Here is a 230,686-nt window from a genome sequence, read left to right on the forward strand (position 1 = left end):
TCTACGGACTCATAATTGTAGGACTGTTGACCCTTGCCATGCACTACTTTACTGAACTCAGCACAAAACAAAAAATCAGTGCTGCTATTATCATACTGATACTGATTTTGAGTGCCGTTGCATACAATAAATACCAGGATGCTCAAAGAGAGAAGATGCTTGAGATCGTCATAAAGTATGAACAGGGAAAAACAATTCGCTGCGGCAACAGAGATGTCAATGCATCGAACTACTCACTGAGTGTTGGTACCTACACTTTTATAGGAAAGAAAAACACTCCGCACTATGCAGAGATGATAGACGCCTTTACATGTCAGTAGATCCAAAACAGAACAAGATCACAAAGCTCATCACGCAGCTTGACCTCACGCAGCACATTAGTGAATTTGAATCATTCTTCTCACGCAGTCATTCTCTCTACATCGAAGGTGATCAGGAACTGCATTTTCGCTACATTAAAGCGCTCGATGCACTTGAGTTCAACGCACCACCGAAGGTTGCAGATTTTACAGAGATAAAACTGCATCTGAAAAAACATGGTGTTCTTAATTTTGAACAGATATTTGAACTTGTCAAAGTTGTGCGCTATTTTCGCTACTTTAAAAATCGTGAGCTTGAAGGGCTCATCGGCGAGTGGATGGAGAAAATTGTCACTCCTGAGAGCTTTACCGAGATAGAGAAATACTTTACCCATGACGGAAAATTTGAAGAGAATCTCGATGAGACGCTCTTTGGACTCTCACAAAGAATAAAAGAGTACAAAAATGAGATGAGCGGCGCACTCAAACGTATGATGAACAGCTCGAAACTTGCCGGCTATCTCATCGACACACAGGTGCACTACATCAACAATGAAGAGTGTCTGCTTGTTCGCGGCGGTTTTAACCATGTCCTCAAAGGTGCCGTTGTCGGACGCAGCAGCGGCGGCTTTTTCTATGTTGCACCTGATGCGATCTTAAAGACAAAAGAGAAGATCCGCTACATCGAGCAGGAGCGTGAAGCTATCTTTTACAGTTATGCAAAAGAGTTCTCTGCAAAACTAAGTGAGCTTCTGCCTTTTATAAACTTCATCGACAAAGAGTTTACAAAGTTCGACAACTATCAGGCACGTGTTTTGTTTGCAAAGAGCAAGAACATGCAGCTTGTCAAGAGTCAAAAAGACTCCAAGATTCTTCTAAAAGATTTTATCCACCCTGCTCTGCATAATGCCAAGCCTATCAGCGTTGATTTTTCAAAAAATATTTTGATGATAACAGGTGTCAATGCCGGTGGTAAGACGATGCTTCTCAAATCAATTCTAGCATCTGCTTTTATGGCAAAATACATCATCCCAATGAAGCTCAATGACAACAAATCGCATATAGGAAATTTCAAAGCTATCGAAGCCATCATCGATGATCCACAAAATGTAAAAAATGACATCTCGACTTTTGCAGGACGTATGCAGCAGTTCTCACGTATCTTTGAATACCGCTCTGCCCTTGTCGGTGTCGATGAGATAGAACTCGGAACAGACTCAGATGAAGCAGCGGCACTTTTTAAGGTAATACTTGACGACTTGATAAATCGCGGACAAAAAGTCGTCGTTACAACCCACCATAAACGTCTCGCCGCCCTTATGGCAGACCGTGACGATGTGGAGTTGATGGCTGCCGTGTATGATGAAGAGGCTCGCCGTCCAACCTATGAGTTCATGCAGGGAATCATTGGGAAAAGCTATGCCTTTGAAACGGCATCACGCTACGGCATTGCCAACAAACTCGTAAACGAAGCCAAAAAAGTCTACGGAGATAATTCTGAAAAACTCTCATTGCTTATTGAACGTGGAAGTCAGCTTGAACGTGAACTCAAACAGAAGCATAAAGCGGTTGATGAAAAACTCGAAGAGCTGCAAAAAAAAGAGCGTGCTTTAAAAGAGCAGAAAGATGAACTGCAAAAAGAGCTCCAACGTCAGAAAGCAGAACTTAAACGTGAGTACGACCTTGCCATAAATGAGGCGAAAAAAGCAGCACGTGAGGGTGACACAAAAGCCATTCACCGTGCCATGAACAAAGCCAATAAAAAACTGCCGCGTGAACAAAAAGAGCATATCAAACAAGACGTAGCCTTCAATGTCGGCGATGAAGTAAAATACCACTCACAAAGCGGTGTAATCGTCTCTATGAAAGGCAAAGACGAAGCTATCATCGAAGCAAACAGTATGAAGGTCCGTGTCAAAACAAAACATCTCAAACACACGAAGATCGTCAAGCCAAAACCACAAACGAATGTCAACCTCAATGTCACAAAAAAAGCAGGGCTGAAATGTGATCTGCATGGCATGCGAGCCGATGAAGCCACAGAAGTGCTTGATAAGTTCTTAAACGATGCCCTCATCAACGGCTGGGATGAAGTACTTGTTTATCACGGTATCGGTACAGGAAAACTCTCCTATGCCGTCAAAGAGTTTCTAAAAACACACCCGAGAGTAAAAGGTTTCGATGACGCGCCACAGCATATGGGTGGATTTGGTGCGAAAGTGGTCTATCTCTAATGGCGAAGCATATAGCTGTTATCGGCGGAGGTGCTTCGGGACTTATGAGTGCCATACTCTGTGCCCGTGCAGGTTTGGAAGTTTCACTTTTTGAGCAGAACAACAAACTTGCCAAAAAGATTCTGGTCTCGGGAAACGGCCGTTGTAATATTACCAACGCAAACCTCTCACACAATGACTATTTTTCCCAAAACCCTGCTTTTGTTGAGTACGCTCTGCGTGAGTTTGGATTTAAAGCATTTGAGAAATTTGCCGCTTCCATAGGGCTTTTGCTTGATGTTAAAGAAGACGGCAGAGCCTATCCACTCTCAAACGAGGCCAAAAGTGTCGCTAAGATATTTGAAGAGTATGCAAAGAGTCTTGGTGTCATCTTTCATACCAATGCCAAGATAAACTCCATTAAAGAGTTTATAACAAAATACGATGCCCTCATAGTCGCTACCGGCTCACGTGCGGCTTCACATCTTGGCGGTAACAGTGACGGAGAGGAGTTTGCACGTGAGTTTGGACACAACATCATCCCTGCTTATCCTTCCCTTGTCCAGCTAGAGATTGATTCCAAGTTTATTCATAAAATGGCAGGTGCCAAAGTTGATGGAGAAGTCACACTCTTTATCAACTATCAAAAAGAACTCAGTGCCAAAGGCGACATCCTCTTTACGAACTACGGTATCTCCGGTTTTGCCATTTTAGATATCTCGCAGGCAGCATCCAAAGCACTGTTGGAATTTTCTCATGTTGCTGTTTCACTTAATCTGCTTCCAAGCCTCACGCAGCAGCAGATCGCAAGTCATGTATCCACTCTTACAAAAGAACTGCCGCACTTTACACTTTTGGATATTTTAGTCGGTCTTCTGCCATTGAAAATCGCTGCAACTATTTTAGACTTTTTAAAATTTCCTCACGCAACTAAAGCCAAAGATATTAATACAAAAACAGCCAAAAAAATTGCCAACTGTGTGAATAACTGGCGATTTGAAATCGAAGAGACGCATGGTTTTCGTCACGCAGAGGTCAGCGGCGGTGGCATTGACACCAATGAAGTCAATCCAAAAACCATGGAATCACTCAAACAAAAGAATCTTTACTTTACAGGAGAAGTGCTCGATATCGTCGGCAGACGCGGCGGCTACAACTTCGCTTTTGCATGGGCATCTGCTTATTTGGCCGCGCAAGATATAATCAAAAAATAATCTGCTATAATAAATAAAACAAATAAAGGTTAACAATGTCAACACCTCTTATTATTCTCATAGTACTGGCAATCATTCTCGTTTTGATGTACAACTCTCTTGTTGCAAAGAAAAATCAGGTTGAAAATATCTTCGCATCTGTTGATACACAGCTTAAAAAACGCTACGACCTCATCCCGAATCTTGTCGCTTCGGTTTCAAAATATATGGATCATGAAAAGTCTCTTCTTGAAGAGGTGACAAAGCTCAGAAGTGAAGCCAACAGACCGAATATCTCCGATAAACAGAAGATGAACCTCGATGCAAAAATCACAAAAGCACTCGGTTCCATTATGATAGCCGTTGAGAACTATCCTGACTTAAAAGCCAATGAAAATGTAATGCACCTGCAGCGCTCTTTAAATGAAGTAGAAGAGCAGATAGCGGCAGCCAGACGTGCTTATAACCAGGCCGTTACAGATTACAACAATGCGTTAGAGATGATTCCGACAAATATCATGGCATCTATGATGGGTTACAAAGAAAAAGATGTCTTTGAGATCACAGAAGATGAGAGAAAAAATGTCAATGTAGGTGAGTTGTTTTCTAAATAATGAAAACTATCAGCGAACTTACAGACTTCTACTACAAAACCCTCTACCCTGTACTTCAGGAGCTGGAGGAAGACAGAAAAGCACTCAAACAAAGAGTCATCAGCTTTGCGAGTGTCTATATCATCGCTGTTGCCCTTATCGCACTCTCAATTTATAAATATGTTGATATTGATATGCTCTTTTTTATGGGTGTTTTTGCACTTGCAGGTTTTGGCTGGCTCTATCGTTTTTTAGTTAGTGACTATACCAGTGATTTCAAACAAAGGGTTATAGCACCGCTTATTCACGAAATAGATGAAAATCTTGACTATCTTCCTGAACTCCATGTTCCTGTTGCAAATTTCAACCGCTCAAAACTCTTTACCTCCCGACCTGACCGTGTGAGCGGAAATGACTATGTTCGTGGCAAAATAGATGGAATCGATATTGCATTTTCCGACTTTCACGCAGAGAAACGTCATAAAGATTCTAAAGGCAGAGAGTCATGGACGACAATCTTTCAAGGACTGTTTATTATCTCGGATTTTCATAAAACATTTCATGGAGAAACTGTCATACTACCCGACTACGCCCAGTCTACTTTTGGAGACCTCATCGGCTCATGGCTGCAGACAAATAACTTCTCACGTAAGCAGCTTGTCAAAATGGACTCGCCAGAATTTGAAAAAGCATTCGTCGTCTACGGGACAGATCAGGTAGAAGCGCGATACATCCTCACGCATACATTGATGCAAAAACTTTTAAACTACAAAAAACGTTCAAAACACCCGCTATATGTCTCTTTCATCCGCGGAAAAATCTATATGGCCATCGAATATAACGACGATATGTTCGAGCCGGCTGTTTTTCGTTCACTTTTAAACTATAAAATAGCAATGCAGTACTTAGCAACCCTGCACCTTGCCATCGGCATTGTAGAAGAGTTGAAACTCAATCAAAAACTGTGGAGTAAAAAATGAAAATAAAAGTAACACTCATAGCCCTCATGGCCGTTGCAAATCTCTTTGCACTGAATGTTGGAGAGAAACCAAAAGAGGTCGTCATAGAGAAAGAGAACGGCGGGCTTGTCAAAGACGGTTCCCCATGGAACTCCAATATGCTTAAAGAAAAAGTCTATGTAATGTTCTACGTCGATCCCGATGAAAAAGATCTCAATGAAGATTTTTCGCAAGCACTCAAAGCCAAAGAGTACAGGAAAAAAGGCGACTTCGGCAGTCTTGCCGTTATCAATCTAGCTGCGACATGGAAGCCAAACTTCATCATCGAGTCTATCTTAAAAGGCAAGCAAAAAGAGTTTCCAAAAACCATCTATGTCAAAGACAAAAACAAAGTTCTCGTCAATGAGTGGGATATTGCCGATGACAACTCCGACATCATCATCTTTGACAAAAGCGGCAAAGTGATTTTTTACAAAGCAGGAAAAATGAACGATGAAGATATGCAGCAGGCATTTCAACTTATAGAGGAAAACATATAAATGGACAACGAAACAAGCATACTCAGTCTAAGCATTAAAGATCTCTTTACGAAGAAGATGATCACCTACTCTATCATGCCTTTTATCATCTCGATGATAGTGCTCTACATTCTCTTTTTCATCGTTGCAGGACTTGGCATCGACCAAATGACAACGATGGACGTACAGACAACACAGACGACAATACAAAACGGTGTGCCGCATACTGAGAGTTTTCAGGCGACCTTAGCAGGCACGGCAATAATGAAGTTTCTCATGAGCTCCGCACTCACTTCCTGGATAGCAACCTTTTTTATCTACACGATCGGCGGTTTTTTAACACTCTACGCTTCTATATTTGTGGCTTTGATCGTCATTGGTTTTTTAACGCATAATATTCTGCGTGAGATACAGTTTCGACACTATCAGGATGTAGAGTTGATAGGCTATTCAAACGCCTTTGAGAGTATCTTTTTTACACTCAAATGGGTACTCATCATGATAGCGCTCTTTTTTCTCTTTATTCCACTTTATTTCATTCCCGTAGTAAATGTCATCGCTTTTAACTTTCCGCTGTATTACTTCTTTCATAAAATGATGACCTACGATGTCAGCTCGAACATCTGTACAAAAGAAGAAGATATGAAGATCCGTTTTTTTTACGGTTCAACACTCAGACTCAAAACACTGGGACTCTATCTGCTTTCACTCATCCCTTTTGTTATCTTCTTTGCATCTGTATTTTATGTCATCTATTTGGGACACAGTTATTTTATTGAAGTCAGAAAATTAAGAGCGGAGGATTAAGAGAACATCTCTTAGTCTTCTTCTTTGTCCGCCTCTTTCATAACAAGGGCGCGGTAATTCTCATCTTTTGCAACAAGTCCAGCTTCATAGAGAAACTGGCTTGGCAGGAAGTTCTGTTTTTTTATCTTGTCATACTTGGCATAGCTTAGGTAGAGAATATCTTTTGCACGTGTCACCGCAACATAAAAGAGGCGTCTCTCTTCATCAAGACTGCCTCCGCGCTGCATCAGCTTGCGGTTTGGAAATCTTCCGTCCATCAAGTCAACAACATAGACCTCTTTATATTCAAGCCCTTTACTTGCGTGAACACTTAAAAGGTTCACACCCTCGCCCTGCGTGAGGTCAGAAGAGCCGAGTATCATCGCATTTAAGAACCTGTCATGCTCGTTATATGGTTTTGCCAACTCCTGCAACAGCAGCATCTTTCTGTTGATGCGGATATTGGACTCCTCTTTTTGCTTCTCATCAATGCTCCCGTCTTTGAGTGTCGCACGTTTTGTCGAAAGATAATCACCAATATATTTAAAAAGCTGAGAATCAACGATTTTACGAACAATAGTTCTCGGCTGCTTAATGCCTTTTAAATCACGAAAGAGCAGATAGAAATTATGCAAAAATGTTGCGGATTCTTTTGTCAGTTTCGGATGTTTAAGCACAGGGTTTTTCATAAACTTCGCTTCAAATCCGAGTTTGGCATATTTACCCACGGCACCGAGTTCCAAAAAGTCATCGAAAAGCCCCAGTTGATGGTTGAGCTTTCGTTTTTCAAAAGGATTCTTCACACTTTCATCAGGTGCATAGAGTCCATAGAACATACTCCCCTGCCCAAGAGATTTCAAGGCAATATAGAGCTCTTTTGCCATAGCACTTCCAATGCCGCGGGCAAACTCAAAGAGGTGAATAAAGGCCATCATATCCGCTTCATTGACAAGCAGCGTGTAAAGGTCAAGTACTGCCTTCACCTCACGCGAATCAAAGAAGCTCGTTCCACCTTTTCGCTTGCAGGCTATACCAAGCTCACGCAGCCCTACTTCAATACCATCTGCTGAAGAGTTGTTACGGAAGATGACAGCGATCTCCTCACGCGGCGTAGCACTTTGCGAGATCTTGTCAGCCACTCCATGATACTGATCAAAAAGTTCATCAAATGCCAAAAGCTTCGGAAGATGTGCATCATAATCACGTGTAACCTCGAGTTTTTTAGGATAGATTCTCTCATTTATCTCTATTACTTTGTTTGCCAACGACAAAATAGGTCGAGAAGAACGGTAATTTTTTGTCAAGGTATGGACAACTGCAGCAGGATACTTCTTCGTAAAAGAGCCTATGATGGTAATATCTGCACCGTTAAAAGCATAAATAGACTGATCATAATCCCCCACGCAAAAGAGTGAAGGCGGATTCATCGCATCTATCAACGTGCCCTGCAATGCATTGGTATCTTGGTACTCATCTACAAGTACCTCTTTATAACCAAGATCACTCTCTTTTGCCATCTTTCGAAACTCTAAAAGCAGGTCATTGAAATTCAAAAAACCATACTCACGCTTGAGCGCTTCGAACTCATCGACGACATCAGCGTATATCATGGCAAAAAGTTCATGTTCGGGATAGTTTTCTATAAGCCACTGTTCAAAATTCTTTTCCAACTCGGTATTTTGATAGTAGGAGTAGAGATCATAGAGATAGTTACCGCCATAAGCCTGTACATCAGCATCTATATGCATAAAAGAACGTTTTTCAAATACAGAGCGAAAAAGAGTTTTCAACTCACGTTGCTGTTTAAGCACAACCCGTTTGTCCCGTTTTTTCAGCCAGCGATAGCTCACTGCATGAAAAGTTCCCGCATCTATCTTTTTTGCAACATCCCCGCCAAAATACTCCCCAATGCGTGCCACCATCTCAGCTGCTGCTTTATTTGTAAAAGTCAGCAGCAGTATCTCTTGAGGCTGTACACCGGAGTTCAGCAGGTGTGCGATTCTGCCGACTATCGTCGATGTCTTTCCGGTCCCTGCAGAAGCGATAATAAGATTTTGATTGGCTTTTGAAGTTGCAGCGGCATGCTGTTCTTCATTTAAACGGCTTAAAGGCATTCGGAATTATACCCACCGAGTATTAAAAATTGATAATTCACATAGCTTTAATGACAAAGAGGCTAAAATACACTCAAATCTTTCAAAGGATCAAAGTGGAAAAAGACAATGCAATTTTTAAAATCATCACTAATGAGACAAGAGAAAGTACCGAACCCATGGAAATAGTAACTCCTACTATTTATGCTTCCGTCTTTTCCAAGTTTGCCGACAAACATGACCTGTCTCTTGAAAATGAGGAAGAAATTTCACACAATATTCTTAAAGATGAGTGCTCTTTTTTAACTGAGCTGCAGACAAAAACATCAGAAAATGCAAATCGCTTAAGCAAAAATACAAAAAAAGCCATCAATGCGATCAAAGATAAAAATGACACACTGCTTAATGAGGTGCTACACGAAACAGAAGCACTGCGACTTGAAGTGGAAAAACTACGTGAATCCGTTTATAAAGATGAATTAACACATGTATATAATCGAAAATGGCTTCATGACAATTGTATGCAAACAGACAAGGAGTCTTTCAACCAAGAAGGTGTTTTAGCAATGATCGACTTAAATTATTTTAAACTCATCAATGACACATATGGTCATGTCATCGGAGATAAAGTGCTTATTTTTATAGCTAACAGACTAAAAAGCATCAACAAAAATGTCATTCGATACGGCGGCGATGAATTTATTATTCTTTTTCCGAAAAACAGTTCAATTGAACATACTAGAGAACTATTGGATAGAACAAGAGAGAGTGTCTTATCCAAAAAACTCAAAGCCCATGAAGAGATGTTTACACTTAGTTTTTCTTTTGGTGTTGCCAGCTTTAAAAGTGGTAATAAACTTGCAAAAGTCCTCGAAGATGCCGACAAAAGCATGTACAATGATAAAATCAATATAAAAAAGAGAATCACAGGCATCTAAGAGATGCCTTATAAGCAAATTCTCACCTCTTTTTGGATATAATCGCGAAATTTTAAGTAAGACTCAAAAACTTCATTTAAGGCGATTATATGTCAGAAAACAAATACAATCCACAAGAAACTGAAAACAGATACTATAAAATTTGGGAAGATAGAAAATACTTCGAAGTAGATGGCAACAAGGCTATCCAAGAAGAAGGCAAAAATTTTGCCATCATGATGCCGCCGCCAAACGTTACAGGACGTCTGCATATCGGTCACGCACTTACTTTTACACTCCAAGACATCATCACACGTTACAAACGAATGGATGGGTATAAAACACTCTGGCAGCCGGGAACTGACCACGCCGGAATCGCTACACAAAACGTCGTTGAGAAGCAGCTTTTAGCAGAAGGAACGACAAAAGAGGCTATCGGCCGTGAAGCATTTTTAGAACGTGCATGGAAATGGAAAGAAGAGTCTGCAGGCATCATGACAGAGCAGCTTCGTAAAATGGGCGTATCACCTGCATGGGAACGTGAACGTTTTACAATGGATGAAGGACTTCAAAAATCTGTCAAAGAGGCTTTTGTACACCTCTACAATGAAGGGCTTATCGTTCGCGGCAACTATATGGTAAACTGGTGTACACATGACGGCGCACTCTCTGACATCGAAGTGGAACACGAAGAAGAAGACGGCAAGTTCTACCATATGCTTTACCATTTTGCAGATGGCAGCGGCAGCATAGAAGTGGCAACGACAAGACCTGAAACATATTTTGGAGATACGGCAGTAATGGTTCACCCTGATGATGAACGCTACAAAGACATCATTGGAAAAGAGGTCCTGCTTCCACTCCTTGACAAAAAGATAAAGATCATTGCAGACGACTATGTCGATATGGAATTTGGAACAGGTGTTGTAAAAGTCACGCCTGCACATGACCAAAACGACTACGAAGTCGGCAAACGCCACGACCTTGAGTTTATCACCGTATTTGACGAAAAAGGAATACTCAACGACTATGCCGGCGAATTCAAAGGTATGGAGCGACTTGAAGCGAGAGAGCCTATTGTAAAGCGTCTTGAAGAAGAAGGCTATATCGTCAAGATAGAAGACCACAAACACCAGGTAGGACACTGTTACCGCTGTAAAAACGTCGTCGAGCCGTATATCTCAAAACAGTGGTTCGTTCGTAAAGAAGTGGCTGACAAGTCCATTGAAAAGACAAATGAAGGTGAAGCAAAATTCTTCCCGCCGCACTGGATCAACTCTTATAATTCATGGATGGGCGAACTGCGTGACTGGTGTGTCTCACGCCAGCTTTGGTGGGGACACCAGATACCTGTATTTTATTGTGATGACTGCGGTCATGAGTTCGCTTCTCAGGAAGACCATCCGGAGTCGTGTCCAAAATGTGCTTCAAAGAACCTCACGCAAGATCCTGATGTTCTTGATACATGGTTTAGTTCTGCGCTTTGGCCGTTTTCAACACTTGGCTGGGGTAATGGCGATACAGCGATGGACAAACTCTTCGAATCAAATGACATGAAAGAGTTCTATCCAAACACACTCCTCATTACAGGTTTTGACATCCTTTTCTTCTGGGTTGCGCGTATGATGATGATGGGTGAGCACTTCATCGGTGAACTTCCGTTTAACCATATCTATCTCCATGCTCTTGTGCGTGATGAACACGGTAACAAGATGAGTAAATCCCGCGGCAATGTCATCGACCCGCTTGACATGGTCAACAAATACTCAGCGGATATTTTACGTTTTACCCTTGCAATCTCTGCGGCACAGGGACGTGACATCAGAATGAGTACAGATAAGCTTGAGCAAAACCGTAACTTTACGAACAAACTTGTCAATGCTGCAAAATTTTTACAGATGAATGTGGAGACTTTCCCTGACATGAGCGGTTTTTGCATAGAGACTGACTTGGGACGTTACATGATGAGCCGACTGAACCTTGCGACACAAGAGGTACGCGACTATCTTGAAGAGTATAAGTTCAACGATGCGGCACTTACTATGTACCGCTTTTTATGGAATGAGTTCTGCGACTGGGGTATCGAACTCTCTAAAGCCGATAAAGGCGCTATAGTCGAACTTGGCGCTATCTTTAAAGAGGCAATGAAGCTGCTTCATCCGTTTATGCCGTTTATTACAGAGCATCTTTACCACCAACTCAGCGGCACTACGCTTGAAGATGGTGACTCCATTATGATAAAAAAATTCCCTCACAAGGTAAAAAGACGTAAAGAAGAAGCAAAATTTGAGATCATCATGGATGCCATCATTTCCATACGCCGCGCCAAAGTACTTGTCGACATGGCAAACCAAAAGATAGAAAAAGCCTATGTTAAGATCGATGGTCTCAGTGATAAAGACAAAGAGATGATGCTGCCATTTATTGCAAAACTTGCAAAAGTTGAAAATGTTGCATTTACAGAACAAAAGGTTGAAAATGCGGTAAGTGACATCGCTGATAAATGTGAAACATTCATTCCAACAGACTCAATTGATCTCACACCTATTATCAACAAGTTGACAAAACAGTCAGAGAAACTTGAAAAAGAGATAGGAAAACTTAACGGTATGCTGAGTAATGAACGTTTCGTTGCCAATGCTCCTGCAGATGTTTTGGAGAAAAATCGTGAAGCACTTGCAGAAGCAGAGGCAAAACAGACAAAAGTGCTTGAGCAGCTAAGCTCCCTAAAGGCATAGATTGTTCGACATAAGAAAATATACATCACCAAACATCAAAAATGACATCCTCTCAGGACTCGTTGTTGCCGTGGCACTTGTTCCTGAAGCCATAGCATTTAGTTTCATCGCCGGTGTCAGCCCTATCGTAGGGCTCTACACCGCTTTTATTCTTGGACTTATCACTGCCATCATCGGTGGAAAACCTGGGATGATTTCAGGCGCTACAGGAAGTGTCGCCGTTGTCATCGTCGGACTTGTATTGGAAGCAAATGCAAAACTTACAGCACTTGGCATGAGTGGGGATGAACTCTATATCCATATGCTCAACTATGTTCTTTTGGCAACTATCATGGCCGGTGTCATTCAGATCCTCGTGGGTGTTTTAAAATTTGGTAAGTTCATTCGTCTCGTACCGCAGCCTGCGCTGTATGGATTTGTAAACGGACTTGCCATTGTCATTGCCATGGCACAGTTCAAGTTCTTCAACGGGCAAGGCATGAGTATGTATATCATCGTTGCCATCACTATGCTCATTATGTACTTTCTGCCTAAATTTACAAAAGCGATTCCATCAGGACTTGTTGCCATCGTCGTTTTAACACTCATAGTATACTTTATGAAAATAGACACTTTGACCGTTGGCGCGTTAGCCGATCTCTCAGAATTCAAAGGAAAACTACCGCACCTCATCATCCCGGATACGCTTTTTTCTCTTGATGCGATCATCATGGTACTTCCATATGCCATTATCATGGCACTTGTCGGTCTTATAGAGTCGCTGCTTACCTTGGCAGTTCTCGATGAGATGAGCGGCACACGCGGCAGTGGTAATCAGGAGTGTATCGCTCTTGGATGCGGTAATGTTGCCAGTGGATTCTTCGGAGGAATGGCAGGCTGTGCGATGATCGGTCAGTCTATCATCAACTTCACATCAGGCGGTCTCGGTCGTCTTTCATCTTTTACCGCAGCCGTCGGGCTGATCATACTTGTTATTTCATTAACAGATGTACTCAACACCATTCCTGTCGGTGTACTTGTCGGTATCATGTTCATGGTGAGTATCGGTACATTTGAGTGGTCGAGTTTTTCACATCTCAAGCATATGCCAAAATCCGACGTCTTTGTAATGATTGTCGTAACTATCATTACGGTTGTTGAAGATTTGGCAGTTGCTGTCATCATCGGTGTTATCATCTCTGCACTCGTCTTTGCATGGAAACATGCCCGTATCTGGGCAAAAACATATGTAGAAGAGGATGGAACAAAGGTCTATGAACTCGAAGGGCCGCTTTTCTTCGGAAGTGCTACGACATTTTCAGACAATTTCGATGTCAAAAACGACCCTCCAAAAGTTGTCATCGATTTTAGAAATGCACGTGTTATGGACTTCTCCGGTGTTGAAGCTATTGATACAATAGTGAAAAAATATGAACAAGCCGGTAAAAATCTTCTCTTGCGACATCTCAGTGAAGACTGTAAAAGAATTATGAAAAAAGCAGGACCGCATTGTACCTATGAAGAAGACGATCCTACCTACAAGGTTGCTATTGACTATTAGATAGAATTTCTTTAGGCTCTCCTATAAAGTAACCTTGAGAGTAGTCTATTCCCAACTCTTCAATCTTTTGAAGGGTTGCTTCATTATGGACATACTCTGCAATGACCTTAATACCACTCTTTTTGCAAAACTCTACAATTGTTTCAACAATTAAGAGGCTCTTCTCATTTTCCAGAATATCCTTAATGAATATACCATCAATTTTCAGATAATCCGGGTGCAGTTCTAAAAGTCTGGAAAAATTAGAATTTTCCATACCAAAGTCATCCAAAGCTATTTTAAATCCTCTCTTACGTAATGATCTAATCTGCTCCAACATATTTGATTCTGTTAATGTAACAATATCTTCCAATAATTCCAGAACAACTCTCGATGGATCAATATTGTACTTTTGAACATGAAGCATCAAAAACTCTTCAAGATAGCCTAAATTTATATCATTGGATGTAATATTGATAGAAAATTCATAATCGGTTGAATGAAAGACCTTAAATGCATTTGCAACAATTCGACGAGTGACTAATGACAATGTCCCTGTTATACGACATGCTTCCATAAAACGTATGGGTGAAGCTAAATTATTCCCATCATTAATCCTTGCAAGACATTCATACTTTTCAATTTTCTTCGTTTTATTATTACGAATAGGCTGAAAAAAACCAAGTAGTTTTTCATCTTCTATAGCACTACGGATCTTGTTAACCCAATAAATATTTTCCTGCTGTTTTTTTGCATATCCTGATTTCGTTTCAAAGATTTTATAGGAACTTTTTTTATAGAGTCTTGCTTCATGCACTGCTGCAGCTGCGTGATTGAGTGTTATAATACCATTACCCATAGCAACACCGATTGTGACTGAAATCTTTATGATAATATTATCATGATCAAGTTCAATTTCTGTCTGATTAAAAAAAGAGATAACAGATTCTGAAAAATCTTTAAGCTCTCTAAAGTTAAAAAAATCATTTACTATAAAAACGAACTCGTCACCGTCAAAACGAAATAGTTGCGCATTTTGCGGCTTTAACAATGTTAAATATTTTGCAATTTCAGTCAATATTTCATCACCGACAACATAACCATAAGTACTGTTGATATTGTTAAAATTATCTATATTGACAACAAAGATATTAAGACGACTATTGAGTTTTATATATTCAAGTAAAGCAAAATGATTATCTAACCCAGTTAATTGGTCTTTATAAAAATCCCAATCTCTTTTCTCTAGCTGAAAACTCATAGATTCATTTTATCTTATTTTTATTTATTCACTCTTAAGTCTGATAAAAGATTCCGGTTGAATATTTCTGTATTTTGGGATTTCCTGACCGATATTTGCATTGATATAGGTCGGATCAGCCATTACATACCTTCGTGAGCCCACTTTCACACTGTCACCCCGCATAGGAATGTAGAGTGCCGTACTCATATGGTCGCTGTACTTCACACCGACAACACGCACACCAAAAAGCTTTTTAATCAAATAGGCAAACAATACAGCTCTATCCTCACAGTCAGAAGCTTTGTTGACCAAAGTCTCCTCGGCAAACATCACCTTTTCATGCCCAAACTGTTCTTCATCCCGCTCATACACAAACGCTTTTTGAACAAAACGAAGCACAATGTTCATCGCTTCACTTATCTTTTTGCCGTCTGTATATCTTTTGATATCTTTCGCAATATCCCTGTAGGTAGTTATCTCCATAGGCGCATTAAAATATACTTTATAATCAACCTGCGGGTAACTGTTCATAAAATCGATTATGTTCTTATTGTATGAAAAGGATGTCCTGTACTCTTTGCCGTACTCTTTAAACGCAAGCTCTCTTGTTTGACTTTGCTCACGCAGTAAAGGCAACTTTTCCATAGTAAAATCAAGTGCTTTGTCAGCATCGGGATAATCCTGCTCGTATGTATAGATATTGCCGATGTCCTTTTTATTGTACTGCAATATCATATAGTAGTATCTGCCGCTGAATTTATAACGCGGTGTTGCATATATAATCTCTTTTGAATAGTGCAGTAAAAAAATATCATTGTTATCTGTCAATGCTATTTTAACACTGTAGCCTAATTTGCTAAGGAGAAACCAGGCATAGATATTGGCTTCGTTTCTGTCATTGTAAAGAGTTTGAGCCAACTTTGAAACAAGCAGGTTGACACCCCAGTCATTTAAAGCAAGATTCTTTTTACAGCTTTTTATTTCACTCAGTGTTGTATCATAACGACTAGAAGCCAACATAGAAAAGAAGTTCGCTATTCCAGCTTGATTTTCAGGGTAAAATTTTGCATGATATATCTTTTTATCTATGCTGAAACCTACTGAAGTTCCAAAAAAATCAAAATTAACATCTTTCTTTTGGGTTTGCTTGATAGTCTCTTTTTTTGGGAGTTGTTTTGCTTTTGGTACTCTTATCTGCACAATAGGACCAACATTGGGTGCTTTCTTTTCCTGCAGCGGTGTTATGGATTTAGGTTTGGGCTCTTTATATAATGGAGCTGTTATATATGCCTTATACTCCTGCCACTCGGCTTTTAAATAGTCATTAAAAGCATTGTCCCTCTCATCTTTATACTTTGAAAAAGATGCTGACTGAACCCTCTTAAAATTCTCAAAACTACCTGCTGATAAAAGTGTAACACTCAGTAGCAGCAGTAAATTAAAACGGCCAAACTGACTGAATAAGTTTTGTACCCCATCCTTGTTTCGTTGCACGGTCCATATCTCCCTCTGTTTTATAGAGTATCTTCGCATCACTTACCTGTGTAGAGCTTATTTTATTGTACTGATCGATGTCATACGGACGAATAACACCTGTTATCTGTATGATCTGCTTTTGATCATCAACAAGTATCTCACGTTTTCCGGAAATAAAATAGTTCCCATTTTGAAGCACTTTTACTATTCTAGCAGAAATAGTCGTGGTAAAGCTAGCATCTTTCGTTGCACTGCCTTTACCTTTATACGCAGAATCCGATTTTCCGGTGAAACCTATGTCACTGTATCCGTTTACTTTACTTATACCGCTTTTTACCCTGTCATTCCCTGCTCCCGCAGTTGAGAAGATACCACCACCCAATGTTGAAGAATCACTCTCACTGAGCTGCTTCGTTCCGGTGTTGGAGCTTTTTGCAGTTTCAGCAATAACAACGGTAACAATATCATTGACATGCATCGCCTTGTGGTCTGAAAAGAGCGGATTATCCCCTTTTCCAAAAAGGCTACCTGTCGATGCAAAGTCCTGTTTTTCCTCTTTTGGCGGCATCTGCTCAACATAAGCAGGCGGTTCAAAATCTATCTCCGGATCGGTCAACTTTGCAGTACATCCGGAAAAAATATATGTAATTAGGATAAAAGACAAAGGTATTAGTAATTTATTTTGCATTAAAACTCTTTAGTAACTTAATTAATGTATAATTCTAGCAATTTCAGTTCCATATATAAGGATAATTACAAATGAGTTTACGAGATACAATAAACAACGATGTCAAAGAGGCAATGAAAGCAAAAGATACAAAAAAAAGAGATGCCCTGCGTCTTTTAACATCGGCATTTAAACAGATAGAGGTCGATGAGAGAAAAGATCTCAGCGACGAAGATGTCATCAAGATCATTCAGACACAGATTAAACGCAGAAACGATGCAGCCAGCCAGTACAAAGATGCAGGCCGTGATGATTTAATGCAGACAGAGCTTGATGAGATAGCGTACTATGAAGTTTATCTTCCAAAACAACTCACAGATGAAGAGTTGGAATCTGAGCTTAAAAGCATCATAGAAAAAGTAGGTGCAACTTCTCCTAAAGATATGGGAAAAGTAATGGGTGCAGCTTCTAAAGAGCTTGCCGGAAGAGCTGACGGTAAACGTATAAGCACTTACGTGAAAGCACTTCTAGCTTAAGCCTACCAATCATCCAAGACGAAGCCTTTTGGCTCGTCATCTTCTTGCTTTTTCACTTCTACATTTTCATTTATCTCCGGCTCTTGTATCTTTTTAACTTCAGGTTTACTCATCTGCTCTTCAAACTGCAGCTCCAAACCTTTACTTGTCATGATAAAACCGTTTACATGCAGTTTACCGTCATGTATCTCTTTATGGTGCTCTTTACAAAGCGGTACAAGATTGTGTTTATTGTCTTTGTGAAAATGCCCGATAAAACCGGCCTTATCCGCAAGTGATTGATGAGAGATATGATGCACATCTTCAGCTACAGCACCGCAAATGACACACTTCGTCAAATACAATTCCTTGTTATACTTCGATTTTTTCTTTTTCACGAGCAGTTCAAGCTCATCAAAATCGTTGGCAAGTCTTTTTCTAATCGTATTGGCTATTTCCAAGAACTCACTGTCCATATGGAGTGATTTTGCAAATTCAAGCCCATAAATACTGCTACCGCTTCCAGCCTGCAGCACACGATTGAAGACCAGTTTGTCCGACTCTTCGTCATACTCGACACTGAGATGCAAATCGACAACATTATTAAGCTGCGTGATCTCCGGCATGGTCGAGAGCTGATGCAGGTGTGTTGCAAAAAGAAAAAGACAGCGGACATCTGAGAGCTTTTTAATGGCACTTGCCACGATTGCTACACCTGAGAGTGTCTCCGTTCCGTGGCTTATCTCATCACCCAGAACCAAAGAGCGTACAGTGGAACGATTAAAGATGTTTTTGAGTTCAAGCATCTCAACGGCAAAAGTTGAGAGCCCCTTGGCAAGATTGTCTTTGGAGACGATTCGCGTAAAGAGCGAATCAAAGATGCTGAACTTCATAACAGCGGCACTGACAAAGAAACCTGACTGAGCCATTAAAACAGCGATGCCGATACTTTTCATCAGTGAAGATTTTCCACTTGAGTTGATGCCGTAAAGCAGCACACCGTTAATGTCATGTCCATCATGCACACTTACATCGAGCATTACAGTTGTCGGATGCGGCAAATCGAGATAGTCGCGATTTCCCATCACAATGTCATTTGGCACATAGATGCCGCCGCGCTCCTGCACCTCAATGAGCGGATGGCGCAGCTGCATGATCTGCATAAAGTTCTCATCCCCTTTAGCTTCTACGATCATAGGGCGGGAGTGTTTGTACTCCTGTGCGATCTTCGATGAACTCACGCCGACATCCAAATCGGCAACATAGGCAATGACTCTGCTAAAGAGCAAAGAATAACGGCGTTCAAAAAGATTTTGCAGCTGAATATAACGCTCTTTGACAAGAGTAACGATCTTACGGCGGTTTTTCATAATCCTATCTGAGAGATCATCGGTAAATGCAGAGGTGATTTTCACGGAATTCGTCAATTTTTTCACTGTAAACTTGCTGAACTCCTCATCTTTTTTAAAAGTATTTTCAATGAGAGCGTAGCGATTCTTACTCAAAGAGATATAATATCCCTCTTTTTCCAAAAGTCCCAAAGAGACGACTTTAGCCGCACTGTTGGCTCCGGCATTTTCAAGCAGCGTTTCTATCTTTTTCATAATATCTTCAAAGGCTATGAGCATCACGGCATTCTCTTTGACAAGGGTATCGATGGACTCATCCACACCGCTCATCAAAAAGTTCTCATCGACCGTGTTGTTTGTAAATCTGCGTGAGACATCAAGATCGATGCTCTTTTGAATCTCACGCAGAAACTCATCGACCTCACTCTCATGAAAAGGTGTCTTTTGGATCTTGTGTTTTTTAACGTAGCGCATCAACTCTTTAACACTCTGCATCGAATCATAAAGATGATTCATCTCAAAAGGATGCAGGCGGGCAAGGCTTAGTCTGCGTGAGAGACGTTCCAAGTCATAAATTCCGCGCATCATCTCATCAAGATATCTCACGTGAGAAGATACTTTTTCTATTAAGTTGTAACGGCGTTCAAGCTCCTCACGCTCCATAATAGGATTAAGCAGGCGCTCTTTTAAAAGGCGGCGTCCGATCGCTGTGGAGCTTTTGTCCAGCATCTTCAGCAGTGTAAATTCACGTCTGTCTTTTGAAATAATTCCCATCTGCTCTAATGCATTATTGCCAAGGTACATAAAACGACGGTTATCTATGATACGTGGCAGTGACATCTTTTGGACAATATGATAATCATGTTCTATGACAAAATTGATAAGAATCGCCAAAGATTCCGTTATCATAGGATTGCGTTCAAGATCGAGATGTTCTATGGGTGAAAGAAGTGACTGTATCTGATAGACCTCTTTAAAGAGCTCATTTTGAAACTCTATCTTTGGACGAGCGTTGTTGACAGAGTAGTGATAGTGTTCTGGTATCTCAAGATACTGCATCACATGTTTTTGGTTTTCAATGCCGTCTAAAAAGGTCATCACAACTTCACTCGTTCTATAAACATTCAAGAGATTGAACACTTCATCCAAAGCATATGAAGGGTCTTCACTCGTTCCATGTGTTTCATAGAGCCATGTCTTTCCTGTTGTGACATCGATGGCGGAGTAACCGACACTGTAGATATCTCTGTATTTATCCACTAAAATCGAGACGATGTAGTTGTCATCATTATCGACGATGTGGTCAAAATTTGTTCCAGGAGAGACTATTTGAGAGATATAGCGGCTGATTTTGGGAGGATTGCCCTTTTGTTTCACGACAATGACCGTATATTTTTGTTCAGATATCAAACGGCTGAGATAGCGTTCAAAACTGACAGCGGGTACACCGGCTAAAAGAGGGTTTTTATCGGAATTTTCAATGATGTTCTTGTTTTTCTTTGTCAGCTGAATATTTAAAAGTTCGGCAATCTCTTTTGCCTTACCAATCTGGGCTTCATCATTGTTTACTTCATAGACCTCAAAAAAAGTGCCAATTTCCATAAAGACAACCGTATCTTTGCCATATTTAGACTCAAAATACTCCTGCAAATCAAAGTAAATCTGTGTCAATAACTTGTCTTTATTATTTAATAATTTTTCTACTTCAGATGAACGCATATCTCTCTTTGCTTACTTTTGTAATTGTTATGTGATTATAACATAAGAAAGATTCTGATTTTAAAGGTTTTTATTGATATTACCGATGTATATTCGGTATAATCGTTCAATATCAATTATTATATTTTTTTATAAAAGGTTTATGGATGTTAAAAAATATTATTGCACTATCATTTCTTACTTGCGTAAGTTATTCTCAGACACTGCAAGAGAGCTTAGAAGAAGTTTTACAGACAAATCCCACTATTCAAGAACGACTGCAAAACTACAATGCGACAAAACAGGATATTACCAATGCAAAATCAGGTTACTATCCATCACTCGATCTCAAACTCGGAGCAGGACAAGAGAAGATCGAACGCCAATATACGACAACAGATTATTCTGCATACGAAACTTCTTTGAACTATACACAAAATATTTTTAACGGTTTTGGCACAACGGCTTTAGTTGAAGGACAAGAATACAGAGCAGTCGCTGCTGCATACAGCTATGTAGAAAAAGTAAATGCCACATCTTCTGAACTGGTAAATACCTATCTTGAAGCCATGAAGAACGAAGAACTTTTAAAAACAGCGCAGGAAAATGTAGCCATTGATCAAGAGATATTCAATAAAGTTAAAAAACTATATAAAGCCGGTCTGACAACACTCTCTGAAGTTAAAAAGATAGAATCATCACTTGCTCTGGCAAAATCAAATCTTGTCGTTCAAGAAAATACACTTCTAAATGCTTCTTATAACCTGGAAAAAGTTTTAGGGCATACGCTCGATGCTTCAGCGATGCAAAAACCAAACCTTGATAATGTCAACTTTCCCCAATCGCAGGAAGAAGCACTTGCCTTTGCCTTTAAGCATAATCCGTCACTCCTCGCCAATGAATACAATCTTAAGGTTGCAAAAGCAACGAACAAAGAGAATAAAGCGAAGTATTATCCTAAAATCGACCTTGATATCTCACAAGCATACAATCACAACGTGAGCGGCATCAAAGGAAAAGATGATGAATTCCGTGCCATGGCCTACCTCTCATACAACATCTTTAACGGTTTCAGTGATCAAAGCAGCATAGAAAAAAGTTACTCACAGATACAACAACAGTTTGAAAACAAACGCAGCGTCAAACGTGAAATCGTTCAGAGTCTCAAACTCTCCTGGGCAGCTCAAGAAAAACTACAAGAGCAGCTGATTCATCTTCAAGAGTATAAGAAATTTTCAAATAAGACACTTATTCTTTACTCAAAGGAGTATGATCTGGGACGTCGTTCTCTACTTGACTTGCTCTCGGCACAAAATGATTTCATCCGATCAAAAGCACAAATCATTACGACACAATACAGCATACTCAATGCTAAATATAAAATCCTCAATACTATGGGTGTACTCGTAACAAGCATTATGCAAGATAATAAAGTTGTCTATTCAAAAGTTGATCTCTCAGGAGAGAAATAATGCTGATTGCAAATACTGACAACTTTAGAATGGATGCACTTCTTGACTCCCTTGTTCTTTTTACAAAAAAGTATCATAAACCTTTTTCAGCAGAGGCATTGACAGCGGGTCTGCCTATAGAACCGGGAGCAGAAGCACCGGAGCTTTTTTCTATAAATAATGCAAAAGGCCTTTTCTCCCGTGCAGCAGCACGTGCCGGGCTAAAGTCTTCTCTCATTCAACGACCTTTGCAGCAGATATCTAATCTGCAGCTTCCGATGATAATTTTGCTCTCCAATCAGGGAGCCTGTATCTTGGAAAAATTCTCAGATGACAGAAAACAGGCAAAGATCATAATGCCTGCAGAAGAGCCAATAGAACAGTGGGTTGATACACAAGACCTTGCCGATGAGTACATGGGCTACGGTTTTATGATAAAAAAAGCTTTTACAGCTGAAGATGATGAAAAAAAGACACTCCAGACACACCAAAAACACTGGTTCTGGGACACACTTAAGCTCTCCATTGGAATCTATAAAGATGTACTCTACGCCTCATTACTTGTCAACATTTTTGTTCTTGCCGCTCCGCTTTTTACCATGAATGTATATGACAGGGTCGTACCAAACAATGCCATTGAAACACTCTGGGTATTTGCCATTGGTGTTGTCATCGTCTATGTCATTGATACTTTTGCAAAATTTTCACGTACCTATCTTTTGGAAGTTGCAGCCAAGAAAAGTGACATTATCATGTCCTCTATCATCTTTGAAAAAGTACTCTCTTTAAAAATGGCTCATATACCTGCTTCTGTGGGTTCTTTTGCAAACAGCATCAAAGATTTTGACAATATCCGAGGCTTTTTGACAAATGCAACAATGGCAGCAGTGATAGACCTTCCTTTTGCCGTTATTTTTTTAGCGGTCATTGCATACATCGGCGGAACGATTGTACTCATTCCTATGGTTACGATGGGACTTATTTTGATCTACGCTTTTTTAATAAAAAATCCTCTGCGTGAGAGTATAGAATCTACACATGAAGCAGCGGCTAAAAAAAGCTCCATTCTCATAGAATCACTCAACAACCTTGAAACACTGAAAACACTCGGCGCATTAAATCAAACACAATGGAAATGGGAAGAAGCGACAGGAGAGATCGCAGGAAAAAGTCTGCGTTCACGACTTTTATCAGCTTCTATTCCAACGATCACGCAGCTGCTTATTCAACTCAATACTGTCATGATCATTGTCTATGGTGTTTACAAAATTCAGGATTTTGAACTTTCTCTGGGTGGTCTTATCGCTGTAGTTATCCTTACAGGAAGAACACTCGCACCGATGGGTCAGGTTGCCGGACTTATAACAAACTTTCAAGATGCAAAAACATCCTATGATATGCTCAACGAGATCATCTCAAAACCAAGTGAAAGACCAGAAGGCAAACAGTTTCTTGAGAAGCCGGCTTTTAGCGGACATATTGAGTTTAGAGACGTCACTTTTACCTATCCTGGGTCAAGTGTACCTGCTCTTAAAAATGTCTCTTTTGTTATTCATCAACATGAACATGTCGCAATCATCGGTCGTATCGGTTCAGGTAAAAGTACTATAGAAAAACTCATCCTTGGACTTTATGAACCCGATTCAGGACAGATCCTCATAGACGGCATCGACATTGCCCAAATAGATCCTGCAGACCTGCGTAAAAACATCGGCTATGTCTCACAAGATGTCATCCTCTTTAGAGGAACCGTTAAAGACAACATCACATTTAAAGCCTCTCACGCAAGTGACGGTGCTATGCTGCAGGCTTCGAAAATAAGCGGTACAGATGAATTTGTCAAAAAACATCCAAAAGGGTATGAGATGCCTGTAGGTGAACGCGGACACGGACTCTCCGGAGGACAGCGTCAAAGCATAGGTGTTGCTCGAGCATTTTTACTTGATGCTCCAATCTTGCTTATGGATGAGCCGACAAATGCTATGGACCAGGTCACAGAAGCAAATCTGCTCAATAATCTTGAAAAAGCGCTAAAAAATAAAACTGCGATTATAGTTACCCAGAAAATGACCCTTTTAAAGATAGTTGACAGAGTTATCATAATGAACGAAGGACGTGTTGTCATTGATGACGTCAAAGAACAGGCCATTTTAAAACTCCAGGGCGGAGGCAAAAAAAATGAAGCGTAAAAACAATACAGAATACACACAAAAAGAGTATGAGTTTATGAACTCGCTGAGTGCAGCGGTACTTGAACAGTCTCCCTCACGCATGAGCAAAGTCATCAAACTCTGGCTTATCACTATTCTAGCTTTCATTATCTGGGCATCTTTTGCAGAGATCGATGAGATAACACGAGGACAGGGAAAAGTCATTCCTTATGGACAAAACCAGATCATCCAGAACCTTGAAGGTGGGATTGTCGAAGCAATTTTGGTTCATGAAGGTGAACGTGTCAAGAAAGGTGAAGTGTTACTCAAGATAAAAAATCTTAAAAACATCTCCAGCAGTCAAACCAATGAAATGAAATATAAAGAACTTCTTGCAAAAAAACTACGTCTCTCTGCCGAAGCCAATGGTCTTCCTTTTAAAAGTATTAAAACTGATGATAAAGAACTGCAAGAGCAAATAGCACTTGCTCGTGATCTCTACAACTCTGATATGTTGGAATTTAAAGCCCAAGACAATGGACTTATTCAACAAATAGAACAAAAAAAACAAGAGTTAACAGAGGCAAAAGCAAAAATAAAATCTTTGCAAAAATCACTTACCTATGTCACAGAAGAGATCTCTATGACAGAGCCGATGGTCAAAGAAGGTGTAAAATCAAGAGTGGATTTTTTAAAACTAAAACGAGAGGCCAATGGTATCGAAAATCAGATAGAAGGGGCAAAACTCTCTCTACCACGTCTTAGATCAGCTATAAAAGAGTACCGCAATAAACGTATAGAAGCCAAACAGACCTTCCTATCCAAAGCAAAAGAAGAACTCAACAAAACAACGGCAGAGATAGCCCGATTAAAAACACAACAAATTGCATTTAACGATCAAGTAGACAGAACGATGGTCAAGTCTCCGGTAGATGGTATTGTCCAAAAACTTTTTGTTCATACCATCGGTGGTGTCGTTAAGCCGGGGGCCGATCTTGTCGAAATCGTTCCTATCAATGAAAAGTTATACTTAGAGATAAAGATAAAACCAAAAGATATCGCATTCATTCACCCTGGGGCAGAAGCAATGGTGAAGATTTCGGCTTATGATTTTTCTATTCATGGCGGGCTCAAGGGAAAAGTTGTCAATATCTCACCTGACACCATCACTGATAAAGAAGGAAAAACTTTTTATCTTATCAACGTTGAAACAGAAAAAAACTATCTTGGAACAAAAGAGCATCCACTTAACATTATCCCGGGAATGACAGCAAGTGTTGACATCGTAACAGGTAAAAAGACAGTAATGCAATACATCTTAAAACCTATACTCAAATCAAAACAATATGTATTTAGTGAGAAATAAGATGAAAACAGTACTGTTAAGCGAAAATGAAAACCTAATCTCAGAATGGAAAAACAAACTACAGAACACAAAAGTTCTCACGGCATATGATGAGGAGTCTCTGCGTGAGGTCACAAGCGGAAATCTCGATGAGTTTATAATTATTGCAGACTATGACACTATTGCGTCAGGAATCAATAAAATGCTCACAGCGAACACTTTACCCAAACAACTCATCGTACTTGAAAAAATACCTGAAGTTCTAATCGGAAAAAATTTGATCTTACATGGGGTAAAAGCCTATGGAAATACCAGAATGTTAGAGAATCACTTCAGACAAATGCTCAAAACTGTAAGCAGTGGCAAGGTCTGGAGTTATCCAGAATTGACAGCCCAACTCTCCAAACTAAACACGCTCACGTCAGAAGCTCAGTCTATGCTTCATAATAAACTGACAGATAAAGAACAAGAGGTTACGCTACTTATACTTGAAGGACTGACAAACGAAGCGATTGCCAATAAGCTTGACATTACCATTCGTACCGTCAAAGCACATATCGGTTCCATCTTTCAAAAACTTCATGTCAATGACCGTCTTTCCTTAGTACTTTTGTTAAAGCAATAGAACTTTTTCGTTCTATTAGCTTTCATCTACCTGTATATGAGTATCAATTTCTATTGTTACCATTGAACCATCATCATTTTGATGTTCATAGACATCATATGTCTCACCTGTTGTTTCATCAGTAGTCTGAAAATCACCTAATTTCCATTCAGCGTCATCGCCTTTCGTATTTAAAGCAACAGAATCTTCCTCTGTTCCATCAATACGCAAAATATTATCACTATCAGTCATATCCAAAACATCTTCAACATGTAATGAAGTGATGTTTTGACTTCCTTCATCTAGATTAATTGTTTCTATATTGGAAATACTATCACTAAGTGCACTCAAATCTATACTCATATCTTTACTAGCAATCAAGGTATCCAAACCTTCTCCACCGTTTATCATTGCATCATGTATATCTAAGACTATAGTATCATCGCCTGCACCGGCATTTATTCTGTCTGAGCCTGCTCCACCGACAATAGTGTCATCACCACTTGTTCCTGTGATATTATCATTTCCGCTTCCGCCGTCATAGTTATGTACTGCTTCGTTTCCTATGATTGTATCGTTTGAAGCTGTTCCTTTGATTGCATCTACATTGCTGATATTTGTCTCGCTGAAGTCTGATGATGTATTGTGCCATCTATTTCCATCACCTACCTGGATAGTATTCGTTCCTGCGCCGCCATCTATGTTTTCAACTGCACCTGCTTCGAAGTTTTTAAGTCCGATTGTATCATCGGCGTCACCACCTAAAATTGTATCATTACCTTCACCGCCGATGATTGTATCTTGACCGTTATTAGTTCCATTTACTCTGAATGTATCATCGCCGGCTCCACCTTTGAGTGTATCCCAGCCTGCTCCACCGACAATAGTATCATCACCACTTGTTCCTGTGATATTATCATTTCCGCTTCCGCCGTCATAGTTATGTACTGCTTCGTTTCCTATGATTGTATCGTTTGAAGCTGTTCCTTTGATTGCATCTACATTGCTGATATTTGTCTCGCTGAAGTCTGATGATGTATTGTGCCATCTATTTCCATCACCTACCTGGATAGTATTCGTTCCTGCGCCGCCATCTATGTTTTCAACTGCACCTGCTTCGAAGTTTTTAAGTCCGATTGTATCATCGGCGTCACCACCTAAAATTGTATCATTACCTTCACCGCCGATGATTGTATCTTGACCGTTATTAGTTCCATTTACTCTGAATGTATCATCGCCGGCTCCACCTTTGAGTGTATCCCAGCCTGCTCCACCGACAATAGTATCATCACCACTTGTTCCTGTGATATTATCATTTCCGCTTCCGCCGTCATAGTTATGTACTGCTTCGTTTCCTATGATTGTATCGTTTGAAGCTGTTCCTTTGATTGCATCTACATTGCTGATATTTGTCTCGCTGAAGTCTGATGATGTATTGTGCCATCTATTTCCATCACCTACCTGGATAGTATTCGTTCCTGCGCCGCCATCTATGTTTTCAACTGCACCTGCTTCGAAGTTTTTAAGTCCGATTGTATCATCGGCGTCACCACCTAAAATTGTATCATTACCTTCACCGCCGATGATTGTATCTTGACCGTTATTAGTTCCATTTACTCTGAATGTATCATCGCCGGCTCCACCTTTGAGTGTATCCCAGCCTGCTCCACCGACAATAGTATCATCACCACTTGTTCCTGTGATATTATCATTTCCGCTTCCGCCGTCATAGTTATGTACTGCTTCGTTTCCTATGATTGTATCGTTTGAAGCTGTTCCTTTGATTGCATCTACATTGCTGATATTTGTCTCGCTGAAGTCTGATGATGTATTGTGCCATCTATTTCCATCACCTACCTGGATAGTATTCGTTCCTGCGCCGCCATCTATGTTTTCAACTGCACCTGCTTCGAAGTTTTTAAGTCCGATTGTATCATCGGCGTCACCACCTAAAATTGTATCATTACCTTCACCGCCGATGATTGTATCTTGACCGTTATTAGTTCCATTTACTCTGAATGTATCATCGCCGGCTCCACCTTTGAGTGTATCCCAGCCTGCTCCACCGACAATAGTATCATCACCACTTGTTCCTGTGATATTATCATTTCCGCTTCCGCCGTCATAGTTATGTACTGCTTCGTTTCCTATGATTGTATCGTTTGAAACATTACCAACAACATTTGTATATCCTGTTAAATCTTCACCGGACAAATCATTTGTTGTATTATGCCATCTATTTCCATCACCAACATTATAATTATTTTGAACAACTGCATCATCAGACCCTGTAACATTCACAGTAATATTTGCCGTATCTTCTCCGCCCTTTCCATCACTTACAGTATAGTTAAAAGTCACATCCTGATTTTCACCTTTATTCATCTGCTGGAGCGTTTCACTTGGAGTAAAGTTTATTTTTCCAGAGACAACAGCAGCGGTGCCAAGAAGCATATCACTTCCATCTGTAGACATTATATTTACAGTTTGTCCTGCACTTACATCCTGGCCTTGAATCTCTGTAATACTTAAAGCATCACCCTCTTCATCCGTGTCATTGGCAAGAGCATCAATAGTTACTGAGTGATCTTCATCGGTCACAATACCTTCACCTTCATGAAGCACTGCACTCGCACCAAGAACAGCATCATTACCGTTACCAGAACTATCTGCCAATGGATTTTGCCCTTGAAAATCCAAATGCAATGCCTCTTTCCCATCTATAGTGACGGCAATATTATCGACATCTCCATCCATTGAATATTTTCCGTTCCCATAAGGACGGTTACCAATCATCAAATCATTACCGTAATCTATGATAGAACCTGTATAATTTTGTACATATGTATCCGTTACACCGTCTTCACCTGTATTGGTTATTGTGACATGTTCTCCGTCATATTTGAACGTAATGTTATTAAGAGCATCCGCATTATATTCAACATCTGTTTTATGCCATACCCAACCTTCGTCAGTTGTTCTCATTGCAAACTGCAGATGTCCATCATTTGTAAAGGCCAATTCTACTGTACTTTCTTTATTGAAAATGATGTCATAATTTCCCTGCATGCCATCTGGCGTAACTGCTAAGGAGAGTTCAAAATTTTCTTTACCGTTTAAGTTCAGCGTTGGTGAATCAGCTATTGTAATGTTTGATGTATTTGTATCGCTTAGAGTAATGGAATTATTAGCAATCTCATCAACTGCAATTGGTGCATCATTAACATCTGTTGTCGCTACAGGCATAACATCAACACTTACACCCTCACCTTCAAATGTTCTATGGATTTCCACACCCGCACCAAGAACAGCATCATTACCGTTACCAGAACTATCTGCCAATGGATTTTGCCCTTGAAAATCCAAATGCAATGCCTCTTTCCCATCTATAGTGACGGCAATATTATCGACATCTCCATCCATTGAATATTTTCCGTTCCCATAAGGACGGTTACCAATCATCAAATCATTACCGTAATCTATGATAGAACCTGTATAATTTTGTACATATGTATCCGTTACACCGTCTTCACCTGTATTGGTTATTGTGACATGTTCTCCGTCATATTTGAACGTAATGTTATTAAGAGCATCCGCATTATATTCAACATCTGTTTTATGCCATACCCAACCTTCGTCAGTTGTTCTCATTGCAAACTGCAGATGTCCATCATTTGTAAAGGCCAATTCTACTGTACTTTCTTTATTGAAAATGATGTCATAATTTCCCTGCATGCCATCTGGCGTAACTGCTAAGGAGAGTTCAAAATTTTCTTTACCGTTTAAGTTCAGCGTTGGTGAATCAGCTATTGTAATGTTTGATGTATTTGTATCGCTTAGGGTTACTGAACTCGCAGTAGTATCTGTTACTTCATGCACTGTTACACTATAATCCGGCAAATCTTGACCCACATTAACAACGGCAGCACCTTTAGCCGTCAATGCGATATCACCATTATCATTAATCATATAATGCTCAGTATCACTTATCTCTAATAACGTAGTATCACCTTCAACATCATCAACTGCTGTTGTGGCTATTATAGTTCCCGCACTCACACTATCTTCTACTATGGATTCTACTGGTGAAACTGTAAGCGTTGGTACGTCATTGACACTTGCAACATTGACTGTAAAGTTTTGCGTAGTTGTCGCTCCAGAATTATCGGTAATAGATATGGAAATATTATCAGTACCATTAAAGTTATGATCTGGAGTATATAAAATGTCGCCATTGTCTTGCAGTGTCAATCTACCATGTTCTGCAGACATGGAACTTGTATCTATTGTTCCATCAATATCTGAAGCATTTGCGATTACCTGAGCTATATCTTCAGTTGCTGTAATATCTACTATATCTATTGTAGGAGCGTCATTTGAACCGATCACTCTTATTTCCACAGTTTTTGGTTCACTTACATGCTCTCCATCAGAAACTTCAACAGCAAAAGTAATATTTGCAATATCACCCTCGCCTAGCTTATCAAATTCGACATTATCAAAGTAAAAGTCACCAACCTGTGCATCAATTTGTGGATACAGATCTAAAAATTCCTGTGTAACCTGAACAACCGTCTCATCATAATGATTCGTTGTAGGATTACTAAAAACTGCATCTGTAGCGCTCGGAGCTTTAAAATAATTATTACCACCGTCAGTATGCGCCAATGCTACTGTAAAATGGGAACTGTCACTGTCATGAATGTTTAAGTGGTTGAGCATCTCTGCCTGTGTAATAATAGAATAAACATCACCTGCCCATGTTGCACCGAAACCACGGAAACCTTCTAAATTATCTTCATTTACTATTATATCACTGCTGTTAATGATTTCAGGAGTTGTATTTTCTATTGCAGAAGACTCTTCAGTTGCAGGAATAACTACTCTTTGTACCTGATCAGGCTGTTCATTTGCATTGGATACTGTATCTATATCTCTTAATTTTGTTGTAATATCTTGATCGAGAAAGTCTGTATTTATTTCTTGAAAGTCAGGAGTATAACTTGAATCAGAAGAGGCAGAACCGGAATCATCCCCTGCTGCTGTCTCCATATCATCAGGCTGCACAATATCATCAGTAGTATTATCTTCTCCAGATTCCATTTCTGCTAAGGCAGTTACAGCACTTATGTCAGTAACAGTTTCATCAGCTGAAAATGCTTCCTGTGTTAAAGAAGCATCAAAAAGCTGTTCCTCATCGGCTAGCATAATCATTTCACTGCCGTCTTGCATAGAAATAATGATATTATTCATAGGATTATTTGAAGCTTCACCTATAACAATATCACCCTCATAAATTTTATCACCCTCATGCAATTGTACTTGTGAACCATCAGGATGCTTCACATAAAAAACACCATTAACACTTGAAACCGATGCGATAATCTGAGCCATAACTTACTCCTAAAATTTTTATTATAGAGTAATATTACTAGATTTTTAAAAAAGAAAATATTGTACTCAAGTACAAGATAGAATGGAAGTGTATAAGTTTTTAGGGGAAATAAAAATCTTCAAGTGGTGGACGAGGAGAGATTCGAATCCTCCTAACACCCCTATTTTTTGAACAAAAAACGTCAAAATCCCTAATATAGGGGCTAGAATTCTTAAAAAAAACTGAACCTTAAACCGATTTCGTCAATTTTTGTAAAATATTTGGCACCAAAATGGCACCCGTGGCACCATATTTTCTTATAATTTTCGTTCAAATTCTGTAAGTTTTTCTTCTATTTTTTCATAGTCATACATATAAGCTCTTACTAACTTCCAAAATGCTTTAGAATGATTTTTGTACACAATATGTACCATTTCATGCAGTACAATATATTCAATCAATTCAGAAGGTAATTTAATAATCTCGGTATTAAAAGTTATTCTATTTCGTTCTGAGCAACTTCCCCACCTTTTTGCACTTTTTCTAAATCCTACATATTCTGGATATAGTTTCATTCGATTACTATGTGCTCTAAGAAGCTTTAAAACTTTTTTTTCTGCTTTTATTTTATAAAATCTATCAATAGCTTGATTCAATTCTATTTGATCGACTTCAGGCGGTGTATAAATTTTAAATTTTGAATGATTAAAAACAACTCTTATATCTTTACGAGATTCTTCTTTTAAAATCTCAACATAATAACTTTTTCCAAGATAAAAAAGTCGTGACCCTGTAACTATATCACCATAATCAACTGATCTTCCAACCTCTTTAATCTTTTTCATAATCCATTTTGCTTTGGATTTAACTAACACTTGTATTTTATTGTCAGGCATATCTTTAGGCACTTTTACAAGAACCTTTTGATCTCTTTCAACAGTAATATATGTATTCTTAATCCTTGCATTTCTTTGCACTATACAATGAATTGTCTGTGTACCGTATTGTATTTTCATTGATTCTCTAAAATATCTAAAATAGTTATTGGAAGAGTTTTTAATTGCTCTTTATCAATATTGGCACTTCTCAAAAGAGATTTAATATTCTTACGAATCTCTTTTTTAATATCGTCAAACTCTTTCCAGTCTTCTTTTGTAAGATATACACCAATTTTATCAAAGAGTGCTATGGTGAAATCTTTCGGATCTGCAACAACTTTTTCTAAGCTTTTATAGACTGGAAATTGTTCAGGCGAACGCAAACCTAAACGCTTCCATTCTTCTTTAGCATTCCTTATATCTTCCATTATTTTGTTAAATTCTAAAAGCAGCTGTGCTTGATCTATTCGCTCTTCTTCTCTATCTTTTATTAACCGTTCCAGTCTTTTAGCAATATCTTCATAAAACTCCGGATTCTCTTTTTTATTGGCTTGAATCGTTTTTTTAATACGATTTTTAATTACAAGCTCTTTCGTTTTACCGCTTTTTCCTGCAAGCTCTTCTTCAAACTTTTTAGAGTCAGTTATATCAATAGCTTCGTCAAGTAGATACTCTACGCCAGAAGCTCTTAAATGCTCGTCTATGATCATTTGTATCTTCTTACTCTCTTCTCTAGTAATATGCAGCTTATCAGGTGTATATGTATTCACAGCTTCAAGCTTAATATCATTAAAAAGTTTCAAATCATATTCATAAGCAACGGCAAATGGATCAGGCAGCACTATATCCATAGACTTGTTAAAAAATTTTACCAGGTCAATAAATTTATCTCTTAAATCTTCAGGCTCTAAATATAAAACACAAGCGTCCACATATTTATCTCTATCCTTCATGCGATCTATTTTTATACTTCTAAAGAAAGCTACCATTTTGGCATGTCTATTTTCTAAAATAGTTTTTTCCTGCTCAATATTCGTCATAACGTCATTGACTTCCAAATCACCACTAAATATTTTAATAGCCTCAGCCAAATGTTCAGTAATACCTGCATAATCTACGATTAGACCATATTCCTTGCCTGGTGCTGTTCTATTTACCCGTGAAATTGCTTGAAGAAGATTATGCTCTTTTAAAAGCTTGTCAATATACATACATTGCACTATTGGAGCGTCATAACCAGTAAGCAGCATATCACTTACAATTAAAATCGCTGTATTGTCATATTGTCGTTTGCCACCAAGTGACTTATCTGATTCGTTGCCAAATGGAAGCTTGAAGTTTTCAATAGTCTCTTTAATCTTATCTTCTGGAGTTGCTAGGTCTCTATATTCCTGTGGATCTTTCTTATGGTTAAAACTCATGATCACTTTAGACTCAAAGCTGTTTAAACCTTGTTCTTTGAGTTGTAAAAAAGCCTTTTGGTATGCAATGGCTTGTGCTCGATTATGACATACAAGCATTGCTTTAAAACCATTAGGGTATATCTTCTCTCTGTAATGAGTAATGATATTTTTTGATATCTCTTCAACTCTTCGTCTGGCAAGTAAAAATGTATCTAGTGAAGCAGCCTTACTTTTGAGTTTTGCTTGTTTCTCTTCACTCTCATGACCAAAAGAGGCTTTAAAGACTTCATTCATAAGATCTTTTTCTATGAAATACTCAGGCATACCAGTTTGATACCTAATTGCTAAAGTATTGCCGTCCTCTACAGACTGCTTTATAGTATATTTGTCAATATAATCACCACCATAAAACTCTCTCAGTGTTGATTTACTCTCTTTGTCTATCGGTGTACCAGTAAATGCAATAAACTTCGCATGAGGTAAGCTAGCTCTCATATATGCTGCTGTCATGCCGCCTTGCGTTCTATGGGCTTCGTCAACAAGAACAAAGATATTTTCTTTATCACTCAACACTTCTATATCTTTTGGATCTATTCGCTCTTCGGCTCTCTCTTGAAACTTATGAATTGTAGTCATAAGTGTTTTACCGTAACTATCTCGCAGCTCTTCTTTGAGGTGTGAGATACTTGCTGCTTGTTTGGTATTTGGAAATCCTGCACGTCTGAAAGTTGAGCTTATTTGATTGTCTAAATCAATTCTATCTGTTACTACCAATATTGTAGGATTATCAAATCCTGCTTCTTCACGACGGAGTTTAATAGCAAGATATACCATAGAGATAGATTTACCACTTCCCGTAGTATGCCAAACAACACCACCTTGATTTTCATTTTTTAACTTATCAAGAATTTTATTAACCGCTCGTAGCTGTTGATAACGAGGTAGTTTTTTAATGGTTCTTCCTTGATCTACTTCAAAGATTGTGAAGTTTCTTACAATATCGAGCAATACACTTTTTTGAAAGAGTGAGTATATAAGTATATCCTGAGCTGTTGGCACTCTGTCTACTAAAGCACTTATCTCTTTCGTAGAATCAGCCTTGAATTTTGAGTAGTGATCGAATGAAGCTCCTATGGTTCCATACAGGGCTTTACCTTTGTTTATACCTACACATATTTGATTGTAGTTGAAAAGTTTGGGTGAATTGTTTTGATAATATTGTAAATCATTTATAGCGTCAGTGATTGGCACCTTTGGAGATTTTGCTTCGATAACTGCTAAAGGTAAGCCGTTTATATAAACCACTATATCAGGAATAGAATTATTTCCGTGTCCGTGATACTTCATTTGATTTACAACGAGAAAGTCATTATTTTCAAGATTGTCATAGTCTATGATAAAAACAGGTTCGGGGTGAGCGTCAGGAGTTGGTTTTTCAGTAATAGAGTCTTTTTTTGTAATGAGTTCATACAAAGCCTGATTTGCTTCCATAAGTGTTGAAGCCTGAATATTTGTGATTCTACGAATAGTTTTTTCTAAAGAGTTTCCCTTGAGCCATGGGTTTATCTTTGTAAGTGAATTTCTTAGTCTATCTTCAAGTATAACTTCATTAATAGAACTTCTTGGATCTTCTTTTGAGCCGTCAAAATATTCGTAGCCTAATTTTTGAAACAGTTCAATTGCTGGTAGTTCACTTTGTAGATATTCTGGGGTGTTTTGGCTCATAATTCCTCTCTTATTGTAATTAACTTTTTTTATTTTGCTTAATTTTTTTCAGAACATATTCATATTCTTTTATAGTTACTTTTTCATAATGAAGCCATATAAATGATTGTCTAATGAGCTTTTTATCTGGATTGTTTTGTAGTAGTTTTTTTACTTCCTTGCTAAGTACAGGTTTTAGCTTTCCAAGATTTCTAATTACAGTAGGATTACCATGAATAACTTTCCCATTTCCCATTCTTACACCCTCACCTCACCAGTAAGCAATTTTTGCATTAAACCTTTTTTTAATTCTTCAAAAGATTCTTTTTTTACTTTTAGGTTTTCGAGTTTTTCGTCTGCTGTAGACAGTATTTCGGCTATTTGTTTTTGTTCTTCAAGAGGAGGAAGAGGTATCTTTGTATTTCTAAGTGTTTTTAATGATAAGTTTCTAATAGTAGTTCCCGTAAGTTCCAATAAGAAATAACGTAAAATTGTACTTGACTTTAAAGTATAAAACAAAAACTGTTTCAATATTCTATCATTGACATTCATATATGCAATACTTTTTCCAAGCATTACTTTTTCATTATTAAAATAAGCAAGACTTCCTATTGTTCCATTAATAGATAGTAATACGGTAGTCTCATTTAATACTTTTTTATTTTTTAAATATTCTTCTTTACTTATACATTTAGTATTATCTGTAATTTCAATAATTTTACTATTAAGATTATTTCCATTAATAAAATAATACTCTGAATTTTCAACATATTTTGGTGTCCCATGCAACCCGTCCCCAATTTTAGTTGTAAGTTCTTCTAAAATATCTATATCCCAACTTTTAGGAATCCTACCAATTTCACTATCTTTAAACTCAGTATGCCCAATACCTTCAGTTAAAAGCTTTTGCATTAAACCTTTTTTGAGAAGCTCAGTCTCTTCTATCTGATTATCAACAAAAGCGATTTTTTGATCTACTGTGCTAAGAATTTCAGCTATTTTCTTTTGTTCTTGGAGGGGTGGAAGAGGAATTTTAAATTTTCTTACCTTTTGAGCATTTAAATTTTTTTGTGTTGTTTGATCTACAAATTTATCAATCTTATTTTTTATATCTAATAAAAATTGATATAAATATTCCATATCAATTTTACTTGTATCTGGAATAATACTCATAATTGCTTGATTAGTTGCTACAGGAAGTTTGTTGATTGCTACAAATCCAAGGGAAGCATACATAGAATATAAAATTACTCCTTCCGGAACCAACCATGCACTTGAATCGTTTAAGGCTTCTTCAGAGATTTTTGTTTTGGTTTCTATTAAAAATTTATTACTAGAAGTAATGTCGTCAATCTTAACAAAAGGAATATTACCTTTGTAATATTCTTCGTTAGTAGATTTTGGTGTTCCCCCTGAACGCATTTTAGTGATCACTTCTTCTAAATTAACAATTTTCCAATCGTCAGGTAACTTACTCACGATACAAACCCCAATTCTTTTAAAAAGCCATTTAATTTACTGTCTATATCTTTTTCTTTTGTCTCTATCTCACTGATTCGACCAAGAACCTCTTTTATATCAACAATCTCTTCCTCTTCACTTGTATCTATATAACGGGCAATATTAAGATTGTAGTCATTTTCTTCTATCTCTTCAAGATCTACTACTCTCATATATTTTTCAACTTCTTCAAGAGCGTCATAAGAGCTTACTACTTTTTCGATATTCTCAGGAGTTAAAGAGTTTTGATTTTTACCTTCTTTATATTCATTTGAAGCGTCTATGAATATGACTTTCTTTTTTAAATGTTCAGGCTTTGATTTGTTTATGATTATTATACTTGCAGGTATACCGGTGTTATAAAAAAGTTTTTCAGGTAAACCGATAATAGCTTCAATGAGATCGTCATTTAATAACCCCTCACGTATTTTTCCTTCAGCTCCTCCACGGAAGAGTACACCATGAGGTAAAACTATTCCCATTTTTCCGTTTTGTTTTAAAACACTTACCATGTGCTGTAAAAATGCTAAGTCACCATAACTTCGTGGTGGTATGCCGTATTTAAAACGACCATACTCGTCACTTACCACTTGGTTATACTTAGGCGTAATGGTTTTACCTTTTGCGTCAGTTTTCAAATCACTCTCAGCAGCTTCCCACCAGTTTGACAACGAAAAAGGCGGATTTGCTATCACTCTGTCAAAAGTCTCTAGTTCACCATTCACAATGTGTTTCGGACTCCCAAGTGTATCACCTTTACGAATATCACTGTCCTTAAAGTTATGAACAATCATATTGATCTTACAAATCGCCCAAGTTCCAAGATTTTTCTCTTGACCTTTTAAAGTACAGTCAACAAACTCACCAACCATACCACCGTGAGCCGCAATGTATTTTGCAGATTCTATAAGCATACCACCAGACCCACATGTAGGATCGTAAATGCTGTTGCCAGCTTCAGGTTTAATGAGTTGCACTAAAAGCTGCACAACCTCTTTAGGTGTATAGAATTCACCACCTTTCTTACCGCCAGCGTCTGCAAATTCTCTAATGAGATATTCATAAGCATTTCCAAGTATATCAGGGTTTTCCAAGTCAGCATTAGCAAGAGAGTGTTTATTGAAATGATTTAAGAGTCGTGAGAGTAGGGTATCGGGAAGTTTTTCACTGTCTCCAAAGTGAACAGTAGTCATAACACCTTCAAGTGCAGAATTATGTTCTTCAATAGCACTAAAGGCTTGATCTATCGCTTGACCAATATTCTCAGTCTTTTTGGTGATATTGCCCCACCATGCAACTTCAGGAACATAAAATCTATGAAAATCTTCGTCCTCTATAGCCTCTTCAAGAGAGATACCTTCTTCGTCAGCTGCAATTTTTGCTTCTTCAAAGAACTGATCACTAGCGCGCTTTAAAAATAAAAGTCCAAAAATATAGTTTTTAAAATCGGAGCTATCAATATGCCCACGCATAATATTTGCTGAATCCCACAACCAAGATTCTAAAGTTTCTAAATTTAATTTGTGTGCCATATATATCCCATTATTCTAATCTAATAGATTATACAACTTTTATGATTAAAACTTCAAAAATACACAAAATCTACAAATAAGAGCAGAGACACTTTCCCGCAGTACAGTGCAAGTGTAACCCCTATAATAGGAATTTTAACAAGGTAATATTTTCAGGGTGCCATATTGGAGACAAATATAACTATGTAAAATGGGTAATTATACTTTACTTTTAGAAGGATTTAACTATAAGTTTTTCAAATATATATTTTTTGATCTTAAGAATTATTTTATGTATTATGGCACCAAAATTATGGCACCCTGAAAACTTAAACGTCAAAAAGTGCCTAAAATAGGCTAGTAAAATTAGTGTACTTAGGGACAAAAAGGGACAAATGCAAATTACTGAGAAGTACGTCAGGGCAATTGATAGAGAGATTTTAGATATTATTTACAGTAATATTTTAAAATTAAATGAAAAAAATTGAAGAAATGGTGGACGAGGAGAGATTCGAACTCTCGGTACAGTTACCCATACGCATCCTTAGCAGGGATGTGGTTTCAGCCACTCACCCACTCGTCCTTTTGAAGAGCGTAATAATAGTACGTTTTTCATAATATCTAGCTTAAATTTCTTGTTTTGCTTTTTAGAGTATAATATATGAATGAGAAGTAAAATAGTACTGATTGTCTTGATGCTATTCAAAACAGTTGTTATAAATGCAGATGAATATCCTGCTTTTTCCACAAATGAACTTAACACTATCTGTTGTAGTAATCCAATATCAAAAAATAGAATCTTAGATTATCAACAAACCATGCAAAAACTGGCTATTTTACCAAAAAGTAAACAGCTCACGCAGCTCAATCTTTATCTCAATTCACTGCTGCCGCAATATGATGCCGTTACAAAACATAAAGAGGATTACTGGGCAACACCCAAAGAGTTTTTAACGATTGGGTATGGAGACTGTGAAGATTATGTCATTATAAAATACTATTCGCTGCTTCACCTTGGTTATGATAAAAGGCATCTCTACCTTACCATTGTCAAAGAAAAATTTCATGGCGGCTATCATATGGTTTTAAGCTATTTTAAACAATTGGGCAGCTCGCCTCTCATACTTGATAACCTCAGCTTTAAAATTTTACCGCTGAAACAGAGAAGCGACCTACAAGCAGAACTATTTATAAACACTGCAGGTGTTTACAAAATGGAGCGAAATGGATCATTAATCAAAATAGCAGACAAATATAAAGAGTTTGAAGATTTACAAAAAAGAGTTCTAAAGAATCTTTAGAGCTGTTCTAAAATTTTTGCGACAACAGCAGATGGATTCTCTGACTGATAAATAGGACGGCCGACGACAATAAAGTTTACTTTCTGCTCTTTTGCAAACGCGACATCTGCTACACGTTTTTGATCCCCTGCATCTTCACCAAAAGGACGAATTCCTGGTGTAAGCGTCATAAAGTTTTCATCAGTGATTTTTTTAATAGAAAGCGATTCAAAAGCGGAACAGACAACACCATCAAGCCCACTCTCCTCGGCATCTATTGCAAACTGATCTGCTTTACTGCCAATGTCGGCATTATAGACCGCTTTAAATTCATCTTCACTAAAAGACGTCAATGCAGTTACAGCTAAAACAATTGGACGGTTTTCATATTTTTCAAGGCGCTGCATTACCGTATGCATAGCACGTCGTCCCGCACTTGCGTGAACATTGAACATATCTACACCAAGTCCCATAATTGACTCGGCGGCATCCGCCATCGTGTTTGGAATATCATAGAGTTTCAGATCTAAAAATATTTTAAAGTCAGGGTTTATCTGCTTAATAGCTTTTAAAAATGCTTCACCATCACGAATATAAGAACGAAGCCCTACTTTGAGCCAAATGTCATGATCTTTGATTTTTTCAATAAGTGCTAGATTTTCTTCTTGGGAAGGAAGGTCAAGGGCAACGCATAATTCCATAATAACTCTTTAGTGTTAATTTATGGAATTATAGCATTTTAGTTTTGATTTACTCTTTATTTGGACTTCACCATATTTTCTATTTTTTCAACAATAGATGGATCTTCGAGTGTTGAGATATCCTGTGTAATTGCCTCACCTTTTGCAATAGAACGGAGGATACGACGCATAATCTTTCCTGAACGCGTTTTTGGCAGACCAGGGGCAAAGACGATATCATCACATAAAGCGATATTCCCTATCTCTTTTTTAATGACATTATTAATGGCTTTTACCTCTTCAACCTCATCGGCTACACCATCATCAGATTTTAGAACTACATAAGCAAAAATTCCCTCACCTTTAAGTTCATGAGGTTTACCGACAACGGCAACTTCAGCGACATTAGGATGTTTTTTAATCGCCGCTTCAATTTCAGCAGTACCCATTCTGTGTCCGCTTACATTGATAACATCATCTGTACGGCCTGTAATTGTAATGTATCCGTCTTCGTCATAAACAGCACCGTCACCAGTAAAGTAAATAGGCTTTCCGTTTTTTTTCACATCACCAAAGTATGACTTAACAAAACGCTCTTCATCACCCCAGACACCACGGATCATTGACGGCCAAGGACGTGTCACACACATATATCCAGTCTCACCCGTTTCGACTCTCTCACCTGTTACAGGATCCAATATCTCACCCATGATTCCCGGTAAAGGAAGTGTTGCACATGCAGGTTTGATCGGAGTAGCCCCAGGAAGTGGAGAAACAATATGTCCACCGGTCTCTGTCTGCCAGTATGTATCGACGATAGCACATTTTGAGCTGCCAACCTCTTCATAGTACCATTTCCATGCCGGCGGATCGATCGGCTCACCAACAGTACCAAGAACTTTCAAGCTGCTAAGGTCATATTTTGCAGGCTCATCTTCACCCATTTTATGAAGTACACGGATAGCAGTAGGTGCTGTATAGAACTGGTTGATTTTATACTCTTCTACCATTTTCCAAGGACGACCGGCATCGGGATACGTAGGGACACCTTCAAATATCACAGTTGTCGCACCCATTGCAAGCGGACCGTAAACTATATACGTATGCCCTGTAATCCAGCCGACATCTGCCGTACACCAGTAAGTATCATTTTCTTTGACATCAAATACCCATTCCATAGTCATTTGTGCCCATAAGATATATCCTGCAGAATTGTGTTGCACACCTTTTGGTTTCCCTGTCGAACCTGAAGTATAAAGTAAGAAAAGTGGGTCTTCACTATCCATAACTTCCGGCTCACAATGAACCTCTTGAGATTTTATAAGCTCATTATATGAGTAGTCACGTCCTGCGACCCATGTAATATCTTCATCATTTCGCTCAACAACGAGTACTTTATTTACAGGACTGCCGCCTTCAAGTGCTTGATCTACGACTGGTTTCAACATATACGGCTTATCTTTTCTATACGCACCATCTGCCGTAATTACCACTTTTGCATCAGCATCTTCAATACGATCACGCAGCGCTTCAGCAGAGAATCCACCAAAGACGATAGAGTGAATAGCACCTATTCTCGCACACGCAAGCATCGCATACGCAGCTTCAGGAATCATAGGCATATAAATAACAACTCTGTCACCTTTTTTGACACCAAACTCTTTTTTCAGCAAGTTTGCAAACCTGTTCACATTATAGTAAAGTTCAAGATAGGTAATGATCTGCTTATCTCCACGATCTCCTTCAAAGATGATCGCTGCTTTGTTCTTGCGAGTTTTAAGATGACGGTCAATACATTGCTCGGCAACATTTAACTTTCCATCTTTGAACCATTTTACAAATGGAAAATTAGACTCATCCATAACTTCATTAAATGGCTCTATCCAATCCAGTTTCTCTTTAGCGTAACGCCCCCAGAAACCTTCATAGTCTTCCATTGCTTCTTCTTGAAGCGCCTGATACTCACACATATTTTTAATTCTGGCTGTTTTAGCAAACTCTTTATTTGGTTTAAATACTGATTTTGACATCTATCCGCCTTTATGTTTAATTAGTTATCGAAAATTATATCTTGGAAAAATTTATCTTTCCTTGAAGATAGATTTTGATTTATATTTAAAGTTAATTTTATTTGACTATAATTTCATAAATTTAACAATATAAGGTGAAAATAATGTTTGGAAGAAGCACACAACTCAAAGAGTATGATTTAACAGATGTTCAAAAAGATCAATACGCGAAGATCGTGACAAATAAAGGTGATATCTGGATTAAACTCTATCCGGATGAGGTACCAAATACAGTAGCAAACTTTGCACACTTGGCAAAAACAGGTTTTTATGACAACCTCAACTTTCACCGTGTCATCCCTGGTTTTATGGCGCAAGGCGGGTGTCCTCACGGAACAGGAACAGGTGGACCGGACTGGGCGATAGCATGTGAAACAGACAAAAATACCCATAAACATGTAAAAGGAACACTGTCAATGGCTCACGCAGGACCAAATACAGGTGGAAGCCAATTCTTCATCTGTTTCGTTCCATGTCCACACTTAGACGGTGTTCACACTGTTTTTGGCGGTATTGAAGAAGATGATGCACAAAGTTTTGCAGTTCTTGATTCCATTGAAGGTCAAGATGATATAAAAACTATCGAAATTCACGAAACTCGCGACTAAGGCTCTCTTATTTTAGTTCATATCTGCTGTAGTGTTGATTCACACTTTTTCTTGGAAAAACTTCAAAAAGATTTTCCCCAAGAGAAACTTACCGGTTTTTTTTACGATCCAAATATCCATCCCTATTCAGAGTACAAACTTCGTCTTTTGGATGTTGAACGAAGCTGTAAAAAACTCGGTATTGAGTTGATTGAAGGCGAGTATGATTACGAGTCCTGGCTCAAAGCTGTCCGCGGTTTGGAAAAAGAACCCGAAAAAGGAGCTCGCTGCGAGGTCTGTTTTGACAAGCGTTTTTTGACAAGCGCGCAAAAAGCACTTGAGCTTGGCGAAGACAAGATCACGACAACGCTCCTTGTCAGTCCATTAAAATCCCAAGAACAGCTCAAACACGTCGGCGATGATTTTCATGCAAAGCACGGTGTAGAGTTTATTGCCGTTGATTATCGCAGCGGCGGCGGCACACAGGATCAAAGCCGTGTTACAAAAGAAGAACAGCTCTATCGTCAGGACTACTGCGGCTGCATCTATGGACTTACCATGCAGCGTGAGCAACAGGAGAGACTGATGGATGAGATGTTCTCTCCAATCTCAGGACAAACACTGCCTGCTTCCATAGAAGAAAGGCTCCAACTTTACACCTCACGTAACGAACTCGAAGATGAAGGCAAAGCATATAGAATAGTTCGTCAGAAATTTCTCAACTACAGACAATTCAATGTCAAACTCATTTCAGGAAAGAAAGAGATTGTAGATGCTCATGCACTCAGCTACTCGACACTCCCTCGTAAACGTGCACAAGGCCGCATTGAGTTTGCCATTGAAGATGTTCATTACTTCAATCGTGAAGAGATCAAATTTATCACACTGCAATACTTCAACGATTTTTTCAATACACAGTATCAAAGCGTACGCGAATTGATTTTTAATCCACCTGATGTCAAAAAAGAGTTACAGCTGCGTGAGCATATTTGCGGTTTTTCTTATGATCTCAGCCCTATTATTGTTGTTCAACACATACCGGATACAAAGCTTACACTTCATATCGATGCAAAGCTCTATGAAGACACACGAGAAAAGCTAATCGTTTTATAATAATTTTTTTGGTAAAATATCCAAAATTATTATTATTAAGGTTTTCACTATGCTTATGGATGTTATGGACATACAAAAAATTCTTCCTCACCGCTACCCATTTTTACTCGTAGACCGTGTTACAGGGCTAGTTCCGGGTGAATCAATCTCTGCTTACAAGAATGTTTCTATCTCTGAACCTGTTTTTGAAGGACACTTTCCCGGTCACCCTATCTATCCGGGTGTTATGATACTCGAAGGTATGGCTCAAGCCGGCGGTATTTTAGCGTTTAAAAGCATGATAGATGTCAGCGAAGAAGAGATACAGAACAAAGTCGTCTACTTTATGAGTATCGACAAAGCAAAGTTCAGAAGCCCTGTTAAACCGGGTGACCAACTTGAGTACAGAGTCTCTGTCATTAAAAATAAGGGCGCCATCTGGCTGTTAAAAGGCGAAGCATATGTGAATGATAAACTCACAAGTGAAGCTGAACTAAAAGCTATGATCGTCGATAAATAGGGAAAATTTTGAGTAAAATATCTGAATTAGCCATTATTGAAGATGGTGCGATTATCGGAGAAGATGTCGAAATAGCACCTTTTTGTTTTATCTCTAAAGATGCAACAATCGGTGATGGTACTACGATCGCACAAAACAGTTGCATTTATGGAAAAACGACTATTGGAAAGAACAATAGAATCTTCTCTCATGCAGTTATTGGTTCCATTCCACAAGATCTTAAATTTAACGGTGAAGATGTGGAACTTATTATCGGTGATGACAACACTATCCGTGAATTTACACTTTTCAATCCGGGGACAAAAGGCGGCGGAGGCAAGACCATCATCGGCAACCACAATCTCTTTATGGGTTATGTTCACCTTGGACATGATGTCATCATTGGAAATCACTGTATCTTAGCAAATGCAGCGACACTTGCAGGTCATGTCGAACTTGGAGACCATGTTGTTATCGGTGGGATGACACCGGTACATCAGTTCGTACATATCGGAGATTATGCAATGATCGGTGGAGCGAGTGCACTTGCACAGGATGTCCCTCCTTTTTGTATGGCAGAAGGCAATCGTGCAAGTCTACGTGGACTCAACCTTACAGGACTTCGCCGTAAAATAGAGCGTGATGATATCAATGCACTAAAGTCTGCATACAGAGAACTTTTTGAGTCTGGAAAACCTTTAAAAGATGCAGCAGGCGAACTGCTGGAAACTACAACCAACCACTATGTCATCGACTTATGTAACTTTGTTATCAAGACAAAACGAGGCATACCATTTGAGAGGAAGAATATATAATGATACATAGACATTGCAGCTTTTGCGACGCAAGCGAAAGTGAAGAGAATCCGCTCATAGCAGGAAATGGTGTTTACATCTGTAAAAACTGTGTTATCTCTGCTTACAAGATCATGTTCGGTGATGAAAAAGAGCTGGCATCTACAGATAATAAAAAACTGACTGATCATGTTGAAAAACTGATGACACCAAAAGAGCTCGATAAATTCCTTGGTGATTACATCATAGGTCAAGAACGTGCCAGAAAACTTGTCTCTGTCGCTGTTTACAACCACTACAAAAGAATCTTCAAGCTCCATAATGCAGCTGATGACGATACAGAGATCGCAAAATCAAATGTACTGCTTATCGGACCGACAGGAAGTGGTAAGACACTCTTGGCTCAAACTATCGCTAGAGTTTTAAATGTTCCTATCGCTATTGCCGATGCAACAAGTTTAACAGAAGCAGGCTATGTCGGTGAAGATGTTGAAAATATTTTAACCAAGCTTATACAAGCTGCAGACGGAGATGTCGAGCGTGCACAAAAAGGTATTATTTTCCTAGATGAAATCGATAAAGTCTCACGTATGAGTGAAAACCGTTCTATCACACGTGATGTAAGCGGCGAAGGTGTACAGCAGGCACTGCTGAAAATTATTGAAGGCTCTTCTGTAAATATCCCGCCAAAAGGCGGCAGAAAGCATCCAAACCAGGAGTTCACTGCAATTGATACAACAAATATTCTCTTTATCTGTGGTGGTGCTTTTGATGGTCTTGAAGAGATACTCAAACGTAAACAAGGTGAAAATGTTCTTGGTTTTGGCCATGAAAAGAAGACAAAAGAAGAAGCAAAACCGACTTTTGACATGGTTGAGCCTGATGATTTAGTACATTATGGTCTTATTCCCGAGCTGGTCGGTCGTCTGCCTATTATTGCTTCACTCAATGAAATCACCGAAGATGATATGGTTCGCATTTTAACAGAACCTAAGAACTCGCTTGTCAAACAGTACAAAAAACTCTTTGCTATCGATGAAGTAGAGCTTAACTTTGAAGAAGATGCCCTTCGAGCCATTGCACAAAAAGCGATCAAACGCAAAACAGGAGCACGTGGTCTACGTGCGATCTTAGAAGAAGCTATGATAGACATCATGTATGAACTTCCAGAATATGCGGGTTATGAGCTTCTCATTACAAAAGAGGTCATCGAAGATGGCGAAAAACCTGTATATATAAAAAAATCAACACAAAAAACAGCATAAGGGTAAATGAATGATATTTAATAAATTAGTAGGACTTTTTTCAAACGACTTATCGATCGACCTTGGAACGGCAAATACGATTGTAATTGCAAAAGGTCGCGGTATTATAATTAACGAGCCTTCTGTCGTTGCAGTCAAAACAGAGAAGTATGGTCATTCAAGAGTTTTAGCAGTCGGACATGAAGCCAAAGAAATGGTTGGAAAAACGCCTGGAAACATTAAAGCTATCCGTCCTATGCGTGATGGTGTCATTGCCGATTTTGATATGACTGAAAAGATGATTCGTAAGTTCATCGAAAAAGCACACGGCAGAACTTCATTAATTTCTCCTCGTATCATTATCTGTGTACCGTACGGCCTCACGCAGGTAGAGAGAAAAGCTGTTCGTGAATCTGCATTAAGTGCCGGTGCGCGTGAAGTATTTTTGATAGAAGAGCCAATGGCAGCAGCAATCGGTGCCGGTGTAGATATTCGTGAGCCGCAAGGGAATCTTGTTGTTGATATTGGCGGGGGTACAACCGAGATAGGTGTTGTTTCACTCGGTGGACTTGTCCTTTCAAAATCTATCCGTACGGCAGGTGATAAGATTGACCAGGGAATCGTTAACTATGTTCGTAAAAAGTACAATCTTCTCATAGGAGAAAGAGTTGCCGAAGAGATCAAGATCAACATCGGAACAGCCGTAAGTCTTGATCAGGAACTCTCAATGGTCATCAACGGCCGTGACCAGGTTGAAGGACTTTTAAGTTCAGTAGAGCTGACAAGTGATGATGCAAAAGATGCTATGCGTGAGCCGCTTAAAGAGATTGCAGAAGCATTGCGTGATGTCTTGGAGCAGATGCCGCCGGATCTTGCCGGAGATATTGTAAATCATGGTATTATCCTGACAGGTGGTGGTGCACTTATCCGCCAACTTGATAAATATCTCTCAGATATCGTCAAAATTCCTGTTTTTGTAGCAGACGAACCGCTTCTAGCCGTTGCACGCGGAACTGGCCGTGCACTCGAAGAGATAGACCTACTACAAGAACTATTTGAGAATGAATAAGAAGTTATTTACTTACCTGCTTATTTTACTAGCACTCTTTATGGGTGCTCTGTATTACACAAAAACCATCCAATCTCCTCTGCTCTCTTCCTTAAACACTATTAAAATCATGTATCATAATATTATACAGTCTATTGACGATACAATTGACAGACACTTTTTTCAAGCTCAAGAGATCACCGATCTTAAAGAACAACTTCAAAAGTATGAGAAAAATCACCTTGTTATGCAGCAGCTCGCAAGTGAAATCGATGATATGTACAAAGAAAACAATGCCACGCTTGCAGAAAATCCAAAAACAGAACTTGTTCGTGCCATTTCTTATGAAAAATTTGGAAACCTAAACCGCCTCTGGCTTGATATTCCCGACTACAACAGCTCGAAAATTTACGGATTGGTATATAAAGAACTCGTTGCCGGTATTGTCGTTCCAAAAGACGGTAAACCGCTAGCACTTTTAAACAGTGATCTTAAGAGTACCTATGCTGTTTATATCGGGGATAAAAAGGCACCGGGAATAGCTCATGGCAATAATGCCGAGCATCTTGTTGTCAGTTTCATTCCGGCATGGTTTGATATAAAAGTTGGTGACGAAGTCATCACATCCGGACTTGATGATATTTTTTTCAAAGGTCTTAAAGTTGGTCGTGTTATCACTGTTTCAAAATCGCAAGGCTATCAGAATGCCGTTGTTGATCAATACTATAAATCAAACGAGCCCTCTTATTTCCATATCATCAGGAGTCTACGATGAGATATTTTTTAGTGATCTTGCTCTGTTCAACACTCTCACTTTTTGCAGGCGAAAGACAAAAAGTGACGCTCGGTTTTGGACCATATATCCAGTCTGAACCTTACAAAGGCACTAAGGATTTAATACTACCTTCTCCTGTCATCTTTTTTGACAACGGCATAGTCTATGCACGATGGAGCCGCTTTGGTATCTACTTTTTGGGAGAAAAAAAAGAAGATTATGCCTGGGGCTTTTCAGTAACCGCACAGCCAAGAACACTTGGATACAAAGCTTCCGATTCAAACTATCTTAAAGGCATGAATGAACGAAAATCGACATTTGAAGGCGGACTAGCTTTTTCTGCCAGTTATCAAAACTCAAAATATATTGAGATCATGCTCTTAGGAGATATGCTCAACAGATATAACGGATGGATTAGCAGAGCTGAAATTGGAGACAAGTACAACCTTGGAGATTTTACTTTTTATCCAAGTATGGTTCTGCTATATCAATCAAGGAAGTTCACTGATTATTATTATGGTGTCAAAAACTCCGAAGCCACAGCCGATAGACCTGTATATTCACCGCATGGCGGATTGGAATATGGTGCGCAAACCTACATCAAATACCCTTTCACAAAAGAGCTTTCAGCACTGGTCAACCTCCGTTATGACATCATTTCTAAAAACGCAAAAAACAGCCCCTTAACAGATGACAATTATATATACTCAGGTCTTTTTTCCTTGATATATACTTTTGAGTACTAGTCTCTCATCAAATATTAAGTGCCGTTTGGCTATAATCTCTAAATTTTTATAATGATTTTTAAGAGGTAAAAGATGCCAAAACGCACCGATATACATACTATTTTACTTATAGGTTCTGGCCCGATCGTCATCGGTCAAGCATGTGAGTTCGACTACTCTGGAACACAGGCGGTAAAGACTTTAAAAGAGTTAGGTTACCGTGTTATACTTATTAATTCAAACCCTGCAACCATTATGACAGATCCTGAATTTGCGGACAGAACATACATCGAACCTATTAAAGAAGAGATCATTGCACGTATCATACAAGATGAAAATGTTGATGCTGTTCTACCGACTATGGGAGGACAGACTGCACTCAATGTTGCCATGAGTATGTATGAAAAAGGTATGCTTGAGGGTATTGAGTTTCTAGGTGCGGACCCTGCAGCGATAAATAAAGGTGAAGACAGACAACTTTTCAATGAAGCCATGACAAAAATCGGTATGGACTTACCAAAAAGCAGAAATGCCTATAGTGTTGAAGAGGCTATCGAAGTTGTCAAAGAAATCGGTTTTCCTGTAATTTCAAGAGCATCTTTTACACTTGCCGGCGGTGGTTCAGGTGTCGCTTACAATATGGAAGAGTTTAAAAAACTTGCACAAGAAGGCATCTCTGCTTCTCCTGTTAATGAAATTGAAATCATGGAATCCATGCTCGGTTGGAAAGAGTATGAGATGGAAGTCATACGTGACAAAGCAGACAACTGTATCATCGTATGTTCCATTGAAAACTTTGATCCAATGGGCGTTCATACAGGTGATAGCATCACTGTTGCACCAGCACTTACGCTTACAGATAAAGAGTACCAGAGAATGCGTGATGCTTCTTTCGCCATTTTGCGTGAGATCGGTGTTGATACGGGCGGATCGAATGTTCAGTTCTCAATTGACCCAAAAACAGGACGTATGATAGTTATTGAAATGAATCCTCGTGTAAGCCGTTCATCTGCCCTCGCATCAAAAGCCACAGGCTATCCTATCGCAAAAGTTGCAACACTTTTGGCAGTCGGTTTCACACTCGATGAGATCACCAATGACATCACAGGAACACCGGCTGCATTTGAGCCTGTTATCGATTATATCGTTACAAAAGTTCCTCGTTTTACATTTGAAAAATTCCCTGAAGCAGAATCGACTCTCAGTACTTCTATGAAATCCGTCGGTGAAGCGATGGCAATAGGAAGAACATTTAAAGAGTCTGTTCAAAAAGCACTTTGTTCTTTAGAAACAGGACTATGCGGTTTTGATGATATCGATGCAGATGACGAGTTTGTTCGTCACGAAATCCGTCGTCCAAATGCTGATAGAATTCTTTATGTTGCCGAAGGTTTCAGACGCAGTATGAGTATAGAAGAGATGTTTGATACATGTCAGATAGACCCATGGTTCTTATATCAGATAAAAGAGCTTATAGAGACAGAATCAACAGTCACAGACAAGATTCTTTTTGATGCAGATCTTATGCGTCAGATTAAAGTTGATGGTTTCTCAGACAAACGCATTGCCCAACTCATTGCTAAAAACAGTAATGAAAGCGTGAGTGAAGACATTGTGTATGAAGCAAGAAAAAAACTTGGAATCAACTTAGAATACAATGAAGTCGACACCTGTGCCGCAGAGTTTGAAGCACTCACTCCATACCTTTATTCAACTACTAACATTACAAAGCTTCCTGAAATAAGCTCACGCAAATCAGACAAGAAAAAGGTACTGATCTTAGGCGGTGGACCAAACAGAATCGGTCAGGGAATCGAATTTGACTACTGTTGTGTTCACGCAGCATTTGCTCTTAAAGAGATGGATATTGAAACAATCATGTACAACTGTAACCCTGAAACAGTCTCAACAGATTATGACACTTCCGATGTTCTTTATTTTGAACCTATTGATTTTGAGCATGTGCGTGAGGTCATTGAGGCAGAAAATCCTGACGGTATCATTGTGCACTTTGGCGGACAAACACCACTCAAACTTGCAGACGGTCTTACAAAAATCGGTGCAAAGATCGCAGGAACACCATCAAGTGTCATTGACCTTGCAGAAGACAGAGAACAGTTCTCTGATTTTGTCAACCGTCATGGACTCAAACAACCGGCAAATGGGCTAGCTCGTACCAAAGAAGAGTCTTATGTCATTGCAAATAAGTTAGGCTATCCTGTCCTCGTTCGTCCATCTTTTGTTCTTGGTGGTCGCGGTATGCGCATCGTTTACTCTGAAGCTGAGCTCAAAGAGTATATGGATCTTGCCATTTCAGTCAGTAATGAAGCTCCTGTACTTATTGACAAGTTCTTAGATCAGGCAATTGAGCTTGATGTCGACTGTATCTCTGACGGTAAGGAAGTTTACATCGGATCAGTCATGCAGCATATCGAAGAAGCGGGTATCCACTCCGGAGATTCTGCTTGTTCACTGCCACCGGTAAACCTTACAAAAGAGATGATAGAAAAAGTTGAACAGCAGACAAAGACGATTGCTCTTGGTCTTGGTGTTCGCGGTCTTATGAATGTTCAGTATGCCATCTATCAAGATGAGATATATCTCATCGAAGTCAATCCTCGTGCAAGCCGTACAGTTCCATTTGTAAGCAAGGCTACAGGTATGCCTCTGGCAAAAGTAGCTACACGTGTTATGATGGGGGAAACACTCAGAAGTTCTTTGGATTATTATGACAAATATAATATCGTTGAAGAGCATAACGGCCTCTTACGCCCACGTTTAAAAGGTCATGTATCTGTCAAAGAGGCGGTCTTTCCTTTCCATAAACTCTATGGTGCAGACCTTGTACTTTCTCCCGAGATGAAATCTACCGGTGAAGTTATGGGTATAAGCAAAAACTTTGGTGTCTCTTTTGCAAAATCACAGCTTAGTGCCGGTAATAAAATTCCGACAGGCGGTACATGTTTCCTCTCTTTTGTTGACTCAGACAAAAAGCATGCAGCCGAAATTGCACAAGGCCTTGTGAAACATGGATTTAAACTTGTTGCGACAAAAGGAACACAAAAAGCCATTGAGGAGGCAGGGATTCCTTGTGAACTGGTTCTTAAAATCTCAGAGGGTCGTCCAAATATTGAAGACAGCATGAAAAACGATGAAATTCATATGGCCATCAATACTTCAGACAACAATACAAGTAAAAAAGATGCTGTTGTCATTCGTCAGGAAGTTCTTAAACGCAGTATTCCATACTTCACAACACTTTCTGCTACACGTGCACTCATTCTGGCTCTTGATGAGATGAAAGATGACAAATGGTCAAGCGCGACTGCATTACAAGATTTTTTAGTATAAACAACTCTATCATCCTCACGCAAACCGACACTACCGTCGGTTTCTTATCGCAAGATGCAAAGTTGCTGCGTGAAATAAAATCCCGTCAATCAAATAAACCTTTTATAAAAGTTTTTCAAACATTTGCCATAGCAAAAAAAGAGCATATCCGTATTCCAAACCGTTATAAAAAGAGCGTTCGACGTTCTCATACAACAACTTTTATTGTCAAAGATCAAGCTTTTCGTGTTGCTCCTGCACATCTAAATTCTAGTATATTACGTAAATTACCCTGGAGTTATTCTACATCAGCCAATGAAAGCGGTAAAAGATTCAATAGAGAATTTTGTGAGCAAAAAGCTGATATAATAATAGAAGATAAAGAGAGACTCTTTGAAGGAAAAGCTTCAAAACTCTACAAAATAAACAATAAAACCAAAAAGAGGCTGCGATGAGTAAAATAGTTCAAATGATACTAAGTGGTATATTCTTTACTTTCATACTTGACTTCTTTCTCTTCCTTGGGATAAAAGAGAATTATATCGATGCTCACGGCATCAAGCTCTATTATAATATCCTGTTTGCAGATAATCAAAATATCTTTGTATTCATAATATTTACACTGATTATCGGCTATGTCGTCATGTATCTTTCAAACAAAACAGCCATTATTATCGTTTCAACCCTCTTTTTGCTCTCAGCATCAACTCTCATTCCTCCTATCGGTTCATTTGCGGGAGAAATTCTTTTTATGAAAAAAGACATTACAATGCGAACCGATAAATTTTCTTACCATGGTGATATACTTTATAGTGGTAGAAAAAAGGTCACATTTTACGATCATGAACTAAAAAAAGTTATACTTCTAGATAAAAAAACAATTCAAGGTAGTTATTAAAATGAAACACATTTCTTCACTTGCTTCCGGCGTTGCTTTAGGAACTGCCGGTATGATCATGATGAGTACACTCACTGGCTGTGAACAACGACAACAAGAGACACAAAATAAATTTCTTGTAATTGAACAACTCCCTAACGGGAAATACAAAGTCGTTGAAGAGATGCCGACAGAAGGTCCTACACGAGCCATTATCCGTGAACATGATGAGTATGGAAACATCCGTGAACGCTTTATGAATGAAGATGAGATGAAAGCACTTGCTGCGCAGGAGTATGAAAAGGTACAAAACGGCACGAGTGAGACAGTTCAAGAAAATCCTTCAGGTGAGGGTATGGGACTTGCAGGAACAATACTCGCAGTTGCAGCCGGAAGTCTGCTTGGAAATATGATAGCCAACTCACTGATGAATAACAAAGCCTTCTCACGCAACACACGTAGTGCCTATACATCTTCAGCATATAAACAATCCAAACAACGCACCTCTACTAAAAAAAGCTTTTTTGGTAAAAGTTCTAAAAGCTCTACCTATAAAAGGAGTAGTTTCTTTGGAGGCTAAAGTATGATATCTACACTTAAAGTCAATCCAATAGACGAGGCCACGCTTGATGAGATAGGTTTTACATGGCACACAGATAGTGACGGCAGTAAATATGTCAGTGATGAACTCGTTCAAATTACACAGGAAGAGGCTGAAGCCTATTATGAAGTGGCCAATACTCTCTATGATATGTATGTAGAAGCTGCAGAATATGTCATCGACAACAACCTTTTCTTTGAACTCGGTATCCCTTTTAATCTTATTGATATCATAAAAAAATCATGGGAAAATGATGTCCATTGGCATATTTATGGTCGATTTGACCTTGCCGGAGGTATTGACGGAAAACCCATCAAACTTATCGAATTCAACGCTGACACACCAACAGCCCTTTTTGAAACTGCTCTACTGCAGTGGGCAATTTTAAAATCAAATGAGATGGATGAGGCCAAACAGTTTAACAATGTCTATGAAGCTGTCAGTGAAAATTTTAAACGACTCATTACCCTCTTTGATGATACAGAAAAATTCAATGAACTTTATGACGGTTGGAAAATACTTTTCTCTTCTGTTGAAGGCAATGATGAAGAGGAAGCTACCACAAAACTGCTGCAGCAGATAGCAACGGACGCAGGCTTTGTTGCCGGATTTGAATTCTTGCAAAACGTGCAGTTTGACGATGAGGGTATTTACGATAAAAACGGCAATCCTTATGAGTATTGGTTTAAACTCTACCCATGGGAAGATATTGCTACTGATGAACCAGAGCTTGCAACAACATTGACGCATATCATCCAAAATCAAAAAGTCATCATCCTCAATCCTGCCTACACCCTGCTCTTTCAATCAAAAGGGATGCTGGCAATCCTTCATCAGCTCTTTCCAGACTCACCTTACCTCTTACAAACATCCTTTACACCATTAGAAGGTATAAAACAGGTAGAAAAACCTGTTTTTGGCAGAGAAGGGGCTAATACAAAAATAATAGAAGCAGACGGCTCTGTATCAAATGAAACGGACGGACCATACGAAAACTATAAAAAAGTATATCAGGAGTTTGTAGAGTTTGCTGAAGATATCCATAATGCAAAATATCAAGCGGGAGTATTTTTCGCCTATGAAGCTTGTGGTCTAGGATTTAGAAAAGGCGGTTATATTTTGGACAATATGAGTAAGTTTGTAGGGCATATGATAGTATAGAATATAATTAAAAATAGCTAATCCACCAATCTTTTCGGCTGGCTTTTAAACCTGCAAACCAACGACTTGGATAATATAAAATAACAACAGCGCTTATCCATGCCAAATAGGTTGGCAAAAGTTCATAACCATAAGAGTATCCTGATGGTGTCTCTCCTAAAGGCGCTTGAAATAGCCAGCTTGCATCATTAAAAACATACAAAGCTAAAGCTATGCCACCTAAATGCAGTAGCGGTATATGTAGGATATAGAAGAAAAAAGGCACCTGACCAAAAACTTTTAATGGCTCAGACCATCTGCCTAAAGGTCTGTCCAAAAGACCCATGAGCATCATTGCCGAACCTAATAGAAAGAGAATGTAAATCAATGACGGCGGATACTTTGTAAAGTTTAAAAAACTCATTATAGAGTACTCTAGTGTAGGATGAGGAGACCAGAATGACGGATCACCATAAATATTTCCCCAGCGAAGCATAATGGAGATAACAAAAAAACTTAATCCAGTAAACAGAAATACCTTTTTTCTATCGGCTCTTGGCAACTTTGTTACCGGTCCAAACAGATAACCCAATGCCATTACGCCAATCCAAGGAGCTAGAGGATAGATAACTCTCAATTCAATATCACCGATATAAATATTACCAGGTACATGTAAGAGATGCCATATCCAAAAATAATCCTTAAACATATGAGGCTCGATACTGTCAAACATATTGTGTCCAAATATTAAAAATAGACTTATAAATGCTATGAGATATCTTGGAAGATAGATAATAACCGACATAGCAATCATAGCAATACCTATGGCAAAAAGAACTCCTACTTTTGGTTTATAGATAAAATCAGATGAAAAACACCAAAAGAATCCAACCAAGGTTAACTCCAAAAATATCAACCAAATCCCTCTAGTCAATGCTAATGTTGCCAACTGTGATTTAGTTCTGCGTCCTGATGCAAAAAAAAGTCCGATGCCTGCTAAAAATATAAAAGTAGGTGCAGCAAAGTGTGTAATCCATCTTGTCAGAAACACTTCCATATTTGTCATAGCAAGATCAGTAGGAGAAGATAAAACAAAATCCAGAGCAAAGAAATCCCTCGCATGATCTAGCGCCATGATAACCATAGCAAGACCACGAAGAATATCTAAAGCTTCAAATCTTTCTTTTTTTTGTGTTAATGCAGACAAATTAAACTCTCATTATAAGATAATTCAATTTTATAATGTTTTTGCACAAAGAATAATTAAATGAGGCTGTAAAGTAATAGTAGTTGAGTAAGAGCTTGCTTAGTAAAATAAAAATTGCATTGATTCATTGAATAAAAAAAGAGAAAGGGTAAATGTGTGGCTCCGGATACTGGATTCGAACCAGTGACCAAGTGATTAACAGTCACCTACTCTACCGCTGAGCTAATCCGGAATGTAAATACGATTAAATTGATCCGAACTAGGCAGCGACCTACATTCCCACACCTGAAAGATGCAGTATTATCAGCGATGAGAGGCTTAGCTTCTGGGTTCGGAATGGGACCAGGCGTTTCCCTCTCTCTATAGCCACCTAGACAAGATCAAGTATAAACTCATCGTGATTGATGAACTTATATTTGATCTTGAAAGATCATATAAGAGTTGAAGTAACTCATTAAAATATCAATTGGTAAAGTCAACATACTAAAGAACTTCTAAAAGATTCTTCTTATTCATGTATTAGCACAGAAAAAAATTTAGTTTTTTTCTTGCACTCGCCCGTTAGGCATCGTACACTAAATAAGGTAGTGAAGCAACAGCGTTCGTAAGAACATAAAAAAAGACAAACGACCTATTAGTACTGGTCAGCTAAACGCATTGCTGCGCGTACACATCCAGCCTATCAAGCTTGTAGTCTTCAAGCGGTCTTCAGGGATTGTTCATCTTGGAGTTGGCTTCCCGCTTAGATGCTTTCAGCGGTTATCTCATCCGAACGTAGCTACCCAGCTATGCCCTTGGCAGGACAACTGGTGCACCAGTGGTTCGTCCAACCCGGTCCTCTCGTACTAGGGTCAGCTCTCCTCAACAATCCTACGCCCACGGAAGATAGGGACCGAACTGTCTCACGACGTTCTGAACCCAGCTCGCGTACCGCTTTAAATGGCGAACAGCCATACCCTTGGGACCTGCTCCAGCCCCAGGATGCGATGAGCCGACATCGAGGTGCCAAACCTCCCCGTCGATGTGAGCTCTTGGGGGAGATCAGCCTGTTATCCCCGGCGTACCTTTTATCCTTTGAGCGATGGCCCTTCCACACAGAACCACCGGATCACTATGACCGTCTTTCGACTCTGCTCGACTTGTATGTCTCACAGTCAGGCTGGCTTATGCCATTATACTCTACGGTGGATTTCCAACCCACCTGAGCCAACCTTTGTAAGCCTCCGTTACTTTTTAGGAGGCGACCGCCCCAGTCAAACTACCCACCAGACATTGTCCTCGCACGAGATAATCGTACGGAGTTAGCTATCAGAATATTCAAGGGTGGTATCTCAAGGATGCCTCATCATAATCTGGCGACTATGAATCAAAGGCTCCCACCTATCCTGCACATGAATATCCCAATAGCAGTGTCAAGCTATAGTAAAGGTGCACGGGGTCTTTCCGTCTTTCCGCGGGTAGGAGGAATTTTCACCTCCACTACAATTTCACTGGATCCCTTGTTGAGACAGCTCCCATCTCGTTACGCCATTCATGCAGGTCGGTATTTAACCGACAAGGAATTTCGCTACCTTAGGACCGTTATAGTTACGGCCGCCGTTTACTCGGGCTTCAATTCATGCCTTCGCTAATGCTAAGCAATCCTTTTAACCTTCGAGCACCGGGCAGGCGTCACACCCTATACATCCACTTACGTGTTAGCAGAGTGCTGTGTTTTTGGTAAACAGTCGGGAGGGACTCTTTGCTGCGACCCAGAGATGCTTTGGAGAGTAAATCTCCTAACATCAAGGGCACACCTTATACCGAAGATACGGTGCTAGTTTGCAGAGTTCCTTAACAAGGGTTCATCCACGCGCCTTAGAATACTCATCTCACCCACCTGTGTCGGTTTACGGTACGGGCGACATACCATCTCGTTTAGAGGCTTTTCTCGGCACGACAGTATCGACGATTCAGTTCGCTCTCCGAAGAGATTGAACTGCCTGTCGGGTCTCGGTCGAATGTGAAGCGGATTTGCCTACTTCACAACCTACACCCTTCGAGCCACTATTCCATCAGTGACCTCGTCTAACTCTATGCGTCCCCCCATCACTCAAATGATGATATGTCGGTATCGGAATATTAACCGATTTGCCATCGTCTACCCCTTTCGGACTCGACTTAGGTCCCGACTAACCCTACGATGACGAGCATCGCGTAGGAAACCTTGGGTTTTCGGCGAAGAAGATTCTCACTTCTTTTCTCGCTACTCATGCCTGCATGCTCACTTCCATCCGCTCCAGTGCTCCTTACCGGTACACCTTCAACGCTGAATGGAACGCTCTCCTACCACTCATAGTAAACTATGAATCTAGAGCTTCGGTGCGTATCTTAGCCCCGTTATATTTTCGGCGCAGAATCGCTAGACCAGTGAGCTGTTACGCTTTCTTTAAAGGATGGCTGCTTCTAAGCCAACCTCCTGGTTGTCACAGCAACTCCACATCCTTTTCCACTTAGATACGACTTTGGGACCTTAGCTGCTAGTCTGGGTTGTTCCCCTCTCGACATAGGATTTTATCACCCTACGCCTGACTCCCGAGGTTACACGTATAGTATTCGGAGTTTGATAGGGTTTGGTACCGCGGTAAGCAGCCCTAGCCCTGTCAGTGCTCTACCCCTATACGCTAATGCTCGAGGCTATACCTAAATATATTTCGGAGAGAACCAGCTATCACTGAGTTTGATTGGCCTTTCACCCCTATCCACAAGTCATCCGAGGAATTTTCAACTTCCACCGGTTCGGTCCTCCACTGGCTCTTACACCAGCTTCAACCTGCTCATGGATAGATCACTCAGTTTCGGGTCTGCAGCATCTGACTATGTCGCCCTATTAAGACTCGCTTTCGCTACGGCTTCTCGTTCGATTAACCTTGCCAGATACCACAACTCGCAGGCTCATTATGCAAAAGGCAGTCCGTCACACTTATTTAATAGTGCTCCGAATGATTGTAAGCCATAGGTTTCAGGTTCTATTTCACTCCGCTCACCGCGGTCCTTTTCACCTTTCCCTCACGGTACTTGTTCGCTATCGGTCTAGTAGTAGTATTTAGGGTTGGAGGGTGGTCCCCCCATATTCAGTCAAGATAACACGTGTCCCGACCTACTCATTCCTTACCTTAGTTCCACACAAATGTTTTCGCTTACGGGAGTATCACCCTCTATGCTCTGACTTTCCAGACAGTTCTGCTAACAAATGTGCTAAATGTAAGTGCCCTATTCCAATTTCGCTCGCCGCTACTCTCGGAATCTCGTTTGATTTCTTTTCCTGCAGGTACTGAGATGTTTCACTTCCCTGCGTTCGCCCCCGAAGGTGACATGACTCGCGCCATGCCGGGTTGCCCCATTCAGAAATCCCCGGATCAAAGCTTCTTGGCAGCTCCCCGAGGCTTTTCGCAGCCTAGTACGTCTTTCATCGCCTCTACTAGCCAAGGCATCCACCTATGGCCCTTAATATCTTTTATTCTATATTGCGTTCACTACCTTATTTAATGTACTATCTCTAATACAACAAACAAGATTGAATGAATCCATTTTTTTGTAGTTATTTAGTTTATAATTAAATCTCTTTAATTATATGTTGTTGACTTTAACAATTGTAATTTAATGAACATAAAAAGTTTAATTTTTATATGGTGGAGAATAGCGGGATCGAACCGCTGACCTCCTGCGTGCAAGGCAGGCGCTCTCCCAGCTGAGCTAATTCCCCATAACTGTAAAACTTTTTGTAGTGATTATGTCAAATGAACACAGATCACTGAAAACTAAGCAAGCAAGCAGACTGAAGTAACTAATATCTCTGTGAGATTCTTTTGTGTTGAGCCGATCAAACGAATGATCGCTCTTTACTCTAGAAAGGAGGTGATCCAACCGCAGGTTCTCCTACGGTTACCTTGTTACGACTTCACCCCAGTCGCTAATTCCACCGTAAGCGGTAGCCCCCCGAAGGTTGGCTTCCCGATTTCGGGTGAAATCAACTCCCATGGTGTGACGGGCGGTGAGTACAAGACCCGGGAACGTATTCACCGTAGCATTGCTGATCTACGATTACTAGTGATTCCAGCTTCATGGAGTCGAGTTGCAGACTCCAATCCGAACTGAGAGACGCTTTAAGTGATTAGCTCCACCTCGCGGTATCGCAACACTCTGTACGCCCCATTGTAGCACGTGTGTAGCCCTAGCCATAAGGGCCATGATGACTTGACGTCGTCCTCACCTTCCTCCTCCTTGCGAAGGCAGTCTCCTTAGAGTGCTCAGCCGAACTGCTAGCAACTAAGGACGAGGGTTGCGCTCGTTGCGGGACTTAACCCAACATCTCACGACACGAGCTGACGACAGCCGTGCAGCACCTGTTTTCGAGTTCCCCGAAGGGCACCCCGCCATCTCTGGCAGGTTCTCTCAATGTCAAGGCTAGGTAAGGTTCTTCGCGTATCTTCGAATTAAACCACATGCTCCACCACTTGTGCGGGTCCCCCTCTATTCCTTTGAGTTTTAATCTTGCGACCGTACTCCCCAGGCGGAACACTTAATCTGTTAAGTGCATCACCGAGATGACTAGCATCCCGACGACTAGTGTTCATCGTTTAGGGCGTGGACTACCAGGGTATCTAATCCTGTTTGCTCCCCACGCTTTCACGCCTTAGCGTCAGTTATGTTCCAGCAGATCGCCTTCGCTTTCGGTATTCCTAGTGATATCTACGGATTTTACCCCTACACCACTAATTCCATCTGCCCCTCCCATACTCTAGGTTAGTAGTTTCAAATGCAGTTCTACAGTTAAGCTGTAGGATTTCACATCTGACTTACCAACCCGCCTACGCGTCCTTTACGCCCAGTGATTCCGAATAACGCTTGCACCCTCCGTATTACCGCGGCTGCTGGCACGGAGTTAGCCGGTGCTTATTCATATGCTACCGTCATTTTCTTGACATATAAAAGGAGTTTACACACCGAAATGCGTCATCCTCCACGCGGCGTTGCTGCATCAGGGTTTCCCCCATTGTGCAATATTCCTCACTGCTGCCTCCCGTAGGAGTCTGGTCCGTGTCTCAGTACCAGTGTGGCGGATCATCCTCTCAAACCCGCTACCCGTCATCGCCTTGGTGAGCTCTTACCTCACCAACTAGCTGATAGGATATAGGCCGATCCCTTGGCGGAATCCATTTCCCGATTCATCTTTTGATGAAAAGGAGTATCCAGTATTAATCACCGTTTCCAGTGGCTATCCCGGTCCAAGGGGCACATTACCTATATATTACTCACCCGTGCGCCACTCGTCAGCAGAGAAGCAAGCTTCTCTCTGTTACCGTTCGACTTGCATGTGTTAAGCACGCCGCCAGCGTTCATTCTGAGCCAGGATCAAACTCTCCATAATTGTTTATGAAAAGATAAATAAATTTAATTACTGATCTTTGCCCAAGATTTAAAAATCATTGGCTTTGTTAAGACATTAAGAGTGCTTAAGCTCTTAATGAATATAGTTATCTATTACTATAGGGAAACTAACTATATCAATAGCTAGAATTCAAATAGAATAGACGGTTGTTGTTTTATTAGTTATTTCTAAATAAGATTTAACTGATAGTTACATCAGTCTCTCTTACTTGCTTAGTTTTCAATGATCTCAAACGTCTTTAACCTTCCGGTCTTTAAACTTCAACTCGAAGTCTCTTCGTTTGTGGAGGGGAATTATAGGGGGATGTTGCTTAGAAATCGCTTAAGGTTTTAGGAAAGGAGGGAGAAGTTTCGAAAAATTTTACAGATTTTAGAAAATCACTTTTGCATAGCCGGTTTCCGGACTAATTTGTACTGTTGCTGTTTCCGTTCCATCTGTTAATGAAATATTGCAATCTGATGTTATAAGCCTTTGTGTTGCTGCACTATATGGACCTGTCATTGTTGATTGGTCACCTGTAAATGGTCTACCTAAATAATCAAATGAAATTCTCATTCCAATATTACAACCACCACTGAAAGAAATATTTGTAATACCGTATTTTTCACCTAGATTCAACTCTTTCATACCCTTAAAACCAGCATTATTATAATCTAATGCAACTGTATTATTATATCCACCTGTCATTATTAAATTTGGATTTTGAGGGTCTACTGCAACTTCAGACTCTTTAGGATCTCCACTATATGCTCCTGAATCTGCAAAAATTGTATATGCAGGTTTATTGTTGGCAAAGTTATTATTATTTCCAAAAACTATTTGCCATCTCCCCATATACCAATTAGCATCACTATCATTATATTTGTCATCAACAAGAGCAAGATGCTGTGTATATCGGATATGTGACAAGACTTGAACCGCCGCTTCTTGAACCGGATTAGTCTTTGTACGCGGTAGAATCAATGCCGCTAAAATACCGATGACAACAATGACAAAAACTAACTCTAATAGTGTAAATGCTTTTTTCATATAGTAAGTATAGCTAAATAATTTGAATCATTCAATATGAGCTACTTTTTGCAGCTACCTACTTTTATATTTGCTTTGTTTTTTGCAATAAATTTCGAACCAATACCTTTAACGGCTGTCAAATCTTCTGCTTTTTTAAAACAATGACCTTTTCTGTACGATACAATAGCTTCGGCTTTTTTAGCACCGATACCTTTTAAACTCATCAACTCACTTTGATTTGCACTGTTAATATCAACTGCTCCAAATACAAAACTACATACTAATACAACTATGGCTAAAATCTTCATCTTAACTCTCCTTTTTTTAATTGAAAGACAGTATACAATAAAATTTAATATTTTATGATTGTAATTTCTTTTTTAATATGATTTTACCACTTTCAACTCCAGGTTGGTCATATGTGTTTATATACATAAACTTTCCGCATAGAGATGTAAGAAGTTCATACTCATACATAAGTGATGCAATCGCACTCTCACAGACTCCATCTATGGTTATAACATCACAAGGAATATCATTTAGGTTTTGAATGGCTTCTATGGTTGCATCTGCCTGACTTTTTATGAGTGATGAAAACTCCAAGTCGTTGAGATAGTCTAACTCTTCTAAACCTTCTAAGGTAATAGCAGGGATTTTCAAGTCATTATCAAAGTTTTCTACTTTTATGACGGTTACTGTTTTATCACGTCTGCCTTCAATGATGAGTTGAAGAAATGAGTGTTGGTCTATTGGGCCTATGATGCCAATAGGTGTAAGACCTTGTCTTGTGTTATTTATATCTATTTTACCGAGACTTTCTCCCCAAAGTTGAATGTACCATTTGTTAAAACCCTCTAGACGGGAAGAGTATGAAAAAACGACATTGATGTTGAAACTATTTTTGTACTCTACTAAGAATCTGGCTTTTTTCAGAAGTCTCTCTTGTACATCATCTTTTTTAATAAAAAAAGCATCATGCAGTTTTTTCGCTCCTTTTAAAAGTTCATCAATATCTATACCGACTATGGCAAGCGGTAGCAGTCCAACTGCTGAAAAAACAGAAAATCGCCCACCTACATTTTTAGGTATCTCAAATACTTGCATGCCATTTATCTGCGCATATCTGTTGAGTTTGGAATCATTTTCTGTGACGATGACGGTATTTGTTTTATCGCATACTACAAGTGAATTTATATACTTAAAGATAGAAACAGTTTCAACAGTTGTGCCGGATTTGGAGATGACAATAAAAAGCGTATCTTGAAGATCAATGCTCTGAATCTTTGATTGAATGTCAATAGGGTCTGTCGTCTCAAGAAAAATGAGTTTTTTATCCAGCTTGCGTGAATGTTTTAGGTACTTGTAGATAGCATATGTTCCCAGTGTACTTCCACCTATACCGATAACAACGATGTTTGATTGTTTAACACTTTTTGCATACTCTTTCAACGGTGCAGTATCTTGAAATGGAAGATTATAGTACCCAATATCTTCTTTTTCCCGGACTATTTCACTAAAGATATCTTCATCAGATATAGTTGGATTAAAATTGTGGGTGTATTGCATTTATTTACCACTCTTGCCATAAAAATAGTTCGTAGCTTCTACAAAACCATCTACACTTCCACAGTCAAAACGTCTGCCTTTGAATTTATACGCAAGTACTTGCCCCTCTTTTGCAAGTTGTAACAAGGCATCAGTTATTTGAATCTCTCCGCCTTTGCCAGGCTTTGTCTCACGCAGCACATCAAAGATCTCCGGTGTTAAGATATAGCGGCCGATGATAGCAAGATTTGAAGGTGCATCTTTTGGTTCTGGTTTTTCCACCATATTATAAACTCTTACAAGATTATCATTGAAAGGTTCACCCGCTATAACACCATATTTATTAGTATCTTCTTTGGGTATCTCCTCTACTGCAACAATACAGCATTTATATTCTTTGTAAAGTTCTACCATTTGAGAAAGTACACCTCTCTCAGCATTATCACACAAATCATCAGCAAGTATAACGGCAAAAGGCTCTTCACCTATAAGCGTTTCCCCTGTTAGTATAGCATGCCCCAAACCCTTCATCTCTATTTGGCGTGTGTAAGAAAAAGTACAGCCGTTAATGACATTTCGAATCTGCGTGAGGTACTCTTCTTTTGCAGTACCTTTTATCTGATGTTCGAGTTCATAAGATATGTCAAAATGATCTTCAATAGCTCGTTTCCCTCTTCCTGTCACTATTGCCATGGTATGCAGTCCTGCTTCTATTGCTTCTTCTACACCGTATTGTAAAAGCGGTTTTGTAAGAACCGGCAGCATCTCTTTTGGTATGGCTTTTGTAGCCGGAAGAAAGCGTGTCCCGTATCCTGCTGCGGGGAAAAGACATTTTGTTATAGTTGTGCGCACTCTAAGATCCTTTAAATTTTCAACTTATAAACTTTTGCACTCGGAGAGAGTATCACCGGTTCAAAAAGACTTTTGTCATAATTTTCCAACACCATCAATTGAATATAAGTCGAATTGTATGTATTTTCATCTACAATCAAAAAAGTGTTGTAATTTGACATATAGATGACATTGATATCAGATGTAAAATTAACCAGCTGTACATCTTTATGCAGATGCATGCTTTTGTCATAGTATGTTCTTACAAAGCGTCGAATCGGCACTGTTTTATTGCCCAATGTAAGCATGAGGTTTCTTTTATCTAAGAAAATATTAGCTCCCAACTGAATTCTTTTTCCGTCATCCCTAAAGTTTCGGCTTACAAAGAAAAAAGGCTGTTTTTTCTGAGCACCATTCATAAGGTTAAGATTTGAAAAAAGTGTCACAGTCGGATAGATATTAACCATTCTAAAAGGCAGATAGAAATAGACATCTCTTGTTTTCTTTGGTAACTTTATGTCCGAATTCAAGCTCTTTAAGAACTCATTTGTATTCGTAAATCCATAATCTTTTGTCATCTGTTCAATATTTGAAAAGATTGTCAGATTCTTATCTTGTATCTCTTTTTTATGTTCTTTTTGAAATGTATATGTTTTTTCTGTGTACTCCACATCAAGGCGTGCCATTTTCGCTGCTTCGACTTGTGGCTGCGTGAGCATAAAACTGACTGGAAAATTCACACTACCGCTGTGTTTTCCACCATCTACTAACGTTTTTACATCTGCATAAAAGCGAATAGGATAACCGTAATCCCACCAAGAGACGACATAATCATTTCTATTTGCTTTTTTGCCGAGTTCATCCAAAACCTTTACTTCATCCGCTGTAAAAACGGTCGGCACCTTATAGGCCTCAATATGTTTATAGTTTGGATAGAGAATGCCCAATGTAAGAATAGTCATCAGCAAAAATCTGATACGATTAGCCTGAGCACCCTGCACACCAATCTGTTCTATAAACTTCTGCGCAATCTCAGTGATAATAAATGCAATACCAAAAGCCAAAACAGGCACAGCATAAATAGTAAAACGAAGCCCGCCGACATACGCTAAAAATCCCAGTCCTGCAAGCGGCAGTGAAAAGAGCATAATTGGCTTTTTATAGAGCAGATAGATATATCCAAATAAAGAGAGAACAAAAACAGTCTCACTTCCGCTTATACGGTTTGCAAAGGTCTCAAACGGAATTTTACCCGCTTCACGCACTGTCTGCATAACGGTAAAAAAGTGCAGTCCCAAACCTTTTGTCTCGCTGCTCACATTGTTTCTAAAAACATACCCTTTGAGTTGTAGCCAAATAGGCTCAAGTCCACCAGAGAATAAAAATCCTATTACGGCAGCACCTAGAATATAAAAAAGATATTTATCATATTTTTCCTGCTTAAAAGTATAAAAAACGGCAAGGACAATGCCCAAGCGAATAAAACCGTCAATATTCATCATTGCGAGCATCATAATGGCCAACAGTTTATAACTGTAACCGCTCTTTCTGTCAAATATCAAAGTATAGGCAAGAATCAAACCAAAAAATGAAAACTCTAACGAATAACTCTGCGGATACCACCAGCGATAGATAAGAATATCTATGGCGGTAATAAGTAAAAAGATATCTTTTTTTGTATCTATCGCCCAGATGATAGACCAGAGTAGAAACACAGGCAGAACGATATTAAGCATATCGGTATCATAATATCCTGCCATTGTACGGTTATAATAACTCCACGCAATTGAAGCAAAAAGTGCAGCGATGAAGCCCATTTCAAGATTTTTGAGATCTTTGGCAATCAAAATAATAGGCACAACAACCAGTGAACCAAGTACCACCGGCAGATAAAAGATAATTGTCTCAAAAGAAAAAGGCAGTATCTTGGCAAAAAAAGCAGTAAGCTGTGAAGCCGCAGAGGTTACTGGAGAGAGATCGTTAAACTGGTGAAACTTATCAAAGTATTCTTTTGCATCGGGATTTGTATCGGTACCCGAGAGCAAGTCTCTGGCTCCTTCAGCCCAGATATAGCCGTCATTGGTATTTATCATAAACTGACCGTTATAATGAAACGGTGCATAATCAGCGAACTGGTAAACCCAGATAAGACGCATAGCGACGGAAAAAGTAAAGGCAATAAGAATATAGATGAGTGTTTTTTTATTATCAGACGAGGCACTGTTTAGCAAGTTTTCAACCCTTCAGTTGTTCTAATTTGTTTTCATATAATTGAATCTCTTGTATTTTATCATATTTACGAGCACCTTTGTATAACAAAGTATATTTTTTTATGAGTTCTTCTTTTATCTGCTCTTTTCTTTCTCTATTTTCAAGCCCAGATAGCAATTTTTCAAGCGTTCCAACCCGCCATCTATCCATGCCCCAATGTTTAAAACTAAGCTGATCGGTGTGACCTGCATATTTATTTATTAACTTGTGAGGGATATAGCCTATTTTGTGTTTCGATGCTATACGCAGCCATAAGTCATAATCTTCACAAACCTCTAAATCTTCATCAAAAAAACCGATCTGTTCAAAAATTTTTTTATGTATCAGGACTGAAGATGGAGCGATATTGCAATAAGAAAGATTTTCCAAAAAAGCATCACATCCAATTTTACAATATTTTTTTGGTAGTTTTATCTCTTTACCATTTCGTATCCAAACCTCATCTGTGTAACTCATCAAAATATCCGGATTTTGTTTATGAAAGTTCGCTTGCTCACGCAACTTCTCTTTATGCCAGGTATCATCAGAATCTAAAAAGGCTATCCACTCATTTCCTGCCTCATTTATGCCGCGATTGCGAGCAGCAGATACCCCGGAATTTTCTTGATAGATATATTTTATAGTTGGAAAGTCATTTTGAATCTTTGAAGTCTCATCAGAAGAGCCGTCATCAATGACAATAACCTCTTTTGCTAAATAGCTCTGCGAAAATACAGACTCTAGAGCTCTACGTAAAAAGGCATAGCGGTTATACGTTGGAATCACAACCGTTATATCCAACTACCAGACCTTTATCTCATTATAGATACTGTCACGTTCAACCGGAATAAAGCCGCTGTTTTTGATGAGGGCGGTAAACTCTTCTACATCGACACCGTTGGCACTTTTTGCGCCCGCTGCAGAGTTTATGGACTCTTTTTCAATCGTACCGTCCAAATCATTCGCACCAAACTCCTGCGCGACAAGAGCGAGATTGACCGTTGAAGTCACCCAGTAGGCTTTAATATTTGGTACATTGTCAAGCACTAAGCGAGAAATTGCATAGGTTTTGAGTATCTCATTTGCCGTAATTGCTTTTTCAATTTTCAAATAATTATTTTCCGTTTGATACACAAGAGGAATAAAAGCATTAAATCCACCTGTAATATTCTGCAGCTCACGTATTCGCATCATATGGTCAATTCTATTCTCACGCGACTCAACATGTCCAAAAAGCATTGTAACATTGGACTTTTTCCCGCGTTCATGCCACTTTCTGTGAATCTCAAACCACTGATCTGACGTCACTTTTCCCTTGCAGATATAATCACGCACCTTCTCGTCAAATATCTCAGCACCGCCGCCCGGCATGGAGTCTACGCCGTTTTCTACCATAAGGTCAAGCACTTCATCATAGCTAAGCCCATGATGGCGTGAAAGAAAATCCACCTCGGCAGCCGTCAAAGCTTTTACATGCAGATCAGGGTATTTCTCTTTTATCTTTTTAAAAATCTCCAAATACCAATCGAGTGTAACATTAGGATTATGTGCAGAGACGATATGCACTTCTTTTGCGTTATGCCCGACAATTTCATCAACAATCCTCATAATCTCTTCATGACTCATCGTATACTGATTCGGATTTTTACGTGTTGCCGAGTAAGCACAGAATTTACAGACATCTGCACAGACATTTGTAGGATTTATATGGCGATTGATATTAAAGTAGGTCTTTTTACCGTGAAGTTCCTGACGTTTGGCATCCGCCATTGCACCAAGTTCAAAAAAATCTGCATCATATAGTTTCACTGCATCTTCAAAATTTATTCTTTTACTCATAATTATTTCTCTCTTGTTTATTGTACTCTTGGCTATTATAGATTTTTTAGAAAATGTTTTGGAGAGACTCAGACCAAAGGGAGGATTTGCTCTCTCTAAAATATTTTATAAAAAATCGGCCAGCTCCGGATTAAAGTCCTGGAGCTTTCCACATTGAAGTCGTGATATTATCATCAACTAGCTTTAATTGCACTTCATATGCTTTTTGCCACTTCTCTTTTAGCCCATCATAAACTTTTTTGTTCTTTGCATTTGGCAAGTAAGTTTTTTCCCAAACAACCAGCTTCTTAGCCGCATCTTCCAAACTTTCATAGATACCGGCTCCTACACCTGCCGCCATCGCTGCTCCGAGAGCCGTTGCCTCACGCACCTTTGGAATTTTAACACTGCATCCTGTCACATCAGCTAATATCTGCGACCACAATGCACCCTTACTTGCTCCGCCTGCAAAAACAAGCTCTTTTATCTTCACACCGCTAAACGCTTCTATCTTTTCAAGATTTATACTAGAGACAATGGCAGCATTTTCTTCCAGTGCTCGAAACATTGAGATAGTATTGTATTTTTCACTCTCAAGTCCAAGATTTAAAAAACTCGGAGCTGCGTGATACCATTTGCCATACTTCATAGAGTCAGAAAAAATCGGCAATATTTCATAAGAACCAGCCGGTACAGCTTTCGCTTTTTCTTCTAAAATTTCATAAACATCACATCCCTGCTCATGTGCTTCTTGCTTTTCAAGTGCACAAAAAGCATCACGAAACCAGCGCATCACAAGACCGCTGAAAAATGTAATGCCCTCAGCCTGAGAGAGCCCTTCAATGACATGTGGATTGACACGCACACTCATATCTTTGGGTGGTTTAACATCACTTTTGATGTTGACTACCTGCTGCCAAAACGAACCGCCAAGCACAGCGACATCACCCTCTTTCACTACACCAAGTCCGGTAGAACCAAGCTGTACATCACCGCCACCCATCACTACCTGCGTGAGGCTGCTTAGTCCTGTCGCTTGCGCTGCTTCTTGTGTGACATTGCCAATAACTGTTCCTGTCTCATAAACCGGTACAAAAATATCATCTTTAATGCCCACTTTTTGCGCCATAGAAATATCCCACTTGCGTGAGGCGAGTGAAAATATTCCGGTCGTTCCGGCATTGCTCGGATCAACGACAATGACACCAGAGAGTTTTGCCAAGATCCAATCACCAATCATAGAAATATGTGCTACTTTTTCATAGATTTCAGGTCGATTGTTTTTCAACCACAAAAGACGCGGCAATGCGCCTAACGCAAAGGTCTGTCCGCTTGTTTCATAAAACTGCTCTTCTATCTCAGGAAACTTCTCTTTAAGATATTTAACTTCTTCAGAAGCTCTAGCGTCAACATTTGCCACACCCCATAGCTCACGTCCATCTTTATCATAAAGAACAATTCCCTCACGCATGCTTGTTGCACTCAATGCCGCAATATCATCAGGGTCAATCTCTGCCTTTTTAACTGCGTAAGCAATCACTTCACAGGTAAGTTTCCAATTATTATGAAAATCAAAGCTCATAGAATCCGGTACACCCGCTTCTTCAAGATGCATCCACTCTTGTTGTGCAACAGCTATCTGATTGCCTTCGGTATCAAAAATCACAGCACGGACAGAGCCCGTTCCTGCATCTATTGCCAGTAAGTATTGTTGTTTCATCTCATATTTCACTTTTGATTTCCACATTTATAGCTTTGCAAGAGGTTTATTTTATAGGCTCAGACCGTAGGGAGGATTTGTCCTGTAAAATGAAGCTCTTGCGAAGCGGCTTTTTCTTGTAAATCTTTTTACTTTTTCAATTTCGCCTGTTCTAGTTCCCAGTACTCCATCGCAAAACTATCTTTCTCACTTATGCTTTTATAGCCGCCGAGTTTATCTGCCCGAAGTACTGCTAGCATTGTATGTTCAACTATGTCATAAATAATCTTTGCTTCCTCACGCGACTTTCCAAAACTGACGACGGCCAGATTTTTAATAATCATGTAATTCGGTGCGGGATTGAGCATTACCTCATCAGTGGCGTACTTGTTGAAATACTCTGTATATGCTTTAATATATCTCTCAATACCGCCAATAAGATCCGTATCTTCCATAATAAGCGGCACTCTCTTGGTACGAATGATATGCTCCGGTGTCAGTACTCCGCGTGAGGCAAATTCTCTCAGATTTGGCTGACTTGCATAAAAGGCAGCAAGCGGCGTCTGGTTAATGGCGATATGGACTTCATGACCTTTATATGCACCCATTGTATTGACAACACGGCCTATATCACAGTCACTGTGAACATACTTATGCACGATCTCTACAGTTGCATTTTCATCCAAAAACTGCTCTGCTTTTGTGACGGCATCTATCATTTTTGTATAAGATTTTTTTGCATCGTCATCAAAGGTAAATATTCCATGATTATGCAAGATTATACCCTCTATCTCATCCCAGTTCATATTTTTAGTCAGCTCATAGATTTTATGTGCCAATTCAAAGCCTGGCATAACATAATCAACGATCAAAAAGTTTGGAAAAAGCTTGACAATATGCTCATCACCGTTGATAGTGTTTGAGATGGTCACAATGGCATCGGCATGCGTATGATCTACGAATTTGTACGGAATCAGGGCATGGAGTATCGCTTCTACAGAAGGATTTGGCGCTGAGGAGTTCATCATCGCCTCTTTTTGACGTGCTACCATCTCAGAATCACTTAATGACTCTTCTTTTGCCATCTCTAAAAGTGCATCCAATCGTACCGGTGCAAATCCTTCTGCTTTGATGTCAGCCAGATTCCAGCCGCTCCCTTTCACATGCAGGACATCAATGCCGTCTATATCTCCTTTTACAGAGGTATTGCCCCCGCCGTGAAGGACAAGTTCATCATTGGAACCTAAAAGGTTGGAAGTATAGACACGCAGGTCCAGATTACTCTTGCACTTTGCCGCTTCACTGTCGCTGTATAAATTATCCATGCCTACCCCAATACTTCTAGTTCATCTGTATATTTTTTCTCACAGTATGGCTCATAGCTCGATTTATAAACTGCATAGTGAGCAGAAGCTTTATGTCCATCAAGAGTAGCCTCATTTTCCCACGTCTCTACTGCCATAAATTTTCTTCTATTGTTCTCATACTGAAATATCTCGTAAAAAATACATCCCTGTTCTGCTTTGCTCGGTTTTACCATAGCTGCAAGCAGCTCTTTCATCTTTGCTTCACATCCCTCTTTTGCAATAAATGTCACTCTTTTTGTGATTGTCATTAAATTTCCCCGTAAAAATGTTTTAAAGCCAGATTATATCAAAAACTTTATAGAATAATAAATGGACTTATTATTACGCATTGAAGATATTATAGAAAACAACGGCTCGGACTTTGAACTCTCAAAACTTTTTAAGCAATATATAAAAGAGTACAAAGAGTCGCTTCCTGAACTTTTTAAAAAAAATCAGGGAAAAGATTTTTTAGTCAAACACACAAAACAGCTTGACAGCATCATCACACTGATGTACAAAACAGTACTGCGAAGGCTTTTTGGAAACTTCCTGCCTATGCGCTCTCAGATTCCAATAGCTATTATTGCACTTGGCAGCTATGGTCGTGAGCAGCTCTGTGTTCACAGTGACATCGATCTTCTCATCGCTTATGAAAAGATCGAAGGATACAATGCCGAGCTTATCATAGAAAAGCTTTTCTATCTGGCACTCGATGCCGGTATGAAGCTCGGTCACAGAGTGCATGAAGTCACAGACCTTTACAAGGCAGCCAATGAAGACATCACCATTCGCACCTCTTTAATGGAAGCACGTCTTATCACCGGCTCACCTTTTATTTGGCATGCAACACAAAGAGAGCTGGCAAAGATTCGCTCACACAATCAAAAAGAGTTCATTTTGGCTAAGGTTGAAGAGGCACAACTGCGTCGAAAGAAATACCCGATGTCGATGCAGCCAAACATTAAAGAAGGTGTCGGAGGATTGCGTGATGCACAACTTATTTTTTGGATAGCCAATACCATTTATGGTGTCAGTTCTATTAAAGAGCTATCAGGAATCATCTTTTCCGATGAAGAGTACAAAGAGTTCCGTGTTGCTTTGGAACTGCTTTATCGCGTCCGAAGTGCTCTGCATCTCATCACAGGCAAACAAGAGGACAGACTGCTCCTTGAACATATTCCACAAACAAGTAAAATGCTGGGGTTTAGAAACCAGCAACGATTCGCATCCAAAGTCCTTCAAGCCGGATGGCGCATCAATAACTTCACGCAGATCTTTGTTAAGAAAATGGTGCGGCCGTTTATTGTTGAAAAGAGCTATATTAAAAAGTTCAGACATAACCGTATCCAAAAAGGTATCTATCTCTTAGAAGAGAGACTCTTTGCATCGTTCAATCTAAAACCGCTGCCAATTGCATCTCTATTGGATATTTTAATCAATTTGGAAGATAAAGATTATCGATTTGATGCAGGTTTTTTAAATCAATTTACCTATACAAAGATTCCCCATCCTCTTACGGCAAAAACATATCAAAGGCTTAAAAAGTTTTTAAACAAAAAGCACATAAGCTCCTTTTTGAAGCTTTTTTACAATGCAGGGATACTTCAAGAACTTTTTCCAAACTTCAGAAAGGTAATGCATTTGCCCCAATTTGACGGATACCACCACTATCCTGTTGACCTGCACTCTATTGAATGCGTTCATGCTTTGGAAAATATCGAAGAATCTTTTATTGCAGAACTTTTTGAAGAACTAAGCGATAATGAAAAACTGCTCTTGAAGATTGTTGTCTTTTTTCATGACAGCGGCAAAGGACGAAAACAAGATCACAGTGAGGTTGGCGCGAAACTTATTGCCCAATTTGCAAAACACATCGGCTTGTCTCAAGAGCTGACAGAACGTGCTGTTACACTTGTCAAACAACATGTACTGATGAGTAATGTCGCTTTTAAAGAGAATATTCACAATGAAAAGACGCTTTATAAATTTATGTCAAAAGTAGGTGATACTAAGAATCTAAAGCTCCTCTACATCCTCACGTATGCCGACATCAAAGGTGTAGGCGGTGATACTTATAACTCTTTTAACTCAAAACTCCTGTATGATCTTTACATGAGCGCTTTAGAGATCGCTGAAAATACCGAACGCATCACCGATGCGAAAAAACGTCTTATCATTGAGAGAAGAGTAAAAAACCTTCCTGAATTTAGAGAACTCTCAAAACTCATGCAGAAAAAGATTCTCACAGTCGAGTCCAACCTCTTCTTTTTCAAACACTCACCGCAGGATATTCTCAATATTGCCAAAAAAGCGAGAGAGACCGGTGAATATAGTTTCACAACCAAAAATACAAACTCCCTGACAATAGAGATATATAGACGAATTCCTCTGAACATCGGCTATCTTCTTGCTTCACTCTCTCATCTTGACGTTGCTTCTATGGAGATCTTTACTCTCTTTGACGGAGTAAAATACTTCAAAATAGATTTTATAAAAAATGTTCACGGAAATGAACTTGTTGAAGTACAAGATATCATTGACAATGCTTTTGACATGGACCGTGAAGTCCCACTCAAAAAAGTCAAAATAAAAAAAGAAGAGATAAACATAGACTGCGAGCATTCAAAGACACACGCCGAACTTACCATCCATACACAAAACCAGATGGGACTGCTTGCATACGTCATGTACAGATTTGAAGAGATGCAGATCAATATTGTCACGGCAAAAATTCATTCAAGCAAACATAAGGTGCGAGACAGCTTCTTAATGGAAAAACAAAACAAAATATGCGATAATATCCAAAAAATTTATGAAACTTTATCGAATGAAGAATAAAAGGCTTTTTATATGTGCGGAATAGTTGGTTACATCGGTCAAAAAAATACAAAAGAGATCTTACTTGAAGGTCTTAAAGAACTTGAATACCGTGGCTATGATTCTGCAGGTATCGCTGTTTTAAGTAACGGAGTATTCAACAGTTTTAAAGCGACGGGGAAACTTGTCAACCTTGAAGAAAAGACCAAAGATTTCACAACAGATAAATTTGCCGTAGGCATCGGGCATACACGCTGGGCCACTCACGGAAAGCCGACTGAACTCAATGCCCATCCTCACGTAGGACAAAATTCTTATGTCGTGCATAACGGTATCATCGAAAACTATGCAGAACTGAAAAAAGAGCTTGTAAATGACGGTGTCACTTTTTTAAGTCAGACAGATACAGAGGTCATCGTTCATCAGTTTGAAAAAAATCTCAAAAACTCCACAAATACACTTGAAGCCTTTAAAAAAACCATCTCAGAACTTGAAGGTGCCTATGCTATCTTGTTGGTTACAAAAGGTGAAAAAGACAAAATTTTTTTTGCAAAACAGGGTTCACCGATGCTTGTCGGCATCAATGATGAAAATGAAAAATATTTTGCATCTTCTGATACACCGCTCATCGGACATGCTACAGAGGTGAACTACTTTGAAGATGGTGACTATGGTTATGTCTCTTCTGAAGAGATCGTTATTTATGATAAAAACGGCAAGAAAAAAGAGCCTCGTTTTGTAAAGCTTGACACCAATAAACTTTCTGCGCAGAAAGACGGCTACCGCTTCTTTATGGAAAAAGAGATCTATGAGCAAAGCAGTGTTATTGCTGATACCCTGCTCGGACGTGTTACTGAGAAAGAGGTAATCTTCGAAGAGCTCGATTCTCAGCTTTTTGACGGCATCAATGAGATAAAACTCTGTGCTTGCGGAACATCCTACCATGCAGCACTGACAGCTTCGTATATGTTTGAACGTTATTCAAAAGTAAAAACATCTGTAGAGATTGCTTCGGAATTTCGTTACCGTGAGCCTATCATGACAGCAGACACGCTCTTTGTCGTTATCTCCCAAAGCGGTGAAACTGCCGATACACTTGAAACACTCAAAATGGCAAAGAATGCAGGTCTTAAAACACTTGTCATCTGTAACGTCGACAACTCTTCTATGGTGCGTCTGGCAGATGCGACTATATTAACGCGGGCAGGTGTTGAAAAAGGTGTGGCTTCAACAAAAGCTTTTGCAACACAGGTAACTGTTTTTTGGATGCTCTCACTCTACTTGGCTCAGTTAAAGCAGTCCCTCATGCAAGAATCTATTGAAAAACAGCTTGAACTTCTGCGAAGCATTCCGGCATGTGTAAAAGTTGAAGAGAGTATGCATGAACGCATCAAAAGACTCTCAAAACGCTACCTCCATGGACATGGATTTTTCTTTATTGGCCGTGATATCTTCTTTCCTCTGGCTCTTGAAGGTGCACTCAAACTTAAAGAGATTTCTTACCTTCACGCAGAGGGATATCCAAGCGGTGAAATGAAGCATGGTCCTATTGCTTTGGCTGATCCGGAACTTTTTACAATCGCCCTGCTTCCTGAGCATCTATTGTATGAAAAGTCAAGATCTAATGTCGAAGAACTCAGTGCACGTGATTCCACTATCTGTGCTATCAGTCCCATAGAGTTTGATAAAGCAGATGATTTTATAGAAACAAAGAACCAAAAAGATTATATGCTCGAATTTTTTGAGATGATGGTTGCTGTACAACTGCTTTCATTAGAGATCTCAGTACGGCTTGGCAATGATGTCGATATGCCGAGAAACCTAGCAAAATCGGTCACAGTAGAATAATAGAGGAATCAAACCCATATGAACAGTAAAATAAAACTTCTCCTTATCGTAGCGCTTATGCTCGTTGGCCTTGGTATTGCGACCATTGTCAACATATCTCTTAACTTTAGAGAATACAGCATTAAAAGTGCTACGGAAAAAGCAACTGCAACGGCAAGTATTGTAAAAGACGGCTTAACGGCACATATGGTTAATGGTATCATGGATAAACGTGATTACTTTTTAAACCAGATCTATACAAACCATTCTGATATAAAAGCACTTTGGATCATCCGCTCAGACAAGGTCAAAAAACAATTCGGTGAAGGTTTTAAAAATGAAACCATTCGTGATGTTCTAGACAAAGATGTTCTACGTACAGGAAAGACAGTACAAACCATTCAAGAGAATGCACAAGGTATCACACTCCGTATTTCTATACCATATAATGCAACATCAACGGGTACACCAAACTGCCTCAACTGCCATAATGTCAAAGATGGTGACACACTCGGTGCTGTCAGTATGGAATTTGATATAACACATATGAGAAATGACGGTATGCTGACAATCCTTAAAATTCTAGGTATCAATCTCATTTTTATTATTATTGCACTCTTTTTAATCAACTATTATGTATCACCGTATATGACACTTTTTACCAATATGCAAACAGGGATTAAAAAAGCATATCGGGGTGATTTTACGCATATCTTTGAAACCAAAGTTGAAGGTGATGCAAAAACGATTACACAACAACTCAATACGCTCTTTAGAAAAATGCAGGAGACTTTTGGTGACATAAAACATAATCTTGCTACGTTTATACCTCAAGGCTGTGTCTCTTCCAATGACCCTCTTTACGAAGCCAAAACTATCATCAATGAACTCTCAGATATCTATAAATTCAAAAAAACAATTGAGCTTGATGATTCTAAAGAGCTGGTTTATAAAAGGATTGTCGATACCTTAAAGTATAAATTTTCTTTTAAACACTTTGCATTGTATGAAGTAAATATACAAAAGAACAGTCGTGAACTTATTTACATTTCAGAAGGGAAAAGCATATGTGCATCTGAAGTTGATAGTGATGCTATGCTCTGTCGTTCATATAGAACAAAATCAGATATTATTTCGACGGAATTCATCAATCTCTGCCAAGAGTGTTCTTGTGAAAACCTCGAATATGTATGCATTCCTTTTGATATTAATGATGAATATGCTTTGATAATTTCCATAACAAGCAAGGAAGAAACAGATATTGCAAAAATAAACAAAGATATTCCAAGTATAAAAAATTATCTTGAGGCTGCAAAACCTGTCATAGAGAGTAGAATTCTCACTGACAAACTGCGTGAGACATCCCTTACAGATCCAATGACAGGACTCTACAACAGAAGATTTTTAGAACAGTATATTGACAAATTTGTCAAACAGGCCCAACGTACAGAGGAGACCTATGCAGTTTTAATGCTCGATATCGATTTTTTTAAAAAAGTAAATGACACCTATGGCCATGATATCGGCGATGCGGTCATCACACAACTTGGAAAAGTTATTCGTGAGAGTGTCCGAGAAGCTGATCTCGCTATTCGTTATGGTGGTGAAGAGTTCGTTATACTTTTACATAATGCAAGTAAAGAAGGAGCTCTCCGCGTTGCAAAAGTTATCAGCGAAGGCTTTGCCGCACTAAATTTCGATGTCGGCAATGACAAAAGCATCCAAAAAACACTCAGCATAGGGATCTCACTCTTTCCAGAAGACTGTGACAGCATCTGGCAGTGCATTAAACTAGCAGATACCGCACTCTATGTAGCCAAAACAACTGGACGAAACAAAATTATAGAGTATCAACCGGAAATGTCACAAAACGATAATTTAAGATAGAGGGAAAAAGTAGTTGTTATAACTCTTGCATTTGCAAAGTTACAAGAGTAGTGCAATGTCAAGGCGCTGACGATGAAGTGTACTTTAGTACATGAAGAGGAAGCAACGCAGAGAGTGCGCTGCTATTGTAATCTTTGCTTAGCTGCAGCCACATCCGCCGCCACTGCTTTGCGGTGCCGAAGAAGCCCCACCTGTTGAACATGCAGATACACCTGGAGGTGTTGTAGGCTGAACTGCTTCATTATCCACACCACCGTTCGCATTGATCTCTTCAATGGTCTTCCAAATGGACTCTGCCGCTTTCATATAGCGTTTTGCTGACTCTGAGGTCGGTGCTACGAAAGTGATAGGTTTTCCTTCATCTCCACCTGTCCTGATTGCAGGCTCGATTGGAATTTCAGCAATAACTTCAGTATCGAACTCTTTTGCCATAGGCTCAGAAGTTCCTTTTCCAAAGATATCATACTCAACACCCGTATCTGGTGCGATGAATCCACTCATATTCTCAATGATTCCGGCAATTGGAATATTAAGCTTTTTAAACATATCTAATGAACGGCGTGAATCATCAAGAGAAACACCCTGTGGTGTTGTAACTGTAAGACCTGCTGTTACCGGTACAGACTGAGCAAGTGTCAATTGTGCATCACCAGTTCCCGGTGGCATATCAATAACAAGTACATCCAACTCTGACCATAAAATATCACGCAAGAACTGCTCGATAGCTTTCATGATCATAGCACCACGCCAGATAAGAGATTGTCCCTCTTCCATCAGTGAACCCATTGACATAACTTCTATACCATAGGCTTTGATAGGAAGCACTTTATTGCCGTTTACTTCAGGTTTCACATCAGATATACCGAGCATACGAGGAACATTCGGACCATAGATATCTGCGTCTAAAAGTCCCACTTTTTTTCCTTGCTGTGCAAGTGCAATAGCGATATTCACTGATGTAGTCGATTTTCCGACACCACCTTTACCTGAACTCACCATCAAAAAGTTTTTAATCTGCGGTGCAATATTCTTACCGTGAGAAGAAGATTCTCTCGGCATTACCGGAGCTTTAATATTTACCATTACCTTACCTGCACCTGCAAGTTGTAACTCTTTTTCTGCCTCTTCAACGATCTGTGCTGCCACTTCGGGAGCTGATGAAGTGATATCAACCGTGAAGCTTACATCTTTACCGTTTATAACTATATCTTTAACAAAACCAAATGTTACGATATCCTTGGTGAAACCTGGATACATAACTTTTGAAAGTGCTGATTTTACAATTTCTTCAGTCATTCTAAGTTTTTCCTTTTTCTAAAATTTTTCATTTTCAAAGTGTATCATATCTAAATAAGACAAATATTGTCTTATTTTAAATCAATTTCTTCTAAAAACTTTTTAAGCTAAAAGAGCTGCCTCTTCTTCAGCTTCTTTTTCTTTTGCATCCGCTGCTATTTGAGCGATTGCTTCCGGATTGTCCATGATCTCCTGTGTAATTTTATAAGAACAGAATTTCGGTCCGCACATAGAACAGAACTCTGCCTCTTTAAATACATCCTGAGGAAGTGTTTCATCATGATATTCACGCGCCCTTTCACTGTCAAGTGCAAGTTCGAACTGTTTTTCCCAGTCAAAACTATAACGTGCATCACTCATTGCATCATCGACATCACGTGCACCTTTACGACCACGGGCAATATCTGCTGCGTGAGCAGCTATTTTATAGGCAATGATACCTTCACGTACGTCATCTGCATTTGGCAGTCCCAAGTGCTCTTTTGGTGTTACATAGCATAACATACTCGCACCGTGCCATCCACCCACAGCTGCACCGATAGCACTTGAGATATGGTCGTACCCTGCGGCAATATCGGTAACTAACGGTCCAAGAATATAAAAAGGAGCTTCATGGCAAAGTTCTCTTTGAATCTTCATATTACGCTCGATCTGATTTAAAGGAACGTGACCCGGTCCTTCGATCATAACCTGAACATTTTTCTCCCACGCTCTGAGTGTCAATTCGCCAAGAACTTTCAGTTCACCAAGCTGTGCATCATCAGATGCATCTGCAAGACAACCCGGACGAAGTGAATCTCCAAGTGAAAGAGAGACATCATACTTTGCACAGATATCCAAGATATCATCAAAAGCAGTATAGAAAGGATTTTCTCTATGGTAGTGCATCATCCACGCAGCCATTAAAGACCCACCGCGAGAAACGATACCCATCTTGCGTTTTGCAACTTTAGGCATAGTTTCAAGTAAGAAGCCTGCATGAATAGTAAAGTACGAAACACCCTGTTTTGCTTGACGTTCCAAAACTTCCAACATAACTTCAATCGTCAAATCTTCAATCTTGTTACCCACATCATGTAAAATCTGATAGATAGGAACTGTTCCGATAGGAATCTTAGAGTTGGCGATAACCGCCTTTCTAATTTCATCCAGATCCCCGCCTGTACTAAGATCCATCGCCGTATCTGCTTTATAATGTTGTGATACCTGTACTTTTTCTATCTCACCCTGTACATCTGAAGCGATTGCAGATGAGCCGATATTTGCATTTATCTTACATTTACTTGCGATTCCTATCGCCATTGGCTCCAACGAAGTGTGGTTTACATTCGCCGGTATAATCAATCTTCCTCTTGCTATTTCACTACGAACGAGCTCAGGAGACAAATCTTCTACTTTTGCGACATACTCCATCTCTTGCGTGATGATGCCTTGTTTCGCGTAATACATCTGTGTTCTGACAGAATCGTTTTCGCGCTCTTTTACCCATGAAGATCTCATAAGTCTCTCCTCTAATAATATTCTTATATGATGGAAATATAATCAAATAAAGTTAATCTAATATAAAGTCAAGCGAATATTGAAAGAACTCATATGCACTTTAAGATTTAAAAAGCTTTTGATGTGTATAATTTCGTAACACTTTTAGATTTTGGAGATTCTTTGTCTGATTTGACACTTATTTTACTTGCTGCCGGCAGTTCAAGCCGTTTTTCTCAGGATGTCAAAAAGCAATGGCTGCGTATCGGACATCAACCTTTGTGGCAATTTGTAGCACAAAGACTCGAAAAAACAAACCGTTTCTCTCAAATCATTATCGTTGCTGCAGCAGATGAGATAGAGTTCATGCAGCAGTATGCTTCATATGAATTTATTGCAGGCGGAAGCTCACGCCAAGAATCACTGCGAAATGCTCTCGAACATGTTTCAAACAGTTACGTACTTGTCAATGATATAGCACGTGCCTGTATCTCCGAAGATCTCTTAGGACGCATTATAGATGCCAAAGACTCTGCTGACTGCATTGTTCCATACCTCAATGTGACCGATACCATCGTTTATGAGAAAGAAACAATAGACAGAGAGAAAGTAAAAAAAATCCAGACACCGCAACTCTCAAAAACAGCAGTCCTCAAAGCCGCTCTTGAGACCAATCAGACATATACAGATGAAAGCAGTGCTATTGTTGCACACGGAGGCACAAGAAAGTTTGTTGCAGGCGAAGATGATGCCCATAAGATAACCTACGCCGAAGATCTCAACAAAGTACCATGCCTGCATACACCCTCAAGTGATATCCTAAGCGGAAACGGATTTGACGTTCACGCTTTTGATGACAAAGGTGAGATGTGGCTCGGCGGTGTAGAAATCAAATCTGATTTTGGCTTTAAAGCTCACAGTGACGGTGATGTAGCCATTCATGCTCTCATAGACGCTCTTTTAGGAGCAGCTGGAATGGGTGACATTGGCATGCTCTTTCCTGATAATAATGCACAATACAAAGGCGCCGATTCAAAAGAACTGCTCAAGAGAGTCGTTACCAAGCTTCACAACTTCGGCTTTGTCATCATCAATGCAGACATTACAATTGCAGCACAAACACCACGCTTAGCAGACTATAAACAGCCAATGAGAACAACACTTGCCGCAATTTTAAACATTGACCCCTCACGTATGAATGTAAAAGCGACGACAACGGAAAGACTCGGCTTTATTGGAAGAAGTGAAGGTGTCGGTGTTATTGCCAATGCAAATTTAAAATATTTTAACTGGAAAACGATAGGATAAAATGAAGATATTAATTATAGAGAACGAAGTATATTTAGCGCAAAGTATTGCAACGAAATTAGGTGAACTTGGTCATACATGTGAAATGTGCACCTCTACAAAAGATGCCATAAGAAGTACGAACTATGATGTGGTTCTCCTCTCGACAAATATCAATGGACAGGACTTTAACCCTGTCATAGAGACATTTAGGAACTCCATCGTTATCTTGATGGTCTCTTATATCTCCAATGACACTGTTTCCAAACCACTGAGTGCCGGAGCAAAGGATTATATATTAAAACCTTTCATGATAGAAGAGCTTGTAAGGAAAATAGACCACTATCAAGATTATGAAAGACTGAAAAAGAGAAACGATGCTTATGAAAAGTATCTCTCTCACAGCTTTACAAATGCAAAACACGGTCAAGACCTTGAAAACATAGAACTGCCTGTTTTTGTCTCATCGAACTTTCAAAAATATGCCGATGCTTTTGCATTTGAATATGCACAAAAACAAAATCTTCCTATCCACTTCATCTCTTTAAGCGATCCAAAGGCGATGAACGAGATAGAGTCCCTTGCCCAAAATGTCATTATATACATTATTGACTACCAAACACTCAAAAAATCTGATAAAAAGCTCTTTTGTGACCTTATAGCTGATAAAAAAGCCATCATTCTCAGCAGTGACAAACTTGAAGATATGGCGTATCCTGTCATTGAAATCAAAAGTGAGAACAATGTGTTTGATAAAGGAGAGATACTGCCTATTGAGGATTATGTTAAGTTTATAGTTCTCAATTATCAAGATAAATACCCAGATACGGAGCTCTCCAAAAAACTGGGTATCAGCCGTAAAAGTTTATGGGAAAAACGTAAGAAATATGATATCGTCAAGAAAAAATAAAACCCTTTTAATAGACAAAGAAGCCGCTTCAGCACTTGAACTTGTAGACGACGGATTACTAGCACCCGTCACAAAACTCATGAATGAAGCCGAATCCCAAGAGGTTCTCAAAACCGGCCTGATAAATGGCCAATCTTTTCCCTTCCCTTTCATATTAGCCCCTTCAGGCAAAAAAAATGAAGAAATTATCAGCTCATTGCAACATGGTGAAGAAGTAACTATTTTGTGTGACGGTGAAGAATTTGCGACACTCATTGTCGATGAAATCTTTCAAATCGATCCAAACGAACGTGTAAAACATATTTATGGAACAGATGACCTCTCCCACCCCGGAGTTATGGCCACTATAAAAAGAATCGGAAAATGGGCGCTCAGCGGTGAGTATACCATTATAAACAAACAAGAGAACACCAACAAAAAAATGATAGCCGAGGTCAAAGAACTCATCGGTGCACAACATGTTACTTCTTTGGTCATGGGGGCAAATCCACTGCATCGTGCACATGAAAGACTGATACGCCAGACACTTGAAAGTACGGACATGCTCATCATATTTTTGCTTAAACCCTACGACAGTGCAAATCTTGCTTATGAAATCCGTAAAGAGGCACTTGAGTTTTTCATAAACAACTTTTTACCAAAAAACAGAGTTGTTATCGTCGGACTTGAAAACTCATATATCTTTGCCGGTTACAACGAGATCATCATCGATGCCGTTGTCGCCAAAAACTATGGCTGTGACAGATTGACAATCGGGCGAAATCATGCAGGTCTTGGCATGTTTTATGACTGTAACTCCAACAAATCGATCATTGACAGAGTGACGGGCATTGACATTGAAATCACCGTTGCAAGTGAATATGTCTACTGTGATGAATGTAAAACACTTGTCAGTAAGAACACCTGCCCTCACGGACAGCATCATCAGATCTCCTACCATGCAGACTCAATTCTCGAGCTTCTTGAGGCAGGAATTTTACCTCCTGCCGTTTTGATCAGAAAAGAGATCAGTTCCTTTTTACTTTCAAAACTTTTTCCAAACAGGTTCAAAAATATAGAAAAACTCTACTACGACACCTTTCCCGTCAAAGGTCTCTTGGAAGAGCACAGCGAAAAAGATTTTTATCTTGAGTTGATGAAACTCTATCAAACGACATCACTTACATAACAAAGCGAGAATATATGAATTGGTTTTTTTTAACTGTCGGTTATAGCGGCCTCTCACCAAAAGCACCAGGAACTATGGGAACATTGGTTTCTTTACCGCTTGGAATGGCTTTGCTTATCTATTTTGACGTTACAACACTTTTTTTAGCGGCTTCACTTATTTCCATCGTTGCTATTAAAATCATTAATGAGTATGAAGAACAAAGCGGCAATCATGACGATCAGCGAATCGTCATCGATGAGCTTGCAGGAATGTGGTTTGCGCTCAGTGTTGCCCCTGCAACAACAGTAGCACTCAATCAGGTGCTTGATCTGCAAAACGGTTTTTTGATACAGTCCCTGCTCTCTTTTGTGCTCTTTCGGGCTTTTGACATTACAAAACCTTCTATTATCGGTCGTATTGACAGAGAGGCCAAAGGCGGAGTTGGTGTTATGGGAGATGACATCATCGCAGGTTTTGCAGCAGGTATTTTATCTGCTGCAATTTGGCAGGCATGGATCTACTGGCTGCAACCTTTAGTTTCATCATAAATCGAGAGAGAAGGAAATGCAAATTCAAGGTTGTTCTCTTCTAAAATCTCCATAATCTTCTCCATTACATCCTGTTTCGTCTGCAGCCACTCTTCCCATACTACGGACTTGGAAAAACAATAGATTAAGATGTTGATACTCGAATCAGCGAACTCATCAAGGAAAACAAGCAAGGTTCTTTTGACACCTTCTAGATCATCTTTAGAGACAAGTTTAGCGATTTTTCCACGCTGATAAGCCATATGTTCGTATTTTGTATCCTTAGTTGCAATGTCAGGATGGTTTTGCAGCATCTCTCTTATGGCAACAATCGCATTTTTTATATCTTCTCTTTTTGAATCATACTTCACACCGATACTCATCTTAATTCTACGTCCAAGTTTTCTTTTATTCCAGTTCTTGATGTCAGCAGAAGCAAATGTTCCGTTAGGAATAGCAATAAGTGCATTGTCAAATGTTCGCAATGTCGTCACACGCAGACCAATTTCTACTACAGTTCCTTCTTTGCCGTTAATCTCAACCCAATCACCTTGAGAAAAAGCATCACTGGCCAAAATAGCCAATGTTCCAAAAAAGTTAGAGATAGTATCTTTGGCTGCAAAAGCTACAGCAAAACCACCAATACCAAGACCAGAAAGGAGTGCTGTTAGATTAACACCGGCAAAGTAAAGCGTAAATAAAAATCCGAGAAGAAAGATAAAAAAGTTAACGATTTTTATCCCAACATTGATAAGCTCCGCTTTTACACTCGAAGCATCTTTTGCAAATTTTTCCAAATTGACAAGTGCAACAGTATTGATAACGACATAGATAAAGTAGGTAATAATCAGCGTATAAAGAATGTTGAAAAAACTTGATATCAGTGTGCTGCTGCTAAAGTCATTGAAGACATAGGCGATCATATTTAGATTGATGACAATAATTAAAATATCAATGGTACGTTGTGTTCGTTTTAAGATTTCCTCTGCATATTCATGAAGATAATAGCTGTGCATCAAATATCTTTCAAAAACATAGTAAAAAAGTTTTCGTATAAAGAAGATAATAATAATTAAACTAATGATAATAATCAGCTTAACTACACTCAGCCCTACTGTAGATAATAATGTATCAAGTGCATGGACTGCATTTATAGAACTGATAGTAATAACAACATTAACAAGATGAAACTTCGAAAATTTGTTCAAACCATACATCTTTTTATCATACTGATACAGATACGAAATCAAGTCATTATTTATCTCTTGCAGAGCATAATATTCCCGTACATTGTTTCTTAGCGCTTGTATCACCGGTGCTGTTCCTGCAATATTTAAAAACTCTTTATAGTCTCTTTTTGTAATAAGACTAAACTCTTTTTGATGCTCAGCCGTGTATTGATTCAATTTATTCTCAAATGTTTCAATATCTTTAGAATCAAGAGCTATCAGAACATCACGAAGCAGTTCATTCATGCTTTTTGCAATTAAATATGACTGAATTTGCACCTCATCCCGTTTGACGGCATAACTATTACCGGCTCTTTTGTTGATGGCAATGATCTTTTTGAGTGCATATATCTTTGCGCTGTAATCTTTATTATCATTGATATATTCATTCTTTTTTGCCATCACACGATAGAGTGCTTTTTCATAAGAAGCCTCTTGCTTGGCTACCAGATCAGAAATCTCTTCTTGCGTGAGGTTGGCATCTGTCATCTGCAACGTCAGCTTAATCTGTTCATCTATGAATGGTGAATATTTCACATCCGCATTTGCATGAAGACCAAAAAGAAAAAAGAAAAGAATAAAAAGATAACGCATTACTTAGATTCCTTCTGCTATCATAGCATCGGCTACTTTTTTAAATCCCGCGATATTCGCACCGTCAACATAATTTCCTTCAACACCATAATCTTTTGCTGTAAGAGCTACCCGTTTACATATCATCTGCATGGTCTCTTTGAGACGTTCATCTACTTTGGCAAAGCCCCATTTTGACATGGCGGCATTTTGACTCATCTCAAACTCGCTTACCACCACACCGCCGGCATTGGCGGCTTTTGCAGGAGCGAAACAAACCTTATGTGACTGCAGCAACGAAATTGCTTCAGGAGTTGAAGGCATATTTGCACCTTCTGTTACACTCACGCAGCCATTATTGATAAGATTTTGCGCATCTATCTCTGTCAGTTCATTCTGTGTTGCACACGGAAAAGCTGCATAACATGGAATATCCCACACCGCATGTCCCCCTTCGGGATACTCCTCAATAGGAATATATTTTGCCTCAGCATGGACTTCAGCATATTTTGTAAGTGATTGGCGTTTGTTCAGCTTGATATCTTTTAAAAGTTCCACATCGATTCCTCGAGAGTCATAGATGGTGCCCTTTGAATCTGAACATGCCACAGGAACAGCTCCTATTTGCGTAAGCTTTTCTATGGCATGGACAGCGACATTGCCCGCTCCGCTGACTGTACAGACTTTTCCCATTAATGGCTCTTTTCCTTCCATTTCAAGCATGCTCTCGGTAAAGTAGACGGCACCATACCCCGTAGCTTCAGGGCGCATTAAAGAACCGCCAAAGAAAAATGGTTTTCCTGTGAGTACTCCTTCGTAAGTTGATGTAATCTTCTTATACTCGCCAAAAAGATACCCTATCTCTCGGCTTCCAACACCAATATCTCCTGCAGGAACATCGATGCGTGCACCGATGTATTTATGCAGTTCCGTCATATAAGCAGAACAAAATTTCATCACTTCAAAATCACTTTTCCCTTTTGGATCAAAATCACTCCCTCCCTTTGCACCTCCTATATGCAGACCGGTCAAAGAATTTTTCAATATTTGCTCAAACCCTAAAAACTTCAAAACACCTTCATTGACCGTCGGATGAAAACGCAGACCGCCTTTGTAAGGACCAAGCGCATTGTTAAACTGAATTCTATATCCCGTATTAACCTGTATAATATTATTATCATCCAGCCATGTCACTTTAAACTTGATAACTCTGTCAGGAACAACCAGTCGTTCCATGATCCCATGTTTTCTGTATTTTTCATCTGACTGCAGCAGCGGTGCTATGGAATAAATCACTTCTTCCATTGCCTGATAAAAAACATTGTTTTCCGCACAGTTATGATTTTCAAATTTTCGTATTTCTTCTTCAGCTATCGTCATTTTCTACTCTCTAATATGAATTATAATTTTTTAATATTGTACCACAACTAGCTTCATTTCAGGGAAAATGCAAAAAAGTTACAAGAAACCTAAATGGATAGTTATATTGAAAAATTTTATATTCATGCATAAATTTTTATGTTAAGATATCACAATTTAATTATAAAAGGGATTTACTAATGTTTCAAAATCTTAGTATAAAAAAGAAGATGAACTATCTCGTAGCGATTGCTACCGTTTCCATAGTATTTGCTGCCATTTTTGTATTTGGTGCGATGAGCGACTTGGAAAAAGATTATAACCACCTTTATAAAAATTCGATGAAAGCTGGTCTTAACACCCTCATTATTGAAAAGAACATGAATCATGTCAGCAGAAATGACAGAGATATCATGCTCGGTGGTCCTAAAGAAAAAGATATTGCTCAGATTCAGGAGAATATTAAAACAATAAAACAAAGTTTCGATGTTCTGGCAGGACTTGACAACTCACCTGAAGTACACAATCTTGTCATCAAATCCAAAGAGTCTACACTCAAATTTATCAACACAGCATTTGACATGATGAAAAGTTTAACGCCGGAAATGATAAAAAACAGTAAAGAAGAGATATATCAACAATATCATGACAAACTCACGCCGCTTGCAGAAGAGTCGCGCAAATACTTTAAAAAATTAGTCAAACTCAAACAAACCGAACTTGCACAAAATTCAAAATCACTGCAGACAAAAATAACATTTTATAAATACCTTGTACTGATTGCAGGAATTTTTGTAGGCTTGGTAGTACTTGTTCTTTCTATCATCATTAGAAAATCAATTACTTCAAGCATTGAAAAGTTTACAGAACTTATCACATATGCTGCACGCGGTGATTTTTCAAAAACCTGTACAGATGAGTCAGAAGATACAGAACTTGGCATCATGGGGAAACATCTTGCTGATCTGCTTGGGCATGTTCAAAAACTCATTGATGAGATCAACACAACTATCACAAATGCATCCAAAGGTGATTTTTCAAAAGCCATATCAAGTGCAGGCATGGAAGGCGAGTTTGTTGTTGCCATTAATAATGTCTCAAAAAGTATCGACTTTATGAAAGAACAGCATCAAAAAGCACAGCGCGATGCATTCAATTCAAAACTAAGCGTTAAAAGTGTCAATGTATCAGAATCACTGACAGTTATTCAAAGCGATCTCAAAACGAATATCAATGCGATTAAAGACATCACACAAGCGACACGTTTTGCATCAAATCTTGCCAATGAGTCAAGAGAGAATATTGAAAGTATTGTCAATGAACTGCATAACATCAACGAACAGGCAACTATGAACAATGCGAACATTGAAGAGTTGGCTTCACAGACAAGTAATATTACCTCTGTTATCGAACTCATCACAGACATTGCAGACCAAACGAATCTACTTGCACTCAATGCCGCCATCGAGGCTGCTCGTGCCGGTGAACACGGTCGCGGCTTTGCCGTTGTTGCCGATGAAGTGAGAAAATTGGCTGAGAGAACACACAAAGCAACAAGCGAAATAGCAATCTCCATTAAATCACTGCAGCAGGGCATGAGTGAAATTCAGGAAAGTTCTGAAAATATGAAGACAACCGTTGATTCATCAACTCAGGGAATTGAAAAATTTGAAGATACATTGATTCAACTCAGTGACGGTTCCAACACGATTGTAGAACAGTCATACTTTATGGAAAATTCCATCTTTGTCGTTCTTGCAAAAATTGATCATATTCTTTACAAATCACGTGCATATAACTCATTGATGTCACTTAAAAAAGTTCTCAAAGCAGTTGATTCGCACTCATGTAATCTTGGAAAATGGTATGACAATGAAGGCAAAGAACGTTTTGCTCAGACTTCGGCTTATCCGAAAATGGCATCACCGCATAATATTGTCCACACAAATGCAAATAACAATCTTGCCTATATTGAAACAAAAGACCCTGAAACGACCGTTCTTATTCATTCAGATGAGATCATTGACAGTTTTGACAAAATGGAAGCTGCTTCCGAAGAGCTCTTTGCGCTCCTAGATCAGATGCTGCGTGAGACAGAGGTTGAAAACAAACAAACAACAGACGAACAACAGGTCTAAAAGGGAGTGTTAGAAATTTCGTATCAGTTTGATAAAATACTATCAAGGACTGACAATGAACGAAGAAGTAGATTTTGATTTTGATGAAATCTTAAAAGAATTTAGAAGTGGGAAAAAACTCACCGGCAAAGGTGGGCTTTTAGCTCCACTCATCAAGCAACTCACAGAAGCTGCACTTGAAGCGGAGGTAGAATCACATATTGCTAATGATGTACTTGGCGATAAGCCAAACAGACGAAACGGTTTTAACAAAAAGACCATCAAAGGTACCAGTGATGGAACATTTGAGCTTGAAATCCCAAGGGATAGAAACGGTACATTTGAACCCCAAATAGTTAAAAAACACCAAACTACAATTAGTGATGAAATTGAGGAAAAGATAATCTCAATGTATGGACTTGGTATGAGTTACAGAGATATATCTTCACATATTGAGGATATATATCAGGTAAGTATCTCTACAGCTACTATCAGTGCCGTTACAGATAAAATTATTGCAAAAGTGAAAGAGTGGCAGGCTCGCCCATTAGAGCCTTTATATCCCTTTGTATGGTTAGATGCTATTCACTATAAAATAAAAGACGGTGGTAAATATGTCTCAAAAGCAATTTATACCATCCTGGGAGTTCATCTTGATGGCAAAAAAGAGGTTTTAGGTCTTTATCTCTCGGAAAATGAAGGTGCAAATTTCTGGCTCTCTGTTCTGACAGACTTGCAAGCTCGTGGTGTTGAAGATATACTCATTGCCTCAGTTGATGGTCTAAAGGGCTTTCCAGAAGCCATAAATGCGATATTCCCACAGACAGAAGTGCAACTCTGTGTAATACACCAAATACGCAATTCCATTAGATATATTGCTTCTAAAGATCAAAAAGAGTTTGCAAAAGATTTAAAGCTTATCTATCAAGCACCTACGAAAGAAGTAGCGGAAGAAGAGCTTCTAAAACTTGAAGAAAAATGGGGTAAAAAAATATCCCCTTGTCATCAATTCTTGGCAGAATAAATGGGATAATCTCTCTGTCTTTTTCAAGTATCCTGCTGAGATTAGAAAAATCATTTACACTACAAATATTATTGAATCCGTACATCGCCAATTTAGAAAACTAACTAAAACCAAAGGTGCATTTCCTAATGAAAACTCACTGTTGAAATTACTTTATTTGGGTATAAAAAATGCATCAAAAAAATGGACTATGCCTATAAGAAATTGGAGTCTCACTATTTCACAGTTGGCTATATTTTTTGAAGGGAGGCTTGATAAATATTTGGAGGTATAAGTTGGAGGCTGTAGCACAACAGGTGCTACTAAAAGTTACTGACACGGAATTTTAAACGCTCTCGTCTAAAATTCTAAATTACTCCCAATCCTCATACTTGGATTTGGAGTGCTTATCTTTCTTATATCGTCTTGCATTTTTATTCTTTTCTAACTGATTTATACTGTAAAGCAGATCTTCTTTGATATTTTCAATATCTTCACTACTCTCTTTATAAACGATCATCTTTTTAACGAGTTTTTGCAGTTCCTGCAGATCACCCTTATACAAAGCTATCTCTTCTACACGTTGATATACTTTGAGTGCATTGTCAATCTTTTTGTCATAACGCTCTTTACTCAACTCATCACTGTTACTTAAATAAGAGATAATGCTTTTGGAAAAACGTTCCAATGCACGAACATAACGAAGCCTATTTGCGTTGTCAATTGCTTTTTTAGAAGCTGCCATTTTTATCCTGTTTAGATATTATCGCTACAATTATACACTTAAATATTGGAGAAAGAATTGAAAAAGATTATTTTAGCATTACTGCTCTTGAGTGTTTCACTGTTTGCAGAGTTGACAAACCAATACCTTACAAAAGATTTTTTAAATAAGAACATTCCTATCATAGATGTCCGCACTCCTAGAGAATGGCAGGAAACAGGGCTCCTAAAAGGAGCTGTTCCTATTATGTTCTTTGATCAAAGAGGTAATTACGATGCCAGAAAATTTCTTAAAGAATTAAATAAAAAAGTAGACACGACCAAACCTTTTGCTCTTATCTGTCACACAGGAAGCAGAACCTCAATGATAGCGCCATGGCTTTCCAAAGAGTTCGGTTATAAGGTCATTAATCTTCAAGGTGGTATGGAGTACGCAACACGCGGCCTGCATATAAAAACCGTTCCTTACAGACCTTAATGCCAAACTGGGTCAAATTTCTTTTTTATCTGACACTGCGTATTGTCATTACATTTGCAGTGCTTGGATTTTTTATCTTCTTACTCTGGTGGCTGCTCTACTCTATTTTTTATTAAAGCAGTGATTTAATGACATTGGAAACACCCTGATGCAGATTGTAGTTTGCAATAGGAAAATCTAAATCTTCACGCTCTAAATTTACTATATAACGTGAAAGGTATGTTCCCAGAAGTTCAAGATCTATTGGTTCATATTTTTCACACATTGCTTCATCTATTGAAGTTCTTAGTAACTTTCCTGCATCATTTGATTTTGCCAGTGTAAAAACTAAAGTTTTCAAACTTAAAAAATCATTCCACTCTAAAAAAAGTTCCGGAGTCAGTATATCTGTTTTTTTGCCTTCCGGTGTAAAGAGCAGATCCATATCACGCAATGGAATCAGTACTGATAAAACAGCACGTGAGAAGGGAACAACCTTATCGGCCCAAAAAGGCGACTCATTTCTCGTTTGCAATTCTTTATCTATCATATCTACAATTGTATCAATGTCGGCATGTTTAAATAGTTCATATGTTTCTTGTTTCATATTATAATTATATAATGTCATTTTTAAAAAGGAGATATATTTTGAAACTAAATAAGAGCTTTATAACAAACTTTATTGCCGCCATACTCGTCAGCCTTTCATTTATTTTACCGCAGTTGAAAGATACCCTGCTCTACACAGGACTCTTCGCTCTTTCGGGAGCACTGACCAATCAGCTCGCCATCCATATGCTCTTCGAAAAAATCCCTTTTTTATATGGTTCAGGCGTTATTCCTCAAAGATTTGAGGCCTTTAAAAAAGCCATAAAAGATTTGATGATGCAAGAGTTTTTCAACCGTGAGCAGTTAGAAAACTTTTTTCAAAACGAAGAGAAGAAAATGGATCTTGTTCCCATTATAGAAGAGACAGACTTCTCTCCCGCATATGATGCGTTGACAAAAACTGTCATGGAGTCATCTTTTGGCGGTATGCTCGGGATGTTTGGAGGAGAGGCTGCACTTGAAAGCCTGCGTGAGCCCTTCAGTACCAAACTGAAATCAGCCGTTATAACTATTGTGAATTCAGAAGCTTTTGATGCAACTCTGCAGCAGCATCTTCAAAGTTCTTCTTTGAGTGATGACCTTTTAAAGTCCATCGAAAAAGTAATAGAAACAAGACTCAATCAACTCACACCGCAAATGGTAAAAGAGATGGTAGAGCGTCTCATTAAAGAACATCTTGAATGGCTTGTTGTTTGGGGTGGTGTTTTTGGTGGACTTATAGGGCTGGGAAGCTCTTTTTTACTTTAGGACACCTCTAAAGAACTTCTATCTTGACATCATCACCGACAAGCAGAACTTCACCTTTGCGAATCTTCGCTCGTTTTCTTGTCTCGGTCTCACCGTTGCGTGAGACATACCCCTCTGCTACTATCATTTTCGCTTCCGCACCGCTGTCAACCAGATCTAAAACCTTTAAAAGTTTATAGAGCTCTATATATTCATCTTCTAATGTAAACTGTATCATAATGAAATCATAGCGCAATAGTGTTACAATTTAAAATCTTTTCGTATAGCGATGACAATAGGGCTGTTTTGCTTTTCTTTCATAATAGTTTTGATGATATTTCTCAGCTTTATAAAAAAGCTTCTTCTCACGCACAAATATCGCAATATCATATTCTTTGAATTCGAGGTAATACTCAACATCCCAAAAATATCCGCCTGCAAAATAGGCTTATTTCAAAGGAGCTTCTATTTGAAACTTCAAATAGATGGAATTGACACAGTATCGTGTATCTTTTTTTGTAAAACCCTCTCCTTCAAACACATGCCCCAGATGAGCCCCGCAATTTGCACAAATAATCTCTGTACGATATCCGTCAGTATCCCGCACTCTTTTTACTGCCCCGGCAATGGCATCATCAAAACTTGGCCAACCGCAATGGGCATCAAACTTATCCTTTGATTTGTATAGTGGTGCATTACAATGCTTACAGAGGTAAACACCTTCTTCATTGAACTCATAATATTTTCCACTGAAAGGTCTCTCTGTCGCTTTATAAAGAATGACACTTTTTTCCGCTTCTGTTAATTTGTTTAGTTTCAATACCGGCAGTTCGTTAGAAAGTAGTGATGTTATTATAGAGACAAATAGTAACAAAAATATAGTTCTTTTTTTCATATCTCTGGTCTTTTCTATTTTATATACGCTATCTTAACAGAGATATGTGCACTATTTGTGTAAAAGTTTCAGTTTCTCCTTGCGTGAGAGATGTTTTATCTCATACTCTTTTTTCGAAGCACTGCTTCTGTCTGCACACTCTTGCGAATAGACAAGTTTGACAGGTCTGCGGGCTTTTGTGTACTTTGCACCTTTGTCCGAACTGTTATGTTCTTGGAGTCTTCTTTGCAGATCTGTTGTAATACCGGTATAAAGTGTTGCATCACTGCATTCCAAGATATAGACAAAATATTTCATTCTTTTCCTCGCTTGATGTCGTATTTTACACTAATTATTTCTTTCTTTCGTATCATTTTGTAACAAAAATATAATTCTTTGAAGAATCTTCTTGGAAATAACAAAAAGTTATATTATAATAATAAATAAATTTATCACAAAATAGTCATATTTTTTTGATACAGGATTACCCTATGGAAAAGCATAAAGTTATTATTGTCGAAGATGACGAGATAACCTCGCTCAATTTAAATATGTCTCTGCAAAAACACGGTTACAGTGTTGTCGCAGTTTGTGATAATGCCCTGCAGGCAAAAAACAAAATAGCAGCATATACACCCGATGTGATCATTATTGATATCTCACTGCAAGAGAGCAATGACGGCATCGATCTTGCAAAAACGATCAAAGAAAAATACGACATCCCTTTTATCTTCCTTACTTCCTACAGTGATGATGACATCATTTCCCAGGCCAAAATGACAGAGCCGTATGGCTATATTGTAAAACCTTTTGATCCGGGTTCACTCCATGCGACAATTCAGATGGCTCTCTTTAAGTACCAAATGGAAAATGAGCGTAAAGAGGACATTAACTCTCTCAAAGTCGATAAACTCAATCTTGAAAAACTACTCTACTCAAAAAGAACTTCGGACAAACCGATCGTTCCTTTTGGAAAAGATTACCATTTAGATATAAGCATCTGTGAGACGTTCTATAAAGGCAAAAAGATAAAGCTTACTAAAAAAGAAAATGCTTTTTTACGTCTTTTGGTCGCCCAGCTTGGTCTTGTAGTTAGTTTTGAACAGGCTATGAACTATGTCTGGGATGAGAACGGAGCAACGGAAAACAGTGTCAGAACACTTGTTTGGCGTCTTAGAAACAAACTTGAGACAGATATCATCAAAAATGCTTCAGGAATTGGATATTATATAGAAGAATAAAATAGATTTTTAACCTATTTTGATAGAAGCTATTTTTTCTTCCATTGTTTGAAACACATGCTCATAATCATACTCGCGCTCTTCACTTTTGGCCATCTTTTCCATCTCAGCAGCATTTTTCAACAGCTCTTCTATGCGAAAATTTCCACTTGAACCTTTAATACTGTGTGCCTTAAGCGCTATCTTTCTATATTCTTTGGCATCTATTGCCTCTTTTAGCTCCGGTAGTGTCGTCTCCATCTTTTTTATAAACAGTGAAAGCAACAATACCAATTCATCCTGCGTGAGCATTAGCTCTTTTGTCAGTTTATCGGCATCAAGACCTGTAATTGCAGTTTTTTTACTTTTTTCTTTCTCTTGTGCCGGTTTTTTTTCGACAAAAACATTCTCCATCCTCAAATAAGAGGAAAAGACACGTTCTAGCTCCTTCAGTACAATAGGCTTCCCTAAAAAAGCATCAAAGCCGACAAGAAGTCCACGCTCCTTCGCTCCCTTCATCACATTAGCAGTCAATGCAGATATAGGCGTATGTGAGAGGCCTTCATTCTCTTCATATTCAATGATTTTTTTGACTGATTCTATACCATCCATTATTGGCATCTGCTCATCCATAAGCACAAGGTCATAGCTGTTCTTTTTATAAAACTCGAAAGCTTCGAGACCATTTTTGGCTATATCAAAAGTAAGCCCGTATTTTGCAAGTATGATTTTTATAAGTTCCTGATTTGCTTCATTATCTTCAGCGACCAGAACATGGCCTTTAAAATTTTTCGATATCTTTTTCTCATATTCCGCATACTCTTCAGGATTCATCAGTTCATTAAAGATCGTATGAATCTTGGAGCAGTATAGAGGGAAACAGAGAGAATTGATATGCAGATATTTTTCATAATCATCATACTCTTTGCTCATCAAGGCTACAAATCGTTTATTATGCGTGAGTATCTCTTTTTTAAATTCAATATCTACATCTTCATGAACAAAGATACAGATGTCAAAATCACTCTCTAAAGTATCTACTACAGAGATATCCATACCGAATATTTCAGCATATTTCAAAAAAGATTCATGCTTGAAATTGAGAACATTGTCTTTTGCATAGAGTGCCATTTTCAGTTTTTGGAAATAATCTATATTATTGATGACTTTGCACTCTTTATTTGCAATCTCAATAGGGATTTCCATCCAAAATGTACTTCCCTGACCAAGTACCGAAGCGACTTCCACTTTTCCGTTCATAAGTTCAGCCAGCTGATAAGATATAGAGAGTCCGAGTCCTGTACCTTCAATATTTTGATAATCACCCGACTCCGCTTGAACAAAAGCGTTAAAAACTTTTTTCAAATCCTGCACATCGATGCCTACGCCGTTATCGCTGACACTTATTTTCAAAATACTTTTTTCATAGGATGCTTCAATTTCAATGATACCGCCTTCAGGCGTGAACTTGATGGCATTGGATATAAAATTCGAGATTATCTGCTTGATACGCAGTGCATCTCCGTAAAGCTCACGCGGAATTTTCGGATTTATAAATGAAGTAATTGTTATATCTTTTGCATTCGCACTTGCAACGAATAGCTCCATAGTGTGACTAAGTTCATCGTGTATGGAAAAGACCTTTGGTTCTATGATAAACTCGCCGCTTCGAAGTTTTGAGAAGTCCAAAATATCATTGATGATACTCAAGAGATTCTCACCGCTGTTAAGGATAATCTCAAGATAGTTTCTGTGCTTCTTTGAAAGATCTTCATCTATCAAAAGATTTACAAAACCCAAAATTGCATTGAGCGGTGTGCGAATCTCATGAGACATATTGGAAAGAAAGTACTCTTTCGCCTGACCTGCACGAATAGCTTCCTGCCTTGCATCGATGAGTTTTTGAAAGATTGTATCTGTATAAAACTTGAGTATGCCACGAAAATTCTTATCAAAAAGATAGGATATCTCATCAAACAGCTCTTTGGAATTCATCCCATTATCATAGGAAACATCGACCATTGAACGACGAAAGTGGGTGCATATTTCAAAAAGTTCATCTGCACCTATCTCACGAAACTTCAAGTATGCCAAAAGCTCCTGCATAACGGGGCAGTTACCTATCTCAACATCGCCGGAGATGACACCCATGAAGTAATCAAAAACACCGCTTGCATACTTTTCTATAAAATATGCTTCATCAATTTCATGCAGTGCCAAAATTTCTTTGGGAGAAGTATAACTTACCCACTGTTTTAAAATTGTCTCTTTGGCTGCTATGAACTCTTTTCTATGTTTTGTAAGTGTAGGAATCGTCTTAAGCATCTTTTGCTCATTTATAGATAAAAAAGTAAGCAAGCGTCATAACAACACCCAACTTTAACAAAACAATTGCCGCTGTAGCCATGATGTTACCTATTTGGCAACTGCTGCAGGAACTTTGTTGTTTTGCTTCATACTGCGCATAAAAGAAGTAGACAATATCCAAGCCTATTACAGCAGCGGAACCATACAGCATGCCATTGTATATGCTATGAAGCACTATTTTGTCCTCTATGAATAATGAAGCGATGAAAACGAGTGCCATAAGTATGATAAGTATATTTATCCCAAAAACGATCTTGTCTCTTTTAAAAGTTGTAGGACAGTAATCTGCATTACCGACATCGGCTCCATATTCAAGTCTCTTTTCAAAGATCTCTTTTTCTTCTTTAGACATTTTTTGAATGAATGTCGCACCAAAAGTATAATCGATCTTTCTTTGTATAAGAATTGCCAACGAACCAGTTGCTTTGAGGGATTTGTTCTCACCCTCTCTGTTTTGATATACAACACTGATATTTTCGTGTCGTGTTATCTGTGCTGTATGGCCGGGATAATAAAGTGTTGATTCTTCTGTGGTTGTTCTACCGCTGTGTGAGATCAAACGAGGATTTATTATTTCTATGAATTCACCGTTTTCATCTTTAACAACAATGACATTGAAGTAGCTTCCTATCTGAAAAGCACTCAGACCTTCTAAATTGTTTTGAGTGATAGTATCTTTGAGATCATCTATCAATGAAAACAACTCTTCATTAAAGAATCTGACATCGACACCATATTCAACGCTTAATGGTGTCGGGTACTGAATAATCTCTTTTACCATGATAAGCCTTTTGAAAATTAGTTACTGCAGATTTTTACGAGGTGTAAAACTTTGGGATTACTTTCCCAAAGTCTTTAAAGTTTAGTGGCTTTTACCAACCACAATGATCATTTTAATGTTAATGATCAAGAATCTGATGAACTGCCAAATAATACATGTTCTCATTTTTCTTGCAAATGCACCCGGCACCATAGTCAGTGATGATTTAAAATCACGCTGAAAATTCAACTCTTCTTCTACTACTTTCTTTTCACTCATGTTCTCTCCTTTTATTTTATTCTGGAATTAATGTCCAGCCTGGATTTAGTTTTGCTTTATAGATAAACAAGTAGTGTAATATATGTTTAATCCAGTGTCCAGCAAGACCGATCTCACCAAACGTATAGTCTGTATCACGACCTGTTCCAGGATATTTTTCAAAGTCAGGAACAACAGGATAAACTGTCATAGCAGCCGCAGTTCCGTCAAATACACCTTTACCAGCTGATGCAACACATGCAGCACCCATTTCTGCCATAGAAGCTTCATGCAGGTGAGCATTCTCACCTTTGGTCATCAAGTCACATACAGAGTGAGCAACCGCTTTACCGATAATACCTGAAGGCATACCAGTTCTTGGAGGTGTCGGGTTAATAGGAGTTCCATTTGGAGAACTCATTGGTTTAGAGATAATATGCGGCGGTGCAAATGCAATACCTGCAGCGAACATATTTTTATATGTAGGATTTTGGTATGTTCTTGGCCAGTCAGATGCTTTCCAGTTTTCATACGCACCAGCACTGTAGTTTGCATCAACTTTCATAAATCCGTTTGGAGCGAATACAGTATCAGTGATATCTTCACCTGCTTTGTTATAAGCTTTAAGACCAACACCTGCAAACGGTGGAATAAGCATAGCGAAATCAAATTCTTCCTCACCTTTAGAACCATCTAAAAGTTCATACTCAACTTTCCCATCTTCAACTTTTGAAGTATGCGCACCGATGATCCAGTCAACACCACGCTCAACGAAAAGTGATTCTGCAAAAAGATTTGAAGATACAACATATCCACCGACCTTCATATGGAGTCCACCCATACCAAAGTCACCGAGGAATGCTTCATTTGAAATCCACTTCATATCTGCCATATCACGTACACCTGCTTTTCTAAGCTCATGTTCGATATTGAAAATGTACTCAAACGCAGCACCCTGACATGTACACATACCGTGACCTGTACCGATGAGGAATTTTTGACGTGTTCCGCCTTTCATCTTCTCAATAGCTTCTGCTAATTTTTCTGAAGCGTGAACAGCATGGTCTGCAGTACAAACAGAAACCGTATGTTCACCAAGTTGGCTGCCTTCACCTAGACCCGGAGTTGCACCGAAGTTAAGTTTTGGTCCTGTCGCATTTACCAGGTAATCATACTCAATTGTCTCAGATTGTCCAGCTTTATCTGCACTTGTGTACTCTATAGTTACAAAAGGCTTGTCAGAAGATTCTCCCCCTTCAGGATTGATAGAGACCGCTTTTGCCTGATGGTATGTAATACCTGCTTTTGCATATACAGGAGCGAGATCAAAAGTAACTTCTTCTTTACTCATTTGTCCAACGCCGACCCAGATGTTTGATGGAATCCAGTTCCATTTTGCATTTGGAGTGACAACTACTACTTCGTGTTGAGATCCTAACCATTTTGCAGCGAAAGTTGCTGTAGTGTGACCAGCAACCCCACCACCTAATACTACTAATCTTGCCATATATTCATCCTATTTTTCAAGTTCAAAATAATCTTATCAAAATATTATCACTTTTTCATCACAAAATTGGATAACTATATATTATGATTATAATAAATTTTAAAAATAAATCTTTAAAAGTACCTGTATAAGGGGATTAAAAAGATTAATTAAATTTTAAAACTACTGTTCTTTTAATATTTTATCAATTATCTCAAAAGAATTTTTTGAGAGCCCCTGTGTAGAAATTACACGCATGAGTTCTCGCTTCATTAGTTTTTGGTTTTCTTTGTTCATTTTATCATAAATTTTAAATGTAGAACAGAGCCCTGAAGCCATCTGCGGATTGATTTTGTCAATTTCCACGATCTTATCTGCTACAAATTTATACCCTTCTCCATCTTTTGCATGAAAGTGTTTATGATTTCTTGCAAATGTCCCGACCAATGAACGAACGAGATTCGGTACTTTGTCATCATAGACCTCATCATTTTGCAATGTTTTGACACGATGGAGAATATCATCACGCAGTGAAGAGGACAAGAGTCCAAAATATTTATTCATCACAAGCGTATTATCTTTGTATTTATTATAAAAATCTTTAAATGCTTCTTCGGCCAACGGTTCATCTGTATGTTCTAGCACATCAAGCGCCGTTACTCTATCTGTCATCGTTATGGAGTTATCATACTGCTCTTTGGCAATAAGCGCTATCTCTTTTGTCTCTGAAGCAGAAAGCAGCTTTAATACCCGGTTTTTAATCGCGCGTTGTGCAATACTCTTCGCATCAATGGCATCTGAATCAGGATTATGATTTTCTTTGTATATCTGGAGTAACTTCTCCTGAAACACATCAGCCAAATGTTTTGCCAAATCTTCATGCGCACTATAGATTATTTGACAGTCAATGACCTCCTGACGCTGCATCAACGTCGAAATGGATGGAAGTTCCAGAAGCAGTGCTTTATAGGAAAGGTCAATATCCAGATCAAGCAGATAGCCATATGCTTCGACAAACGCCTCATCTATCTTTGATCCCTGCATCATCGATTCAAGTGTCTCTATGGCAAAATTTTGCGTGGCTTCATACTGCGTGAAACTGTTTGTATCGTACTTCATCAAAAAGGCATAGTCACTCTCTTGCTGCTCAATGATAATCGGTGCGGAAAAATCTCTGTTTATAGAGAGTACCGGTTTAAACGCAAAACCATCAAAAGAAAAACTCTCTTTTTCTTTTGAGACAATAAGCATCTTCTCCAGTGCCAAAGCACCATCTTGATTGATGAGTGCCATTTTGAGGGGATAGTACATAGGTGCTTGTTTTGAGCCATCTACATCATCAAGAATTTTCTGCGTGAGCATCAAAGTATAAACACCATTTTCAAACTTCTCATCTACAATAAGCCTCGGTGTACCGCTTTGATGGTACCAGAGTTGAAACTGTTTGAGGTCTATCCCGCCAGCCTGCTCCATTGCCCAGACGAAATCCCCTGTCGTAACTGCTTCACCGTCAAAGGTGTTGAAGTAAAGATCCATCGCTGCTCGGTATTTCTCCTCACCAAGAAGTGTATGCATCATTCGAATTACTTCAGCACCCTTTTCATAGACCGTCGATGTATAAAAGTTATTCATCGAGATGTAAGATTTTGGCTGGATCGGATGGCGTGTCGGCGAAGCATCTTCAACGAACTGTCGCTCACGCAGACCTTTGACATCTTCGATGCGTTGCACCTCACGTGAGTTCATATCAGCCGAAAATGACTGGTCACGAAATACGGTAAGTCCCTCTTTGAGTGTCAACTGAAACCAATCACGGCAGGTGATTCGGTTTCCTGTCCAGTTATGAAAATATTCATGAGCGATAACCGACTCGATGCCCATAAAGTTAGCATCTGTCGCTGTATCGGTATTGGCCAAAACATAGGCAGAGTTAAAGATATTGAGTCCTTTGTTCTCCATCGCTCCCATATTGAAGCTGTCTACCGCGACGATATTATAGATATCCAAATCATATTCACGTCCGTAGGTCTCTTCATCCCAGCGCATTGCCTCTTTAAGTGAACGCATTGCGTGAGAACATTTTGACTCGTTACCTTTATCTACATAGATATTAAGCGCTACCTTGTTTCCAGACATCGTTGTAAATTCATCGCTGACACTTCCGAGATCTCCGGCAACCAGAGCAAAAAGATATGATGGTTTTGGATGCGGGTCATGCCAGGTAACACCATGTCGTCCGTCAAAATTCTCATGGCACTGATGCTTGTTTCCATTGCTAAGAAGAATGGGATATTTTTCTTTATCTGCGATGACCGTCGTCGTAAATACGCTCATAACATCCGGTCTGTCTAGGTAAGGTGTAATGCGTCGGAAGCCTTCCGGTTCACACTGTGTACAGAAGATATCACCCGACTTGTAAAGTCCTTCAAGCTCGGTATTTTTATGCGGATAGATTTTATTAACTATCTTCAATGTAAAACTCTCAGCTACATTTTTAACGCTAAGAGACTCTTCATCTATAGTGTAACTCTCTTGATCCAATGCAACATCATCAAGAAAAACCTCCAAAAGTTCCAACTCTTCTGCATGCAGGCGCAACTCTTGCACATTATCAAGTTTTAAAAACTTCATAACATTGGTGACTATCGTGTACTCTTCAAAAAGTTCAAATGTAAGATTTACTTCTCTTATGGCAAATGACGGTTTTTTATAATCTTTTAGATATATCGCTTGTGGTTCTTTACTCATTTTCTCTATCTTTCTTTATATTGATTGAGGGATTATACTTTATCTCTCCATCCAAATTCATTAAGTATCATCATAAACACTTCATCATAACCGGCTTCAAAGCGTAATGCTTCTTCTGTGTAAGGATGCACTATTTCCAAAGCATTGCAGTGAAGCAGCAGCCGATTCATACTGTAGCGTGAGCGTATGAATTTGTTGTGCTCTCCTCTGCCATACTTCGTATCTCCCAAAATATGATGTGAAATATGTTTCATATGCCGCCTGAGTTGATGTTTCCTGCCAGTTTGTGGTAAAAGCTTCACTAAAGAGTATCGGGTTTTTTCATATCTGCCAACAGCATAGTCAAGCTCGACAACTGCCAAGCGTTCATAATCTGTCACGGCTTCCTGCGCATCTTTGTCTTTACGCGCTTTTTTGTCAGAAATCTTATCGAGCTTCTCTTTAAGTGCGTGCACTATCTTGCCTTTTTCTTCTGTATAGCCGCGAACGACCGCGATATACTCTTTTTTGATGCTATGTTCTTTAAACTGCTCACTCAAAAGTCGCGCTGTTTCACTCTCTAAAGCAAAGAGCAAAACACCCGATGTCGGCTTATCAAGACGATGGACAGGATATACCCACTGACCGCCAAGCTGATCACGCAGCAGCTTCATCGCATAATAGATCTCATGTCTGTCTATCATCGACTTATGCACCAATAGCCCGCTTGGTTTGTTAATGGCGATCAGATAGTCATCACGATACAGTATTTCCAAAGTATAATCTCTAAACATTAAGGGCACCTCTAAAATAATAGTACAATACTATTATGAAAAAATCAAATATATTTCAAAATATACCGTCTGACCTCACGCAAGAGCTTTTTGAAACAGTCGTAGAGAGTAAGAATGTCAAGATAGAACGTATCATCTCCTACGGACAGAGTTCGCAGGAAGAAGAGTGGTATGACCAGGATGAAAATGAGTGGGTAGTGCTTTTAGAAGGTGAAGCGATGCTGGCATTTGATGATGGAGCAGAGACTCATCTGCAAGTCGGTGACTCCATAAATATCCCTGCGCATGTAAAACATAAAGTTCTCTGGACAAAAAAAGAGGCAAAAACAATCTGGCTTGCAGTTTTTTACAAATAAGGTATACTTCATTATTATTTTTATGTAGGAGTACCAATGCAAGAGTACACTTTTTCTATCTTTGGTGTTTTAAAAGAGGCACTGAATCGTTCAAACGGCGTCAAGGGAACATTTATGGGGGCAATGCTCCTTTATCTGCTTATTCAAATCGTCATCGCTTTTGTATTACTGCTGATCATGCCGCAGATTCAAGATTATCTTGACTTGATACTCACACTTTTAACACTGCCAATCTCTGTTGGTATCATCATTCTCGGTATTACACGTGCCAGAGGCGAAGAACTCTCCGTCAAACAGATCTTTGATTATTTTGGACAATATCCCTACTTGCTTCTAGGGTATTTTCTTATCGTACTCTTTACTGTTCTTGGGTTGATCGCTTTTATCATACCAGGCATCTATCTCTCTATCGCCTATATATACGCTCTGCCGCTCATTGCAGACAAAAATCTTTCAGTCTGGAATGCTATGGAGCTCTCACGCAAGACAATTACAAAGCAGTGGTTTCGCTTCTTCGGACTGGGGATTGTTTCATTCTTTTTTATTTTACTCTCAGCTATTCCGTTTGGCATCGGACTTATCTGGAGTATTCCAACTGTCTATATCGCCTATGGACTTTTATACCACCAACTTTTCGATGAAGAGGAGGAAGATATTATTTAATCTCTTTTCGTTGTCTTTCTCTTTTTCTTCGCACTCTTTAAAGATTTTGCAGTAACTGCTTTTGGCGCTTGTTTCTTGACAAACTTCTTTGCCTCTTTTTTATGTTCGGCTTTGAGTTTTACCTCATCAATATCTTTACGGCGTATGTTAGGATCTGGCTCAAACCCTTCCACGACATCTTTTGGTATCTTTTGTCCAATGAGCTTTTCTATCTCTTTAATGTCAAATTTTTCATAGATATCAATAAGACTGATAGCTTCACCTTCACGGCCTGCACGTCCTGTTCGCCCTACTCTGTGAACATAATCTTCCGGAATGCTCGGCAGTTCATAGTTAATGACATACGGCAGCTCTTCAATGTCAAGTCCGCGTGAGGCGATATCTGTTGCTACAAGGACTTTGAATTTTCCCTCTTTAAACTGCGTGAGCGTTTTGAGACGATTTGCTTTTGTTTTGTCACCATGGATCACACCACACTTGAGACCGTCTTTTTTCAGCTCCTCGGCAAGTTCATCCGCACTCGATTTTGTTCGTGTAAAAACCAAAACCTGTGGAAAGTTGCGTGAGCCGATGAGATAGGCAAGAAGTTCCGCTTTGCGTGCAGTATCAACCTGATAGGCTATCTGGTTGATCGTATCGACCGTTGTGTTCTTCTTTGCCGTCTCGATAAATGCCGGCTTTGTCAAAATAAGTTTGGAGAGTTTACGTACTTTGTCCGAAAATGTTGCAGAAAAGAGTAGCGTCTGATGTCTCTTTGGCAGCAGCGGATGAATCTTTCGAATATCTTTTGTAAATCCCATATCCAGCATTCTGTCTGCTTCATCAAGCACAAAGATCTCGACATCATTAAGATTCAAACCATTTTCAATATGTTCAAGCAATCGTCCCGGCGTGGCAATGACAATCTCTGTCCCGCTTTTAAGACGCTGGCGCTGTTTTTGAAGATCTTTGCCGCCGACCAAGATATCTGTCTTTATATCCATATATTTTGCATAGGCTGTGATATCTTCATAGATTTGTATAGACAACTCACGTGTAGGAGAGAGTATGACAGCACGAATACCTTTATCTTCTTGATGTTTACGAAGACGCTGCAATATCGGCAAAGCAAAAGCAGCTGTCTTTCCCGTTCCCGTCTGTGCTGTCGCGAAAATGTCTTTTTTTTGTAAAACCAAAGGGATGGCCCTTCGTTGTATTATTGTTGGTTCACTGTAACCCAGATCGTCTATGGCATTAAGTAACGGTTTAAATACACCCAGTTTTTCAAATGACATTGTTATCCTTATCTCTTTTATAAAAAGATTTTAGCATAAAGATGCTGTCTTAAAGATAACTGTAATAAATGTGATAATAAAATTTAATAGTAACGTGTGATATATTTGTGATATAATTCTCACAAAAAGATAATATTAGGCACCCAGAGAATGATAGCAACGTATAAAAATTATTTTAATGATCTCTCTCAGTTAAACAAGCTTGAATTTGATTCCAAGAAGCTGCGTGAGATCTCTATCATCATTGTTCCCATGCTTATAGGTCCCATCAGTTTTGTCTGGGCACTTATCTACCTTATTTATGGCCAATATACTGCGGCATCTGTTCCTATACTATATAGTTTTATTTCACTTTTCAATCTTTGGCATTACAAGAGAACGAATAATCTGCTTGCAGTGCAAAAAACACAGATGTTTCTTGTACTGATCCTGCCGTTTGTACTGATGTGGATACTCGGAGGTTTTGCAAACAGCAGCTACGTTATGGTCTGGGCATTTTTTGCTCCTATAGCAGCCATTATTCATGAAAAACGAGGGGAGGCAAAGTTTTGGCTGCTTTCATTTTTGGGACTAATGGCTTTTTCTGTTTTTATCGATCCCTGGCTCATTGCCCATAATGAGCATCTCATGCCAAAAAGTGCACAGGAGATCTTTTTCTTTTTAAACATATCGGCATCGCTTACAGGTATCTACTATCTGCTTAAATTTTTTGTCTATAATAAAAACAGAAATATAAATGCAAAACTAAAAGCCAAAAATGAACAACTTTTAGAGTACACAAAAGAGCTCCAAACTATGCTTTACACGGATTCCCTCACGCAGTTAAAAAACAGAGCCGCATTAGTAAAGAAGAAAAATGAAAAAGAAGGGGCATCACTCATTCTTATCAATATTGACAGATTTTCCCAAGTCAATGACCTTTTTGGCGAAAACTTCGGAAACAAAGTTCTCATTGCTTTTAGTGCTCTACTGCAAAAGATGCTGCAATCACATCAAAGTTGTGAGCTTTACAGACTCAGTGGTGATGAATTTGTCATTCTTTCTTATGAGCAGGACACGCAAAAACTGACAAAGAACATTAAACAACTCATAGGTTACATTAATGAACATCCACTTGAGATTGATGAGCAGGAAATTTCACTCAACATTACCGTAGGTATCTCTCGTGAAGATGCTTCACAACTGCTTCCAACGGCCAATATGGCGATCAAATCTGCGCGCCGCAGTAAAAGAAATCTTGCTTTTTACACGCAAAAACTTTCACTCAATGACGAATATGAAAACAATATCCACTGGATTAAAGAGATGCGGGATGCTATAAAAGAAGATAGAATACTTCCCTACTTTCAACCAATTATGGATAATGAAACCCATACTATCTATAAATATGAAACTCTTCTACGCCTCATTGACAGAAATGGTAATGCCATCGCACCCGATAATTTTCTGGAAATTGCGAAAAAATCAAAACTCTATAAACAACTGACACGTATCGTTATAGAAAAAAGCTTTGCAGCTTTTAAAGATACTGACTATGATTTTTCTATCAATCTGACCATTGATGATATTCTCGACAAAAAAATAACGGCTATGATATTTGAAACACTGGAACATTATGATATTTCCAAGCGGGTTATCTTTGAAATCGTCGAAAGTGAAAGTATAGAGAACTTCGACAAAGTCGAAGCCTTTATCAATAAAGTCAAATCGTACGGCTGCAGGATATCAATAGATGACTTTGGAACCGGCTACTCGAACTTTGAGCATCTCATGAAACTACAGGCTGATTACATTAAAATTGACGGCAGTATCATCAGTGAGATCGTTCACAACAAACGCTCCGAGCTTATCACCTCCGTTATCGTGGCATTTGCAAAAGAGATGCAGATTGAAACGATTGGCGAATATGTTGAGACAAAAGAGATACACGACAAACTCATCACTCTTGGCGTCAATAAATCCCAAGGCTACTATTTCGACAGACCTCAGCCAGATTTACCGTAAAAAAGATATACTTTCAAAATATATTATTTTTACATACTATCTAAGATTTGGCATGATACGAAAAACACTCAAAAAAACCTCTTCACATAAAAAGCTCCGGGACTTTATAAAAAAGTACAAAATTCCGCCTGAATATCTCTCGACAAGCAGAAAGATGATCTCACGCGGTGTCCTCATCGGGCTATTTATCGCTTTTATCCCTATGCCGATGCAGATGGCAGCCGTACTTCTTTTTGTTCCATTTGTCCGTTTCAATGTCCCTATTGCCCTTGCTATGTGCTGGCTGAGCAATCCTATTACCATGCCGCCAATGTATTACATGGAATATCTCACGGGCTCTTTTCTCTTAGGCATTCAGCCAGAACCGGTTCAAATGACGCTGGAGTGGTTTAAAGACAATATGGGCAATATCTTCATACCACTCTATTTCGGCACAGCAATGTACTCCATATTCGGTTCACTTGCCGCTTATTTTCTAGTCAACTACTTATGGAAACTCTCTGTTCACCGAGACAGAAAACTTAACAGAAAAGATAGATAATTATCCTAAAAAATTAAGTTCATCAACCTGCGTGAAGTAGCAGAGTATCCCTGCTATCCACAGAAAAAGTATGATGATGTGTTTGATAAGAAAAGAGCTTTTTGAGATTTTGTGATGAAAAATCGCCATGGCGAGCGTTGCACCTAAAAAACCGCCAATGATTGAAAAAGTATGCAGCTCACGCTCAGAGATCCTTCTGGCTTTTGTTTTTGAAGCAATGAATTTATCGTAGCCGTAAATCAAAAAAGCCAGAAGATTGATAAAAAGGAAATAAAAAAGGATGACCTTCTGCATCAAGCTCTTTTTCGTAGTGAATAGAGAACTAAAAAGAGTCCAAGAAGCAAGAACGGAATGCTTAACAGTTGTCCAGTATTAAGCTCGATTCCAAGCGAATAATCTGCCTGTCTTGTTTTAACAAACTCAACAAGAAAACGCACCGTAAAAACAAGTAGCAAAAAGAGACCGAATAAAAAGCCAGATTTGAGATTTTCATGATATTTTTTATAGATAAATGTAAGTATAAAAAAGATAATGAAATAGGAAAATGCTTCATAGAGCTGTGCAGGATGACGCGGTATATTGTCAACTCGGCTAAAAACAACAGCCCAAGGCACATCGGTAGGTTTTCCAAGGATCTCAGAGTTCATAAAATTGCCCATACGGACAAAAAAACCAAAAAGAGCCGTAGGAATAACGAGTCTGTCAATCAGCCACATAAAGTCAATCTTGTACTTTTTACAGCCAAGATAAAGGGCAATCAAAACACCCAAACCACCGCCGTGAGAAGCAAGACCGCCTTCCCAGACAGCAAATATTTTCATAGGGTGGGCAAGATAATAATCAGGATCGTAAAAAAGACAGTGTCCAAGTCTTGCACCGATGACAATCCCGATGATGGCATAGATAAAAAGCGGCTCTATTGTATTTTCATCTTTGCCTTCCAAACGATAGACACGCTTCATAAATTCCAACCCTGCCAAAATGGCAGTTGCAAATAAAACACCATACCAAAATACATGCACAGGACCAAGAGAAAGCGCTATCGGGTCAGCGTCCCAGACAAAATGCTGCATCTAATCTCTCAAAGAATCAGCGATAAGCTCAATTGGGTTTTTAAAAACCGTCTCTACTCCGGCATAGTTCATTGAAGCATTTATCTGCATACGGCAGGCCGAGCACTCCGCACTGACAATTTCAGCCTTTGTCTCTTTGATCATTGCCGCTTTTGGCACACCTACCGCTTTTGCAAAGTGATACTTCTCAGACTGCATTGTCACCCCGCCAAATCCACAACAGGCATTGGGGTCACTCATCTCTACTATTTTATAATTTTGGCGAATGAGATTTCTCGGCTCTTCATGTATTCCCTGCATTTTTTTGGCATGACACGGATCATGATAAGTGACGATTTTTGTGTTTTGTTTTTTCTTCGCTAAGATTGATTCAAGTTCTGTATGATGCTGCAGCCACTCTGTCGCCATAAAGACCTTTTTCATCACTTTGCGTGCACGCTCCTGCCACTCCGGCTGGTCATGAAAATAATGTTCATAGTCAATTTTGAGCATAGCCGAACATGTCGCTTCAGGCACTAAGATAGCTTCAACATCATCAGAAAATTTTTCAAAGTACTCGATGTTGAACTTGGCATTATGATCTACCGTATCAAAGTCACCCGTAAAATAAGCAGGTGCCGAGCAGCACTTCTGACTTTTTGCCAAAAAGGCATCGATCTCGAGGTGCTCAAGTATCTCTAAAAGAGAATCCCCGATATTACGAAAGTTATAATTTCCAAGACAACCGATAAAGATCGCAACTTTACGTTTACCGCCATTGTCGATATTTTCAGGATGTGCGTTTAAAAACGAGGTTTTTTTCAAACTTGGCAGCAGTCTGTCGGCTTTTAACATCGGCAGATTGAAACGTGAATGCATCGAATCGATATCCGCTTTTATCTTAAATCCGCAGGTCTGAAATACCCAGCCGAGTTTAAAGGCAATATCATTGAGCCAACGGTGACGCAACAGAAGAAAAAATGCTTTTTTATACCATGCAATTCCGAATTTTTGAGCGATATCCGCACGTGCCTGCTCGATTATCATGTCAGTAGGCAGTGATTTTGGACAGACTTCAACACAGGCAGTACACAAAAAACATGATTCAAAAATATCTTTCGCTGTTTTGTCGAGTTCAAGATTACCACGCTTGTAAGCACCTAAAAGATCGATAAATCCACGAGGTGAGGTCACCTCATCGGCGTTGACACGGTGAATGGTACATACAGGAATACACTTCCCGCATTTCACACAATCATCGGCTATTTTATCGAAACTAAAAATATCTTCTGGTTTTTTATCCATTACTATACCGTTTTTGAAAATGTTTTTGAACTGCCTGCATGTTGCTGCATATAAGCATCAAAAGGCATTGCAATATTACGAATGAGTAGTGTTCCAGTCTCGCTACACTCAATATGCTCATCAGATACTGAGATAAGATCTTCTGCAGCAAAAACTTCAAGCTCACGCAGTGCATCTTCGAAATATACCTTAAATTCTACATCGAACAAAGATTCAAATCTTTTAATGTCCAATTTAAAGTTGCTCATAAGCTCCATAATGACATATTGACGGATCATATCATCATCACTGAGCATCACACCGCGCTCAAAAGGTAATTTGCCGGCATCTATTGCCGCTTCATACGAAGGCATATCTTTAAAGTTCTGTGCATAATAATCAACACCCTCGCCTATAGAAGTAAGTCCTACACCGATGAGATCTGCACCGCCTTTTGTTGTATAACCCTGGAAGTTTCTGTGAAGCTCCCCTTTTTCAATCGCTTTGAAAAGTTCATCGTCAGGTTTTGCAAAGTGATCCATCCCAATCATCTTGTAACCATTTGACGTTAAGAAATCTATGGTGTACTGCATAATAGCAAGCTTCTCGTCCGGTCTTGGCAGTGTCGTTTCATCGATCTTACGCATTGTCTTTTTCAGCCATGGTACGTGAGCATAATTAAATACGGCAAATCTGTCAGGGTTAAGCGTTAAAGCTAGATCAAGCGTCTCTTTAAAGGTGTCAAGCGTTTGAAACGGCAGACCGTAGATCAAGTCCACATTGACAGAGTGCATGTTGTACTTGCGTGCAAGGTCCATTGCATCTTTTGTGACGTTGTAGGGCTGAATACGATGAACCGCCTGCTGCACTTTTTCATTAAAATCTTGAATACCGAAGCTCACGCGGTTAAACCCGTGACCTGCCATCACTTTCATCTGATCTTCATTGATATGACGTGGATCTATCTCACAGCTTATCTCTGCATCATCTGCAAAATTTGGAAAATATTTCTTTATCTCGGTAATGATCTCATCCAACTGCTCGGCAGAGAAGAACGTAGGTGTCCCCCCGCCAAAGTGCATCTGGATAACTTCACGATTCATGTCCAAATGTTTTGAAAGAATTGCAAGCTCACGTTTAAGATAATCCATATAGCGCAGCATCTTATCTTCTTTCGAGGTAAAGACGACATTACAACCGCAGAAATAACAAGCATTTTTACAAAAAGGAAGATGAAAATAAAGGCTTAAAGGACGAGAAGAGTCTTGAGATTCCAACTTTTTAATATAATCATCATATAAAAAATCATCTTTAAACTCCAAAGCTGTCGGATATGAAGTATATCTCGGTCCCGGTTTTGAGTATTTTGTAAATTTTGCGAAATCTAGTTCCATCGTTATTTTCCTGTCTTATTTTGTAATGCTTCTGTATAGTTGTTTAGATATTTGTAAATTTTAGGCTCAGACCGAAGGGAGGATTTGTCCTGAAATTTATAAATATCTAACCAACGGCACGATTTTAGTTATCGTGATTATGGCCAAAAAGTGTTGAAGAACTCATAAAAGCTACTCTTTAAGCTCTCCAGCTAACCTTTGAAATACCTCTGAACTCTCTAAAAGCTCACTATATGTTCCGCTTGCCACTATCTCGCCCTGCTGCAGTACCAGTATCTTGTCAGCATGCTCTATAGTAGAGAGTCTATGTGCAATCGTGATAGTTATTTTGTCTTTTGTATAGGCATCAAGCGCTTTTTGTATGCGTTTTTCACTCTCGTTATCAAGCGCAGAGGTTGCTTCATCAAAAAGCAGCAGTGATGCATGTTTATAAATTGCACGGGCGATGGATATACGCTGGCGCTGTCCGCCTGAAAGATTACTTCCTGCCTCACTCATCATCGTATGTATGCCATCTTCTAGCGCCATTGCAAACTCATAAGCATCGGCAAGCTTCAGCGCTTCTATAACTCTCGCTTCATCTATCTCCTCTTCGCCATAAGCGACATTCGCAGCCAAAGAGTCCTGAAAGATGTACACCCGCTGTGTAACAAGTGCTATATGATGTTTGAGTGATGCAAGATTATACTCTTTGATATCGACATCATTTATCTTCACAACGCCTTCATCGGGATCATAAAAACGAAGCAGCATCGAAATAAAAGTAGATTTTCCACCGCCGCTGTCCCCAACAAGCGCGATCTTTTGTCCATCGTTTATTTTTACATTTACATTACGCAGAGCATAACTGCCTTCATACATCAATGAAACATCTTTAAACTCAACAGTTTTAATATCTTCATCCAAAATTTTTGTACCATCAACAATAGTTGGTTTTGTATCAAGGACATCAAAAACACGCTCACTTGCCGCTAAGGCATCCTGAATCTTTGCATATGTCCCGCTGAGTTTACGAATCGGCTCGAAGACAAGCCCTACCGCTGTAATGAATGCCGTAAATTCTCCGACTGTCATTCGCCCTTCAAAGACCTCTTTGCCGCCGACATAGATAACCGCTGCAAGCCCGGTAACGCCGAGCATCTCCATTAAAGGCGGAACAAGCGCACCGACATAAACCGTTTTCATATTTATCTTAAAGAACTGCCAGTTATGCTCACGAAAACGCCCCAGCTCAAACTCCTGTGTATCATTTGCTTTGATGATCTCAGAGTTGTTAAAAACTTCTGTCAGACGGGTAACGATATCGGCATTTTTTTCCTGAGCTCGGTGAGAATATTTTTTAAGTCGCCTAGCAATGCTCATCAACGGAATAATAGCCAAAGGCACAACTACTAAAGTGTAAAATGAAAGCATTGGATTTAAGTATATGATATAGCCTACTAGTGCAATAACCGCCAAAACATCACGAAACAGATCCGGCAAGATATTTGCTACAAAGGTCTGAATGCGCCCAATGTCATTGGTAACACGTGAAATAAGCTCTCCACTTCGATTAATGTAAAGATACGCCATATCCTGCGAGATAATGTGTGAAAGCAAGATCTCACGAAAACGCGTCACAATACTCTGTCCGATATACTCCATAAAAACAGTCTGAATATATTTTCCGACTGCCTTGGTCGCATAGATCCCGATCAATCCGAACGGAATGAGATAAAGCATCTCCTTTTTCTTCGCAATGAACATATCATCCATCAGAGGCTTCATAATCTGCGCCGATGCCGCCGTGGATATGACAATCAATATACCGCCAAAGATGACAAGCATGTAGTAAAATTTATACTCTTTTATATAAGGCCAAAATCGTTTTATTATCTCTATCAAGTTCTCTCCAATAAATAAGTTCCTTATTTTATCCAATTCACTGTTAAATATTAATTTGCTATAATTACAGAAAAGTGCCTAATGAAATACCCATTCCATATTATTGCCAGAAAAAAAATTTCAGATTTTCTTAATGCTTTTCTTGCTAAATTTTCTAGAAATAAAAACTTGCCTACCTCTTTGAATAATAAAGAGATTGAGACCATTGTCATTATTCGACCTAATTATCGAATAGGCAATCTTATCTTTCTGACTCCATTTATCAATGAATTGCAAAAATATTTTCCGCATGCAAAAATTGATATTATTGTGGGTCTAAAATTAGCTGGTAATATTTTAGAACCTATGCCAAATGTGAATAGGATTATAGATATACCTCGAAAAATGCTCCTCCATCCACTAGCTTTACTTTCCTACATTAAACAAACACGAAAAACAACCTATGATCTAGCAATAAATATGTCTGGACCTTCAACAAGTGCTCAAATCGTCACATCATTACTTAAAGCAAACAATAAAGTGAGTTTTCAAGGAGCAAAAAAACTATGGACAAAACTCACTCATCTGCAAGTGAGAGGTCAAAAACATTATAATCATATGGGATTAGAGAGTCTTGAGTTTTTACGTTTCTTTCAAATCCCTTTTCCAAACGAGACACCTACACTTGATATTAAATTAACACAAGAGGAAAAGGAAATAGCAAAAAAGGATTTTACGACACTTTTCCATAATCATAATATTTCATCAAATAAAAAAGTAATTGCTATTTTCAGAAATGCAAGATTTGATAAGAAAATCAGCGATAATTGGTGGAATGAATGGTTTGAAGCACTGATCAACCTTGATAATGAAATAACTGTCATTGATATACTTTCTCCAGATATTCCCAAAAAGCTAAACAGTAATGTCCTGAAATACTCTAACAAAAACCTGCGTGTACTAGGTGCATTTTTTACACTTTGTGACCTTTTTATCAGTGCTGACACTGGCCCTATGCACTTAGCTGTTGCCTCACAAGCAAAGGTGCTTGCTCTTTTTAACAAAACAGATATTGCAACGTATGGTGCCCTTGGAACGAACAACACAACTATAGATATTGAAGATCTTTCAGCTCAAGATGTAGCAAAGATCACATTAAAGAAACTCTCTAATCAATGTGATCCTTTAAGAAAGATATAAAGTATAAAAAAGAACATTCCTGCTCCAATTATCTGTAACATTATCTGCTTATCATTCAAATTTCTAAGAATTGTTTGTCTATTTTTTTGAATAAGTGTGATACTTAACATTACAACCCATAATGGCATAAAAAAACGTAAATTAAACTGTGTTGTCAAGATTCCAAAAGCAACTGTTAATGTTGTAAAGACCATAATAAATCGCAACTCTTTATCTTCTTGCTTATAACGAAATATTTGATAGAAGATATTTAAAAAGACCAGAAGCCCAACAAAACCTAATTTCATGAAAGTTGAAAAATACTGATTATGTTCATGTGGTTGCTTACGGCCCTCCCATTCCTTTGGTGCAGTGTCACGTATTACATCCATAGAATCACCTGTTCCAACACCAAACACTAAATTATTTCCGATCGCTTTCATGCCATAGTAGTACATCCCTGCCCTGATTCCCATAGATGTATTGAAATTCGGATCTTTTGACAATAGTTGTTTAGCACTTAAAGTTGTCTGTTGTACTTTCTGTTGTAATATAGGGCTGGTTTCAAGAGCAATACCAACTACAAGTATTACAAAAGTCAATCCAATAATAGCCCATTTTCTTAAATAAAAAATAGCTAATATCAATAACAACAATATAAAGGTCACATAACCCGTTCGTCCACCTGTCACAAAGATATTTGCACTTGCTGTGAATATAAAGATACTCATAAATATTTTTACGATCAAAGGCTTATGACTCAAATATATCTGTTGGGCCAACAATATAACAACTAAAGAAAGAGCAACACCATAATGTATATGATTTAAAAATGGAGATGGATCCACTGGAGTTGGTGCTTCATATATGGTTACCCCCAATAAAGAGAATTTCCACGGAAGAATATGTAAAATCATTCCATAAGATATTATTTCACTTAAAAGCATTCCAGAAATAAAAGCCGCCAACACTCTTTTAATATATCTGCCATCTACAAAAGAATAAAACACTATTAAATAAAGTCCATACTTGATACTTTTAACCCAACGTAATCCTTCTTTAATATTTTCACTCCAAAGTAATCCCAATACATATATTACAAATAAATAGACAAAAGCTCTTACAACTTGATTTTTCCATGCTTCTTTTAAATAGTATTTTACATCTCCTCTGATAAAAAAGAGTATTAATATTGCAATAAATATTTTAGCTTTAATACTCTGAGCTATTGGCAAAAAAAATGCATATAATACAAGCAGATTATTCATCCAAAGCGTAAGTGTATCTTTATTTTGTATGATTGATTTTAACTTTTCCAAGAAAAGCATGTATTTTGTTGAAATTGCATACATCATCAATCCTTTATATATTTATTGAAAAACTTAATCCATCTTCGCAAAATTTTCTTACGCGCAAAATAAGGAATTTTGTTTGGAAATTTAAAAAAAGCAACGTCTCCAAGTCCATCAATCAAAACCAATTCTGCATTGTTTTCGTCAAGACGTCTTCGTAAAATATTTTTTGGCATCATCCCATAATTAAAGATAATAAGATTATCTAAAAAATATTGTTTATATTCTTCCAATTCATCTCTATAAGGTTTTATACCATCTCGCTTCATATAGTATTCAAAGCTTTTAGAAACAGTCCCATCGAAATCTTTTACAAGATCAACAATCATCCCTTTTCCTTTATCTGTTTCAATTTCTCCATAAAAGCGAGGAAGATGTTTGTACAAGTTTTTTTGATTTTTTCTTTTTTGAAGTTCTTTATAGTATGTAATTTCTATATCACTTTGCTTAGAACGTCCCTTCTCTCTGTCATAACTAATTTTGATAATTTTCTCTGGGTCTTGCGGGTGCAGATAACACACCCGTTCATTTCCTTTTCCCAAAATCTCATTAGGTAGTGTAATCATTACACTTCTCCTTTTATTATTTTTAACATTAAATCTACCGATTTTTCAACCTCTGTGTCTGTATTCACATAAGTATAAACTCTATAAGGCTTTTGAAGATAAATTTCAAAAAGATAATTTCGATATGCTTCGATGCCTTCTTTGTTTAGTTCATCTTTTCGCTTGAGAATTTTCTCCGTTGGTGCATCAAAATGAAAAATCATATAAGTACGTGGAATAAATTTTAAAAGAGATTGCCAATTTTTCCTTAGGTATGCTTTTCTCTGCTTTAAACGTAAGTTTATTATTAAATATTCATCAAAATATCTATCTACAAATACTGTTTTTTTACTAAAAAAACTGCTTACAAATCTAAAAGGAAAAAGGAGAAGAGCATTAAAAAGTACAAATTCACCATACACCTCATCAATTTCTGTCTTCCCTATCTCAACCTCTGGCACAACTTTGGTAACTCGTCTTTTTAAAAGTGGAAGAAACAGACGATAGAGAGGAGAAGAACGAAATGTTTTTTTAAATCTAAAGGAACTAAAATGCTTTTTGTCCTCATCTATAATCTTTTGGACAATTGTAGTTTTGCCAACACCATCTGCTCCCTCAACTGGAATAATTCGTACTTTTTTAAATAGCATTCTTCTTGTTCTGTCTACAGTTGCCCAGTACTTTAAAGGAAACTCTTCTAGCATATTTAGCAAATTTTTTTCTTTTAATATACCTTTACTGCATAATATAATGTTTGCCTTATGAGCGACTTTTTTAATATCTTCTCTTTGTTCTTGTAGATCTTTAAACAATAGATAATATTCATCATGATTCTCTTGAAGCATCAGAGTGTAATATTTTATTCTTTCTTGAACAAGCGGTGTCGTTATTTTTTTCTTTCCTGTATAGAGATGAGAAAGGTAATAAAGAGCTTCTATCTCTAAAGAAAGACGAAAACTATTTTTATCTTTTTGAATATGCTGCTGTAATATATTTGGAAAAATATATCGCTGTGTTCTACCATAAGGATCATCTACAGATAAAAAATTCCAAATTTCTAAAGCGATTACCTTGTTGTCTTCTTTATCATAGATATTTATATCTACTTTAGCATGCTTTTTTCTTGAAATACTAAAGGAAGTACCTGTTTCTACTCCCAATTCAAACATTATTTTTAAAAGTTCATGATTATAATGAGGGTGAACAAAAAAATCATAATCTCCGCTATAAGATATTTCTTCAGAAATTTCTCTCGGCCGCAATAAGACAAGAGGAATATCTGCAGATATAACTTTTTGTAGAAAAAGTTGAAAAATTGTGACTCCAGTTTTTAAATTTTTCAAATTATGCCCTATTAAACAACATAGTTATATTCTTTTTAATTATATTTGAAAAATTTTTATCTGGTTCTACATAATCTTTAAAAGGTGTAAGAGCAAGATACTTCCAATATAGATATCTAAATTTATTTCTACTTTTATAATGCCACGGTTTTCGACCACCAGTATAATGAATCACAATTGGATTATAATATGCTTCAAGAATTTCTTCTTTAGAAAAATATTCATTTTTTAAAAAGCTTTTTCTGACATATGAACTAATCGCATTATATTTTAATGGTGCTTTTTTAAATTTACCATTTATTGCAGCATTGATAACATCCTGGTCCAAGAAAAGTAAATCATCAATAGTTTGCAGTATTTTTATATACTTTTCATAAAAGTTATCTTCCTTCATTTTTTGTAAATTTAGCACCATTGATCCATTATTAAGATATCTTGACCTCGGATCCATTTGTAGTGATATGTGTCTGTCAAACAGTTTCCAATCTTCTACGCCTATTACATAATTATCTTCAAAATCTTGATCATAAAATTCTTTAATAGAACCATTAACAACTACATCCACATCAAGATAATAAATTTTTGCTTCATTTATAAGCTTCGGAATTAATAAATTATAATAAACAACCTTTGTCTGTCTACCTTTGGTTGGAACATCAGCAAACACACTATCTTCAACTTCCAAAAAAACAAGTTTACATTTATATGGACTCACTAAATCTTTTAATATGAGCTTGTCACCCCCTGCAAGTCCATCAAAAATAATATATACTTTAAAGTCAAGCTCTTTATTGTTTTCTAAAAGAGAGATAAGAGTCACACAGGCATGTTGCAAATAAAGTTTATTAAATGCGACAACAATATTATATTTTTTCACATATATTCCATTATTCAATTTAAATTTTTTACTTATTCTAACATAAAACTATAAAGACAATGTCAGTGAATCATTTTCAATAAAGTAGAGCTAAATATTCGTTAGTCTCTCTTTCAGGTGCAAATACTTTTTTTGCAATTTCTTTATTTGCTTGTGCTTTTTTCTTTTCACTGACTAAATTCTGAGCAATAAAAAGAAGACGTTCTTTGAGTGCATCGAGACTCTTATCTTCTACTAAGTGAATATGAAATCCCATCTCTCCAAAATTTGAAATTGCAGTATTGTCAAAAGCCAATACAATAATACCATGCGAAATAGCTTCCATCATAACATTTCCATAACCTTCATCTGGTGTCGGAAAAATAAATATATCATGTTTTGGATATTCATCATAAATCTTGTCAGTAAAACCATTAATATGTATTTTATCAGCATATGTGATCGAACACAGCAATTGATTCAATTTGTTGCCATATTTCGAATCACTGGGACCAAAGTTATCAAAGGAGAAATCAATTTTATGATCATGAAGAGTTTGACAGGCAAGAATCGCATTATCAATACCTTTTCCTGATGTTACACGACCAGCATGCAAAAGTCTCAATACATTCGATGTAGTCGACTCCATAGTGGAGATTTTTTTTGCCAAGGATGGAACAATTACAGTAGTTTTTGTGTTTTTCCCAAATGGGATAATTTTCTGTATATTCCCTAGCATATATTTTGAAATTGCTACGTGTGTTGAAACATTAGAATAAACAAGTCTGTGAAACCAATCTTTTTTAGGATGCGATTTTATTGTTCCATGGCGAACAATAAGATTAATATCAAGTCCCAAAAATGCAAAGTAAAGAGATTTCATCTCTGATGCCCCTACAAATATGACATTTTTAATCCCTTTATCTTTAATAATCTTTCGTACTCCAAAAACAATAGAAGGACTAAGCAGTGTCGTTGAGAAGTTAATTGCTTCATACTTTAGGTTTGTATAATCTGGATTTTCTTTGCACTGCGTATGAATGAAAGTATCTTTTTTAATAATATATGTTATGTCTGTCTCTTTTGAAAGATTATTTGCAAGCTTTGTAGCAGCTAATTCCATGCCACCTATATGATGAGAAAGACATATGAGAGCCGTAGGAGATTTTTTTTTCATAACTGATTTTCCGATTCTATTAGTAATATTTTAAGATTTTTATGATATTTGCTTGAACATCTCTTTTTCAAAGTCCAAATAAAATGTTTCCAACTTTTATTGATCTTCTTTTTTGTAAAAAAATCAATATTATTTAATGCTTTAAAACGATTTGGATATGCCAATCCATCAATAACAACAAGTTTACCTCTTTCATTTGAACTTTTTTGATATACAATATTTACAGCATTTAAATCTTTAACATAGATTAGTTCCGTAAATAAATATCTTTTTAATTCAATCAACAAATCAATAAACTTTTTAAGTTCATCCTCCGAGGTTAAAATCCTAAAATAGTGATCAAGAGAGTGTGAAATATTATCATCATTATCTCGTATAAGTTCAACTACTTCCGCTTCACCTTTATTACTCGCTTGTGTACCATAAAATCTAGCCACCATCGCCCATGATATATCTCTTTTCAATAAAAATTGATAATATGAAATCTCACGATGACTCTCTTTATTATTCCCCGAAATAACCACCTTGAGACATTTGTTAGGATCTTCTGGGTGTACATAACAAGCTCTATTAGTACCGGCAGCTATAAAGTGAGTATCATTAAGAGTAATCATAGAGTAGATGTAAAGGATTCAATATAATCTTGAAGTTTGTGTTTTGGCTTCCATCCCAGTGCTTCTGTTTTTGCTGTAACAACATCTGCAACCATTCTATTTCCTTTTCTCTCAGGAAGCATTTCAATCTTTCCTCCAAACATTTCGGCAACTTCAAGAATACTATACGCTTCTCCACTGCCAATGCCAAATTCATCGCCATACCCATTTTCTCCGACAAGTATCAAACCATCGATAATATCATCTATATAGGTAAAATTACGCTTTTGTGTTCCAGGACTGACAATTGTAAGAGGTTCACCTTTTTTCATCTTTTCTTTAAATAAAGCGATAAGTGTGGCGTATTTCCCACTTTCAATTTCTCGAGGACCATAAACGTTGTAAAAATATGTAATAGCATAGGGTACATTGAACCAATTACCATAATTCATTACAAGTTCTGTATTTGTAGCCTTTGTCCAAGCATATGGAGAAGCACTCCTACCCAAGCCACCATCTCCAAATTTTGTAGAACTTCCGGCATAGAGTATTTTACATCCTGCTTTACGAACAAATTCTAAAACGGCAAAGATACCATCTTTATTATACTTCCATACCTTGTCAATATCATCAAAACTCTGTTCAACCCGTGAGTACTCTCCGAGATGATATACCATATCGGGAGTAAATTTTATTAATTTAGCAATGTTTGCAGTATCTCCTTCAATATAAGTAACATTGTCCACATGATTGTCTTTAGAACCTGTAAAATAGTTATCCAGAGAATAGACTTCATTGTTATTATCTTGCGCTAAACGTTCACATAAATGTGAGCCAACAAAGCCGGCACCACCGGTTATTAAAATACGTTTTTTCATTACACAACCTTAGAAAATTATACTGCCAGGATTTTACTCTAATATCACTTAAATTAAGAATGAAAGTGCTAGTATTTCATTACTTAAAGGATTTTTAGATTGACTGACAACAAATTTTACTATTTTGGCCTACTTAGAAATATTCTATTATTAGAAATTGTTTTTTTATTCATTATGTCACTTTTTCGGACACTTTTTTTTCTTTTTGCACCCCTGAAAATAGAAGCGACGTTTGTAAATTATCTTGAAACTTTTCTTTTTGGTTTACGACTAGACCTTTCAGTATTAGCTTACGTTTTTGCTCTATCTTTTCTCTTTTTATCGACTGCATATATTTTTAGAAAATATCTCTCTTTAAAAATTATTCAAACGATTTTACTCATCTATTTTTTTCTCACTTTTATACTTATATCCTTAATTATTGCTACAGATATCGGTTTTTACTCATATTTTGCTGATAGAGTAAATATTATGATCTTTGGAATTATGGATGATGATACAAAAGCATTATGGGAGATAGCTGTAAAAAACTACAATCTTACATTCGTTTTTACTGCTGTGTTACTCTATATGATTGCCATTTATAAACTGGTTTCTACATTTCTTTTCAATATAAAGCCCATACACTTAAGCAATTTCGGGCTTCTAAAACACATTACAACCTTTTTATTTATTGCCGTACTTACATTTTTAGCTATCCGTGGCTCTTTTGGTACATTTCCAATTTATCACTGGACGAGGGATGTTACAGGTAACAACTTTTTAAACAAAGTATCTAAAGATAGCACTTACTTGCTTTTACAAGCATACAGAGAGTATAAAAAAAGTAAAAAAGGGCAACGAAACTACATTAAAGAGATGGGTTACTCCGGACATATAGAGGATGCTTTTAAACTATTGTCATCGAAAAAAGAGATAAATAGCACAAACCTCTACCAAGCCATCACTTATAAAACACCATCTAACCTTCTCCTTGAAAAACATCCTGTCAATGTTGTTATCATCATGGTAGAGAGTTTTGGCACACCAATTTTAAAATATCAAAGTGAAACATTTGATATTGAAAGAAGGTTAAAAAAACATTTTCAGAGCGATGATATACGTTTTAAAAATTTCATATCTACAGCAAATGGTACAATTGTTTCCATGGAACCGATGCTTCTTAATCTCATAGCAAGACCAGGTAGCGTACCTTACGGGCAAAGTCTTTTTAGTGGAATCTCATTCAAACAGGCAGGAGCAAAGGTTTATAAGAAAAAAGGTTATGAAACATCTTACATATATGGTGGTGACCTCTCTTGGCGTAATGTTGGTAGATTTTTTCCAAGACAAGGCTTTGAACATGTTGAGGGAAAAGCAAAGATCGAAGAAGAACTTCACCTTGATCCTGAGCTTGCAACACATGATTGGGGTGTATATGACAAATATCTTTATAATTACATTTACAAAAAACTTAAAAATGCAAGAAAACCACAACTCATCTATGCAATGACAACAAACAACCATCCTCCTTATGTTATCTCAAAAGAGTACAAATCTAAAAAACTAATTCTTTCAAAAGAATTAAAAAAGCATTTAAAAGGAGACTTGGATTTAATTAAAAAAAGATTGTACGATTATCAATATGCTCTTGATATGGCTGGAAGATTTTTAGATATGATTAAATCTTCTCCTTTAGCTAAAAACACAGTAGTCGTTATAACTGCTGACAACAATACAATAGAAGGCTCCATGAACTATGACAACTTTTTACAAGAGTCAAAACAGATTCCTTTTTATATCTATATGCCAAAGAGCATTAAACCAAAAAATATAGATTTATCAACTCCGGGATCACATAAAGATATTTTCCCAACACTCTACAACCTAACACTCTCCGATACTTCTTACATAGCTGTTGGTTCTAATTTACTTGATAAAAATATTACACATTGTGGCTTTAACAACAGTGGCATTATTGTTTCACGAGAAGGAGCCTTTATGCTCAATAAGCCACAAAATCAAGAAGAGCAAAAGTGTCAACAACTATATAAGGCTTCTTTGGCTGTAACAGACTACTTAGTTAAAACACAACTACATCAAAAGGATAAAAAATGACACTTTTTTTAAAGCGTTACTTTAAACTATTTCTACTGGCATACATAATCGTTCTTCTTACAAAAATACTTTTCGCTTTTTACTTGAAAGAGAACTATACAACTTATAATATATCAACAATTCTAGGTGCAATTTTTGCCGGTTATAAGTTTGATTTTGCAACCAGTGCTTTTATCGCATTATTAGGAAATTTTTTTGATTTTAACAAGCGTTTTTATGCAATTGCAAGTTCTTTTTTTCTGACATCCCTTTTCCTATTACAGATTAGTGATATTTTATATTTCAAAGAAGCCGGTCGTCATATAGGCTATGAAGTACTTGATGCCCTAGTTGATGCAAAAAGTTTAGTGATGACTGCGATTACGCAAGATGGTATTTTAACCATTGCTGCACTTATAATATCTGTCATTCTCTTTATTGTTTTTTATAAAATATTTTCACATTGTCAAAAAGAAAAAATAAACAAATACTATATAGCTAAACAACTCTTCCTAATTTTACTAACTATATTTTTCATACGAGGGATGTTTCAACATATTCCTCTTAATCCTTGGCAATCAAATATTCTAGGTGATGCAAAACTTGCTCCGTTAGTGCTTAATGGAACATATAACACAGTATTTGCATTGGGAAGCAAAAGTAAAAAGTTAACAATGGAAAAAATACAAAAACCATCAAAAGGAGAGATTACACAATCATTCGAAGAACTCTATAGTGATAGTAATGCCACAAGTAATTTTCCACTACCGCTTATAAAAAACAAGCCCAATATTGTTTTATTCTTTTCTGAAAGTTGGAGTGCCCATTATATGAAACCTTATGGTTATCAGGCTGAAACAACTCCAAATTATGATGCACTCCTAAAACAATCTCTTCATCCTATTGTCATGATTGCCAATGGACATAGAACAACAGAAGGAATCTTTGCCGTAACAGCATCAATGCAAAACCCATTAGGGCGTAGCGTAGCTAAAACAAATCTCCAATATAATCATTTTACATCCATTATTAATGAACTCAATAAGATTGGTTACAACAGTATCTTTTTTCAAGGAACGGCTAAAGAAACGAGTGGTACAGGCAGTCTTGCACAGCAAATGGGATTTAAAAAATCATATGGTAAACGTGATGTCAAAAAGAGAATTTTTGAAGAAAATGATTGGGGTATCCATGATTTTGATCTTTATAACTTTGCGATGAAAAAGTTGGAACAGACGGATAAACCCTTTGTCATTGGTATTAATGGGGCAACTACACATAATGACAAATTACCAAAGGGGATAAAAGTAATACACTTTACAGACACTTCATTTAACATTCGTTTAAATGTACTGCATTTTGCGGATGCCGCACTTGGAGATTTTGTCAAAAGAGTTCAAAAAAAATATCCAAACACTATTTTTGTACTATTTGCAGATCATTGTGGAGGCGGTCTTAGTGGAACACTTGAAAACTACGAAATACCTTTTGCTATCTATGCACCACAATATATAAAGGCCAAAAAGCTTGATCATGTTATGTCACAACGGGATATTGCGCCAACACTATATGATATGATTATAGGAAGTTACAAAAAAGATCGTTTACCATTTAGCGGTAAATCAATATTTAGCGATAAAAGATTTTTTGCTGATTACTATCGAAGTGGTATTTTAGGCTGGATCGAAAATAAAAAGATAGTAGAAATAAATTTGCAAAACAGTACGTACAATTGCTATGTAATGAAAAATTTTCAAAAAGTTCCAACACAATGTACACAAGAGTATGAGAAACTAAAAAAACATGCTCTAAGCTTTACATATACCTCTCAAAAACTACTTTTTGAGGACAAAACAAATGATTTTTCAAGGTATCGTTATAAATAGATATACTATCCATTTTCTCTTGTTTTGTCTAAAAATGTTGGATAACTATGAATATAATCAGTTGCATCATATAAGGTATCTGCCATAACTAAAAGGACACAATCTGGACTAAAATCATGCATAGTTCCCCAAACTAACGCATCTTGAAAAAGTCCTACATTTGGTTTATTTAACTTAAATGTCATTTGTATCTTTCCAGTATCTAAAGTAACTTTACAGCTACCACTTACTGCTATCAAAAATTGCTTTGTTTTATAATGAGCATGATTTCCTCTTGGCACTCCTTCTTGAGTACCATAAATATAAAAAATTCTCTGTATATCAAATGGTATCTGTTTATTTGCTTCAAGAGCTACAAGCTTCCCTCTATTGTCACCTAATACTTTTAGTTCTTCTAATGTTGCTATCATCTTACAATTCCATATTTCTCTAAGTACCAATCAACAGTCTTAAGAATTCCACTATCAAAGTTCTCATCTGCTTTCCAGCCAAGCTCATTCTCTACTTTTGTAGCATCAATAGCATAACGCCTATCATGTCCTGCTCTGTCTTCTACGAAAGCAATAAGTTCTTTATAGCTATCTTTGTCTATTCTTTCTTTAGGAGGAACTTTTTCATCAAGTATAGTTGTGATAGCATCGACTATCTGAAGATTTGTTCTTTCATTTCTTCCACCTATATTATATACATTGGCTTCCTTACCTATGTGGTAAACCAAATCAATTCCCTTACAGTGATCAAGAACATAGAGCCAGTCTCTAATGTTCTTACCATCTCCATAGATAGGGATATTCTCACCTGTTAAACATTTTCTGATGATAATAGGGATAAATTTCTCATCATGTTGTTTTGGTCCATAGTTATTGGAGCAATTTGTGATAACAGTATTGAGTCCATAAGTTTCTTGGTAAGAACGCACTATCATATCACTGCTTGCTTTACTTGCAGAGTATGGAGAGTTTGGGGCATACGGTGTATCTTCTGTAAAGAGGTCTTTTGGATCATCACTGAGTGTTCCATAGACTTCATCTGTTGATATATGGTGAAATCTACACTCTTGATACTCTTTATAATAAGTAAAAGGTCTTTCCATCCACTTTTTCTTTGCTACATCTAAAAGTGTAAAAGTTCCATTGACATTTGTCTCTACAAATACACCAGGATTTTTGATAGAGTTGTCAACATGGCTTTCTGCTGCAAAATGAATCACACCCCGCACATCATACTCATCAAATATAAATTCTACAAGTTCTCGATTACAGATATCACCTTTGATAAATTTGTATCGTGGATTATTTTCTACCTCTTTTAGGTTTTCTAAATTACCTGCATATGTTAATAAATCTAAATTAACTACATTGTAGTTTTCATATTTGTCTATAAAATATGGAACAAAGTTACTTCCGATGAAACCTGCACAACCTGTCACTAAAATTGTTTTATTCTTATTCATCGTCTACCAACTCCTTGAGATACTCCCCATAACTATTTTTACTAAGTGGTTTTGCTATTTCCAGTACTTTCTGTTTATCGATCCAGCCATTATTATATGCTATCTCTTCCAAACAGGCTATTTTATAACCTTGCCTATATTCAATTGTTTGAACAAATCTTCCTGCGTCAAGTAAACTATCATGTGTACCTGTATCAAGCCAAGCAAATCCACGACCCAACAGTTCTACTTTTAATGTACCTCTTTTTAGATACTCCTCATTAATAGAAGTAATCTCCAATTCTCCTCTAGCTGACGGCTTTACACTTTTTGCAATTTCAATAACATCATTATCATAAAAATATAATCCGGTTACAGCAAAATTTGATTTTGGATTTTTCGGTTTCTCTTCAATACTTAAAACATTCATATTTTTATCAAACTCAACAACACCAAATCTATGAGGGTCACGAACTCTATACCCAAATATTTTAGCACCTTGTTTTATTTTAGCAGCTTCTCGTAATGTCATAATAAATTCATTTCCATAAAAAATATTATCTCCTAAAATAAGACAAACACTATCATTACCGATAAAAGACTCACCAATAATAAATGCTTGAGCCAAACCATCGGGAGAAGACTGTACAGCATAGTGAAGTTTCACACCCCAATTATGTCCATCTCCAAGCAATTCTTTAAAATTTTCAATATCTTGAGGTGTCGTTATTACAAGTATTTCCCGTATACCTGCCAACATTAACACTGATAAAGGATAATATATCATCGGTTTATCATATACAGGCAATAACTGCTTACTGACTGAACGAGTGACAGGATAGAGTCTCGTACCGCTTCCCCCTGCTAGAATAATACCTTTCATTATAAATACTCCCAATCATTAATTACCTCACACACCCTATGAACATCCTCTTTTGTATGAAAATATGAAATAGGCAAACTTAGTGTTGTATCATGAATTGCTTTACTGATTGGATAATCTCCATCTAAAATACTTCTATAAGCTTTTTGTTCATGCGGTGCAACAGGATAATGTATCTGCGTTTCTATATTATTATCTAAAAGATATTTTTGAAGTGCATCTCTTTTGGAATGCCGAATATTAAAAATATGATAAACATCAAAATAATCATCTTCACAAATTGGTTTAATCACACGATTATCCAGATTTTGCATGTAAACTTGAGCAAGATCTCTTTTGTGCTGTGTAATTTCATCAAGTATTTCAAGTTTTATAGATAAAAAACCTGCTTGAAGTTCATCTAAACGTGAATTATATCCTATCTCGTCATTATAATATTTTTTTGTACTTCCATAATTTCTAAGTGACTTTAACTTTTGTACATATGTTTCATCTTCAGCTACAATTGCACCGCCATCACCCAAGGCGCCAAGATTTTTTGTCGGATAAAAACTAAAACATCCCACTCCAAAACTTCCTGCTTTTTTTCCTTTATACATTGCACCATGTGCTTGTGCACAATCTTCTATAATTTTCAGTTTATATTGATCAGCTATTGCTGTTATACTATCCATATCACACATTTTTCCGTAAAGATGAACAACTAAAATAGCTCTTGTCTTATCCGTTATTTTCTCTTCTATTTTACTAGGATCAATATTATAACTATGAATATCAGGTTCAACCAAAACAGGTTTCATTCCACTACGAACAATGGCAAGAATAGTTGCAATATATGTATTGGAAGGCACAATAATTTCATTTCCCTGCTCAAAATCAAAAGCATCAATAGCTAATGTCAGTGCATCAAGACCAGAAGCAACTCCTACACATTCTTTTGTAGTACAAAATGCAGCAAATGCCTCTTCAAACGATGAAACATTATTTCCAAGGATATACCAGCCACTCTCTAAAAAATTACGAAAGCTCTCTTCATAGCGTCGAAAAAGTATTCTATTTACTTGTTTTAAATCTTCATATTTAATCATACTATCCCCTGTAAAATTGAACCTAACTTCTCAAACTGTAAGTAATTAGAAAACTTCTCTTGACATTTCATCATACCTGCATGAGCAATAGTATTTAATAGCGCTTCATCATTTTGTAGTCTTTCAAGTTTTCGTGCTAAATCATCACTATTGCCCATTTCAAAAAGCAAACCGGTTTTTTCATCATCGATAATCTCAACAACACCGCCGCTATTGGAACCAACTACTGCAGTACCCATCTGCATAGCTTCGATGACAACAAGTCCAAATGTCTCACGTCTTGATGCCATTACAATTACATCACATGCCTGAAAGAAATGATGTGGATTTTTCATAAAACCCAAAAAATGTACACGTGATCCTACACCTAAATCAGCTGCCATTTTTTGTAGTTTTTGAATATAGCCTTTGTCCATTTCATGTCCTACAAAAAACACTTCAGCATTTTTTTGTTGCATTTTGGAAAGTGCTTCTATAAGTAAATATTGCCCTTTTGCTTCGTTTATTCGCCCAACCATACCAATATTAAAAATATCCTCACGCAGGCCTGTTTTTTCTTTAAATGCTTTTAATTCAGGTGCTTCTAAAAGCTCAGGCTTATCTGAACCCATATAGAGCACTTCTATTTGGGGGCGTATATCTTGCGGTATGAACTTTTCTAACTGCTCTTTTACTTGATAAGTTACAGGCAGCATCAAATCAATATTTTTATATAAAAATCGATGATAGAAATCATCTTTAAAACGTGTCATCGTCATATTACGTGTTTGTACGACTTTCGGTCTCTTCTTGGAAAGCAGCTTACTAAGCACTACGAGAGGCAAGTCTTTTGTCCAGTGTACATGAATTACATCCACATTCTTTTCATCGATAATATTAGCCAACTGTTTTGCCGCACCAAATATTAAAAGATTGGATTTTTTTTCAAGAGCAATATAACTATCTTTTCCATCTTCATAATATTGTTCTAATTTACCATTTTTATTGATAATAGAGATTACTTTAAATCTATCTTTTAAAGCTTTTGCTGCACGCACCATATAAAGTTCCAAACCACCTAAATCAGGGGACATACATAATTCTAAAAGGACTTTTTTATTTTTCATTTTCTTGCATCTCCACCATTAAAGCATATTTCATATAAGAACTAAAAGCCGATATCATAGCCACATTCCAGCCAACCAAACCATCGAACATGCCTCTCTTTAAAATCAACGTCTTAAACAGTGCACCGGTTCCATGTAAAAAAGGATCGAATCTGCTCGCCCGTTTTCCATCTTCAAAGGCCAATTTCGCACCGCGAGTTATAAATTTATGAGAAGTTTTAATCATCTCACCAAAATTTGCATAGGAGAAGTGAAGCATATCGGCATCTAAATCTTTTACATTTGTAGTCTCTACTTTTGCGTGTCCGCCAACTGTTGAAAAACCACATTTTTTACGATTATAAAGTCGTATTACTCTATCAGGATACCACAACCGGACAAACTGCTTTCCAACATATGTTTTTCTTGCAAAACTAAAAGCATCATAAGGCGTATTTTTCAAATCTAAACTTTTTATAGCTTCTATAGCATTTACATCAAGTCTCTCATCCGCATCAATACTGAGAATCCAGTCATTTTCAGCTAATGGCGCACCGAATGCCTTTTGTCCACCATCACCAAGATAAGGTTGTTTTATAACTTTTGCACCGAGCGACTCGGCTATTTCGCATGTTTTATCACTACTGAGCGAATCTACAACCAACACCTCATCACAGACTGTTTGCACGGACTTAATGACTTTTTCTATATTTTTTTCTTCATTAAGAGTAATAATATTTGCAGTAATTTTCATAAACTTATTTTACCATAGTAAACTTTCGATACAATTTCATAAGGAGTTATCTATATGTTTTATATCATTTTTCTTTTTGTATTATTTTATCTTGTAATAATTGTTAAACGAGCAAAACAGTATAAATACAATACAAAAGAAGATTATCTTTACGACTTAGAAAAAAACTTTATTCAGAATATAAATCTAAATGATAAAATTCATCTGACAAATGACAAATATGACACACTTTTTTTACAAATAAAAATCAAACCAAGTTTTTTTTCTTACTTTATTCAACCCTGCATAACTATCAATGGTGTAAAACATTTTTTTGAATATGGTGCGGCAGGTATTCGCTATGTGAATTTCTCTCACGCAGGGGAAACAACAGAAATAAAAGGTAATATATCACTTCAATCAAAATCTGCTAGGCTTTATGGGTATAAAAATAATATAGATCTAGAAAATGACACTATTCTTATTCTTGCTCCTCACGCAGATGATGCAGAACTTGCAGCTTTTGGACTCTACAAATCAGCAAAGAATGTAACAATTGTTACTATTACAGCAGGCGAAAGCGGAGTTTGTAACTATTGCGATCTTTATAAAAACAATAAAGAAAAAAGTGCTTTAAAAAAAGGATCCTTGAGGACTTTTGATGCACTTACTGTTCCAATGCTTGGAAATATACCTTATACGAATTCACTAACATTGGGCTATTTTGGCTCAAGTTTACAAAAAATGGCTGAAAATCCCAGACAAGCTGTAAAGTCAAAAATAGATACTATTGAGAATATGGAACCATTTCGCAAAGTCTCTCATGCAAAGGTAAAGTTGGACAACAATGTTTTACCTACCTATACTTCTTTATTAAAAGATCTCAACGATCTTATTACACAACTTAATCCAAATATTATTATCACACCTCATTCACAAATAGACTCTCACGCAGATCATAAACAAACAACATATGCAGTGAGAAACATACTGAAAAGAACTCATAAAAAAATAAAATTTCTTTTATACACCAATCATCTGGTCAAAAGTGAAATATACCCACTTGGGGATATACACTCAGCCGTCACTCTTCCACCAAACTCTAAAAAATTTGATTTTGACTCTATCTATTCCTTTGCACTCGATGAAGAACTTCAAATTGATAAACTCTTTGCACTTGAAGCCATACATGACTTAAAAGACTCTACAATACAGATATCTCTTAAAAAATCATTGATTCATTTGAAAAAAATGTTTATGAGAGTTATTACGGGTAAGGACAAAAGTTATTTTAGAAGAGCAGTTCGTGCAAACGAGCTCTTTTTTATAAGTGATAAACCTCTTTAAATCTTTGCACAACAAATGCCGGCTGAAACTTCTGAAGATATTTATCGAAGTCAATATCTACCCCATTTTTCAAAACTTCAACAATTTTTGTTGCCAAAACTTCTTTATCAAAATCAACCCTGTAGTGACGTAATTCACCACACATGATATCTTCTGGACCACCAACGGTTTTCACTGAGACTATAGGAGTATGACAGGCCAATGTCTCAAGTAAAACATTTCCCAAGCCTTCAGCTTTTGAAGTAAAAACAACTAACTTAGCTGCTTTAACCCAAGGATAAGGATTCGAAAGTGCTCCAAGCATTATGATATCATCTTCTAACGAATAACTTTGAATCTGCTTTTTTATATCTTCATATTTAGGTCCATTCCCAATAATAACCAATTTTTTATTAAGAGAGAGTTTTGTTTTTGCATAATTATACGCATCAATAAGCAAGCCAACATTTTTATTTGGTGTTATCCTTCCAAAATATAAAATATACTCCTCATCAATATCCGGCACATACTCTAATGCTCTTTGTCTCACTAGCGCAACATCCATAGGATTATAAATCACATTGAGCGATTTTGGCTGAAAATGTGCAATTTTTGCGACTTCCTCTATTTTTCTTTTAATGCCATTTGAGATAGCAATAATATGCTTTTGATCATACAATCGCCTTAAAAAAAAGTTTTTAATGATACCGCCTGTAAAAATAAACATGCTTACGGAGACCTGTTTAAGCCTATCATCTTTCAACATCCAAACTGATTCAAAAGTTCCCTGACCTCTTAATATAATAAGGTCAAACTTACCATATTTACGTTCAAGTTGATATATTTTATATTTAAATATCCATGATGCAAACATTCCATGCCAAAAAAAATAACTATGTCGTATTAATATATTTGCTAATTTACAATAAATCATCCAGACTAATCCAATAACAGAAAGTTTCATAAATTTTTCTATATCAAAATGATGTAAATAAACATTCTCTTTTGGTTTCAAGGCAGCATTTTTACTTCTAAAATATATAAGATGGCTTTCATGACCTTCATCAGCAAAAGCTTGCGCAATATTAATAGCAGAACGTTCCATACCACCTATTTTCAAACTTCTCACGACAACTGCTACTCGCATATACTCTACCTTTCTAAAAATGCTATAATAGCATATCAAATAAAAAAGAGAGTTAAGTTGTCTTATAAGATACAATTAAATCCTAAATATAGTCAGTTTAAAGAAGAACTCATTAGCATTCAAAAAACTTTTCAAACTTCCAATGAAAGTATTCATAAAGCAAGAAATGAGCTAAAGATTATAGAGTTCCATGGTATCAAATGTGTCGTCAAATCTTTTAAAGTTCCTCATATAATTAACCGTGTTGCTTACACTTTTTTTAGAGAAGGAAAAGCTAAAAAATCTTTCTTAAATGCAATGAAACTACTGGAGTTAGATGTCCCCACGCCAGAACCCATAGGCATCATAGAATTTTTCTCTGCAGGGTTACTGCGTGAGAGCTATTTTATATCTGTATATGAACCCTATGATTTTACAATCCGTGAAGTTTTTCATCATAAAGTAAAAAATACTGAGCAGATTTTAAAAGAGTTTGCAGATTTTACCTATGCTATACATCAAAAAGGTGTTTGGCATGTGGATTATTCACTTGGAAATATTCTTATCACACAAGAAAATAAGCACTATAAATTTTCACTTGTTGACATCAATAGAATGAATTTTAAAAATATTACACCACAAGAAGGTCTTAAAAACTTTAACAAGTTTTGGCCAAAATATGAAGAAGATCTTCCAATAATTGCAAGAGAATATGCAAAACTTACAAATATAGATGAAGATCAGGCCATACATACAATTACTACGGAATCTAAGAAGCTTGAAGACATTGTCAATTTAAAACGTAAACTAAAAGCTAAATAACTGTAATCAATTTTTACTTAAGTACATTTAAGATAATATTTGATAAATTTTACACAGATATAGGATAGTCATGAATATAACAATAGCGGGAACAGGTTATGTTGGACTTTCCAATGCTATACTTTTAGCACAGAACAACAATGTGATAGCATTGGATATTATTCCAGAAAAAGTCGCGCTTATAAACCAAGAGAAAAGCCCAATTGAAGATACAGAGATAGAGGCTTACCTTCCAAAAGCCATACAATCTGGAAAGTTAAAAGCGACAATAGATAAAGAGAAAGCTTACAAAAATGCTGATTTTGTAATTATTGCGACACCTACAGATTATGATCCTATTACAAATACATTTAACACAAAAAGTATTGAAATGGTTATTAAAGATATACTACAGATCAATCCAAATGCTTTAATGATAATAAAATCAACTATTCCAATAGGTTATGTACTTGAAACTCGCAAAAAATTCAATATTGAAAACCTCATATTCTCTCCAGAATTCCTTCGTGAGGGAAAAGCACTTTATGACAACCTTCATCCCAGTAGAATAGTTGTAGGAGAAAAAACACAAAGAGCACAGACTTTTGCAAATTTACTTCTCGAAGGAGCAGAAAAAAAAGATGTACCTCTACTTTTTACCAATCCAACTGAAGCAGAAGCTATCAAGCTTTTTGCCAATAACTATCTTGCTATGAGAGTTGCATATTTTAATGAACTTGATTCTTATGCTTTAGCGACAGATCTCTCAGCAGAGGAAATTATCACAGGCATTGGATATGATCCTAGAATTGGTCTTCACTATAATAATCCAAGTTTTGGATATGGGGGGTACTGTCTTCCAAAAGACACAAAACAACTTGTGGCAAACTACAAAAATGCCAATGTTCCAAATGCTGTCATTGAAGCGATTGTGGTTTCTAATACAATTAGAAAAGAATTTATTGCTGAACAAATTATAAAACAACTCGGCAATAAAAAAATTGTTGGAATTTATAGACTTATAATGAAAGAAGGTAGTGATAATTTTAGAAGTAGTGCTATAGAGGATATCATCAACTACTTAAAATCAAAAAAGGTTGAAGTTATTATCTACGAGCCTGTTTTAAAAGAGAATAAACACGACGGGCTTGAAGTTATAGCAGAGCTTCAAAACTTTAAAAATCGTAGCGATGTCATAGTAGCCAACAGACTCTCAAAAGAGCTTCTTGATGTTAGCGAAAAAGTTTTCACAAGAGATATTTTCAACAGTGATAGCTAATGTTTAGGAACTATAAATTACATAGTTCCTTTTTCACTTCTTCAAACATCTCTTTTCTCTTAGCTTCATCCTGCGGCAGCATATAGTGTTTTTGCAGTTTTTCATCGCCTATACTTTTCCAACGTTTGGAACTTGCAAAGTTTGAATCTCCAAAAAATGTCAGTGTTGCTGTACCAACCAAAGACGCTAAATGATAGGTTCCCGTAGATGTTGAGACAAAAAGTTTAAAGTTACTTATCAGTTTTGCAAAATTAACAATGCCGTCATTCGAGGGGTAAAAAATCACATCCTCATTTTTAAGCCGCTCACTCATATCTTCTTTCAATGCTATTTCATCAGGGCCGAACGTAAGCACTATCTGGTATTTCTTCTGCGTAAGCATTGCTCGTATAAGTTCTTCATACTCATCCAAGTTCCAGTTGGCATCAGATGAACCGCCAAAACCGACATGAAAAGCAACTACTTCCTTTGTAATGCCATGTTCTTGAGAAAATTTCACATAGAGCTCTTTTGCATCATTGAATCGGAGCAGCGGCTTTGGATATTCCAAAATTATATCAGGAAATACTTCACGAGCCAGTGCCAAATTGTACTCAAACTCCGCCATTTTCACCTCTGAACGTCGTTGTTTAACTCTATGATTGTAAAATATTTGTGCGATTTTCGTTGCAGGTGCATAGCGTGAGGGAATTCTTGCTAAGAACTGTGCCAAGGCTACACGTGTATTGGAAAAAAGTGTCACAGAAGTATCAATATGCAGCTCTTTTATCTTGCGTGAGAGTTCAAAAACAGAACTTTTGCCATCATCAACAATTACCTCATCAATAAAGTCACAATTCTGAGTAAGAGCTTTGTTTAAAGGAGCCACCAGAGCAATGATTTTATTATTGGCATTATAATGTTTCAGCACATACATACTCGGCAATGCTGTTATGAAGTCACCTAATTTATCTGTTCGTACAACTAATATATTCATACAGTAATTTTATCTTAAAGTAGGTATAATCACGCTTATGAAAGAACCTTTTGCATGGGATGATTATTCCGACCAGCCGGCACTACTGAAAAATAGAGCATACAAAAAAACGATGCGCAAACGTGAGAGCCGATCTTTACTTTACACTATCGTTTCTTCTTTGCTATTTATTCCTCTCTCACTTTTGGCCATGCCTTTTGTCAAGCGTAAAGAGATAGATACGAGCAAATTTTTCTCTCTAGTTGTTGACTTTGAGAGAGAGCCTTCCCTCACGCAGGAGCTTATTGACGAGCTTGGAGTTGAGAGTATCTTACTGCGTCTTAAACTTTGGGAGATGCATAAACTGCCTGAACTTAAAAATTTCATTCAAAACAACAGCAATAAAAAGATCATCTTAAAAATCATGCAAGACCGAGAGCATGTAGAAGATCTGAAACTTTTACAAAAAAACCTAGAAACCATTTTTACAGAGTTACAGCAAAACGTAAATGTTTTTGAGATCGGCTCAACAATAAACCGTTCAAAATGGGGGTTTTTCTCTGTAAGAGAGTATCTGCATTTCTACAAAGTCGCCTATGATCTTAAAAAATCAGATTTTCCAAATATAGAACTTATCGGCAGCGGTGTTATCGACTTTGAATTCCACTACACGGCTCACACACTTTTTAACTTTTGCAAATGCAAATACGACGGCATTGCTTCGTTACTCTATGTTGACAGACGCGGTGCACCGGAAAATACACAACTTGGATTTAGCCTTATAGATAAGATAGCACTTCTAAGTACTATGGTATGGCTTTCACCAAAGACGAAACAAAAACTCTACATCACGGAGACAAACTGGCCCATAAGCAGCACTGCTCCCTATGCACCTACGAGCGAATATGAGTGCGTGAGCGAAGAGCTGTATGCTGACTTCATGCTGCGTTACTATCTTTTGGCGTTTGCCACACAACAAGTTGACAGTGTCTCATGGCATCAGCTTATCGCTCCGGGGTACGGACTGATCGACAATCGAGAAGGCATTAGAAAACGAGAAGCTTATGATACGTACAAGTATATGCTCAATATCTTGAAAACTGCTCAATTTTTGCGACTTGATATCAAAAGAGGCTACTATATCATACAGTTCTGGGTCAATGAACAGCTGTTGCAAATCCACTGGTCCATGAATGAAACCACACTCAAAAATGAAGACTTCTTTGAAGTTTATTCAAAAACAGGACAAAAGATAGAAGACGAGATACTTGAGATCGGCTCTTCTCCTCTGTATATCTTTATCACCAAAGAGGTCGGTCAAAAAGTTAATGCAAGTGAGCGAATATGAAAATACTGATAATTTTACCAAACTGGCTTGGTGATGCCGTCATGGCAACACCTGCCATTGAACTTTTGGCAAAGCACTACCCTCACGCAAGGTTTACATTTATAGGCTCGTATGTCAGTATTGAAGCATTGAAACACCATCCACTTTGCGAAAAAGCGATTGTCGATGAGACAAAAAAAGCATCATCACGTCTGCTTGCGACTTATAAACTCGCACGTGAGCTTGGACCTTTCAACATGGCCATCACCTTTCGTAATCAGCTGCACTCTTCACTACTGCTTCGCTTCACGGGCACCGTACTTACCATTGCCAAACGTTCATGGCATTCCATGTTTCTTCTCTCTCATACACCAAAGATAAAAGCCGATAAACATCTCGTTAAGCAGTATGCCAAACTTGCCATGACAAATGTGAGTGATTTTTCCTTTGATGAAATTGGACCTCTGAAGCTCTACATTGAGCCGAAAGATTTTGAAAAACCAACACTCGGCATCAATGCCGGAGCTACCTACGGCAGTGCAAAACGCTGGTATCCCGAACGCTTTGCCCAAGTGGCAACTGATTATGCCGACAAATATGACATCATTATCTTTGGCGGACCAAATGAAGTGGAAATGGCAAAAGAGATTGAAAACAATCTCAAAACTTTGGGTATCACAAATTACACAAACCTTGCAGGAAAAACAAACATAGAAGAGCTCTGTGCCAATATAGGCGGCTGCTCACTCTTTATCACCAATGACAGTGGTCCTATGCATGTGGCAGCTGCCTATCAGGTTCCGACAGTCTCTATTTTTGGTCCGACAAAGTACAAAGAGACATCCCAATGGATGAATGAAAAAAGCAAGCTGGTTCGGCATGAGATGGAGTGCAGTCCATGTATGAAAAGGGAGTGTCCGCTTGGACATCACGAGTGTATGAAGAGTATTACAGCTTCAGAGGTGAGTGAAGCTGTAAAAGAGTTAGATTCCTAAAAACCTATTTTAAATCCTATGTACCAAGAAGAGTTGTAAGTAAAATCGCCATTTCTACCTTCGTAATCAGTATCAAGTTTTCTATAACCAACTGTCAGGTTACCATTTTTGATAAGTTCAATGTCATAACTTAAACGGTATTCCATAAAACTGTCTGCTTTTGAAAATGCAAGTACTGAAGGTGCATAGTATAACTGACCATTAAGATGCATAGGTACAAAATCTGCTGCCGGAATTCTGTATGAAAATTCCAATCCTAAAGGAACAGAAGTAAAATCTTTTGTATGATTCAGTTTTGCTCCTAATCCAACTTTCATACCATGATTGCCAATTGGTCGCATCATCAGGAAATTCACCTCATAAAACGGGTCAATATCTGCATGTTCATCATCAGAATGATCCGCATCGGCATTTAAAAATCTACCGCCTACGAACATTGTATTTGGTTCAACAGCATCGTTAAACTGTCCTATATCAAACTTAGCATTAAGTTCCAAATCTTTATCATTAATATTAATTTCACCTGTATGCATTGCAAATGCTGCAACAGTTGCTGCACTTAAAAGTGTCATTTTCTTTAACATGTCTGTCCTTGTATCTTTTCTATAGTTTTTGTTGTACTTTTGCCATCGACAAAGTCCACAAGTTTCAATTCTCTAGCAAATTCTGTACCCACAACAGTCTTTCCTTCGTAATCTCCGCCTTTTACAAGCACATCCGGAGCTATCATTTTTATAAGTTCATACGGTGTATCTTCTTCAAAAGGTACTACAAAATCGACCGCTTCAAGTGCTGCAAGCAAATAAGCTCTATCTTCTGCGACATTGACAGGACGCGTCGGCCCTTTGAGACGTGAAACAGAAGCATCGGAGTTTAACCCGACGATTAAGACATCCCCAAAACTTTTAGCGATTTGAAGATACTTCACATGACCCACATGCAGAATATCAAAACAACCATTTGTAAAGACGACTTTTTTGCCCTGTGTTTTATAACGCTGTACAATGGCATCGATCTCTTCAAATGTTTTGATGTGTGCATCGGAAGTACTTTTATGCAGGCTTGCTTCATACTCTTCTATCTCATCTATCGTAACCGTAGCCGAGCCGATCTTACCGACAACGACACCCGCTGCAAGATTTGCAAACTGTGCTGTTTCATCAATATCTTTCCCTGCACTCAGGGCATAGGCAATAGAAGCAATGACCGTATCTCCTGCACCCGTTACATCAAAGACCTCTTTGGCAACAGTCGGAAAACGTTTCAACTCATCATCATAGATAGCGATACCATCTTCAGAAAGCGTAATGAGTGAAATATCCAAGTCACACTCACTCTTTAACGTAAGCAAAGCCTCTTTGAGTGAACCTTCGTCATCTATCTTCATTCCTGTTGCGAACTGTGCCTCTTTTTTATTTGGTGTAAGCAGGTAAGCACCTCTGTATTTACTAAAATCGCTCCCCTTTGGATCGACCAACACTTTCACGCCATTTGCATTTGCCAATGCAATGACACCCTGACATAAGGTCTCAGTTAAAACACCTTTACCGTAATCTGAGAGTATCAGTGCATCATACTCTTTTATACCCTCTTTGATAGAATCCAAAATTTTCTCTACTGATACATCTTCAATGGCATCTTTACTCTCTTTATCATAACGTAATATCTGCTGACTTACGGCTATGACGCGACTCTTTTTCGATGTCTTGCGTCCTGCCTGAATAATAAGCTTCTGCGTATCTACGGCTATCTCACGCAGCATCTCACGCAGCTCTTCTCCATTGGCATCATCACCGATAACACCGGCGACACTTACCTCTGCACCCAAAGCTTTGAGATTATTTATGACATTTCCTGCTCCGCCAAGTACCGTTGTCTCTTTTGCGACATCGACTACCTGTACAGGAGCTTCCGGGCTTATGCGTTCACAGCTTCCCCAGAGATAATGATCTATCATCAGATCCCCAAGAACTAAGATATTGGGCTTCGCCTCTTTTAAGATATTCATTATTTTTTTACTTCTGTTTCATAAATGCGTTTAATCTCTGGAACATAAGCCTTGATGCCCTCTTCCATCTCATAAGCAGGCGCATATCCTAGGTACTCTTTCGTATCTTCTATATCTGCCTGCGTAAAGAACTGGTACGATCCGACATAAGGGTTTGGAATATACTCACACGTTGCCGATGTGCCAAGCTCACGCTGCAAGATATCAACGATATCTTGGAAACTTCTCGCTTTTCCTGTTCCTACATTGTAAACACCGCTTTTTTTCGGAGCCATCGCTTTGATATTTGCCTGAATGATATCTTCTATATAGATAAAGTCACGCAGAATTTTGTCACTGCCTTCAAAAAGACGCGGATTTTTACCTGCTAGAAGCTGATGACCAAATTGCAGTACCATAGAAGCCGTCGTATTTTTAAAATACTCACGTGCGCCATAGACATTAAAATAACGAAGTCCGACGATGCTGATATCTGAATTTTTCATATAATCGTAGGCGATGTTATCCATCATCACTTTTGAAAAGCCATAGACATTATTTGGATCTTCATGCCCCACTTTAAAAGTGTCACTGCCTCCATACGTTGCTGCAGAAGATGCATAGATCATATTGGCATCGTGTGCCACTGCAAGATCGAGCAGATCTTTAAAAGCATTTACATTTGTCTTTATCATAAGATCCTGCTCTAATGCAGTCGTGTCGGAAATAGCCGCTTCATGGAAAATGTAGTCGAACTTATAATTGACCTCAAGGTCCAAAAGCAGGTCCTTATCATTGATATCTCCACTGATAACTTCACCATTAAAGCCAATGAGATTTTTAAAATGTCCAAATGATTTTAAATTTCCGTTACTTAAAGTCTCACCGCTTCGAAAACTGTCAAGAACGACGACATGTGCATCCGGATGATTCTCTTGAAAGTAAAAAGCAAGGTTGGCACCGATAAAACCTGCCCCTCCAGTTATCAGTATTGTCTTATCTTTTAGATCTTCTTCAATATATTTCATTTTCTATCCATAATAAATTAATTTTAATAAAATGATACCTTTTAATTCATTAACAAGTATTTAAGAATTTAACTAATATAATGCAGATGAAACTTTATATCAAGGAAATAAAATGAAAAAAATCGTAATCGCTTCAATCGCTACTTTAGCATTAGTAACAGCTGCATCTGCTGCAGTAAATGGAAAAGCATGTGCTGCATGTCATGGTGCTAACTGGGAAAAACACGCTATGGGTAAATCTAAAGTTGTTGCTGAAATGAGTCACGCTGATATCGCTGCTGCACTTAAAGGTTACAAAGCTGGAACTTTCGGTGGACCAATGAAAGGTGTTATGAAAGGTCAAGTAGCACGTTACTCTGATGCTGATTTAGAAGCTTTCGCACAAACTATCGGTAAATAATTACCTTTGAATCACCTTTTTAGGTGATTCATTTTTCTACATTATTCTGGTTTATATGCCTTTTTTCTTAACTCTTCTTTTTTACGTTCAAGATTTGCAGCATCATTAAGATCCTCTACTCCATCGAACTTCACAGCATTTAAAAATTTCTCTTCATCATCGAACTGTCCTTTTTTTATTGCCCATATCAAAGCAACAACAGCAATACTTCCCAAAAAGATGGAAACTCCAAGCATCATAGCTATAATCCAATTACTCATTTTTTATCCTTATTTGTATCCAATTTTTATTCGTAGAGAATTACCAACAACTAGTAGAGAACTGACACTCATTGAAATAGCTGCTATAAGCGGTATGATGTAGCCAGCCATTGCTAGTGGAATAGTAATGCCGTTATAGACAAGAGAAAGCCAAAGATTCTCTTTTATCATTGTAAATGTCCGTTTTGAAATCTTAAAACTGTCATAAAGAGAGGCAAATGTGTCATTTAAAAGGACAACATCACTGACTTCAATGGCGATATCACTGCCGTTACCCATAGCGATGGCAATATCCGAGCTGGCAAGCGCTAAAATATCATTGACACCGTCGCCTGCCATCACAACTGTTTTTCCTCTTGCATGCAGTGATTCTATATAATTCGCTTTTTCTTGTGGTGTCATTTGAGATTCCAATTTTTCAATACCAACCATCGAAGCGACTCTTTGTGCACTTTTTGCATGATCTCCTGTCAGCATGACAACATCGATTCCCATCTTCTTGATTTTGCTAATCGCCTCTTTTGCATCCTCACGCGGCATATCAAAAAGTTCATATTTTCCTAAAAGTTCATCGTCATAGGCAAAATAGAACTCACTGTTGTGGCTTGAACTGTCAACATCGATGCCGACAGCTTTCATCAATTTTGCATTACCGCCTGCGAGCATTTTACCTTTATACATTGCCGTCATCCCCTGAGAAGCAATATTTTTAAAGCTCTCAAGCAGATAACATTTCAGTGTTTCATCATAGATATGATCGGCTACTGCCTTGGCGATCGGATGTTTTGAATTGAGAAGCAAAGAGTTCAGCAGTGAAAGGTCAAACTCTTTTTCTATGACACTGCTGACAACTTCTGGATGCCCCTGGGTGATCGTACCTGTCTTATCAAGCGTCAAGACATCGGCTTTTGCCATCGTTTCAAGTTGAGCCGCTTCTTTAAAGAGTATCCCTTTTTTTGAAGCGATAGAGAGTCCTACAAGAGTTGCCACCGGTGTAGCAAGTGCCAAAGCACATGGACAGGCAATGACTATCACGGCAATTGCGATCATAAACGACTGTTCAAAATTCGCTGAGTAAAGATACCAGCCGACAAATGTAAAAAAGGAAAGTGCGAGAATGACCGTCGAGAAGTATTCACTAAGCTTGTTGGCGAGTTGCTGAATACGAGGTTTGTTGTTCATCGCATTTTCAAGCAGTGAGACAATATTGCTCATTGTCGAATGCGCATAATCTTTCGTTGCCATATATTTTATATCTGCATCGATGCTCACCGTGCCGCTGATGACTGTATCACCTTTTGTTTTAAAGATCGGCTCACTCTCTCCTGTCAAACTCGATTCATCAAAATTCCCACTGCCCTCAATGATCTCACCGTCAATAGCGACACGATCACCGCTGTTTAAAAGAATGGTCTCGCCAACAAGAACATCATTGACATTTTTTGTTACAATCTTTTCATCTTCAATAACCTGAACATCACTCACAAGATGCTGGCTCATGATATCAAGCGTATCGGCAATACTTTTCTTTGAAAGCACCTCTAAGAACTTACCGACAAGCACAAAAGTAACAATCATCGTAACCGAATCAAAATAGGCCTCGCCATTTCGTGTCAGTGTGATATAAATAGAATAAATGTAAGTTAAAAGTGCACCCGTAGCGACAAGCGTATCCATATTGACCGTTTTTGTCTTCATACCGTAGTACATACCTTTAAAAAAAGGCCAGCCGCTATAAAAGAGAACAGGTGTAGCAAGAACCCACTCTCCAATATTGAGAATATTCTTTATATCGCCGGAGATTCCTGTAAAGTATCCCGCATACTGTGCAACCATGATAGTCATCATATTCATCGTTGCAAATACGGCAACGGCTATTCGCACATAGTAGTCTTTTCTCTCTTTGTTGGCTTTTTCTTCCTGCAGGGAGGCATCATAAGGGTAGGCATTGTAACCAATGGCACGTATCATGTCGATGATGGCGGAAAGTTTTACTACATTATCATCCCAAACAATCTTGGCTTTGTTGTTTGTATAGTTGATATTCGTGGCAATGACGCCGTCCATATTTGTCAATGCCTTTTCGTTCAGCCAGACACACGCAGCACAGTGAATACCTTCAATGATAAGCGATACTTCTAAGAAACCGTCTTCTCCCTTTTTGACAAAACGTTCATAAAATGCCGGTGTATCAAAGTTTGCAGAATCTTCATACTGCTGTGAAGGTGGTGCAAGTTTTTCTGAACCGAGTTTTTGATAGAAGCCGTCAAGCCCCTGATCTCTCAAAAGATGAAAGACACCCTGACAGCCGTTACAGCAAAAGTAATGCCCGTCATCTTCTATCATGACCTCTTTGGAAAATTCTAAATGGCAATGATCACACGCAATTTTTTCAGACAACTTGAAATTTTCCTATTGCTGGATTTTTTTTGAGTTCCTGCCATGGTTTGACATAACCGTTCATGCAGATATAGACACCTGCTATCTCTTGCACCTCAGCAAAACCTATTGCCATACCGAGATTAAAACTTGCTTCTGATCTGTCAATGCTGTAAGGCTTCATAGCACCTGTGAGTACAATCACCCTGTCATCAAAAAGCGTATCAAGAAACTCTGCCGTTTCATCCATTGTATCTGTTCCATGAACAAGTACGAACTCTGCTTCATCCGATTCGGCTATGATGCTTGCAATGCGTTTTCTGTCTTCTGTATCCATATCAAGGGAGTCTTTATAGACAACACCCGCAAGCATATAGTGATGCTTAACCGAAGCCATTATCTCATCGATGGCATCATTGTCATAAGGCACTTCCAAAACACCCGTTTCTTCATTGTAGCGTTTATTAAATGTTCCGCCGCTATTAAGTATTAACATTGTTCACTTCCAAATTTCATCTAATTTTTTTACAATTTTTGTCGCTTTTGAGTTGCTCACGCAGCCGCTCTCATCCAAAAGATAGTTCTCACGCAGACCTGCATTGAGACCTGCTTCAATATCTCTCTCTTTATCCCCTATCATAATAGAGTTTTGCAGATCCACATCAAACTCACCTGCCGCTTCCAAAAGCATTCCCGGTTTTGGTTTACGGCATTCACACACTCCTGATATTTCAGGGTGATGCGGGCAGTGATAGACCTTTGTAATAGTTACACCATTGTTTTTAAGCACTTCTAGCATCCACTGCGTGAGCTTTTCAAAATCTTCTTCTGTATAAAATTTTCTGGCAATTCCAGACTGATTCGTTACAACAAAAATCAAATAACCTAAATCTTGATAATGACGGCAAAGCTCGAAGATACCATCAATAAATTCAAAATCCTCTTGCTTGTAAAGGTACTCTTTTTCAACATTTACAACACCATCACGATCTAAAAAAAGCGCTTTTTTCACTAGACCTCTTTCCTAACCTCTGATACTCTTCAGTAAATTATACTATATGATAGTCAAGGCGGATGTTCTTCAGCGTAGCCATAACTACGGTGAAGGTTATTCAACGCAGAATATCTTATTGTATAGTTTACCCGAAGGGAGGGTTAAAAAGAATCAATCTTGCACAAAAGTTTTCATCACCGTAGCTATGGCTACGCTTCAAAAAACATTTTGCACAATCTTAACTCTTTTTAGCCCTCTGAAGAGTATCAGAGGTTAGGAAAGAGGTCTACACACCATCCCCAAAAGTCTCTTTTTCAATGATATCACAGATGATATGACCAATAAGAATGTGTGACTCCTGAATACGCGGTGTAGAGTTTGAAGGAACAACAAGTGCAACATCAGCCATTTTTGCCATCTCACCACCGTCACGACCGGTCAGTGCTACTGTTGTTATCCCTTTTTTCTTTGCACTCTCAAAGGCTTTAATAATATTGACAGAGTTGCCCGACGTAGAAATACCGATGAAGATATCTCCCTCTTGCCCCATCCCTTCAAGCTGACGTGAGAAGATTTGATCATATCCATAGTCATTTCCGATTGCAGTTAGGTTTGAAGTATCGGTTGTCAGTGCCAAAGATGGAATAGATGGTCTGTCAAAACCGTAACGCCCGACAAGTTCAGCAGCAATATGCTGTGCATCAGCAGCACTACCGCCATTACCGGCTAAAATTGTTTTTTTATCGCCTTTATAGAGATCGACACACATCTGTGCGACTTTTTCAATCTCATTCAAGAGGGCTTCATTTTCATAGATAGCCTGTTTGGTTTCATATGATTTTTTTATCTGATCTTTAATGTAGTTTTTCATAAGAGATTCCATAATTATAATATATAAAATAATAGCATAGAATTGATTATAAAAAGGTGGTTTTTAGAAGTGAAGCAATTAAAAAAAGACTAAAGAGCAAAAAGCTCTTTAGTAAAAGATGTTAAAGAGAAAAAATTAAAGTTTTTCTGCTTTTTGAACATCGTAAAGTATATCATCCATTGGGTGACGATACATTGGCATTGCAAGACGTTTTTCATCAAGTACGTGACCAATGAAACCGATTGAACGACCAACAATGAAGAATGCATTGAGTGTACCTGATTCGATAAACTCATTGATCTCTTCTTCAGAGTAACCAAGAGCTCTCCACATATCTACCATTAAGATACCGATAGTACCGTCAACGTTTAAGATAAGGTTCTCTTTTTTACTTGTAGTCAATGCTTCAACAGTTTTTGCATAGTCAAGAAGTGAATGACTTGGGAAATGTTCAGCTGCATAGTTCATAAGACCAGTTACACGTAAGTCTGGATTTTTTAATGATTTAATACGGTGACCGATACCTGGAATTGGCACACCTTCTTTTTTCATATAACCTAAGAATTCAGCTGGCGTCATGTTGTTGTCATCTGCATATTTGAAATATTTGGCAGCACCATCGATTGCACCACCGAATCTTGGACCGATAGTCAATAGTCCAGTCACTAATGCTTCAACAACAGATTTACCCGCACGTGCTGTAACTTTTGCATTATGCGCACCTGAAACAGCAGGACCATGGTCAGCAACAGTTTTGATAACAGTCTCAATGAAGTCCGTAGCCCATTTTGGATACTGTTTTTTGAACCATAGAAGTGAAATAACATCACCGATACCTTTACCTGTATCTGGAGTGGCAACTGATGAGATTGGGAAACCTGCATATGTCGCTTCTTCGCCTCTGTCATCAGAGATAGTACAAATGAAGTTTTTAGGACGACGTACTTTAGGCACTGTGTTTATCTCTGGCTCTTCAATTTCACCGATAACGCCTTTTGCTTTAAGGTCACTGTATACTTCCATAATAGTTGCCGGCAGGTCATTAAAAGTAGCCGGAACGTGAATACCTGCTTCTGCCATTGCTCTGTTTTTCGCTTCAGCTGTCTCCATGTCACCATTTGCAGATGCACCTGCGTGACCGAATTGAACACCAGAGTCATAATACTTAGCAATTGTACCGATACACCAAGCAATAATTGGTTTAGTAATCTTTCCAGATTTAACTGCCTCTATTACTTTATACTCTTCAGTACCACCAACTTCACCTAGTAAGATCATGTATTTTACATCATCATTTTTTTCCATACGAAGTAAGTTGTCAATGAAAACTGAACCAACAAATCTATCACCACCGATAGCTACACCTTCAGCAATACCATCTGCATTGATAGCAATGATGTTAGAAAGTTCATTAAAAAGACCACCCGAACGAGTTACAAGTCCACATGAACCAGCACGATGTAGTTTTGAGTTAATAATATTCTCAATAGTACCACCGATATTTGCGATTTTAAATGCACCAGGAACAATCGCACCAACAGTCGCCGGTCCAATTACAGTTACATTTAATTCTCTTGCATATGCATTCATACCACGAGCAAGTCTCTCAGGAATACCTTCTGCTGTAATCATGATCGTTTTAAATCCACCAAGATTTAAAGCTTCCATTGTTACATCATAAGCAGTTCTGAATGATGCAAAGTTTAAAAGTACATCAGCTTGCGGCTGTGCAGCTTTTGCTTCTGTTGTACTTTTGTAAAGTGGTATCATGATTTCATCACCACCCCAAAAGAATTTTTCAAACTTGTTTCCGCTTGTAGGTGCAACGATAGCTGCAACAGATGGTTTCTCTCTTTTGATTGTGTAATCATAATCAAGCATTCTTTGGATAGCAGTTTTGTTGTTATTCCAAAAAATCGCTTGTGTATCTCTAGTAAATAATTTTCCCATCTCTTCTCCTTACTTTTCTTCTAATGCCATACGCACGATATCTGTAACGTGTGTTTCCGGACCAAATACATGGATCTCAAGACCTAATCTGTCCGCAGCTTCTTTGATGTCTTTTAAACCTTTTTCATAGTTTGGTCCACCACGACGAACGTAGATTTTAACACCAACTTCTTTCATTTTTTCTGCATACTCTTCAAATGCCTGAATGATACCAGTAAATGTTTTCGCTACATCTGTAAAGTTTGCGATAGCTCCACCGATGATTAAGATTTTATCACGACCTTTAGGGTCTTTTTCTCTTGTCATTAAGTCAAGAAGTGTTTCAGCATAGAACTTAGTCTCACCTGTAGTCGGACCACCTGAATACTCACCATAATTTGCAAGGTCTTCAATTCCTGCAAAGTCAGCAATAGTATCAGCATAAACAACTGAAGCACCACCACCGGCAACCATTGTCCATATTCTAGCTTCCGGTTTTAACAATGTAAGTTTTAAAGAAGCACCAGTTTTAGCATCAGCTTCTTCAATAGCTTCTACTTCAGGAGATTTTGATTCCATTCCAAACGCAGTCGGATATTCAACATCACCCCACTCTTCAACCATCATAAATCCGGCTGTATCATCAAGTTTTGCAACCATATCCAAAAGTTCAATTTTACTGCCTTGCATTACAAATGGGTTGATTTCAAGATATGCGAAGTTGAGTTCACGATATGCTTTAAAGAATCCTATTGCAAATTTTGCGAAATTTTCTTTATCTTCTTCTTTTACATCAGCTGGAATATTAGCTTTGATCTTCTCTGCTATCTCTTCTTCTGTTGCAGTAATCGGGAATGCTACTTCTGTAACTTTTTCTTCCCAGCCCTCTTCAACTTCCATACCACCTTCAGCTGACATATAAAGAACATCTTGATCACCAACAACAGTAGCAGAAATATAGTACTCTTCTGATTGGTCATGAGGAGTAAAAGGCTCAACAATAAAATGAGTTAATTTGTCTACTTTTGGCTCACCGGTCGGTGTGTCGCCATCAAATGAAAAATATACTGATTGATCTTCTTTTGCTTTTTCATCAATCCAAGCTGCAGCTTTTTCTAAAGTCACATCACCCGGTTTTTGATCTTTAAAAAGAACAAGTCCATTTTTACCACGCTTACCAAATAACATATCTGGTTTTACAACTAATGGTTTTTCTTTCAACCATGGTTTTTCTTTTGCAGCTTCAAGCAGTTCAGCACCTGATGTTACTAAAACTGTTTCATATGCATAAGTAAAATCCGGAAAGTATTTATTCCAGTGTTTTGCTAAAATCGACTTTGCGTCATATTCTCGTATCGCTTTTTGAGCCATAGAAACTCCCTATTTTGATATTTAGGGTTAATTCTAGCATAAACTCATTTAATAAATATCTTTGCTTTCTCTTAACTTTCTATTTGCTTTGTTTATTGTTTAATTTAGTAACATTGGCTTTATAAAGAATTTTATTTTTGTAACGTATAGTAACATTTGAATCTACCTGACTCTTTAAAGGCTGTTCTTTTAAAATATTTTTTGTGCACTTTTTTATGCCGTAAAAACGTAATCTCTGCTGCATTTTCTTATCTGTTGACACACAGTTAATACCGTTGGCTTGTAAATCTGCAGCGAGTTCTTTAGCTACATTCACATTGTAGGCAAAATTCTTTTTCGGATTATCAAGAACGAGATAGAGTTCTTTGTTAAAAAAGACCACAAGAGTATTTAATATCAGAAGAATAAAGGCAAGGATGAATATTGCCCTGTATCCGCGTCTATGCTCTTTTAGACGCACTTTATACGAACTTGCGAAGGTCTGTCCAGCCAAAGGCAGAGCAACAATAAGATATGGTGCAAAATGCTCAATATTTACTTTCTGTCGAAACGAAAGAAGCAGTGAAAAAAGAAGCGCCGTTGCAGCAATATACCAGAGCTTATCTCTCTTGTCAGCAAGATAACGTCTATAAAGAACATAAAAAAGATAGATAAAAATGACAGGTGTAAATATGGCACTGTAAACACCGATAGTATCTAAAAAGTGCCCTCTAGGAAAGCCGTGAATGTCAAAACCGTAGAGATAGGATGAGAGAAAGAAAAGAAAGACATTATATGTAAACTCTTTTTTCTTGTTATGAAACAGAGAGTAAAGAGCAAGTCCCAAAAAGAGGTATACAAATCCCACATCTACAAGTGCATAGACAAAAAGCAGCAGGTAAATGAAAAATTTTGAACCCTTAGGTTCAAGATAGAGATAAAGCAACAGACCAAAAATAATAAGTCCTGCATGATTGACCATCAATGCAGAGCTGACAACTCCCGGCAAAAGAACAAAGGTAAGCAGCAGCCAGAGTCTGTTTCTCTCTTCTTTGAGATAGCGTCCTGAAATAAGATAAATTAAAACAGCACTCATAAGGTGCATTATGATAAAAACAAAACGAAGTCCAAAATCATTGTGCCCAAAAAGTGCCAATGAACTTTTCACCAGAAGTTGTAAAAAAGAGAACTCTCCATATAATATAGAGGCACCGCTTGAAGATATGGATATATGAGTGGCTTCAAAAAAGAGAACAAGTGCATCTATTCCTAAAATTAGAAATAAGATGATTTTATATTTCATATTTTTAAGAAATTTCCTATCATTTCATGTCCATACTCGCTCATAATAGACTCTGGATGAAATTGCACACCATAAATATCTTTGTCTTTTATCTTGAGTGCCATAATCTCTTCGTCATCTGTAGAGTATGCCGTCGGTTCAATTGTATCTGGCAGTGTGTTTTTATCTACTATAAGCGAATGATAACGGGTAGCGACGAATTCAGAAGGCAAATCTTTAAATATCTCGCAAGAACCGCTCTGTTTCATAACGGATGTTTTACCATGCATCATATTTTTAGCACGAACAACATCACCGCCAAAGACCTGAGCAATGCTTTGATGTCCAAGACAAATGCCTAAAATAGGGACTTTGTCTTTAAAGTGTTTAATAACATCGAGTGTGATACCGGCCTCATCAGGTGAAGCTGGACCTGGAGAGATGATTATTTTTTCAGGGTTGAGCAATGCTATCTCTTCCACACTCATCTCATCATTTCTGATGATCTTCAAGTCAGCCCCAAGTTCGCGGCAATACTGAACAATATTGTAAGTAAAACTGTCATAATTATCTATCATTAAAATCATAGATTGATTATAACTTGATTGCTCTTTTATTTTTCTTATCTACCGCAATTACTCTTGTATCTCTTTTTGGTTGGTAAGCTGCTGCAGATAGTTCGATATATTGATAAGTGAAAATGTCACCAAAAATATCATAAGCCCCGGAAAGAAACTCACCCACCATGCAATTTCCACTACATCTTTACCGCCGCTTAAAATCGTACCCCAGCTCATCTGCGGTGCAACGATGCCCAGACCTAAAAAGCTAAGACCGGACTCTGCAAGTATAGCGCCGCCGACACCAAAAGTAAAGCTGACAAAAAAGATAGGTGCCAGAAGAGGTGCATAGTACTTCAGCAGTATCTTTGATCTCTTGACTTTAGCGATGTTCAGTATTTTTATATAGGGCTGTGATGTAATCTTAAAACTCTCAGAACGAATAAGGCGTGCAGTTGTCATCCAGCCTGTAACAGAGATGATAACAATAAGCACCAAAGCAGAAGCATTAACATAGGAAACCAATGCCAAAAGCAAAAAGAATGTTGGAAATGTCAAGAAGAGATCTACAATGACAATAAAGCTCTTATCAACTATGCCGCGAAAATAGCCAGCAATAGAGCCTAACAAAAACCCTATAAAAGAAGCGATAAATGCACTGCCAACGCCAATAATCAAAGAAACTTTTCCACCCTCTATCAAACGAGCCAAAATATCTCTGCCGAGTCTGTCTGTACCGAGAAGGTGCGCTGTTGAAGGTGCTGACAAAATTGCATGAGCATCTAGCGTATAAGGACTGAGCGTATAAAAAAAAGAGCCGAAAAAGGCAAAGAAAAAGATGCCGACAAGTAAAAAGATACTGACTCTGGGAAGCACTTTACTGTTTGATTCCTAAGAGTGTCTGCATCATCTGATCTACTGTTGTAATAACCTTGGCCGCCGCACCGTAAGAAGTTTGATACTTAATGAGATTTGTCATCTCTTCATCAATACTCACTTTCGAGACTGAATTATACTCAAGCTCTGTTGAGTTAAATTGTGCTGTTACCGTATCGTTCCTTGTAATGGCCGCATTTGTACTGATACCGACATAGGTTGCCGTAATGTCAAACATACCATAAACAGTAGTATCATATTCCTGATTTCCTACGTCAAATTTATAAGACTCAAACTGCTGTTGTATCATATTTAACGCAATTCTGTTATCACCGGCAGCGGAAGAGAAGCCTGCATGTATTTTTGTCGGATTGTCACTCAGTTCAGTATTTAGTTTGATATTTTGTGCATTATCCCCATCAAAAAACCTGTGCAGTCCAAGTGCACCGGCAAAATTACTTCCCGATGCAAATTTTTCAGACGTAAGTTCATCTTTAATAGCAAAAGTATAGCCCATCGATTCCGATTGAGGGTCAATTCCCAACTCCAGACGCAACGTTCCGTCTGCCGCCGTTTGAAAATTATAAGTTATAAAATCGTCAATGTCATTATTGGCATTTGAATCACCATTATCATCGACAACTGCCTTTATCTGACCTTCAATAGAATTAGACCCAGCAATACCTGACATTGAAGTCGCGTAGTCAATATTGATCTTTCTCTGTGCCACTTCATTGCCGTCTACATCATAAACAATGATATTAAAAGCACCCGGTGTAACATTTAAAGGAGAATTCACCAAAGAACTCGTCGGACCAATGTCAGCTAAAACATTCGATGACATTTTGGTTGTTGCACTCTCGGCATAAAGATTATTCGTACTCTCGACCAAGCCTTTTGCAAAAGCATCCAAATCGGATACTACCTGTTGTAAAACGCCGTCTGTCGGCATGCCGCTAGTCGTATCGATTTTGCCTCCACGCAAATCAAAAAGCGCCCCTATCTTTCCATTTGTAACTTTCTCTTCAAAAGGAATCAAAACACCATCTTGTCTTTCATAACTCAGTGAATAAAAACCGAATTCATTATCTTCTTTTGAAATTTTGAGAGGATGGTACGAGCTGCCGTCTACGATATTAAAACCGTTCACACTCAATGTATAGCTTCCTGAACTTGTATTTGAGTTACTGTCTATTTGAATGTTCGACTCCAACTGTCCTTGTTTGACAGTAGCACCTATGAGCCGTGAGAGACTTCTTTCTATAACATTTCGTTTATCACGCAGATCATTAGCCTCATAGCCTCCACCAGCTTCCGCCACTTCAATGGAAATGTTCAAATCAGCCAGTTGCTTTGCCAAAGAGTTGACTTCATCGACATTAACAGCAAGCTGATCGTTTATCTGCATCTGAAGGTCTTTTACCTGAGCTTGTGTTTGACCAATATGTTTTGAGAGTGTTTCTGTCTGTTTTGCAAGGGCGACTTTTATGGCATCATTATCCGGATTATCGGCGAATGTCTGCCACATATTGTAATACTCCGCAAGATCAGCTTTAATGCCGACACCATCTATCTCTGGAAAATATGTAGAAAGCTCTTCAAGTGTCTGTTTTTCAAAATCGCTGTACTCTTTATCTGCCGAGACACCACTGTATCTGTCAAAAACAAAATTATCAAACACACGCTTGATATCTTCGATCTGCGTACCGTTACCTACTTGCCCTGGTCTGGTCTGCAGCGGCGTAGCTGCAGAAGTGATGACACGCTGTCTCGTATAGCCGTCTACTTCGGCATTTGAGATATTGTGTCCAGTTGTATTGATGCCGACCTGTGCTGCGTTTAAGCCGCTGTATCCAATGCCGAGTGTATTGAAAATCGATGCCATCTTATACTCTCACTTCCATGATAGTAGAATCTTTTGAGGCTACTTTTTGATAGCCCTGCATCTCTGTCGGGACAAGTCTTTCTAAAAAGCTGTTATAAAGATTGCTGACTGTGAGGACAAGTTTTGCATATTCTTTATTGACTTTATGAAGGTTGGAGAGTTCTGTTTTTAAATCTTCGAGTTGTTTATGCTGTTCTTCATTTAAAAGGTTTGGAAGTTCAATATCTGGATTTGATGTCATTAAGGATGATATCTCATGGTCAATCATCGCTTTTTTTGTTTCAAAGGCTTTAAGTTTTTCTTCTTTGAGTGACAGTCTGTCAAATTGAGGGTCATGTTCTGCTTTTTTTATATCTTCAATATCTGACTGAGTTATTTTAATCAAGTCTCGTAAATCTTCCAAAGTATTTTGTAAGTAATGAGAAAGCATCTCCAACCCCCGTATTTTATTATTGCTAAAGTAACTCGTCCGCCATTTTTTCAGCTAATGCCGACAAGTCAACTTTATACTCTCCGGCTTCTATAGCCTCTTTGAGTTTTTCTATTTTGTTCTGACTTCCGTCTTGCGACGTTGTCAACTTTGCGTTTGCCTTAACTTCTTTATTTTCATTCAAACTGTTTGCAAAAGCACTGCGAACAGCTGAAGAGTTGATATTTGAAATCATATTTTATCCTTCTACTCTGTAAAGTATTTCATTATACAGCTATATCGACAAAACTACGATTTTCTAAACCTAAATCGCAAATATTTTATGCCTTATCCCGGCTGAGATAATCATAAAGCATTTGTGAAAAACCAAAACTTCCCGCACTCGCTTTTGAAAGTTCATCTCTGTACATCGATTTGTATATCTTCTCCCCCGGATCTTTTTGTGATGAGAAAATATCTTTTTCATCTTTCATCGCATTGTCCAAAAGCATTTTGACAATGATAGCCTCAAAAGCATCCGTCTGTTTACGCAGTGCTTTATCCTCTGCGTGAGGATCGATTTTTGGTATATCTTTGTTCTGTGTCACAAGCTGTGCCTGAGCACTGAGAGCATTCAATCCATAATTCATTATATTACCTTCAGTTCAGCCGAGATACTGCCCGCACTTTTCATCGCTTCTAAAATAGAGATGATGTCCTTTGGTGTCGCTCCGAGTTTTTGCAGTGAACGAACAAGGTTGGCAACTGTCGTTGTCCCTTTTTTCGTATAGACCTCATTTTCATTCATGCCTATCACCAAATTATTATCGACTTTCATAGAACCGCTTGGCTGTGACGGGGTATCTTCTTCAACTATTTTAATAGTGATATCTCCATGTGTCAAGACAATAGGTCTGAGTTGTATATCTACTCCAGCAACGATAGTTCCAGTTTTTTCATTGATGATGATCTTTTTCTTCGGTTGATAGTTCATATCGATATTTTGAACTTCTGCCAAAAACTCGATCATCGAACGATTTTTCGGGCATTTTAGCTTAATGCTGCGTGAGTCCATCGCCACCGCTACTTGTGTGTTATAGTAAGCGTTGATGGCTTTTTGTACAGCCACGGCATTTTCAAAACCGGCATCCTTTAAAGAGAGGGTCGCATACTTTTGATGGAACATATCGATATTTATCTCACGCTCTATAAAACCGCCGTTAAATACGATCCCTGTTGTCGGATGCGTCTCTGCGCCGTTACCTCTTTGATTAAGCCCGCCGATGCTCAGCGGTCCCTGTGCCAATGCATAGATTTTCCCATCGACCCCTTTAAGCGGCGTCATCAGGAGTGTTCCTCCCTCAAGGCTTTTTGCATCACCGATGGAAGAGACCGTTACATCAAACTTGTCACCCTGACGTGCAAAAGGTTTCATTGTCGCTGTAACCACAACCGCCGCAACATTCTTTGATTTGATATCAATAGGATTCATATCTATGTTCATGGCTTTTAACATATTGGAGATAGACTGAAGTGTAAATTTTGAAGTCGTACCGTCACCCGTCTTTTTCAAACCCACAACCAAAGAGTAACCGATAATCTGATTTTCCCGAACACCTACAATGCTTGAGACATCATTGATCTTTGTTGCATGCAGTGCTGATAGAAAAAGTAAAAAAGTAAAAAGATATTTCATTTGCATAAATCCTTGCGCTATTGACAAGAATTTAGCAATTTTTATTCCACTTCAGGTGAGACGAGATAGGTTAAGGATGTATTACCGAATTTTTTGGACTTTTTAATGGAGTATACGCCTAGAGTCTGAGGAATCTCCAATCCCGTCATATGCTCTATGATAATCATCTCAACATTTTCAATCGGCAGTGATTTTATGAGTTGCATCGTCTTGTCATAGATATCTTCCATCCCTTCTCGAATGCTAAAAGGCGGATCTATATAGAAGTAGGCTTTTGTTTTGGCTTTTTTCAATCGTGCAACAACCTGCGTGATATTTTCAAAACTGTCACCCGCAAAGACTTCACACTCAGAAGGGTTTGTGAGTGAGATATTCTCTCGTAAGACCTTCACGGCATCCCTGTCTTTTTCCATAAAGTATATCTGTTTCGCTCCTCGGCTGAGTGCTTCAAGACCAATGGAGCCTGAACCCGAAAACACCTCAACAAACGTTGCACCTATGATGTCAAACTGCAATGTATTGAAAAAAGACTCCAGAACGATCGTTTTTGAACTGCGTGTCGTTGTTTTGGATGGCAACTGAAGAGTTTTTCCCTTATATTTTCCGGCGATGATTTTTTTTGTCAATTTTTTGGAACTATTTTTCATAAAATGCTTTTACTGCCCTTAAGATATTTGCCTGATACTCCTGCGTCAGGAACTCGATGCGTTTTTCTAAGATGGAAAAGTCCATTGATTCCTCTTCATCATACTCTTTTTTTATCTCCAATGCCTCTTCTTCTTTACCGTAAAGTTCTTCATATCTCTTCTCAAGAGCTAAAATAAGCTGTGATTTTGAAAAAGGTTTCTGCAAGTCTGCATCTGCTTCACTGCCAATATAAAAGCAGCGTTTATCTCCAAGACAGGCCTCATCTCGAATGATAATATCACACTTCTTCGAAGCACTCAAATATTTGTTCAAAAACAGTTCTAACGACTTTTGCAGCAGTGGTGATTGACACTCAACAGCAACTCTCATATTTATCCTTCCAGGTAGTACTCGATCGAGTACCGCAGATCATCATCCAGATTTTCCAAATGCAGCATCCACATCAGATAGCCTCTGTCATTGATGGCGATATCTTCAATGTATCTGCCACTATACTTGCCAAACGAAAACTTCTCAAGCAGCACATTCTCAAAACTGAGCCTGTTCATCTCTTCAAGCGTTGTCATCTGCGTGAGATAATCAAAAAGCAGTTTGATAACAGCGGCATCACTCAGTGCATGATGTGAAATCAAAGCATCTTTAATTCCACACTCTTCTTTGAGCTTTGCTTCATTTTTGTAAAGTTTCAGCTCATAATGCAAAAACTCCAGTGTAAATACTTCACACTCAGGAATAAGATGCTTCACGACTTTCAATGTATCTATAATTTTACCATGCCATATTAAACCGACATCTTGCAGTTTGTCCAGAACAAAAGCCATGTTATGGACTATGATGGTATTCTCTTCTCTGTTATGCTGCTCTAAAAAAGCATATGACTCACTCTCACGCAGAGCAGGTTTTTTGGCGATCATCTCATTGGTAATGTTGTGCAGTGCTGAAGCCGATGGAGGAATTTTCTTGCCTTCATTGACAAGTTCATAGTGGCTGCTCACACACTTTTCATCTTCAAAACAGAGCATACCCAAAGAGCATATCTTATCCTCTTTTTCATATCCCGTTGTCTCTATGTCTAAAAATATCAACATTTCACTATCCTGATGTTCTTGCATCGTCCCGTCATAAAGATGAACGAGAGATAGCCGCCTGCCAAGATAAAGCCATACAGTACATAGATATTAAACCAGTCAAAGAGTGCCTCATATGGTGTAAACAGATAAGTTGCAATGAGGGCGAGCACCATAAAACTTCCCACTATCCAGATAAGCAGCATAAACCATTTCCGCCAGACTTTTACGAGATTACCATAGCCGACAGGATCTATGTAACCCCTGCTTGGCTCATCTTCTTTGGCACATTTTTTAAGTCGCAGCACATATCCTGCGTGAGGACGATTGAAAAGATACTTGACACTTCGAAAAAGAGCAACGAGCAGAGCAAGATTCAAAGAGATAAAAAACCAGAAACGAAAAAGTTCCCAAAGGGCTGTTTTTATCTCCGGATCGAGAGCCGGCACTCCCTGTTTTATATAAAGCATGACAGTTATCAAAGATGCAAGGACAGCACCTAAAAAGAGATTGCATAAAACTACACGCAGTGCCCAAAAAAACCACAGTTCAAAATAAAATCTTTGCATTTAAAAACGCTCTAACATTCCGTGATAATGCTCTAAAGTCATAAAACTCTTCTCAAATCTGTAACGAAGAACAAACTCAACAATTCTCTCACGCAATGCTTCATCAACGCTCTCCACTCGACCAAAATAGGCAAGAGAGATGTTTTTACTCTTTACAGCAGCATTTTTATCATAGGCAATAGCTAAGATTTGTAGATATTTTCCTTCTTTTATCGCACCGAGATTCTCTTCTTGTAGAGATATTCCAGAGAGATTGATCGCTTTAAAATCAAAAAGATCTTCCACGTTTTTTACTTTTTCATCAATGCCAACCTGCTCAAAGAGTTCACGTAGACGTTCAAGATTTTTTTTTCGTGCAAGTTCATAAGAAGATATCTTATTTGTTAAGTTTTTTAGTCTCTCTAATGCTGAGCTCATCTTCTTTTAACTTCCCTTTAATACTAACATTTAGTTAATCGTAGTATAGCAAATTTAAGATATAATACCGCAATTTTATTAGACAAGTAAAGAGAAATATGGACTACTTAAAGATCAAAGGCAAAGCTGTACTTAACGGGAAGATACAAATCTCCGGTGCAAAAAATGCTTCACTTCCACTTATTGCGATGACCATTTTGGCAAAGAACAGTGTCTCAATTAAAAACCTGCCATCAGTTGCAGATATAAACACCCTGTTAAAACTTCTCTCAAATTTGGGAGCTGATTGTGAATTTTTAAAAGATCGAGTTATCGTAGATACATCTTCGATCAACGAAACAAAAGCAACCTATGATATTGTCAAAACGATGCGCGCTTCTATCTTAGTTTTAGGGCCGATACTAGCTCGTTTTGGACACTGTGAAGTTTCACTTCCGGGTGGCTGTGCCATTGGACAGCGTCCTATCGATCTGCATCTCAAAGCTTTAGAGCAGATGGGTGCAAAGATAGCGATAAAAGCCGGTTATATAGAGGCAAGAGCACCACAGGGACTGCAAGGTTGTGAGATCATCTTTGATAAGATTACAGTAACAGGAACAGCGAATATTGTTATGGCTGCAGCACTCGCCAAAGGTGAAACGACCATAGTCAATGCGGCGCGTGAGCCTGAAGTGGTCCAGCTCTGTGAAGTACTGCGTGATAGCGGCGTAGAAATAGAAGGTATCGGTACCGCAGTGTTAAAGATACAGGGCACAAATGGCGAACTTTTAAATATACCCGAGTTTAGCATCATTCCTGATAGAATCGAAGCAGGAACCTATCTCTGCGCAGGTGCTATAACACGATCCCAGCTCACTATCACCGATGCAGAACCGGAACATTTGGGTGCTGTTATTGCAAAACTTGAAGAGATGGGATTCACACTTGATGTTCAAAAAGAGACAATTACAATCTTCCCAACACAAACCATCAAACCTGTCAAGATCGTAACTCAGGAGTACCCTGCTTTTCCAACAGATATGCAGGCACAGTTCATGGCACTTGCAACGCAGGCAGATGGTGTTTCCATCATTGAAGAGCGTCTTTTTGAAAATAGATTCATGCATGTGAGTGAACTGCAGCGTATGGGTGCGGATATTTCCCTTAACGGACATACAGCAACCATCAACGGAAAGAGCGATTTAAGCGCCACAGATGTTATGGCAACCGATCTCAGAGCTTCAAGTGCATTGGTTTTAGCCGCTCTTGTAGCCAAGGGAGATACCAATGTACACCGTATCTATCATTTGGATCGCGGCTATGATTCCCTAGAAACAAAACTCAAGAACGTAGGAGTAGAGGTAAATAGACTTAAAGAAGGCCTCTAATCCTCTTCAAATATGATCATTTCATAGATGCTTTTTTTCGTTACAAGAGCTTTATCCGGTGAAACGGAACGGGCATTTTTCGCTGCTTCTACCTCATGACGAAGATTTGCTATCTCACGCTCCATCTCATCAACATTCTCTTTTAAGCGTAAAATAATATCTACACCTGCAAGGTTGACGCCAAGCTCACGCGTTAAGCGTAAAATCAACTTAATTCTGTCTATATCACGCTGTGAATAAAGTCGTATTCGCCCGTTTGAGCGTGAAGGTGTAATGAGATTTTCTCGCTCATACTGGCGCAGTGTCTGCGGGTGAATATCTAAGATCTTCGATACGATACTGATTAAGTATACCGGTTCATCGTAATGGTGCATATTCTACTCCTTTATTAGAGTGATTTTGGTAGTTTTTCTTTCATCAACTCTACCAAATCACTGTCTAAATCTTCAACTTTCGGGTTGACGATATTTGCTTTAAGGTAAAGATCACCTCGCTGTTTTGTTTTGCGGTTCATTGCACCCATCTCTTTCACACGGAAACGCTGTCCGTTCTTTGTATTTTGAGGAATTTTAAGTTTGATCTCTTTTTCCAATGTCTGTACAGATATCTTATCACCGAAGAGTGCTGCATAAAGCGGCACATCTATCGTTTTTACAAGATCATCTCCTTCTCTTTCATATTCAGGAGATGGAGCTACGGTGATTTTTAAGAACAGGTCACCCGCTCTTCCATTTTGCGCATGCCCTTTTCCTCTGACACGTAATTTTTCTCCACTCTTCACACCTGCAGGTATTTTGATATCAAAACGTTCTCCGTTGATAGATACAGAATGTGTTCCGCCGAGAATAGCCACATTAAATGGAATAGTGACTTTCGCTTCAATATCTAGATTTGGTTCCTGATGGAAACCACCTCCTCCGCCGAAGCCGCCAAATCCGCCGCTGCTGTATGATTGGCGACCGCCACCGCTGAAGCCGCCAAATCCACCACCGCCGCCGGAGAACATTTGACGAAGGATTTCATCAAGATCTACATTGCCTCCTTGCGATTGTGAGAAGTCATGGAAGTTTTGACCGCCGAACATTTGATCCCCAAACTGATCGTACTGCGCTTTTTTCTCTTTGTCACTCAAAACTTCATAAGCGGCATTTATCTCTTTGAATTTTTCTTCACAATCCGCTTCTTTACAAATATCAGGGTGATATTTTCTAGCTAACTTTCTATATGCTTTTTTAATCTCAGATTCACTTGCGTTCTCTGAAACTTCTAATGTCTCGTATAATGATTTGCTCATCTTTCTATCCTATAATTGTTAAGTTTATTTTCTTTAAGCAGAATTATATCATAAGAGTTGAGTGTATGTCAATCAACTATAAAGTATTTTTTAGAATTTTCTACTATCGGTAAATATAATAAAAAAGATATAAAAATTAAAAGAGTGATGGAGTTGCAAGGGCTGAAAGAGGAGGTGCACTCATGTGCCAGACGAAAGAAGCAACGCAGCAAATGCGTCGCTATTTTGATTTTTAGTGTAAGAAGTGGCGGATGTTTGAGAAGTATAAACTCATCCCATGCTCATTAGCTGCTTCGATAACCTCATCGTCACGGATACTTCCACCTGGTTCGATGACATTTTTCACACCGGCTGCAGCTGCAGCATCGATAGAGTCACGGAATGGGAAGAATGCTTCTGAAGCAAGTGCACAACCACTGACATCAAGACCCATCTCTTTTGCTTTTTTAAGTGCACACTGTGCAGCATCTACACGGCTTGTCATACCCATACCGACTGCTACCATTGCTGCATCTTTAACATAGACAACACAGTTTGATTTTGTCAAACTCGCTACTTTATAAGCGATCTCAAGATCTTTCATCTCTTCTGCGGTTGCTGCATTTTTAGAAACAAGTTTTGCATTTTTCACTTCATCATCATTGACTTTATCTGCATCTTGAAACACAAAGCCGCCATCGATATGTTTGAAATCTTTTTTATCATTGGCAAGAACAAGTTTATCATGTCCCATCTCAAAAAGCTTGATACGCTTCTTAGCAGCAAATACTTCCTGAGCTTCTTCAGTAATGCGACCTGCTATGATGACTTCAAGAAAAATTTCATTCATCTTCAGAGCAAGTTCTTTTGTAACAACACCATTGACAGCTACTACACCGCCAAATGCTGAGACAGGATCACATTTAAGTGCTTCCGTGTAAGCGTCAACTAAATTGTCACGAATGGCAAATCCACAAGGATTCCCGTGTTTTGTGATACAAACGGCATTGTCATCACCAAATGCAGAGGCAATCTTCACCGCACCGCTCAAGTCATTCAAGTTATTAAAACTCGCTTCGCCTTTAAGTGTTTTAAAATTATCAGAATAGTGTCTGTCAAATTCGTACAGCGCACCTTTTTGGTGTGGGTTTTCCCCATAACGCGTGTCCATCACTTTGTTACCGACGATAAACTGTTTCTCACCAAATCCTGAGTTGAAACGCTCGTTCATATAGTTGGCTATCATAGAGTCATACGCTGCAGTATGTTCATACGCTTTTATCATAAATCCGCGGCGGAACTCTTTTGTATTTTTTTCATTTTCAATTGCATCAATGACAACATCATAATCTTCAACATTTGTTACGATAATGACAGAATCAAAGTTTTTAGCAGCACTTCTTACCATTGCAGGTCCACCGATATCAATGTTTTCAATAATATCATCAAAGTCATCTGTACGTTCAATCGTCTCTTTGAACGGGTAAAGGTTGACACAAACCAAATCGATCGCTTCAACACCAAGTTCTTTTGCTTGGTCTAAATGACTCTGCTTATCTCTACGATGAAGGATACCACCGTGTACATATGGGTTCAAGGTTTTAACACGTCCCTCAAAACACTCAGGAAATTTTGTCACCTCATCAATCTCGATTGCCGCTACTCCCTGCTCACGCAGGAGTTTATATGTTCCGCCTGTTGAGATGATCTCGTATCCGTTTTTCACCAACGATTGACAAAACTCTACTACACCTGTTTTATCACTCACACTTACCAATGCTCTTTTTGCCACAGTACAATCCTCATAAAATAATTAGTATAAAATAATATCGAAAAAGAGATTATGAATTTATGAAATCTTTAAACAATTTATCGTATTATGTAAGTATGATGAATGATTTGGATTATAAGACATTGTTTGAGTCCGCAAATGTTGCCATGGCAGTTATTGAGCAGGATTCATCAATATCTTTGGTAAATAAAACAGTTTTAGAAATGTTTCAAATACAAGAGAGTGAGGTTATCGGCACATCCTTTCTTCAATGGATATATGAAGAAGATCGTGACTTTTTGAAGACAAATCATCAAAAAAGAATGCAGGGAGACGACGCTGCACTTCCTAAGAGTTATGAAGTCAGAATGCTACATCAGGACTCTATCATCTGGGTTTCTCTGTATGTTCGTTACATCAAAGAACTTAACAAGTCCATTGTCAGTTTTACCGATATTACTTACATCCATAATACAGAAGAGCAGCTTCAAGAACAGCTCAATGCACAAAATGCTCTTCTGTCTGCCATACCCGACTTGATGTTTGAGCTCTCCTTAGAGGGTGTTTACCTGAATATCTGGGCACACAATTCACAGGAACTGACTGCAAACAAAGAGCTACTTCTAGGAAAAAAAGTCACTGATGTACTTGAAGAATCTGCTGCACAGAAAGTTATGCAGGCTATCGAAATAGCATATAAAAAAGGAAGCTCATTTGGAGAACAGATCCAACTCAAAACACCAAGTGGAGATCTTTGGTTCGAGCTCTCATCGAGCAAGAAAGAGAATCTTAACAGTGAAGCAACTGTCATTATGCTCTCAAGAAACATTACCGATAGAAAAGAGTTGGAGATGAAACTCTTACACCTTTCCCGCCATGATTCTTTGACAAATCTTTACAACAGAAGAACACTCGAAACACTCTTACAAAAAGAACTGCATCGTTCCCAAAGATACAAAACACCGTTGAGTATCTGTATGCTTGACATCGACTTCTTTAAAAAGATAAATGACACCTATGGACACGCTACTGGAGATGATGTACTTAAAAAATTGGCAGATGTACTTAGAGAAAGCCTGCGTGATACAGACTATGTAGGACGGTATGGAGGAGAAGAGTTCGTTATTGCCTTACCTGACACCTCTTTAAACGATGCAGTGGAATTTGCCCAACGTCTACGAAAAAAAGTTGCAGCAATATCCTGTCATCCTGAAGAAAAAGAGAGTTTCAATATAACCATCAGTCTTGGTGTAGCTGAGCTAAACAGTGAAAATAATACCGTAGATAAAATACTTGAAGCTGCGGACAGTGCCATGTACAGGGCGAAAGAGAGTGGAAGAAATTGCGTAAAAATATAGCTATCCTCTGTTCGGGAGGTGATGTTTCAGGAATGAATCCTGCACTTAAACATTTTGTCGAGTATGCTCTAAAAAACTCCCTGAATCCTTTTTTTGTCTATGACGGTTATGAAGGTTTAATTGACGACAAAATAGACAAGGCTTCTTACTGTGACGTAGCAGGCATCATAAACAAAGGCGGCACAAAAATAGGCTCCTCACGCAGCAGACGTTTTATGCAAAAAAAGTACAGAGCCATTGCTAAGCAAAACCTCGATCACCATAATATAGAAATGCTCGTCGTTCTTGGAGGAGACGGTTCATTTCGCGGAATGGACATCTTTTATAAAGAGCATGGCGTGAAATTCTGCGGCATTCCTTCCACGATTGACAATGATATAGCCGGAACTTCCTACTGTCTAGGTGTTGATACCTCACTCAACATCATACGAACCGCCATCGATGCCATTCGAGACACTGCATCTTCATTTGGACGTGCTTTTGTCATTGAAACAATGGGGAGAGAATGCGGTTATCTCGCACTTGTCTCGGCACTTACTTCCGGTGCAGAGCTGTGTCTCATCCCTGAAGTTCCTTATAATTTAGAACAGTATGAAGAAAGTTTTAAAAACCAGATAGCAGCGGGTAGAAAATATTTTCTCGCCATAGTATCCGAAGGTATCAAAGAAGATGTAAGAGAGATTGCCCAATGGTTTGAGGAAAAAGTCGGCATTGAAGCAAGGGTCACCATTTTAGGCCATATGCAAAGAGGCGGCAACCCAACTGTTTACGACAGGCTCATGGCATACAAATTTGTATCTCACGCAATAGACGGCCTTTTAAATGAACAGCATGACAGTGTCATCTGTTACAATGACGGCGGCTTCACGCATAAAAGCATTCAGGATGTCGCGTTTCAAAAATATCAGCTCGACAGCGAATTGCTTTGCCACTTACAGGATTTATACAATGTATAAACTCAGTTACTATGTACCGGAAGTTGCTAAAGAGAAAACGAAATCCGCTCTCTTTGCAGCGGGTGCAGGTATGTTTGAGAACTATGAAAATTGTTCCTTTGAAACTTTGGGGCAGGGACAGTTTAAACCTATAGGCAATGCAAATCCTTACATTGGTAAAAAAGGTGTCATTGAATATGTCGCAGAGTATAAAGTTGAAATGATATGTCGTGATGAGTTGATAAAAAAAGCGGTAGAGGTTTTAAAAGAAGCACACCCCTATGAAGAGGTGGCTTATGAGGTGATCAAGCTAGAAGATTTCTAGAAGTCACCTTGTGCAGCACGTGAAGGGATTTCTTCCATCGCAGTTTTAACTTTTGCTGCAAGTTCACCCATTTTTTCAGGAAGTGGATATCCACCGTGAATTGCAAGATTCAAGTCCATAGTAATAAGGTATGCACTACCGTCACCGTATTGAACATACATAATTCTACAAGGCATAAATCCACCGAAGTATCTAGAGTGATTCAAGAAAACTTTAGCAATATACAGTGAGCATAAAGAGAAGATTCTCGCTTCTTTAACCTCTGTAGGTTTTGCGTCTTCTTTTGTGAACATTTTCACATAGCCGGTTACACGCATATTGTACTCTTCTGCCAATGCATTGATAGATTCTTTTACATCATCACCTGTAATATCTTCAGCAACTTTGTACTCTTTCATCATCGCTTTAGCCGGGTCACCATCTTCTACAACTTTTGTGAACATTTCATCATATGCCGCCATAGCACCGTCATCTAGCTTGTGTTGACCAGTTACAGCTGTCCAACCCATATGCATTGTAGAACACCCTGTTGCAAAAAATGCAAAACTCGCTGCTATTAATGCAGTTAATAAACTTCTTTTCATTTAATTTCCTTTATCTAAATTATGTGAGATTATACACTTATAAAGATAAAAGTAAATTGATTTTTTAAATTATATTGGGAGAAGATTTTAATAAGATATACTTATATAACAAACCATAATACAAAAGGTGAAGAAAAAATCACCTTTTATATAGATTTACAGGTCTTGTTCTACGACGCGTTTGAAAGTATTGAAGTAGTTATCTTTGAGTCTGTCCATACTCATACTTACATTGTTTATTTTAACTGTGTCACCACCGACGACACCTATCTTTTCACATGCAAGATCACCGACCATAGCTTCAAAAGCTTCGGCATTTTCAGGTTTAACTTCAATGATAGCTCGGCTCATAGACTCTGCAAAAATATCTCTCTCATCCGTCACACTCATACTGACATCACAGCCAAGTCCGGAAGTTGCTGCCATTTTAGCCAACGCAATAGCGACACCGCCGCTGCTTGCATCTTTTGCACACTCTAAAAGATGCTTTTTATTGGCTTCTATGACCAGATCCCACAGAGCCAACTCTTTGGCATAATCAATCTCAGGAAGTTTGCCGGCAACAGTGCCGCACATCTCTTTCATATATAAAGAACCACCGAATTCGCTTTTGCTTTCACCGACAAGGTAGAGTTGGTTGCCTTCATTCTGGAAGTTCGACATCAACACATTGTTTTCATCATCGTTGACACCGACCGTTGCTATAGAAGGCGTCGGGAAAACAGAAACACCGTTCGTTTCATTATAAAGAGAGACATTTCCGCCGATAACAGGAGTAGTAAGTTCAGCACATGCTTCTTTAATACCAAGACACCCTTCGCCGAACTGCCACATCACTTCAGGATTTTCAGGGTTTCCGTAGTTTAGACAATCTGTAATCGCCAAGGGACGTGCACCCGTCATTGCGACATTTCTTCCAGATTCAATAACCGCAGCAGCCGCTCCGCCTTTTGGATCAACATAACAGTAACGTACATTACAGTCTGCCGACATTGCCAGAGCTTTACCGTTCTCTTTAACACGGATAACAGAAGCGTCAAGCTCTCCGCCTTTTTTTACCGTATTTGTCTGTACCATAGAGTCATACTGTGTATATATCCATGATTTATCTACCACTTCCATAGATTTTGTAAGTTTTTCAAAAGCTTCTTGATTCTCTACTTTTGGAAAATCATCGATAGATATATCTTTGATAAGATCAAGATACTGTGGTCGCTTCATTGGACGGTTCAATTCAGGTGCTTCTTCACTTACAGGATCAACAGGGACTTCTGCTACTTTTTCACCGTGCCAGAAAAGTTCCATATTTCCGGTATCTGTCACCTCACCGATAACCGCTGCATCAAGATCCCATTTTTCAAATATCTTGATGATCTCCTCTTCACTTCCTTTTTTTGCACATAGAAGCATACGTTCCTGGGATTCTGAAAGCATAAAATCATACGGAGTCATTCCCTCTTCACGGGCAGGCACTTTGTCAAGATGCATGATCATACCGCTTCCTGAACGTCCGGCCATTTCAAACGATGAAGATGTCAGACCTGCTGCTCCCATATCCTGAATACCGACAACATGATCTGTTTTGAAAAGTTCTAAACAAGCTTCAAGCAGGAGTTTTTCAGTAAAAGGATCACCAACCTGAACAGTTGGACGAAGAGATTTACTCTCTTCCGTAAAAGAGTCAGAACTCATTACAGCACCGCCAAGACCGTCACGACCTGTTTTTGCACCGACGTATAGAACAGGATTACCGATACCTTCGGCTTTACCATAAAAAATCTCATCGGATTTTGCAAGACCAAGAGTAAAGGCGTTTACCAAAATATTACCGTTATAGCACTCATCGAAACTTGTTTCACCACCGATAGTCGGTACACCCATACAGTTACCATAACCGCCGATCCCTTCTGTAACACCGCGAACCAGATAACGCTGATGTTTAGAGATATCGTCATCGTTAAGAACATTACCAAAACGAAGCGCGTTTAAATTCGCTACAGGGCGTGCACCCATTGTAAAGACATCACGCATAATACCACCTACACCGGTAGCCGCACCTTGATACGGTTCAATAAAACTAGGGTGATTGTGTGACTCCATCTTAAAGACAGCGGCCATACCGTCACCAATGTCAATAACACCGGCATTTTCACCTGGTCCTTGAATAACCCATGGTGCCGATGTAGGAAACCCTTTCAAGTGTACTTTTGAAGATTTGTATGAGCAGTGCTCACTCCACATTGCAGAAAAAACGCCAAGTTCAACAAGATTCGGCTCACGTCCTAAAATCTCTTTGATATGTTTGTAATCTTCCTGCGATAACTTATGGTTTGCTAACTGTGTCTCTATATCTGGTAATTGTTGCGACATTTTGGTGTTGTCCTGAAATTTTGGTTTTTAAAAGCGGATTATATCTAAATGTGGGTAAAAATTATTTTAATATGCTCTTTTAGTGAAATGTATAATCACTTTTTGTACGAATATTTTTCTTTAAAGTATAGATATTTTTATACTCTATAGCTTCAATCTCATACTCTTTTATACCTTTTGGCAGTTGTATTTTGAATTCATCACCGACGTGATGTCCAAGCATTGCCTTTGCCAATGGCGAGTGTACAGATATAAGCCCATTTTCGGGTTCACTTTCCAAAACACCACAGATAGTAAAGCATTGTGTTTCATCAGTATCTAGATCAATAACAGTAACACTGCTTCCAAAAGAGACACGTTCATGCCCGTGTAGTGACGGGTCTATCACTTTTGCATTTTGAATCATTTTGTTGAGATAAAAAAGCCTTTTGTCTATAAAGCGGAGTTTCTCTTTTGCTGCCTGATAATCTGCATTTTCACTTCTGTCACCAAGAGCAGCCGCAACAAGTTTTTCTTCTGCTGTTTTTGGTTTTTCAACTTCTAGAAGATACTTGAACTCTTCAACAAGAGCATCGTAACCTTCCAGACTCATCGGTTCTTTCAAAGAATTTTCCTACCCTTTAAATCCGAGAATATAGTAAGTCTCTTTATTTGGCAGTTTTTCTACTTCTACCTTATATTTTTGGCTGAAATGTTTGATCTTTTCGTGTGCCTCTTCTGCAAGTTGTGGTGTTGGAGAATCAACTTTTATTTTCAGATGCTTTGTTGTATTCGATAGAGCGACATAGGCATTATTAACTTTAAGATGTTCATTGAGGTCCATGATGTGTTTTTCTATCTTCTCATATCCCGGAGTGTTTTCCTGAATCTCTTTTAATTGTTTTTTCAGTGTATCATTCGGTACATATCCAAGCTGCGTCAATATCGCTTCTGCGTCCATTTCTCTTTTCCTTATTTTTAATTAGTGTAAAAAATAATATCAGTTTTTTGTAAATATTCAGTATGAATTTATCTATTGGTACTATAATTATGAAATGATTAAGTTATTTACACATAAAGCGAGCATACATGACAGAAGAAATACTTAAAAAAATCAAACAACTTCCACCTCTTCCAGAATCTGCAATGCAGATAGAAGCGGTTTATCAAGACCCTGATTCCACTTTCAACGACATGGTAAAGATCCTTGAAAAAGATCCTCTCTTAACGGCGGATATTTTAAAAGCCGCAAACTCCCCACTCTATGGTTTTTCACGTGAGATCAACGCGATAAGCCAGGCAGTAGGTCTTTTTGGAATGGGAACGGTGCGTGGTTTTGCTCTTGCAAGTATTGTCAAAAAAAGTTTCAAGCTTGACCTTTCACCTTACGGCATCACAAACGATATGTTTTCAGAACTCTCTAAAAAACAGAATGCTCTTACGGTTTCATGGTGTCTGCGTAAAGAGAATAAACTTATGGGTGTTCTCTCAGCTGCAGCATTTCTCGTTGAGATAGGCAAAGTGCTTATCGCGCAACAGGTTATGGCTGATAAAAAAGAAGAAACGTTTCGTGATGCTCTTTTAGAACTTCAAGATGTAGAGGCAGCTGAACGTGAGATTGTCGGCGTGGATACACCTGAAGTCAGTGCGACCATCTTTGCTAACTGGAAATTTGAAGAGAATCTTGTCGATGTCATCCGTAACTGTCAAGATCCGGACAAAGCTGATGAAGATGATAAACGCGCAGCACAGATTCTTAACGTTGTCCGCGTAGCTGTACCAATCAACGGTGTGGTTACTGATGAAAGTGTCAACAAAGCCAAAGAACTTATTGAAGAGTACGGTCTTGATATGGAAGGCTTTGAGAATGCCATAGAGGCTTTTAAATAATTGCACGAACTTAAATCTCTCCTCATTAAGCTCACGCACGGCGTGAGCGAACAAGACCTCTGTGAAGAAGAACAAAAATTATGCAAAGAGTGGCTTGCAAAAAATTACCTTACGTTCAAAAACGATACTTATAAATTCAACTCCAAATATCGGGCCGGTGTTTTAGGACTCGTTCAAAAAGGCACAGCCTATCTACATGTAATCGGTGACAATGTAAAAGATCTCTATATTGATGAACTAGGCCGCGCCACCGAAGGTGATCTGATCATCGCACAAAGGCTGCTTGGAAAACGAGGCGGTGCCAGCGCAAAGATCGCGGAGATTGTCGGTAGAGAAGAGAGTTACGGTGTTGGGTACATTGTTGAGAGATATGGACATAAATCATTGGTAGATTTAAAGACAGATCACCCCGTAGGCGCTGAACTCACGCAAGGCGAGATAAACAGTTATAAGCTCGGGGATGTTTTTAAGATAGACTATCAAGAGCATAAGATCATGGAAAAGCTTGGACATATCAGTGATCCGAAGGTCGATGAAAAGATTGTTCTTGCACAATACAACAAACATGATGAATTTGATGAAGAAGTTCTTAAAATCGCTCGCTCATTTGCTCCCGTCGATGCAAAAAGATATCCCAATAGAAAAGATCTGCGTGATCTACCTTTTTGTACGATCGATCCTGTCACTGCAAAGGATTTCGATGATTCTATCTACTGGGATGACAAAAACAGCACGCTTTATGTAGCTATCGCAGATGTTAGCGAATACGTGAAACCTTTTGGAGCCTTGGACAATGAAGCGATGTACAGAGGTTTTTCGATCTATCTGCCCCATCGTTCCATTCCAATGCTGCCACGTGAGCTGAGTGAAACACTCTGCTCTTTGCAGCCGCATGTCGACAGGCTTGCGTATGTCTTTGAGATAAAACTCGACAAAAAAACCCTTGAAGTAATCGAATCAGATGTCTATGAAGCTGTAATGCATTCTGACCGGCGTTTTAACTATGAAGAAATTGATGATTTCTTTGATGGAAAGCTCAAAGCTAAAACAGATGAAGAGAAACGCATCTTCGATGCCCTTACAAAATTAAGGGTCATAACCGACAGACTCAAAGAGCAGCGTCTTAAAGTCGGTTTTGATTTTCACTCTGTCGAGATAGAGATGACCCTTGATGAAGACACAAACCTCATTGCGACAAAAGAGTCCAAAGAGACACCTTCACATGCACTCATTGAAGACTGTATGCTTTTAGCCAATAAAGAAGCAGCAAAAAGATATGACCGAGGAATTTTCAGAATTCACGAACCGCCAAGCCAAAGCAAGCTCCAGACACTTTACCAGGAACTCTCGGCTATCGGCATGCAGATAGAGATAAAACCGACAATTAAAGAGACGATCGAAGCTATTCAAAAACAAGCCAAAGAGATGGGTATCGAAAGTGATGTTGATACGCTCATTATCCGCTCACAGATGCAGGCACGCTACGCACCACTGAACTCCGGACACTTTGGACTTGGATTTGAGGAGTATACACACTTCACTTCGCCTATCAGAAGATACTCCGACCTCATTGTACACAGGCTTCTCAAAGCCATCAAAAAAGGCGACACTAAAGAGGGCTCCTATGTCCTGAGGAATATTGAGACCCTTGCCATGATGATAAGTGAAAAAGAACGTGAAGCAAGCACCATTGAATCGGAATATAAAGCGAGAAAATATGCACGCTGGGCAAAAGAGAATCTCCATAAGGAGTTTAAAGCCCGAATCATCGCTACAGATCCCGAAGTAAGAGCGGAGCTGCATGATGAGATAATCGGCGCAAAACTCAATATTACCCACTCTGAGAATGTTGTGCTTTTTGAAAATGTAATCGTTCGTATCGACAAGGTCGATATTCCACGAGCAAGAATCTATGCCGCTGTTGTAGGTAAAGCAGACTGATGTATAAAAACGAATTTGACAATCATATACGCAACAAAACAGTTTCAAACTCTTTTGTTTTCTTTGGAGAAAGCCACTTTCTCATAGATATGTACACTAAGATGCTCACAAATATTGAAGATGCCAATATTTTGAACTATTATCATGACGAATATGATTTCAATTCTGCAAAAGCCCACCTCTCACAAGGTTCACTCTTTGGAGACAGAAACATTCTTGTTATCAAAAGCGAAAAGAAAATCCCAAAAAAAGAGCTTGACACCCTGCTTGAGCTGACACATAAAAACGGTGACAATATTTTTGTTTATGCCTACTATGGCAGCGATCATAAAAGCTATAATAATGCAAAGAGCTTTGCTAAAACACAAACGATGAACGTGCGTTTTTTTCATCCCAAAGAGTATGAAGCGCAAAATCTGCTCTCCCAAATCGCACATGAAAAAAATGTAAATATCGACAAATACACACTTTCACACCTGCTAAAGATCCACAATGGAGACATAGCGCTCTGTGCAAATGAAATTGACAAATTTCGTATATTTGACAGGGAAGTTACAACAAAAGATGTCGATGCCCTTGTTTATGGACTAGGAGAGATCAATCTTGATGATTTCACCAAAAAACTTTTAGAGAAAAAAGATTTTAAAGAAGATCTGCAAAATATCTTGGAACATGGTGAAGATGAGATTCGCATCATCTCTGCACTCACCTCCTACCTCACGCAGCTCTATATGTTCAATATATACATAAGAATCAACGGAGCGCCAAATGCCCTTGAAATTTTAGGCTATCCTGCTCCCAAATTTGTCGTCGAGCAAAAAGCGGCACAAGCCATAAAGATAAAACCTGCCGCTTTTTACAGACTTCATGAACTGCTTTTAGAGAGTGAGCTGAAGATGAAAAGCTCCCATGTCGACAAAAGTGCCATACTACTTTCAACACTCATAAAACTGCAAAAGACACTTTAAGATAATCTTAACTAATATTGAGCGTTATGATAATTTAACCTATAATGATGTATAATACCCCTATGAATAATTTTACAGATATATTAAGAGCACATCATTTAAAAGCAACACCGCAAAGATTAGCTATTGCAGCCACTCTCTATAATCGTGGACATGTAAATATTGAAGAATTGTATGAAGTAATGCTGAAAAAATTTAACTCAATTTCACTGGCAACGATTTATAAAAATATAAACCTTATGATAGAAAACGCTTTCATTCAGGAAGTCAAAATCCCAAATGCAAAATCGGTCTATGAACTCTCAAAAGAAGCACACTCCCACATGGTCTGTGACAACTGTGGTGCAGTCGAAGATTTTACAGTTGATTTAAGCGCTGTCACTTCCCTTGCAGCCCATGAAACAAACTTCAAAATAAACAAAGCAGACCTGGTATTTTCCGGACTTTGTCAAAACTGCCAGTAACTCTTCAATATACCCTCAGCACACTTTTTGTATAATCACGTATTAATTTTCGAAGGAATACCAAATGCGTGGTTATAAAATTTTTGCCGGCTCAGCCAGTGTTGATTTCGCAAAAGAAATTTGTTCTGTTTTAGATGTACCGTTAGCGAAAGCTGATGTTAAAAAGTTTAGTGATGGTGAGATCTCTGTTCAAATTGCAGAGAGCGTTCGTGGACGTGATGTTTTTATTGTCCAGTCAACAGGTGTACCTTCCAATGACAACCTTATGGAACTTCTCATCATGACAGATGCACTTCGTCGTTCTTCTGCTTCAAGCATTACAGCTGTTGTTCCATACTACGGTTATGCAAGACAAGACCGTAAAGCCGCTCCACGTGTTCCAATTACTGCAAAACTTGTCGCAAATCTTTTTGAAACTGCAGGAATTGACAGAGTCGTAACGATCGATCTTCATGCCGGGCAGATTCAAGGATTCTTTGATATCCCTGTTGACAACCTTTACGGTTCTGTTACATTTGAGCAGTATATTAAAAGCAAAAACCTTAAAAACCCTATTATCGCTTCTCCGGATATCGGAGGCGTTGCACGTGCACGTTACTTTGCAAAACGAATGGGTCTTGAGATGGTTATCGTTGATAAACGTCGTGAAAAGGCAAATGAGAGCGAAGTAATGAACATCATCGGTGATGTTGAAGGAAAAGATGTCATCATGATCGATGATATGGTAGATACTGCAGGAACAATGGTAAAAGCGGCAACAGCACTCAAAAACCAGGGTGCTACATCCGTTATGGCCTGTGCAACGCATGGTGTTCTGAGTGGAAAAGCCTATGAAAATCTTGATAAAGGTGAACTCGATGAACTCATCATCACAAACACGCTTGAATCAAAACCAAATAAAAAGATCAAAGTACTGACAGTTGCACCGCTCTTTGCTGAAGTTATCAGAAGAGTTTATCATAATGAGAGTGTTAACTCACTTTTTGCATAAGATTAGTACAAACAAGGAAATAATCAGTTGAAAAATATTAGAAATTTTTCTATCATTGCCCATATCGACCATGGTAAAAGCACTTTAGCCGACAGAATCATCCAAGAGTGCGGTGCTGTCAGCGAGCGAGAGATGGGTTCACAGATGATGGATACGATGGATATCGAACAAGAACGCGGCATTACCATCAAAGCACAATCTGTACGACTTGATTATGTCAAAGACGGCGAACATTATATTCTCAACCTCATAGACACTCCGGGCCACGTCGATTTCTCTTATGAAGTAAGTAAATCGCTTGCATCAAGTGACGGTGCACTACTCATTGTAGACGCAGCGCAAGGCGTTGAAGCACAAACGATCGCCAATGTATATCTTGCACTTGAAAATGATCTTGAACTCATTCCCGTCATCAATAAAATCGACCTCCCAGCAGCAGAACCTGAGCGTGTTGCAGAAGAGATAGAGACCAGTATCGGGATCGATGCGACAGATGCCATTTTGGTAAGTGCAAAGACAGGAGTCGGTATCCGCGAGCTTATCGATGCAATCGTCGAACGCGTTCCCCAGCCACAGGGCGATCCTAATGCACCGACAAAAGCCATCATCTATGACTCCTGGTTCGATCAGTATCTTGGTGCTTTGGCACTTGTACGTGTATTTGACGGTGAGATCTCTAAAAATCAGACCATTAAACTCATGAGCAACGGTGAAGAGCATCAGGTACTTGATCTGATGTATCCACACCCTATTAAAAAAATAAAAACACCGGCTATCAAATCCGGTGAGATAGGCATCGTCGTTCTTGGACTCAAAGAGGTCAGTGTTGTTAGTGTCGGTGATACTATCACCGATGCCAAGAATCCCACATCTGAACCTGTTGGCGAATATGAACCGGCGAAACCATTTGTCTTTGCAGGACTCTATCCAATAGATACCGACAAATTCGAGGATCTGCGTGATGCCCTTGACAAACTAAAACTCAATGACTCCGCACTCTCTTATGAGCCAGAGACTTCTGTGGCTTTAGGATTTGGTTTTCGTGTCGGATTTTTGGGAATGCTGCATATGGAGGTCGTCAAAGAAAGACTTGAACGTGAGTTTGGGCTTGATCTCATCGCTACAGCACCTTCTGTTGTCTATCATGTCTATTTGAACAACGGTGACAAAATAGAGGTGCAAAATCCATCAGAGCTGCCAGAAGTAAACCATATAGAGCGAATCGAAGAGCCTTATGTAAAAGCGACGGTCATCACACCAAGCGAATACCTTGGAAATATTATGAATCTTCTCGTTGCAAAACGCGGTATTCAGAGTAAGATGACCTATCTCAATGAAGAGCGTGTCATGCTTGAGTATGAACTCCCAATGAATGAGATCGTTGTTGATTTTTACGATAAACTCAAATCTATCTCAAAAGGCTACGCCTCTTTTGATTATGAGCCAAGTGAATTCAAACAGGGCGATCTTGTTAAACTCGATGTAAAAGTTGCCGGAGAAGTTGTCGATGCGCTCAGTATTATTGTGCCTCGTACATCCGCAGTAAGTCGTGGACGTGCCCTTGTCAAAAATATGAAAGAGATTATTCCTCGTCAGCTTTTTGAAGTTGCCGTTCAGGCATCTCTTGGCAATCAAGTCATAGCCCGTGAGACTGTAAAATCTATGGGTAAAAATGTTACGGCAAAATGTTACGGCGGTGATATTACCCGTAAACGAAAACTGCTTGAGAAACAAAAAGCAGGTAAAAAGCGCATGAAATCCATCGGCAAGGTAAACCTGCCGCAAGAGGCATTTATGTCCGTCTTAAAAATGGACTAATGCTATGAAATGTATGTTGTGTGAGAACTACTCTCTCACGCAGCATATCTGCAACAGTTGTCAAGAGAATTTTTTACAACCTTCCCTCTATAAACGGATACTTGAAAACGGCATTGAAGTTATCTCTTTTTACAAATATGCCGACATTAAAGAGCTTCTTTTTACCAAACATACCAATCTTGGTTTTCACATCTATAAACTGCTTGCAAGTTTAAGTTTTCAAAAATTTGCACAGGAGTTTCTGTTTCATGAAAAAGTTGTCTCTTTAAGTATTGATGATACCGTAAAAAGCGGTTATTCGCATACAGCACTTTTAAACAAAGCGCTCAAATCATATACTATCAAACCACTCTATACAAAAATGCGAGCATCTAGCATACTCTCTTACTCCGGTAAATCAAAGGCTTTTAGAATCGCAAATCCACGGAATTTCAAGTTTAAGCACTTTAAAGAGAAATCTGTCATTTTAGTTGATGATATCATTACCACAGGAACAACTTTGCGTGAGGCAAGTGAACTGCTCACGCGAGAGGGAAAAGAAATACTGTTTTGTCTTACTCTCTGTGATGTTAGCAAGACTTAAAAAAGGCCTTTTAAAAGATTACCGACATCTTTGCCAAGATGTTTTTCTATCTCTTTCGTCACTGCTTTTGTTGCCTCTTTTTGTATGATCTTACTTGCATCTACAGAAACTTTTGGTTTTTCAACATTACCACTGAGTTTTACCACTAACGGATTGCCGTTTGCATTGATATCGATTATTGAGTATATACGTTTTGTTTTGGAGTTTAGTTTCGTATTTTTAGTTTTAATCGATGATGTATTTGATTTTAACTCAAGCGATGCCAAAATATTTTCTTTGTTGATATCTGCAGTTACATCACCCATAAACAGCTGTTTATAAAGATCTATATGTGCATACTGTTTAGTTAAATCAAGCACCTGATTTCTGGTGAATTTTCCGTCAGAGATATTTCCTGTGAGTTTTCCTTTCGCAGCAGCAAGATTATAATCAACTTTTGCATCAATGTCTGCAGCGAGCACCTTCGGATACAGCAGCATATCTAAGATATCAAGCGTTTTTAATTTATGGATATCTGCGTGAAAATCATCATTATGAAGTTTTGCATCAAGTTTTCCGCCTGCTACATTACTATGCATCGTAAAATCAAGATCTTTTGCTTTTTTGATCTCTCCATTGGCCGTGATGCCTCCTTTGAGATGGCGTTCACTTACAAAGTAAAGTCTGTCGAGATTAGGCACTTTTACTCTGTAGTCACTCTGCAGCGAAGAGTCCTTCAGATTGAAACGGGCACGTTTCAGATTGAGATTTGCAAGATTGGAAGCAAAATCCACTTTTGTGTCAATAAGATTTTTATTGAGCAGTGTCTCTACCTTCATACCATAACTCACTTTTGGCATAGGGTGTTTGAATTTCATCATTTTCGTCAATAAAGCAGCATCCAAAAGACCACGTTTAACAACTGTCGTTACATTTCCTTTAAGATTTTTCACATCGGCATTTGCAATATCGGCTCTTACATCGATGAGCGCATCTGTGTAGTGAGGCTGTTTAAGCATATACAGGAGCTTTTGCACATGCAGGTTTTTAATATTTGCCTTTACACTTTGTGGTTTGAAATTATTAAGCATTGCTGTAAAAGTCGTTTTTGAATCCGCTATGTCACTTTTTCCCTCAACAGACATCTTTTCTTTTGTTCCTTTCACAGAACCGTTAAGATGCAGCGGACCACGAACATCGGCTTTGGTGATCGGTTGTAAAACTGCGAGTTCTTTTACATTGACACCGTAACGCAGATTAAGAGCCAACGGCTGCGGTTTTATATTTCCTGCTGATTCTAATTTCGCAAGATTGGAATCAAGCAGATAGACATAATCGATATCATCGCCTTTAAGATTTGCTTTTAACTTCATTGCAAAAAGTGTTTTTGGAACGGTTATATTGAAATCTTTTTTCATAACTCTAGAATTAAGAACACCCTCTTTCGTTTTTAACAAGATATTGCCGTCAAGTTTATGTGGTGTGATGTTTTTAAAGTTTACATCTACATTGACCTTTGCCCGAGCATACTGTTTTTGATTGATAAGATGTAACAGTGACGAAAGATCGAGTGCATCGACTTTTGCAATAATAGACGTTGGAGTGAACTCTTCTAAGACAACATTATAAGTTGTGTTACTTTTTGCTACATCACTGCTGCCGTTTATCGTCAAAAGTTTTGCATCACCTTTGATGGTTCCCTTGGTAAAAAATGAATCATTCAACTTTGTTTTTGTCAATGACTCCAAAGAAGCGAGCTCACGCAGATCAACACTATAGGCAAGATCAAAAGATTGTGCAAAAATAGAGTATGTTCCATCTATACTAATTGTATTGTTTTTGTTCAACTCCAAAATAATATGAATAGAATCTATTCCCAAAGAGAAGCGATTGAGCCTGCTTGGCAGCTTTGTCTGTTCTTGAATCTTCGATTCAATTATCGGTTTGACAAGGCCATTGCCCAGTGATGTAAAGAGTGTTATATAAACAAGTGCCAATACGCCGCCGATGATGCCTACTGTCCAATATATAAATTTCATTCTATGCTCCAAATATTCTTATTTTCATAATGATACTATATATTATATAACAAGATTAGAAAAAGACTTCTTTCAAACTTGACATTAAGTAACTCAAGTTTATTTATCAATAAACTTCAACCTATACTTGACATTGTTACGCTCAATATGTATAATACGTTTATCTTTTCAAAAAAGGAGTTATAAATTATTATGTCTACTGAAAACACAGAGAACGAAAATATGAATGAAAATGAAACAAATACAAATGAAGAAGTAGAGGCAGATGCTGTTGCAGCTGAAAATGAACTTGATCTACTTCAAAAAGAACTAGATGAGTGTAAAGATAAATATGCACGCGTACATGCTGATTTTGACAACATCAAAAAAAGACTTGAACGAGAAAAATATACAGCAGTTGAATATGCAAACGAAAAATTTGCAAAAGATATGATCCCTGTTGTTGATTCACTTCAAATGGCACTCAAATCTGCAGATACAGATGCAGCGCCTGAAGAGTTGATAGAGAAACTCAAAGAGGGAGTGGAACTGACACTCAAACAGTTCATGACAGCACTTGAAAAACATGGTGTCACCATGGTATCTCATGAGGAGCCGTTTGATCCAAACATCCACAATGCGGTACAGAGTGTCGATCATCCAGAAATTGAAAGTGGTCAGATAGTGGAGACATTCCAAACTGGTTACAAGTATAAAGAGAGACCTTTACGTGAGGCAATGGTAGTCGTCGCGAATTAAATTCGCCAACCAATTGCAACTTAGGTTGCAAAAGAAGCTTTTAAAACTCTGTACAATTACAGAGTAATAAAAATTCAGAAAGTATAAAAATTCAAACTTAAAAAAGGAAAATAAGATGAGTAAAGTAATAGGAATAGATTTAGGAACAACAAACTCTTGTGTAGCGGTATACGAAGGTGGTGAAGCGAAAATCATCCCAAATGCAGAGGGTAAGAACACTACTCCATCAGTAGTCGCTTTTACAGATAAAGGTGAAGTTTTAGTAGGTGATCCTGCAAAACGTCAAGCGATCACAAACCCTGAAAAAACGATCTCTTCAGTTAAGAGAATTATGGGTCTGATGATGAACGAGGAAAATGCAAAACTCGCTCAAGACAAAGTTACGTATAAAATCGTAGATAAAGATGGAATGGCAGCTGTTGATGTTGCAGGTAAAATATATACACCACAAGAAATTTCAGCGAAAATTCTTACAAAACTAAAAGAAGATGCGGAAGCTTATCTTGGAAGTAAAGTTACAGATGCTGTTATTACAGTACCGGCATACTTCAATGACAGCCAACGTAAAGCGACAAAAGATGCAGGTACGATTGCAGGACTGAACGTTCTACGTATCATCAATGAGCCGACTGCTTCTGCACTGGCATATGGACTTGAAAGCAAATCTGATGAAGATGTACTTGTATATGACCTTGGTGGTGGTACATTTGATGTAACAACACTTGAAATCTCTGATGGAACATTCGAAGTTCTCTCAACTGACGGTAATGCATTCCTCGGTGGTGATGACTTCGATAACAAAATCGTTGATTTCTTAAACGCTGAGTTCAAATCTTCTCACGGAATTGATCTTAAAAATGACAAAATGGCGCTCCAACGTCTTAAAGATGCTGCTGAAACAGCAAAAAAAGAGTTGAGTTCAGCTACTGAAACTGAGATTAACTTACCGTTCATCACAATGACAGAAGCTGGACCTCAACACTTGGTTGTTAAATTGACTCGTGCGAAATTCGAAGGAATGATCGATCCTTTAGTTGATGAAACTATGACTCATATCGACACTGCGATGAAAGATGCAGATCTTAGCAAAGGTGACATCAAAGAGATCATCATGGTTGGTGGTTCAACACGTGTACCTCTTGTACAGAAAAAAGTTTCTGACTACTTCGATGGCAAAGAGCTTAACAAAAGTGTAAACCCAGATGAAGTTGTTGCAGCGGGTGCAGCGATTCAAGGTGGTGTTTTACGTGGTGATGTTAAAGATGTTCTTTTACTTGACGTTACGCCTCTTTCACTTGGAATTGAAACACTTGGCGGTGTTGCAACAAAAGTAATCGAAAAAGGTACAACGATTCCTGTAAAAAAATCGCAAGTATTCTCAACTGCGGAAGACAACCAACCGGCGGTTTCTATCAATGTTGTTCAAGGTGAACGTGAATTCGCTAAAGACAATAAATCGTTAGGACTCTTTGAGTTGACTGATATTCCTGCGGCTCCACGTGGTGTGCCTCAAATCGAAGTTACATTTGACATTGATGCAAATGGTATCTTGACAGTATCTGCAAAAGACAAAGGTACTGGTAAAGAGCAAAAAATCACTATTAGCGGAAGTTCAGGACTCAGTGAAGAAGAGATCAATAGAATGGTTCAAGATGCTGAAGAGCATAAAGCCGAAGATGAAAAACGCAAAGCGCTTGTAGAGCTTAAAAACCAAGCGGATGCACTGATCGCTCAAACAGAGAAATCTATGGAAGAGATGGGTGACAACCTAGAAGCTGATGAAAAAGCGAAAATTCAAGCAGCGATCACTGATCTTCAAGAAGTTCTAAAAGATGAAAATGCAACTAAAGAACAAATTGAAGAGAAAGTAAAAGCACTTACAGAAGCAAGTCATAAAATGGCTGAGCAAATGTATAAAAAAGAGCAAGGCGGTGAAGCTGGTGAAGCGAACCAAAATGCTAAAAAAGATGATGATGACGTTATCGATGCTGAGATAGAGTAAACACTCTATCTCATCCCTCCTCAACTTCTTATAATTCCTACTCAATAAATTTTCTTTTTAGACTTTGTGAACACTTCTTGCTTTTCTTTTCATAACATGTTAAAGATGTACATCGCAAAAAAACCTTTTTAAAGGATCTGTTATGGTTAGGGATGGTCTTGTCGTTTGTCTAGAGTGTACTTGCAACCCAAAAGTAGATCAAAATATACGGTTTATAAAAATGGTGAAAATTAATTTGATGCTGGATGATAAAGGAGGCTGATCCTATCGTCTAATTGCGCGGTAGAAGCGATGATTTGAAAGGGGAGCATTCAAAAATTTGAGCTTCTTTTTCAGATACAAGTTACGTATTCAGTGAAAGGAATATTCAACTTAAAAATAGGTACCTCTTGCAGATCACCAAAAATAATCCACAATTTAGACTTATCTCTTTCCAAGTCTTACTATTTTATTTATAATTTTACCTTTATGACTATACTCGATAATAACACTTTCCCCCGGTTGTTTTAAACCCAAAATATAGATAGCATCACCAGGAGTAAATATTTCTTTAGAATCAAAAGAAATCAGTTGATCACCAACTCTAATACCATTTGTATAGGCAATAGATTTTTTATCTATACTTTCAACAGTTACTATCCCTTCATTCTTTTGTTTAAATGAAATACCAAGATAACCTCTTTCAAACTTTCCATTCTCAATTATGGCTTTAGTAATTATTTGAACTGTGTTAGATGGAATAGCAAAGCCAATACCCGAAACACCAACTCTAGCAATTTTAGCACTATTTATACCAATCAGTTCACCTTGATTATTTACTAATGCACCACCAGAATTACCGGGGTTAATTACTGCATCAGTTTGTATAAGGTTTTCATATTCATAGATTCCTAACTCTCTTTTGTGTAAAGCCGAAACTATACCTTGAGATACAGTTTTACCAAGACCATATCCATTACCAATAGTGAAAACTAAATCTGTTAGTTCTATTGCATCAGAGTCAGCAAACTTAATAGGATTCAAATTATGAGATCTTATCTGTATAACTGCTACATCATTAGCTTTATCAGTACCTATGAGTTTTGCTTTTATTTTTTTAGCTTTACTGTGTAAATATACATAGATTTTGTCACTCCTGTGTACAACATGTTCATTAGTTACAATGTAGCCATTCTTAGAAATAATGACTCCAGAACCTACACCAATGGCTTTATCATTTTTATATATTCTAATATTAACAACAGCACCAATAGCATCATCAAGCATTCCAGACCAAGAAATAATCTTGTGAAGATTTTGTCCATTAGGAACTACTCTTTTATGAGTATCTGCTTTTTGTACTTCAAATGCCGATAAAGTCAATGTAACTAATATTGTTAATAAGAGAATTTTCATCTAGTATTTTTTATTCTTCTTAGTATCTTTAAAACCACTGGCTTCTCTCATAAGTTTTTTTCTCTCTTTTACTTCATCCCATTTATAGCCATTGGCTCTTGCTAACATTGCTCTAATATAAAAGCTAAACATATATGCTGGATATTTTTTTGATAAATCGGACTCATCTGTTAATAATAGTTTACACAAATCTCTCGCATCTTTAGTATCTAAATTCAAGAATGTCTTCATTTCCATCGAATCAAGCACATTTCTACCAAGTATATTATGTCCAGCTATATAACCTGTCACAAAAGCACTGTCCACCGTCAGTCTATTTTTCATTATATCTTTACATCCTGTAACTATCACATTCTCATTAGCTATAGCTAAACTACTGAATATTGATACAGCCAGTATCATTTTTATTATTATTTTCATTTCATTTCCTTAATTTAAGTTTCTTGCATCATCAAGGCACTCTTCTATCACAACAAAAAAGGCTTTGTATGGAAACTATTATACTGAAACATATCTTCAAATTTACCAAAAATGTGGACTAAGATTTAAAATCTTGAAAGTGCTACGATGTAAAGCCTTGATACTATTTATCAGACTAATCCCCCAATAGAATCGATGATTTGAAAGTCATCGCTTTTTTTATTTTTGAAAATCTTTTTTTGCTTCCTGCCATGCAGAGTAAAAGTCTACAATCTTTCCACCATGTTTTTTCTGAAATGCTTTTGCAAGATCCAAGTTTTTAAAAGCATATTTACTTACAGGACTCATTGTCTCAGGAACATCACTCCCTACAACATAAAAAGCTTCCGTTACCGGAATGAACTTCAATGAATCAACATCCACAACCATCGGATTTTCCAGTTCTGCACCTTCGTTTATATGTTCTGTAAGACAATGAAGTGAACAGTATTGAATATTTTTTCCGTTAAGTTTTGCAGCATGACTTGTCTTGTAAAACTTAATAAGATTCATACCGCACATTGCACAGTGCTCTTTATTTGGACCGGTTTGCACAAGAATCGCATCTTTTTTATCGACACTCTGAAACATTTTATGCATCATTGGTTTTTGCATTGGATGTTTTTGCATCGTTTTCTGCGCTTCTGATTTTTCAACCCGAGTTTTTGCAGGTGCAGTTTTTTTATCTGTCTTTACCTCTGGCGTAATATTTTGACAACCTGCAAGCAATAGAACAGTTAGTGAAGAAATAAGTAATTTAAACATTATCTTTTCCTTTATTTTTCCTAATTTTATCACTTTATTATTACATTAGTGTTAAACTAAATAACAATGAAATCAAAAATTAAAAACAGTGTCAAAGAGATTCTCTTTATTATCATTATTATGACCATTGCAACCAACCTTTTAAGTCTCTATAAAGCACAATCTCTCAGCAACAGACCACTTAATATACAAAGTTTCCGACTCATCAACAATACCCTAGCTAAAGTAGATAAAAATAGACCAATCGTCATTCACTTTTGGGCGACATGGTGCCCTACCTGTAAACTAGAAGCTGCAAATATCAATCTGCTCTCACGCCATTATCAAATCATTACCATCGCTGCCAATTCAGGAGATGACGATACAATAAAAAAATATCTTAACGAACACGGATATTCATACAGAGTCGTTAACGATAAAGATGGCACTCTATCCAAAAGATTTAAAATAGTAGGCTACCCGACGACTTTTATTTATGACAATAAGGGAAATCTTGTTTTTAAAGAAGTCGGTTACACGTCAGCTCTCGGACTATGGCTTCGACTTTTATGGGCAGGAGTGAAATAAAATGCAGCATTTCGAGTTTGAGTACCCTTATGCCTTTCTTTTGCTCTTGCTTATCATCTGTATTTACAAATGCCCGCTGAGCATCAAAAAAATTATTTTCCCCCATACAACACTTTTTTCACAAAAAGCACACTGGTTTAACAGAGAAAAGCTGCTGTACTCCATTATTTTTACTCTGCTTGTCACTGCTCTTGCCTCTCCTATTTCTTATGATTCAAAAAATGCACAGCAGCGTAAAGGACGTGATCTTGTCTTCGTGCTTGATACCAGCGGTTCTATGGAGGAAAGTGACTATTCAGCTGAAAACAGACAAGCCAGTAAGTTTTCCATACTTCAAAATCTCATAAAAACATTCGTCACGAAACGCTTTGATGATAATGTAGGCGTGAGTGTTTTTGGCTCTTTTGCATTTAATGTCGTGCCGATTACCTACGATATGCATTCCCTTGTTTATATGCTGAATTTTTTAGAAGTCGGTATGGCCGGAAACTCAACAGCTATCGGTGATGGATTGCAACGCGCTTTGGAGATGCTACAAAAGTCAAACGCAAGGAACAAGGTCATCATTCTCATAACCGACGGTTATCAAAACAGCGGGGTAACAAAGATAAAAGATGCTGTAGCCCTTGCAAAAAAAATGAATGTAAAAATCTATACTATTGGCGTTGGCAAAAAAAGTGACTACGATGCAAAACTACTTGAGAGAATTGCTAAAGACACCGATGCCCGTTCATTTGAAGCTGCCGATGCAGCAGCACTTCAAAATGTATACAAAGAACTTGACAATCTCGAACCAAGTGCCATCCGCTCACAACACTATCTCAATAGACAGGTGCTCTTTACCTACCCTTTGGCATTTGCCATTTTGCTGCTGCTCTATCTGCTTGCAAAGAGGAGAAGTTAGATGACTTTTCTCAATGCCTGGGTACTTTTTGGACTTATTCCCATCTATTTTATCTATAAAAAGCACTCCAATGTACAAAAACAGACACAGCTCTTATATCTGAGCCTTGTGTTTATGTTTTTGGCAATGGCACGACCTGCCTATGAGAATAGCTACACCCAGCAGGATTTCGATTCGCATGATTATATCATCGCACTCGATACCTCATACTCCATGCAGGCAACAGATCTTAAACCAAGTCGCTATGAACTTGCAAAAAAAGCTATAAAAAAGCTCATTGCATCACATCCTAAAGACAGGTTTACCCTTTTTGCCTTTACATCATCCACACTGCTCATCTCCCCGCCGACAACAGATACGACAATAAGCATGATGGCACTTGATGCCTTGGAGCCAAACTATATACTGACAAAAAGTACAGATATAAAGAATCTTTTTACAACAATAGCAAAGCTTCCTATGAAACAAAAAAATCTGATTATTTTCAGTGACGGCGGCGGTGAACATGATATTGCTACCCTTGCAAAGATCGCCAAAGAACACAGCATCATTCCTTATATTGTGGCAACGGCAACACAAAAAGGAGCGGCTCTTAAAAAAGATGGCAAGTACATTAAAAACAGCAATGATGCTATCGTTATCTCAAAAATCAATCCTATTCTTCCAGACCTTGCCAATGCAACAAAAGGAAAATACTATCAATTAAAATCATTAAGCGACATCGATGCACTCTCAAATGATCTTACAAGCCGGCAGAGTAAAAAAGAGCATATCGAGGTAAAATCCTATAAAGAACTTTTTTATATTCCTCTTTCCATCGCTTTTGTTCTCTATTTTCTCTCTATCACAAAAATTACACAGAGATTTTTGCTATCATTGGCGTTATTTCTTATATTACCACATAAAAGTACTGCCTCTATCATCGATTTTTATCATATTCAAAATGCCAAGGAAGCCTACACGCAACAGAGATACAAAGATTCCGCCAATGCGTTCAAAGCCGTTGCGCCGTCACCGCAGAGTTATTTCAACCTTGCTTCTGCCTACTATAAAGCCGGCCGTTACCAAGAAGCTGCAAAAACCTTTTCCCAGATACGCACAGCAAATAGAGGGCTCAAGAAAAACATCTATTATAACCTTGGAAACTGTGCCGTTAAACTCAAGCAATACGACCGAGCCAAGCGCTATTATCGTTACGCACTAGCGCTCGGGGATGACAATGATGCACTGTATAACCTGCATCTGCTCTATAAACTGCATCTCAAAACCAAAAAAGATAGTTCTAAAATGCTTCCGCAGAACCAAAATGCTGCATCAAAGAAAAAACATCAAAACGGTTCAAAGAAAAATGACAAACAAAAAAGCGGCACAAGTAAAAGCGCATCCAATCAGTCATCAAGCGAGCAGTCAAATGGTGGTGGCAGTACAAAAAAATCGCAAAAAAAACAGACCGTTGCCAAAGCGACGAAAAAAGAGAAAGGTATTTATAAATTCACCTATAAAGCCTATGAAAAAATCAATAAAGGATACACTGATGAAAAAGAGCCTTGGTAGAATATTTTTAATCTTTTTACTCTTTACAACAGCAATCTATGCAAAACAGTTAGCTACATATAAATTCTTTGCAAATAAGAAAGAAGCTGTTGTCAAAGAGGCTATAGAAGTAACATTGATTGCACATCAAAAGAATAAATCAAAAGTTATGTTCTTCTTTGCTACGCCTAAAAAAAGTAATGACTACAAAGCCGTTTTACTTACAAAAGAGATTCAAGACCACTCTTATCATAATACATCTGCTGTATTTAAGTATATTATTTTCCCGCTCAAAGCAAAAAAAATTCATATAGATTTTGATTTTACAATAAAAACTGCTACCGACAAGGGAATTGCATTTGCCTATGTGGAAGACCATGATGACAGCAAAAGGATTGCTATGGAAGTCTCACATGTTAAAATAAAACCTCTTGATATCAGAGTAAAGAAACTTAAACATCCTGTAGATTTAATAGGTGATTTTAAACTCAACTCCACCATTGACAAGCAATCAATAAATCAATATGAAAATGTAAATCTTCACTACACACTCTTGGGAACAGGATACAATGACAAAGTCACTCTGCTAAAAAATTTAAAAGATGTCAATCTTTTTTCTGATATAAATAATGCCTATATAAAACTAACTCCAGAAGGATACAAAATAAAAAGAGAGTATATTTATGCCCTAAGTGCAAAAAAAGATTTTACAATTCCTGCAGTAACACTCCATGCATATTCACCAAAAACAGAGAAATACTATACGCTTACTGCAGCACAACACCATATTAAAGTTACAAAGATTGATACATCGAAACTTTTAGATAATGAAGAGTACCCACAAACAAAAGAGCTCATTAACTTTGATGCACTCAAACAATTTCTTATCTATCTTATTATTTTTATCACGGGTTATCTAAGTGCACAATTTCAATCTTTTAGCTTTAAAAAAGATGCTGATTCTACAGAGCTACAAGAGATCAAAAAAGCGCAGACAGCAAAAGAACTGCTTTTTATTTTGGTAAATATACATAAGGAGCAACAATTTTCACATGAAGTAAAAATGCTGGAAGAGATAGTATATAATAATGCTGCTCATAATTTCAATAAGATTAAAACTACTATTATCAAAGGACTCAAATGATTCGGACTGCCATAACTGTTTTTCTTCTTCTACAAAGTGCTCTTTATGCTAAAACAGAGACATCTTATGAAATTGGTAAAAATCTTTACTACGCAAACGGCTGTGCGAACTGTCATGGAACCAATGCCGAAGGAAGCAGTTACTACCCAAAACTATCAAACAAAAAAAGAGATTTCTTAACAAAAAAACTGGAAGATTTTAAAAAGGGAATTGCACAGACACAAAAGCAGGAGATCATGTTTACCTTTGCAAAACCGCTCACGCAGGCAGATATAAAGAACATTACCTACTTTCTTGCTCATTTTAAAAAAGAGGATTCAAGGAAGTATGACGTAGAAGAGGATCTTCTTGGTGTGGATTACTAACAGAGGCTAGGCTTCTGCTGCACCACCGTCTTCGGTAAAGAACTCTCTGTAAACTTTTTCAAAATACTTTTTAGCATTCTCAGTTTTTTGAATCTTTGCATCAAAGATCTCTTTTGTCGCAGGATATTTTTCACTGTATTCTTTATATATTGCACATTTCATATCCATATTTTGAGAAAATTGATCGATAACAGCACGGAAATCTTCCGGTGTTGCAACCCACTGCATAAATTTTTGAAACATTCTCTCTCTGACATCGATAGCAAAAGACTCATCAAGCTGCTGTGCCATACGTTTGAGATCCCAGCGTGAGAAATAGACACCGCTCTTCACCGGCGGCATAATTTCAGCATAGATAGCTTTGAGATAATCCGGATAGTCTTCAGGAGCATCCATTTCACAACTACCGTCAGCACAAGCCTGATCAATCATTACCTGTTGCTGCATCTGCTCAAATTCACTTCGTAATTCGTTTAAATCTTTCATATCCATAATATTCTTTCCTCTACTTTATAAATTGATTATATATCTCTTGTGCCAATGCTTCACCCTCAAGTGTGCCATTTTTTTCAAGATAGGTTCCGATGAGTTTCTCACCATCACGCACGACAAAGTCACACTTGTTATAGACCTGAACAAACTCATCCGCTTCATCAAGAAGCTCAATGGCACTCTCTTGGTATTCTGGTGCTATATAGGCACCGTTTACATGTGATTTTTTCATATTTGACAATGTAAAATAAAAATCATCCTCACGTATGTTCATAGGTATCATCATAGCATCATCTCCTGATGCTTTGACAAGCTTGTTGAGCATTACAAAGAGTCTGTTCGGACTTGCATGTTCTGCAATAAGACCAAAAAGTTTTGTCTGTTTTTGAATCTGATCATCAGCATTCATCGTTTGTGGTGCTTCTATATTTTCACTCATTTTATCCCCCATAGCTCTCGTGCTTCTTCCTCTTCTATCTTGCATCTTTGACATAAAACCTCACCGCCTTTGTACGCAAAGAAATTCCCGCATTCATCACACCGTTTAATACTAAAACGTGCCAGCGTCTCGATCTTTGGTTCAAAAAAGCTCTCCAATGCAAATGTCGGTCGCAGTGTCAAGGAATCCGGTTCACACACATCGTGGCAAGAGTGACACTGAACACATGCAAGCGGATTGAAATTTATTACACTGTTTTTTCCATCAGAAGAGAGTGCGCCTGTAGGACAGATTCTGTAACACATTTGACAATTCGTACATGTCGTCTCATCCAAATCTTTTTGCGAAATAAAAGAGATATCGTTGATATCAATGTTATGAAAGATCTCAGGCACACTTGCTCGTTTCATAGCCATCAGCAAAAGACTTCTTCTGTCGGGAATATTTTTTTGCTTTATTTTAGCGATATCCGCATTCGTGACCGTATGAACTTTTTCAATATCTTCACTTGCGGCAACTTCATTTTCAAACTGCTGCTTGATAGATACCGCTTTTTTAAGTCCCTCTTTTGAAAGCAGTTCTCTTCTGCTCATTAACGCTTCACCGCTACTAGGCTCAGAGACACTCTCTACTTCTTGAAGGAGTATACTTTTATTCTGTTGCATTGCTTCAAGCAGAAAGTTAACCTCTTCTATGCGCTCTTCGATGATCGGCAGGTTTTTTGCACCGATCTCGCAGTTTTTACATCCGCCTATATCGGCAGTGAGCTGCTCGTTTGCAATCAAAGCCATACTTAAAAGCTCTTCTGCACTCAAAGCAGCGATACACGGAAGTTCTGTTTTACAAGAGATGAGCTGCTCATCATTTTCTAAAAAACTAAACACATAATTAATAGGCTTAAAATCATCCAATGAGTAAGCAGCTGTAGGGCATACTGCTCCACAACCACCGCATCCTACACATTCACTCGGCACAAAAGAGACAACACCTTCAGTTATCTTGATAGTCTCAACGGGACATACTTCAACACATTTGTTACATATTGCAAACTTGTTTGATGTATGCACACATTTTGAAACATCTAAGCTAAGGAGACTCATGCGTTATAGTTATACTCGTTTTCTTTAAGCGCTGTAAGGTATTCAAAATCACTCATAATGAATTCCAACGCCAAATCCGCAAGATCATAATAGAATGCCGTTCCTGCCTCATTTTTAACATTCAAAAGATACATCGGTGCCCACTCCAAAATATGGTCTTTCATAAAACCGTATTGCAGTTGCGAGAGCTGTTTTGCCAATTCCATGTCATCATCTTCAAGCGCTTTTAGTTCTGCACGACAAAGTTCATACATAAATTCTAATTCAATCCCGATATGATCCGCGGCCATTACACGAGCCTTGTCAAGTTCGACTTTAAATTCAAAAGCATTAAAAATGGCCTGTACAGGGTTTTCACCACCTGTTTCCATCATTTGATCTTCTCTTGTATAAAAAGACTCATACGGAATAAGATGGAGTAAAAAAAGGTTAGTAAAATCAACATTGAGATATCTCTCTATCAACTCTTTTCTGTCATACTCTTCTCTTTTTTTCCATGTTGCATATGTTGGGAAAAAAGAGAGCATGTTTTGATCGTCTTCTATTGATTTTAATAGCCCTTCATCAACTTCGCCTATCATCAGTCTAGAGATTAAAGCATATATATTTATACGAGCATTTTGCTGTTGTTTTAAATCATTGTTCATTGATTGTATACCTTGAATGGAAATATTGTTAGAAGTATATTAAAGCACCACTTGAAGTGGGCTTTAATATAGAGGTTAAACGTCTTTAATCTCAACTTTGTAAGCTTTTTGACTTGGTTTAACCGGACGTTTAATGTGGTATGGACGACGCCATTTATCACCTGGAGCAAGTGGACGAGTCAATTGATCTCTCCATGCTTGATAAACTTTAAAGTTATTCTCATAATTCACAGAGATATCACCGATTTTTTCATCAGCGCCTGCTTTTGTGATTACAACTTTTTGGTGCCAACCGTGATTACCCGCAATTGGATCCGGATGACAAGGTGCTACAGCATTTTGCCATGAACCTGAAAGTCCGTCCCACCAGATATCATCGATATCTCTGTTGTATTCAGCAAACTGCCAAATTTCACGTTTTTTCATCGCTTCGATGCCTTCTTTAGGTTTCATAGTACCAACTTTACCGTCATTCGTCATTTCATAAAGTGGAGCACCAAGACCCATTACACCAAGTTGATGCTCAAATCCTGGGATTTTAACAGCATCTTTAAGTTTCCAACGACCGGCATGGTGTGAACATGCAAGAACACCAGGACGAGTTGCTTCAGTAGGTACAGCCATCGCGATAAAGTAACCGCTTTCAATACCTGAAAGTGTATCAACAATCTGAACTTTGATCGCATCACCACGTTTGATACCAAGTTTCTCAGCATCTTTTGTATAGATCCAAACCGGGTTATGGTTTTGAGAGATCTCCATAAGGTGCTTAGAGTTAACCGAACGAGTGTGAATATTATATGGAAGACGATAAATCGTGTTGAGTGCGAACTCATTATCTGCTTTCATATGTTTATGGTGAACCTGTGTTACCAGGTGAACCATTTTATCGTTCTCTTTTTCATTTCTTGGATAAACTGGAATAGCATATTCCGGCCATTTCCACTCTTCAGCCAACCACTCAGAGAAGAACTCAAGTTTTTTACTGAGTGTATGGAAACCATCTAAGAGCTTATCATCTTTAATGATACCTATTGATTTTTTCAACTCACCGTCTTTAACCCATAGTGCACCGAATTGATCTTTTTCGATCTCACTTTTATGGTATTTATGGCCGTGAGCATGTACGTAATCACCTTCGATTTCCATCTCTTCTTCTTGAGGTTTATATACGTTTGTTTTTTCAGTCCATGCACCATGATCTCTAATGTATGCATATACAGGGAATTCTTCGCCTTTGTACATTTTTGTTGCAGTCTCTTTCAATCTTGGAAGAAGAGAAAGTGCAGCATCAAAATACTCAGGTACTGTTACAGCACGTGATGGATCTTTTTTACTTGCCCAGTATTTTCTAATACCAAGGCTTCCATCTGGATCCACATAGTTAACAATGAGATTTGGCCAGAATTCACTCTCTTCCCAAACTTCACCAAGACCATACTTCATATGCGCTTCTAGTGTAGCACGTGTTGGATCTTTTGGTTTCCATCCGGCTTTTTCCGCTGCAACACGAAGTACCGCTTGACGGAACTCAATACGCTGCTCAGGTTTAGAAGGAGTTGATTGTTGGTCATTACGCTCACCAGCAAGTCCAACCGGAAGTACATAATCACAGTACCAGTTTGTCTCAGACCATGTTGGAGACAAGTTAAATGACAATTCAAATTTATCTTCACGTTTAAGTGCTTCTATCCATCTGAAACCATCCGGATTGATCCATAGAGGATTATGCATTCTTGGAACATAAACAGCCATTGACTTAGGAATTTTTAGTCCACGCTTTGTCCACTTCGCATGCCATTCGTCATCCATCATAATTTGAGGCATCATATAACCCATTTCATATGAAGAGAGTGGATATTCAGGTGGCCAAGCGATTTCATTCCATACATCAGTTTTACCTGGGTGTTTACCTGCAACTGTCGCTTTATCACCTTTACCTGCTACAGAGATCTCATGCCAGTGGTGCATACCTACTCCACCAATATCTCCACGCATAGCTCCAACAAGAGTAAGCGGTAAGAAACCTGCACGAGTATTCATCCAACCACCACGGTGACCAATCGGTCCTGCACGCCAAAGGTATGTTGCTATTTTTGCACCGGCAGGAACAAACATTTCCCATAATTGGTCAAGCTTATACTCCATACCTTCAAGTTTACACTCTTTTACAACAAACTCTTTCGTATATGGTGCATAGAGTTCTTTTGCCAGTTCAAGGAAAGACTCATAGCTTTCATCTTTCGGCATTTTAGATATATAACCATATCCGATCATCTTTTTAAGATAATCTTTGTTTGCCATTAATCTATCCCAGTTAACCCATTCTCTTACGAAATCATGGTTAACGATATCTGCACCGTCTTTTTTCTTCTCATTTAAGATGCGATTTGTCAGGTAGAGGTAAAGTGCTGCCTCAGTACCTGGCCAACATGGAATCCATAAGTCCGCCATACCAGCTGAGTTAGACATACGAGGATCAATAACAATCATTTTTGCACCACGTTTACGTGCATCAGCAATCAAACCTGCTGATTGTTGGAAGTAGTGACCAGCGTCTGCTGCGTGAGACGATTGTAAGAAAATCAGATCAGCATTACCCCAATCCGGTGAGTTTCTATCATCATTCGCCCATTGAATAGTACCTTGACGTGCACCTGCAGAACAGATGTTTGTATGAGAGTTGTATCCATCAATTCCAAGAGACTGTGGTACACGAGGACCGAAACCGTTCTCATTTGGACGACCAACGTGATACATGATAGATTTTTTAGAAATCTCATCACCTTTAGCAAGTGTATCGTGCATTTTCTTACCGATTTCAGCCATTGCTTCATCCCAAGTTACACGAACCCATTTACCTTCACCACGTTTAGAACCCGGTGCACGTTTAATTGGGAATGGAATACGATCTGGATCGTACATTTGAGAAGTAACCGCGTAACCTTTTGCACAGTTTCTACCACGAGAACCTGTATGTAATGGGTTACCCATATGTTTTCTTACTGTCATAGTTTCTTTATCAACCCATGCAGTCAGACCACAACCCGCTTCACAGTTTGAGCAGACTGTAGGAACGATTGTATAATCGTTTACCTTGATACCGTCCGGATTTTCAGCTGAACGAACGCCATGACGTTCGATACCACCACGTTTCCAGTCTGTTCCGTCAAGCTCTTTAAAGCTATCCCACTCTTTTACGTCAGGATAAAATGATAGCGTATCAGGAGTGTTTGTAAACTTTGAATCTGTTACAGACTCTGCAACAGCGTCAGTCTCAAACACACCCTTTGCGATAGCTACACCAGCAACGCTAAATGCAGCACCTTTTAAAAATGTTCTTCTACTTTGTAAATACATTTATACTTTCTCCTTAACTTAGTGGTAATAATTGTGGAATTACCAGCCAAACATGTTTAACTACCCACAGACCTACGATTGCTAAAATAGAAGCAAGACTTAACATACTACTACTTTTACTTACTCTAGCAAGAGCTACTAACAACATTGGCAAGATATAAGCAACCCATTGTCCAATCCAGAACATTGTTGCATATTCACCGTCACCTTTTACATAGTGTAAGATAGCAGCAACTTCTTCAGCTTTCATTGCACCGAAGATATACTCTGACATATAGATGATAAATGCCATCAATGCACTTAGACCTAAAATTGCACCAAAGAATTGTTTTGTCTCATCACTGAGTTTTGAACCGCCAAGTAAAATAATTGCTGCAGAACCACTTAAAGTCGCTGCTAAAATCATTTGTACTGATTCTGTCGGCATCTGCCACAATTCACGTGCAGTTGATTCTGCCATAATTCCTGCAGTATACAATGTAACAGGAATAGCAAGTAGTGTTACCCAGAAAAGAAGTTTATCAAAAGCTTCCGTTTGTTTTTTGAAGCCAAGAATAATCATTAAAAATTCTAAACCTACAAAAACCGTTGCCATCCATGCACCAACTGTAATTGCCGATGTCCAGTGAGGATAAAAGAAGATATGCCACATTCTAAACGGTTGATGTAAATCAGCAAGAGTAAAAAGTAAGAAAATATTCATAAAAATAAATGAAACGATAAGTGTTGAAGTTCTCAGACCTTTCATCTCATCAGGATTTTTTCTTAATAATAAGAAAAGCATAAATACTAAACCAGTACCGATACTTTTCGCCCACATATTCATTGTAACGAACCAGCCCCAAAATACGTCTGGTAAAGCTACATCCAAAGTTACTACTGCATGTGTTGCAGCTAAAGATTCATGTACCATTAGTGATGCCCTCCTAGTGGAAGATGTGTAATATTGTTGAACAGGTTATAACCTTCTTCTCTTTCAGACGCAAGAGGATTCAGGTGTGCTTGAGAAGCGCCAACATAGAAGTGGTGAGGGTTCGTACCCTTCTCTGGTTTACGAACTTGAACATCTCTGTTATCTTGAATATATTTAGAAATATTTGAAGTTGGATCATCAAGGTCACCAAAGATATTTGCTTCAACAGGACATGCAACAACACAAGCAGGCATCATAGATGATGCAATACGGTGCGCACAGTATGTACACTTGTCAGCAGTTTGTGTTTCAGGGTCAATATAGATAGCACCATACGGACAAGCCATAACACAACCGGCACAACCGATACATCGCTCTTTATCAATATTAACAATTCCGTTTTCAATATAGTGAAGAGCAGATACCGGACAGATTCTTTCACACGGAGCATTCTCACAGTGATTACATCTCAGCGGTGTAAATGTTCTTTTTGTTTCTGGGAATGTTCCCACATCTACATATTTGACACGAAGTCTCCATGTACTAAGCGGAACTTCATTTTCCACTTTACATGCGATCTCACAACCTTTACATCCCATACAAAGATGTAAATCAACTAGGAAACCTAATTGCATATATTCTCCTTTGGCCAATTTTGGCTTAATTAAGATTTATAACTACGACTTATTAACATTAAAAGAAGCCCTTATGCACGGCATTTCGAGCTTTTTTTACTGTGTTTATATTAACCAACAAAGCTTAAAGAAGTAATAAATAAGTGATATTTTTGTAATAAAATTTAAGAGGTGTGTATATTTAAAAAACTGATATTTTAAATATTTATCAATTGCATAATAAAAGAAAATACTATAGGAAATTTTAAGAAAGAGGTAAAATCTCTTTCTTATTTGGTTAAACGAACTCTTACTGACTGTTCGTGTGCAGTCAAGCCTTCAGTGTTGGCAATAAGTGCACACTCTTCGCCTATCTCGTTTATAGCTGCAGAGCTAAAAGAGATGATGGAACTTTTTTTCATAAAATCTTCTACACCGAGCGGTGAATAGAATTTTGCGGTTCCTCCTGTTGGGAGTGTATGATTTGGGCCTGCGACATAATCACCGATGGCTTCAGGCGTATTGTGCCCTAAAAAGATCGCTCCGGCATGTTTGATGTACGGTAACAGTTCAAACGGACTCATTGTAGCTACTTCCAAGTGTTCAGGAGCTATCTCGTTCATGAGGCTTACCGCTGCATCCATATCTTTTGTTACAATAATGGCACCGCGTTCTTCGATCGATTTTCTGGCGATTGCCTCACGCGGCAGTTTTTGCAGCCAATTTTCTATCTCTTTTTCTACAGCATCGGCTAACTTTTGCGATGGTGTTATTAAAATTGAACTTGCCATCTCATCATGCTCAGCCTGTGAAAGCAGATCAATTGCCATGTGTGAAGGATTAGCACTGTCATCGGCAAGTATTCCGATCTCACTAGGTCCTGCTATCATGTCAATATTGACATCACCGAAGACCATCTTTTTTGCAGTCGCAACAAAGATATTTCCCGGTCCCGTAACAACATCGACCTTAGGAATATTTTGAGTCCCATAAGCCATCGCGGCTATTGCCGATGCGCCCCCTACTTTGTAAACCTGATCGACACCGCAAAGGTGACATGCAGCTAAAAGAAGCTCGTTTGGTTCATTGTCAGGTGTCGGCGTACAGACAACAATGTTCTCAACACCCGCAACCTGCGCAGGAATAACATTCATTAAAAGTGATGACGGGTAAGCCGCTTTCCCACCTGGAATATAAAGCCCTGCACTATCGACAGGCGTCACTTTTTGCCCTAAAATAGTCCCGTTTGCTTCTGTGTCGAACCATGATTTTGGTTTTTGTTTTTCATGATAGAGTTTAATTCTCTCATATGCCAAATGAAGTGAATCTTTGAGTGCTTTATCAAGATTGTCATAGGCTTTGCTCATAGACTCCTGAGAAATTTTCAAATCATCATCATTTTTCGGCGTCCAATTGTCAAACTTTGCAATGTGTTCAAAAAGCGCCTTATTCTTATTTGCTTTTATCTCATCTATAATGCCGCCTACTATACTTGAAACATAAGCAATATCCATCTTTCCACGACCTAAAAGCTCTTGGAAATTCTCATTGAAATCAGTGTCAGTTGATTTTATAAATATCATTATTTTTTTACTCTCTTATTATTTTTATCGAATTCACTTTTTACAATACCGAGTGCCTCTTGAAAATTCGGTGCTTGAACATAGCCTAAAAGAGGCTGATACATTGGGTCTCCGTTTGGAAACAAGAACCATATTCCCGGAAGTCCCGGTGTGTTTTGTGCCAATACCTGCGGAATGTAATCACCTTTGTCCGTCCATGAACGAATCGCTATAAAGTCTTTGTTGAGTGCGTTGACAACTTTGTCGTCTTTAAGCGTAGTGCGGTCAAGTAAAAGACAATATTTGCATGAGTGACTTGATATGATAAAAAGAACCGGTTTGTTCTCTTTTTGCGCCTGTGCAATGCCGCTTGTATAATCTTTAGCCCAATGAAGATCGGCACCAAAAAGCGCAACACTCAAAAGTGCTGTCATTATTATTATTTTTTTAAACATGTTTTTTTACCTTTTTAAGTAGTTCTTTTGCGCACTCTTTTGCGCTTTTGTTCGTTACGTCGATCACAACATCCGCAAGTTTGAGATACTCCGGACGCCTCTCTTCATAAAGTTTACGAGCCGCTTTCAAATCAGAAAGCAGTGGCCTTTTTTTCAATTTTTTTGTAGCATTTGGATGCTCTTTTATTCTTTTGATAATAGCATCAAAACCAGAATCAAGAAGTACAATTGTACCTATATTTTTTAAATTTTCCTGTTTATAAAACCCGCCGCCTGTTGAGATAAGCGTATTTCGCACACTTTTTTCAAGCCATTTTGCTATATGTTTTTCAAGTTTTCGGAAGTATTTTTCACCCTCTTGCTCAAAAATCGCTTTGATCTTTCTGTTTTCCATGCTCTCAATCAAGTCATCTGTATCAATGGCGATATAATCAGAGTGTTTAACAACCTCACGCGCGACACTGCCTTTGCCGACACCCATAAACCCAATTAGTACTATATTATTTTTCATACTTTTTTCTTTTCCTCTTTTTTATGCAAATGCACTCATATCAAAATCCGGTTTTTTCTTTTTCGTCTGCATATAAATAAATACAGGAGCCAAAATATTATACTCTAGTATTGCCATGCTTGTTATAAAAGCCAGAGCTGAGGGTACAAGTGCTGAGGGCATATAAAAAGAAAAAACAGAACCAACAAGTGAAAGGATGAAAAGCAGATACTGCATTTTTGCGGCTGTTTTATTTATCATTTCATTCATCGTCGGTATGGTCATATACCCCATACCGTTGAGATGGAACCAGACAAGAAATGGGACTATCTTATAGAGCATTCCCAGCATGATAGAGAGGATAAACCCTCCGCCTATCAAAATGCCGACCATAACAATATACTGATGTTTGAAAAACTCGTCAAAGATCCACAAAAATGAACCCAAAGTCAAAAACACACTCGCTGCACGCCAATACCAGACCGTTACATCTGAAATGGGTCTTTTTCGCTTGTTGAACTTTATCCAGACCGTTGTTGCAAAAGCCCAGAAAAATGTCACTATCCACAATTTCGCATAGAGTGTGTACTCCTGTGCAAAAAAGCTTAAAAGCATCCAAATGATAAGTCCTGCAGTGATGAGGAGCACAACTCTTTTCTTACAAAACTGCTTAAAACGCGGTGCGACATAGAACATTGGCAGCACCTGAAAAGCCACGCCGATAATCAAAATACCGGCAAATCCGAACACTGCCCATGTACTGTGAACATTTGCCACTTCATAATGCAGCTGCGTGATATCATTGTTACTATAACCATGGAGAAGATAAACACCCATCATCACTATAAGAAAAGCGAAATAGAGACTCATGCGCATTCCTTTGATGCTTGCAGTAAAATGCTCAACATCTTTCATGGCATAGAGCATACTGAGTATGATGGTGACAAAACCACTGCCTAATAAAAATGAAGCAGCCCAAAGTAACACTGCATTGCCAGACTCCAATCCTGCTGCCATACACAACAAACCAATCAATAAAAAGAGATGGGTCATAGAACTTACGAACTTTACTTTTGGTATCTTCGCACTCGCCAGCACAGGCAGCATCTGCGTGAGAGCTCCAAGCATTATAAAACCGAACAAGCCTATTGTAATGAGATGCGTTACAACAATTGCATCAATAGAATACCTGCTCATTAGTGACGCAGAATCGCTGAAGAGCAATAAAATTCCTGCCAACATGCCAAAAATCGGTGCCGTTATAAAAAAACGAAGCGGCGCTGAAATAGGCGGTGCTTGATCTAATGATAAGCCGTTAAAGTCCAATCTGTTTCCTTCTACTCAACGATTAAAGAATCCATCATCTCTATTATACGGTCAGCTTCCGCACTAAGGTGCTGTTGCGCCATTGTATAGAGCATCTGTTCTTCTTTCATGTTATGCTGCTGAAGAAGGATCATCAATGTTTCAGAAAGTCCGAAGAACTTATCTTTATCATCATTTTCTATTGCTGCCAAGAGTTGTGACATGAGATTACGCATCTGTGAGTGTTCTTGACGCATCATCTCCGTCGGTCCCATTGTCATTCCCGTTTTTTGTTCAAACTCTGGAAACATGACACGCTCTTCCATTTGAAAGTGATGTTCCATATCTGTTACGAATTTTTCTGTCAGCTCTTTTGCTTCAGCAAGCGAAAAGCCGGCTTTTTCTTCCATTGCGGCAAAGACATCGTCGCATCGTCTGTGATCATTTGTCAAATACTCTTTTATACTGCTCATTAATGTACCCTCTATAAATTTTCTTGGTATTATATTGAAATAAAATAAATATTTGTTTTATACCTGTTAATTTAGAAATGTTACAATTTTATCACAAAACAAAAAGGGTCTTTCATGGCTGGAAATCTCAAAGGTAAATATTTCGTTGCCTCACGCGGCTTTTACGGTACAAACTCCGTGACATATAAAAATATTGAGATAGATGTTGCCAAATATAATCATGACTATGCAAACCCGATTACCAGCTTTGACTGGGGCAATACTGAAAAAGGTGCCAATCTCCTTGCCAATGCAATTCTCAGTACAATTGCCTCTCCCACTGTTGCCAGAATATATGCAAATAAATACACACAAGACGTCATTCAAAAATTCCAAGAAGATGAATGGAAAATGGAAGCTATCGAAGTGGCGCGCTGGGTCAACAAAAATACAAACTACAAAATAGATATAGATGAAGATGACGAGCTAAAAGCCAAAGAAGACGAAGCTAAGAGAAAAGAAGAAGAGGCAGCCAAAGAAGCACGTAGAATAAAACGCGAAGAAGAGTTTCAAAGACAAGTACGGGAAAAACTTGCCAAACGAGCTCACGACAGTGAAAAAACAAAAAAAGAAGCGCACAAAATTCTCACAAATAATGTTGTTGATAATCTTTGTAAAGAGTTGAATATCAAGTATGAAACACTTGCTAAAATTCTGGATGTCGAACTCGATACTATCAACAACTGGCGGCTTGAAAACGAAATGCCGAAACTTGCCAGAAAAGCTATGGAATTTTACAAGGCAGGTGTCTCTTTTAAAGAGAAGAATTCTCAACTAAAAGCACAAAACAACAATCTTCAAGAACAACTCGATAAAAAAGAGACAGAGATGTCACTTTTTGAAAAAGATCTCAACAATTATAAAAAATTTATAACCTCTTTGGATATCCCGCAAATTTACAAAAAATTCAAAGAACTTTAAACATTACACTCCAAAAATAAACAGGCATTTATCAACTCAAGGTATAATAGCCTCTTTAAAAGACAAATCATAAAACAGGCTTTATATATGAAAAACAAAAAGTTCATTACCTTCGGATTTATTTCCGTTGCACTCTCTCTTAGTTTTGTACTCTCTTCAACGCTCTTTGCAAAAGAGACAAATGTAAAAAAAGCGAGTACGGAAAAATCTCGACTTGAAGCACTTTCAAAATTCACAAAAGTTATTAGTATTGTCCAAGAGTACGATGTCGATCCGGTGACAATTGAAGAGCTCATTGACAAAGCACTTGACGGCATGATGAAAAATCTTGATGCACACTCCAACTATTTGACTGAAAAAGATTATAAACGTCTGCAGGTACAAACTGACGGTGAATTTGGCGGTCTTGGCATCACAGTCGGCATGAAAGACGGTGCCCTTACTGTCATTGCCCCTATAGACGGAACTCCGGCAGACAAAGCCGGCCTAAAGTCAGGTGACATCATCTTAAAAATCGACAACAAATCAACGCTTGGAATGACTATTGATGAAGCGGTATCATTGATGCGTGGTAAAGTCGGTGACCCGATCGACCTGACAATAGTACGCGAGGGAGAAACGAAGCCGCTCTCTATTCACATTGTACGTGACATTATCAAAATAGAATCTGTTCATGCAAAAATGGTCGGCAAAGACATTCTATACATTAGGGTTTCAAGCTTTGATAAAAAAGTAGTTGAAGATGTCTCCAAAGCCATTAAAAAGAAAAAATCCGTAGCCAAAGGAATCATTCTTGACCTGCGTAATAATCCTGGCGGGCTTTTAGATCAGGCTGTGGGACTTGTTGACCTGTTTGTCAATAGCGGTGTTGTCGTTTCTCAAAAAGGACGACGTGCCGTTGAGACAAAAGAGTACAGTGCCCATGCAGCAAACACTTTAACAGACATGCCTCTTGTTGTTCTTATCAATGGCGGAAGTGCGAGTGCAAGTGAAATCGTCAGCGGCTCACTGCAAGACCATAAACGTGCCGTTCTCATAGGAGAGAACACCTTTGGAAAAGGAAGTGTACAGGTTGTGCTGCCTATTACAAAAACAGAAGCTATCAAATTAACAATAGCCCGTTATTATCTTCCAAGCGGACGTACTATTCAGGCTGTTGGTGTCAAACCTGATATTCAAGTCCTTCCTGGTGAATTAAAAACATTTAAAAATGAATTTGCGATCAAAGAAGCAGACTTGAAAAAGCATCTTGAAAAAGAGCTTGAAAAAGTTGATGGAAAAAAATCGAAAACTAAAGAAGATAAAAAAGATAAAAAAGATATAATTACGCCAAAAATGTTGGAAAAAGATTTACAACTTAAAGAGGGCGTTGATATTATCAAAGCACTTATCATTACAAAAGGATAGAAAGTCGATGGAAAAAAGGGATCTACTTTATGAAGGTAAAGCAAAAAAAATATGGTCAACGGATGATGAAAATCTAGTTATTTCAGAGTTTAAAGATGATTTGACTGCTTTTAACGGTGAAAAAAAATCTTCTGAAGCAGGAAAAGGTGCACTTAACAATAAGATAAGTACCGAACTTTTCAAACTTCTAGATGAAAACGGCATACCGACACACTTTGTAAAAATGCTTGATGACAACCATATGCTGCATAAACGTGCAGATGTAATTTTGATAGAAGTCATCGTTCGTAACATTGCAACCGGTTCACTCTCCCGTAATCTTGGCATAGAAGATGGAAAAGTACTTCCTTTTACCCTCGTTGAGTTCGACTATAAAAATGATGAACTCGGTGATCCTAAACTCAATGACCAGCATGCCCTTATCCTCGGACTTGTAGATTTTCAAGATGAACTTGACAAACTACGCCGCATGGCAAGACAGGTCAATGATATACTCAAACCATACTTCGCCGAAAAAGGTCTCAATCTCGTTGATTTTAAACTTGAGTTTGGAAAAGACAAAGATGGGAATATCATCCTTATTGATGAGATCTCGCCTGACAACTGCCGTTTTTGGGATATAGAGAGTGGTGAAAAGATGGATAAGGACCGATTTCGCCAAGGACTTGGCGGACTAACTGTCGCTTATGAACAAGTTTTAAATAGAATATTAGGAAAATAACAATGAAAGCAATCGTAAACGTATTTTTAAAAGCAGGTGTTTTGGATTCTCAAGGAAAAGCAGTGCATCATGCACTCGATTCTCTTCATTTTAATGGTGTTGAAGATGTTCGTGTCGGTAAACAGATCGTACTTAAACTCAATGAGAGCGATAAAGAAAAAGCAATGGCAGATGTAACAAAAATGTGCGAAGAGCTGCTGGCAAATACTGTTATTGAAGATTACACTATAGAGCTTGTATAATGAAAGTTTCCATTTTACAATTTCCCGGGACAAACTGCGAATATGACACACAGTATGCATTTAAAAAACTAGGAGCCACTACCCAGATCGTTTGGCACAGATCAGAGTCAATTCCGAGTGATACCGATCTTTTGGTCGTTGCCGGAGGATTTTCTTACGGAGACTACCTTCGCAGCGGTGCTATAGCGAAGTTTTCACCTGTAATGAAAGCGGTTGCTTCGTATGCCCAAAAAGGAGGAAAAGTACTTGGTATTTGTAACGGCTTTCAGGTTTTGACAGAGGCAAGACTCCTCCCTGGTGCGCTTAAACGCAATGAAGGGCTTCACTTTATCTCAAAACATCACCATCTGCGTGTTGAGAATAACGATAATCTCTTTTTAAAAAAACTGAATAACGGTGATGTTGTCAATATCCCAATCGCACACCATGACGGAAACTACTATATCAATGAAGAAGGGCTGCGTGAGCTTGAGGAAAACGGACAGATTTTACTTCGATATACAGATGAAAATGGGGAGATAAAAAACCCTAACGGTTCTGTAGAGTCTATTGCCGGTGTTTGCAATAAAGAAAAAAATGTTTTTGGTCTTATGCCGCACCCGGAACGTGCTATGGAAGAAGTTTTAGGAAGTGCTGACGGCGTAGCGATGCTGCAAGGATTTCTAGAGTCGTGATAAAAGTACTTTTTCTTACTCTTTTTTTAATCACTTCGCTATTTGCGCAGAAGGTGCTTTATGTCAGTTATGATACAGTGCCAAAAAGAGTCATTAAAGGTGAAATATTCACAGCAACTTTAAAAACACTCTCTACACTCAAAGATTTCAATGATGTGGAATATACTTTTTCAGATCATCCCGGGCTGAAAATTTTAGATGAGACACCAATCAGAGAAGAAAGAGGAAAGTTCTTTTATGATACTTTCCATATGCAGGTAACCGGGAGTCATGCAAGACTTCCAGATATAGAAGCTTCCATTGTCGCCTCCGATGAGTACAATGCAACAAAGGTTCCGGGCGAAGAACTCAATGTCATCACCCTCAATCCGAAAAAGAACTTTTCCAATATCATTGCAAATGATCTGCAGTTGCAAGAGTATAAAACTACCAGTTACGACAATCATCATAATATTGTCGTTTTTGTAGCAACAGCCAAAAACTGTGATATAAAAGCGATGCACTTTAATAACGTTTACAAGCAGGGGATGGAATCTGTAACAGAATCTTATGATGATTCAAAAATCACCTACTTTGTCGTTATAGACAAACGTTTGGAATACTTCACTTTTTCATACTTCAATCTTCTCAAAAACAACTATGATCAAATAAGTATTCCCATTATAGTTGATGATGACAGTGTAACGACACAAAGTGACCTCAAACCACGTGACCAGTCACATGACACTATCAAGATGTATATTGCTCTTGCAATCTCAATTCTCGGGTTTATCATCATACTTTTCAAACAAAAGTATATCTATCTCATATTGATCATTATTCCTCTTGGATATACACTCTATCTGAGCATCCCTGCAAAAGAGGTCTGCATAAAAAAAGGCTCGAGCATCTATCTGCTTCCGGTAGAAAACGGTACGGTCTTTGAAACAACACCGAAAGAGTATCATTTAACTAAAGAGGGAAGTGTAGAAAACTTTACAAAAGTGAAACTTCAAAACCAAAAAATAGGCTGGGTCAAAAATGAAGATACTTGCTCACATTAACTGGGCAATAGCGACAGCTATAATTTTTGCCAATCTGGCACTCTCCATTGTGCTCTACCCTATTGTGCGTCGTCCATATTCCCGAAAGATTCCTGCTTGGATCATCCGAATAACAACTTTTTTTACAGTGACGGTAAAAGGTGAGGAAGATCCTGCTGCACAGATGTTTCTCATCAACCATCAAAGCGATCTCGATATTGCGATTATGGAGACAGTCTCAAAAAAAGATCTTGCATGGGTTGCAAAAAAAGAGCTCTTTGATGTTCCTTTTTTTGGACTTGCCATGAGTATGCCTGAAGACATCCCAATAGAAAGACAGAGCAAATCTTCTTTGGTGAGATTGATGAAAAATGCAAAAGACAGGCTCAACAAAGGACGTGTTATCACTATCTTTCCAGAAGGCACTCGCTCACGCAACGCTAAAATGCTTCCTTTTAAAAGCGGTGCAAAGGTCGTTGCTGACAAGTACCAACTAAAAGTACAACCTGTAGTGCTCATTGCTACAGCAGAGTGTTACGATATAAAACGTTTTTATTATATGCCAAAAAATATTACTGTAGTCTTTCTAGACTCTTTCGTTGCAGATAAAAATGATGAAAATTGGCTGAGTGATCTACGAAATAAAATGCAAGAAGTATATGATAAAGAACAAAAAGGAGCACTATCATGAAACGTTACCTGGGACATAAAAAAATCTTACGTATCTATATAGACACCATTGACAAATATAATGGAAATCCTCTTTGGGAAATGATACTTAAAGAGGTGAAAAAAGAGCAATTATCCGGTGCTACTGTTATTAAAGCCATCGCTGGACTTGGTGCTTTTACAGAGATGCGAAGTTTCAAAGTATGGGCTTTAGCACAGGAGCTGCCGCTCGTTATTGAGATTATTGATGATGAAGAGAAGATACGCCCTTTTATTGAACATATTGATACGATGATTGACAATGGACTTGTAACAATTACAGATACAGAAGTTATCAAATATAAACATGAAAATTTCAATACAGAAGTAGAATAATGAATCTTACACTTTTACTCTTCATCGGTGCAGGCGGATTCTTTGGTGCGATCTCAAGATTTTTGATCGCTACGAACGTTCAAAAGTTCTCAGGCTCATTTTTCCCTTATGGAACACTCTCTGTCAATGTACTTGGAAGCTTCATCATAGGTTTTGCTGCAATGTTCTTTGCACAGAGCGTACAGCCTGAGTATAAAGCTTTTGTTATTACAGGATTTTTAGGAGCGCTGACAACATTTTCCACATTCTCTTTAGAAAATGTCAATATGCTGCAAGATGGAGAGTTTACAAGTTTCGGCATCAATATATTTTTAAATGTAACACTGACAATTACTGCTACGATTCTGGCTGTAGTACTCTTTAAAAAGTTGTATGCTTAGATTGTAATAATCTCATCGGCACACCATGAAGCTAAATCCATATCATGTGTGATAAGCAGCATTCCAATATCCTCTAAATGTTCCATAAGCATCTTCATCACATCAAGCTGAATAACATTGTCCAATGCAGATGTCGGCTCGTCAAGCAAAAGCAGATCGGGTTTCATCAGCATTGCCCGCAGAATCGAAGCACGTTGCAGTTGTCCTCCTGAGAGTTCATGCGGCAGCTTATGCAGTAGTTTGGCTTCAAGATTAAGGCTTGTCAGGTATTTGTCAAGTTCATTCAATGATGCAACATCTGCTATCTGATTATAGAGAGTATAACTTGGATGAAAAGAGCTGTAGGGATCCTGAAAGACTTCCGAAATATTCTGAGTAACTCTTATCTTTCCGCTCTTTGGCTTTCTGTTTTGCAAAATAAGCTCAAAAATGGTACTTTTCCCTGCTCCGCTCTCACCTACTATCGCCTTGAGCTCTCCTTTTGCAAGAGAAAGAGAGAGGTCGTTAAAAAGTATTTTCTCTTTTGAGTAACCGAAAGTAAGATTTTCTACTTCTAAAACGTTTTGCAATTACTCACTCTTTGTAAGAGCCAAATAGGACTTTTCAAGTTCATGGTAGAGTTTTTCAGGTGTAATGTCACCATTTTCTTCCCAGATACGTTTCATGACAACATTATCCTCTTCCCCATCCCAAACTTTAATGTAAGAGCCGTCTTTGTATCCATTATCCTGACGAAATTGGTTGAGAATGTTCTTTCCTACATATAAACGATAAAGAGCATCAAGGTTGAGTCCACTCATAATGACAAGATCAAAAAATTCAGCAAAAAGTTCTTCAAGCGCTAACTTCTCTTTTGCCAAAACAGTTCTCATAATATCTTCTACTTTTTCGATCACTTCATTTTGTTCGGCAAAATCCAATGAATCCGTCTCAATCCTAGCAAAAGAGTCCATTTCGGAAATGTCATTTGCAAGATCTTCTACACCGCCCCGCATTGTTTTAAAATAGTTTTCAATACCCAGACTGATAATGAAGTGCCAAACATCGACTACCTCTATTTGAAGATTATCCCAGTCAGGTTCGAGCTCAATGTTTTTCCAGTGCTTCCAAGGAAAAGAGTCGATCATCTCTGCACATTCCATATAGATACAGCGCTTCCAATTGATCAGCTTTTTGTTTTTTGTAATTCCTTTTACCCACTCTTCACCGTTCGTTGCATCATTGAGTTGATTTTGCAACTGCACCATTAGTAAAATTTTACTATTCATACATTTTCCTTGAAACTTTTAATACCTTTATTTTATCCAAATATGGTAAAATCCATCCCATGAAAAAAAGAATTAACTGCAGACGTTGTGCATATTATTTTGTCACCTGGGAGAAAAGCCAGCCTCACGGATGTAAAGCATACGGTTTTAAGTCAGCACAGATACCTTCCATGGTGGTTTTCAAAAGCAGTGGAAGTGATTGCTCACTTTTTAAAGAGAAGGCTCCTGCCAAATAAGTTTCTTACCAAATCCCAGCCTGTTATCTGTCAGTTTAAAATAATCAACTCGAATCTGCCACAATGTCGGATTCATAGCCAAAGCATAAGGGAATCTTGTAAAATAGCTTTTTTTGAAACCTTTCTCACGCAAAGTTCCAAAAGTTCCCTGAAACTGCAAACCCTGAATCTTACCGATCTCCTTTGTCTCAAGGAGAATATTTCCCGCAATATTCGGGTTCTTCCGTATATGTTGTATATGAAGAGTATCATCACTGCTTGCCACAATAAAAGATCGCTCTTGCGGCAGATAGGTGTAAAAAAGTGAACATGCGCTTACCTCATCACCAAACGCTGTTGCGAGTGACAACACATGATGCTTTTGTATAAAAGCTTCAATACGTTGTAGATCTTTATCCATCAGAGCTTAAAGAGATAATTTTCAAGATCTTCTGCATTTTTAATGCCTCTTTTTTCCAACATCATTACTGCAATATCGTCTGCTATAAAAGTATTATATATATCTGTAGGATTATTCATATTGTAAAAACTTTTCATAAACTCTAAAAGTATCTCAAAATTATCATCGCGCACGCTGTATTTTTTATGCTCTTTGTACTCATCCCAGTTAATTTTTATCATATCGCTTCAATGCACCTTCCATTCTTGTTATTATTTCTACCATTGTATCAGATGGCACGGCAAAATTCAAGCGCATAAAACCACTGCCCTCTCTGCCAAAAGCAATACCGGGATTCAATCCAAGATTTGCTTCTTTGACAAACCACTCACGCAAAGCTCTGTCTCCAAGTCCCATTCCACGACAATCAAGCCAGGCAAGATATGTTCCTTCCAAAGGCGTAACACGTATCAGTTTTTCATACCTCTGCGCAAGAGAGACCAATACGTTATAGTTCTCACACAGATGATTTTTCAGTTCACTCAGCCATAACGCACCCTCTTTGTATGCTGTCTCAAAAGCAACATGCGAGAGCACTGCTCCCTGCGCAAAATGCACTCTTTCATGCGCTTCTCTAAATCGTTCACGCAGTTCTTTGTCCGGTACGGCAACTGAACTCATTGCAAATCCTGCCATATTGAATGTCTTGCCTACCCCTATGGCTGTTAGAGACATCTCTCTTGCGTAAGCACCAAGGCTTGCAAAAGGAATATGCCTGTTTCGTTCGAACACCAGATCGCAGTGAATTTCATCTGCAAAGACAATGATGTTATTTTCATAGCAAATATCAGCTATCTCCCGCAGCTCTTCTTCACGCCAAACTCTGCCAACAGGATTATGCGGCGAACAAAGCAGCAGCATCTTTGTATCTTTATCTATCTTCTTTTTAAAATCCTTAATGTCAAATCCGTAACTTCCATCCTCACCCAGCAAAAGTGGGTTTGTAACAACTCTGCGTTTTAATCGTTTGACAGTTTGAAAAAAAGGAGGATAGACAGGTGTTTGCACAACAATGCCATCACCTTCATCGCTAAATGCCTCAATCGCAACAGCCATAGAAGCCACAACTGAGTGAGAATGGAACATATCTTCTAAACTAAACGTAACATTATGGTGTTCTTTCATCCATGCTATCTGAGCCAGATATGCAGATTCAGGCACCTCTTCATATCCTATTATTGGATGTTGCAATCGTTTTGCTACGGCATCCAAAACAAAAGCAGGTGTATTGATGTCCATATCGGCAACCCATACCGGTAAAACATCTTGTGTACCGAAAAGCTGCTCACGCAAAGTATATTTTTCCGCATTACTCCCCTCACGCGAAGCGGCAGTTGAAAACATTATCTTCTTTTCCATACACTCAACTCTGAAACCGTATGCTGATGTTTACGAGCCGTTTCAGCAATCACGAACTCCACATCCTCACTATGGACAAAATCAAAATCTTTTTGAAGCAGCTCACGCAGAGCATCTATGGTTCTTATCGGTCTGCCGTCATCATCATAGTAGCCGCCAAGCCACAACTCATTTGCAGTTGAACTCTCCTGCCAGGTATATGGAGATGTAAGCACCAAAATACCACCTCTATTGATTCGTTTTGCAATATCTTCCAAAAACAGTTTGGGATTATAGAGTCTGTCAATAAGATTCGTTGCCATTACCAGATCATACCCAGTAAAATTTGGTTTGAGGTTACAGGCATCGCCCTGCCAAAATGAGACCTTATCCTTGAGAGTTTCATACCCCAACTCTTGCAATGTTATCTTTTTTTCACGAGTTATATCACCTTCTAAGGGAACATTGTAAGCGACATAACCATCATTTTTGAGCTTTGATCCCACACCAATAAAACGCACCGAAAAATCAATACCCTCTACTGCGTCAAAATATTTTGCAAGCTCAAAAGAAGCCCGTCCTGTTGCACAGCCAAGATCAAGCGCTTTTATTTTTTTATCGGCAAATCCAGCAGCGATATCGGCACATTTTACGGCAAAGTTCTCAACTCCAAAACGCTCATCACCATACTGAAATTCACAATACTGCGAGACAAGAGCATCACTCTCGTAGATATCTTCTTCTTTGGCTTCATTTTCTGATACAACATAACGAAAACCTGCATTTTGAAAGAAATGCTTACGAAAAGCATAGCGTGAATGCTTCATTATCAAGTTGCCGCTGCTTGCCCATGAAGCACCTAAAATGAGTGCATGTTTCTCATCAAATGTAGGTGTTGAAAAATCATCATACGCTTCATGAACTTCAAAGCCAGCAAAGCCGCGAATCGGCGTTCTACTCCACTGCCAAACATTACCGATAACATCATAGATGCCGTTAAACCCAAACTCATCGACAGGGCATGAAGATGCATAGTGGTAAAAATTAATATTTGCCCTGCTCTCATGCAACTCAGGAATATCATAGAGTCCCGAAGCTTTATAAATGGCAGCATACTCCGCCTCACTTGGCAGCTTATACTCCACTCCCTCTTTTTGGCTTTTGTATCGACAAAAAGCTTCAGCTTCAAGTGCATTGACATCCACAGGCCAGTTCAACGGCATCTCTATGATCTCAGCAAGCGCTCTGTATTTGTATCCATCCTTTGATGCAACCCAGAAATGCGGATGTTTCACTCCACTGCGTCGCAAAAACTCCAACCCTTCTTCATCCCAATACGATTCATTTTCATAACCGCCGGCTTCAACAAATTCCAAAAACTCACCATTGGATACAAGATACTTTGCCGCTTGAAAATCATCTATCTCTTCACTGTAAGAGCCATACTCGTTATCCCAGCCATAAAGATGATGTTCTTTGTTCTTTCCAAGTTCAATAAAACCGCCTTTTATCTGAAGCATCTCATTTTTTACAACTTCTCCTGCGTGAGGGCATAAAATAAAATCTTCAACCTTTTGAATGAACTCTATGGGCATCTGCCTATGCAGTACGAGTGAGGTCTCGATATGAATGCGTTCATGCTCAATTCCCATCAAAATAATCCACATCGGCGAATCATCACGGATCGGCAGTGAAAACTCCAAACTCTCTATCAATCCATTGACTACAGTTCTTACCTTATCCCGGTATGATCGCACGTCAGTCACTTTCGGCCATCGGTAGCGGGACTCTTCCATATCATCCCAATCCATCTCATCCACACCTACGGCAAATATAGATTCAAACTCAGGATTGATCCTTTCGCTTATTATCTTCATATTGATGAGTTTATTGATAAAGAAAGTAGCCGTATGCCCAAAATAAAAGATCATAGGATGGCGTGTCGGTTCACTCTTTTTATAAAAAACAGACTCATCACGCAAGAGTTCAAAAACTTTCTCAAAAAGATCAAAAGTATTATTGAAATAGGCTATTATCTCTTGACGTTTTTCATCAACACTCTTGCCATCCAAGGTTATCGGGTACATACTTAGTTTGCTCACGCACACTCTCCATCTCAATGATTTAATTACTATTTTTCATTTTTATTCTAGTCATCATTATCATTGCATAATGGAGAGACTCAGACCAAAGGGAGGATTTGCCCTCGGAATTATGCAGCGATAATGACGGCTCCATATCTATAAAGCCATTATGATATAATCATTATATGCAATTTTATCAAAGTAAATTATTAAAGAAGTTTCCAGAGATCACACACGCCTTCACTACAAAGGAAACAGGCAATCTTGCCTTTCATGTTAATGATGATCCGGCTCATGTACTAAAAAACCACCAACGACTCTCACGCGAACTCAATTATAAATTGGAAATACTCGTTCATATGAAGCAGATTCACTCAAATGAGGTAAAAATTATCACCGATAACGACACCTTTGACAACCCTCCAACCTGTGATGCACTCATTACAGATAAAAAAAACACTCTACTTATGGTAATGACAGCGGATTGTTCTCCAATTTTATTCTACGATCCTGTGCAAAAAGTCATTGCAGTCGCTCACGCAGGACGTGCAGGAGCATTTACAAACATCATAAAAAATGTAATAAGAAAATTTACAAATGATTTTAACTCACAAACAAAAGAGATTGTAGTTGCCATTGGTCCGGCAATTTGTGGGCACTGTTATGAAGTAGATGATACAATATACCAAGAGGCAAAAAAGAGAAACCTTGCTTATGCCCTCACGCAAGAGAGCAATAAATACTATCTCAATATCAGAGATATTTTACATAAACAGCTTTTAGAGGAGAATATTCTTGAAAAAAATATTGAGATTTCAGATATTTGTTCACGGTGTGATTCTCACTTCTACTCCTACAGAGAAGAGAAAAACTGCGGCAGATTTGCAGGCATAATCAAATTAGATTAATGCCTCTGCTTTTTTTGCAAGCTGTGCAGGGAGTATTCCCAAAGACTCTTCAACGACTTTTGTATTCCCGTGAGTTATAAAGCAGTCATCATATTCAAAACTCTCTACCAAAACATCGGTAATTTTCTCATCTGCTAAAAACTCGAGCAGTGCTGATCCGACACCACCCATTTTTGAAGTATCAGAAAAGACAAACCATTTTTTATGTTTTTGTACCATCTCACGCAGCATAGTCGTGTCTAAGGGTTTCACAAAACGCAGATCTAGAAGGCTTACCGATTCATCTAACAGCTTCGCTGTGGCATAAGCGCGCCCCACTCCGTTTCCATATCCTATGAAAAGAATGTCACCCTCATGTGATTCTAAAAGCTGAGACTTTGCCAAGGTAAACTTCGTAGACTCCGGCAAGCCTTCCGTATCAAGAAAAGCACCCCTGGGATAGCGCAGTGAACAGGGATGGTCATACTCTGTTGCAAAGGCCATCGCCTGATGAAAACTCTTCTCATCACGTGGCGCAAAGAGCGTCATGTTTGGAATAGCGCGTAAAAAACTGACATCAAAGACACCCTGGTGTGTCTCTCCGTCTTCACCAACGATGCCCGCACGGTCAAGTGCAAAGACAACCGGCAGATCCATCAAACAGGTATCATGAATAACCTGGTCATACCCGCGCTGTAAAAAGGTCGAATAGATAGTACAAAAAGGTTTAAATCCCTCACGTGCCAAGGCCGCCATGGAAGTAACGGCGTGCTGTTCTGCGATGGCAACATCCCAAAAACGGTTTGGATACTTCTCAATCAGTTCCGTTAGACCGGTACCGCTTGGCATTGCCGCTGTAGCACCGACGATTTTATCATTATCTTTACAAAGATGCAGCAAAGCTTCCGTATATATCTGCGTTGCAGATTTTGCAGAAGATTTTTTTGATGATGAACCGCTGCTGATGTCAAAAGGACCTACACCATGCCACTTCTCTTCTTTGCCTTCTGCTATCTCATAGCCTTTGCCTTTAAGGGTCTGTGCATGGATAATAACAGGTTTTTTTAGTTGCTTTGCCGTCTCAAGGATTTCTATAAGCTGCGTGAGATTATGCCCGTCAACAGGACCGATATAATCAATGCCCATCTCTTCAAAAAGCATTCCCGGAGTGACGAGTTTCAGGGACTCTTCCATTCTTTTTGCAATATATCTCGCACCCTCGCCAAAGTTATCAACAAAAGCCTCTGTTGTTTTTTTAAAGCGCTGGTAAAAGGGTGAAGCCATCGCTGAAGAGAGCATACGAGAAACGGCACCGATAGGCTTGGATATGCTCATTTCATTATCATTCAAGATGATAACCATTGGATACTTTCTCTCTCCGAGTTCATTGAGTGCTTCATAGACCATTCCCGCTGTCATAGAACCGTCACCTATCATAACGACAGGAATACGCTCATCCTGCTCGCCTTTGAGTGCTATCGCTTTTGCAGCGCCTACACCCAATGAAATGGAAGTAGAACTGTGTCCTGCTACAAAATAGTCGTCTTCACTTTCACTTGGTTTTGTATAACCGCAGATGCCATTGAACTGACGCAGGGTGTCAAACTCATCCCATCTGCCTGTAAGGAGTTTATGTGCATAGGATTGATGCGAAACATCAAAGATAAACGGATCTTTTTTAGAGTCAAATACCTTATGCATTGCAACGATGAGTTCCGTCGCTCCCAGCGTTGAGCTCAGATGTCCCCCGTTTTTACTGACTACTTCCAGAATTCTTTTACGTATATCTTCGCAGAGTTTTTCCAACTCGGCGATACTTTTGTATTGTAAGTCCATTTTACTCACTTAGGGCTGCTTTCTTAACTCTTTCAAATCTTTTTGATATCTGTGCATCAATATTGCCTGCATCGCTGACAACAATCACACCGCCTTCACTTACTGCACTGTCTGCAATAACGGTTACATACTGTAAGTTTCCAAAATGCTCTGATAGAGTAGCATGGTCTTTTGGATTGACTTTCAGTGTTACTTCTGATGCTCCCTGCAGGTCATGAATGAGTTCTTCTGAGAGCATTTTTGCAACTTCCGAAGAATTTGTACTCAATTCTATCTTAATAACTTCTTTTGAAATATCGAGTGCAGCAGTAACCAACTCATTTTTTAAGCTCTCTAACGCACTGTTATACTCTTGAGCACTTTGATCAAGTTTAGCAATGGATTTTGTGAAAAGCTCCATCTTCTCATTCAAAGTTTTATCTATCTCTTCAAGCGCCTGTGCCTTTCCGGCTTTCATCCCCTCAGCAAAAGCCTCTTCTTTTGCCTGCGCTAAAGATGCCTGATACTCTTCTTCCTTTGCTTCGAGTTTCATCTGTAGTTTGATGAAATTTGAGGACATCTCATCCGTTTTTTTCATTAAAGATTCAATCAAAGACTCTTTTGATTTTGCATCCAAAGCACTTGAATCAATCTCTTTTGCAGCCTGAACGGGAGTTTGCTCAACACTCTCCTCAAAAACGGCTGCCTCTTTTGTCTCTTCTGAGCCCATAGCGATAACTTTAAAGTTATACTTATCTACATGATGCTTCTCGATTTTGCTATTTGGTATTACTGTTGCCATCGTACTACTCAATCATCTCTTCAGATGAACCCATCTGAATTGTTCCGGCCTCAGCCAATTGGTTAACGACCTCAACGATTTTTCTCTGAGCCGCTTCAACATCTTTCATTTTAACAGCACCGAGGAACTGCATCTCTTCTTCAAATGCCTCTTTTGCGCGCTCACTCATAGCAGAGAAGAATTTCTCTTTGAGCTCTTCTGGAGAAGATTTGAGTGCCAGCATCAAATCTGCCTTATCGACAGCTTTTAGCACTTCTGTAATTGCCGTTTTATCAAGTGAGACCATATCTTCAAAAGTAAACATCATCTCTTTGATCTGAGTAGCAAGCTCTTCATCGACCTGTTCAATAGTAGAGAGCGTCGCTTTTGCATTTTTCGCACCTAGACGGTTAAAGATATCTGCAACGGCACGTGTTCCCCCGACCTCGACTTTATAAGAAGCAAGTGATTCGAGTTTCGATTCAAGTACAGCAGAGACACGTTTGATTACCGAAGGTGAGATGTCTCCAAGTTTTGCCATACGCATCGCCACTTCGCTTCTAAGATCATCAGGAAAGAACTGCAGCGTATCTGCCGCTTCTGTTGGATCCATATGCGCCAAAATAAGAGCAATGGTTTGAGGGTGTTCATTGATGATAAAGTCAGAGAGCTGCTGCGGTTTGATTTTTGAAAGATAGGCAAAGTTTTGTGTATTTTGCATACTTTTTGAGAGCTTGTCAAGAACTTTTTTCGCTTCTTCGGAACCAAGCGTTCTGTAAAGCAGTTCTCTTGCATACTCCATACCACCGGAAGTAAGATACTGTCCAGACTGGAAGATCGCATGGAACTCTTCAAGAACGGCAGTCGCAATCGCTCTGTCTATCGTAGTATTGGTAGCAATATATTTTGATATTTCAGTAATAGCTTCAACATTCATATTGGCAAAAATTTCCGCTGTTGCATCTTCACCCAGTTGCAAAAGTAAAATGGCAATCTTCTCTGCCATACCCATTTCATCAAAAGCTGCCTGCTGCTGCTGTGTCATAGCCATTACTTATCCTTCTTTGGGTTTTGGCACTTCAGCTTCTTCACTTAAAAGCGCCTGCAAGAGCGATGCTATCTCTTCCGGTGAATCTTCAGCCATTGTTCTTACTTTTTCCAGAATAACTTCATGTTTGAGTTCATCCTCATTCAAGTTACTTGTCATACCAAGCTGCTCTTCAACTTTTTTACGCATTGTTTGGACTTTTTCTACAAGATCTTCACCCTCATCATCTTCAAGTTCGAGTTTCGGCGCTTCAAGTTCCTCTTCTTCTCGAGAGACTTCAAGCATTTTACTTGCAAACGGTGCAATGACTTTTTTGTAAAGAATAAGAAGTAGAATAAGAACAAAAATATACTTGAACAGATCTGCGAACGGTGCTATATAGGTCTGTGTAAATGTAACCGCTTTACTGACACCGTCAGGACCTCTTACAGCAGCACGTTCGAACTGCAGGTTTTGAACACTGATCTGGTCCCCCCGTTTTGTATCTATACCGATAGAACGGCTTGCCAACGAGTTAAGAGCAGTCAGGTCAGTTGTATCGAGCGGAACATATTCAAGCTCATCTGTCGGATTTCCATCTTTATCGAGCTTATGCTTGTATTTTCCATCAACGACGACAGCAGCTGTGATTCTTTTTATGCGAGCAAACTGGCTTTTCGTTGTGCTGACCGTTTTACCGACTTCATAATTTGTTGTACCGCTGTTTTTTGTATATTTTTCAACTGTTTTTTGAGACTTTAACCCTTTTACCGGACCGATATTGCTAACTGTACCCGGAACACCGCCTACTTGCTCAGGTTGAGAACCTTCACGCTTCTCTTCATTTACCTGCTCACTTCTGACAACATTCTCAGGATCATACTTCTCCGACGTTGAACTTTTTTGCGAGAAATCGAACTCAACAGTGACCTGTGAAACAACTTTATCACTGCCACCGACAAAAGGTGCAATAACATCTACAATTTTCTGCTGCAGTTTTTTCTCTTCTTTTAGCTTATATCGCTGCTGAACAAGAGAAAGCTCACCCATTTGAGACATCTCATCATTGTCTCCAAGGGTCACGCCATCACTGCTGACAAGCATAACATTCTCAGATTTCAGTCTCGGTACTGCTGCAGATACAAGATTTTTAATACCTCGTATCTGTTTTGAAGAGAGTGCTCTTCCCTCCACGAGTTCAACCATGACCGATGCTGTCGGATCTACCTGTTTTGAGACAAAAAGCGTCTCTTTTGGCAGTGCCAAACTTACCGTGGCATGTTCAACTGGAGAAAGCGCTGTAATCGTTCTGGCAAGCTCACCCTCTAATGCACGCAAATGTTTAATCTTCTGATCGAAGTTCGTTGCTCCAAACTCCTGCTTGTCAAAAAGCTCAAACCCGACACCACTGTTTTTAGGAATACCCTGTGCAGCGATTGCAATACGTTCTTTATAGACAACGTCACGCGGTACTTTAATGACATTGTTTGCTCCAACCTCATACTTAATACCATCTTTATCAAGTTGAGCGACAACTTTTGCAGCGTCCTGATCACTCAGTGTTTCAAAAAGAGTTACATATGAAGATTTTGCACTTTTATTTGCACTGTAGACAACAAGAAATATTAAAAAAGCGATAATGCCGACAACAGCTGCCGCTATGATTATCTTTTGTTCTTTACTCAGTTTTGCATACAAAACTGACAACTGCGAAAAAAGCGCCTTAAAATCCATTAATCTCTCATCTTCAATATTTTATAATAACTCTTGTACAAGTTCAAAAAAACGGTCATTTTGCTCTTTTGTTCCTACTGTTACACGAATAGCATTCATTCCATAACCACTTAAATTTCTTACAATCATTCCGCGTCGAAGCAACTCATCAGATAATTGTGTCGAATCAATGTTGTCGCAAAAGCATAAAGTAACAAAATTTGTATAACTCTCTATTATATCTAGTTTTTGCTTGTTTGCAAACTCTTCGTAGCGTTTCATCTCTTCAAAATTCAAAGCGATACATTCATTCACAAATTCTTCATCTTTGAGTGCAGTTGAAGCAGCTTCAAGGGAGAGTGTCGTGACATTAAATGGAGGTCTTAGCTTATAGAGTTCTTTGATGATTCTTGCATCGCTAATTCCGTATCCGACACGCATTCCTCCAAGTCCATACGCTTTTGAAAACGTTCCAAGATAGATGACATTGTCAAACTTTTCAATCAACTCTTTTGGTGAGACACTCTTGCTTTGATCTTTATACTGCGCATACTCCATGTAAGCACCGTCAACAACAACCAGTGTATCACTGTCAATCTTTGCAAGAAATTCCATTATAGCCGCTGCATCGATGGCATCACCCGTAGGATTGTTCGGTGTACAGAGAAAAATAATATCAGGATTTTTCTCTTTATAGAGTGCATAAAATTCATCAAGGTTGTGTTCTTGAGAAGCTGTCTTTATTATCTCAGCACCTACATGTTTTGCATAGATCTCATACATTGCAAACGTAACGGAATTGATTAATATCTTTGAATTCTCATCCGCTTTTGCATGCATTAAAAATTCTATAACCTGATCGCTTCCGCTGCCTATGATTAGGTTTTCTTCTGCAACATCGAATCTCTCAGAGAGTCCTTCTTTTAGCTTCATCATTGAGTCATCAGGATACATTGCCATATTAGGCACTATCTCTGTAACTGCATGCTGGACATTGATGGAACATCCGTATGGATTCTCATTCGATGCAAGCTTTATAATATCTTTTGGTTCTATGCCAAACTCACGCACAACCAGTTCTATCGGTTTCCCGGCTTCATAGGTATCAATATTTTCTAGTTTTTTATTAAATTTCAATCTTCACCCTTTACATAACTTCCAAGCCATGTCACTTCATCTGTATGTTTTTGTATAACTTTTTGAACTCTCTCTTCATCTATATGACCGTAAAAATCAATATAGAACCAATAACCAAATCCACCGCTCTCTTTTGAAGGACGAGACTCGATCTTTGAAAGATTTATTTTTGCAGCATCGAAATCGCTTAAAAAGTGAACCAGTGATCCGGCTTCATTGGCATCTTTGAGCTTCGCCAAAATACTTGTTTTATCATCGCCACTTATGCCATTTTTAAAGTCACTCAAAATGACAAAACGTGTTGCATTGTCATGAACATCCTCTATATTTTCAAACATTACAGGCACACCGTAAAGTTTAGCTGCGATGTGTGAGCAGATAGCGGCTGACTCTTCATCCTCACTTGCAAGGATAGCCGCCTTTGCCGTTGATTCTACAGGAATATGCTCTATATTCATCAGATCATACTCATTTAGGAACTCCCGACATTCACCGAAACCTTTGTCTTTGGAATAGATACGTTTGATCTTTTTCAACGAGTCCGCCTTCGTTGCAAAAGAGATATGAATCGGCATATAAAGTTCTGCCACTATTTTTACAGAACTTTTCGAAAGCAGGTCAAGCGTTTCACCAACAACACCGTCACGGGAGTTTTCAATCGGTACAACACCGAATTTCGCTCGTTTTGCTTCCAGTTCTTTAAAAACGGATTCTATAGAATTGAGTGAGAGATAATTACTCATAGCACCAAAACGGCTCTCTGCGGCTTGATGCGTGAATGTACCTTCAGGTCCTAGATAAGCGATCTTCTCAGGAAGTTCAAGGTTGCGTGCCACAGCAAATATTTCCAAGAAGATCGCTTCGATGGCACTTTTATTGAGAAGTCCTTTTTGCTCGTCATTGAGCTTGCTAAGTCTTTCGATAATGGCTTTTTCACGCTCAGGTCTGTAAACAGCCCCGCCGCTTTCCTGCTTGATCTCACCAACGCGTTCTACAACCTTCATACGTTTGTTCAGCAGTTCAAGCATCGCATTATCTATACTGTCTATCGCTTCTCGGCATTCATCCAATGTTTTCATTATCTCTCCTCAAGATTTGCAAGCACTTCCTGCATATCTTTGTAAATCAGGTCAGGCTTTAAAGCATCTTCCAAATAAGGAACAATCTCCTCGGCTGTTTTATATTTGCCGCTTGTAACAAAGACCGTCTTCATACCAAGCTCCTTCGCACCGCCAAGATCTCCTTTAACGTCATCACTGATAATAGTAATCTTTGAAAATTCGGCACGCTTATCCTGTTCTTGAATACAACGCAGTGCTTCTTCATAAAAAGCGACACTTGGTTTTCCGACAACTTCATAAGCAGTGCTTGTTGCGAACTCCAGCATTTTTAAAATGGCTCCCACACCCGGATAACGCTTGTTATTTTTTGCATAAATAGAAGTCTCATGCATGCCGACAAGTTTTGCCCCGTCAAGAAGAAAGTCTATCATCTGTGCATACTCGTCTGCCGTAAAATCTTCTTTAATGGCAATGAGTACCGTTTTTGGATCTTCATAATCGAGTTTATACCCCATGGCCTGCAGCGTTTTTAAAAATTCCGGAGCACCATACGCGGCTACAGGCTCTTTCGAAACTCTTGCTTCTAAAAGCATCAAAGGATCTAGATAGTTATCAAATGAGAATTCAAAACCGATAGAGTTCAGGTAGTTGTAAAAATCTTTGGATGCTTTTTTTGTATTGTTCGTAATCACCATGTAGGGAATGTTGTTTGCATTGAGATGTGCTATAAACTCTCTGCTTCCCGCTATTGGTGACTTGTCTGCATCACTGATAAGTGTTCCCTGAACATCTATAAAATACATCTTAATCCTCTAAATACTTTGTCTCAAGTGCAATCAAATCGTCAAAATTTTCACGTCTTCTGATCAAGCGTGCTTTGCCGTTTTCAACAGCGACTTCAGCAGATCTTCCACGTGTATTGTAGTTGCTTCCCATACCAAATCCGTATGCTCCCGCACTTTTAATGACAAGAAGATCATTGTGATTAAGTGGCGGCAGTGCATAATCTTTTGCAAAGAAGTCACCGCTTTCGCAAACAGGTCCTACAATGTCGACCTCACGCAGGTCATCTTTATTTTCTGTGAGTGCTTCTATCTCATGGTAGGCGTTGTAAAGTGACGGGCGTAAAAGATCGTTCATTGCACCGTCAACTACTACAAATTTTTTAGAACCGTTTTGTTTTTCATAGAGCACTTTGGTTACAAAATATCCGGCATTTGCAGTTAAAAAACGACCAGGTTCACACAGAATCGTCATATCAAGTCCTGTGAGTGTTCCCAAAATCGCCTGTGCATAATCATATGGCTGAATAAGCGTTTCGTTGTCATATTTGATACCAAGTCCACCGCCTACATCAAAGAACTTTAATTCAATATCGATCGCATCAAGTGAACGTACCAGATCAGCTACAATCTCAGCAGCTTCACGGATAGGCTGCAGCTCTGTCAACTGACTGCCAATGTGAAAATGAATCCCTACAGGGTCAAGGTTTTGAGAATTATTCGCTTTGATATACATTCTTTTGGCACTGTCAAGATCTACACCGAACTTATTGTCATGCAGACCTGTTGAGATGTACGGGTGAGTTTTTGGGTCAATGTTTGGATTGACTCTAATACTGATACGTGCCGCAACATTGAGCTCTTTTGCAATGAGTTCTACACGACCGAGTTCTGCTTCACTTTCAACATTGATGTATAAAATATCTCGCTCGATCGCTTCTCGAATCTCAGCATCACTTTTACCGACACCGGAAAAGATGATCTTATAGGCAGGAATACCTGCTAAAAATGCACGACGAACTTCACCGATGCTCACGCAGTCCGCACCGCTTCCCATCTTCGCAAAATGCTTGATAACACTTAAGTTGGAGTTTGCTTTTACAGCATAAGCGATAATGGATTTTCTACCACGGAATGCCTCTTTTAGCTCATTGTACTGCGCTGTCATATAATCAAAGTCATACACGTACAGGGGAGTTCCGTACTCTTTTGCCAATTCTTTAAAATCAATCATAAAAATTCCAAATTATTTTTTGAAATATTTTACCTGAAATGTGCTTATATGTGCCTAAGAGGTAGCGAGTCTATACTTTCTCCACTGTCTGATCGCAATGAGCATTAAAATGACAACAGGCCCGATTATGCCGACTTCACTAGGAATTGTTTTGTTATTTGAGAGTTCAATGAGCATCATCAATATTCCCCATATAAGAAGCGTTGCCAAAATGGCTCCGAAACTAAAGAGAGAGACATTTAAAAAGCGCACACTCATCGGAACGAAAAAGAAGATTATTACAATTAAAAAAGGTGCAAAAAACGGATAAACAAATATCTTGTAAAGTGCCCCTTTAATAGTTCGTGTATCTATTCCCTGTCTGTCAAGCAATAGTATTGCATCAATGGCATCACTGATGGTAAAGTTTACTTTCCCCTCATATACCTGATCAAGCATCTTTGGACGAAATCCCTCAAGTATCTGCAGGTCATTTGCTGTTGAAACCTTGATTCCCGGTGATGCCAAAGAGAGATCATCGGGCTTTGTAACCAAATCTCCTTTTTTTATATGCCAAAAGCCATTACGGTACTCTGCCGATTTTGCTGTTACTACCTCTTTTAATGAATTATTCTTGACACTAAAAACACGAACCCCTTGGGCTCTTTCTTGCAAAGGAAGAAGTTTTGAGAAATAAACATATTTGCCTTTGTAAGCGAAGAAAAGGTCTCGTGTAGGATTAAGATACTGCGCATGCTTTCGGATATTGCGTGAGAACTCCTGCGCCCTTGCAAAGCTTGACCATGTATGCAGTGAAATAAAAAGCACAATAATTGTCATAGATACTATTACAAAGGGTTTTAAGACATCAACTCTTGAGTATCCCAATGAGAAAAATGAGACGAGTGCATTGGAGCGAATCAAAAAAATCTTCGTTGAGATCATCCCCAAGACCAACGAAAGCGGTAACAAGAGATCTACAGCGTAAAAAGCGTTGTAAACCAAATAGATAAGTAAAAGGTTGGCTGACTTGGAAAGTTCTGTAACATGGTCCATATAATCAAAACCGACTACAAAAAGCACTAATGCACCAAGGATGATAAAAATGTACTTCAGATAATGCATCGCAATATATCGAAAAGCTAACATTCAATCCCTTTTTTTGAATATTGAGAGCGTGTCTCATCCAAAGAGTGCTCCGTTAAAAAATCTACTGCATCTGCAGCACTCTTAATAAAATCATCTAAGCATTTTACATTCTCAACAGAAAAGGGGCTTAAAACATACGATACTACTTCCCCTTTATGCTGTGGTTTCCCTATGCCCATTCTTACACGGATGTACTCTTTACCTATCATGGCATCTATGGATTTCAATCCATTATGCCCGCCGTGTCCGCCACCTTTTTTAAAGCGAAGTGCACCAAAAGGCAGGTCCAAATCATCATGTATTACAACGATATCTTCGATTTTATAAAAGTTTTTCACCTTGACAACAGAATTACCTGAGAGATTCATAAATGTAAGTGGTTTTAATAAAAGATGATTTTTAAATTTGTAAAGTTCCCCTTCAAACGATGAAGAGGAGAGTTTCGAAGCGTTATGACGAGCAATAAGCTCATCAATTACCATAAAACCGATGTTATGGCGTGTTTTTTCATAGTCATTCCCAGGATTGCCCAGTCCGACTATGAGCATAATTATTTAGCTTTTATGATACTCAATACCGCTACACGATCAGCATCTGTAAACTTGATACCATCGATATCAGCAATATCACGGATAAGTTTTGCATCACCAACATCCATGTCAGTCACATCAATAACAATTGCTTTTGGAAGATCTTCGATTTTTGCTTTTACACGTAAACGAGTTTTAGAAATATTTACAAGACCTTTGTTTTTAAGACCGATAGCTTCCCCTTGTGCTTCAACAGGAACCATATAGTGTGTCACTACACCTGGTTGTGCTACCATAAGGTCAACATGTAAAAGTTTTCCTGTAACTGGGTGAGACTCATATGATTGAACCACAACATTCATTTCTTTTCCGTCAATTTTAACTGGAAATGCCAATGTATCTTTGTTGCGAACAGTACGGATATATTCATTCTCTTTGAATGCGGCATTGATATTTTCAAGCCCTTTTCCGTAAATATTTGCAATTAGATAACCATCACGGCGTAGAGCTTTTGTGCCCTTTTTGCCAATACTCTCTCTAACTATACCTTCTAACATATGAAGTCCTTAATTTAAAATGGACGCAATTATATCTTTTTAAGGATTAAATTTTACTTTAAATCAAAAATATCGTCATCACTGGCAATATCTACTGAAGCTTTCGGTACTTCTTGGTTTTCATTTGGATTACTCGTGATTTTACCGCTCATAAGCCCTGAAATTTTCAATTCAAGGTCAGAAGCACTCGTTGCATTCTCAAGGGCCTCTTCTTTTGAAATAACCTTATCTTCATAAAGATCATAAATTGCCTGATCGAAACTTTGTGATTTGTAATGTTCTTTCCCTGCTTCTATCGTATCTTTGATCTCATAGTCACGATTTTCCATGATGAGTTTCTCGATTGTAGGCGTTCTGACCAAAATCTCCAATGCTGCTCGACGTCCTCCGTCAACAGTAGGAACAAGACGCTGGGAGATTACTCCCTGCAGTACACCCGCAACAGAAAGTCTCACACGATTTTGTTCTTCTGTAGGGAACTGGGCAATGATACGGTTAATCGTCTCTTTTGCATCTACCGTGTGCAATGTTGAAAAAACAAGGTGCCCTGTATCAGCTGCATGAAGGGCGAGATTGATCGTTTCACGGTCACGCATCTCCCCAACCAAAATGATATCGGGGTCCTCACGCAAAGCGGCACGCAACGCTGTACCAAAGGAAAGCGTATCCTGTCCGACCGAGCGTTGATTGATAATACAGCCTCTGTCTTTATGAACAAACTCAATTGGATCTTCAATCGTAATAATATGTTTCTTTCTTGTCAGGTTTATCTCGTTGATGAGTGCTGCAAGCGTCGTTGACTTACCTGAACCGGTAACCCCAGTTACAAGAACAAGTCCTCTTTCCTTATGTGCAAAACTTCTGACAACTTCAGGCAAATGCAGTTCTTCAAATGATGGAATACGTACAGGAATCACACGAAATACAGCAGATACTCCATCCATCTGAAAAAAGATGTTTACACGAAAACGGTTGTTCTCATCAAACGGGTAAACGAGGTCAAGCTCTTTTTTTTCAACAAACTCCGCAAAGCGCCCTTTTAGCAACTCTTTTGCAAAAGTCAGAGCATCTTCTTTAGAAAATATTCCGCCTGAGAACTGCTTTATTTCACCATTGATACGTGCACGCATAACAGAATTGGCCTTCACGTGAAGATCCGAACCACCTACTTCAATCATCTTTTTAAGATGCACCCTTACTTTTTTCAACTGTTCAAAGGTTAATTTACTTACATCTATATCTACGTTCATAATGCCTCCAAGATCTTTTTAAATGCATCTTTAAATGCTTCAAGCCCGTCATCGATCTGCTTTTGTAAAACAGCATCCAGATCTATACCTATACTTTTAAGTTTTTCCATGTGTTTCTCGATAACACTATTGTCAATAGGCAATGCTTTTTCTTTTTTCCCATTGGCATCGAAAGCTTTTATAGTATCTATCGGTGCAGTATTGACACTGTTGTATGCCAAGAGTTGTTCAACGTAATAGTGTGCACTCAGAGAGTCATCTTTCACTCCCGTACTTGCAAACAGTGCCCGGCACCCTTCTACCTGCATCGCTTCAATCGCCACATAAATTTCAGAGGAGTTATAGATTCCCGTCAAAGCCACTTCGATATTATGCTCTTTGAGCAAAGAGTCAAGTGCCCGGTCAACTCTTGATACAAAAATACTTATCACTGTATCGACTTTTTTTCCATACTTTGCAGTTCCCCGCTCAAAAGCTTTGGCACATGCAACAGCCTGCTCTTTTTTAAAGATTAGTGTCGCATTGACAGGAATTCCCTCTGCAGTAAGCGCTTCCATCGCTTCATATCCCGCTTTTGTAGCAGGCACTTTTATCATAACGTTTGGCCTTTCAATCATCGAAAAAAGTCTTTTTCCTTCAGCGATGGTCGCAGCTGCATCATCACAATAAAAAGGATCTACCTCAATGCTCACATAACCATCATCACCTTTATCAAAAAGAGGTCGTAAGATATCGGCAGCTTTTTGTATATCAAAGACTGCTACAGCTTCATACTTCTCTTTTGCACTCAAACTCCCAAGCGATTCAAGTTGTGAGATATAAGCATCGGAACTTAAAATAGCGTTTTTGAATATAGCCGGATTTGAAGTCGCTCCATTAATAATTTTTTTCTCTATTAAATCCTTAAATTCATTATCAAGATAATCTCTTTCAATAAAATCAGCCCACAGTGAAAACTTCAAATCTTCTATATACATACACATCCCTATTTTCATTTATTTCAATTATAGCCCAACGAATCTGAAATTAAGCTAGTTTCTTCGGCACAACAACTGTAAAAACAGAACCATACCTTGTACTTTTTACATTTATCTCTGTATGGAACTGCTTGAGCATTATCATCTGTGACATATAGAGTCCAAGCCCCGTACCGTTTTTCCCTTTCGTACTGAAATAAGGTTCAAAGATAGAATCTATATTCTCTTGTGAAATACCACCTGCGTTGTCGGCTATCTCTATAACAACCTCTTTATGTCTGCTAAAGATATTGATGCCAATATGAGGATTTTTGATATTGCGTGAGACAAGTTCGTCAACAGCATTGTTGATGATATTTAAAAGAACCTGTATCAATTCGTTCTGATATGTAGCGACAACAATTCGCTGCTTCACATTGAATCTGATTTCTACCCGTGTCTTTTTTAATCTCGGTTCAATAAAAGAAATAGCCTTTTTTACAAGTTCATTGATATCAACTGTCGCAATCTCTTTATTTGGTCTGAAATAGGTTTGAAAATCATCAATGGTTTCAGAGAGATAAACAACAGTATCACTGATATTTTCAAGTGCACTATCGAGTTCTGTATCAGGTATCTCTTCTCCTAGTAGTTTTTTTACCT

209 protein-coding genes, 3 tRNA genes, 3 rRNA genes and 1 pseudogene (2 of these 216 running past the window's edge) are annotated in these 230,686 nt (G+C 38.4%); 83 read left to right on the top strand and 133 right to left on the bottom strand.

The features are described 5' to 3' along the window. The 7 genes in view from FM071_RS06905 to FM071_RS06935 are tightly spaced (at most 35 nt apart) and all read left to right on the top strand, a layout consistent with a single transcriptional unit that may run on beyond the window. Window positions 1–320 carry the 3' portion of a hypothetical protein gene (locus FM071_RS06905; protein ID WP_193110119.1) on the top strand. The gene continues 10 nt to the left of window position 1, outside the view, so the window shows 320 of its 330 coding nt (coding positions 11–330); its start codon lies beyond the left edge, outside the window; its stop codon occupies window positions 318–320. Further along, entirely contained in the window at window positions 311–2,533 is a 2,223-nt protein-coding gene (locus FM071_RS06910) for an endonuclease MutS2 (RefSeq protein WP_193110121.1), read from the top strand. The genes FM071_RS06905 and FM071_RS06910 overlap by 10 nt, the downstream gene beginning before the upstream one ends. Further along, window positions 2,533–3,726 carry a BaiN/RdsA family NAD(P)/FAD-dependent oxidoreductase gene (locus FM071_RS06915; RefSeq protein WP_193110123.1) on the top strand — a complete coding sequence of 398 codons (1,194 nt, stop codon included), beginning with the start codon at window positions 2,533–2,535 and terminating at the stop codon, window positions 3,724–3,726. The genes FM071_RS06910 and FM071_RS06915 overlap by 1 nt, the downstream gene beginning before the upstream one ends. 35 nt (window positions 3,727–3,761) lie before the next feature. After that, window positions 3,762–4,319 carry a LemA family protein gene (locus FM071_RS06920; RefSeq protein ID WP_193110125.1) on the top strand — a complete coding sequence of 186 codons (558 nt, stop codon included), beginning with the start codon at window positions 3,762–3,764 and terminating at the stop codon, window positions 4,317–4,319. Further along, window positions 4,319–5,278, top strand: coding sequence for a DUF3137 domain-containing protein (locus tag FM071_RS06925; protein ID WP_193110126.1), 960 nt, complete (start codon window positions 4,319–4,321; stop codon window positions 5,276–5,278). Before FM071_RS06920 ends, FM071_RS06925 begins: the two co-directional genes overlap by 1 nt. Further along, window positions 5,275–5,796: a YtfJ family protein gene (locus tag FM071_RS06930; protein ID WP_193110128.1), complete on the top strand. Its 522-nt coding sequence runs from the start codon at window positions 5,275–5,277 to the stop codon at window positions 5,794–5,796. The genes FM071_RS06925 and FM071_RS06930 overlap by 4 nt, the downstream gene beginning before the upstream one ends. Then, window positions 5,797–6,582 carry an EI24 domain-containing protein gene (locus tag FM071_RS06935; protein ID WP_193110129.1) on the top strand — a complete coding sequence of 262 codons (786 nt, stop codon included), beginning with the start codon at window positions 5,797–5,799 and terminating at the stop codon, window positions 6,580–6,582. Window positions 6,583–6,593: 11 nt separating this feature from the next. On the opposite strand, the gene FM071_RS06940 is transcribed toward FM071_RS06935, so the two are convergent. Next, on the bottom strand, window positions 6,594–8,675 hold the full coding sequence (locus FM071_RS06940) for an ATP-dependent helicase (protein ID WP_193110131.1): 2,082 nt from the start codon (window positions 8,673–8,675) through the stop codon (window positions 6,594–6,596). 95 nt (window positions 8,676–8,770) lie between these two features. Here FM071_RS06940 and FM071_RS06945 point away from each other — a divergent pair, with 95 nt between their 5' ends. The 3 genes from FM071_RS06945 (at window position 8,771) to FM071_RS06955 (ending at window position 13,849) form a co-directional block, all read left to right on the top strand. After that, complete coding sequence (locus FM071_RS06945; RefSeq protein ID WP_226960512.1) at window positions 8,771–9,592, top strand: GGDEF domain-containing protein; 822 nt, start codon at window positions 8,771–8,773, stop codon at window positions 9,590–9,592. Between the two features lie 89 nt (window positions 9,593–9,681). Beyond that, a complete protein-coding gene (locus FM071_RS06950) occupies window positions 9,682–12,309 on the top strand; it encodes a valine--tRNA ligase (RefSeq protein WP_193110135.1) in 2,628 nt (875 codons plus the stop codon). A gap of 1 nt (window position 12,310) precedes the next feature. Continuing rightward, the gene (locus tag FM071_RS06955) at window positions 12,311–13,849 is read left to right on the top strand and encodes a SulP family inorganic anion transporter (protein WP_193110137.1); all 1,539 of its coding nucleotides are present in this window, start codon (window positions 12,311–12,313) and stop codon (window positions 13,847–13,849) included. Here the strand turns inward: FM071_RS06955 and FM071_RS06960 are convergent. From FM071_RS06960 to flgH, 3 genes are read right to left on the bottom strand one after another with little or no spacing between them, the layout of a single operon-like run. Continuing rightward, window positions 13,836–15,089, bottom strand: a complete 1,254-nt coding sequence (locus FM071_RS06960) for an EAL domain-containing protein (protein WP_193110138.1) — start codon at window positions 15,087–15,089, stop codon at window positions 13,836–13,838. The two genes, FM071_RS06955 and FM071_RS06960, sit on opposite strands and share 14 nt — an antisense overlap. Before the next feature lie 24 nt (window positions 15,090–15,113). Continuing rightward, on the bottom strand, window positions 15,114–16,565 hold the full coding sequence (locus FM071_RS06965) for a hypothetical protein (RefSeq protein ID WP_193110139.1): 1,452 nt from the start codon (window positions 16,563–16,565) through the stop codon (window positions 15,114–15,116). Beyond that, window positions 16,510–17,235 (bottom strand): flagellar basal body L-ring protein FlgH, encoded by a 726-nt coding sequence (gene flgH, locus FM071_RS06970; RefSeq protein WP_193110140.1) that lies wholly within the window; start codon window positions 17,233–17,235, stop codon window positions 16,510–16,512. The genes FM071_RS06965 and flgH overlap by 56 nt, the downstream gene beginning before the upstream one ends. 71 nt (window positions 17,236–17,306) lie before the next feature. On the opposite strand from flgH, the gene FM071_RS06975 reads away from it, so the two are divergent. Then, window positions 17,307–17,750, top strand: a complete 444-nt coding sequence (locus FM071_RS06975) for a GatB/YqeY domain-containing protein (protein WP_193110141.1) — start codon at window positions 17,307–17,309, stop codon at window positions 17,748–17,750. A 2-nt stretch (window positions 17,751–17,752) separates the two neighbouring features. On the opposite strand, the gene FM071_RS06980 is transcribed toward FM071_RS06975, so the two are convergent. Continuing rightward, complete coding sequence (locus FM071_RS06980) at window positions 17,753–20,797, bottom strand: MutS-related protein (RefSeq protein ID WP_193110142.1); 3,045 nt, start codon at window positions 20,795–20,797, stop codon at window positions 17,753–17,755. Window positions 20,798–20,943: 146 nt separating this feature from the next. Here FM071_RS06980 and FM071_RS06985 point away from each other — a divergent pair, with 146 nt between their 5' ends. Genes FM071_RS06985 through FM071_RS07000 form a run of 4 tightly spaced genes read left to right on the top strand, consistent with a single transcriptional unit; the run spans window position 20,944 to window position 26,347 of the window. Beyond that, window positions 20,944–22,248 carry a TolC family outer membrane protein gene (locus FM071_RS06985; protein ID WP_193110143.1) on the top strand — a complete coding sequence of 435 codons (1,305 nt, stop codon included), beginning with the start codon at window positions 20,944–20,946 and terminating at the stop codon, window positions 22,246–22,248. Beyond that, window positions 22,248–24,416, top strand: coding sequence for a type I secretion system permease/ATPase (locus FM071_RS06990; RefSeq protein ID WP_193110144.1), 2,169 nt, complete (start codon window positions 22,248–22,250; stop codon window positions 24,414–24,416). Before FM071_RS06985 ends, FM071_RS06990 begins: the two co-directional genes overlap by 1 nt. Next, window positions 24,406–25,743 (top strand): HlyD family type I secretion periplasmic adaptor subunit, encoded by a 1,338-nt coding sequence (locus tag FM071_RS06995; RefSeq protein WP_193110145.1) that lies wholly within the window; start codon window positions 24,406–24,408, stop codon window positions 25,741–25,743. Before FM071_RS06990 ends, FM071_RS06995 begins: the two co-directional genes overlap by 11 nt. Window position 25,744: 1 nt before the next feature. Further along, window positions 25,745–26,347, top strand: a complete 603-nt coding sequence (locus FM071_RS07000; RefSeq protein ID WP_193110147.1) for a response regulator transcription factor — start codon at window positions 25,745–25,747, stop codon at window positions 26,345–26,347. Window positions 26,348–26,362: 15 nt separating this feature from the next. On the opposite strand, the gene FM071_RS07005 is transcribed toward FM071_RS07000, so the two are convergent. The 7 genes from FM071_RS07005 to FM071_RS07035 all read right to left on the bottom strand — a co-directional run bounded on the left by FM071_RS07005 (window position 26,363) and on the right by FM071_RS07035 (window position 39,279). Beyond that, the gene (locus FM071_RS07005; RefSeq protein ID WP_193110149.1) at window positions 26,363–31,720 is read right to left on the bottom strand and encodes an Ig-like domain-containing protein; all 5,358 of its coding nucleotides are present in this window, start codon (window positions 31,718–31,720) and stop codon (window positions 26,363–26,365) included. A gap of 297 nt (window positions 31,721–32,017) precedes the next feature. Beyond that, the gene (locus tag FM071_RS07010; RefSeq protein WP_193110150.1) at window positions 32,018–32,716 is read right to left on the bottom strand and encodes a M48 family metallopeptidase; all 699 of its coding nucleotides are present in this window, start codon (window positions 32,714–32,716) and stop codon (window positions 32,018–32,020) included. Next, a complete protein-coding gene (locus FM071_RS07015) occupies window positions 32,713–35,706 on the bottom strand; it encodes a type I restriction endonuclease subunit R (RefSeq protein WP_193110152.1) in 2,994 nt (997 codons plus the stop codon). The genes FM071_RS07010 and FM071_RS07015 overlap by 4 nt, the downstream gene beginning before the upstream one ends. A 19-nt stretch (window positions 35,707–35,725) precedes the next feature. Then, window positions 35,726–35,941 carry a hypothetical protein gene (locus tag FM071_RS07020; RefSeq protein WP_193110154.1) on the bottom strand — a complete coding sequence of 72 codons (216 nt, stop codon included), beginning with the start codon at window positions 35,939–35,941 and terminating at the stop codon, window positions 35,726–35,728. A gap of 2 nt (window positions 35,942–35,943) precedes the next feature. After that, window positions 35,944–37,164: a restriction endonuclease subunit S gene (locus FM071_RS07025; RefSeq protein ID WP_193110156.1), complete on the bottom strand. Its 1,221-nt coding sequence runs from the start codon at window positions 37,162–37,164 to the stop codon at window positions 35,944–35,946. Next, complete coding sequence (locus tag FM071_RS07030; protein WP_193110157.1) at window positions 37,161–38,717, bottom strand: type I restriction-modification system subunit M; 1,557 nt, start codon at window positions 38,715–38,717, stop codon at window positions 37,161–37,163. Before FM071_RS07030 ends, FM071_RS07025 begins: the two co-directional genes overlap by 4 nt. A 472-nt stretch (window positions 38,718–39,189) precedes the next feature. Then, window positions 39,190–39,279: transfer RNA gene (locus FM071_RS07035), tRNA-Ser, on the bottom strand. 82 nt (window positions 39,280–39,361) lie between these two features. Here FM071_RS07035 and FM071_RS07040 point away from each other — a divergent pair. Next, window positions 39,362–39,997 (top strand): transglutaminase-like cysteine peptidase, encoded by a 636-nt coding sequence (locus FM071_RS07040; RefSeq protein ID WP_226960513.1) that lies wholly within the window; start codon window positions 39,362–39,364, stop codon window positions 39,995–39,997. Here the strand turns inward: FM071_RS07040 and pyrF are convergent. Next, window positions 39,994–40,677, bottom strand: a complete 684-nt coding sequence (gene pyrF / locus FM071_RS07045) for an orotidine-5'-phosphate decarboxylase (protein ID WP_193110159.1) — start codon at window positions 40,675–40,677, stop codon at window positions 39,994–39,996. The genes FM071_RS07040 and pyrF overlap by 4 nt on opposite strands. 56 nt (window positions 40,678–40,733) lie before the next feature. Next, window positions 40,734–42,686, bottom strand: coding sequence for an acetate--CoA ligase (acs, locus tag FM071_RS07050; RefSeq protein WP_193110161.1), 1,953 nt, complete (start codon window positions 42,684–42,686; stop codon window positions 40,734–40,736). A gap of 143 nt (window positions 42,687–42,829) precedes the next feature. On the opposite strand from acs, the gene FM071_RS07055 reads away from it, so the two are divergent. From FM071_RS07055 to FM071_RS07115, 13 genes are all read left to right on the top strand, one after another. Further along, complete coding sequence (locus tag FM071_RS07055; RefSeq protein ID WP_193110162.1) at window positions 42,830–43,333, top strand: peptidylprolyl isomerase; 504 nt, start codon at window positions 42,830–42,832, stop codon at window positions 43,331–43,333. Between the two features lie 9 nt (window positions 43,334–43,342). After that, complete coding sequence (locus FM071_RS07060) at window positions 43,343–44,425, top strand: epoxyqueuosine reductase QueH (RefSeq protein WP_193112049.1); 1,083 nt, start codon at window positions 43,343–43,345, stop codon at window positions 44,423–44,425. 49 nt (window positions 44,426–44,474) lie between these two features. Continuing rightward, on the top strand, window positions 44,475–44,924 hold the full coding sequence (gene fabZ / locus FM071_RS07065) for a 3-hydroxyacyl-ACP dehydratase FabZ (RefSeq protein ID WP_193110163.1): 450 nt from the start codon (window positions 44,475–44,477) through the stop codon (window positions 44,922–44,924). Window positions 44,925–44,932: 8 nt separating this feature from the next. After that, window positions 44,933–45,718 (top strand): acyl-ACP--UDP-N-acetylglucosamine O-acyltransferase, encoded by a 786-nt coding sequence (gene lpxA / locus FM071_RS07070; protein WP_193110166.1) that lies wholly within the window; start codon window positions 44,933–44,935, stop codon window positions 45,716–45,718. After that, window positions 45,718–46,962 (top strand): ATP-dependent Clp protease ATP-binding subunit ClpX, encoded by a 1,245-nt coding sequence (gene clpX / locus FM071_RS07075; RefSeq protein ID WP_193110168.1) that lies wholly within the window; start codon window positions 45,718–45,720, stop codon window positions 46,960–46,962. Before lpxA ends, clpX begins: the two co-directional genes overlap by 1 nt. Window positions 46,963–46,972: 10 nt before the next feature. Further along, window positions 46,973–48,010: a rod shape-determining protein gene (locus FM071_RS07080; protein WP_193110169.1), complete on the top strand. Its 1,038-nt coding sequence runs from the start codon at window positions 46,973–46,975 to the stop codon at window positions 48,008–48,010. Next, window positions 48,003–48,764 (top strand): rod shape-determining protein MreC, encoded by a 762-nt coding sequence (gene mreC, locus FM071_RS07085; RefSeq protein ID WP_193110171.1) that lies wholly within the window; start codon window positions 48,003–48,005, stop codon window positions 48,762–48,764. The genes FM071_RS07080 and mreC overlap by 8 nt, the downstream gene beginning before the upstream one ends. Further along, window positions 48,761–49,510 (top strand): MipA/OmpV family protein, encoded by a 750-nt coding sequence (locus FM071_RS07090; protein ID WP_193110173.1) that lies wholly within the window; start codon window positions 48,761–48,763, stop codon window positions 49,508–49,510. Before mreC ends, FM071_RS07090 begins: the two co-directional genes overlap by 4 nt. Window positions 49,511–49,582: 72 nt before the next feature. Then, entirely contained in the window at window positions 49,583–52,840 is a 3,258-nt protein-coding gene (carB, locus tag FM071_RS07095) for a carbamoyl-phosphate synthase large subunit (protein WP_193110175.1), read from the top strand. Further along, on the top strand, window positions 52,801–53,274 hold the full coding sequence (locus tag FM071_RS07100) for a hypothetical protein (protein ID WP_193110177.1): 474 nt from the start codon (window positions 52,801–52,803) through the stop codon (window positions 53,272–53,274). The genes carB and FM071_RS07100 overlap by 40 nt, the downstream gene beginning before the upstream one ends. Beyond that, window positions 53,271–53,717, top strand: coding sequence for a hypothetical protein (locus FM071_RS07105; protein ID WP_193110178.1), 447 nt, complete (start codon window positions 53,271–53,273; stop codon window positions 53,715–53,717). Before FM071_RS07100 ends, FM071_RS07105 begins: the two co-directional genes overlap by 4 nt. Before the next feature lies 1 nt (window position 53,718). Next, window positions 53,719–54,276, top strand: a complete 558-nt coding sequence (locus tag FM071_RS07110) for a Cj0371 family chemotaxis-regulating polar lipoprotein (protein WP_193110180.1) — start codon at window positions 53,719–53,721, stop codon at window positions 54,274–54,276. A 3-nt stretch (window positions 54,277–54,279) separates the two neighbouring features. Beyond that, complete coding sequence (locus tag FM071_RS07115) at window positions 54,280–55,458, top strand: glutathionylspermidine synthase family protein (protein WP_193110182.1); 1,179 nt, start codon at window positions 54,280–54,282, stop codon at window positions 55,456–55,458. Between the two features lie 7 nt (window positions 55,459–55,465). Here the strand turns inward: FM071_RS07115 and FM071_RS07120 are convergent, their stop codons facing one another. From FM071_RS07120 to FM071_RS07195, 16 genes are all read right to left on the bottom strand, one after another. Beyond that, on the bottom strand, window positions 55,466–56,644 hold the full coding sequence (locus tag FM071_RS07120) for an acetyltransferase domain-containing protein (protein ID WP_193110184.1): 1,179 nt from the start codon (window positions 56,642–56,644) through the stop codon (window positions 55,466–55,468). A gap of 157 nt (window positions 56,645–56,801) precedes the next feature. After that, a tRNA-Asn gene (locus FM071_RS07125) sits at window positions 56,802–56,876 on the bottom strand. Window positions 56,877–56,902: 26 nt separating this feature from the next. Beyond that, window positions 56,903–57,018: ribosomal RNA gene (gene rrf, locus FM071_RS07130) — 5S ribosomal RNA — on the bottom strand. A 239-nt stretch (window positions 57,019–57,257) separates the two neighbouring features. Beyond that, window positions 57,258–60,144, bottom strand: a 23S ribosomal RNA gene (locus FM071_RS07135). Window positions 60,145–60,313: 169 nt separating this feature from the next. Continuing rightward, a tRNA-Ala gene (locus tag FM071_RS07140) sits at window positions 60,314–60,389 on the bottom strand. A gap of 145 nt (window positions 60,390–60,534) precedes the next feature. Further along, window positions 60,535–62,054 (bottom strand): 16S ribosomal RNA (locus FM071_RS07145). Together the 16S, 23S and 5S rRNA genes with 2 tRNA genes alongside form the textbook arrangement of a ribosomal RNA operon. 390 nt (window positions 62,055–62,444) lie before the next feature. After that, window positions 62,445–63,104, bottom strand: a complete 660-nt coding sequence (locus FM071_RS07150; RefSeq protein ID WP_193110186.1) for a pilus assembly FimT family protein — start codon at window positions 63,102–63,104, stop codon at window positions 62,445–62,447. 41 nt (window positions 63,105–63,145) lie between these two features. Then, window positions 63,146–63,394 carry a ComEA family DNA-binding protein gene (locus FM071_RS07155; RefSeq protein WP_193110188.1) on the bottom strand — a complete coding sequence of 83 codons (249 nt, stop codon included), beginning with the start codon at window positions 63,392–63,394 and terminating at the stop codon, window positions 63,146–63,148. Between the two features lie 52 nt (window positions 63,395–63,446). Further along, window positions 63,447–64,652 carry a glucose-6-phosphate isomerase gene (locus FM071_RS07160; RefSeq protein ID WP_193110190.1) on the bottom strand — a complete coding sequence of 402 codons (1,206 nt, stop codon included), beginning with the start codon at window positions 64,650–64,652 and terminating at the stop codon, window positions 63,447–63,449. Then, window positions 64,653–65,483, bottom strand: coding sequence for a UTP--glucose-1-phosphate uridylyltransferase GalU (gene galU / locus FM071_RS07165; RefSeq protein ID WP_193110192.1), 831 nt, complete (start codon window positions 65,481–65,483; stop codon window positions 64,653–64,655). 11 nt (window positions 65,484–65,494) lie between these two features. Further along, window positions 65,495–67,693 carry an STT3 domain-containing protein gene (locus tag FM071_RS07170; protein WP_226960514.1) on the bottom strand — a complete coding sequence of 733 codons (2,199 nt, stop codon included), beginning with the start codon at window positions 67,691–67,693 and terminating at the stop codon, window positions 65,495–65,497. A 4-nt stretch (window positions 67,694–67,697) separates the two neighbouring features. Further along, the gene (locus FM071_RS07175) at window positions 67,698–68,513 is read right to left on the bottom strand and encodes a glycosyltransferase family 2 protein (protein ID WP_193110193.1); all 816 of its coding nucleotides are present in this window, start codon (window positions 68,511–68,513) and stop codon (window positions 67,698–67,700) included. Continuing rightward, the gene (gene mqnE / locus FM071_RS07180) at window positions 68,514–69,551 is read right to left on the bottom strand and encodes an aminofutalosine synthase MqnE (RefSeq protein WP_193110195.1); all 1,038 of its coding nucleotides are present in this window, start codon (window positions 69,549–69,551) and stop codon (window positions 68,514–68,516) included. A gap of 130 nt (window positions 69,552–69,681) precedes the next feature. Next, entirely contained in the window at window positions 69,682–71,250 is a 1,569-nt protein-coding gene (gene lsrK, locus FM071_RS07185; RefSeq protein WP_193110197.1) for an autoinducer-2 kinase, read from the bottom strand. A 128-nt stretch (window positions 71,251–71,378) separates the two neighbouring features. Next, complete coding sequence (locus FM071_RS07190) at window positions 71,379–72,554, bottom strand: class II aldolase/adducin family protein (RefSeq protein WP_193110199.1); 1,176 nt, start codon at window positions 72,552–72,554, stop codon at window positions 71,379–71,381. 2 nt (window positions 72,555–72,556) lie between these two features. Beyond that, entirely contained in the window at window positions 72,557–72,844 is a 288-nt protein-coding gene (locus FM071_RS07195) for a putative quinol monooxygenase (RefSeq protein WP_193110200.1), read from the bottom strand. A gap of 61 nt (window positions 72,845–72,905) precedes the next feature. Between FM071_RS07195 and FM071_RS07200 the strand changes: the two genes are divergently transcribed. The 3 genes from FM071_RS07200 to FM071_RS07210 are packed head-to-tail and all read left to right on the top strand — an operon-like array spanning window position 72,906 to window position 79,109. Further along, the gene (locus FM071_RS07200) at window positions 72,906–75,416 is read left to right on the top strand and encodes a [protein-PII] uridylyltransferase family protein (RefSeq protein ID WP_193110202.1); all 2,511 of its coding nucleotides are present in this window, start codon (window positions 72,906–72,908) and stop codon (window positions 75,414–75,416) included. A 12-nt stretch (window positions 75,417–75,428) separates the two neighbouring features. Continuing rightward, complete coding sequence (gene glmS / locus FM071_RS07205) at window positions 75,429–77,243, top strand: glutamine--fructose-6-phosphate transaminase (isomerizing) (RefSeq protein WP_193110204.1); 1,815 nt, start codon at window positions 75,429–75,431, stop codon at window positions 77,241–77,243. Between the two features lie 18 nt (window positions 77,244–77,261). Continuing rightward, complete coding sequence (locus FM071_RS07210; RefSeq protein WP_193110206.1) at window positions 77,262–79,109, top strand: GGDEF domain-containing protein; 1,848 nt, start codon at window positions 77,262–77,264, stop codon at window positions 79,107–79,109. A 138-nt stretch (window positions 79,110–79,247) separates the two neighbouring features. On the opposite strand, the gene FM071_RS07215 is transcribed toward FM071_RS07210, so the two are convergent. Next, window positions 79,248–80,405: an Mrp/NBP35 family ATP-binding protein gene (locus FM071_RS07215; RefSeq protein ID WP_193110208.1), complete on the bottom strand. Its 1,158-nt coding sequence runs from the start codon at window positions 80,403–80,405 to the stop codon at window positions 79,248–79,250. Window positions 80,406–80,507: 102 nt separating this feature from the next. Continuing rightward, entirely contained in the window at window positions 80,508–81,905 is a 1,398-nt protein-coding gene (gene thiC / locus FM071_RS07220; protein ID WP_193110210.1) for a phosphomethylpyrimidine synthase ThiC, read from the bottom strand. A 162-nt stretch (window positions 81,906–82,067) separates the two neighbouring features. On the opposite strand from thiC, the gene FM071_RS07225 reads away from it, so the two are divergent. The 4 genes from FM071_RS07225 to FM071_RS07240 are packed head-to-tail and all read left to right on the top strand — an operon-like array spanning window position 82,068 to window position 85,779. Continuing rightward, window positions 82,068–83,192 (top strand): bifunctional 2-C-methyl-D-erythritol 4-phosphate cytidylyltransferase/2-C-methyl-D-erythritol 2,4-cyclodiphosphate synthase, encoded by a 1,125-nt coding sequence (locus FM071_RS07225; protein ID WP_193112051.1) that lies wholly within the window; start codon window positions 82,068–82,070, stop codon window positions 83,190–83,192. A 1-nt stretch (window position 83,193) separates the two neighbouring features. Beyond that, window positions 83,194–84,081: a response regulator gene (locus FM071_RS10815; RefSeq protein ID WP_193110211.1), complete on the top strand. Its 888-nt coding sequence runs from the start codon at window positions 83,194–83,196 to the stop codon at window positions 84,079–84,081. Further along, window positions 84,059–85,249 carry a sulfate adenylyltransferase gene (locus FM071_RS07235; RefSeq protein ID WP_193110213.1) on the top strand — a complete coding sequence of 397 codons (1,191 nt, stop codon included), beginning with the start codon at window positions 84,059–84,061 and terminating at the stop codon, window positions 85,247–85,249. Before FM071_RS10815 ends, FM071_RS07235 begins: the two co-directional genes overlap by 23 nt. A 14-nt stretch (window positions 85,250–85,263) precedes the next feature. Next, complete coding sequence (locus FM071_RS07240) at window positions 85,264–85,779, top strand: phosphatidylglycerophosphatase A family protein (protein ID WP_193110215.1); 516 nt, start codon at window positions 85,264–85,266, stop codon at window positions 85,777–85,779. Here FM071_RS07240 and FM071_RS07245 read toward each other — a convergent pair. Further along, window positions 85,749–87,581: a mechanosensitive ion channel family protein gene (locus tag FM071_RS07245; protein WP_193110217.1), complete on the bottom strand. Its 1,833-nt coding sequence runs from the start codon at window positions 87,579–87,581 to the stop codon at window positions 85,749–85,751. The two genes, FM071_RS07240 and FM071_RS07245, sit on opposite strands and share 31 nt — an antisense overlap. 3 nt (window positions 87,582–87,584) lie before the next feature. Beyond that, window positions 87,585–88,940 carry an NADP-specific glutamate dehydrogenase gene (gene gdhA, locus FM071_RS07250; RefSeq protein WP_193110219.1) on the bottom strand — a complete coding sequence of 452 codons (1,356 nt, stop codon included), beginning with the start codon at window positions 88,938–88,940 and terminating at the stop codon, window positions 87,585–87,587. A 179-nt stretch (window positions 88,941–89,119) separates the two neighbouring features. On the opposite strand from gdhA, the gene FM071_RS07255 reads away from it, so the two are divergent. Together FM071_RS07255 and FM071_RS07260 are read left to right on the top strand one after the other, a co-directional pair. After that, entirely contained in the window at window positions 89,120–91,057 is a 1,938-nt protein-coding gene (locus tag FM071_RS07255) for a methyl-accepting chemotaxis protein (RefSeq protein ID WP_193110221.1), read from the top strand. A gap of 55 nt (window positions 91,058–91,112) precedes the next feature. Continuing rightward, a pseudogene (locus FM071_RS07260) lies at window positions 91,113–92,334 on the top strand (IS256 family transposase). 78 nt (window positions 92,335–92,412) lie between these two features. Here FM071_RS07260 and FM071_RS07265 read toward each other — a convergent pair. Further along, the gene (locus tag FM071_RS07265) at window positions 92,413–92,784 is read right to left on the bottom strand and encodes a hypothetical protein (RefSeq protein WP_193110223.1); all 372 of its coding nucleotides are present in this window, start codon (window positions 92,782–92,784) and stop codon (window positions 92,413–92,415) included. Between the two features lie 45 nt (window positions 92,785–92,829). On the opposite strand from FM071_RS07265, the gene FM071_RS07270 reads away from it, so the two are divergent. Continuing rightward, on the top strand, window positions 92,830–93,240 hold the full coding sequence (locus FM071_RS07270; RefSeq protein WP_226960515.1) for a rhodanese-like domain-containing protein: 411 nt from the start codon (window positions 92,830–92,832) through the stop codon (window positions 93,238–93,240). A 112-nt stretch (window positions 93,241–93,352) separates the two neighbouring features. Here FM071_RS07270 and FM071_RS07275 read toward each other — a convergent pair whose 3' ends face one another. Then, the gene (locus FM071_RS07275; protein WP_193110225.1) at window positions 93,353–93,826 is read right to left on the bottom strand and encodes a hypothetical protein; all 474 of its coding nucleotides are present in this window, start codon (window positions 93,824–93,826) and stop codon (window positions 93,353–93,355) included. A 41-nt stretch (window positions 93,827–93,867) separates the two neighbouring features. Here FM071_RS07275 and FM071_RS07280 point away from each other — a divergent pair, with 41 nt between their 5' ends. After that, complete coding sequence (locus FM071_RS07280; protein ID WP_193110227.1) at window positions 93,868–94,575, top strand: DUF445 family protein; 708 nt, start codon at window positions 93,868–93,870, stop codon at window positions 94,573–94,575. A 7-nt stretch (window positions 94,576–94,582) separates the two neighbouring features. Here FM071_RS07280 and FM071_RS07285 read toward each other — a convergent pair whose 3' ends face one another. The 4 genes from FM071_RS07285 to FM071_RS07295 form a co-directional block, all read right to left on the bottom strand. Further along, complete coding sequence (locus FM071_RS07285) at window positions 94,583–94,792, bottom strand: RNA-binding S4 domain-containing protein (RefSeq protein WP_226960516.1); 210 nt, start codon at window positions 94,790–94,792, stop codon at window positions 94,583–94,585. 30 nt (window positions 94,793–94,822) lie between these two features. Next, on the bottom strand, window positions 94,823–94,939 hold the full coding sequence (locus FM071_RS10745; protein ID WP_226960602.1) for a peptide-methionine (S)-S-oxide reductase: 117 nt from the start codon (window positions 94,937–94,939) through the stop codon (window positions 94,823–94,825). A gap of 63 nt (window positions 94,940–95,002) precedes the next feature. Beyond that, complete coding sequence (locus FM071_RS10750; protein WP_226960603.1) at window positions 95,003–95,374, bottom strand: methionine-R-sulfoxide reductase; 372 nt, start codon at window positions 95,372–95,374, stop codon at window positions 95,003–95,005. 126 nt (window positions 95,375–95,500) lie between these two features. Then, on the bottom strand, window positions 95,501–95,746 hold the full coding sequence (locus FM071_RS07295; protein ID WP_193110229.1) for a GIY-YIG nuclease family protein: 246 nt from the start codon (window positions 95,744–95,746) through the stop codon (window positions 95,501–95,503). A 173-nt stretch (window positions 95,747–95,919) separates the two neighbouring features. Between FM071_RS07295 and FM071_RS07300 the strand changes: the two genes are divergently transcribed. Further along, window positions 95,920–96,669, top strand: coding sequence for a response regulator transcription factor (locus FM071_RS07300; RefSeq protein ID WP_193110231.1), 750 nt, complete (start codon window positions 95,920–95,922; stop codon window positions 96,667–96,669). Between the two features lie 9 nt (window positions 96,670–96,678). Here FM071_RS07300 and FM071_RS07305 read toward each other — a convergent pair whose 3' ends face one another. From FM071_RS07305 to truC, 6 genes are all read right to left on the bottom strand, one after another. Continuing rightward, window positions 96,679–98,973 carry a hybrid sensor histidine kinase/response regulator gene (locus FM071_RS07305; RefSeq protein WP_193110232.1) on the bottom strand — a complete coding sequence of 765 codons (2,295 nt, stop codon included), beginning with the start codon at window positions 98,971–98,973 and terminating at the stop codon, window positions 96,679–96,681. A 7-nt stretch (window positions 98,974–98,980) separates the two neighbouring features. Continuing rightward, the gene (locus tag FM071_RS07310) at window positions 98,981–99,796 is read right to left on the bottom strand and encodes a peptide deformylase (RefSeq protein WP_193110234.1); all 816 of its coding nucleotides are present in this window, start codon (window positions 99,794–99,796) and stop codon (window positions 98,981–98,983) included. Window positions 99,797–99,877: 81 nt separating this feature from the next. Beyond that, window positions 99,878–100,054 carry a hypothetical protein gene (locus tag FM071_RS07315; protein WP_193110236.1) on the bottom strand — a complete coding sequence of 59 codons (177 nt, stop codon included), beginning with the start codon at window positions 100,052–100,054 and terminating at the stop codon, window positions 99,878–99,880. A gap of 16 nt (window positions 100,055–100,070) precedes the next feature. Then, the gene (locus FM071_RS07320) at window positions 100,071–101,540 is read right to left on the bottom strand and encodes an NAD(P)/FAD-dependent oxidoreductase (RefSeq protein WP_193110238.1); all 1,470 of its coding nucleotides are present in this window, start codon (window positions 101,538–101,540) and stop codon (window positions 100,071–100,073) included. 162 nt (window positions 101,541–101,702) lie between these two features. Beyond that, a complete protein-coding gene (gene pepN, locus FM071_RS07325) occupies window positions 101,703–104,267 on the bottom strand; it encodes an aminopeptidase N (protein WP_193110240.1) in 2,565 nt (854 codons plus the stop codon). A gap of 32 nt (window positions 104,268–104,299) precedes the next feature. Then, on the bottom strand, window positions 104,300–105,022 hold the full coding sequence (gene truC, locus FM071_RS07330) for a tRNA pseudouridine(65) synthase TruC (RefSeq protein WP_226960517.1): 723 nt from the start codon (window positions 105,020–105,022) through the stop codon (window positions 104,300–104,302). 53 nt (window positions 105,023–105,075) lie between these two features. Here truC and FM071_RS07335 point away from each other — a divergent pair, with 53 nt between their 5' ends. Together FM071_RS07335 and FM071_RS07340 are read left to right on the top strand one after the other, a co-directional pair. Further along, window positions 105,076–105,396 carry a cupin domain-containing protein gene (locus FM071_RS07335; protein ID WP_193110244.1) on the top strand — a complete coding sequence of 107 codons (321 nt, stop codon included), beginning with the start codon at window positions 105,076–105,078 and terminating at the stop codon, window positions 105,394–105,396. Between the two features lie 36 nt (window positions 105,397–105,432). After that, complete coding sequence (locus tag FM071_RS07340) at window positions 105,433–106,059, top strand: hypothetical protein (protein ID WP_193110246.1); 627 nt, start codon at window positions 105,433–105,435, stop codon at window positions 106,057–106,059. On the opposite strand, the gene FM071_RS07345 is transcribed toward FM071_RS07340, so the two are convergent. Then, window positions 106,056–107,333: a DEAD/DEAH box helicase gene (locus tag FM071_RS07345; RefSeq protein ID WP_193110247.1), complete on the bottom strand. Its 1,278-nt coding sequence runs from the start codon at window positions 107,331–107,333 to the stop codon at window positions 106,056–106,058. The genes FM071_RS07340 and FM071_RS07345 overlap by 4 nt on opposite strands. Before the next feature lie 150 nt (window positions 107,334–107,483). Here FM071_RS07345 and FM071_RS07350 point away from each other — a divergent pair, with 150 nt between their 5' ends. Both FM071_RS07350 and FM071_RS07355 read left to right on the top strand, forming a co-directional pair. Then, window positions 107,484–109,337: an EAL domain-containing protein gene (locus FM071_RS07350; RefSeq protein ID WP_193110249.1), complete on the top strand. Its 1,854-nt coding sequence runs from the start codon at window positions 107,484–107,486 to the stop codon at window positions 109,335–109,337. 52 nt (window positions 109,338–109,389) lie between these two features. Next, window positions 109,390–109,878, top strand: coding sequence for a DUF2062 domain-containing protein (locus FM071_RS07355; protein WP_193110251.1), 489 nt, complete (start codon window positions 109,390–109,392; stop codon window positions 109,876–109,878). Here the strand turns inward: FM071_RS07355 and FM071_RS07360 are convergent, their stop codons facing one another. The 5 genes from FM071_RS07360 to FM071_RS07380 form a co-directional block, all read right to left on the bottom strand. Beyond that, entirely contained in the window at window positions 109,879–110,172 is a 294-nt protein-coding gene (locus tag FM071_RS07360; protein WP_193110252.1) for a DUF1294 domain-containing protein, read from the bottom strand. It lies immediately after the preceding gene. Then, a complete protein-coding gene (gene lgt / locus FM071_RS07365; RefSeq protein ID WP_193110254.1) occupies window positions 110,172–110,951 on the bottom strand; it encodes a prolipoprotein diacylglyceryl transferase in 780 nt (259 codons plus the stop codon). The genes FM071_RS07360 and lgt overlap by 1 nt, the downstream gene beginning before the upstream one ends. Next, window positions 110,952–112,235, bottom strand: coding sequence for a (Fe-S)-binding protein (locus tag FM071_RS07370; RefSeq protein ID WP_193110256.1), 1,284 nt, complete (start codon window positions 112,233–112,235; stop codon window positions 110,952–110,954). 2 nt (window positions 112,236–112,237) lie between these two features. Continuing rightward, window positions 112,238–113,608, bottom strand: a complete 1,371-nt coding sequence (hemN, locus tag FM071_RS07375; RefSeq protein WP_193110258.1) for an oxygen-independent coproporphyrinogen III oxidase — start codon at window positions 113,606–113,608, stop codon at window positions 112,238–112,240. A 171-nt stretch (window positions 113,609–113,779) separates the two neighbouring features. Then, the gene (locus FM071_RS07380; protein WP_226960518.1) at window positions 113,780–115,492 is read right to left on the bottom strand and encodes an ABC transporter ATP-binding protein; all 1,713 of its coding nucleotides are present in this window, start codon (window positions 115,490–115,492) and stop codon (window positions 113,780–113,782) included. Between the two features lie 81 nt (window positions 115,493–115,573). On the opposite strand from FM071_RS07380, the gene FM071_RS07385 reads away from it, so the two are divergent. Further along, entirely contained in the window at window positions 115,574–116,671 is a 1,098-nt protein-coding gene (locus tag FM071_RS07385; RefSeq protein WP_193110260.1) for a glycosyltransferase family 9 protein, read from the top strand. Here the strand turns inward: FM071_RS07385 and FM071_RS07390 are convergent. The 7 genes from FM071_RS07390 to FM071_RS07420 form a co-directional block, all read right to left on the bottom strand. Further along, the gene (locus FM071_RS07390; protein ID WP_193110262.1) at window positions 116,644–118,005 is read right to left on the bottom strand and encodes an O-antigen ligase family protein; all 1,362 of its coding nucleotides are present in this window, start codon (window positions 118,003–118,005) and stop codon (window positions 116,644–116,646) included. The two genes, FM071_RS07385 and FM071_RS07390, sit on opposite strands and share 28 nt — an antisense overlap. Next, window positions 118,005–118,568 carry a YrbL family protein gene (locus FM071_RS07395; protein WP_193110264.1) on the bottom strand — a complete coding sequence of 188 codons (564 nt, stop codon included), beginning with the start codon at window positions 118,566–118,568 and terminating at the stop codon, window positions 118,005–118,007. The genes FM071_RS07390 and FM071_RS07395 overlap by 1 nt, the downstream gene beginning before the upstream one ends. Further along, the gene (locus FM071_RS07400; RefSeq protein ID WP_193110266.1) at window positions 118,568–119,890 is read right to left on the bottom strand and encodes a hypothetical protein; all 1,323 of its coding nucleotides are present in this window, start codon (window positions 119,888–119,890) and stop codon (window positions 118,568–118,570) included. The genes FM071_RS07395 and FM071_RS07400 overlap by 1 nt, the downstream gene beginning before the upstream one ends. Window position 119,891: 1 nt before the next feature. Then, window positions 119,892–120,767: a glycosyltransferase family 8 protein gene (locus tag FM071_RS07405; RefSeq protein WP_193110268.1), complete on the bottom strand. Its 876-nt coding sequence runs from the start codon at window positions 120,765–120,767 to the stop codon at window positions 119,892–119,894. Between the two features lie 76 nt (window positions 120,768–120,843). Continuing rightward, the gene (locus tag FM071_RS07410; protein ID WP_193110270.1) at window positions 120,844–121,923 is read right to left on the bottom strand and encodes a glycosyltransferase; all 1,080 of its coding nucleotides are present in this window, start codon (window positions 121,921–121,923) and stop codon (window positions 120,844–120,846) included. Continuing rightward, complete coding sequence (locus FM071_RS07415; RefSeq protein WP_193110272.1) at window positions 121,920–122,537, bottom strand: YrbL family protein; 618 nt, start codon at window positions 122,535–122,537, stop codon at window positions 121,920–121,922. Before FM071_RS07415 ends, FM071_RS07410 begins: the two co-directional genes overlap by 4 nt. After that, a complete protein-coding gene (locus FM071_RS07420) occupies window positions 122,534–123,394 on the bottom strand; it encodes an NAD-dependent epimerase/dehydratase family protein (protein ID WP_193110274.1) in 861 nt (286 codons plus the stop codon). The genes FM071_RS07415 and FM071_RS07420 overlap by 4 nt, the downstream gene beginning before the upstream one ends. Before the next feature lie 471 nt (window positions 123,395–123,865). On the opposite strand from FM071_RS07420, the gene FM071_RS07425 reads away from it, so the two are divergent. Both FM071_RS07425 and FM071_RS07430 read left to right on the top strand, forming a co-directional pair. Continuing rightward, the gene (locus FM071_RS07425; protein ID WP_193110276.1) at window positions 123,866–125,491 is read left to right on the top strand and encodes an LTA synthase family protein; all 1,626 of its coding nucleotides are present in this window, start codon (window positions 123,866–123,868) and stop codon (window positions 125,489–125,491) included. After that, complete coding sequence (locus FM071_RS07430; RefSeq protein ID WP_193110278.1) at window positions 125,488–127,356, top strand: LTA synthase family protein; 1,869 nt, start codon at window positions 125,488–125,490, stop codon at window positions 127,354–127,356. Before FM071_RS07425 ends, FM071_RS07430 begins: the two co-directional genes overlap by 4 nt. A 5-nt stretch (window positions 127,357–127,361) precedes the next feature. Here the strand turns inward: FM071_RS07430 and FM071_RS07435 are convergent, their stop codons facing one another. The 6 genes from FM071_RS07435 to FM071_RS07460 are packed head-to-tail and all read right to left on the bottom strand — an operon-like array spanning window position 127,362 to window position 132,598. After that, window positions 127,362–127,766 (bottom strand): sugar 3,4-ketoisomerase, encoded by a 405-nt coding sequence (locus FM071_RS07435; RefSeq protein WP_193110279.1) that lies wholly within the window; start codon window positions 127,764–127,766, stop codon window positions 127,362–127,364. Next, window positions 127,763–128,809, bottom strand: coding sequence for a dTDP-glucose 4,6-dehydratase (gene rfbB / locus FM071_RS07440; protein ID WP_193110281.1), 1,047 nt, complete (start codon window positions 128,807–128,809; stop codon window positions 127,763–127,765). The genes FM071_RS07435 and rfbB overlap by 4 nt, the downstream gene beginning before the upstream one ends. Beyond that, window positions 128,802–129,671 carry a glucose-1-phosphate thymidylyltransferase RfbA gene (gene rfbA / locus FM071_RS07445; RefSeq protein WP_193110283.1) on the bottom strand — a complete coding sequence of 290 codons (870 nt, stop codon included), beginning with the start codon at window positions 129,669–129,671 and terminating at the stop codon, window positions 128,802–128,804. The genes rfbB and rfbA overlap by 8 nt, the downstream gene beginning before the upstream one ends. Beyond that, window positions 129,671–130,759: a DegT/DnrJ/EryC1/StrS family aminotransferase gene (locus FM071_RS07450; RefSeq protein WP_193110285.1), complete on the bottom strand. Its 1,089-nt coding sequence runs from the start codon at window positions 130,757–130,759 to the stop codon at window positions 129,671–129,673. The genes rfbA and FM071_RS07450 overlap by 1 nt, the downstream gene beginning before the upstream one ends. After that, entirely contained in the window at window positions 130,756–131,865 is a 1,110-nt protein-coding gene (locus FM071_RS07455; RefSeq protein ID WP_193110287.1) for a glycosyltransferase family 4 protein, read from the bottom strand. Before FM071_RS07455 ends, FM071_RS07450 begins: the two co-directional genes overlap by 4 nt. Continuing rightward, window positions 131,855–132,598, bottom strand: a complete 744-nt coding sequence (locus FM071_RS07460; protein WP_193110289.1) for a glycosyltransferase family 2 protein — start codon at window positions 132,596–132,598, stop codon at window positions 131,855–131,857. Before FM071_RS07460 ends, FM071_RS07455 begins: the two co-directional genes overlap by 11 nt. A gap of 54 nt (window positions 132,599–132,652) precedes the next feature. Here FM071_RS07460 and FM071_RS07465 point away from each other — a divergent pair, with 54 nt between their 5' ends. Next, window positions 132,653–133,924 (top strand): PIG-L family deacetylase, encoded by a 1,272-nt coding sequence (locus tag FM071_RS07465; protein WP_193110291.1) that lies wholly within the window; start codon window positions 132,653–132,655, stop codon window positions 133,922–133,924. On the opposite strand, the gene FM071_RS07470 is transcribed toward FM071_RS07465, so the two are convergent. Further along, window positions 133,902–135,050 (bottom strand): glycosyltransferase, encoded by a 1,149-nt coding sequence (locus FM071_RS07470; RefSeq protein WP_193110293.1) that lies wholly within the window; start codon window positions 135,048–135,050, stop codon window positions 133,902–133,904. The genes FM071_RS07465 and FM071_RS07470 overlap by 23 nt on opposite strands. Before the next feature lie 57 nt (window positions 135,051–135,107). Here FM071_RS07470 and FM071_RS07475 point away from each other — a divergent pair, with 57 nt between their 5' ends. Together FM071_RS07475 and FM071_RS07480 are read left to right on the top strand one after the other, a co-directional pair. Next, window positions 135,108–135,851, top strand: a complete 744-nt coding sequence (locus FM071_RS07475) for a lipopolysaccharide kinase InaA family protein (RefSeq protein WP_193110295.1) — start codon at window positions 135,108–135,110, stop codon at window positions 135,849–135,851. A 70-nt stretch (window positions 135,852–135,921) separates the two neighbouring features. Beyond that, a complete protein-coding gene (locus FM071_RS07480) occupies window positions 135,922–137,109 on the top strand; it encodes a nucleotide sugar dehydrogenase (RefSeq protein ID WP_193110297.1) in 1,188 nt (395 codons plus the stop codon). Between the two features lie 10 nt (window positions 137,110–137,119). Here the strand turns inward: FM071_RS07480 and FM071_RS07485 are convergent, their stop codons facing one another. Next, window positions 137,120–138,085: a glycosyltransferase family 9 protein gene (locus FM071_RS07485; protein ID WP_193110299.1), complete on the bottom strand. Its 966-nt coding sequence runs from the start codon at window positions 138,083–138,085 to the stop codon at window positions 137,120–137,122. 37 nt (window positions 138,086–138,122) lie between these two features. Here FM071_RS07485 and FM071_RS07490 point away from each other — a divergent pair, with 37 nt between their 5' ends. Both FM071_RS07490 and waaF read left to right on the top strand, forming a co-directional pair. Further along, window positions 138,123–139,412 (top strand): glycosyl hydrolase, encoded by a 1,290-nt coding sequence (locus FM071_RS07490; protein WP_193110301.1) that lies wholly within the window; start codon window positions 138,123–138,125, stop codon window positions 139,410–139,412. After that, the gene (gene waaF / locus FM071_RS07495) at window positions 139,409–140,386 is read left to right on the top strand and encodes a lipopolysaccharide heptosyltransferase II (protein ID WP_193110303.1); all 978 of its coding nucleotides are present in this window, start codon (window positions 139,409–139,411) and stop codon (window positions 140,384–140,386) included. Before FM071_RS07490 ends, waaF begins: the two co-directional genes overlap by 4 nt. On the opposite strand, the gene FM071_RS07500 is transcribed toward waaF, so the two are convergent. Genes FM071_RS07500 through rfaD form a run of 3 tightly spaced genes read right to left on the bottom strand, consistent with a single transcriptional unit; the run spans window position 140,383 to window position 143,401 of the window. Beyond that, the gene (locus FM071_RS07500; RefSeq protein WP_193110305.1) at window positions 140,383–140,970 is read right to left on the bottom strand and encodes a YfaZ family outer membrane protein; all 588 of its coding nucleotides are present in this window, start codon (window positions 140,968–140,970) and stop codon (window positions 140,383–140,385) included. The two genes, waaF and FM071_RS07500, sit on opposite strands and share 4 nt — an antisense overlap. Next, window positions 140,964–142,394, bottom strand: coding sequence for a D-glycero-beta-D-manno-heptose-7-phosphate kinase (rfaE1, locus tag FM071_RS07505; RefSeq protein ID WP_193110307.1), 1,431 nt, complete (start codon window positions 142,392–142,394; stop codon window positions 140,964–140,966). Before rfaE1 ends, FM071_RS07500 begins: the two co-directional genes overlap by 7 nt. Beyond that, window positions 142,394–143,401: an ADP-glyceromanno-heptose 6-epimerase gene (gene rfaD / locus FM071_RS07510; protein ID WP_193110308.1), complete on the bottom strand. Its 1,008-nt coding sequence runs from the start codon at window positions 143,399–143,401 to the stop codon at window positions 142,394–142,396. Before rfaD ends, rfaE1 begins: the two co-directional genes overlap by 1 nt. 112 nt (window positions 143,402–143,513) lie before the next feature. Between rfaD and FM071_RS07515 the strand changes: the two genes are divergently transcribed. Further along, window positions 143,514–143,801 carry a c-type cytochrome gene (locus FM071_RS07515; RefSeq protein WP_193110310.1) on the top strand — a complete coding sequence of 96 codons (288 nt, stop codon included), beginning with the start codon at window positions 143,514–143,516 and terminating at the stop codon, window positions 143,799–143,801. Between the two features lie 41 nt (window positions 143,802–143,842). Here the strand turns inward: FM071_RS07515 and ccoS are convergent, their stop codons facing one another. The 20 genes from ccoS to FM071_RS07615 all read right to left on the bottom strand — a co-directional run bounded on the left by ccoS (window position 143,843) and on the right by FM071_RS07615 (window position 160,993). After that, window positions 143,843–144,061, bottom strand: coding sequence for a cbb3-type cytochrome oxidase assembly protein CcoS (ccoS, locus tag FM071_RS07520; protein ID WP_193110312.1), 219 nt, complete (start codon window positions 144,059–144,061; stop codon window positions 143,843–143,845). A gap of 9 nt (window positions 144,062–144,070) precedes the next feature. Further along, the gene (locus FM071_RS07525; RefSeq protein WP_193110314.1) at window positions 144,071–146,461 is read right to left on the bottom strand and encodes a heavy metal translocating P-type ATPase; all 2,391 of its coding nucleotides are present in this window, start codon (window positions 146,459–146,461) and stop codon (window positions 144,071–144,073) included. After that, window positions 146,454–146,936, bottom strand: coding sequence for an asparaginase domain-containing protein (locus tag FM071_RS07530; protein WP_193110316.1), 483 nt, complete (start codon window positions 146,934–146,936; stop codon window positions 146,454–146,456). The genes FM071_RS07525 and FM071_RS07530 overlap by 8 nt, the downstream gene beginning before the upstream one ends. Before the next feature lie 3 nt (window positions 146,937–146,939). Beyond that, window positions 146,940–147,452: a D-glycero-beta-D-manno-heptose 1,7-bisphosphate 7-phosphatase gene (gene gmhB / locus FM071_RS07535; protein ID WP_193110318.1), complete on the bottom strand. Its 513-nt coding sequence runs from the start codon at window positions 147,450–147,452 to the stop codon at window positions 146,940–146,942. A 268-nt stretch (window positions 147,453–147,720) separates the two neighbouring features. Then, complete coding sequence (gene gmhA, locus FM071_RS07540; protein WP_283949401.1) at window positions 147,721–148,305, bottom strand: D-sedoheptulose 7-phosphate isomerase; 585 nt, start codon at window positions 148,303–148,305, stop codon at window positions 147,721–147,723. Window positions 148,306–148,440: 135 nt separating this feature from the next. Further along, complete coding sequence (locus FM071_RS07545; protein WP_193110321.1) at window positions 148,441–150,255, bottom strand: citrate/2-methylcitrate synthase; 1,815 nt, start codon at window positions 150,253–150,255, stop codon at window positions 148,441–148,443. A gap of 9 nt (window positions 150,256–150,264) precedes the next feature. Then, window positions 150,265–151,605 carry an ATP citrate lyase citrate-binding domain-containing protein gene (locus tag FM071_RS07550; RefSeq protein ID WP_193110323.1) on the bottom strand — a complete coding sequence of 447 codons (1,341 nt, stop codon included), beginning with the start codon at window positions 151,603–151,605 and terminating at the stop codon, window positions 150,265–150,267. A gap of 79 nt (window positions 151,606–151,684) precedes the next feature. After that, window positions 151,685–152,887, bottom strand: coding sequence for a glycosyltransferase family protein (locus tag FM071_RS07555; protein WP_193110325.1), 1,203 nt, complete (start codon window positions 152,885–152,887; stop codon window positions 151,685–151,687). Then, window positions 152,884–153,453, bottom strand: a complete 570-nt coding sequence (locus FM071_RS07560; RefSeq protein WP_193110327.1) for an anthranilate synthase component II — start codon at window positions 153,451–153,453, stop codon at window positions 152,884–152,886. The genes FM071_RS07555 and FM071_RS07560 overlap by 4 nt, the downstream gene beginning before the upstream one ends. Before the next feature lie 48 nt (window positions 153,454–153,501). Further along, window positions 153,502–154,302, bottom strand: a complete 801-nt coding sequence (locus FM071_RS07565) for an ABC transporter permease (RefSeq protein ID WP_193110328.1) — start codon at window positions 154,300–154,302, stop codon at window positions 153,502–153,504. A 1-nt stretch (window position 154,303) separates the two neighbouring features. After that, window positions 154,304–156,187 (bottom strand): flagellar hook-associated protein FlgK, encoded by a 1,884-nt coding sequence (gene flgK / locus FM071_RS07570; protein ID WP_193110330.1) that lies wholly within the window; start codon window positions 156,185–156,187, stop codon window positions 154,304–154,306. Window position 156,188: 1 nt separating this feature from the next. Then, complete coding sequence (locus FM071_RS07575; protein ID WP_193110332.1) at window positions 156,189–156,617, bottom strand: hypothetical protein; 429 nt, start codon at window positions 156,615–156,617, stop codon at window positions 156,189–156,191. Between the two features lie 25 nt (window positions 156,618–156,642). After that, complete coding sequence (gene flgM, locus FM071_RS07580) at window positions 156,643–156,852, bottom strand: flagellar biosynthesis anti-sigma factor FlgM (protein WP_193110333.1); 210 nt, start codon at window positions 156,850–156,852, stop codon at window positions 156,643–156,645. Between the two features lie 85 nt (window positions 156,853–156,937). Next, the gene (locus tag FM071_RS07585; protein WP_193110335.1) at window positions 156,938–157,246 is read right to left on the bottom strand and encodes a rod-binding protein; all 309 of its coding nucleotides are present in this window, start codon (window positions 157,244–157,246) and stop codon (window positions 156,938–156,940) included. After that, window positions 157,246–158,292 (bottom strand): flagellar basal body P-ring protein FlgI, encoded by a 1,047-nt coding sequence (locus FM071_RS07590; RefSeq protein ID WP_193110337.1) that lies wholly within the window; start codon window positions 158,290–158,292, stop codon window positions 157,246–157,248. Before FM071_RS07590 ends, FM071_RS07585 begins: the two co-directional genes overlap by 1 nt. 41 nt (window positions 158,293–158,333) lie before the next feature. After that, on the bottom strand, window positions 158,334–158,939 hold the full coding sequence (gene rsmD, locus FM071_RS07595; protein ID WP_193110339.1) for a 16S rRNA (guanine(966)-N(2))-methyltransferase RsmD: 606 nt from the start codon (window positions 158,937–158,939) through the stop codon (window positions 158,334–158,336). Further along, window positions 158,929–159,309 (bottom strand): hypothetical protein, encoded by a 381-nt coding sequence (locus FM071_RS07600; protein WP_193110340.1) that lies wholly within the window; start codon window positions 159,307–159,309, stop codon window positions 158,929–158,931. Before FM071_RS07600 ends, rsmD begins: the two co-directional genes overlap by 11 nt. 2 nt (window positions 159,310–159,311) lie before the next feature. Next, window positions 159,312–160,028 (bottom strand): exonuclease domain-containing protein, encoded by a 717-nt coding sequence (locus FM071_RS07605; protein ID WP_193110342.1) that lies wholly within the window; start codon window positions 160,026–160,028, stop codon window positions 159,312–159,314. Beyond that, window positions 160,022–160,576, bottom strand: a complete 555-nt coding sequence (locus FM071_RS07610; RefSeq protein WP_193110344.1) for a hypothetical protein — start codon at window positions 160,574–160,576, stop codon at window positions 160,022–160,024. The genes FM071_RS07605 and FM071_RS07610 overlap by 7 nt, the downstream gene beginning before the upstream one ends. Then, window positions 160,577–160,993 carry a hypothetical protein gene (locus tag FM071_RS07615; RefSeq protein WP_193110346.1) on the bottom strand — a complete coding sequence of 139 codons (417 nt, stop codon included), beginning with the start codon at window positions 160,991–160,993 and terminating at the stop codon, window positions 160,577–160,579. Between the two features lie 98 nt (window positions 160,994–161,091). Between FM071_RS07615 and murA the strand changes: the two genes are divergently transcribed. After that, complete coding sequence (gene murA / locus FM071_RS07620) at window positions 161,092–162,360, top strand: UDP-N-acetylglucosamine 1-carboxyvinyltransferase (protein ID WP_193110348.1); 1,269 nt, start codon at window positions 161,092–161,094, stop codon at window positions 162,358–162,360. Here murA and FM071_RS07625 read toward each other — a convergent pair. The 3 genes from FM071_RS07625 to purH form a co-directional block, all read right to left on the bottom strand. After that, window positions 162,357–162,734, bottom strand: a complete 378-nt coding sequence (locus FM071_RS07625) for a heat shock protein transcriptional repressor HspR (protein WP_193110350.1) — start codon at window positions 162,732–162,734, stop codon at window positions 162,357–162,359. The genes murA and FM071_RS07625 overlap by 4 nt on opposite strands. 14 nt (window positions 162,735–162,748) lie before the next feature. After that, complete coding sequence (locus FM071_RS07630; protein WP_193110352.1) at window positions 162,749–163,654, bottom strand: DnaJ C-terminal domain-containing protein; 906 nt, start codon at window positions 163,652–163,654, stop codon at window positions 162,749–162,751. Between the two features lie 232 nt (window positions 163,655–163,886). Further along, entirely contained in the window at window positions 163,887–165,425 is a 1,539-nt protein-coding gene (gene purH, locus FM071_RS07635; protein WP_193110353.1) for a bifunctional phosphoribosylaminoimidazolecarboxamide formyltransferase/IMP cyclohydrolase, read from the bottom strand. Between the two features lie 59 nt (window positions 165,426–165,484). Here purH and FM071_RS07640 point away from each other — a divergent pair, with 59 nt between their 5' ends. Genes FM071_RS07640 through FM071_RS07650 form a run of 3 tightly spaced genes read left to right on the top strand, consistent with a single transcriptional unit; the run spans window position 165,485 to window position 168,022 of the window. Beyond that, the gene (locus tag FM071_RS07640; protein WP_193110355.1) at window positions 165,485–166,762 is read left to right on the top strand and encodes a sensor domain-containing diguanylate cyclase; all 1,278 of its coding nucleotides are present in this window, start codon (window positions 165,485–165,487) and stop codon (window positions 166,760–166,762) included. Window positions 166,763–166,794: 32 nt separating this feature from the next. Continuing rightward, complete coding sequence (locus FM071_RS07645) at window positions 166,795–167,718, top strand: 6-phosphofructokinase (RefSeq protein ID WP_264299375.1); 924 nt, start codon at window positions 166,795–166,797, stop codon at window positions 167,716–167,718. Further along, a complete protein-coding gene (locus FM071_RS07650; protein WP_193110358.1) occupies window positions 167,711–168,022 on the top strand; it encodes a YqfO family protein in 312 nt (103 codons plus the stop codon). The genes FM071_RS07645 and FM071_RS07650 overlap by 8 nt, the downstream gene beginning before the upstream one ends. Here the strand turns inward: FM071_RS07650 and FM071_RS07655 are convergent. The 4 genes from FM071_RS07655 to FM071_RS07670 all read right to left on the bottom strand — a co-directional run bounded on the left by FM071_RS07655 (window position 168,019) and on the right by FM071_RS07670 (window position 171,916). Next, complete coding sequence (locus tag FM071_RS07655) at window positions 168,019–168,606, bottom strand: DUF302 domain-containing protein (RefSeq protein WP_193110360.1); 588 nt, start codon at window positions 168,604–168,606, stop codon at window positions 168,019–168,021. The two genes, FM071_RS07650 and FM071_RS07655, sit on opposite strands and share 4 nt — an antisense overlap. Before the next feature lie 156 nt (window positions 168,607–168,762). Then, window positions 168,763–170,976 carry a phosphoribosylformylglycinamidine synthase subunit PurL gene (purL, locus tag FM071_RS07660; RefSeq protein ID WP_193110362.1) on the bottom strand — a complete coding sequence of 738 codons (2,214 nt, stop codon included), beginning with the start codon at window positions 170,974–170,976 and terminating at the stop codon, window positions 168,763–168,765. A gap of 79 nt (window positions 170,977–171,055) precedes the next feature. Continuing rightward, window positions 171,056–171,580, bottom strand: a complete 525-nt coding sequence (gene greA, locus FM071_RS07665) for a transcription elongation factor GreA (protein ID WP_193110364.1) — start codon at window positions 171,578–171,580, stop codon at window positions 171,056–171,058. 9 nt (window positions 171,581–171,589) lie between these two features. After that, on the bottom strand, window positions 171,590–171,916 hold the full coding sequence (locus tag FM071_RS07670) for a hypothetical protein (protein WP_193110365.1): 327 nt from the start codon (window positions 171,914–171,916) through the stop codon (window positions 171,590–171,592). 128 nt (window positions 171,917–172,044) lie between these two features. On the opposite strand from FM071_RS07670, the gene FM071_RS07675 reads away from it, so the two are divergent. From FM071_RS07675 to FM071_RS07705, 7 genes are all read left to right on the top strand, one after another. Beyond that, entirely contained in the window at window positions 172,045–172,845 is an 801-nt protein-coding gene (locus FM071_RS07675) for an HDOD domain-containing protein (RefSeq protein WP_193110367.1), read from the top strand. Further along, a complete protein-coding gene (locus FM071_RS07680; RefSeq protein WP_226960519.1) occupies window positions 172,846–174,786 on the top strand; it encodes an RNB domain-containing ribonuclease in 1,941 nt (646 codons plus the stop codon). Beyond that, window positions 174,786–175,754 carry a DNA polymerase III subunit delta gene (holA, locus tag FM071_RS07685; RefSeq protein ID WP_193110369.1) on the top strand — a complete coding sequence of 323 codons (969 nt, stop codon included), beginning with the start codon at window positions 174,786–174,788 and terminating at the stop codon, window positions 175,752–175,754. Before FM071_RS07680 ends, holA begins: the two co-directional genes overlap by 1 nt. Window positions 175,755–175,816: 62 nt before the next feature. Then, complete coding sequence (locus tag FM071_RS07690) at window positions 175,817–176,218, top strand: Fur family transcriptional regulator (protein WP_193110371.1); 402 nt, start codon at window positions 175,817–175,819, stop codon at window positions 176,216–176,218. Between the two features lie 64 nt (window positions 176,219–176,282). Beyond that, window positions 176,283–177,209, top strand: coding sequence for a ribose-phosphate pyrophosphokinase (locus FM071_RS07695; RefSeq protein WP_193110372.1), 927 nt, complete (start codon window positions 176,283–176,285; stop codon window positions 177,207–177,209). Window positions 177,210–177,236: 27 nt separating this feature from the next. Then, window positions 177,237–179,027, top strand: coding sequence for a translation elongation factor 4 (gene lepA, locus FM071_RS07700; RefSeq protein ID WP_193110374.1), 1,791 nt, complete (start codon window positions 177,237–177,239; stop codon window positions 179,025–179,027). 4 nt (window positions 179,028–179,031) lie between these two features. Further along, complete coding sequence (locus FM071_RS07705; protein WP_193110375.1) at window positions 179,032–179,610, top strand: ComF family protein; 579 nt, start codon at window positions 179,032–179,034, stop codon at window positions 179,608–179,610. Here FM071_RS07705 and FM071_RS07710 read toward each other — a convergent pair. Continuing rightward, the gene (locus FM071_RS07710) at window positions 179,607–181,628 is read right to left on the bottom strand and encodes a translocation/assembly module TamB domain-containing protein (RefSeq protein WP_193110377.1); all 2,022 of its coding nucleotides are present in this window, start codon (window positions 181,626–181,628) and stop codon (window positions 179,607–179,609) included. The genes FM071_RS07705 and FM071_RS07710 overlap by 4 nt on opposite strands. Window positions 181,629–181,820: 192 nt before the next feature. On the opposite strand from FM071_RS07710, the gene grpE reads away from it, so the two are divergent. Beyond that, on the top strand, window positions 181,821–182,366 hold the full coding sequence (gene grpE, locus FM071_RS07715) for a nucleotide exchange factor GrpE (protein ID WP_193110379.1): 546 nt from the start codon (window positions 181,821–181,823) through the stop codon (window positions 182,364–182,366). A gap of 115 nt (window positions 182,367–182,481) precedes the next feature. Further along, complete coding sequence (dnaK, locus tag FM071_RS07720) at window positions 182,482–184,368, top strand: molecular chaperone DnaK (protein WP_193110381.1); 1,887 nt, start codon at window positions 182,482–182,484, stop codon at window positions 184,366–184,368. Between the two features lie 423 nt (window positions 184,369–184,791). On the opposite strand, the gene FM071_RS07725 is transcribed toward dnaK, so the two are convergent. The 3 genes from FM071_RS07725 to FM071_RS07735 form a co-directional block, all read right to left on the bottom strand. After that, on the bottom strand, window positions 184,792–185,763 hold the full coding sequence (locus FM071_RS07725) for a S1C family serine protease (RefSeq protein ID WP_193110383.1): 972 nt from the start codon (window positions 185,761–185,763) through the stop codon (window positions 184,792–184,794). Further along, window positions 185,764–186,183 (bottom strand): hypothetical protein, encoded by a 420-nt coding sequence (locus tag FM071_RS07730; protein ID WP_193110384.1) that lies wholly within the window; start codon window positions 186,181–186,183, stop codon window positions 185,764–185,766. It lies immediately after the preceding gene. Between the two features lie 219 nt (window positions 186,184–186,402). Further along, the gene (locus FM071_RS07735; RefSeq protein WP_193110386.1) at window positions 186,403–186,987 is read right to left on the bottom strand and encodes a nitrous oxide reductase accessory protein NosL; all 585 of its coding nucleotides are present in this window, start codon (window positions 186,985–186,987) and stop codon (window positions 186,403–186,405) included. A gap of 66 nt (window positions 186,988–187,053) precedes the next feature. On the opposite strand from FM071_RS07735, the gene FM071_RS07740 reads away from it, so the two are divergent. From FM071_RS07740 to FM071_RS07760, 5 genes are read left to right on the top strand one after another with little or no spacing between them, the layout of a single operon-like run. Then, on the top strand, window positions 187,054–187,554 hold the full coding sequence (locus FM071_RS07740; protein ID WP_193110388.1) for a redoxin domain-containing protein: 501 nt from the start codon (window positions 187,054–187,056) through the stop codon (window positions 187,552–187,554). Between the two features lies 1 nt (window position 187,555). Beyond that, window positions 187,556–188,458, top strand: a complete 903-nt coding sequence (locus tag FM071_RS07745; protein WP_193110389.1) for a vWA domain-containing protein — start codon at window positions 187,556–187,558, stop codon at window positions 188,456–188,458. After that, entirely contained in the window at window positions 188,459–190,012 is a 1,554-nt protein-coding gene (locus tag FM071_RS07750) for a vWA domain-containing protein (protein ID WP_193110391.1), read from the top strand. Next, window positions 189,993–191,135 carry a BatD family protein gene (locus FM071_RS07755; protein WP_193110393.1) on the top strand — a complete coding sequence of 381 codons (1,143 nt, stop codon included), beginning with the start codon at window positions 189,993–189,995 and terminating at the stop codon, window positions 191,133–191,135. The genes FM071_RS07750 and FM071_RS07755 overlap by 20 nt, the downstream gene beginning before the upstream one ends. Continuing rightward, on the top strand, window positions 191,132–191,500 hold the full coding sequence (locus tag FM071_RS07760) for a c-type cytochrome (RefSeq protein ID WP_193110395.1): 369 nt from the start codon (window positions 191,132–191,134) through the stop codon (window positions 191,498–191,500). The genes FM071_RS07755 and FM071_RS07760 overlap by 4 nt, the downstream gene beginning before the upstream one ends. Window positions 191,501–191,506: 6 nt before the next feature. Here FM071_RS07760 and FM071_RS07765 read toward each other — a convergent pair whose 3' ends face one another. The 12 genes from FM071_RS07765 to FM071_RS07820 all read right to left on the bottom strand — a co-directional run bounded on the left by FM071_RS07765 (window position 191,507) and on the right by FM071_RS07820 (window position 203,350). Then, entirely contained in the window at window positions 191,507–191,992 is a 486-nt protein-coding gene (locus tag FM071_RS07765) for a hypothetical protein (protein ID WP_193110397.1), read from the bottom strand. 13 nt (window positions 191,993–192,005) lie between these two features. Next, a complete protein-coding gene (locus tag FM071_RS07770; protein WP_193110399.1) occupies window positions 192,006–192,431 on the bottom strand; it encodes an RNA-binding protein in 426 nt (141 codons plus the stop codon). Continuing rightward, window positions 192,428–193,531 carry a 4Fe-4S dicluster domain-containing protein gene (locus FM071_RS07775; RefSeq protein ID WP_193110400.1) on the bottom strand — a complete coding sequence of 368 codons (1,104 nt, stop codon included), beginning with the start codon at window positions 193,529–193,531 and terminating at the stop codon, window positions 192,428–192,430. Before FM071_RS07775 ends, FM071_RS07770 begins: the two co-directional genes overlap by 4 nt. Then, window positions 193,528–194,178 carry a TorD/DmsD family molecular chaperone gene (locus tag FM071_RS07780; protein ID WP_193110402.1) on the bottom strand — a complete coding sequence of 217 codons (651 nt, stop codon included), beginning with the start codon at window positions 194,176–194,178 and terminating at the stop codon, window positions 193,528–193,530. The genes FM071_RS07775 and FM071_RS07780 overlap by 4 nt, the downstream gene beginning before the upstream one ends. Before the next feature lie 75 nt (window positions 194,179–194,253). Next, window positions 194,254–197,538, bottom strand: a complete 3,285-nt coding sequence (locus FM071_RS07785) for a molybdopterin-dependent oxidoreductase (protein ID WP_193110404.1) — start codon at window positions 197,536–197,538, stop codon at window positions 194,254–194,256. Window positions 197,539–197,551: 13 nt separating this feature from the next. Beyond that, window positions 197,552–198,451: an NrfD/PsrC family molybdoenzyme membrane anchor subunit gene (nrfD, locus tag FM071_RS07790; protein WP_193110406.1), complete on the bottom strand. Its 900-nt coding sequence runs from the start codon at window positions 198,449–198,451 to the stop codon at window positions 197,552–197,554. Then, window positions 198,451–199,086 (bottom strand): 4Fe-4S dicluster domain-containing protein, encoded by a 636-nt coding sequence (locus tag FM071_RS07795; protein WP_193110408.1) that lies wholly within the window; start codon window positions 199,084–199,086, stop codon window positions 198,451–198,453. The genes nrfD and FM071_RS07795 overlap by 1 nt, the downstream gene beginning before the upstream one ends. Window positions 199,087–199,355: 269 nt before the next feature. Next, window positions 199,356–200,648 carry a histidinol dehydrogenase gene (gene hisD / locus FM071_RS07800; RefSeq protein WP_193110410.1) on the bottom strand — a complete coding sequence of 431 codons (1,293 nt, stop codon included), beginning with the start codon at window positions 200,646–200,648 and terminating at the stop codon, window positions 199,356–199,358. Next, a complete protein-coding gene (locus FM071_RS07805) occupies window positions 200,648–201,082 on the bottom strand; it encodes a thioredoxin family protein (RefSeq protein WP_193110412.1) in 435 nt (144 codons plus the stop codon). Before FM071_RS07805 ends, hisD begins: the two co-directional genes overlap by 1 nt. Then, window positions 201,075–201,593 carry a shikimate kinase gene (locus FM071_RS07810; protein ID WP_226960520.1) on the bottom strand — a complete coding sequence of 173 codons (519 nt, stop codon included), beginning with the start codon at window positions 201,591–201,593 and terminating at the stop codon, window positions 201,075–201,077. The genes FM071_RS07805 and FM071_RS07810 overlap by 8 nt, the downstream gene beginning before the upstream one ends. A 21-nt stretch (window positions 201,594–201,614) precedes the next feature. After that, entirely contained in the window at window positions 201,615–202,898 is a 1,284-nt protein-coding gene (locus tag FM071_RS07815; RefSeq protein WP_193110414.1) for a hypothetical protein, read from the bottom strand. 11 nt (window positions 202,899–202,909) lie between these two features. Further along, a complete protein-coding gene (locus FM071_RS07820) occupies window positions 202,910–203,350 on the bottom strand; it encodes a hemerythrin domain-containing protein (RefSeq protein WP_193110416.1) in 441 nt (146 codons plus the stop codon). A 114-nt stretch (window positions 203,351–203,464) separates the two neighbouring features. Here FM071_RS07820 and FM071_RS07825 point away from each other — a divergent pair, with 114 nt between their 5' ends. From FM071_RS07825 to crcB, 9 genes are all read left to right on the top strand, one after another. After that, on the top strand, window positions 203,465–204,310 hold the full coding sequence (locus FM071_RS07825) for a DUF6166 domain-containing protein (RefSeq protein ID WP_193110417.1): 846 nt from the start codon (window positions 203,465–203,467) through the stop codon (window positions 204,308–204,310). Between the two features lie 87 nt (window positions 204,311–204,397). Continuing rightward, complete coding sequence (locus FM071_RS07830) at window positions 204,398–205,717, top strand: S41 family peptidase (protein ID WP_193110419.1); 1,320 nt, start codon at window positions 204,398–204,400, stop codon at window positions 205,715–205,717. 7 nt (window positions 205,718–205,724) lie between these two features. Further along, the gene (purC, locus tag FM071_RS07835; protein WP_193110421.1) at window positions 205,725–206,438 is read left to right on the top strand and encodes a phosphoribosylaminoimidazolesuccinocarboxamide synthase; all 714 of its coding nucleotides are present in this window, start codon (window positions 205,725–205,727) and stop codon (window positions 206,436–206,438) included. A 2-nt stretch (window positions 206,439–206,440) separates the two neighbouring features. Beyond that, window positions 206,441–206,680, top strand: coding sequence for a phosphoribosylformylglycinamidine synthase subunit PurS (purS, locus tag FM071_RS07840; protein ID WP_193110423.1), 240 nt, complete (start codon window positions 206,441–206,443; stop codon window positions 206,678–206,680). Further along, window positions 206,680–207,354: a phosphoribosylformylglycinamidine synthase subunit PurQ gene (gene purQ, locus FM071_RS07845; protein ID WP_193110425.1), complete on the top strand. Its 675-nt coding sequence runs from the start codon at window positions 206,680–206,682 to the stop codon at window positions 207,352–207,354. The genes purS and purQ overlap by 1 nt, the downstream gene beginning before the upstream one ends. Beyond that, window positions 207,351–208,397, top strand: a complete 1,047-nt coding sequence (locus tag FM071_RS07850) for a hypothetical protein (RefSeq protein WP_193110427.1) — start codon at window positions 207,351–207,353, stop codon at window positions 208,395–208,397. Before purQ ends, FM071_RS07850 begins: the two co-directional genes overlap by 4 nt. Continuing rightward, the gene (locus FM071_RS07855; protein ID WP_193110429.1) at window positions 208,375–209,067 is read left to right on the top strand and encodes a lysophospholipid acyltransferase family protein; all 693 of its coding nucleotides are present in this window, start codon (window positions 208,375–208,377) and stop codon (window positions 209,065–209,067) included. The genes FM071_RS07850 and FM071_RS07855 overlap by 23 nt, the downstream gene beginning before the upstream one ends. Continuing rightward, window positions 209,064–209,420, top strand: a complete 357-nt coding sequence (locus FM071_RS07860; protein ID WP_193110431.1) for a DUF190 domain-containing protein — start codon at window positions 209,064–209,066, stop codon at window positions 209,418–209,420. The genes FM071_RS07855 and FM071_RS07860 overlap by 4 nt, the downstream gene beginning before the upstream one ends. Next, on the top strand, window positions 209,420–209,800 hold the full coding sequence (gene crcB, locus FM071_RS07865) for a fluoride efflux transporter CrcB (protein WP_193110433.1): 381 nt from the start codon (window positions 209,420–209,422) through the stop codon (window positions 209,798–209,800). Before FM071_RS07860 ends, crcB begins: the two co-directional genes overlap by 1 nt. Here the strand turns inward: crcB and FM071_RS07870 are convergent. Next, on the bottom strand, window positions 209,797–210,369 hold the full coding sequence (locus tag FM071_RS07870; RefSeq protein WP_193110435.1) for an ATP-binding cassette domain-containing protein: 573 nt from the start codon (window positions 210,367–210,369) through the stop codon (window positions 209,797–209,799). The two genes, crcB and FM071_RS07870, sit on opposite strands and share 4 nt — an antisense overlap. Next, the gene (locus FM071_RS07875) at window positions 210,370–211,068 is read right to left on the bottom strand and encodes a dUTP diphosphatase (protein WP_193110436.1); all 699 of its coding nucleotides are present in this window, start codon (window positions 211,066–211,068) and stop codon (window positions 210,370–210,372) included. Window positions 211,069–211,127: 59 nt separating this feature from the next. Between FM071_RS07875 and FM071_RS07880 the strand changes: the two genes are divergently transcribed. Then, a complete protein-coding gene (locus FM071_RS07880) occupies window positions 211,128–211,304 on the top strand; it encodes a uracil-DNA glycosylase (RefSeq protein WP_193110439.1) in 177 nt (58 codons plus the stop codon). On the opposite strand, the gene FM071_RS07885 is transcribed toward FM071_RS07880, so the two are convergent. The 4 genes from FM071_RS07885 to ovoA are packed head-to-tail and all read right to left on the bottom strand — an operon-like array spanning window position 211,279 to window position 215,183. Continuing rightward, the gene (locus tag FM071_RS07885; RefSeq protein WP_193110440.1) at window positions 211,279–211,704 is read right to left on the bottom strand and encodes a PNPOx family protein; all 426 of its coding nucleotides are present in this window, start codon (window positions 211,702–211,704) and stop codon (window positions 211,279–211,281) included. The two genes, FM071_RS07880 and FM071_RS07885, sit on opposite strands and share 26 nt — an antisense overlap. After that, window positions 211,704–211,925 carry a hypothetical protein gene (locus FM071_RS07890; RefSeq protein WP_193110442.1) on the bottom strand — a complete coding sequence of 74 codons (222 nt, stop codon included), beginning with the start codon at window positions 211,923–211,925 and terminating at the stop codon, window positions 211,704–211,706. The genes FM071_RS07885 and FM071_RS07890 overlap by 1 nt, the downstream gene beginning before the upstream one ends. After that, window positions 211,912–213,102 (bottom strand): PatB family C-S lyase, encoded by a 1,191-nt coding sequence (locus tag FM071_RS07895; protein ID WP_193110444.1) that lies wholly within the window; start codon window positions 213,100–213,102, stop codon window positions 211,912–211,914. Before FM071_RS07895 ends, FM071_RS07890 begins: the two co-directional genes overlap by 14 nt. Then, a complete protein-coding gene (gene ovoA / locus FM071_RS07900) occupies window positions 213,087–215,183 on the bottom strand; it encodes a 5-histidylcysteine sulfoxide synthase (protein ID WP_226960521.1) in 2,097 nt (698 codons plus the stop codon). The genes FM071_RS07895 and ovoA overlap by 16 nt, the downstream gene beginning before the upstream one ends. Before the next feature lie 167 nt (window positions 215,184–215,350). Here ovoA and pgeF point away from each other — a divergent pair, with 167 nt between their 5' ends. Next, window positions 215,351–216,073, top strand: a complete 723-nt coding sequence (gene pgeF, locus FM071_RS07905; protein ID WP_193110445.1) for a peptidoglycan editing factor PgeF — start codon at window positions 215,351–215,353, stop codon at window positions 216,071–216,073. On the opposite strand, the gene dxs is transcribed toward pgeF, so the two are convergent. The 14 genes in view from dxs to FM071_RS07975 are tightly spaced (at most 54 nt apart) and all read right to left on the bottom strand, a layout consistent with a single transcriptional unit that may run on beyond the window. Continuing rightward, window positions 216,065–217,888: a 1-deoxy-D-xylulose-5-phosphate synthase gene (gene dxs, locus FM071_RS07910; RefSeq protein ID WP_193112058.1), complete on the bottom strand. Its 1,824-nt coding sequence runs from the start codon at window positions 217,886–217,888 to the stop codon at window positions 216,065–216,067. The genes pgeF and dxs overlap by 9 nt on opposite strands. A 1-nt stretch (window position 217,889) precedes the next feature. After that, entirely contained in the window at window positions 217,890–218,669 is a 780-nt protein-coding gene (gene fliH, locus FM071_RS07915; protein ID WP_193110447.1) for a flagellar assembly protein FliH, read from the bottom strand. Between the two features lie 4 nt (window positions 218,670–218,673). After that, window positions 218,674–219,699 carry a flagellar motor switch protein FliG gene (fliG, locus tag FM071_RS07920; RefSeq protein ID WP_193110449.1) on the bottom strand — a complete coding sequence of 342 codons (1,026 nt, stop codon included), beginning with the start codon at window positions 219,697–219,699 and terminating at the stop codon, window positions 218,674–218,676. Window positions 219,700–219,702: 3 nt separating this feature from the next. Then, complete coding sequence (gene fliF, locus FM071_RS07925; RefSeq protein ID WP_430738965.1) at window positions 219,703–221,382, bottom strand: flagellar basal-body MS-ring/collar protein FliF; 1,680 nt, start codon at window positions 221,380–221,382, stop codon at window positions 219,703–219,705. A 48-nt stretch (window positions 221,383–221,430) separates the two neighbouring features. After that, on the bottom strand, window positions 221,431–222,525 hold the full coding sequence (gene hisC, locus FM071_RS07930; protein ID WP_193110452.1) for a histidinol-phosphate transaminase: 1,095 nt from the start codon (window positions 222,523–222,525) through the stop codon (window positions 221,431–221,433). Next, entirely contained in the window at window positions 222,522–223,604 is a 1,083-nt protein-coding gene (gene pheA, locus FM071_RS07935) for a prephenate dehydratase (protein ID WP_193110454.1), read from the bottom strand. Before pheA ends, hisC begins: the two co-directional genes overlap by 4 nt. Next, complete coding sequence (locus FM071_RS07940; protein WP_193110456.1) at window positions 223,604–224,389, bottom strand: HAD-IIA family hydrolase; 786 nt, start codon at window positions 224,387–224,389, stop codon at window positions 223,604–223,606. The genes pheA and FM071_RS07940 overlap by 1 nt, the downstream gene beginning before the upstream one ends. A 1-nt stretch (window position 224,390) precedes the next feature. Then, window positions 224,391–225,602 (bottom strand): diaminopimelate decarboxylase, encoded by a 1,212-nt coding sequence (lysA, locus tag FM071_RS07945; protein WP_193110458.1) that lies wholly within the window; start codon window positions 225,600–225,602, stop codon window positions 224,391–224,393. A gap of 54 nt (window positions 225,603–225,656) precedes the next feature. Beyond that, entirely contained in the window at window positions 225,657–226,730 is a 1,074-nt protein-coding gene (locus FM071_RS07950; protein ID WP_193110460.1) for an LptF/LptG family permease, read from the bottom strand. After that, a complete protein-coding gene (pth, locus tag FM071_RS07955) occupies window positions 226,724–227,278 on the bottom strand; it encodes an aminoacyl-tRNA hydrolase (protein ID WP_283949402.1) in 555 nt (184 codons plus the stop codon). The genes FM071_RS07950 and pth overlap by 7 nt, the downstream gene beginning before the upstream one ends. 2 nt (window positions 227,279–227,280) lie before the next feature. Then, window positions 227,281–227,817, bottom strand: coding sequence for a 50S ribosomal protein L25/general stress protein Ctc (locus FM071_RS07960; RefSeq protein WP_193110462.1), 537 nt, complete (start codon window positions 227,815–227,817; stop codon window positions 227,281–227,283). 53 nt (window positions 227,818–227,870) lie between these two features. Beyond that, complete coding sequence (locus FM071_RS07965) at window positions 227,871–229,067, bottom strand: type IV pilus twitching motility protein PilT (RefSeq protein WP_193110464.1); 1,197 nt, start codon at window positions 229,065–229,067, stop codon at window positions 227,871–227,873. Continuing rightward, the gene (locus FM071_RS07970; RefSeq protein WP_193110465.1) at window positions 229,064–230,044 is read right to left on the bottom strand and encodes a transaldolase; all 981 of its coding nucleotides are present in this window, start codon (window positions 230,042–230,044) and stop codon (window positions 229,064–229,066) included. Before FM071_RS07970 ends, FM071_RS07965 begins: the two co-directional genes overlap by 4 nt. A gap of 49 nt (window positions 230,045–230,093) precedes the next feature. Continuing rightward, window positions 230,094–230,686, bottom strand: the final stretch of a protein-coding gene (locus FM071_RS07975; RefSeq protein WP_226960522.1) for a sensor histidine kinase. The gene runs 712 nt beyond the window's last position; only the last 593 of its 1,305 coding nucleotides appear in the window; the start codon falls outside the window, past its right edge — the gene reads right to left on this strand; its stop codon occupies window positions 230,094–230,096.

Origin of the sequence: Sulfurimonas paralvinellae, assembly GCF_014905135.1 — a bacterium.
GTDB classification, from domain to species: Bacteria; Campylobacterota; Campylobacteria; order Campylobacterales; family Sulfurimonadaceae; genus Sulfurimonas; species Sulfurimonas paralvinellae.

What these genes read in the sequence shown, in the direction of transcription:
- FM071_RS06910 (WP_193110121.1), top strand. Translation starts at nt 311, where the DNA reads ATGTCAGTAGATCCAAAACAGAACAAGATCACAAAGCTCATCACGCAG.
- FM071_RS06915 (WP_193110123.1), top strand. Translation starts at nt 2,533, where the DNA reads ATGGCGAAGCATATAGCTGTTATCGGCGGAGGTGCTTCGGGACTTATG.
- FM071_RS06920 (WP_193110125.1), top strand. Translation starts at nt 3,762, where the DNA reads ATGTCAACACCTCTTATTATTCTCATAGTACTGGCAATCATTCTCGTT.
- FM071_RS06925 (WP_193110126.1), top strand. Translation starts at nt 4,319, where the DNA reads ATGAAAACTATCAGCGAACTTACAGACTTCTACTACAAAACCCTCTAC.
- FM071_RS06930 (WP_193110128.1), top strand. Translation starts at nt 5,275, where the DNA reads ATGAAAATAAAAGTAACACTCATAGCCCTCATGGCCGTTGCAAATCTC.
- FM071_RS06935 (WP_193110129.1), top strand. Translation starts at nt 5,797, where the DNA reads ATGGACAACGAAACAAGCATACTCAGTCTAAGCATTAAAGATCTCTTT.
- FM071_RS06940 (WP_193110131.1), bottom strand. Translation starts at nt 8,675, where the DNA reads ATGCCTTTAAGCCGTTTAAATGAAGAACAGCATGCCGCTGCAACTTCA.
- FM071_RS06950 (WP_193110135.1), top strand. Translation starts at nt 9,682, where the DNA reads ATGTCAGAAAACAAATACAATCCACAAGAAACTGAAAACAGATACTAT.
- FM071_RS06960 (WP_193110138.1), bottom strand. Translation starts at nt 15,089, where the DNA reads ATGAGTTTTCAGCTAGAGAAAAGAGATTGGGATTTTTATAAAGACCAA.
- flgH (WP_193110140.1), bottom strand. Translation starts at nt 17,235, where the DNA reads ATGCAAAATAAATTACTAATACCTTTGTCTTTTATCCTAATTACATAT.
- FM071_RS06975 (WP_193110141.1), top strand. Translation starts at nt 17,307, where the DNA reads ATGAGTTTACGAGATACAATAAACAACGATGTCAAAGAGGCAATGAAA.
- FM071_RS06980 (WP_193110142.1), bottom strand. Translation starts at nt 20,797, where the DNA reads ATGCGTTCATCTGAAGTAGAAAAATTATTAAATAATAAAGACAAGTTA.
- FM071_RS06985 (WP_193110143.1), top strand. Translation starts at nt 20,944, where the DNA reads ATGTTAAAAAATATTATTGCACTATCATTTCTTACTTGCGTAAGTTAT.
- FM071_RS06990 (WP_193110144.1), top strand. Translation starts at nt 22,248, where the DNA reads ATGCTGATTGCAAATACTGACAACTTTAGAATGGATGCACTTCTTGAC.
- FM071_RS06995 (WP_193110145.1), top strand. Translation starts at nt 24,406, where the DNA reads ATGAAGCGTAAAAACAATACAGAATACACACAAAAAGAGTATGAGTTT.
- FM071_RS07000 (WP_193110147.1), top strand. Translation starts at nt 25,745, where the DNA reads ATGAAAACAGTACTGTTAAGCGAAAATGAAAACCTAATCTCAGAATGG.
- FM071_RS07005 (WP_193110149.1), bottom strand. Translation starts at nt 31,720, where the DNA reads ATGGCTCAGATTATCGCATCGGTTTCAAGTGTTAATGGTGTTTTTTAT.
- FM071_RS07010 (WP_193110150.1), bottom strand. Translation starts at nt 32,716, where the DNA reads ATGAAAATACAATACGGTACACAGACAATTCATTGTATAGTGCAAAGA.
- FM071_RS07015 (WP_193110152.1), bottom strand. Translation starts at nt 35,706, where the DNA reads ATGAGCCAAAACACCCCAGAATATCTACAAAGTGAACTACCAGCAATT.
- FM071_RS07020 (WP_193110154.1), bottom strand. Translation starts at nt 35,941, where the DNA reads ATGGGAAATGGGAAAGTTATTCATGGTAATCCTACTGTAATTAGAAAT.
- FM071_RS07030 (WP_193110157.1), bottom strand. Translation starts at nt 38,717, where the DNA reads ATGGCACACAAATTAAATTTAGAAACTTTAGAATCTTGGTTGTGGGAT.
- FM071_RS07040 (WP_226960513.1), top strand. Translation starts at nt 39,362, where the DNA reads ATGAGAAGTAAAATAGTACTGATTGTCTTGATGCTATTCAAAACAGTT.
- pyrF (WP_193110159.1), bottom strand. Translation starts at nt 40,677, where the DNA reads ATGGAATTATGCGTTGCCCTTGACCTTCCTTCCCAAGAAGAAAATCTA.
- acs (WP_193110161.1), bottom strand. Translation starts at nt 42,686, where the DNA reads ATGTCAAAATCAGTATTTAAACCAAATAAAGAGTTTGCTAAAACAGCC.
- FM071_RS07055 (WP_193110162.1), top strand. Translation starts at nt 42,830, where the DNA reads ATGTTTGGAAGAAGCACACAACTCAAAGAGTATGATTTAACAGATGTT.
- fabZ (WP_193110163.1), top strand. Translation starts at nt 44,475, where the DNA reads ATGCTTATGGATGTTATGGACATACAAAAAATTCTTCCTCACCGCTAC.
- clpX (WP_193110168.1), top strand. Translation starts at nt 45,718, where the DNA reads ATGATACATAGACATTGCAGCTTTTGCGACGCAAGCGAAAGTGAAGAG.
- FM071_RS07080 (WP_193110169.1), top strand. Translation starts at nt 46,973, where the DNA reads ATGATATTTAATAAATTAGTAGGACTTTTTTCAAACGACTTATCGATC.
- mreC (WP_193110171.1), top strand. Translation starts at nt 48,003, where the DNA reads ATGAATAAGAAGTTATTTACTTACCTGCTTATTTTACTAGCACTCTTT.
- FM071_RS07090 (WP_193110173.1), top strand. Translation starts at nt 48,761, where the DNA reads ATGAGATATTTTTTAGTGATCTTGCTCTGTTCAACACTCTCACTTTTT.
- carB (WP_193110175.1), top strand. Translation starts at nt 49,583, where the DNA reads ATGCCAAAACGCACCGATATACATACTATTTTACTTATAGGTTCTGGC.
- FM071_RS07100 (WP_193110177.1), top strand. Translation starts at nt 52,801, where the DNA reads ATGGTCAAGCGCGACTGCATTACAAGATTTTTTAGTATAAACAACTCT.
- FM071_RS07105 (WP_193110178.1), top strand. Translation starts at nt 53,271, where the DNA reads ATGAGTAAAATAGTTCAAATGATACTAAGTGGTATATTCTTTACTTTC.
- FM071_RS07110 (WP_193110180.1), top strand. Translation starts at nt 53,719, where the DNA reads ATGAAACACATTTCTTCACTTGCTTCCGGCGTTGCTTTAGGAACTGCC.
- FM071_RS07115 (WP_193110182.1), top strand. Translation starts at nt 54,280, where the DNA reads ATGATATCTACACTTAAAGTCAATCCAATAGACGAGGCCACGCTTGAT.
- FM071_RS07150 (WP_193110186.1), bottom strand. Translation starts at nt 63,104, where the DNA reads ATGAAAAAAGCATTTACACTATTAGAGTTAGTTTTTGTCATTGTTGTC.
- FM071_RS07155 (WP_193110188.1), bottom strand. Translation starts at nt 63,394, where the DNA reads ATGAAGATTTTAGCCATAGTTGTATTAGTATGTAGTTTTGTATTTGGA.
- FM071_RS07160 (WP_193110190.1), bottom strand. Translation starts at nt 64,652, where the DNA reads ATGCAATACACCCACAATTTTAATCCAACTATATCTGATGAAGATATC.
- mqnE (WP_193110195.1), bottom strand. Translation starts at nt 69,551, where the DNA reads ATGAGTAAAAGAATAAATTTTGAAGATGCAGTGAAACTATATGATGCA.
- lsrK (WP_193110197.1), bottom strand. Translation starts at nt 71,250, where the DNA reads ATGAAACAACAATACTTACTGGCAATAGATGCAGGAACGGGCTCTGTC.
- FM071_RS07190 (WP_193110199.1), bottom strand. Translation starts at nt 72,554, where the DNA reads ATGGATAATTTATACAGCGACAGTGAAGCGGCAAAGTGCAAGAGTAAT.
- FM071_RS07195 (WP_193110200.1), bottom strand. Translation starts at nt 72,844, where the DNA reads ATGACAATCACAAAAAGAGTGACATTTATTGCAAAAGAGGGATGTGAA.
- FM071_RS07200 (WP_193110202.1), top strand. Translation starts at nt 72,906, where the DNA reads ATGGACTTATTATTACGCATTGAAGATATTATAGAAAACAACGGCTCG.
- glmS (WP_193110204.1), top strand. Translation starts at nt 75,429, where the DNA reads ATGTGCGGAATAGTTGGTTACATCGGTCAAAAAAATACAAAAGAGATC.
- FM071_RS07210 (WP_193110206.1), top strand. Translation starts at nt 77,262, where the DNA reads ATGAACAGTAAAATAAAACTTCTCCTTATCGTAGCGCTTATGCTCGTT.
- FM071_RS07215 (WP_193110208.1), bottom strand. Translation starts at nt 80,405, where the DNA reads ATGACTGAAGAAATTGTAAAATCAGCACTTTCAAAAGTTATGTATCCA.
- thiC (WP_193110210.1), bottom strand. Translation starts at nt 81,905, where the DNA reads ATGAGATCTTCATGGGTAAAAGAGCGCGAAAACGATTCTGTCAGAACA.
- FM071_RS10815 (WP_193110211.1), top strand. Translation starts at nt 83,194, where the DNA reads ATGAAGATATTAATTATAGAGAACGAAGTATATTTAGCGCAAAGTATT.
- FM071_RS07235 (WP_193110213.1), top strand. Translation starts at nt 84,059, where the DNA reads ATGATATCGTCAAGAAAAAATAAAACCCTTTTAATAGACAAAGAAGCC.
- FM071_RS07240 (WP_193110215.1), top strand. Translation starts at nt 85,264, where the DNA reads ATGAATTGGTTTTTTTTAACTGTCGGTTATAGCGGCCTCTCACCAAAA.
- FM071_RS07245 (WP_193110217.1), bottom strand. Translation starts at nt 87,581, where the DNA reads ATGCGTTATCTTTTTATTCTTTTCTTTTTTCTTTTTGGTCTTCATGCA.
- gdhA (WP_193110219.1), bottom strand. Translation starts at nt 88,940, where the DNA reads ATGACGATAGCTGAAGAAGAAATACGAAAATTTGAAAATCATAACTGT.
- FM071_RS07255 (WP_193110221.1), top strand. Translation starts at nt 89,120, where the DNA reads ATGTTTCAAAATCTTAGTATAAAAAAGAAGATGAACTATCTCGTAGCG.
- FM071_RS07265 (WP_193110223.1), bottom strand. Translation starts at nt 92,784, where the DNA reads ATGGCAGCTTCTAAAAAAGCAATTGACAACGCAAATAGGCTTCGTTAT.
- FM071_RS07275 (WP_193110225.1), bottom strand. Translation starts at nt 93,826, where the DNA reads ATGAAACAAGAAACATATGAACTATTTAAACATGCCGACATTGATACA.
- FM071_RS07285 (WP_226960516.1), bottom strand. Translation starts at nt 94,792, where the DNA reads ATGATACAGTTTACATTAGAAGATGAATATATAGAGCTCTATAAACTT.
- FM071_RS07295 (WP_193110229.1), bottom strand. Translation starts at nt 95,746, where the DNA reads ATGAAATATTTTGTCTATATCTTGGAATGCAGTGATGCAACACTTTAT.
- FM071_RS07300 (WP_193110231.1), top strand. Translation starts at nt 95,920, where the DNA reads ATGGAAAAGCATAAAGTTATTATTGTCGAAGATGACGAGATAACCTCG.
- FM071_RS07305 (WP_193110232.1), bottom strand. Translation starts at nt 98,973, where the DNA reads ATGCTTAAGACGATTCCTACACTTACAAAACATAGAAAAGAGTTCATA.
- FM071_RS07310 (WP_193110234.1), bottom strand. Translation starts at nt 99,796, where the DNA reads ATGGTAAAAGAGATTATTCAGTACCCGACACCATTAAGCGTTGAATAT.
- FM071_RS07315 (WP_193110236.1), bottom strand. Translation starts at nt 100,054, where the DNA reads ATGAGTGAAAAGAAAGTAGTAGAAGAAGAGTTGAATTTTCAGCGTGAT.
- FM071_RS07320 (WP_193110238.1), bottom strand. Translation starts at nt 101,540, where the DNA reads ATGGCAAGATTAGTAGTATTAGGTGGTGGGGTTGCTGGTCACACTACA.
- pepN (WP_193110240.1), bottom strand. Translation starts at nt 104,267, where the DNA reads ATGAGTAAAGAACCACAAGCGATATATCTAAAAGATTATAAAAAACCG.
- FM071_RS07335 (WP_193110244.1), top strand. Translation starts at nt 105,076, where the DNA reads ATGAAAAAATCAAATATATTTCAAAATATACCGTCTGACCTCACGCAA.
- FM071_RS07340 (WP_193110246.1), top strand. Translation starts at nt 105,433, where the DNA reads ATGCAAGAGTACACTTTTTCTATCTTTGGTGTTTTAAAAGAGGCACTG.
- FM071_RS07345 (WP_193110247.1), bottom strand. Translation starts at nt 107,333, where the DNA reads ATGTCATTTGAAAAACTGGGTGTATTTAAACCGTTACTTAATGCCATA.
- FM071_RS07350 (WP_193110249.1), top strand. Translation starts at nt 107,484, where the DNA reads ATGATAGCAACGTATAAAAATTATTTTAATGATCTCTCTCAGTTAAAC.
- FM071_RS07355 (WP_193110251.1), top strand. Translation starts at nt 109,390, where the DNA reads ATGATACGAAAAACACTCAAAAAAACCTCTTCACATAAAAAGCTCCGG.
- FM071_RS07360 (WP_193110252.1), bottom strand. Translation starts at nt 110,172, where the DNA reads ATGCAGAAGGTCATCCTTTTTTATTTCCTTTTTATCAATCTTCTGGCT.
- lgt (WP_193110254.1), bottom strand. Translation starts at nt 110,951, where the DNA reads ATGCAGCATTTTGTCTGGGACGCTGACCCGATAGCGCTTTCTCTTGGT.
- FM071_RS07370 (WP_193110256.1), bottom strand. Translation starts at nt 112,235, where the DNA reads ATGGATAAAAAACCAGAAGATATTTTTAGTTTCGATAAAATAGCCGAT.
- hemN (WP_193110258.1), bottom strand. Translation starts at nt 113,608, where the DNA reads ATGGAACTAGATTTCGCAAAATTTACAAAATACTCAAAACCGGGACCG.
- FM071_RS07385 (WP_193110260.1), top strand. Translation starts at nt 115,574, where the DNA reads ATGAAATACCCATTCCATATTATTGCCAGAAAAAAAATTTCAGATTTT.
- FM071_RS07390 (WP_193110262.1), bottom strand. Translation starts at nt 118,005, where the DNA reads ATGATGTATGCAATTTCAACAAAATACATGCTTTTCTTGGAAAAGTTA.
- FM071_RS07395 (WP_193110264.1), bottom strand. Translation starts at nt 118,568, where the DNA reads ATGATTACACTACCTAATGAGATTTTGGGAAAAGGAAATGAACGGGTG.
- FM071_RS07410 (WP_193110270.1), bottom strand. Translation starts at nt 121,923, where the DNA reads ATGAAAAAAAAATCTCCTACGGCTCTCATATGTCTTTCTCATCATATA.
- FM071_RS07415 (WP_193110272.1), bottom strand. Translation starts at nt 122,537, where the DNA reads ATGATTACTCTTAATGATACTCACTTTATAGCTGCCGGTACTAATAGA.
- FM071_RS07420 (WP_193110274.1), bottom strand. Translation starts at nt 123,394, where the DNA reads ATGAAAAAACGTATTTTAATAACCGGTGGTGCCGGCTTTGTTGGCTCA.
- FM071_RS07425 (WP_193110276.1), top strand. Translation starts at nt 123,866, where the DNA reads ATGATCTTTGGAATTATGGATGATGATACAAAAGCATTATGGGAGATA.
- FM071_RS07430 (WP_193110278.1), top strand. Translation starts at nt 125,488, where the DNA reads ATGACACTTTTTTTAAAGCGTTACTTTAAACTATTTCTACTGGCATAC.
- FM071_RS07435 (WP_193110279.1), bottom strand. Translation starts at nt 127,766, where the DNA reads ATGATAGCAACATTAGAAGAACTAAAAGTATTAGGTGACAATAGAGGG.
- rfbB (WP_193110281.1), bottom strand. Translation starts at nt 128,809, where the DNA reads ATGAATAAGAATAAAACAATTTTAGTGACAGGTTGTGCAGGTTTCATC.
- rfbA (WP_193110283.1), bottom strand. Translation starts at nt 129,671, where the DNA reads ATGAAAGGTATTATTCTAGCAGGGGGAAGCGGTACGAGACTCTATCCT.
- FM071_RS07450 (WP_193110285.1), bottom strand. Translation starts at nt 130,759, where the DNA reads ATGATTAAATATGAAGATTTAAAACAAGTAAATAGAATACTTTTTCGA.
- FM071_RS07455 (WP_193110287.1), bottom strand. Translation starts at nt 131,865, where the DNA reads ATGAAAAATAAAAAAGTCCTTTTAGAATTATGTATGTCCCCTGATTTA.
- FM071_RS07460 (WP_193110289.1), bottom strand. Translation starts at nt 132,598, where the DNA reads ATGAAAATTACTGCAAATATTATTACTCTTAATGAAGAAAAAAATATA.
- FM071_RS07465 (WP_193110291.1), top strand. Translation starts at nt 132,653, where the DNA reads ATGTTTTATATCATTTTTCTTTTTGTATTATTTTATCTTGTAATAATT.
- FM071_RS07470 (WP_193110293.1), bottom strand. Translation starts at nt 135,050, where the DNA reads ATGCGAGTAGCAGTTGTCGTGAGAAGTTTGAAAATAGGTGGTATGGAA.
- FM071_RS07480 (WP_193110297.1), top strand. Translation starts at nt 135,922, where the DNA reads ATGAATATAACAATAGCGGGAACAGGTTATGTTGGACTTTCCAATGCT.
- FM071_RS07485 (WP_193110299.1), bottom strand. Translation starts at nt 138,085, where the DNA reads ATGAATATATTAGTTGTACGAACAGATAAATTAGGTGACTTCATAACA.
- FM071_RS07490 (WP_193110301.1), top strand. Translation starts at nt 138,123, where the DNA reads ATGAAAGAACCTTTTGCATGGGATGATTATTCCGACCAGCCGGCACTA.
- waaF (WP_193110303.1), top strand. Translation starts at nt 139,409, where the DNA reads ATGAAAATACTGATAATTTTACCAAACTGGCTTGGTGATGCCGTCATG.
- FM071_RS07500 (WP_193110305.1), bottom strand. Translation starts at nt 140,970, where the DNA reads ATGTTAAAGAAAATGACACTTTTAAGTGCAGCAACTGTTGCAGCATTT.
- rfaE1 (WP_193110307.1), bottom strand. Translation starts at nt 142,394, where the DNA reads ATGAATATCTTAAAAGAGGCGAAGCCCAATATCTTAGTTCTTGGGGAT.
- rfaD (WP_193110308.1), bottom strand. Translation starts at nt 143,401, where the DNA reads ATGAAATATATTGAAGAAGATCTAAAAGATAAGACAATACTGATAACT.
- FM071_RS07515 (WP_193110310.1), top strand. Translation starts at nt 143,514, where the DNA reads ATGAAAAAAATCGTAATCGCTTCAATCGCTACTTTAGCATTAGTAACA.
- ccoS (WP_193110312.1), bottom strand. Translation starts at nt 144,061, where the DNA reads ATGAGTAATTGGATTATAGCTATGATGCTTGGAGTTTCCATCTTTTTG.
- FM071_RS07530 (WP_193110316.1), bottom strand. Translation starts at nt 146,936, where the DNA reads ATGTTAATACTTAATAGCGGCGGAACATTTAATAAACGCTACAATGAA.
- gmhA (WP_283949401.1), bottom strand. Translation starts at nt 148,305, where the DNA reads ATGAAAAACTACATTAAAGATCAGATAAAAAAATCATATGAAACCAAA.
- FM071_RS07545 (WP_193110321.1), bottom strand. Translation starts at nt 150,255, where the DNA reads ATGGGAAAATTATTTACTAGAGATACACAAGCGATTTTTTGGAATAAC.
- FM071_RS07550 (WP_193110323.1), bottom strand. Translation starts at nt 151,605, where the DNA reads ATGGCTCAAAAAGCGATACGAGAATATGACGCAAAGTCGATTTTAGCA.
- FM071_RS07555 (WP_193110325.1), bottom strand. Translation starts at nt 152,887, where the DNA reads ATGAAATATAAAATCATCTTATTTCTAATTTTAGGAATAGATGCACTT.
- FM071_RS07560 (WP_193110327.1), bottom strand. Translation starts at nt 153,453, where the DNA reads ATGATTTTAATGATAGATAATTATGACAGTTTTACTTACAATATTGTT.
- flgK (WP_193110330.1), bottom strand. Translation starts at nt 156,187, where the DNA reads ATGGCATCGATTTTCAATACACTCGGCATTGGATACAGCGGCTTAAAC.
- FM071_RS07575 (WP_193110332.1), bottom strand. Translation starts at nt 156,617, where the DNA reads ATGCTTTCTCATTACTTACAAAATACTTTGGAAGATTTACGAGACTTG.
- flgM (WP_193110333.1), bottom strand. Translation starts at nt 156,852, where the DNA reads ATGATTTCAAATATCAACTCTTCAGCTGTTCGCAGTGCTTTTGCAAAC.
- FM071_RS07585 (WP_193110335.1), bottom strand. Translation starts at nt 157,246, where the DNA reads ATGAATTATGGATTGAATGCTCTCAGTGCTCAGGCACAGCTTGTGACA.
- FM071_RS07590 (WP_193110337.1), bottom strand. Translation starts at nt 158,292, where the DNA reads ATGAAATATCTTTTTACTTTTTTACTTTTTCTATCAGCACTGCATGCA.
- rsmD (WP_193110339.1), bottom strand. Translation starts at nt 158,939, where the DNA reads ATGAAAAATAGTTCCAAAAAATTGACAAAAAAAATCATCGCCGGAAAA.
- FM071_RS07600 (WP_193110340.1), bottom strand. Translation starts at nt 159,309, where the DNA reads ATGAGAGTTGCTGTTGAGTGTCAATCACCACTGCTGCAAAAGTCGTTA.
- FM071_RS07605 (WP_193110342.1), bottom strand. Translation starts at nt 160,028, where the DNA reads ATGTTGATATTTTTAGACATAGAGACAACGGGATATGAAAAAGAGGAT.
- FM071_RS07610 (WP_193110344.1), bottom strand. Translation starts at nt 160,576, where the DNA reads ATGCAAAGATTTTATTTTGAACTGTGGTTTTTTTGGGCACTGCGTGTA.
- FM071_RS07615 (WP_193110346.1), bottom strand. Translation starts at nt 160,993, where the DNA reads ATGAGCTCAGCATTAGAGAGACTAAAAAACTTAACAAATAAGATATCT.
- murA (WP_193110348.1), top strand. Translation starts at nt 161,092, where the DNA reads ATGGACTACTTAAAGATCAAAGGCAAAGCTGTACTTAACGGGAAGATA.
- FM071_RS07625 (WP_193110350.1), bottom strand. Translation starts at nt 162,734, where the DNA reads ATGCACCATTACGATGAACCGGTATACTTAATCAGTATCGTATCGAAG.
- FM071_RS07630 (WP_193110352.1), bottom strand. Translation starts at nt 163,654, where the DNA reads ATGAGCAAATCATTATACGAGACATTAGAAGTTTCAGAGAACGCAAGT.
- FM071_RS07640 (WP_193110355.1), top strand. Translation starts at nt 165,485, where the DNA reads ATGAAATCTTTAAACAATTTATCGTATTATGTAAGTATGATGAATGAT.
- FM071_RS07645 (WP_264299375.1), top strand. Translation starts at nt 166,795, where the DNA reads ATGAATCCTGCACTTAAACATTTTGTCGAGTATGCTCTAAAAAACTCC.
- FM071_RS07650 (WP_193110358.1), top strand. Translation starts at nt 167,711, where the DNA reads ATGTATAAACTCAGTTACTATGTACCGGAAGTTGCTAAAGAGAAAACG.
- FM071_RS07655 (WP_193110360.1), bottom strand. Translation starts at nt 168,606, where the DNA reads ATGAAAAGAAGTTTATTAACTGCATTAATAGCAGCGAGTTTTGCATTT.
- purL (WP_193110362.1), bottom strand. Translation starts at nt 170,976, where the DNA reads ATGTCGCAACAATTACCAGATATAGAGACACAGTTAGCAAACCATAAG.
- FM071_RS07670 (WP_193110365.1), bottom strand. Translation starts at nt 171,916, where the DNA reads ATGGACGCAGAAGCGATATTGACGCAGCTTGGATATGTACCGAATGAT.
- FM071_RS07675 (WP_193110367.1), top strand. Translation starts at nt 172,045, where the DNA reads ATGACAGAAGAAATACTTAAAAAAATCAAACAACTTCCACCTCTTCCA.
- holA (WP_193110369.1), top strand. Translation starts at nt 174,786, where the DNA reads ATGTATAAAAACGAATTTGACAATCATATACGCAACAAAACAGTTTCA.
- FM071_RS07690 (WP_193110371.1), top strand. Translation starts at nt 175,817, where the DNA reads ATGAATAATTTTACAGATATATTAAGAGCACATCATTTAAAAGCAACA.
- FM071_RS07695 (WP_193110372.1), top strand. Translation starts at nt 176,283, where the DNA reads ATGCGTGGTTATAAAATTTTTGCCGGCTCAGCCAGTGTTGATTTCGCA.
- FM071_RS07705 (WP_193110375.1), top strand. Translation starts at nt 179,032, where the DNA reads ATGAAATGTATGTTGTGTGAGAACTACTCTCTCACGCAGCATATCTGC.
- FM071_RS07710 (WP_193110377.1), bottom strand. Translation starts at nt 181,628, where the DNA reads ATGAAATTTATATATTGGACAGTAGGCATCATCGGCGGCGTATTGGCA.
- grpE (WP_193110379.1), top strand. Translation starts at nt 181,821, where the DNA reads ATGTCTACTGAAAACACAGAGAACGAAAATATGAATGAAAATGAAACA.
- dnaK (WP_193110381.1), top strand. Translation starts at nt 182,482, where the DNA reads ATGAGTAAAGTAATAGGAATAGATTTAGGAACAACAAACTCTTGTGTA.
- FM071_RS07725 (WP_193110383.1), bottom strand. Translation starts at nt 185,763, where the DNA reads ATGAAAATTCTCTTATTAACAATATTAGTTACATTGACTTTATCGGCA.
- FM071_RS07730 (WP_193110384.1), bottom strand. Translation starts at nt 186,183, where the DNA reads ATGAAAATAATAATAAAAATGATACTGGCTGTATCAATATTCAGTAGT.
- FM071_RS07735 (WP_193110386.1), bottom strand. Translation starts at nt 186,987, where the DNA reads ATGTTTAAATTACTTATTTCTTCACTAACTGTTCTATTGCTTGCAGGT.
- FM071_RS07740 (WP_193110388.1), top strand. Translation starts at nt 187,054, where the DNA reads ATGAAATCAAAAATTAAAAACAGTGTCAAAGAGATTCTCTTTATTATC.
- FM071_RS07745 (WP_193110389.1), top strand. Translation starts at nt 187,556, where the DNA reads ATGCAGCATTTCGAGTTTGAGTACCCTTATGCCTTTCTTTTGCTCTTG.
- FM071_RS07750 (WP_193110391.1), top strand. Translation starts at nt 188,459, where the DNA reads ATGACTTTTCTCAATGCCTGGGTACTTTTTGGACTTATTCCCATCTAT.
- FM071_RS07755 (WP_193110393.1), top strand. Translation starts at nt 189,993, where the DNA reads ATGAAAAAGAGCCTTGGTAGAATATTTTTAATCTTTTTACTCTTTACA.
- FM071_RS07760 (WP_193110395.1), top strand. Translation starts at nt 191,132, where the DNA reads ATGATTCGGACTGCCATAACTGTTTTTCTTCTTCTACAAAGTGCTCTT.
- FM071_RS07765 (WP_193110397.1), bottom strand. Translation starts at nt 191,992, where the DNA reads ATGGATATGAAAGATTTAAACGAATTACGAAGTGAATTTGAGCAGATG.
- FM071_RS07770 (WP_193110399.1), bottom strand. Translation starts at nt 192,431, where the DNA reads ATGAGTGAAAATATAGAAGCACCACAAACGATGAATGCTGATGATCAG.
- FM071_RS07775 (WP_193110400.1), bottom strand. Translation starts at nt 193,531, where the DNA reads ATGAGTCTCCTTAGCTTAGATGTTTCAAAATGTGTGCATACATCAAAC.
- FM071_RS07780 (WP_193110402.1), bottom strand. Translation starts at nt 194,178, where the DNA reads ATGAACAATGATTTAAAACAACAGCAAAATGCTCGTATAAATATATAT.
- FM071_RS07785 (WP_193110404.1), bottom strand. Translation starts at nt 197,538, where the DNA reads ATGTATTTACAAAGTAGAAGAACATTTTTAAAAGGTGCTGCATTTAGC.
- nrfD (WP_193110406.1), bottom strand. Translation starts at nt 198,451, where the DNA reads ATGGTACATGAATCTTTAGCTGCAACACATGCAGTAGTAACTTTGGAT.
- FM071_RS07795 (WP_193110408.1), bottom strand. Translation starts at nt 199,086, where the DNA reads ATGCAATTAGGTTTCCTAGTTGATTTACATCTTTGTATGGGATGTAAA.
- hisD (WP_193110410.1), bottom strand. Translation starts at nt 200,648, where the DNA reads ATGATATTTATAAAATCAACTGACACTGATTTCAATGAGAATTTCCAA.
- FM071_RS07805 (WP_193110412.1), bottom strand. Translation starts at nt 201,082, where the DNA reads ATGTTTAAAAAAATAATAATAATGACAGCACTTTTGAGTGTTGCGCTT.
- FM071_RS07810 (WP_226960520.1), bottom strand. Translation starts at nt 201,593, where the DNA reads ATGAAAAATAATATAGTACTAATTGGGTTTATGGGTGTCGGCAAAGGC.
- FM071_RS07820 (WP_193110416.1), bottom strand. Translation starts at nt 203,350, where the DNA reads ATGAGCAGTATAAAAGAGTATTTGACAAATGATCACAGACGATGCGAC.
- FM071_RS07825 (WP_193110417.1), top strand. Translation starts at nt 203,465, where the DNA reads ATGGCTGGAAATCTCAAAGGTAAATATTTCGTTGCCTCACGCGGCTTT.
- FM071_RS07830 (WP_193110419.1), top strand. Translation starts at nt 204,398, where the DNA reads ATGAAAAACAAAAAGTTCATTACCTTCGGATTTATTTCCGTTGCACTC.
- purC (WP_193110421.1), top strand. Translation starts at nt 205,725, where the DNA reads ATGGAAAAAAGGGATCTACTTTATGAAGGTAAAGCAAAAAAAATATGG.
- purS (WP_193110423.1), top strand. Translation starts at nt 206,441, where the DNA reads ATGAAAGCAATCGTAAACGTATTTTTAAAAGCAGGTGTTTTGGATTCT.
- purQ (WP_193110425.1), top strand. Translation starts at nt 206,680, where the DNA reads ATGAAAGTTTCCATTTTACAATTTCCCGGGACAAACTGCGAATATGAC.
- FM071_RS07855 (WP_193110429.1), top strand. Translation starts at nt 208,375, where the DNA reads ATGAAGATACTTGCTCACATTAACTGGGCAATAGCGACAGCTATAATT.
- FM071_RS07860 (WP_193110431.1), top strand. Translation starts at nt 209,064, where the DNA reads ATGAAACGTTACCTGGGACATAAAAAAATCTTACGTATCTATATAGAC.
- crcB (WP_193110433.1), top strand. Translation starts at nt 209,420, where the DNA reads ATGAATCTTACACTTTTACTCTTCATCGGTGCAGGCGGATTCTTTGGT.
- FM071_RS07875 (WP_193110436.1), bottom strand. Translation starts at nt 211,068, where the DNA reads ATGAATAGTAAAATTTTACTAATGGTGCAGTTGCAAAATCAACTCAAT.
- FM071_RS07880 (WP_193110439.1), top strand. Translation starts at nt 211,128, where the DNA reads ATGAAAAAAAGAATTAACTGCAGACGTTGTGCATATTATTTTGTCACC.
- FM071_RS07885 (WP_193110440.1), bottom strand. Translation starts at nt 211,704, where the DNA reads ATGGATAAAGATCTACAACGTATTGAAGCTTTTATACAAAAGCATCAT.
- FM071_RS07890 (WP_193110442.1), bottom strand. Translation starts at nt 211,925, where the DNA reads ATGATAAAAATTAACTGGGATGAGTACAAAGAGCATAAAAAATACAGC.
- FM071_RS07895 (WP_193110444.1), bottom strand. Translation starts at nt 213,102, where the DNA reads ATGGAAAAGAAGATAATGTTTTCAACTGCCGCTTCGCGTGAGGGGAGT.
- pgeF (WP_193110445.1), top strand. Translation starts at nt 215,351, where the DNA reads ATGCAATTTTATCAAAGTAAATTATTAAAGAAGTTTCCAGAGATCACA.
- dxs (WP_193112058.1), bottom strand. Translation starts at nt 217,888, where the DNA reads ATGGACTTACAATACAAAAGTATCGCCGAGTTGGAAAAACTCTGCGAA.
- fliH (WP_193110447.1), bottom strand. Translation starts at nt 218,669, where the DNA reads ATGGCAACAGTAATACCAAATAGCAAAATCGAGAAGCATCATGTAGAT.
- fliG (WP_193110449.1), bottom strand. Translation starts at nt 219,699, where the DNA reads ATGGCTATGACACAGCAGCAGCAGGCAGCTTTTGATGAAATGGGTATG.
- pheA (WP_193110454.1), bottom strand. Translation starts at nt 223,604, where the DNA reads ATGAAAACATTGGATGAATGCCGAGAAGCGATAGACAGTATAGATAAT.
- FM071_RS07940 (WP_193110456.1), bottom strand. Translation starts at nt 224,389, where the DNA reads ATGTATTTTATAGATGTTCAGGGAACACTTATCAGTGATGCAGACAAG.
- lysA (WP_193110458.1), bottom strand. Translation starts at nt 225,602, where the DNA reads ATGATTGATTTTAAAGAATTGGCAAAAGAGTACGGAACTCCCCTGTAC.
- FM071_RS07950 (WP_193110460.1), bottom strand. Translation starts at nt 226,730, where the DNA reads ATGTTAGCTTTTCGATATATTGCGATGCATTATCTGAAGTACATTTTT.
- pth (WP_283949402.1), bottom strand. Translation starts at nt 227,278, where the DNA reads ATGCTCATAGTCGGACTGGGCAATCCTGGGAATGACTATGAAAAAACA.
- FM071_RS07960 (WP_193110462.1), bottom strand. Translation starts at nt 227,817, where the DNA reads ATGTTAGAAGGTATAGTTAGAGAGAGTATTGGCAAAAAGGGCACAAAA.
- FM071_RS07965 (WP_193110464.1), bottom strand. Translation starts at nt 229,067, where the DNA reads ATGAACGTAGATATAGATGTAAGTAAATTAACCTTTGAACAGTTGAAA.
- FM071_RS07970 (WP_193110465.1), bottom strand. Translation starts at nt 230,044, where the DNA reads ATGTATATAGAAGATTTGAAGTTTTCACTGTGGGCTGATTTTATTGAA.